At 66.3% G+C, this 179,732-nt stretch carries 145 protein-coding genes, 3 tRNA genes and 10 pseudogenes; 79 read left to right on the forward strand and 79 right to left on the reverse strand.

Features of this window, described 5'->3' with window-relative positions; genetic code table 11:
* Nucleotides 1-61: 61 nt before the first annotated feature.
* Entirely contained in the window at nt 62-1,279 is a 1,218-nt protein-coding gene (locus tag MBENS4_RS24825; RefSeq protein ID WP_084592157.1) for a ParA family protein, read from the reverse strand.
* A gap of 1,014 nt (nt 1,280-2,293) precedes the next feature.
* Here MBENS4_RS24825 and MBENS4_RS14080 point away from each other — a divergent pair.
* Entirely contained in the window at nt 2,294-2,656 is a 363-nt protein-coding gene (locus tag MBENS4_RS14080; protein ID WP_039392542.1) for a hypothetical protein, read from the forward strand.
* A gap of 368 nt (nt 2,657-3,024) precedes the next feature.
* Here the strand turns inward: MBENS4_RS14080 and MBENS4_RS14085 are convergent, their stop codons facing one another.
* The 10 genes from MBENS4_RS14085 to MBENS4_RS14130 all read right to left on the reverse strand — a co-directional run bounded on the left by MBENS4_RS14085 (nt 3,025) and on the right by MBENS4_RS14130 (nt 13,022).
* On the reverse strand, nt 3,025-3,531 hold the full coding sequence (locus tag MBENS4_RS14085) for a septal ring lytic transglycosylase RlpA family protein (RefSeq protein WP_052322394.1): 507 nt from the start codon (nt 3,529-3,531) through the stop codon (nt 3,025-3,027).
* 134 nt (nt 3,532-3,665) lie between these two features.
* Nucleotides 3,666-4,880, reverse strand: a complete 1,215-nt coding sequence (locus tag MBENS4_RS14090; protein ID WP_039392546.1) for an argininosuccinate synthase — start codon at nt 4,878-4,880, stop codon at nt 3,666-3,668.
* 127 nt (nt 4,881-5,007) lie between these two features.
* Nucleotides 5,008-6,249 (reverse strand): SAM-dependent methyltransferase, encoded by a 1,242-nt coding sequence (locus MBENS4_RS14095; RefSeq protein WP_039392548.1) that lies wholly within the window; start codon nt 6,247-6,249, stop codon nt 5,008-5,010.
* Nucleotides 6,250-6,334: 85 nt separating this feature from the next.
* Nucleotides 6,335-7,093 (reverse strand): SDR family oxidoreductase, encoded by a 759-nt coding sequence (locus MBENS4_RS14100; protein ID WP_242404946.1) that lies wholly within the window; start codon nt 7,091-7,093, stop codon nt 6,335-6,337.
* A 309-nt stretch (nt 7,094-7,402) separates the two neighbouring features.
* The gene (locus MBENS4_RS14105; protein WP_039392550.1) at nt 7,403-7,810 is read right to left on the reverse strand and encodes a glycine zipper 2TM domain-containing protein; all 408 of its coding nucleotides are present in this window, start codon (nt 7,808-7,810) and stop codon (nt 7,403-7,405) included.
* Nucleotides 7,811-7,943: 133 nt separating this feature from the next.
* The gene (locus MBENS4_RS14110; protein WP_242404947.1) at nt 7,944-9,758 is read right to left on the reverse strand and encodes a putative bifunctional diguanylate cyclase/phosphodiesterase; all 1,815 of its coding nucleotides are present in this window, start codon (nt 9,756-9,758) and stop codon (nt 7,944-7,946) included.
* A complete protein-coding gene (locus MBENS4_RS14115; protein WP_052322395.1) occupies nt 9,755-10,225 on the reverse strand; it encodes a response regulator in 471 nt (156 codons plus the stop codon). Before MBENS4_RS14115 ends, MBENS4_RS14110 begins: the two co-directional genes overlap by 4 nt.
* Nucleotides 10,218-11,675, reverse strand: coding sequence for a sensor histidine kinase (locus MBENS4_RS14120; RefSeq protein ID WP_242404948.1), 1,458 nt, complete (start codon nt 11,673-11,675; stop codon nt 10,218-10,220). The genes MBENS4_RS14115 and MBENS4_RS14120 overlap by 8 nt, the downstream gene beginning before the upstream one ends.
* A gap of 170 nt (nt 11,676-11,845) precedes the next feature.
* Complete coding sequence (locus MBENS4_RS14125) at nt 11,846-12,337, reverse strand: asparaginase domain-containing protein (protein ID WP_039392551.1); 492 nt, start codon at nt 12,335-12,337, stop codon at nt 11,846-11,848.
* 64 nt (nt 12,338-12,401) lie between these two features.
* Nucleotides 12,402-13,022, reverse strand: coding sequence for a TetR/AcrR family transcriptional regulator (locus MBENS4_RS14130; RefSeq protein ID WP_039392552.1), 621 nt, complete (start codon nt 13,020-13,022; stop codon nt 12,402-12,404).
* 108 nt (nt 13,023-13,130) lie between these two features.
* Here MBENS4_RS14130 and MBENS4_RS14135 point away from each other — a divergent pair, with 108 nt between their 5' ends.
* Genes MBENS4_RS14135 through MBENS4_RS14145 form a run of 3 tightly spaced genes read left to right on the forward strand, consistent with a single transcriptional unit; the run spans nt 13,131 to nt 17,267 of the window.
* Nucleotides 13,131-14,546, forward strand: a complete 1,416-nt coding sequence (locus tag MBENS4_RS14135) for an efflux transporter outer membrane subunit (RefSeq protein ID WP_242404950.1) — start codon at nt 13,131-13,133, stop codon at nt 14,544-14,546.
* Nucleotides 14,539-15,711, forward strand: a complete 1,173-nt coding sequence (locus tag MBENS4_RS14140) for an HlyD family efflux transporter periplasmic adaptor subunit (RefSeq protein ID WP_039392555.1) — start codon at nt 14,539-14,541, stop codon at nt 15,709-15,711. The genes MBENS4_RS14135 and MBENS4_RS14140 overlap by 8 nt, the downstream gene beginning before the upstream one ends.
* Nucleotides 15,711-17,267: a DHA2 family efflux MFS transporter permease subunit gene (locus tag MBENS4_RS14145; protein WP_039392556.1), complete on the forward strand. Its 1,557-nt coding sequence runs from the start codon at nt 15,711-15,713 to the stop codon at nt 17,265-17,267. The genes MBENS4_RS14140 and MBENS4_RS14145 overlap by 1 nt, the downstream gene beginning before the upstream one ends.
* A 45-nt stretch (nt 17,268-17,312) precedes the next feature.
* Here MBENS4_RS14145 and MBENS4_RS14150 read toward each other — a convergent pair whose 3' ends face one another.
* On the reverse strand, nt 17,313-18,362 hold the full coding sequence (locus tag MBENS4_RS14150; RefSeq protein ID WP_039392557.1) for a chemotaxis protein CheB: 1,050 nt from the start codon (nt 18,360-18,362) through the stop codon (nt 17,313-17,315).
* A 294-nt stretch (nt 18,363-18,656) separates the two neighbouring features.
* Here MBENS4_RS14150 and MBENS4_RS14155 point away from each other — a divergent pair, with 294 nt between their 5' ends.
* From MBENS4_RS14155 to MBENS4_RS14195, 9 genes are read left to right on the forward strand one after another with little or no spacing between them, the layout of a single operon-like run.
* Nucleotides 18,657-18,917, forward strand: coding sequence for an STAS domain-containing protein (locus tag MBENS4_RS14155; protein ID WP_039394860.1), 261 nt, complete (start codon nt 18,657-18,659; stop codon nt 18,915-18,917).
* Nucleotides 18,914-21,157, forward strand: a complete 2,244-nt coding sequence (locus MBENS4_RS14160) for a chemotaxis protein CheA (protein WP_039392558.1) — start codon at nt 18,914-18,916, stop codon at nt 21,155-21,157. Before MBENS4_RS14155 ends, MBENS4_RS14160 begins: the two co-directional genes overlap by 4 nt.
* The gene (locus MBENS4_RS14165; protein WP_039392559.1) at nt 21,154-22,023 is read left to right on the forward strand and encodes a CheR family methyltransferase; all 870 of its coding nucleotides are present in this window, start codon (nt 21,154-21,156) and stop codon (nt 22,021-22,023) included. The genes MBENS4_RS14160 and MBENS4_RS14165 overlap by 4 nt, the downstream gene beginning before the upstream one ends.
* Entirely contained in the window at nt 22,020-23,045 is a 1,026-nt protein-coding gene (locus MBENS4_RS14170) for a protein-glutamate methylesterase/protein-glutamine glutaminase (RefSeq protein WP_039392560.1), read from the forward strand. Before MBENS4_RS14165 ends, MBENS4_RS14170 begins: the two co-directional genes overlap by 4 nt.
* Nucleotides 23,045-23,602, forward strand: coding sequence for a chemotaxis protein CheD (locus MBENS4_RS14175; protein WP_039392561.1), 558 nt, complete (start codon nt 23,045-23,047; stop codon nt 23,600-23,602). Before MBENS4_RS14170 ends, MBENS4_RS14175 begins: the two co-directional genes overlap by 1 nt.
* 16 nt (nt 23,603-23,618) lie before the next feature.
* A complete protein-coding gene (locus MBENS4_RS14180) occupies nt 23,619-23,990 on the forward strand; it encodes a response regulator (RefSeq protein WP_084592158.1) in 372 nt (123 codons plus the stop codon).
* 28 nt (nt 23,991-24,018) lie between these two features.
* The gene (locus tag MBENS4_RS14185) at nt 24,019-24,459 is read left to right on the forward strand and encodes a chemotaxis protein CheW (RefSeq protein WP_039392562.1); all 441 of its coding nucleotides are present in this window, start codon (nt 24,019-24,021) and stop codon (nt 24,457-24,459) included.
* 14 nt (nt 24,460-24,473) lie between these two features.
* Complete coding sequence (locus tag MBENS4_RS14190) at nt 24,474-24,797, forward strand: hypothetical protein (protein ID WP_039392563.1); 324 nt, start codon at nt 24,474-24,476, stop codon at nt 24,795-24,797.
* Nucleotides 24,798-24,820: 23 nt separating this feature from the next.
* The gene (locus tag MBENS4_RS14195) at nt 24,821-25,465 is read left to right on the forward strand and encodes a DUF938 domain-containing protein (protein ID WP_039392565.1); all 645 of its coding nucleotides are present in this window, start codon (nt 24,821-24,823) and stop codon (nt 25,463-25,465) included.
* Here the strand turns inward: MBENS4_RS14195 and MBENS4_RS14200 are convergent.
* From MBENS4_RS14200 to MBENS4_RS14220, 5 genes and pseudogenes are all read right to left on the reverse strand, one after another.
* Nucleotides 25,462-26,796, reverse strand: coding sequence for an MATE family efflux transporter (locus tag MBENS4_RS14200; protein ID WP_039392566.1), 1,335 nt, complete (start codon nt 26,794-26,796; stop codon nt 25,462-25,464). The two genes, MBENS4_RS14195 and MBENS4_RS14200, sit on opposite strands and share 4 nt — an antisense overlap.
* Before the next feature lie 446 nt (nt 26,797-27,242).
* Nucleotides 27,243-28,181 (reverse strand): 1-phosphofructokinase family hexose kinase, encoded by a 939-nt coding sequence (locus MBENS4_RS14205; protein WP_039392567.1) that lies wholly within the window; start codon nt 28,179-28,181, stop codon nt 27,243-27,245.
* Between the two features lie 125 nt (nt 28,182-28,306).
* Nucleotides 28,307-31,123, reverse strand: a complete 2,817-nt coding sequence (locus MBENS4_RS14210; RefSeq protein ID WP_242404951.1) for a bifunctional diguanylate cyclase/phosphodiesterase — start codon at nt 31,121-31,123, stop codon at nt 28,307-28,309.
* Between the two features lie 216 nt (nt 31,124-31,339).
* Nucleotides 31,340-31,642: a hypothetical protein gene (locus MBENS4_RS14215; RefSeq protein WP_039392569.1), complete on the reverse strand. Its 303-nt coding sequence runs from the start codon at nt 31,640-31,642 to the stop codon at nt 31,340-31,342.
* A gap of 28 nt (nt 31,643-31,670) precedes the next feature.
* Nucleotides 31,671-33,262, reverse strand: a pseudogene (locus MBENS4_RS14220) (isocitrate lyase).
* 184 nt (nt 33,263-33,446) lie between these two features.
* Here MBENS4_RS14220 and MBENS4_RS14225 point away from each other — a divergent pair.
* The 4 genes from MBENS4_RS14225 (at nt 33,447) to MBENS4_RS14240 (ending at nt 37,272) form a co-directional block, all read left to right on the forward strand.
* Nucleotides 33,447-34,844: a helix-turn-helix domain-containing protein gene (locus MBENS4_RS14225; RefSeq protein WP_039392570.1), complete on the forward strand. Its 1,398-nt coding sequence runs from the start codon at nt 33,447-33,449 to the stop codon at nt 34,842-34,844.
* A gap of 139 nt (nt 34,845-34,983) precedes the next feature.
* Entirely contained in the window at nt 34,984-35,928 is a 945-nt protein-coding gene (locus tag MBENS4_RS14230; protein WP_052322396.1) for a GAF domain-containing protein, read from the forward strand.
* A 57-nt stretch (nt 35,929-35,985) separates the two neighbouring features.
* Nucleotides 35,986-36,762, forward strand: a complete 777-nt coding sequence (locus MBENS4_RS27295) for a TonB family protein (protein WP_084592159.1) — start codon at nt 35,986-35,988, stop codon at nt 36,760-36,762.
* A gap of 69 nt (nt 36,763-36,831) precedes the next feature.
* A complete protein-coding gene (locus tag MBENS4_RS14240; RefSeq protein ID WP_039392571.1) occupies nt 36,832-37,272 on the forward strand; it encodes a DUF2721 domain-containing protein in 441 nt (146 codons plus the stop codon).
* Nucleotides 37,273-37,368: 96 nt separating this feature from the next.
* Here MBENS4_RS14240 and MBENS4_RS14245 read toward each other — a convergent pair whose 3' ends face one another.
* Nucleotides 37,369-39,129 carry a fatty acyl-AMP ligase gene (locus MBENS4_RS14245; RefSeq protein ID WP_039392572.1) on the reverse strand — a complete coding sequence of 587 codons (1,761 nt, stop codon included), beginning with the start codon at nt 39,127-39,129 and terminating at the stop codon, nt 37,369-37,371.
* Nucleotides 39,130-39,282: 153 nt separating this feature from the next.
* Here MBENS4_RS14245 and MBENS4_RS14250 point away from each other — a divergent pair, with 153 nt between their 5' ends.
* Complete coding sequence (locus MBENS4_RS14250) at nt 39,283-39,828, forward strand: regulatory protein RecX (RefSeq protein WP_039392573.1); 546 nt, start codon at nt 39,283-39,285, stop codon at nt 39,826-39,828.
* A gap of 115 nt (nt 39,829-39,943) precedes the next feature.
* Here MBENS4_RS14250 and MBENS4_RS14255 read toward each other — a convergent pair whose 3' ends face one another.
* A complete protein-coding gene (locus tag MBENS4_RS14255; RefSeq protein ID WP_039392574.1) occupies nt 39,944-40,276 on the reverse strand; it encodes a glycine zipper 2TM domain-containing protein in 333 nt (110 codons plus the stop codon).
* A 247-nt stretch (nt 40,277-40,523) separates the two neighbouring features.
* Here MBENS4_RS14255 and MBENS4_RS14260 point away from each other — a divergent pair, with 247 nt between their 5' ends.
* Nucleotides 40,524-40,925, forward strand: a complete 402-nt coding sequence (locus MBENS4_RS14260) for an NADH:ubiquinone oxidoreductase subunit NDUFA12 (protein WP_039392575.1) — start codon at nt 40,524-40,526, stop codon at nt 40,923-40,925.
* 260 nt (nt 40,926-41,185) lie between these two features.
* Nucleotides 41,186-41,368, forward strand: a pseudogene (locus tag MBENS4_RS26720) (DUF2155 domain-containing protein); the annotation flags it as partial.
* A gap of 35 nt (nt 41,369-41,403) precedes the next feature.
* Here MBENS4_RS26720 and aat read toward each other — a convergent pair.
* Nucleotides 41,404-42,183 carry a leucyl/phenylalanyl-tRNA--protein transferase gene (gene aat, locus MBENS4_RS14270; RefSeq protein WP_445321516.1) on the reverse strand — a complete coding sequence of 260 codons (780 nt, stop codon included), beginning with the start codon at nt 42,181-42,183 and terminating at the stop codon, nt 41,404-41,406.
* 141 nt (nt 42,184-42,324) lie between these two features.
* Here aat and MBENS4_RS14275 point away from each other — a divergent pair.
* The 6 genes and pseudogenes from MBENS4_RS14275 to rplA all read left to right on the forward strand — a co-directional run bounded on the left by MBENS4_RS14275 (nt 42,325) and on the right by rplA (nt 46,434).
* Nucleotides 42,325-42,400 (forward strand) — tRNA-Trp (locus MBENS4_RS14275).
* A gap of 173 nt (nt 42,401-42,573) precedes the next feature.
* Nucleotides 42,574-44,145: a hypothetical protein gene (locus MBENS4_RS14280; RefSeq protein WP_242404953.1), complete on the forward strand. Its 1,572-nt coding sequence runs from the start codon at nt 42,574-42,576 to the stop codon at nt 44,143-44,145.
* A 144-nt stretch (nt 44,146-44,289) separates the two neighbouring features.
* Nucleotides 44,290-44,484, forward strand: a complete 195-nt coding sequence (secE, locus tag MBENS4_RS14285; protein WP_039392576.1) for a preprotein translocase subunit SecE — start codon at nt 44,290-44,292, stop codon at nt 44,482-44,484.
* Nucleotides 44,485-44,518: 34 nt separating this feature from the next.
* Nucleotides 44,519-45,055: a transcription termination/antitermination protein NusG gene (gene nusG, locus MBENS4_RS14290; protein WP_039392578.1), complete on the forward strand. Its 537-nt coding sequence runs from the start codon at nt 44,519-44,521 to the stop codon at nt 45,053-45,055.
* Nucleotides 45,056-45,297: 242 nt separating this feature from the next.
* On the forward strand, nt 45,298-45,729 hold the full coding sequence (rplK, locus tag MBENS4_RS14295; protein WP_039392579.1) for a 50S ribosomal protein L11: 432 nt from the start codon (nt 45,298-45,300) through the stop codon (nt 45,727-45,729).
* Nucleotides 45,730-45,733: 4 nt separating this feature from the next.
* Nucleotides 45,734-46,434: pseudogene (gene rplA / locus MBENS4_RS14300) on the forward strand (50S ribosomal protein L1).
* A gap of 110 nt (nt 46,435-46,544) precedes the next feature.
* Here the strand turns inward: rplA and MBENS4_RS14305 are convergent.
* Complete coding sequence (locus tag MBENS4_RS14305) at nt 46,545-47,927, reverse strand: TolC family protein (RefSeq protein ID WP_052322397.1); 1,383 nt, start codon at nt 47,925-47,927, stop codon at nt 46,545-46,547.
* A 358-nt stretch (nt 47,928-48,285) separates the two neighbouring features.
* Here MBENS4_RS14305 and MBENS4_RS14310 point away from each other — a divergent pair, with 358 nt between their 5' ends.
* From MBENS4_RS14310 to MBENS4_RS26730, 8 genes are all read left to right on the forward strand, one after another.
* A complete protein-coding gene (locus MBENS4_RS14310) occupies nt 48,286-50,088 on the forward strand; it encodes a type I secretion system permease/ATPase (RefSeq protein ID WP_084592161.1) in 1,803 nt (600 codons plus the stop codon).
* Entirely contained in the window at nt 50,085-51,446 is a 1,362-nt protein-coding gene (locus tag MBENS4_RS14315; RefSeq protein WP_242404954.1) for an HlyD family type I secretion periplasmic adaptor subunit, read from the forward strand. The genes MBENS4_RS14310 and MBENS4_RS14315 overlap by 4 nt, the downstream gene beginning before the upstream one ends.
* A 47-nt stretch (nt 51,447-51,493) precedes the next feature.
* The gene (locus MBENS4_RS14320; RefSeq protein ID WP_084592162.1) at nt 51,494-52,870 is read left to right on the forward strand and encodes an outer membrane beta-barrel protein; all 1,377 of its coding nucleotides are present in this window, start codon (nt 51,494-51,496) and stop codon (nt 52,868-52,870) included.
* 34 nt (nt 52,871-52,904) lie between these two features.
* Nucleotides 52,905-55,142: a GumC family protein gene (locus MBENS4_RS14325; protein ID WP_084592163.1), complete on the forward strand. Its 2,238-nt coding sequence runs from the start codon at nt 52,905-52,907 to the stop codon at nt 55,140-55,142.
* A gap of 59 nt (nt 55,143-55,201) precedes the next feature.
* Entirely contained in the window at nt 55,202-56,281 is a 1,080-nt protein-coding gene (locus MBENS4_RS14330; protein WP_052322622.1) for a glycosyltransferase, read from the forward strand.
* A 17-nt stretch (nt 56,282-56,298) separates the two neighbouring features.
* The gene (locus MBENS4_RS14335; protein WP_039392584.1) at nt 56,299-56,847 is read left to right on the forward strand and encodes a polysaccharide biosynthesis/export family protein; all 549 of its coding nucleotides are present in this window, start codon (nt 56,299-56,301) and stop codon (nt 56,845-56,847) included.
* Nucleotides 56,848-56,932: 85 nt separating this feature from the next.
* The gene (locus tag MBENS4_RS26725) at nt 56,933-57,580 is read left to right on the forward strand and encodes a hypothetical protein (protein WP_242404955.1); all 648 of its coding nucleotides are present in this window, start codon (nt 56,933-56,935) and stop codon (nt 57,578-57,580) included.
* A gap of 20 nt (nt 57,581-57,600) precedes the next feature.
* Nucleotides 57,601-58,284, forward strand: a complete 684-nt coding sequence (locus tag MBENS4_RS26730) for a glycosyltransferase (protein WP_052322400.1) — start codon at nt 57,601-57,603, stop codon at nt 58,282-58,284.
* Nucleotides 58,285-58,336: 52 nt separating this feature from the next.
* Here MBENS4_RS26730 and MBENS4_RS14345 read toward each other — a convergent pair whose 3' ends face one another.
* The 3 genes and pseudogenes from MBENS4_RS14345 to typA all read right to left on the reverse strand — a co-directional run bounded on the left by MBENS4_RS14345 (nt 58,337) and on the right by typA (nt 63,745).
* The gene (locus tag MBENS4_RS14345; RefSeq protein ID WP_242404956.1) at nt 58,337-60,325 is read right to left on the reverse strand and encodes a TonB-dependent receptor domain-containing protein; all 1,989 of its coding nucleotides are present in this window, start codon (nt 60,323-60,325) and stop codon (nt 58,337-58,339) included.
* Nucleotides 60,326-60,692: 367 nt separating this feature from the next.
* Nucleotides 60,693-61,637 carry a LysR family transcriptional regulator gene (locus MBENS4_RS14350; protein ID WP_052322402.1) on the reverse strand — a complete coding sequence of 315 codons (945 nt, stop codon included), beginning with the start codon at nt 61,635-61,637 and terminating at the stop codon, nt 60,693-60,695.
* A 276-nt stretch (nt 61,638-61,913) separates the two neighbouring features.
* Nucleotides 61,914-63,745: pseudogene (gene typA, locus MBENS4_RS14355) on the reverse strand (translational GTPase TypA).
* A gap of 263 nt (nt 63,746-64,008) precedes the next feature.
* Between typA and MBENS4_RS14360 the strand changes: the two are divergent.
* Nucleotides 64,009-64,491: an RDD family protein gene (locus MBENS4_RS14360; protein ID WP_052322403.1), complete on the forward strand. Its 483-nt coding sequence runs from the start codon at nt 64,009-64,011 to the stop codon at nt 64,489-64,491.
* A 64-nt stretch (nt 64,492-64,555) separates the two neighbouring features.
* On the opposite strand, the gene MBENS4_RS14365 is transcribed toward MBENS4_RS14360, so the two are convergent.
* Together MBENS4_RS14365 and MBENS4_RS14370 are read right to left on the reverse strand one after the other, a co-directional pair.
* Nucleotides 64,556-67,084, reverse strand: coding sequence for an ABC transporter permease (locus tag MBENS4_RS14365; RefSeq protein WP_039392585.1), 2,529 nt, complete (start codon nt 67,082-67,084; stop codon nt 64,556-64,558).
* Nucleotides 67,077-67,826, reverse strand: coding sequence for an ABC transporter ATP-binding protein (locus MBENS4_RS14370; protein ID WP_039392586.1), 750 nt, complete (start codon nt 67,824-67,826; stop codon nt 67,077-67,079). The genes MBENS4_RS14365 and MBENS4_RS14370 overlap by 8 nt, the downstream gene beginning before the upstream one ends.
* Before the next feature lie 50 nt (nt 67,827-67,876).
* Between MBENS4_RS14370 and MBENS4_RS14375 the strand changes: the two genes are divergently transcribed.
* Together MBENS4_RS14375 and MBENS4_RS14380 are read left to right on the forward strand one after the other, a co-directional pair.
* Nucleotides 67,877-68,611 (forward strand): arylesterase, encoded by a 735-nt coding sequence (locus MBENS4_RS14375; RefSeq protein ID WP_445321517.1) that lies wholly within the window; start codon nt 67,877-67,879, stop codon nt 68,609-68,611.
* Nucleotides 68,612-68,822: 211 nt separating this feature from the next.
* Nucleotides 68,823-69,260 (forward strand): FKBP-type peptidyl-prolyl cis-trans isomerase, encoded by a 438-nt coding sequence (locus MBENS4_RS14380; RefSeq protein WP_039392589.1) that lies wholly within the window; start codon nt 68,823-68,825, stop codon nt 69,258-69,260.
* 88 nt (nt 69,261-69,348) lie between these two features.
* On the opposite strand, the gene recF is transcribed toward MBENS4_RS14380, so the two are convergent.
* Together recF and MBENS4_RS14390 are read right to left on the reverse strand one after the other, a co-directional pair.
* Nucleotides 69,349-70,437 (reverse strand): DNA replication/repair protein RecF, encoded by a 1,089-nt coding sequence (recF, locus tag MBENS4_RS14385; RefSeq protein WP_039392590.1) that lies wholly within the window; start codon nt 70,435-70,437, stop codon nt 69,349-69,351.
* Nucleotides 70,438-70,499: 62 nt separating this feature from the next.
* Nucleotides 70,500-71,321, reverse strand: a complete 822-nt coding sequence (locus MBENS4_RS14390) for a queuosine precursor transporter (protein ID WP_039392591.1) — start codon at nt 71,319-71,321, stop codon at nt 70,500-70,502.
* Between the two features lie 100 nt (nt 71,322-71,421).
* Here MBENS4_RS14390 and MBENS4_RS14395 point away from each other — a divergent pair.
* A tRNA-Arg gene (locus MBENS4_RS14395) sits at nt 71,422-71,498 on the forward strand.
* 60 nt (nt 71,499-71,558) lie between these two features.
* Here MBENS4_RS14395 and aqpZ read toward each other — a convergent pair.
* Complete coding sequence (gene aqpZ, locus MBENS4_RS14400; protein ID WP_039392592.1) at nt 71,559-72,275, reverse strand: aquaporin Z; 717 nt, start codon at nt 72,273-72,275, stop codon at nt 71,559-71,561.
* Nucleotides 72,276-72,589: 314 nt separating this feature from the next.
* Between aqpZ and katG the strand changes: the two are divergent.
* Nucleotides 72,590-74,772 (forward strand): annotated as a pseudogene (gene katG, locus MBENS4_RS27215) (catalase/peroxidase HPI).
* Nucleotides 74,773-74,849: 77 nt separating this feature from the next.
* On the opposite strand, the gene MBENS4_RS14410 reads toward katG, so the two are convergent.
* The 5 genes from MBENS4_RS14410 to MBENS4_RS14430 form a co-directional block, all read right to left on the reverse strand.
* The gene (locus tag MBENS4_RS14410; RefSeq protein WP_039394904.1) at nt 74,850-75,668 is read right to left on the reverse strand and encodes a ferredoxin--NADP reductase; all 819 of its coding nucleotides are present in this window, start codon (nt 75,666-75,668) and stop codon (nt 74,850-74,852) included.
* Between the two features lie 404 nt (nt 75,669-76,072).
* Nucleotides 76,073-76,978 (reverse strand): alpha/beta fold hydrolase, encoded by a 906-nt coding sequence (locus MBENS4_RS24215; protein ID WP_052322404.1) that lies wholly within the window; start codon nt 76,976-76,978, stop codon nt 76,073-76,075.
* A gap of 29 nt (nt 76,979-77,007) precedes the next feature.
* Nucleotides 77,008-77,760, reverse strand: a complete 753-nt coding sequence (locus MBENS4_RS14420) for a GntR family transcriptional regulator (RefSeq protein ID WP_052322405.1) — start codon at nt 77,758-77,760, stop codon at nt 77,008-77,010.
* Between the two features lie 79 nt (nt 77,761-77,839).
* Nucleotides 77,840-79,204 carry an alpha/beta hydrolase gene (locus tag MBENS4_RS14425; RefSeq protein WP_039392593.1) on the reverse strand — a complete coding sequence of 455 codons (1,365 nt, stop codon included), beginning with the start codon at nt 79,202-79,204 and terminating at the stop codon, nt 77,840-77,842.
* A 47-nt stretch (nt 79,205-79,251) separates the two neighbouring features.
* A complete protein-coding gene (locus MBENS4_RS14430) occupies nt 79,252-80,016 on the reverse strand; it encodes a hypothetical protein (protein ID WP_039392594.1) in 765 nt (254 codons plus the stop codon).
* Nucleotides 80,017-80,487: 471 nt separating this feature from the next.
* Between MBENS4_RS14430 and MBENS4_RS14435 the strand changes: the two genes are divergently transcribed.
* The 3 genes from MBENS4_RS14435 to MBENS4_RS14445 all read left to right on the forward strand — a co-directional run bounded on the left by MBENS4_RS14435 (nt 80,488) and on the right by MBENS4_RS14445 (nt 84,770).
* A complete protein-coding gene (locus MBENS4_RS14435) occupies nt 80,488-82,908 on the forward strand; it encodes a TonB-dependent receptor (RefSeq protein WP_039392595.1) in 2,421 nt (806 codons plus the stop codon).
* Nucleotides 82,909-82,946: 38 nt separating this feature from the next.
* Nucleotides 82,947-84,182 carry an MFS transporter gene (locus MBENS4_RS14440; RefSeq protein WP_199904420.1) on the forward strand — a complete coding sequence of 412 codons (1,236 nt, stop codon included), beginning with the start codon at nt 82,947-82,949 and terminating at the stop codon, nt 84,180-84,182.
* Nucleotides 84,183-84,245: 63 nt separating this feature from the next.
* A complete protein-coding gene (locus MBENS4_RS14445; protein ID WP_039392596.1) occupies nt 84,246-84,770 on the forward strand; it encodes a VOC family protein in 525 nt (174 codons plus the stop codon).
* Nucleotides 84,771-84,772: 2 nt separating this feature from the next.
* On the opposite strand, the gene MBENS4_RS14450 is transcribed toward MBENS4_RS14445, so the two are convergent.
* The 6 genes from MBENS4_RS14450 to MBENS4_RS14475 all read right to left on the reverse strand — a co-directional run bounded on the left by MBENS4_RS14450 (nt 84,773) and on the right by MBENS4_RS14475 (nt 91,216).
* Nucleotides 84,773-86,260 (reverse strand): PepSY-associated TM helix domain-containing protein, encoded by a 1,488-nt coding sequence (locus MBENS4_RS14450; protein ID WP_039392597.1) that lies wholly within the window; start codon nt 86,258-86,260, stop codon nt 84,773-84,775.
* Entirely contained in the window at nt 86,245-86,808 is a 564-nt protein-coding gene (locus tag MBENS4_RS14455; protein ID WP_039392598.1) for a hypothetical protein, read from the reverse strand. The genes MBENS4_RS14450 and MBENS4_RS14455 overlap by 16 nt, the downstream gene beginning before the upstream one ends.
* Complete coding sequence (locus tag MBENS4_RS14460; RefSeq protein WP_052322406.1) at nt 86,808-88,952, reverse strand: TonB-dependent siderophore receptor; 2,145 nt, start codon at nt 88,950-88,952, stop codon at nt 86,808-86,810. Before MBENS4_RS14460 ends, MBENS4_RS14455 begins: the two co-directional genes overlap by 1 nt.
* Nucleotides 88,953-89,168: 216 nt before the next feature.
* Nucleotides 89,169-90,386, reverse strand: a complete 1,218-nt coding sequence (locus MBENS4_RS14465) for a TetR family transcriptional regulator (RefSeq protein ID WP_052322407.1) — start codon at nt 90,384-90,386, stop codon at nt 89,169-89,171.
* Between the two features lie 90 nt (nt 90,387-90,476).
* On the reverse strand, nt 90,477-90,890 hold the full coding sequence (locus MBENS4_RS14470; protein WP_084592167.1) for a group II truncated hemoglobin: 414 nt from the start codon (nt 90,888-90,890) through the stop codon (nt 90,477-90,479).
* Nucleotides 90,887-91,216: an antibiotic biosynthesis monooxygenase family protein gene (locus tag MBENS4_RS14475; protein WP_039392599.1), complete on the reverse strand. Its 330-nt coding sequence runs from the start codon at nt 91,214-91,216 to the stop codon at nt 90,887-90,889. The genes MBENS4_RS14470 and MBENS4_RS14475 overlap by 4 nt, the downstream gene beginning before the upstream one ends.
* Before the next feature lie 164 nt (nt 91,217-91,380).
* On the opposite strand from MBENS4_RS14475, the gene MBENS4_RS14480 reads away from it, so the two are divergent.
* Together MBENS4_RS14480 and MBENS4_RS14485 are read left to right on the forward strand one after the other, a co-directional pair.
* Complete coding sequence (locus MBENS4_RS14480; protein ID WP_039394923.1) at nt 91,381-93,021, forward strand: NAD(P)/FAD-dependent oxidoreductase; 1,641 nt, start codon at nt 91,381-91,383, stop codon at nt 93,019-93,021.
* A complete protein-coding gene (locus MBENS4_RS14485) occupies nt 93,018-94,193 on the forward strand; it encodes a BaiN/RdsA family NAD(P)/FAD-dependent oxidoreductase (RefSeq protein WP_039392600.1) in 1,176 nt (391 codons plus the stop codon). Before MBENS4_RS14480 ends, MBENS4_RS14485 begins: the two co-directional genes overlap by 4 nt.
* A 6-nt stretch (nt 94,194-94,199) precedes the next feature.
* Here the strand turns inward: MBENS4_RS14485 and msrA are convergent, their stop codons facing one another.
* The 5 genes from msrA to MBENS4_RS14510 all read right to left on the reverse strand — a co-directional run bounded on the left by msrA (nt 94,200) and on the right by MBENS4_RS14510 (nt 101,246).
* On the reverse strand, nt 94,200-94,847 hold the full coding sequence (gene msrA / locus MBENS4_RS26745; RefSeq protein WP_039394926.1) for a peptide-methionine (S)-S-oxide reductase MsrA: 648 nt from the start codon (nt 94,845-94,847) through the stop codon (nt 94,200-94,202).
* A gap of 203 nt (nt 94,848-95,050) precedes the next feature.
* Nucleotides 95,051-96,835 carry a hypothetical protein gene (locus MBENS4_RS14495; protein WP_039392602.1) on the reverse strand — a complete coding sequence of 595 codons (1,785 nt, stop codon included), beginning with the start codon at nt 96,833-96,835 and terminating at the stop codon, nt 95,051-95,053.
* Nucleotides 96,832-98,544, reverse strand: coding sequence for an Hsp70 family protein (locus MBENS4_RS14500; protein ID WP_039392603.1), 1,713 nt, complete (start codon nt 98,542-98,544; stop codon nt 96,832-96,834). Before MBENS4_RS14500 ends, MBENS4_RS14495 begins: the two co-directional genes overlap by 4 nt.
* Before the next feature lie 221 nt (nt 98,545-98,765).
* The gene (locus tag MBENS4_RS14505; protein WP_084592292.1) at nt 98,766-99,833 is read right to left on the reverse strand and encodes a LacI family DNA-binding transcriptional regulator; all 1,068 of its coding nucleotides are present in this window, start codon (nt 99,831-99,833) and stop codon (nt 98,766-98,768) included.
* A 48-nt stretch (nt 99,834-99,881) separates the two neighbouring features.
* Complete coding sequence (locus MBENS4_RS14510) at nt 99,882-101,246, reverse strand: MFS transporter (protein WP_242404957.1); 1,365 nt, start codon at nt 101,244-101,246, stop codon at nt 99,882-99,884.
* A 197-nt stretch (nt 101,247-101,443) separates the two neighbouring features.
* On the opposite strand from MBENS4_RS14510, the gene MBENS4_RS14515 reads away from it, so the two are divergent.
* Nucleotides 101,444-102,349, forward strand: a complete 906-nt coding sequence (locus tag MBENS4_RS14515) for an ROK family protein (protein ID WP_039392604.1) — start codon at nt 101,444-101,446, stop codon at nt 102,347-102,349.
* Nucleotides 102,350-102,362: 13 nt separating this feature from the next.
* Here MBENS4_RS14515 and MBENS4_RS14520 read toward each other — a convergent pair whose 3' ends face one another.
* The 4 genes and pseudogenes from MBENS4_RS14520 to accD form a co-directional block, all read right to left on the reverse strand.
* On the reverse strand, nt 102,363-103,313 hold the full coding sequence (locus MBENS4_RS14520; protein WP_039392605.1) for an acetyl-CoA carboxylase carboxyltransferase subunit alpha: 951 nt from the start codon (nt 103,311-103,313) through the stop codon (nt 102,363-102,365).
* Nucleotides 103,314-103,333: 20 nt separating this feature from the next.
* Nucleotides 103,334-104,682, reverse strand: a pseudogene (accC, locus tag MBENS4_RS14525) (acetyl-CoA carboxylase biotin carboxylase subunit).
* A gap of 14 nt (nt 104,683-104,696) precedes the next feature.
* A pseudogene (accB, locus tag MBENS4_RS14530) lies at nt 104,697-105,154 on the reverse strand (acetyl-CoA carboxylase biotin carboxyl carrier protein).
* A complete protein-coding gene (gene accD, locus MBENS4_RS14535; protein WP_039392607.1) occupies nt 105,151-105,999 on the reverse strand; it encodes an acetyl-CoA carboxylase, carboxyltransferase subunit beta in 849 nt (282 codons plus the stop codon). The pseudogene accB and the gene accD overlap by 4 nt, the downstream one beginning before the upstream one ends.
* Nucleotides 106,000-106,275: 276 nt before the next feature.
* On the opposite strand from accD, the gene fdhD reads away from it, so the two are divergent.
* From fdhD to MBENS4_RS14585, 11 genes and pseudogenes are all read left to right on the forward strand, one after another.
* Nucleotides 106,276-107,115 (forward strand): formate dehydrogenase accessory sulfurtransferase FdhD, encoded by an 840-nt coding sequence (fdhD, locus tag MBENS4_RS14540; RefSeq protein WP_039392608.1) that lies wholly within the window; start codon nt 106,276-106,278, stop codon nt 107,113-107,115.
* Between the two features lie 95 nt (nt 107,116-107,210).
* Nucleotides 107,211-108,431: a toxic anion resistance protein gene (locus MBENS4_RS14545; protein ID WP_039392609.1), complete on the forward strand. Its 1,221-nt coding sequence runs from the start codon at nt 107,211-107,213 to the stop codon at nt 108,429-108,431.
* Between the two features lie 57 nt (nt 108,432-108,488).
* Nucleotides 108,489-109,199: a hypothetical protein gene (locus MBENS4_RS14550; RefSeq protein WP_039392610.1), complete on the forward strand. Its 711-nt coding sequence runs from the start codon at nt 108,489-108,491 to the stop codon at nt 109,197-109,199.
* Nucleotides 109,199-109,459 (forward strand): annotated as a pseudogene (locus MBENS4_RS27415) (hypothetical protein); the annotation flags it as partial. The gene MBENS4_RS14550 and the pseudogene MBENS4_RS27415, both read left to right, overlap by 1 nt.
* A 227-nt stretch (nt 109,460-109,686) precedes the next feature.
* Nucleotides 109,687-109,812, forward strand: a complete 126-nt coding sequence (locus MBENS4_RS27420) for an OB-fold-containig protein (protein ID WP_340140858.1) — start codon at nt 109,687-109,689, stop codon at nt 109,810-109,812.
* A 437-nt stretch (nt 109,813-110,249) separates the two neighbouring features.
* Nucleotides 110,250-111,920: a flotillin family protein gene (locus MBENS4_RS14560; protein WP_445321527.1), complete on the forward strand. Its 1,671-nt coding sequence runs from the start codon at nt 110,250-110,252 to the stop codon at nt 111,918-111,920.
* A gap of 228 nt (nt 111,921-112,148) precedes the next feature.
* Complete coding sequence (locus tag MBENS4_RS14565) at nt 112,149-113,408, forward strand: TadE/TadG family type IV pilus assembly protein (protein ID WP_039392612.1); 1,260 nt, start codon at nt 112,149-112,151, stop codon at nt 113,406-113,408.
* A 2-nt stretch (nt 113,409-113,410) separates the two neighbouring features.
* Complete coding sequence (locus MBENS4_RS14570; protein WP_039392613.1) at nt 113,411-113,893, forward strand: TadE/TadG family type IV pilus assembly protein; 483 nt, start codon at nt 113,411-113,413, stop codon at nt 113,891-113,893.
* Complete coding sequence (locus MBENS4_RS14575) at nt 113,890-114,297, forward strand: TadE/TadG family type IV pilus assembly protein (RefSeq protein WP_039392614.1); 408 nt, start codon at nt 113,890-113,892, stop codon at nt 114,295-114,297. The genes MBENS4_RS14570 and MBENS4_RS14575 overlap by 4 nt, the downstream gene beginning before the upstream one ends.
* Before the next feature lie 128 nt (nt 114,298-114,425).
* Complete coding sequence (locus tag MBENS4_RS14580; protein ID WP_039392615.1) at nt 114,426-115,709, forward strand: Zn-dependent hydrolase; 1,284 nt, start codon at nt 114,426-114,428, stop codon at nt 115,707-115,709.
* A gap of 103 nt (nt 115,710-115,812) precedes the next feature.
* The gene (locus tag MBENS4_RS14585) at nt 115,813-117,036 is read left to right on the forward strand and encodes an MFS transporter (protein ID WP_039392616.1); all 1,224 of its coding nucleotides are present in this window, start codon (nt 115,813-115,815) and stop codon (nt 117,034-117,036) included.
* A gap of 6 nt (nt 117,037-117,042) precedes the next feature.
* Here MBENS4_RS14585 and asnB read toward each other — a convergent pair whose 3' ends face one another.
* The 5 genes from asnB to MBENS4_RS14615 form a co-directional block, all read right to left on the reverse strand.
* On the reverse strand, nt 117,043-118,986 hold the full coding sequence (gene asnB / locus MBENS4_RS14590) for an asparagine synthase (glutamine-hydrolyzing) (RefSeq protein WP_039392617.1): 1,944 nt from the start codon (nt 118,984-118,986) through the stop codon (nt 117,043-117,045).
* A 65-nt stretch (nt 118,987-119,051) separates the two neighbouring features.
* A complete protein-coding gene (locus MBENS4_RS14595; protein ID WP_242404958.1) occupies nt 119,052-120,167 on the reverse strand; it encodes an aspartate/ornithine carbamoyltransferase family protein in 1,116 nt (371 codons plus the stop codon).
* A 117-nt stretch (nt 120,168-120,284) separates the two neighbouring features.
* A complete protein-coding gene (locus tag MBENS4_RS14600) occupies nt 120,285-121,709 on the reverse strand; it encodes a sodium:solute symporter family protein (protein WP_039392618.1) in 1,425 nt (474 codons plus the stop codon).
* On the reverse strand, nt 121,699-121,941 hold the full coding sequence (locus MBENS4_RS26750) for a hypothetical protein (RefSeq protein ID WP_242404959.1): 243 nt from the start codon (nt 121,939-121,941) through the stop codon (nt 121,699-121,701). Before MBENS4_RS26750 ends, MBENS4_RS14600 begins: the two co-directional genes overlap by 11 nt.
* A 749-nt stretch (nt 121,942-122,690) precedes the next feature.
* Nucleotides 122,691-123,161, reverse strand: a complete 471-nt coding sequence (locus tag MBENS4_RS14615; protein WP_039392622.1) for an Lrp/AsnC family transcriptional regulator — start codon at nt 123,159-123,161, stop codon at nt 122,691-122,693.
* A gap of 98 nt (nt 123,162-123,259) precedes the next feature.
* On the opposite strand from MBENS4_RS14615, the gene putA reads away from it, so the two are divergent.
* On the forward strand, nt 123,260-126,898 hold the full coding sequence (putA, locus tag MBENS4_RS14620; RefSeq protein ID WP_039392623.1) for a bifunctional proline dehydrogenase/L-glutamate gamma-semialdehyde dehydrogenase PutA: 3,639 nt from the start codon (nt 123,260-123,262) through the stop codon (nt 126,896-126,898).
* 86 nt (nt 126,899-126,984) lie between these two features.
* Here putA and MBENS4_RS14625 read toward each other — a convergent pair whose 3' ends face one another.
* Nucleotides 126,985-128,193, reverse strand: a complete 1,209-nt coding sequence (locus MBENS4_RS14625; RefSeq protein WP_039392624.1) for an MFS transporter — start codon at nt 128,191-128,193, stop codon at nt 126,985-126,987.
* A 343-nt stretch (nt 128,194-128,536) separates the two neighbouring features.
* Here MBENS4_RS14625 and MBENS4_RS14630 point away from each other — a divergent pair, with 343 nt between their 5' ends.
* The gene (locus tag MBENS4_RS14630; RefSeq protein ID WP_039392625.1) at nt 128,537-128,830 is read left to right on the forward strand and encodes a hypothetical protein; all 294 of its coding nucleotides are present in this window, start codon (nt 128,537-128,539) and stop codon (nt 128,828-128,830) included.
* A 77-nt stretch (nt 128,831-128,907) separates the two neighbouring features.
* Here MBENS4_RS14630 and MBENS4_RS14635 read toward each other — a convergent pair whose 3' ends face one another.
* From MBENS4_RS14635 to MBENS4_RS14660, 6 genes are all read right to left on the reverse strand, one after another.
* On the reverse strand, nt 128,908-129,720 hold the full coding sequence (locus MBENS4_RS14635) for a phosphoadenylyl-sulfate reductase (protein ID WP_039392626.1): 813 nt from the start codon (nt 129,718-129,720) through the stop codon (nt 128,908-128,910).
* A gap of 28 nt (nt 129,721-129,748) precedes the next feature.
* Complete coding sequence (locus MBENS4_RS14640) at nt 129,749-130,183, reverse strand: DUF934 domain-containing protein (RefSeq protein WP_039392627.1); 435 nt, start codon at nt 130,181-130,183, stop codon at nt 129,749-129,751.
* The gene (locus tag MBENS4_RS14645) at nt 130,176-131,810 is read right to left on the reverse strand and encodes a nitrite/sulfite reductase (protein WP_039392628.1); all 1,635 of its coding nucleotides are present in this window, start codon (nt 131,808-131,810) and stop codon (nt 130,176-130,178) included. Before MBENS4_RS14645 ends, MBENS4_RS14640 begins: the two co-directional genes overlap by 8 nt.
* Nucleotides 131,810-132,106, reverse strand: a complete 297-nt coding sequence (locus tag MBENS4_RS14650; protein ID WP_039392630.1) for a DUF2849 domain-containing protein — start codon at nt 132,104-132,106, stop codon at nt 131,810-131,812. Before MBENS4_RS14650 ends, MBENS4_RS14645 begins: the two co-directional genes overlap by 1 nt.
* A complete protein-coding gene (gene cobA / locus MBENS4_RS14655) occupies nt 132,103-132,903 on the reverse strand; it encodes a uroporphyrinogen-III C-methyltransferase (protein WP_039394937.1) in 801 nt (266 codons plus the stop codon). The genes MBENS4_RS14650 and cobA overlap by 4 nt, the downstream gene beginning before the upstream one ends.
* Before the next feature lie 159 nt (nt 132,904-133,062).
* On the reverse strand, nt 133,063-135,906 hold the full coding sequence (locus tag MBENS4_RS14660) for a bifunctional diguanylate cyclase/phosphodiesterase (protein WP_052322409.1): 2,844 nt from the start codon (nt 135,904-135,906) through the stop codon (nt 133,063-133,065).
* 226 nt (nt 135,907-136,132) lie between these two features.
* Here MBENS4_RS14660 and MBENS4_RS14665 point away from each other — a divergent pair, with 226 nt between their 5' ends.
* Together MBENS4_RS14665 and MBENS4_RS14670 are read left to right on the forward strand one after the other, a co-directional pair.
* A complete protein-coding gene (locus MBENS4_RS14665; RefSeq protein ID WP_242404960.1) occupies nt 136,133-136,816 on the forward strand; it encodes a helix-turn-helix domain-containing protein in 684 nt (227 codons plus the stop codon).
* 17 nt (nt 136,817-136,833) lie between these two features.
* The gene (locus tag MBENS4_RS14670; RefSeq protein WP_052322410.1) at nt 136,834-137,787 is read left to right on the forward strand and encodes a GGDEF domain-containing protein; all 954 of its coding nucleotides are present in this window, start codon (nt 136,834-136,836) and stop codon (nt 137,785-137,787) included.
* Nucleotides 137,788-137,836: 49 nt separating this feature from the next.
* On the opposite strand, the gene MBENS4_RS14675 is transcribed toward MBENS4_RS14670, so the two are convergent.
* Genes MBENS4_RS14675 through MBENS4_RS24220 form a run of 3 tightly spaced genes read right to left on the reverse strand, consistent with a single transcriptional unit; the run spans nt 137,837 to nt 141,413 of the window.
* Nucleotides 137,837-138,883, reverse strand: coding sequence for a mechanosensitive ion channel family protein (locus MBENS4_RS14675; RefSeq protein WP_052322625.1), 1,047 nt, complete (start codon nt 138,881-138,883; stop codon nt 137,837-137,839).
* Between the two features lie 44 nt (nt 138,884-138,927).
* Complete coding sequence (metC, locus tag MBENS4_RS14680; protein ID WP_039392632.1) at nt 138,928-140,154, reverse strand: cystathionine beta-lyase; 1,227 nt, start codon at nt 140,152-140,154, stop codon at nt 138,928-138,930.
* A 50-nt stretch (nt 140,155-140,204) separates the two neighbouring features.
* Entirely contained in the window at nt 140,205-141,413 is a 1,209-nt protein-coding gene (locus MBENS4_RS24220) for a hypothetical protein (protein WP_144400953.1), read from the reverse strand.
* A 264-nt stretch (nt 141,414-141,677) separates the two neighbouring features.
* On the opposite strand from MBENS4_RS24220, the gene queF reads away from it, so the two are divergent.
* Nucleotides 141,678-142,151 carry a preQ(1) synthase gene (gene queF / locus MBENS4_RS14690; RefSeq protein ID WP_039392634.1) on the forward strand — a complete coding sequence of 158 codons (474 nt, stop codon included), beginning with the start codon at nt 141,678-141,680 and terminating at the stop codon, nt 142,149-142,151.
* Nucleotides 142,152-142,629: 478 nt separating this feature from the next.
* Here the strand turns inward: queF and MBENS4_RS14695 are convergent, their stop codons facing one another.
* Entirely contained in the window at nt 142,630-142,902 is a 273-nt protein-coding gene (locus tag MBENS4_RS14695) for a hypothetical protein (RefSeq protein ID WP_039392635.1), read from the reverse strand.
* A gap of 267 nt (nt 142,903-143,169) precedes the next feature.
* Between MBENS4_RS14695 and MBENS4_RS14700 the strand changes: the two genes are divergently transcribed.
* Nucleotides 143,170-144,735 carry a carbon-nitrogen hydrolase family protein gene (locus MBENS4_RS14700; protein WP_039392636.1) on the forward strand — a complete coding sequence of 522 codons (1,566 nt, stop codon included), beginning with the start codon at nt 143,170-143,172 and terminating at the stop codon, nt 144,733-144,735.
* Between the two features lie 15 nt (nt 144,736-144,750).
* Nucleotides 144,751-146,532 (forward strand): SLC13 family permease, encoded by a 1,782-nt coding sequence (locus tag MBENS4_RS14705; RefSeq protein ID WP_039392637.1) that lies wholly within the window; start codon nt 144,751-144,753, stop codon nt 146,530-146,532.
* On the opposite strand, the gene MBENS4_RS14710 is transcribed toward MBENS4_RS14705, so the two are convergent.
* Nucleotides 146,451-147,845 (reverse strand): HD-GYP domain-containing protein, encoded by a 1,395-nt coding sequence (locus MBENS4_RS14710; RefSeq protein ID WP_084592172.1) that lies wholly within the window; start codon nt 147,843-147,845, stop codon nt 146,451-146,453. The genes MBENS4_RS14705 and MBENS4_RS14710 overlap by 82 nt on opposite strands.
* Before the next feature lie 199 nt (nt 147,846-148,044).
* Here MBENS4_RS14710 and MBENS4_RS14715 point away from each other — a divergent pair, with 199 nt between their 5' ends.
* Together MBENS4_RS14715 and MBENS4_RS14720 are read left to right on the forward strand one after the other, a co-directional pair.
* Entirely contained in the window at nt 148,045-149,400 is a 1,356-nt protein-coding gene (locus MBENS4_RS14715) for a GntP family permease (RefSeq protein ID WP_039394954.1), read from the forward strand.
* A gap of 94 nt (nt 149,401-149,494) precedes the next feature.
* Nucleotides 149,495-150,181: a GntR family transcriptional regulator gene (locus MBENS4_RS14720; RefSeq protein WP_052322412.1), complete on the forward strand. Its 687-nt coding sequence runs from the start codon at nt 149,495-149,497 to the stop codon at nt 150,179-150,181.
* A gap of 18 nt (nt 150,182-150,199) precedes the next feature.
* Here MBENS4_RS14720 and MBENS4_RS26755 read toward each other — a convergent pair whose 3' ends face one another.
* The 3 genes from MBENS4_RS26755 to MBENS4_RS14735 all read right to left on the reverse strand — a co-directional run bounded on the left by MBENS4_RS26755 (nt 150,200) and on the right by MBENS4_RS14735 (nt 153,303).
* A complete protein-coding gene (locus MBENS4_RS26755; RefSeq protein ID WP_052322413.1) occupies nt 150,200-150,712 on the reverse strand; it encodes a hypothetical protein in 513 nt (170 codons plus the stop codon).
* A 396-nt stretch (nt 150,713-151,108) separates the two neighbouring features.
* Nucleotides 151,109-151,963, reverse strand: a complete 855-nt coding sequence (locus MBENS4_RS26760; RefSeq protein ID WP_052322414.1) for a TIGR00341 family protein — start codon at nt 151,961-151,963, stop codon at nt 151,109-151,111.
* A 65-nt stretch (nt 151,964-152,028) separates the two neighbouring features.
* Entirely contained in the window at nt 152,029-153,303 is a 1,275-nt protein-coding gene (locus MBENS4_RS14735; protein ID WP_039392639.1) for a cation:proton antiporter, read from the reverse strand.
* Between the two features lie 283 nt (nt 153,304-153,586).
* On the opposite strand from MBENS4_RS14735, the gene MBENS4_RS14740 reads away from it, so the two are divergent.
* The 5 genes and pseudogenes from MBENS4_RS14740 (at nt 153,587) to glgX (ending at nt 162,738) form a co-directional block, all read left to right on the forward strand.
* Nucleotides 153,587-155,989 (forward strand): glycogen/starch/alpha-glucan phosphorylase, encoded by a 2,403-nt coding sequence (locus MBENS4_RS14740; RefSeq protein ID WP_242404961.1) that lies wholly within the window; start codon nt 153,587-153,589, stop codon nt 155,987-155,989.
* Nucleotides 155,986-158,160 (forward strand): 1,4-alpha-glucan branching protein GlgB, encoded by a 2,175-nt coding sequence (glgB, locus tag MBENS4_RS14745; RefSeq protein WP_039392641.1) that lies wholly within the window; start codon nt 155,986-155,988, stop codon nt 158,158-158,160. Before MBENS4_RS14740 ends, glgB begins: the two co-directional genes overlap by 4 nt.
* Nucleotides 158,161-158,196: 36 nt before the next feature.
* A complete protein-coding gene (gene glgC / locus MBENS4_RS14750; RefSeq protein WP_084592173.1) occupies nt 158,197-159,459 on the forward strand; it encodes a glucose-1-phosphate adenylyltransferase in 1,263 nt (420 codons plus the stop codon).
* Between the two features lie 3 nt (nt 159,460-159,462).
* On the forward strand, nt 159,463-160,923 hold the full coding sequence (gene glgA / locus MBENS4_RS14755) for a glycogen synthase GlgA (protein WP_052322415.1): 1,461 nt from the start codon (nt 159,463-159,465) through the stop codon (nt 160,921-160,923).
* Nucleotides 160,920-162,738: pseudogene (glgX, locus tag MBENS4_RS14760) on the forward strand (glycogen debranching protein GlgX). The gene glgA and the pseudogene glgX overlap by 4 nt, the downstream one beginning before the upstream one ends.
* A 9-nt stretch (nt 162,739-162,747) precedes the next feature.
* On the opposite strand, the gene MBENS4_RS14765 reads toward glgX, so the two are convergent.
* From MBENS4_RS14765 to MBENS4_RS14775, 3 genes are all read right to left on the reverse strand, one after another.
* Complete coding sequence (locus MBENS4_RS14765; RefSeq protein WP_084592174.1) at nt 162,748-164,475, reverse strand: hypothetical protein; 1,728 nt, start codon at nt 164,473-164,475, stop codon at nt 162,748-162,750.
* 9 nt (nt 164,476-164,484) lie between these two features.
* Nucleotides 164,485-165,765: a polysaccharide pyruvyl transferase family protein gene (locus MBENS4_RS14770; protein ID WP_144400954.1), complete on the reverse strand. Its 1,281-nt coding sequence runs from the start codon at nt 165,763-165,765 to the stop codon at nt 164,485-164,487.
* Between the two features lie 75 nt (nt 165,766-165,840).
* The gene (locus MBENS4_RS14775) at nt 165,841-167,277 is read right to left on the reverse strand and encodes a protoporphyrinogen/coproporphyrinogen oxidase (RefSeq protein WP_084592175.1); all 1,437 of its coding nucleotides are present in this window, start codon (nt 167,275-167,277) and stop codon (nt 165,841-165,843) included.
* 321 nt (nt 167,278-167,598) lie between these two features.
* Between MBENS4_RS14775 and MBENS4_RS24230 the strand changes: the two genes are divergently transcribed.
* The gene (locus MBENS4_RS24230) at nt 167,599-167,946 is read left to right on the forward strand and encodes a hypothetical protein (RefSeq protein WP_052322416.1); all 348 of its coding nucleotides are present in this window, start codon (nt 167,599-167,601) and stop codon (nt 167,944-167,946) included.
* Nucleotides 167,947-168,021: 75 nt separating this feature from the next.
* Here the strand turns inward: MBENS4_RS24230 and MBENS4_RS14785 are convergent.
* Nucleotides 168,022-168,112: transfer RNA gene (locus MBENS4_RS14785), tRNA-Ser, on the reverse strand.
* A 213-nt stretch (nt 168,113-168,325) separates the two neighbouring features.
* Here MBENS4_RS14785 and MBENS4_RS14790 point away from each other — a divergent pair.
* From MBENS4_RS14790 to MBENS4_RS14800, 3 genes are all read left to right on the forward strand, one after another.
* Nucleotides 168,326-169,303, forward strand: coding sequence for an EipA family protein (locus tag MBENS4_RS14790; RefSeq protein WP_052322417.1), 978 nt, complete (start codon nt 168,326-168,328; stop codon nt 169,301-169,303).
* A 150-nt stretch (nt 169,304-169,453) separates the two neighbouring features.
* On the forward strand, nt 169,454-170,632 hold the full coding sequence (locus MBENS4_RS14795) for an amino acid aminotransferase (protein WP_039392644.1): 1,179 nt from the start codon (nt 169,454-169,456) through the stop codon (nt 170,630-170,632).
* 192 nt (nt 170,633-170,824) lie between these two features.
* A complete protein-coding gene (locus MBENS4_RS14800) occupies nt 170,825-171,424 on the forward strand; it encodes a DJ-1/PfpI family protein (protein ID WP_039392645.1) in 600 nt (199 codons plus the stop codon).
* 22 nt (nt 171,425-171,446) lie between these two features.
* Here the strand turns inward: MBENS4_RS14800 and MBENS4_RS14805 are convergent.
* From MBENS4_RS14805 to MBENS4_RS14830, 6 genes and pseudogenes are all read right to left on the reverse strand, one after another.
* Nucleotides 171,447-172,062: pseudogene (locus tag MBENS4_RS14805) on the reverse strand (riboflavin synthase).
* Nucleotides 172,063-172,090: 28 nt separating this feature from the next.
* Nucleotides 172,091-173,050, reverse strand: coding sequence for a bifunctional diaminohydroxyphosphoribosylaminopyrimidine deaminase/5-amino-6-(5-phosphoribosylamino)uracil reductase RibD (gene ribD / locus MBENS4_RS14810; RefSeq protein ID WP_039392647.1), 960 nt, complete (start codon nt 173,048-173,050; stop codon nt 172,091-172,093).
* Nucleotides 173,047-173,574, reverse strand: coding sequence for a hypothetical protein (locus MBENS4_RS14815; protein ID WP_199904422.1), 528 nt, complete (start codon nt 173,572-173,574; stop codon nt 173,047-173,049). Before MBENS4_RS14815 ends, ribD begins: the two co-directional genes overlap by 4 nt.
* Nucleotides 173,575-173,606: 32 nt before the next feature.
* Entirely contained in the window at nt 173,607-174,332 is a 726-nt protein-coding gene (locus MBENS4_RS14820) for a M48 family metallopeptidase (RefSeq protein WP_039392648.1), read from the reverse strand.
* 6 nt (nt 174,333-174,338) lie between these two features.
* Nucleotides 174,339-174,875 carry a YcgN family cysteine cluster protein gene (locus tag MBENS4_RS14825; RefSeq protein WP_052322418.1) on the reverse strand — a complete coding sequence of 179 codons (537 nt, stop codon included), beginning with the start codon at nt 174,873-174,875 and terminating at the stop codon, nt 174,339-174,341.
* Nucleotides 174,872-175,501: an SCO family protein gene (locus tag MBENS4_RS14830; protein WP_199904423.1), complete on the reverse strand. Its 630-nt coding sequence runs from the start codon at nt 175,499-175,501 to the stop codon at nt 174,872-174,874. The genes MBENS4_RS14825 and MBENS4_RS14830 overlap by 4 nt, the downstream gene beginning before the upstream one ends.
* 96 nt (nt 175,502-175,597) lie before the next feature.
* Between MBENS4_RS14830 and MBENS4_RS14835 the strand changes: the two genes are divergently transcribed.
* The 5 genes from MBENS4_RS14835 to ssb form a co-directional block, all read left to right on the forward strand.
* Complete coding sequence (locus MBENS4_RS14835) at nt 175,598-176,257, forward strand: ankyrin repeat domain-containing protein (RefSeq protein WP_242404962.1); 660 nt, start codon at nt 175,598-175,600, stop codon at nt 176,255-176,257.
* Between the two features lie 11 nt (nt 176,258-176,268).
* Nucleotides 176,269-176,922 (forward strand): COQ9 family protein, encoded by a 654-nt coding sequence (locus MBENS4_RS14840; protein ID WP_039392651.1) that lies wholly within the window; start codon nt 176,269-176,271, stop codon nt 176,920-176,922.
* Nucleotides 176,923-177,047: 125 nt separating this feature from the next.
* The gene (locus MBENS4_RS14845) at nt 177,048-177,302 is read left to right on the forward strand and encodes a FeoA family protein (RefSeq protein ID WP_039392652.1); all 255 of its coding nucleotides are present in this window, start codon (nt 177,048-177,050) and stop codon (nt 177,300-177,302) included.
* Complete coding sequence (gene feoB, locus MBENS4_RS14850; RefSeq protein ID WP_039392653.1) at nt 177,299-179,140, forward strand: ferrous iron transporter B; 1,842 nt, start codon at nt 177,299-177,301, stop codon at nt 179,138-179,140. The genes MBENS4_RS14845 and feoB overlap by 4 nt, the downstream gene beginning before the upstream one ends.
* A gap of 106 nt (nt 179,141-179,246) precedes the next feature.
* The coding region (ssb, locus tag MBENS4_RS14855; RefSeq protein ID WP_039392654.1) for a single-stranded DNA-binding protein at nt 179,247-179,732 on the forward strand (486 nt) is incomplete at its 3' end.

Genomic DNA, 179,732 nt, shown 5'->3' on the forward strand with positions numbered 1-179,732 from the left:
TTTTGCGGCGAACATCAATGTTCGCCGCAAAATGACTATTAAGATGCTGGCAAAATACCTCTCACACGAAATATTTAATTATGTAGTCAGCCAACTTATCGTACTCTTCATCAATTTTCTTCATAAGCTCTATTTGATTGGGCGCCCATCGACCCTTTGCGTAGTTCTCACGGGTTGGATTGACAGTTGATAGGAATTTTATAGGCACATTTTGCTGGAGACTGTAAGGAGCCATAACATTCATGTCTTCAATTTCGGCGCATGGCTCCTCTGATATAAAATCCGGTATCGGGGAATATATTTCTACTTCACTCAAAGGTGCTATTAAATTATTCTTTACGGATGCTTTTACTTGCTCAAATTGAGCATTGTCGGCGCCGAGCTTTTTGCCTTTCCTTGTATCAAACCCATTGAATATCCATCCGCCAAACTTTGGCTTTCCTTTGCATGATACATAAGTATCTCCAGGGTTAGTCCTAGAATACCTTTTGACGCCCTGCTCCCAATCGTCGGCAAAGATAGGAAGAACTTCACCGATGAGGCCCACGCAATATGCGGAAAAGCGGTCGGCGGTGCATGGGACAAGAAAATAATCTGACGAATAAAGAGCAGATCGAACGATAGAGCCAAATGATGGTGGGAGATCGATCAGGACGAAATCATACGGTGTTTCACCGTCACGAACCCCCGCGTCAGCAATCAGACTGGGGGTAAGGAAGCGATAAAGGCCGGAGCCGCCGATCACGTCAGTGCCGACATTCAAAATGTCGGAAAATGCGTTCAGCCAAAAATCACCAGGAATTAGGTCAAACTGGTGGCCATCGACGAATTTTGGCTGCGCCAAATGGGGGATTCCCCGACGACTCTGCTGAATAAATGGAAGCACGAATGACCGAATAGTGGAGCCAAATTCCCTTTCCTCGGTTGGCTTTAGTAGCTGTTCGAATTCTTCACTTCCTAAAGCTGCGATGGACAAATTGCATTGCGGATCGAAGTCAATAAGTAAGACCTTCTTTCCCTTGCTGGCTAAACTTGTAGCCAAATTCCATACAGTTGTCGTCTTTCCGACGCCGCCCTTATTGTTAAAAAGAGATATCGTGATCGTCACTTTGCCACTCCTTGCCTTCAGCCACATCGCAACCGAATCAGAATGAAAAACGGGCCCTGCAGACAATTCTTGCGCTGCTTGCGGAAAGTCAGCATGCCTTCGGCGCCAATTCCCTACTGCCGATGTCGAAACGCCAGCCATGCGGGCAATTTCAGCTATGCCGATTAACATGAGAAATTCTCCCTTGCCCAAGTCTGTGCGTGATGCGCACACTGTTGTCAAGGCGGCTGTGCGTAACCGGCACAAGGGCTTCATGGAGTCGTAATCACACTGATGACAAACAAATGCGTACGGCACTTGTGACGCTAGGCTGCAATCGCCCTCTCGAAGCCTAGAGCCTGCGGGTCCGTTTATCACTCGCATCCTCTGGCGGATCTGGTCGAATGAAAACGGTCTGTCGGCATCCCGGACCGTTGCCACGAGCGTGGAAGGTCGTGGATGGGCGCACTGTGGGTTGTGTACTTTAGGAGATCGGGCAGTAGCGGGAGAGGACTGCCATTGAACCAAGACACCCCTCTCCAATTCCGGGAGCGCGAGGGCGATGGCCCTCGCATGGGCTTTCCGTTCTTCTTTCCGATGCAGGCTTTGGCTCTGTTTCGCGTCCAAGCAACTTTCCTACATCCCTGAACATGGGATACATGATCTGGTTCACCCCGGTGCGTTGAGGGTTTCTCCGTGCCGGATTGGCTTTTCGAGAGCATCGGAAGGGTGGACCATGACCGACAGTGTGCAGGCTTTTTCGGGATCGTCGTCGTGTGCGGGGCAGGCGGCGTCGTCGTCCACGCGGTTTGGGCGGGGGTGGATACCGTGTGACCGGGATATCGGCTTGCCGGGGGAGGGTGCTCGGCCTGCGTCCTTCGCTGCGCGGATGGTTGGGGAGCGCGAGGGCGATGGCCCTCGCATTTCCTCTTCCTCTTCTTCTTCTTCTTCTTCTTCACTCCCGAAACTCCACCGAACGGACGCTGGGACGCGGGCCGCAAGGTCCGGTTCCTGCACGCGCTTGCCGAGCGGGGGGGATGTGCGCGGGGCTTGTGCACTGGTGGGGATGAGTCGCCAGTCGGCCTATGTGCTGCGGCGGCGGGACCGGGTGTTTGCGGCGGGGTGGGCCGGGGCTCTGGTGCTGGCGCGCCAGCATGCCGAGGAGGTGCTGGCCTCGCGCGCGCTGGAGGGCGTGGAGGAGAGCGTGTGGTTCCGGGGCGAGCTGGTGGGGGTGCGGCGTCGGTTCGACTCGCGGCTGTTGCTGGCGCACCTGGGGCGCTCGACCGGCAGGCGGGGGAGGTCCTGGGGGCGGACTCTGTCTCCGATCTGGCGGAGCGGTTCGACGAGGTGCTGGCGCTGGTCTCGGGGCTCATGCCCGAGGCGGACATGGTGGAGGACCGGGCGAACTATGACGCGGTCTCGCCGGTGCTGCCGCGGGGGCGCGAGGATTTCGTGGCGCAGGGCTCGGAAGCGATGTGCCGGGTGGTCGAGGACGAATGGTACGCGGCGCGCGCCGAGGATCCGGGGGATACCGGGGATGCGCCGGGGGGAGGACGCCTGCGGCTTTGACTGGCCCGGGGCTCAGGCGCTGTGCGGGGCGCAGTGGGACGGCTGGCTCGCGGCCTCGTGCGGGCGGGTGGATGCGCTGGTCGGCGCGCCTCCGGGCGGCGCCGGGGAGGCGGGTGACAGTGCCCTCTGGAGGGTGTCAACCGTGTCACCTTCGGACCCCTCGCAATGGGCGGAATCGGGCTTGCGAAAATTTTTTGAAAAAAGTGGCGCGGGCCGGGAACGCAATTCGGGGAGTGCGGTTATCGCTAGTGAAGGCCGGCGCAGTCAGTCCCCCCCCACCCCCTCCAGACTGCGCCGGTCCGACCCTTTTTCAGGGTTTCAGGGCAGGCCTCGGGTCGCAGCGAGGTGATGTCGGAGGGGAGAGTGGCTCAGCTTTCCTGAGCGAGGACGGCGAGTTCGACCGTTCCCGAGCCACGACGCATGATGCCGATTTCGCGTGCGGCAGCTTTCGACAGATCGATGATGCGGTTGCCGTGGTAGGGCCCGCGATCCGTGATGGTGACGACGACGCTTTCGCCGTTGCTCGGATTGGTGACCTGGACCTGCGTGCCGAAGGGCAGGCTGGGGTGCGCGGCGGTCAGTTCCTCGGGATCGAAGATGGCGCCGCTGGCGGTGCGGCGACCGGCGAACTTCACGCCGTAGTAGCTGGCAACGCCCGAGCCGATCGTTTCGAAGGCGTCTTCCATGACTTCCGGCGCGGCCGGGAGCGCCTGCACGACAGGCTGCGCGATCATGGCGGGTGCGGGCTCAACTGCGGCGACGGCCGCAACAGCTTCGATGGGGGCAGCCCCGGCATCGGCGTGGACGGGCCCGGCGAGCGGGAGCGTGACCGAGGCGGCAATACCTGCCAGCAATCCGAAGCGTGAAACTTGCAAAACCTACCCCGCTGGGCCGTTGACGATGGAAGGGCTTCTACCCGCGAAGCGTCAAGGATGGGACTCCATAAAAAGCGGCCCGTCGCGCGATGGCAACGGGCCGCCCTGAATCTTGGCTGGATTGCGACGAACGATTACCGGTCGCGCTGGGCCAGGAGTCGCAGACGGAGCGCGTTGAGCTTGATGAAGCCGGCGGCGTCCTTCTGGTCGTAAGCGCCCGCATCGTCCTCGAAGGTGACGTGGCGTTCGGAGTAGAGCGAGTTCGCCGACTTGCGCCCGACGACCGAAACCGAGCCCTTGTAGAGCTTGAGGCGGACGGTGCCGTCGACCTTTTCCTGGCTGTGGTCGATGGCGGCCTGGAGCATCTCGCGCTCGGGGCAGAACCAGAAGCCGTTGTAGATGAGCTCGGCGTACTTGGGCATGAGCTCGTCCTTGAGGTGGGCGGCGCCGCGGTCGAGCGTGATCTGCTCGATGCCGCGATGGGCCGCGGCGTAGATCGTGCCACCCGGGGTCTCGTACATGCCGCGCGACTTCATGCCGACAAAGCGGTTCTCGACGAGGTCGAGGCGGCCGATGCCGTGCTTGCGGCCAAGCTCGTTGAGCGCGGTCAGCAGCGTGGCGGGCGACATGGCGTCGCCGTTGAGCGCGACGCCGTCACCCTTGGCGAAGTCGATGGTGATGTATTCCGGCGCGTCGGGCGCGTCCTCGGGGTTCACCGTGCGCGAGTAGACGTAATCCGGGGTCTCTTCCCAGGGATCCTCGAGGACCTTGCCTTCCGAAGAGGTGTGCAGGAGGTTCGCGTCGGTCGAGAACGGGCTCTCGCCGCGCTTGTCCTTGGGAACGGGGATCTGGTGCTGCTCGGCCCAGGCGATGAGCGCGGTGCGGCTGTTGAGGTCCCACTCGCGCCAGGGGGCGATGACCTTGATCGCGGGATCGAGCGCGTAGGCCGACAGCTCGAAGCGGACCTGGTCGTTGCCCTTGCCGGTCGCGCCGTGGGCGATGGCGTCGGCGCCGGTTTCCTTGGCGATCTCGATGAGGCGCTTGGAAATCAGCGGGCGGGCGATCGAGGTGCCCAGCAGGTAGTCACCCTCGTAGCGGGCGTTGGCGCGGAACATCGGGAAGACGAAGTCGCGCACGAATTCCTCGCGCAGGTCGTCGATGTAGATGTTCTCGTCGGGCAGGCCCATCAGCTTGGCCTTGGCGCGTGCGGGCTCGAGCTCCTCGCCCTGGCCAAGGTCGGCCGTGAAGGTCACGACTTCGCAGTTGTAGGTGACCTGAAGCCACTTCAGGATGACGCTGGTGTCGAGACCGCCCGAATAGGCGAGAACGACCTTCTTGATGTCGGACATGGGTGCCGTGTTCTCCGCGAGAAAATGCGCTTCTTCGGGACGCGCGCCTAACAGCACCCGCCGAAGTGTGCAACGGTGAGCTGCGCAATGGTGTTGCGCAGCTCACCGCAGGGACGGCTTTGCCCGCTCAGCGGCGACGCAGCGCGCTTTCGGCGGCGCTCATGTAGTCGCGGGTCAGCGGCAGCGTGCGGCGAAGGCGGGTGTACTGGATCTGGTAGTTGCACATCGATCCGCTCTCGAACGCGGCGGTGGCCCCGGCCAGGTAGAAGATCCACATGCGGTAGAAGCGCTCATCCATCAGGGCGATGATGGCCTCCTTGTTCGCAACGCAGCGCTTGTACCACTCGCGCAGGGTGAAGGCGTAGTGCAGGCGCAGGTTCTCGACGTCGGAGGCGATGAGGCGGAACTTCTCGCTGGCGGCGACCGTCTCGCTCAGCGCCGGGATGTAGCCGCCGGGGAAGATGTACTTGCGGGTGAAGGCATCGGTGGTGCCGGGCCCGCCCATACGGCCGATGGTGTGGAGCAGCATCACGCCCTCGTCGGTGAGGAGTTCGGCGGTGGACTTGAAGAACTGCTTGAACTGGGCCTGGCCGACGTGCTCGAACATCCCGACCGAAACGATGCGATCGAACTTGTCGCCGCGCTTGGGCATGGCGCGGTAGTCGACGAGCTCGAAGGTGACCTTGTCGCTGACGCCGGCTTCTTCGGCGCGGACCTTGGCGAGTTCGATCTGCTCTTCGCTGAGCGTGATGCCGTGGACCTTCACGTCGTAGTGCTTGGCAAGATAGATCGCCATGCCGCCCCAGCCGCAGCCGATGTCGAGCACGCGCTGGCCCGGCTCGATCGCCAGCTTGGCCGCGATGTGGGCCAGCTTGGCCGTCTGCGCCTGTTCCAGCGTCATGCCGTCCTCGGGCCAGTAGGCGCACGAATACTGCATGTGCTCGAGATCGAGGAAGAGTTTGTAGAGTTCATTGCCGATGTCGTAGTGATGGGCAATGTTCTTCTTGGCGCTGGTGGCCCGGTTGATGCCGTCGATGAGGGTGACGGCCTTGTCCGTGGCAAGCTTGAGCGCGGTCTTCTCCTTGACCTCGCCGCCGCGATCCCACGGTGCGTTCTGGCGCAGCAGCTGGACGAGCTCCATGATGTCGCCCTCTTCAAGAACGAGCTGCCCATCCATGTAGGCCTCGGCCGCGCCGATGCGCGGGTCGGTCAGGATGCGGCGTTCGCCGGCCTTGTCGGTAAAGCGCACACGGACGTTGGGATAGCCTTCGGTCGGCGTACCGAAACGGGTCTTCGAGCCATCGGGACGCGAGACTTCGAGGGTGCCGTGGCGCACGCCACTTTCGAGGAACTTGTCTAGAATGGCCATCGTATCCAGTCGTCACTAGTTTGAAAAAGAAGAATTGTGGGGGGGCAAAGCAACAGGCGCGTAGCGCGCCTACTCCGGGATTGTTTCAGGTTCGTGCCAGAAAGAGGACATCTCGGGGCTGGGGGACAAGATGTTGCCCGGAATCGACATAGACGGTCTCGCCACTGGCAAGCGGGCCTTCTGCCAGGAAGAGTGCGGTACGCACGATGTCGTCGGGCGAGGTCTTTCGGCGCAGCAGGTTCATGCGGTGCGAGATCTCGGTCTCGTCCTCGGTCTGGTCGTGACTTGCAAGGATGGCCCCGGGGGCCAGGCCATAGACCCGGTCCTGTGGCCGCGACCGCGCCATGGAAAGCATAGGGATCGTCGCCGCAAGCGCGTGCTTGCTCATCGTGTAGGAGAAGAAATCGGGATTGGGATTGCGCAGCTTCTGATCCGTGACCTGGATCAGGCGACGGCCAGACGGTGTGCGGGCATGGGCAAAAAAGGCTTGCGCCATGCGGGCAGGCGTCCCGGCATTGACCTGCATCGCGGCCTCGAACGTGTCGGGCTGGAGGCCCGTTGCATCGTCGTACTCGAAAACGGCCGCGCAGTTCACGAGCAGGCGCCAATCTGCGCGACGTTCGGCGAGTTCGCGGACCATGGCGGGGCCCGCCTCCCAGTCATCGAGGTCGCAGGAGACGGTTTCTGCAGACGGCAACTCGTCGGCGAGCGCTTCGGCTTCCTTACGTGAATTTCCGAAGTGGATGGCGACATGCCACCCTTCCGAACCGAAGGCGCGGGCGAGATGGGCTCCGATACGCCTGGCGCCTCCTGTAATCAGGACAGTCCGGGTGTTGCCGCTCACGCGCCGTGGTCCGCGCAAGGAAGCACCCGAGAGGGCGCGTTGTCGGGGCTGGCAGGGACGCTAACCGAGGAAGTCCAATAGGGTATGTGGCACAAGGAGAGACGCATCGTGCTCTATAGGAGCATAACATGTCGGACGAGGGAAGGGGGCTGGCGTGTGGAAAGCGGCAAGGCCGGTGCAGGAAAAGGTTGCGGGCGATCCGGCCCCGGGGTGCCCGAGGCCCGGAAAAGCCAACCCTATGCGCGCCGCGGCGGAACTCTTGCAGCTCCGTCGCGGCGCGGTAAAAATCTCAGCGGAAAATCAACGCCATCAGCGGCAGCGGATATCGCCCTTGTCGATTTCGCGGCCGAGCGCGCCGCCAAGGACGCCGCCCAGAATGGTGCCCAGCGTGCGGTCGCCGCGACCGGCCAACTCGTGTCCGGCCAGGGCGCCGACACCCGCACCGATGATGAGCCCGGTCGTCCCGTTGTCGCGGCGGCAGTAGTAGCGTCCATCGCGACCGCGCCAGACATGGGAATTGCGGCTGATACGTCGAGGCGAACGGTAGCGTCCGCGCGCATCGTAAAGGCCGCGCCGGTCATCGTGACGGTAGTCGCGGTGGTGCTTGTTGCGGTAGCCATGGGCCGGTGCATGGCGCGGGGGATCGGCGAAAGCGGCCGTTGGGAGCAGGCTTGCTCCGGCAAGCGCGAGGACGAGGCCCATAAGCGGATGTTTCATCTCGAGTATCCTTGATTCGATATGCTTGGCCATGCCTTGCCTGAAGCGGGGCGAACCTCACATGAACCGGATCGGGGATGAACGCTGGAACACCTGCCGCAGGGACACTGTTCAAGATGTCGGTCGGCGGTTGCTATTGCAGACGAGCTTCCGGCCCATAAGTGGGAAGGGCATGGGGGCTGGAGTTCCATTTGGCCACCCAGCTTTGCAGGTGGTCGAAGGGGAGCGGACGGCTGATGCCGTAGCCCTGGCCGAAGGGGCACCCCAGCGTAACCAGAAGTGCGCGCACGGATTCGTCTTCGATCCCTTCGGCAACAAGACTGATGCCCAGGCTGTTGCACAGGACCACGAGGGACGTGATCAGCGATTGGTCAAAGGAGCTTTGGGTGCAGCGCGATATGAAGGAGCGATCGATCTTGATCTCATCGATCGTGAAGTCCCGGAGATAACCGAACGATGTAAACCCGGCGCCGAAGTCGTCGATGGAAAGGCGCACGCCTTCGTGGTGGAGTTTCTCGACGACACGCCGGGCTTGCGCGGGGTGGGCGATGAGCGCGGTTTCCGTCAATTCCAGGATCACGCGCTCCGGATTGATCTGATGCATGGAAATGCTTCTCAGCACATTCTCGACGAAACTGGGGCGCTCCAGCATGCGCGCGGAGACGTTGATGGAGATACTGGTGTCCGGCCAGGCTTCGTGGACCGTCGCAAACTGGCCAAGCACCGTGTCCAGACACAGGATCGTGAAAGGTTCGATCAGGGGGGATTGTTCAACGACCCGGATAAGCTGTTCGGGAGAGACATCGCCACTGTCGTGCGGAACCCAGCGGACCAAGGCCTCGAAGCCGATGACCCGGGCGTGGAGCAGGTCGATCTTGGGCTGCCAGTGCCACTGGATTTCGCGCGCCGCGATGGCTTCGGCCAACTCGTCAAGGAGCCCCTTGTGATCGAGTTCGTCGGGGTCCTGAAGCTCCTGGCTGCGCGCCACGCATGTTTTCTCGACGCCAGCCTTGGCCTTGTACATGGCGCTGTCCGCGGCCGAGAGAAGGGCCGTGGGCGAGAAACTGAGCTGTGGGCACAGGGCCATGCCCAGAGAGGCTCCGACGTAGAGGACACGGTTGTCGTGAAGAACGGGTTGTTCGATCAACTGATTGATCTTCTCGCCCATTGCCGTGGCCGCATCCACCGTGGCGATGGACTCCAGGATGATGGCGAATTCGTCACCGCCAAGGCGGGCGACGGTGTCAACTTCGCGCAAATGGGCGCGCAGCCGGCGCGCGACCGTCTGCAGCACCACGTCTCCCGCGGCATGGCCGAGACTGTCGTTGATTTCCTTGAACCGGTCGAGATCCACCATCACGACCGCGAAACTGTCGCCGCTGCGGCGGGCCCGTGCGCAGGCCTGGGTCAGGCGGTCGAAGAAAAGCGTGCGGTTGGGCAGGTCGGTGAGAGGGTCGTGCAGGCTCTTGTGGGTCAGTTCCGCCTCGGCCTGGCGCACGGCCTTGCGATCCTGCCGCCAGGCGATACCCTCCTTGATCGAGGCGGCGACATTCTCGGCCGAGAGCATGCGCTTGGTGAGAAATTCGGTCATGCCCTGCTTGATCGAATCCGCAGCGATCTCGGCGCTGCCGTGGCCGGTGACGGCGATGATGGGGCAGTCCGGATCCAGTTCTTCGCGAATGGCCGGGAGCAGCTCGCGGCCGTCTCCGTCGGAAAGGCCGAAATCCAGGAACACGATGTCGAAACGGCTATCCGGGTTGCGGATCAGTTCCAGCGCCTCGCAGCGCGAAGCGGCCTCTTCGACGTGCACGTTCCAGGCTGTGCGATGCAGCATGCGGGAGAGCTTTTCGCGATCGACATCGTCGTCATCGACGATGAGAACCTCCAGAAGGTCCTCGTCACCGGAGCCGGGGTGATCGTGCGGGGAGCGGTGCATGTCCTTGGTCATAAGGCGTCTCGCGGGAGATTCTGGGTGCCGGTGTACTTGCGAATGAAATCGGCCAGTCGGGCGAACTGGGGGCCCACGGCAGACTTTACCATGTAGCCAGCCACATGTTCGTCGTAGGCTCGGCGCATGTCCTGATCGCGGGCCGACGTGCTCAGGACGAACACGACGCTACGTTGCAAGGCTGGATCGTTACGCAAGGCCTGAAGGAACTGGAAGCCGTCCATGTCCGGCATGTTGAGGTCGAGAAGGATGATGTAGGGAGGTGATATGTGTTTGGTGGGATGGTCCCCGCGCAAGATAGCGAGGGCCTCGCGGCCGTCGCCGGCCGTCAGGGTCGGGCAGGTCACGTCGTGCCGCCGGAAGGAGCGGAGCACACCCTCGATGGCCACATCGTCGTCATCGACGATAAGGACGGTGCATTCGACGAGGTCCGATGGTGTCTGAATGTCCGGTGGCGTTTCAACCATCCTTGAATTCCCGAAGCAGAATGCGTGGCCAGTAGATATCGAAGCGGGCGCCTCCCATCTCACCGTGCGGTGTGACGCTGATCATGCCGCCGTTCGCGTTGATCATGCGTCGGGTGAAGGCAAGGCCGACGCCGTCGCCTTCCACCCGGGTCGATCCTCGGTGGAAGAGTTTGAAAATGCGTTCTTCGTTCCCAGAGGGGATTCCCTGTCCGTCATCCTCGACGGTGAAGACGGTGAAGCGTCCATCCTCGGTGACTTGAACGCGGATGCGTCCGACTGGCGAGCCGTGGTGCTTGACCGCATTGCTGAGCAGGTTGCGCAGCGAGGCGGACAGGGGCGCGCGGGCGGCCTTCAGCGGGCCCGCTTCCACGTCGATGTCCAGTGAGAAGCTTGCCGGAATGTTGCTTGTCGCAAGGACTTCGTCGATCAGGTCACGGGGCTGGAGAGTTTCAAGCTGCGGGTCGCGTACCCCGATACGGGCGTAGTTCAAGAGGTCGTCGATCATCTGTTCGGCACGTTCGATCCGGATTGCGACGCGTTCGAAATTGCGCGTCACGTCGGGGGGAAGTTCCTGGCCCTCGAGGTCTTCGCGAATCCAGCTGACGAGGTCGGCGATACCCCGCAAGGGGGAGCGCAAGTCGTGGCTGGCGACATACGTGAATTCTTCCAGCTGGGCGTTGGTCTGCTGCATGGCGACTTCAGAGCGCTTGCGATGCGTGATGTCGGTGACGATGGCCATGTACAGCGGCTGGCTGGCGTTCTCGTGGCGGGTCAGAGCGATCTCGATCGGGAACTCCTGCCCTGAGCGATGCAGCCCGGTGAGGTCTCGTCCCACACCCATCATCCGCGAACTGGGGCTCTGTACATAGCCTTGGAGATGGTCGCGATGTGCCGCGCGATAGCGTTCGGGGATCAGCATGGCCAGCGACTGGCCGATCAACTCTTCCCGGGAATAGCCGAAATCGGCACCGAGCGTCCGGTTCGCCTTGACGATACGTTGACGGCTGTCGACGACGAGAAGGCCCACAGGAAGGTTCTCGAATATCTGGGCGAAGCGCCGTTCGGCGGTCATGATGCGTTCGAGACTGCGCACGAACACAATGGCATTGGCCTCTGGATACTCGGGGAAGGGGGACAGCGTCAGTTCCACCGGACGTTCGGAGCCGTCGCCGCTGGGAATCGTCATGCGTCGGGTCCAGCCCGCACGTGTTTCGACCGGGGCCTGAAAGTGGACGTCGACCATGTGCCGCAGGGTTTCCGCGTCGCTTTCCTTGAGCCAGGTATAGATCAGCGAATGGCGCAGCGGCTCGGGATCGGACTCGCCCAGAAGATTCGCGGCGCTGACGTTGGCTCCGGAAATCAGGCCCGTGCGCTCAATGATCAGGGCGCCAATGGGGGCATAGAGCAGGGCGCCCGGAAGTTCATGCCCGCAGGAAATCGTCGTTGTCACGCCTGCCCCCTTGCGAAAGCTCTCTCGTCTCCCCGCGCGGGTCAGGCACGAGGCCAGGTACCTGCAGGTGTCGGGAGAGCGCTCAGGCTAAGGGGCAACTGGTTGGGAAGTCACGAAGCCGGAACCTGTGGAACCTGCCTAGGCGGATTGCCTCAAATCCGGGAAGGGGCTCAGATGTCGACGAACTTGCCCGCCTCGCGGTCCTTGCGCACTTGCAGGCCGTTGAAGACAGTGCCGCTCATGGTGATCCAGACGCCGGGCGCGGCGGTCTGCGCCGTGGCGAAGGCCATGCCGAGATTGAACGCGGCATCGCTCTCAGCGAACCTGGCCGGGGTGAGGGCACCGCACAGGACAATCGTCTTGTCCTTAATACCGGCGAGCGCCTGCGCGGTCTCGGTCATGGTGTCGGTGCCATGGGTAAGCACGATCCGCGTCTCGGGAGCTGCACCGATCGTCTGGGCGATCAGGTCGCGGTCTTCCTCGGTGAGTTCCAGGCTGTCCTTGCGCAGCAGCTCCACGACACGGAACGGATGCGCGACCCGCGCTGTTTCGAGCAGCTTTCCCATCACGCTTTCGGTGATCTGGTATTCGCTGAGGGCGTCGAAATAGTGTTTGTCGATCGTACCGCCGGTCGTGACGACGAGAATGGGGGAGTGGTTCATGCCTGTAGCTCTAGCAGCCTTGCTGCTGTCAAAAAAGCACCCGGCCCCAGTTGTCCCGCGAGCTTCAGGTGTTGGACTGGCGGGGGCTCAGCCGGTCCCAGTCGATCGAGGCGATGAGATCGTCGACGAAGGCTTCGCATTCCGCGCCATCGGGCTTTACCGGGCGCAGCAGAATGTCGGTGCGAAATCCTGTCATAGCCCAGGTGACCACGGTGGTGAGGCGCTGGGCATCGTCTTCGCAAAACGCAGTGGCGAAGAAGCGATGGACCTCGCGCCTAACCTTTGCGGGGCCCCGGGTGTAGAACATCTCGTTGATTTCGGGGAAGCGTTCGCCCTCGCTCAGCACAAGCCGGAAGAGGCGGATCGAATGCTCCGTGAGAAGACAGTCGAGAAACCGCAGGCACGCCCGGCGCAGCGCCGGGCACGAGAAGATCTGGCGAGTGAGAACTTCATCGATTTCCTGGGAAAATTGTCCTACCAGGTCGTCGATGACGGCGGCGAACAGCTCCTCCTTCGAGGCGAAATGCGACCACATGGTCGCTTTCGAGCAACTCAGGGCATCGGCAACGGCGCTCATGCTTGTCGCGGCGTATCCCTGCTCGAGGAAGGATTCGCGGGCCGCCTCCACGATCTCAGCCCGCTTGCGCGCCTTGTTGCGCTCCCGTTTCCCAATGTTCTGATCCATAACTAAACTTGGCAGTACACTTTTCCGTTGACTCTTGCAAGCGATGCAACGATAAAAAGTGTACTGATGAGTACGATATTTCCCTCACGAGTCGCAGCAAGTACCCTCTTGGCTGCCACGATTTCGCTTGCCGGATGTGCCCCGGACCTGGGGCCCAAGCCCGAGATTCGGGCGCTATCCTCGTTCGAGATGGAGCGGTCGATCGCGGCTGCCGGACAGGGCGAGGAATGGCCGCCGTCCCAGTGGTGGCGGGGCTATAATGACCCGCAACTGGATGCGCTGATCGAGGCAGCCCTTACGGATTCGCCGGATCTGGCTTCCGCGATTGCACGCGTGCGCCAGGCGCGCGGTGCGCTCCAGGCATCACGTTCGAGCGTGTTGCCCTCGCTCGGTGCGCAAGGCTCGGGCGAATTCGCCAAGCAGAGCTACAACAATGGGACCCCGGCATCCGCCCTTCCGCAGGGCTGGGAAGACTATGGGACCCTGGCCCTGTCCGCGAACTGGAATCTGGATATCTGGGGCAAGAACCGCGCGCTCCTTGCGGCCGCCACCTCGGCCACGGAGGCGGCCCTTGCCGAAGTGCGGCAGGCGGAACTCGTCCTGACCAGCGAAATCGCCTCGTCCTATTTCGACCTTGCACGCCTGCTGGAGCGCGAGAAAGTCCTCGAGGAAGCGCTGAAGGTGCGCGAAAGCTCCGAGGAGCTGACGGCCAAGCGGTTTGAACAAGGACTGGAGAACGAGGTCCCACTGCGCCAGGCGCGGGCCGAGGTGGCCCGCGCGCGAGGGCTGATCGTCGCCAACCGTGAGCAGATCGCCAGGCGGCGCCACGCGCTCGCGGCCCTTCTGGGGGCGGGACCGGATCGGACGCACGATCTTGTCCCGGCCCCCCTCGAGCGTATCGCGATGACGCGCGTGCCGGCAGATGCGGGTATCGCTCTTGCCGGCCGCAGACCGGACATCGTCGCGGCGCGCCGTATTGTCGAGGCTTCGCAGAGCGGCACGGAATATGCCCGCAAGTCGTTCCTGCCCGACGTATCCCTTGGAGGCCTGATCGGTCTGACCTCGCTCGGGATCTCCAATCTGTTCAACGACGGTTCGGATTACGGCAGCGCGGGGGCGGCGGTCAGCCTGCCAATCTTCCAGGGGGGCGCCCTGTCTGGTCGCTACCGCGTGGCGCGGGCCGGGTACGATTCGATGGTCGCAAGCTACAACAAGACCGTGATCGAGGCTCTGCAGGAAGTCGCAGACGCGATTGCGAGCCGGGATTCCGCATCCCGTCAGCGTGAGCACGCCCTGGACGTCGAGACAGAGGCTGAGGCCGCGTTCGGTCTCGCCTCGCAGCGCTACGGGGCGGGGCTCACCACCTACATCGAGGTCCTGACCAGCCAGACTTCCGAACTCGATGCGCGCCTCTCCGCGCTTGATGCCCAATTTGCAACGCTGGCCAGCGATGTCGCGCTCAAGCGCGCGCTTGGCGGCGGCTATGCCGAAGAAAACGACGAGAAAGCCAATAGCGATGACTGACACGAATACGGGCGGCGGGGCCGGGAGCGGGGCCGGAGCCGAGGGCGCACCGGAAAAGGGCAGCGTCATCCACAAGAGCAAGCGCAAGACGCTTCTCATGGGGCTGGGCGGGGTCGTGGCCGTCGCGGCGGTGCTGTGGGGCGGCTATGAATTCTTTATCGGCAGCCGCTCGGTCTCCACCGACAACGCCTATGTGGCTGGCGAAAACGCCGATGTCACGCCGCTGACGTCGGGCCGCGTGACCGAGGTCCTGGTCACGGATACGCAGCCTGTCCGCAAGGGGCAACTCCTGTTCCGCATCGAGGACAAGGACCAGAAGATCGCGCTTGCCGAGGCGGAAGCAAACCTGGAACGCGCCAAGCGCATGTACGGGCAATCTCTTGCCAACAACGAAGCCCTGGCCGCGGCGGCAGATGCCAACCAGGCGCAGATTGATACGGCGCGGGCCAATCTCCAGGCGGCACGCGCCGATCTGACCAAGGCCACTTCGGACTTTACCCGGCGCAATGCCCTGGCGGGCTCGGGGGCTGTGTCGACCGAGGAGCTGACCTCGGCGAAGCAGGCGCTGGATTCGGCGCAGGCGGCCTTCGAGCAGGCGCGGGCGGCCCTGAAACAGGCCCAGGCCAGCGCTGTCAGCGCGCGCCAGCAGGAGCAGGCCGCGGTTGCCCTTACAAAGGGAACGGACGTGGAGACTGCGCCCGAGATCAAGCTTGCCCAAGCCCGTTATGACGCGGCCAAGCTGGACCTTGAACGCACCGTCGTGCGCGCGCCGATTGCGGGCGTCGTGGCGCAGCGTTCGATCCAGGTCGGCCAGAAGATCCAGAACGGATCGCCCGCGATGGTCATCGTCCCGGTCGACAAGCTCTATGTCGATGCCAACTTCAAGGAAGATAAACTGGGGCAGGTGCGGGCTGGCCAGAGCGCCACGCTGACCTCCGACTTCTATGGCGGCGATGTCGAGTATCACGGCAAGGTCGTCGGTTTCTCGGGCGGGACGGGCGCAGCCTTCTCGTTGATCCCGGCCCAGAACGCGACCGGCAACTGGATCAAGGTCGTGCAGCGTCTTCCTGTGCGCATCGAGCTCGACCAGGACGAATTGAAGGCCCACCCCTTGCGCGTGGGACTTTCGATGGAAGCCGAGATCGACCTGACGAGCGAGCGGTAATGGCACAGGACGCTGCCGCCGCGCCGGCTTTACCGCCCGGGCAGGACGGGACCTTCTCCGGCGCCAAGCTGGCGATCACCGCCTTCGTTCTGGCGATGGCGAACTTCGTGGTCGTGCTGGACATGACGATCGCGAATGTCTCGGTTCCGCATATCGCAGGCGGGCTTGCGGTCTCTACCGAAAGCGGGACTTGGGTGATCACCACCTACGCGGTCGCCGAGGCGATCTGTGTCCCCTTGACGGGCTGGCTGGCCGGGCGCTTCGGCGTGGTCCGGATGTTCCTGATGTCGATCCTTGGCTTTGGTCTGTTCTCGGCCCTTTGCGGTGTCTCGGGCAACCTGACGGTTCTCCTGATCTTCCGCTTGGGGCAGGGGCTGTGCGGGGGGCCGTTGATGCCGCTCTCGCAGACGCTGCTGCTCAAGATCTTCCCGCGCGAATCACATCCCAAGGCAATGGCCATGTGGGCGATGACCGTCGTTGTCGCGCCGATCGCGGGGCCTATCCTGGGCGGCTATATCTCGGACAACTGGGACTGGCGCTGGATCTTCCTGATCAACGTGCCGATTGTGGTCGCGGTCTTCCTCTCGCTTGCCTATCTGCTGCGCGATGTAGCTTCGCCCAAGCGCTACCTGCCGATCGACAAGGTCGGGCTTGCCCTTCTCGTGATCTGGGTCGGGGCATTCCAGATGATGCTCGATCTCGGGCATGATCGGGACTGGTTCCACAACACCACGATCTGCATCCTCGCGGTCGTTGCAGTCATCTTCTTCGCGATCTTTGTGATCTGGGAACTGACCGAAGAGCATCCCATCGTCGATCTTGCGGTGTTCCGGCACCGCGGGTTCAGCGCTTCGACGTTTGCCCTGGCGCTGGCTTTCGCCACCTACTTCTCGGCCGTGGTGATCGTGCCGCAGTGGCTGCAGGGTGGGATGGGATACACCGCGACCTGGGCGGGTATCGCGATGGCGCCCGCGGGCGTTCTGGCGGTCTTCGCATCGCCTATCGTGCCCAAGCTCATGCAGCGCGCGGATCCCCGCCTTCTGGTGTTTCTGGGCGTGTCATGGCTGGCGTTCTGCGCGTACCTGCGCACGTACTGGTCAACCGATTCCACGCTCTGGCAGGTGGCTTTCCCGCAGTTGATCCAGGGCGTAGGCGTCGCCTTCATGATCGTGCCGCTGACAACCATTGGCCTGGCTTCCGTGGATCCGGACGAGACCGCTTCGGCTGCGGGTATCTCCAACTTCGGGCGTACCCTGGCAGGGGCCATCGGGACCTCGGTCGTGACGACCCTATGGGCGAATCTGGAGCGCAGCGATGGTGCCGATCTGGTGGCCAGCATGAACCACACGGACCGTACGATGTCGGCGCTGCAGGCGCAGGGAATGCCGCTTGAAATGGCGCGTTCCGCAGTCGAGCGGGTCGTGGCCCTGCAGGCCCAGGCGCAGGCAACGGTGCACGTGGCCATGTATTCGGCCATCGCGCTTCTGATCGCTGCCTTTGCTATCTGGTTCGCCCCCAGGCCCAAGCGCGGAATGAAGCCAGCGTCGGGGCACTAGGCGCAAGGTAGCAGGCTGTCTGCCGTCTCTTGCCGCATGGCTACTTTAGGTGGCGGCTGCGCAGTTCGTGAGAATGTCCGCGGCCAGTTCGGCAAGGCCCAGTTCCGCGCTTGCCGCCCCGGCCTCGACGGCGGCGGCGGGAGCCTGCGGGACGGTGGCTGTGTTGCGGTCCTGTGCCAGCGTGCGGCAGCCGGCCGCCTGGAGCAGTTTGAGTCCCTTGGCGCCGTCCTCGCCCATGCCGGTGAGCACGGCGCCGATAGCGGGCATGTTGCCGCGCGACAGGGAGCCGAAAAGTAGCGTCGCGGAGGGCCGGAAGCCTCCTACCGGATCGCGCTCCACCATGCGTACCTTCGCTGGCGTGCCCGGTTCGACAATCACGTGTCGGGCGGGATCGTAGGCGATGTGCACCGTGCCGGGCTTGAGTTCGGCACCATCTGTGGCGGCCACGACGGTGCACCGGCAGTCCTTGTCGGCCTTGGCAATGAACATTTCGGCCAGCATCGGTTCGGTCTGCAGGATGATGACGGTGGGGGGGCAGGCCTTGGGATACTGCCCGAGCACTTCGGTGAGGGCATCGACGCCGCCCATGGAGGTGCTAAAGGCCGCGATCATGCCGTTGGACTGGTAGCCGCCGTCGTCGCCCGCCTCGCCCTCGCCGCGCGCGGCCTTGGGGCGGGGTTTGTCGCGTACGTTGGAATTGGCCGCGGCGAGGACGATCTTGCCCAGTTTGCCGACCGTCTTGGCGAACTGTTCCGGGGTGGCCTTGAGGGGCTTGGGAAAGCATTCCACCGCGCCGAGTTCGAAGGCCTTGAGCGAGGTCTCGGTCCCGCTCTGGGTCAGGCTGGAGAGCATGACCACGGGCAAGGGGTTGCCCCCGTTCATGATCTCCTCGAGGAATTCGATACCGCTCATGCCGGGCATTTCGACATCGAGCGTGACGACGTTCGGCTGGAGCTCGGCGATCTGTTCGCGTGCTTCGGCGGCATTGGCGGCGGTGCCGATGACGCGGATGTTCTTGGATTGCTCCAGGACATCGCAGAACAGGGCGCGCATCGCCGCGGAATCGTCGACTACCAGGACGCGGGCGTCATGCATGGAGTGAAACCTCTCTTGTGCTTCCGGATTGCCGGATCGGCACGGAGGTAAGTCAATGGCTGCGACGATTTCCCTTAAGCGCCTTACGCAAAATGCCGGGGATTGAGGCAAACCCGCTGTTGGCAGCCGCGCGGCTAACTCCCCGTTCGACGCCCCGGCCACCTCGGCCCTGACAGTTCGGCGATCGCATCCGCGAGGGTTTTATGTCGCAGCTTTCGAACCGTATGCCGTTCCGCCACGGGACCTGCCTGAACCACTCCAGTCTGCGCTGCGGGGCGTGAGGGGGACGTTTTGATGGGGACCATCTCTCTGCCGGTGCGGTGTGACCGCGCCGCCGCCGAAGCCCTCTGGCCCGAACTTGTCGGCGCAGTCGGCAATGCGCCCATCGAGATCGATGGCAGCAGCGTCGAGCATGTCGGACAGGCGGTTCTCCAGCTTCTGGTGTCGGCCCGCCGCAGTGGAGGTGGGGCGCGTATCGATGCCTCGCCAGCCCTGCTCCAGGCGGCTGTCCTGACCGGCCTTCAATCGGAACTCTTCGAAGAGGGGGATGCATGAGTCCGGAAGAAATCCAGCAGATCTTCTTCGTCGAGTGCGAGGAATCCCTGGCCGCGGCCGAAGCAGGCCTGGCCGCATGCCGTGCAGGTACGCAGGATGCCGATACCGTCAACGGCGTGTTCCGCGCAGTGCATTCCATCAAGGGGGGCGCAGGTGCGTTCGGGTATGGCGCACTCCAGGCCTATACGCACACGTTCGAAACGTTGCTTTCGGATGTGCGCGAGGGCCTGGTGGAGATCGCCCCGCCGCTGATCGACCTTCTGCTGCGCGCGCTCGACACGCTTGCGGATCATGTCGAGTCTGCGCGCGAGGGCGGGGATGCGCCCGATGACGCCGGACTGATCGTGGAGATGGAAGGTGCCATGGCCGCCAACGCAGGGAGCGCGCCACAGAGCGTGGCTCCGGCACCTTCGCCGGTTGAGGAACCGGTGCAGGTCGACGCGCAAACGGCGGCGGAAAGCGACGACGAGGAAGATCTGGAAATTGACCTCGATGCCCTCCTTGATGATCTGACTGCGGATTTTGATGCGCCCGGCTCCGTCGCAGAGGCACAGCAAGGCGCATCCTGGCAACTGCACTTGCGGCCCCGGGCGGGGGCCATGCGCAACGGCAACGAGCCGCTCCTGATGCTGCGCGACGTTGCTGAGCTTGGCGGAACGTGCCTCCACTGTGATGTCGGTCAGGTTCCGCAGCTGGACAGCTTCGACGTCGCGCAGGGCTATCTGGGCTGGACCTTCGCCATTCCCGATACGGTCAGCGAGGACCGGGTCCGCGACATCTTCGATTTCATCGGTGACGACTGCGCGATCGCGGTCGGCGCGGACGAGCGTATCCCCGATGTCGAACTGGACGAAGCCGCCACGTCTACAGTGGCACCTTCCCCGGCCGTGGCAGCCCCGAATGGCCCGGCTCAGCCGCAGGATCTAGGGACACCGGCACCAGAGGAGGCGCGGCCTCTCCAGAGTGTCGAGGCTGCCGCACCGGCCGCTGCGGACGCGAATACGCCGCCAGCCGGGGGCAAACCCGCGGCCGCTGCTGGCGCACAGCCGGCGTCTCAGGGGGCCGGGCAATCCATCCGCATCGATTTGTACAAGCTCGACCGCTTGATTGATCTGGTGGGAGAACTGGTCATTGCCCAGGCCATGCTCGTGCAACGTCTGGACGGCGTTCATGTCAATGCCGGCGAGGAACTCTCGCTGCTCGAGAGCCTGACGCGCGATATTCAGGAATCGGCGATGTCGATCCGTGCCCAGCCCATTGCTTCGGTCTTCAGCCGCGTGCCGCGCATCCTGCGCGATCTTGCCACATCTACCGGCAAGCATGTCCGCCTCGAGGTTCATGGCGAAACGACGGAACTCGACAAGACGGTCATCGAGCGTCTCGGCGAGCCTCTTACCCACCTGATCCGCAACGCGGTCGACCACGGCATCGAGAAGGCGGAAGATCGCATCGCCGCAGGCAAGTCCCCCGAAGGTACGCTGACCCTTTCGGCGGAGCATCGGTCGGGCCGGATTGTCATCTCGATTGCCGATGATGGCGCGGGTATCAATCGCAAGGTCGTTCTGGCCAAGGCGATCGAGAAGGGCATCGTCGGACCCGATGCGCAGCTTTCCGCTGAAGAGATCGACAACCTGATCTTCGCCCCGGGCTTTTCGACGGCGGCGCAGATCTCGAACATTTCCGGGCGAGGGGTCGGCATGGATGTCGTGCGCCAGAACGTGAAGGATCTGGGCGGCCGCATCACCATCGAGAGCACGCCCGGCAAGGGTACGGCCTTCATCCTGACCATGCCGCTCACGCTGGCGATTTCGGACGGCATGATCGTCAATGTCGGAGACCAGACGATGGTCGTGCCGCTGGCGCATGTCGTGGAAAGCCTGCGTCCCGGCGAGGGCGATGTGAAGGGGCTGGGCTCGCAACGGCAGATGCTCAACGTGCGCGGCCAGTTCATCCCGGTCATCACGCTGGGCAGCGAACTGGGCGCGGCCTGCAACGCGACGACCCCCGAGGAAGGTGTGCTCATCGTCGTCGATACCGAGAGTGCGGGCCAGGCGGCCTTGCTGGTCGATGATATTCAGGACCAGAGGCAATTCGTCATCAAGAGCCTGGCAACCAACTTCCGTCCGGTCGAAGGCGTTGCCGGGGCCACGATCCTGGGGGATGGCCGGGTCGCACTCATCGTCGATGTCGATGGTCTGGTGGCCTGCGCGCTGCCCTCGCACGAGAGGCAGGCTGCGTGAACGCGACGCTGGAAATGTCCGATGCGATACCGGGGATCAGCCCCGATATCTATGGTCCGGCCGACTTCGCGGAAGTCGCGAAGATCGTGCACGAGGCGGCGGGTATCGTCCTGCCCTCGGGCAAGTCGATGCTGGTCTATTCGCGGCTGGCACCACTGGTCCGGGCAAGCGGTCTCGTCACGTTCGGGAAGTATATTCAGCGCCTGCGCTCGGATCGGAGCGAACTGAACCGGGCCGTGGCCGCTCTGACCACCAACCACACCTTCTTCTACCGCGAGGCGCACCATTTCGAGCACCTGCAAGCCCAACTGCGTCCACACCTCGTGCGCACACTCAAGGACGGAGGGAAGGTTCGGGTCTGGTCTGCTGGCTGTTCGAGCGGCGAGGAAACCTGGTCGATCACCATGTCGCTCCTGGGGCGCGACCGCCACGAAGGGCAGAAATTGGCGCGGGCCGATCTGCGCGTTCTTGCCACCGATCTGGCTCCCCATGCGGTGGAAGCTGGCAAGGCCGCGACGTATGCTGCCAAGGACCTGAAGCCCGTGCCCGAGGCGCTGCGCAGTGCCTGGGTGGTGGAACGCGGAGACGAGGCGGTCATTCACGATACCGCGCGATCCATCGTGCGCTTCCGGTTGCTCAATCTCCTGGGGGACTGGCCGATCCGAGGGCGGTTCGATTGCATCTTCTGTCGCAATGTCATGATCTATTTCGACAACCCGACCAAGGAGCGACTGGTCCAGCGGTTCTGTGAAGCGCTGCACCCGGGAGGCTACCTCTACATCGGACATTCCGAGCGAGTCACCGGCCCTGCCATGAACATGCTGAACCTTGTCGGTCCCACGATCTACCAGAGGAGCGTCGCATGACGGTGCGTGTGCTCATTGTCGATGACTCGGCCACCATGCGCGCGATCCTCCTGTCGCGCCTCAGCGAGCAGCCGGACATTACCGTGGTCGACACCGCGTCCAACGCGGCCGAAGCGCGTGAACTGATCAAGAAACACGATCCCGACGTCGTGACGCTGGATATCGAGATGCCGGGCATGAACGGTCTTGCCTTCCTCGAGAAGATCATGACGCTGCGCCCGACGCCGGTCATTATAGTTTCCGGGGCGACGCAGGAAGGCAATGACGTAACCGCGCGTGCGCTCGCGCTGGGGGCGGTCAATTGCTATTCGAAGTACGATCCCTCGGGAAAGCTCGCGCTCAACGACAGCGGAGAACTGGGGCGACTCATTCACGACGCGGCTCAGGTGCGCTTCCCCAAGCCCGCCCGGGTCTCGCCCGTGGTTGCCGAAGAAAGCCGCCGCGTGATCCGGCGCGATGCGAAGCTGATCGCGATCGGCTCCTCGACCGGCGGCGTGGAGGCCTTGCAGGTCCTCCTTCGCGAGTTTCCGGTCGACTGTCCGCCAACGGTGATCGTCCAGCACGTCAACCCGCGCTTTGCACCTGCGATCGCGCGCACACTGGACAAGATCTGCCCGGCGCCGGTGCAGGTGGCGGTCAACGACATGCCGCTGGTCGCAGGCAATGTCTATCTCGCGGCGGAGCCGGATCATCACCTGCTGGTGCGGGGGAACGGCACCTTTCATGCCAAGCTGCGCCGGGGGGAGCCTGTCTCCGGCCATTGCCCCAGCGTTGACGTGCTGTTCGGTTCGGTCGCGCAGACCGTTGGCGCCGAGGCCGTGGGCATTCTGCTCACCGGCATGGGGCGGGACGGCGCGCAGGGCCTCCTGGCGATGGCGGAAACCGGGGCGCATACGATCGCACAGGATGAAAGCACCTGCACGGTCTTTGGAATGCCGCGCGCGGCCATCGCCCTCGGGGGCGCGCGCGTGGTCGCCCCTATCAACCGGATCGCGCGCCATGCGCTGAATAGGGCAGCCTGATGTCGGGTCTTGATTTCATGAACAACGGGAATGTGAAGCTGACCGTGCTTCAAGGGCAGTTCAAGGTGAGCTCGGGCGCGCGGGTGGAACTGAGCACCGTGCTCGGCTCGTGCGTCGCGACGTGCCTCTACGATCCGGCGGTGGAGCTTGGCGGCATGAATCACTTTCTCCTGCCCGAGCCGCCTGCAAGCCACGACCGGGGCCAGGTCGACGTCCACTACGGGGTCTACCTCATGGAGATGCTCATCAACGAGATGCTCAACTACGGCGCGCGCAAGGACCGGCTGCGGGCGCACCTCTATGGCGGCGCGAACATCCGCTCGGGGATGCAGCAGATCGGGACCGCCAACGCCGAGTTCGCCCGGGGCTTCCTGCTGCGCGAGCGCATCGAGCTCGTCCGCGAGGACCTGGGAGGCAGCAATGCGCGTAGGGTGGATTTCCGGCCGCAGTCCGGGATGGTCCGTTGCCGGTCGGTTTCCAGCTCCGATGCTCCCGTGGAAGTTCGTACCCAACCCATCGCGCGCCCGGCTCCGCGGGGCGATGTCGAACTGTTTTGACCAAGCGAGGCACGCAATGTCCAAGAATACCCGTATCCTGACTGTCGATGACAGTGCCTCCATGCGGGCGCTGCTCAACCATGCGCTTTCCACCAACGGCTTCGAGGTGTCGCAGGCGGACGATGGCGTCTCGGCGCTCGAGTGGTTGGCGGTGAATGAGGTGGATGTCGTGATCACCGACATCAACATGCCGCGTCTCGATGGCTTTGGACTCATCGAGCAGGTGCGTGGCGGCACGCGCCATCGCGACCGTCCGATCCTGGTTCTGACCACCGAGAGCTCCGACGAGAAGAAGGCGCGGGCCCGCGCGGCGGGGGCAACCGGGTGGATCGTGAAGCCCTTCGACACCGAAAAGCTGGTCGCGGCCGTGCGCCGGGTGGCTCACTAACCCAAAGCAACACCAAGGAGGTGCTCCCATGTACCGCGAACTGATCACATTCGAAGTTGCAGGGCAGATTTTCGCCCTCGATATCATGGCTATACGGGAAATCCGCGCGTGGACACCGGTGACCCCGATGCCCCGTGTGCCGCACTATGTCTCCGGCGTGGTCAACTTGCGCGGGACGGTGTTACCCGTTGTGGACCTTGCGGCCCGGCTGGGCTGGCCGGCGACCGAGGCCACGCCGCGTCACGCGATCATCGTGTGTCAGGTCAAGGGCCAGTCGCAAGGTCTGATCGTGGATTCGGTGAGCGATATCGTCGGCCTCAACACCGAAGACCTGCAACCCGCACCCACGGCGGGCTATGACGAAGTGCTGCCCTTCCTCGAAGGCCTTGTCGCGATCGAGGAGCAGATGGTCATGGTGCTGGACCTCAACGCGCTGAGCGCTTCCGGAGAGGTCGCCTTCGCGGCGTGAGCGGAGCGTATGCAATGGATGAACCCAAGTTCAACGCGATGGCCGATGTCCTGCTCGAACTGGGCACCGAGGTCGAAGCCCTGGGCGAAGTCCTGTGCCGCGACGAAAACTTCGCTGCGCGTCACTTGCGTGAGCTCCAGGCGATCGACCTGATCGCCCAGAAACAGCGTGCGCTGGCAGCCATACTCGCGGCTGGTTTCAGTGAGAGTGAGATGCGTCGTATCAGCCTTGAGGCTCTGCGTTCGCGCTTCTGTGGCTTCATGGATGACAGCGTGACATGCTGCGAAGTGCCGATCGAAGGCGGGCCTTCGCAGGATGCGCTGGGATTGTGGGACTGATGAGCAACGGGTAAGTCCGGAGCATGAGTTACACAACGCCGCTCGATCCCGGTTCGCCCGATCCGCGCCGCCACGCCCCTGCCACGCTGCGCAACCGCAGCCCGATCCTGGAGCTCCTGCGCGAGGAATTGCCCGGGAATGGGCTCGTGCTGGAAGTGGCGAGCGGGAGTGGTGAGCATGCCGTGCATTTCGCGGCAGGGCTCCCGGGGCTCGTGTGGCAGCCTTCCGACCCCGATCCCGAGGCCTGCGCGTCCATCGCGGGCTGGAGTGCGCAGGAAGGCCTCTCGAACCTACGTGCACCCGTGAGGCTGGATGCGTCGCAGCCTGCGGACTGGCCGGTGGACCGTGCCGACGCCATGGTCTGCATCAACATGGTGCACATCAGTCCCTGGAGTGCGACGCAAGGGCTCTTTACCGGCGCGGCCGAGAGGCTGAATGCAGGCGCGCCATTGGTCCTCTATGGTCCCTACCGGGAGGCCGATGTCGCAACCGCACCGTCCAACCTCGAGTTCGATCAATCGCTCAAGGCGCGCAATCCGGCCTGGGGGCTGCGGCAGCTCTCCGATGTGGACGCGTTGGCCACGCACTGCGGGTTTTCGCGCACTCGGCGTGTCGAGATGCCCGCCAACAATCTGCTTCTCGTTTATCGGCGGGGCGAGGTGAGCTAGCTTTCGGCAAACGCCCTTTTCGTAAGCCGCGGCAGGACGGCGAACTGGCCGGCCGCGCGTGCGATGAACAGCACCGTGAAGGCGAGCCACAGGCCGTGATTGCCCAAGGGGGACAGCAGCCATAGCAGCGCGACATAGAGGGCCAGGGCCAGGGCCATCGTTCCCATCATCGCGCGCGTCCAGCCTGCCCCGACGAATACCCCGTCGAGCACGAAAGAGGCCATGCCTACGGCGGGGAGCACCATGATCCAGACAATGTACTCCTGGCTGGCGGCGCGGACCTGCGGCGATGCGGTGAACGCGTCGGCGAGGCTGGGCGCGGCGGCCAGGTCGATGAGCGAGAGGGCGCACCCCATGACCGCGCCCCAGCCCAGAGCGAGGCGCACGGTGTGCCGAAAGCGCTGGGCTTCGCACGCGCCGTAGGCCTCGCCGCACAACACCTGCGCCGCGTTCTCGAAGCCGTCGAGCAGAAGGGTGGCCAGCATGAAAAGCTGGAACAGGATACCGTTCGCCGCGAGAGTGACGGGGCCAGCCTGCGCGCCTGTGCGCGCAAAGAGCATCATGGCGCCGGTCAGAAGCAGCGTGCGGAGGAACAGATCGCGGTTGAGCGCGAAGAGGCGGCCCAGTGCGCTGCGCTGCCAGGTCTCCGCGCGAAACACTTGGCGCGCCGCGATACGCGATGCGGGACGATAGAGGGCTATCCCGATCAGGAGGACAAGGCGAAGACCCTCGGACAGCAGACTTGCCAGCGCCACGCCTTCGACGCCCCAGCCTGCTCCCAGGACGAGCACCAGATCGAGGGCGACATGCACGATGTTGGTCGTGATCTCGACGGCAAGGACATGGCGGACCATTCGCTGGCCGACAAGCCAGCCGATAAGGACGCAATTGAGAAGCCACAGCGGCGCGGCCCAATAGCGCAGGGCTACGTAGGCGTGGGCTTCCTCGCGCAAGGTGCCATGGGCTCCGAGGAAATCGAGACCTGCAGGGATCGCCAGCGGCATCGCGCCGATCAGCAGCACTCCGATGCCCAGTGCCACGGCGAGGGCGCGCACGAGAGTGGTCGCCTGCGCGTCGAAATCGCTGCGGCCCGACCCTTGAGCCGTCAGGGCAATCGTGCCGGTGCGCAGGAAGTTGAAGACGTTGAGCAGGCCCATCGTGAACTTCGCGCCGAGTTCGACAGCCCCTTGCGCTGCAGGATCTCCAAGCCGTCCAATCGCCCACATGTCGGCCAGTCCGAACAGGGCCGTCGCCACATTGGTGAGCATCGCGGGAAACGCGATCGACCAGAGCTGGGCAGACAGCGAGGGCGGGGTAGCAGAGTGGCGCACGGGGAGTAGGGCATTCCAGACGTGTGGGTTGCAGCGCGCTCCGCGCTACCCGAACGCGCCTTGCGGAGCAATCCTGGCTTCGGAATGACAGACAAGGGGGCGATGGGGGAGGGGGAGGCGGTGCCTCAACCCCAGGATGGTCCCCTTAAAAATCGGCGCGCCGGAGGTGTCCCCCGGCGCGCTCTCTCCCAACCTCTTCAAAACTCGTATCGGTCTAAAAGACTGTTCGAGAGGAATGTGCAACAGAAATGTCCGCCTGAAAAGCAATAATTGCAAATATGCTTGCGTCAGGCGCCCAAAATGCCCCGTATTGGACCTAAGGGATTGTGCCGAGGCGAAGTGAGTGGGCGGTTTATCGCAAAATCATGCTGCACTTGCGAAAGTGCCGGCTAATTGCTGCACCTGCGTCAAGCGGAAGAACCTCCAAAAAAGCGAATCAGTATAGATCATAGTGGTTCGGGATCAGGCACTTGTCTAAGTAGACGGGCGATGTCGGGGGCCTGTGCAAGCCCGGTACCTGCGCGCAGCACGGCGGCGGTTCCCGCGGCAAGCCCCATGCGGAATGCGGCGAGATCATCATCGCCCCGCGCGAGAGCATAGACCATTGCCGCGACAAAGCTGTCGCCTGCCCCCACCGCGCTTGCCGCTTCGATCGGCAATGCCGGGAGGAACCAGGCACCGTCGGCCCGCGCCAGAATTGCCCCCTCATGCCCCAGAGTTACGGCAACCAGCCTGGCCTTGCCTTCTGCGACAATGCGACGGGCGGCGTCGGCTATGGCGGAATGCCCGCTGAGGGAAGTCCCTAGGTAACTTTCCAGTTCGCCCGAACTGGGTTTGACCAGCAGCAGGTCGCCCTCGGCAATGCCATGGGAGAGGGCAGGGCCAGAGCTGTCGAGTACCACCTCGATCCCTTTGCGACGCAGGCGTCTCGTGGCCTGCGCGTAGAAGTCATCGGGGACGCCGGGAGGCAGCGAGCCGCTGAGGACCACGATGTCGGCATCCGTTTCGTCCAGTTGGTCGAGGCATTCATTCCATTCGCCGGGCGCGATGCGCGGCCCTTGCGGGGTGAAGCGGTATTCCTTGCCGCTCTGGCGTTCCAGCACGGCCGAAGCGACCCGGGTGGGGCCGGTAATGGCTATGCGCGTACGGACCAGTTGATGAAGATCGACCAGGCCATCGAGCGCAGGGCCGGTGGCTCCGCCCGATAGGTAGAACGAGCGCGCGTTTCCGCCGAGCCGCACGAACACGCGGGCGACGTTGAGACCCCCGCCGCCAGGGGCGTACCACTCGTTGTCGGTGCGCATCTTGTGGGTGTGGCGCATTTCAGCGACGTCGTAGGAAACATCGATGGTCGGGTTCATCGTCAAGGTGGCGATCGACTTCATCGGCAAAGGTCTCCTCACAAGGCCGCGGGCAGATCTGCACCGTGCGCGAGGTTGGGATGCCTGTCCATGTTCTCGATCAAGCGCGCCAGCAGGCTGGCAGGCGCGTCACCCTGAGACATCGTGTGTCAGGTGTTGACGGCGGTCTTTTGCGTGAGATCGGAGTGGGGGTGGCTTGGTGGCCCGCCAGGACGGCCGAAATAGTACCCCTGTGCCTCGTCGCAGCCCTCGTTCTCCAGAATTCGCAGCTGCGCCTCGGTCTCCACGCCTTCGGCCAGAACCGGAATGGCGAGGCTCTTGCCCAACGCAAGAACGGCGCGGATGATCGCGCGGGCCTGTGCGCTCGTGTCCGAGAGCAGGAGAAAGGACTTGTCGATCTTGATCTTGTCGAAGGGAAAGGAGTGGAGCGTGTCGAGTGAGGAATAGCCCGTGCCGAAGTCGTCGATGGCCACCCCGATCCCCATCGCCTTCATCTGGCGCAGGCAGTGGAGTGCGCGCAGCTTGTCCTCGATGATCGCGGTTTCGGTGATCTCGAGTTCGAGGCGGCGCGGCGAAAGACCGGTTTGGGCGAGGATGCCATGGATCGTGGCGACAAGATCGGGCTTGGAGAACTGCACGGCGGACAGATTGACTGCAACTTTCTCTCCGCCCGGCCAGCGCTGGGCCTCGCGGCAGGCTTCCTCGAGCACCCATTCGCCGATGGCGAATATCGATCCGCTTTCTTCGGCGATCGGGATAAACTCGTCGGGTGGAATGAAGCCGAGGCGGGGATGTTGCCAGCGCAGCAGGGCTTCGTAACCGCTGAGCTTGCCACTGCGTAGCGAGCGCTGTGGTTGGTAAAGCAAATGCAGTTCACCGCGTGCGATGGCCTGGCGCAGGTCTCCCGCCAGAAGGCGACGTCGCCGGGCGGCGGCGTCCATGCCTTCCTCGTAGTAGCAGCAGCTTTCCCCGCGCTGGCCCTTCGCGCGGTACATCGCAAGGTCCGCGTTGTTGAGGAGTGTTTCCCGGTCGGAGCCGTCGTCGGGAAAGATCGCGATGCCCAGACTTGCACCGACCTCGATGTCCCTGCAGTCATTGGCGCCCGCGATGCAGGCGTGCAGTCGGCTGACGAATTCGCTGAGGTCCTGGGTGTCGGTGAAAATCTTGGCCGCGGCAAACTCGTCCCCGCCGAGCCGGGCGACGACTTCGCTCTCGAGTGTCCCCTCCGTCACCGCGCGGCCGATGGACTGGAGCAGTGCATCGCCGGCGGCATGGCCGTGCGTGTCGTTGACGTCCTTGAAGCGGTCGAGGTCCATCGCGATCACGGCCACCTTGCCCTGGGTGCGCTTGGCCAAAGCCAGCTTGTCGTCGAGACGCTGGTTGAAGCGGGTGCGGTTGGGCAGTCCGGTAAGGCTGTCGTGCAGTGCCATGTGCGCGATGCGCGCTTCGGAGCGGCGCTGTTCGGTGATATCATCGCACGTGGTGACCCAGCCACCGTCGGGCAGCGCGCGGTTGGCAATCGAGACCGCAAGGGCCCCGTCGAAATCGATCGTGATCGGGGGCAGGGACGGGTTGGCGAAAGTCTCCTTCAGGAGCTGACGGTACTGGTCAAGAGCGGGGGTGGCGTGCTCTGCTCCATCGGGGTTCATGAAACCGGCGCGGACCATCTCAGCAAGCGGTGTTCCCGCTTCGCAGACGGCGTCATCGAGGCCCCATAGCTCGCGGAAGCGGGCGTTGCACAGCACCAGGTGGCCGTCGGCATCGAACAGGCCGAGGCCCTCGTGCATGTTGGTCAGCGCGGTGTCGAGGCGCATCGAGGTCTGGGCAATCAGGTCCTTGTCTGCCTTGAACCCGCTCACGTCACGCATGACGAACGAGTAGCCGACCAATCCCCCTTCGGGACCGCGCGTGGCCTGAAAGGTGCCGTGCCCCCAGAACGTGGACCCGTCCCGCCGCATGTAGAGACATTCGCCTGAGGCACTGCCCGTTTCGCGCGCATGTTCGAGTGTGCGCGCGGGCAGGTCGTCGCCGCGGTCGCCATAGCTGAACAGCCGCGCGACGGGCATGCCGAGCATGTCCTGTGCGCTGTAGCCGGTCAGGTTGCGCGCGCCTTCGTTCCACTGCGTGACGGTGCCGTCCGTGCCGAGCAGGACTATGGCATAGTCCGAGATCGAGCGGACGAGGTCGGAGAATTGCCGTTCGCTCCGCAGCAGTGACGCCTGGGCCTGGCTGCGTACGAGTTGGGTCGCCATGCCCGCCGCGAGCACGGCCAGCGCGACGGCGGCCACCCAGCCGGCAAGGGAACTTGCCGGGATGGCTGGAGCACTTAGTGCGCCATGTTCGGGGCCCGGTGTCAGTGCGGCCGATCCCAGAAGATGTAGGAGCGCCGTGCCCAGCGCCAGCAGGAGGGCGGCGAGCCACGGCGTGCCTGCACCGCGCCGCGCCAGCGTGTGGGTGAGCGCGGGATAGAAGAACAGTGCGGGCAGAAGGAGGGAGGCGGCGACAAGGCCGTGGTGCCATCGGAACGTCGTGTCGACCTGGAGTGAGAGGCCTCCCAGATAGTGCATGGCGCCGAAGCCGATGGCGAGCAGGGTCGCCGCCAAGGCCTTTGCTCGGACCGTTTGCCCGGGCACGGCCAGATGCAGGGCGAGGAGCCCGGCGGCCAGTCCGGAGGCCTGGCTGGCCAGCGTCAGGACCGCCGAATGGGCGTGATCGTGGCGTGAATCGTCTCCCAGAAGCGCAATGAAGTGGCTGGCCCAGGCGCCGAAACCAAAGGCGCCGCCAGCCGCCAGTGTCCAGAGGCGTCGTTCGCGATGTCGGCTGCTGCGCGCCTGGCGCAGCAGCAGGACGGTCGTCCCCGAAGCCATCAGGCATACGATGCCCGCCAGCAATACCAGGTCCATCCGGGACTGCTGGAGCGCGCTCGTCGCGATCAGGTCGAGGGTATCCGTGCCGCTGGTGCCCATGCGTAAGCTGTAGTGGGATCGGGCTTGAGACCGCTCTAATCGAGCCTTGCGTAACTATCCGGGAGTACCGCTCCACCATCTCAACAGGGCGCTCCGGCATGCAAATGGGCCCGCCCCGCAGTGACTGCGGAACGGGCCACGCTTTCCTCCCCAGGAAAACTCGAAGAATTCGGCTTCCCGACCCGGCGTTCTGGAGCGCCGGTGCCGGGGGCTCCATCAGCGGCGGATTGCCGAGCCGAGGCGGTGATAGAGCGCGGAGTACTTGGACGAGATGGGATCGTCCTCATGGGCCTTCAGGTAGAACAGGCAGGCGTCCTGCAGCAGCTTGAAGTCCTGGTTGGACAGCACCGCGCGGGCGCGGGCCGGTTCGGTCGTGGTCGTTGCAGTCATCATGTCACGTCTCCTTCCATTGCGCGCGCCGGGATTGGCGTCGGTCGTTGTCAGTTCTTCGGTATCGGCGAGCGGGGCGAGTTTGAGAGTTACCCCGCTCGGCAATTTCAGGTGTTCGCGGATATCCATGCGCTCGCTCCTCTCCCAGGCGAGGCGGTCAGGCCGCGAACTGGTTCATCGTATTGTGTTCGCCGCCAGCCTTGAGAGCCGCTTCGCCGGCGAAGTATTCCTTGTGGTCATCGCCGATGTCCGAACCGGCCATGTTCTGGTGCTTCACGCAGGCGATGCCCTGGCGGATCTCCTGACGCTGGACACCCTTGACGTAGCCGAGCATGCCCTGTTCGCCGAAGTACTCCTTGGCGAGGTTGTCGGTCGACAGCGCCGCAGTGTGGTAGGTCGGCAGGGTGATGAGGTGGTGGAAGATGCCCGCCTCGCGCGCCGCGTCCCTCTGGAAGGTGCGGATGCGCTCGTCGGCCTCGGCCGCCAGCTCGGTGCCATCGTAGTCCACGCTCATCAGCTTTGCGCGGTCATAGCCCGAAAGATCACGTCCCGCCGCTTCCCAGGGTCGTAGACCTGCTGGCGGAAATTGAGCGTCCAGTTGAAGCTGGGCGAATTGTTGTAGACCAGCTTGGCATTGGGCATCTCCTCGCGAATGCGGCTGACCATCCCGCCGATCTGGCCGATATGCGGCTTCTCGGTTTCGATCCACAGCAGGTCGGCACCGTTGCGAAGCGCGTTGATACAGTCGAGCACGCAGCGGTCCTCGCCCGTTCCCTTGCGGAACTGGTAGAGATTGCTGGGCAGGCGCTTGGGGCGCATGAGCTTGCCGTCACGGCTGATCAGGACTTCGCCGTGGCCGACCTCTCCAGTGCCCACTTCCTCGCAGTCGAGGTAGCTGTTGTACTGGTCGCCGATGTCGCCCGCCGTGCGGGTATAGGCGATCTGCTTGGTGAGCCCGGCGCCCAGCGAGTCGGTGCGCGCCACGATCAGACCGTCCTCGACCCCCAGTTCCATGAAGGCATAGCGGATTGCCCGGATCTTCGCGATGAAGTCCTCGTGCGGGACCGTGACCTTGCCGTCCTGGTGGCCGCACTGCTTCTCGTCCGAGACCTGGTTCTCGATCTGGAGGCAGCAGGCGCCCGCCTCGATGAACTTCTTGGCGAGGAGGTAGGTCGCCTCGGCATTGCCGAAGCCGGCATCGATGTCGGCGATGATCGGAACCACATGGGTCTCGTAGTTGTCGATCGCGGTCTCGATACGCTTGGCCTCCATCTCGTCACCGCCCTTGCGGGCCTTGTCGAGATCGCGGAACATGCCGCCAAGCTCGCGGGCGTCGGCCTGTTTGAGGAAGGTGTAGAGTTCTTCCACCAGGGCCGGGACGCTGGTCTTCTCGTGCATCGACTGGTCGGGCAGGGGGCCGAAATCCGAGCGCAGCGCGGCGACCATCCAGCCTGAGAGATAGAGGTAGCGCCCCTTGGTCGAGCCGAAATGCTTCTTGATGGAGATCATCTTCTGCTGCCCGATGAAGCCGTGCCAGCAGCCCAGCGACTGGGTGTAGTTGGCCGGATCGGCATCGTAGGCCGCCATGTCCTGGCGCATGATCTTCGCCGTGTAGCGGGCGATGTCGAGCCCGGTGTTGAAGCGGTTCTGCAGGCGCATGCGCGCCACCGACTCGGCCTCGATGCCGTTCCAGTTGGGTTCGTTGCCGATGGTCTGTCCGGCGGCGCTGATCGTGCTCTGGTAGGTCACTGGTCTCATCCCGTTCATGGTGCCGTTGGCCTGCATTGCGAAGGGCCTTGGAAGCGGCGGTTGTTTCCGATGACCACCAGATACGGGCAAACTTTCTTGCGCGAAATGGCTTGCGCAGTGCCGTTGTCAAACTTTACAAGATTTGGATGTAAAGTTGTACAGGCCTCACAGGAGCCGCCCCCGCATGGCTGAAACCCGCCCCTTGTACCTTGGTCCGCGCCTGCGCCGCTTGCGCCGGGAGCTCGGCCTCACCCAGCAGGCCATGGCCGACGATCTGGAGATCTCGCCCAGCTATGTCGCGCTGCTCGAGCGCAACCAGCGTCCGGTCACGGCCGAGATGCTGGTGCGGCTTGCGCGCACCTACCGTCTGGAAATCGGTGACCTCGCGAGCGAGGACGGCGAGGACTATGCGCGGCGACTGTCCGACGTGCTGCATGATCCGATCTTCGCTGATATCGACCTGCCCGCGCTGGAGATCTCGGACATCGCGATGAGCTTTCCGGGGGTGAGTGAAGCGCTGCTGCGCCTTCACGGCGCCTATACGCGCGAGCAGCAGGCACTGGCGGAACAGCGCGCGGCCGGCCCCGGCGCCGAGGAAAACGAGCCCGTGCGCGAGGCGCAGCGATTCCTGGCGGCGCGGCGGAACTATTTCCATCCACTCGACACCCGCGCCGAGGATCTTGCGGCCGAGATCGAGCAGGCAGGCGGGGCCGAGGCATGGCTCAAGGAGAAGGGTGTGCGCGTGCGCGCGCTGCCGCCCGAGGTCATGATGGGCGCGCTGCGCCGCTTTGATCGGCACAACCAGCAACTCCTGCTTGATGACACGCTCGATGGTCCCAGCCGCGCCTTCCAGACGGCCACCCATATCGCGCACACCGCGATGCGCAGCGACATCAAGGCGATCCTGCGGGTGGAAACCTTCGCCAGCGAGACCACGCGGGTGCTCCTCCAGCGTGCGCTGGCGGCTTACGGCGCGGCGGCGATGCTCATGCCCTATGGCAAGTTCGCGCGCGCCGCCGAGCAACGTGGCTACGACATCGAGGCGCTGGGCGGCCTGTTCGGTGCGAGCTTCGAGCAGGTCGCACATCGCCTCACCACGCTCCAGCGGCCCGGCGAGGAGCGAGTGCCGTTCTTCTTCCTGCGTCTGGACGAGGCGGGCAATGTCTCCAAGCGCCTGGATGGAGCGGGCTTCCCCTTTGCCGCGCATGGGGGCGGATGCCCCTTGTGGAGCGTGCACCAGGTCTTTCGTGCGCCTCGGGTGATCCACACCCAGTGGCTCGAACTGCCTGGGGGAGAGCGCTTCTTCTCGGTTGCGCGTACGGTGGCAAGCGGGGGCAATGGGTACGGGCGAGGGCAGGTCACCCGCGCCGTGGCGCTGGGCTGCGCGGCAAGCGAGGCGCCCCGCCTCGTCTATGCCCGGGGAATGGAGCCGGATATCGCGGAGGCCACGCCGATCGGCGTGACGTGCCGGTTATGCCACCGATCGGAATGCGCCGCACGTTCGGTGCCGCCGATTGGACGCGATGTCATGGTCGATGACACGCGGCGCGGGGCGCAGCCCTATACCTTCACGGATGGCTGAAGGGCCGTAGCGCTAAGGATTTCGCCGGTGCCGGCGCTTGAAACACCGTTACCCTTGTTCGCGTATCGCTCGCCTTGGGCGTCATGCCTGTTGAGGGCCATCGCTCGGGCGGTGGGAGGAAGGAGGGCGGCACAAGAGGATGGAGCGCGAGCCGTTCATACGCGCGATCGAGGTGTGGGTGCCGTCTGCCGATGGGACAACGATCGATCTGCAGTCGGGGATCTATGGCGAGATGGATTATTTCGCCTCAGCGAGCCGGGGCATGCAATTCCGCCTTGGAGAGGGACTTCCGGGACGCAGTTGGAAGGAGGGGAGGCCGATCCTTATCAAGGATCTCGCCAACTCGTTCTTCGTGCGCAAGGAGGCTGCTCTCAGCGAGGGGCTCAGTTGCGCCGTTGCAGTGCCGGGCTTCGATGGCGCGCGATGTGTATCAGTGACCCTGTTCTTCTGTGGGGACGATCGCTTTCGCCTCGGTGCACTCGAACTGTGGTGCGCCCGTCAGGGGGAGGAGGAGTTGTGCCTCGTAGATGGCTATTTTGGTCATGCGCGACGCTTTGAGGCCGACGCGCATACCTTTCGCTTCCATCGCGGCTACGGAGTTCCGGGGAAGGCCTGGGACCAGGGGCAGCCGGTCATCCTGCCCAAGCTGTCGCCCGAAGGGCGGTTCCAGTGCAACGAAGCGCAGGAGCCGACCGGCTTTGACCGGGCGATGGCGGTGCCCTGTCCTTCACGCGATGGCGCAACCTGGGTGCTCACGCTCGTCTCTTCGCGGATTTCTCCGGTTGCGGGACGGGTTGAACACTGGCGTCTCGATGAGAGCGGGGCCGCATTTCACTTTGCCGCGGGGTATTGCGAGACCGAGTGCGATCTTACCCTGATCCACGCGCAGGCACATGTATCGACAGAGGAGGGGCCATTTGCGCGCGCGTGCCGCAAGGGCATTCCCCTCGTCGACGAAGATCTCGCGACCGATGTGACCGACCCGATCGCTCAGGGCGCCGTCGCGGCAGGGCTCAAGTCGATGATGGTGTTTCCTCTTCGCGGCGGCGAACACTGCGACGGAGTGCTGGTCTGGTATTTCTGAGCCGCGAGGTGCGCGGGCAAATGGCATTCGGGCCAAGCGCTTCCTATCTGGGAGGGCATGGGCGCAGGCCGTACATCTTCCGAGACATCCGCGCAGGCTCGCGGTTATCGGGCCTCTGTCGGGGCAAGGCTGCCGGTCATTCTGGTCGTGGCGGGCCTGCACGTTCTGCTCGCCTTCGTGGTTGTGCACATGTTCGCGCCCGGGCTGGCCGAGAACATTGTTGCGGCGGGCGAGCGGCTGGCCGTGACGTTCACGCAGGAGCCACCCGAACCGCCCGAAGATCCGGTGGAAGAGCCTGCACCTGCGCCAGACCCTGCTCCCGAGCCGGAAGGGGCCTCGGCCGAGGCGGGAGAGCGCGCGCACGCCAAGCCGGTTGCCGCGCCCGAGGCTTCCGTGGTCCTGCGTCCCCGCCCCGCACCACCGGTTTCGGGCGATGGCAACGAAGATGATGCGGGCGCGGCGGACGCAGGTGAGGGCACCGGGGCTTCGGGCGAAGGGCTGGGGCCCGGCTCCGGGCGCCGCGGCCTCGGGCAGGGCGGAGGTGGTGGTGGCACGCCCACCGTGAAAATCGCCGGAGACATCAGTTCGGCGCGCGACTATCCCCGAAAGAGCCGCAAGCTGCGCCTTGGCCACTCGGTCGTCATCGATTTGCGCGTCGGGACCGAGGGGCGCGTGACAGGCTGCCGCGTCGTGCGTCCCAGCCCCGATCCGGCGGCGGACCGTATTACCTGCGAACTGGCGCAGGCCCGCTTCCGCTTTCGCCCGGCAACCAATGGTGCAGGCGAGCCGATCCCGGCGGTCTACCGCTGGCAGCAGCGCTGGTTCGTGCCCTGATGTCCTTGCCGGATGGTATTTCGCAGCCCGCTTGCAGGGCACAGGCGATAGCGGCAGGATAGGGCGCAGATGATCACGCAAACCATCCAACTCGCCCTGACCCCTGTGTTCGTGCTGGTGGCTATCGGCAACATTCTCAACATCCTGTCCACCCGGCTGGGACGGGTCGTCGACCGGGCGCGGCTGCTGCAGAAGCTCTATGCCGAGACCGAGGGCGGAGAACATGATGGCATCGTGCGCGAAATTCGCCTGGTCGACCGCCGCATCAAGATCATCACGCGCGCGATTCGCCTGATGGTGCTTTCGGCGCTCGCGATCGGTTCGACGGTCGCGGTGCTTTTCCTGCAAGGGCTCGCCCGGCTTGACCTGCATGTCCTTGCCGCTGGGATCTTCCTTGTTTCCATCGTCCTGCTGCTGATTGCGCTCGTCCTGTTCCTCCAAGAAACCCAGGTGGCGGCAGACGCCTTGCAGGTTCCGGCCGATCTCCTCGAGCTGCATCGCAATATCTGACGGGCTCCTCCGGATAGGACGGGTCTTGCCTCGGGCAACAAAAAAGGCCGGTCGCGAGGACCGGCCTTTTCGTGTCAGCTATCCGGAAGGCTGCGATCAGGCGGCCAGCTGGAAGGGGGCGATCTCGCCCGAAAGGTAGAGCTTCTTGGCCTTGGCGCGGCTGAGCTTGCCCGAACTGGTGCGCGGCAGGCTCTTGGGCGGAACCAGTTCGACGACGCAGTTCATGCCGGTGATCGAACGGACCTTGTCGCGGATCAGTTCGCGCAGTTCGAGGCGCTTGTCCGGGTCCGAGACGCGGCAATGGACGAGCACGGCAGGGGCTTCTTCACCGGCGTCGGTCTCGACCGAGAAGGCCGCGATGTCACCGTGGTTGAAGCCGGGCAGCTGCTCCACGGCCCACTCGATATCCTGGGGCCAGTGGTTCTTGCCGTTGATGATGATCATGTCCTTCGCGCGGCCGACGATGAACAGGTACCCCTGCGCCATGTAGCCCATGTCGCCGGTATCGAGCCAGCCATCGACGAGGCATTCCGCCGTCGATTCGGGGTCGCGGAAGTACGAATGCATGACGCTGTCACCGCGGCACCAGACCTTGCCGATCTGGTGGTCGGCGAGTTCCTGACCGTTCTCGCCGCGGATCACCACTTCCATGTCGCGCACGGGCTTGCCACAGTTGACGATGGCGCGGTAGCGGGCCGGACGGCTGAGGTCGCGGGGCGTGCCCGAGAGGCGCTCTTCCTCGACCAGTTCGACGCGGATGCCTTCGCCCGGCGGCATGATCGTGACTGCCAGGGTTGCCTCGGCAAGGCCGTAGCTGGGCAGGAACGCGCTGGCCTTGAAGCCGGCCGGGGCAAAGGCGTTGACGAAGCTCTGCATGACATCGGGGCGGATCATGTCCGCGCCGTTGCCGGCAAGGCGCCAGCGCGCGAGGTCGAAACGCTCATCCACGCTGGTCTGGCTGGAAATGCGGCGTGCGCAGATATCGTAGCCGAAGGTCGGCGAGTACGAGATCGAGGTGCCCTCGTTGCGCGTGATCATGTCGAGCCAGGCGAGCGGACGGCGCGCGAAGTCCTCGGTCTTGAGGTAGTCGCCCGAGACCTGGTTCGCGATCAGCGAGAGGAAGCAGCCGACAAGGCCCATGTCGTGGTACCAGGGCAGCCAGGAGATGCAGCGGTCGCTCTCGATCAGCTGCATGCCGTGGCTGTGCGCGGCCAGGTTCGACATGAGCGAGCGGTGGGTGACCGCCACGCCATGCGGGAAGCGGGTCGAGCCGCTCGAGTACTGCAGGTAGCAGATGTCGTCGGGGCTGGCCTTGGGCAGTTCGGTCGCCGGCGCGTCCTTGGCGGCAAAATCGGCCCAGGTCGCGTGACCACAGCCCTGGCGCTCAGCCGCGGCCGAGGTGAGGTGGGCGATCTCGTCCGGGCCAATGAGCAGCAGCGGGTCCGCGCTCGAAAGCTGGACCGAAAGCTGCTCGATGTAGTTGTCCTTGCCGCCAAAGCTGGTGGGCAGCGGCAGCGGCACCGGCCAGGCGCCCGCGTAGACGGTCGCGCAGAACAGCGCCGCGAAGTCCGCACCGGTCTCGGCGATCAGCGCGATACGGTCACCCGGCCTCACGCCGCGTGCGATCAGCGCATAGGCGACCTTGTGCGCGTCGGCGCGCAGTTCGCGGAAGGGATAGACCTGTTTGAGTTTTCCACGTGGATCGTGGAAATTGAAGCCGCGCTGGCCCTGGGCCGCATAATCAAGGGCGTCGCAGAAGGTGTCGAAGTCCGCGAACCGGCGCGCAAGCGCGTCCTCGTTCGGGGTGGCGACCAGCGCCGGATCGGTCTTCGTCACCATGCTGATGGTGTCGCTCATTATATCGTAACCCGTTGTCTGTTCTAACTATCCTGAAGCAGTCCGTCCCGGCTTAGTGGTTCGTTCGTGAACCGGATATTGCCAGGGTTTTCTCCTTGCAGGGGTCCATAAGCACTCCCCATTCTGCGCCGAGTGTGGCACGAATAGGGCAAGATGTCTGCCAAGCGTCGCAATCCCCGTCCGCTCGACCTGCCTCGACTCGAGGAAATGGCGCTCGCCTATGTCGCGCGATTCGCCACAACGCAAGCCAAACTGCGTGCCTATCTGGTGCGCAAGGTGCGTGAACGCGGCTGGGAAGGTGAGGACGCGCCGCCGCTCGACGCGCTCGTGGAGCGGTATGCGCAAGCGGGTTACGTCGATGACGAGACCTGGGCCCGCATGAAGGCGGGCAGTCTGCTGCGGCGCGGTTACGGGGCACGCCGGGTGCGCGAAGCGCTCAACCAGGCTGGTGTGGACGAGGATGTGCGCGAGGACATGGCGCCGGGCGAGGCGCAGCAGCGCGAGGCGGCGCTGGCCCTTGCGCGTAGACGCCGCCTGGGGCCGTTCTCGCGTCAGGACGAAATCGACCGCCCCACGCGCGAAAAGCACATTGCCGCGCTGCTGCGGGCCGGGCACGGGCTCGAGGTGGCGCGCCGCATCATCGAAGCGCGCGATGAGCGTGCGGCAGAGGAATGGGTCGCCGAAGCGTTCGACGAGTGAAGAGAGCTCATCGCCTTCCGCGCCGAGCATAAGAAAAGCCGGCGCGTGCAAGGGACAACACGGCGCCGGCTTCTTCAGGCCCTTGCGGGCTTGCCGATTATCTCATCGTAAAGGGTCAGCGGCACTTGGGCTTGCTGGTGCTGCGGTCGACTTCGCGGCCAAGCAGTGCGCCCGCGGCCGCGCCGACCACGGTGCCCATGGTGCGGTCGCCCCTTGTATCAACGGCACGGCCTGCAAGGGCACCTGCGACGCCACCGATCAGCAGGCCGGTCGTGCCGTTGGACTTCTTGCAGCGGTAGCGGCCGCGGTCATCCTTCCAGTAGCGGATGCCATTGTCGGTGCGGTGGTAGCGGTGGTGGTCGCGCGCGGCCACTTCGGTCGTGGTGGCGACGAGCGTTGCGGGGGCGGCGACAGCCGTCATGGCGGCGGCGAGAATGAGGTTACGCATCAGCGTTCTCCTGTGAAAATTTGCGATCCGTTCGGGAAAGAAACTCGCTGATAAGCCAAGTGATCCCCAACCTCAGATGAACGAAACGCCGCGCCCGCGAAGGCGCGCCGGGATGTGCCCTTCATGCGGTGAAGTGTGCATATGTGCGCTTTGTGCACGGGCACTTTCGCGATTGGGGGCGTCAAAGCCGGGGCAAATGCACGCTAGGCGCTTGGCATCCACGCAAAAGAGGTCTAACGCGCGGCTCATGGGAATCCTGTCCAAGATCTTCACCTGGTGGGACGGCGCCACCATCGGCACCTCGCTCTGGTCCTCGCGTAATGGCGAGCACGTGGGCACTGACGCGCAAGGTAACAAGTATTACCGTGCGAAGAAGGCCAAGACCACCGAGGGATACGAGCGGCGCTGGGTGATCTACGCCGGTGCGAACGACGCAAGCCGCGTGCCCTCGGAATGGCATGGCTGGCTGCACCACTCCTACGACGACGTGCCGGAAAGCCATCTGCCGCCCGCGCGCATCTGGGAAGCGGACTACACCCCCAACGCAACCGGCACCGTGGCCGCCTACCGTCCGCAGGGCGCGCTTGAGCGTGGTGGCCGCCGCGCCGCTGCGACCGGCGACTACGAGGCATGGTCCCCGGACGCCTGAGCGTTTCAGGCCTTATGGTTTCGCTCTATCGCCGCGTCTGCGGCTTCCTGCCCCCGGTATTGCTGAGCGGCGCACTGGCCGCCTGCGGCGGTGCGCCCGAACCGGCGCCCGCCGAAACCGAAGTGCCCGAGGCTATCGCGGGCATGCAGGCCGGCCCTGCGCAGGCCGCGCAAGGGCAGGAACTGGGCACGCCCAACAAGGACAGGGTGGCCACGCTCGGCATCCTCAACAAGCGTAACAACCTTACCCAGGACATCACGATGAAGCCGGGCGAATCCAAGCGCCTGGGCAATCTCGTGGTGAAGCTGTCGACCTGTGAGAAGTCGCTCCCCTGGGAGCGACCGCAGGAAGAGGGCGCCTTCGTCCAGGTTTTCGTCGAAGAGCGGGCCAGCGTCGAGGAAAAGCCGGCCTGGCACAAGGTCTTCTCGGGATGGCTCTTCAAGAACTCGCCGGCGCTCAACGTTGTCGAGCACCCGGTCTATGACGTCTGGGTCAAGAACTGCGCGATGAATTTCCCGGGTGAAGAGGGCGGTTCCGCTTCGCCTGCATCGTCCAGCAGCGCGGCAAACGCATCCGGAAGCGATAACGCTGCGGACTGATCCGGCGTTTCCGGCTCGTCCTGAGCGTCATTCAACAAGGTCAGGTACCGCGCTTGCGGGATCTCCTCCGCGCCGAGCGAGGCGAGGTGCGAGGTGATGAACTGGCAGTCGAGCAACTGTGCCCCGCCCCGGCGCAGTGCCGCGACGAGCCAGCACAGGGCGACCTTGGATGAATCGCGCGTGCGCGAGAACATGCTCTCCCCGCAGAAGACCCGATCGAAGCCGACCCCGTAGAGCCCGCCGACAAGTGCGCGTTCGCCCGTTTGCGCGTCGTGCTGCCAGCACTCGACCGAATGGGCGAGGCCCAGAGTATGCAGCATCTCGTAACTGCGCTGGATGCGGTGGCTGATCCAGCTTTCGCCGGTCTCGTCGCCGTCCTCCTCAAACTCGGATGGGCGGACGGCACGCGGCGCAGCGCAGGCGTCCATGACCTGCGAGAAGGCGGCATTGCAGGTCACCTCGAAGCGGCCGCGCTTCAACGTGCGGGCGAGCGAGTGCGAGACGTGGAGGCGTTCGAGCGGCAGAATCGCGCGCATGCGTGGCTCGATCCAGAAGACCTCGGGGTCCTCGCGGCTGTCGGCCATCGGAAAGATCCCGCTGCGATAGGCCAGCATCAGGATATCGGGCTCGATGATGTCATCTGACTTGGGTGCGTGCACGCCACCCAGACTAGCAAATCGGCGCTGGGGGCAAATACCTTTTTCAGCCCTCTACGGGTACTTTCGGAGGAAGAATTTGCGGCAAGGCCAATTAGGTCCTTGTCATCTGTCTCTGCACGCTCTAGAGGGCCTGTCACCCGCAGGAGTGTAGCTCAGTTGGTAGAGCATCGGTCTCCAAAACCGAGGGCCGCGGGTTCGAATCCTGCCACTCCTGCCATTTTCCTCACATCGTCGAAAACGTCACCCCGCCCGGGGGCAGTACGGGGCTGCGCCGCGTGCGCGCCCTTGCCAATCGCGCGCGCTGAATTATGGGAACCCGACCGCAAAATTCGGGGCGAGGGTGGGACAGTGTCCTGCCAACGCAGCGTGGAGTGAGGCCAGCATTCGCATATGACGGACAAGTCGCAGATGGACGTTTCGCCCGAGCCGGAGCCGGTGATGCTCGCGTCCGACGCGGGGGATGCACCTGTATCCGTGCAGGAAGGCGCGCCCCGCGCCCGCTATGACCTCGTCTTCTGGATCGGGATCGCGCTGGCTCTCTTTGCCGCGATGCCCGCTCTCGTCGCCTGGGCACCGCAGATGACCGACTACCCCTCGCACCTGGCGGGGTACAAGATCATGCTCGAGCACGGGAGCAATCCCTTCCTGACCTGGTATTTCCTGTTCCACTGGGAGTGGACCGGCAACCTGGGTGTCGAATTGCTGATGGTGCCGCTGGCGCCGCTCTTCGGGGTGGAACTGGCCGGGCGCATCCTTGTCGCGGCCATCCCTGCGCTGACGGGGCTGGGCATTGTCGCGGTGTCCTGGGTGCTGCGGCGCCGAGTCGGCATCGGTCCGATCCTGGCCATGGTGACGATCTGGTCGCCCTCGCTGCTGATGGGCTTTCTCAACTATTCGCTTTCGCTGGCCCTGGCGCTGTTCACCTTCGCCCTCTGGGTGAAGATGGAAGGCTCGGCGTGGCGACGGGTCGTGATGATCCCGCTGGGCTTCGTGGTCTGGCTCAGCCACGTGTCGGGTTGGGGGATCCTGGGCGTGCTGGTCTTCGGCTACGAGTGGACCCGGCGCGAGAGCTGGCGGGACTGGCGCCCGTTCCTCGCGCCCTGGCCGCTGATCTTTCCGCTCCTGCCGATGCTGGCGGGGATGGGGGCCAACTCCAAGGTGTCCTATGGGCGCTGGGGCGTGCTCGAATACAAGTGGGGCATCCTCTACAAGGCGCTGCGCAGCTACGATTATGTCTTCGACATAGCGACCCTCGTCGCGGTCCTGCTGGTGGCCTTGGCGGCCCTGGTGGTGAAGCGGATCGACGGACGCCTGGGGTGGGCGGCGCTTATCATGTTCGGCCTCACCATGGCCGTGCCGCGCCAGATCTTCGGCGGCGATTATGCCGATTATCGCCTGAGCACCGCGGCGCTCATGATCCTCCTGATGGCGGTCGACTTCCGCGCGAAGGCGCCGGTCTGGTTCCTGGCGGCCTGCTCGCTGCTCTTCGTCGCGCGCACCGGGCTGACGTCGGTGGTCTGGTACCGCGATGCGCAGACCGCGCGCAGCCTGATCAAGGCGCTCGACTACGTGCCCGAGGGCGCGAGAGTTGCTACAGCCGTGGCTATCCCGCGCAGCCAGTGGTTCTTCGGTCCCTTCGAGCATTTCGGCAGCTATGCCGTCGTGCGGCGCAGCGCGATGGAGAATTCGAACTTCGCGCTGCCCGACGTGCACATGCTCTCCATGCGCGAGGAGGGCTACAACTTCGCCGATCCTTCGCACCGCATTCTCTACTCGTCCTACCAGCGCATCGACCTGAGGAAGTTCCGTCCGGCCAACCATGCCGACTACCTGTGGTATATCGGAAATTCGCAGCCCGTCGCGCTGCCCGATGGCGCGCATATCGTCTACGAGACCGAGAATTCGTTCCTGGCGCGCCTGCCCGATGCCGTGGACCTTGCAAATCCGGCGAACGGAAGCTAAGTCAACATCTCTTCCGACATGAGGATCCTTTACCGCCCCTCCCGGCCTTGGCCGGGACGGCGATGAGCCCTAGCCGGAAGACACGGAACCTATCTTCATTTGCGTTCGCGCAAACCAGGCAAGAGACACGAGAGCGTTACGGACATGGCCAAGATCAATCCCGGCGAATTCATGCGCCAGGTTCAGGCAGAAACGCGCAAGATCCACTGGCCTTCGCGCCAGGAAACGGTGACGACCGCGATTTTCGTTGGCATCATGACGGTGCTGCTTGCGACGTTCTTCCTGGGCGTGGACGCGCTTTTCGGCTGGGTCGTCAGCTCGCTGCTGTCGCTCCTGTGATCGCTTAGAACCTGTAGACCCAAAAGAGAGAATCATGGCCCGCTGGTACATCATCCACGCCTATTCCGGCTTCGAGAACAAGGTGAAGGAAGCCATCATCGCCGAGGCCGAACGCATGGGCCTCTCGCAGCTTGTCGAGGACATCCAGGTCCCGTCCGAGACGGTGACCGAGGTCAAGCGCGGCAAGAAGGTCCAGGTCGAGCGCAAGACCATGCCGGGCTACGTGCTCGCCAAGCTGGGCCTGAACGACGATGTCTACCACCTCGTCAAGAACACGCCCAAGGTTTCGGGCTTCCTGGGCGTCAACGGCAAGCCGCAGGCGATCAGTGAAACCGAGGCCTCGCGCTACTTCGGCGCCGCCGAAGCCGCCGCTGCCGAGCCGCGCAAGCAGGTCAGCGTCGATTACGAGATCGGCGATTCGGTCAAGGTGCTGGAAGGCCCCTTCGCGAGCTTCAACGGCATCGTCGAGGAACTCGATTTCGACAAGAGCCGCGTCAAGGTCTCGGTCTCGATCTTTGGCCGCGCGACGCCGGTCGAACTCGACTTCGAGCACGTCGAGCTCAGCAAGTAACTTGCGCATTTCCCATGCCGCACCGCGCGGCGGGGAAAGCAAGGAGAGGGGCGCTGCACGGCGCCCCTTTTCATTTGGTGCGTTGTGGTGTAACGGCGCGCCCTTCGGACCGGCTTTTTGCCGGTGCGATTCCCGGCGGGAGAGGGCGAAGGTCCCTGCAGGCGCAGATGCCTCCTCCCTCGTCACACCGCTAAACATGAGGGCTCCCGGTGTGGGGCCCGACAGTGTGAAAGGAGGCCATCGTGGCCAAGAAAATTGAAGGTTACATCAAGCTGCAGGTGCCCGCGGGCGCAGCAAACCCCTCGCCGCCGATCGGTCCGGCGCTGGGTCAGCGCGGCGTGAACATCATGGAATTCTGCAAGGCGTTCAATGCCGCCACGCAGGAGATGGAAAAGGGCATGCCGATCCCGACCATCATCACCGTGTACGCCGACCGCAGCTTCACGTTCGTCACCAAGACGCCGCCCGCCACCTTCCTCATCAAGAAGGCTGCCAACCTCAAGTCCGGCTCGAAGGAGCCCGGCAAGGTTTCGGCCGGAAAGATCGCGCGTTCGAAGCTGACCGAGATCGCCGAAGTCAAGATGAAGGATCTCAACGCCAACGATCTCGACGCGGCAACCCGCATCATCGAAGGCTCGGCCCGCGCGATGGGTCTCGAAGTGACGGAGGGCTGATCTGATGGCCAAGATTACCAAGAAGCAGAAGTCGCTGACCGAAAAGCTGGGCGACAACATGAAGCTCTACGCCGTTGGCGAAGCGCTCCAGACCCTGCGTGACCTCAAGACCACCAAGTTCGACGAGACCATCGAAGTCGCGATGAATCTGGGCGTCGATCCGCGTCACGCCGACCAGATGGTTCGTGGCATGGTTTCGCTCCCGGCCGGCACCGGCAAGACCGTCAAGGTCGCCGTGTTCGCCAAGGGCGACAAGGCGGACGAAGCTCTCGCCGCTGGCGCCGACAAGGTTGGTGCGGAAGACCTCATGGAAGACATGCAGGCCGGCAACCTCGACTACGACCGCGTCATTGCCACCCCGGACATGATGGGCGTCGTCGGCCGTCTCGGTAAGCTGCTGGGTCCCAAGGGCCTCATGCCGAACCCGAAGCTGGGCACCGTCACCCCGAACGTGACGCAGGCCGTGAAGGACGCCAAGGGCGGCCAGATCGAGTTCCGCGTCGAGAAGCAGGGCATCATCCACGCCGGCATCGGCAAGATGTCGTTCTCGGATGAAGACATCCAGAAGAACTTCACCGCGTTCGTCGATGCGATCGTCAAGGCGAAGCCTCGGGCGCCAAGGGCAAGTACGTCCAGAAGATCGCGCTGTCCTCGTCGATGGGCCCCGGCCTCAAGATCGACACCGCGCAGGTCCAGGGCGCCTGAGCGCACCACTTGCACAAGATCGTGTGAGCCTTTTGATTGAGGCTCCCGCGATCTGAACATGAAAACGGCCGGCAAGGATTGTCCTTGTCGGCCGTTTTCGCATGTGCGGTTCAGGGGATGGCCTCGTCATCGTGCAGCACAGGCGGTGAGAGCGGGTCGGGCAAGGTCTCGCTCCACTCGAAGTGGGAGGCGTTCTCGCGTTCGATGGGCGCTTCGCGTCCGGCCCGGGGCTGGAGGAGGCGGTCAATCGGCTCCATCACGATGCGCACCGGATGGCCCGCGTAACGCGCGATGCCGGGGACGCGTGTGTCCGGATCGTAAGGCGCGTGGTCGGTCAGTGTGGTGATCGAGAGGATCCCGGTGTCGCGCAAGAGCGCGGCCTGGCGCAGGTAGATTTCCGCTTCGGTCTGGGCAGCGGCCGTGCGCGCGTTGAGCAGATCGTTGGTGACCTGAAGCACATCGCGCAAGGTGCGGATGCCCGCGGTCTCCTGGCGCGAGACGCCGTCCACGGCGCGTTCGCCCGCCTGCACGGCCGCGCGGTAGCGTGGAAGTGAAGCCTCGGCGGCCTGAAGGCGGCTCCAGTTGGCGGCGAGTGTCTCGCGCATGGTTCGGCGGGCTTCCTCCACGAATTGCTGGTCGGCCAGGTTCGCCGTGATCGCCTGGCGTAGGGCAGAGGATTGTAGTCCGCCGGAATAGAGCTGGAGCGTCAGTCGTACGCCCGCGCTCACCGCCTCTTCCCGCACGGTGTTCTGGTAGGGGGAGAGGGGGGAGCGCGAGAGGGCGGAGAAGGCGCTGACCTGGGGGCGCATCTGGGCCCGGGCGGCGCGCACCTGCGCCCGCGAGGCTTCGGCTGTCAGCGTGGCGGCGGCCAGGTTCGGGTTGTACCTTTCTGCGGTCACGTAAAGCGTTTCCAGCGTAGAGAGGGCGGGCAGCGGCGGAGGGGGCGCCAGGTCCTGCGGATAGTGTCCGACAAGATGGCGGTAACGCGCCGCACTTGCATCCACCGTTGCGCGCGCTTCGATGACGCGCCCGGCAGCAAGTTCGAGTCGGTTGGCGGTCTGCTCCAGATCGGGCCGGGTGGAGTCGCGCAGGGCGTAGCGCGCGGCGATGACATCGTTCTGGCCACGCAGCAGTTCGTAGTTTTCGACCGCAATGGCATAGAGTTGGGTGTCACGGCGCACGCCGACATAGGCGGATACGACGTCGAGCAGGAGTTGCTGGGTCTGCCCGCGCAACGCCTCACGTGCGGACAGGCGGGTCGCTTCGGCCGCGTCTATTCCTGCGGCCAGGCGCCCGGATGTGAAGAGCGGTTGGTTCAGCGATAGCTCCACACTGGATGCAAATCCCTGGTCCTCGGCGGGCAGTGCGGTGCCACGGGTGCGCGCTGCCGTGAAGGTGTGCTGCGCGGAGAGGCTGAGGTTGGGGCCATAGGCCGCGCGTGCCTGCACCACGAGTTCATCGCTGGCCGCGACAAGATCGCGGTTCCCCTGCAATTGCGGATTCCTACGTAGGCCGAGGCAAGCGCTTCGGCGAGCGTTTCGGCACGGCTCTGGGGCGCGGTCAGCGGGAGCCAGACGGCCAGCAGGCATGGCAGCGAAAGGGCGGGTACGCGGCGCAAGGGCAAGCGAAGGAGCAAGGCAGATCCCCTTTGTCGGACGGCTGGGAATTCGAGCGGGCCCCTATTCAATCCGGAACAGAGGTGTTCGCGGTGTCGGTGTACGTTGCGGGCTGTTCTAATGCAGCGCGAGATAGTTCCAGACAGGACGCAACTATGAATCGACTGGATTGGGGCAGCCCTGTTGGGGGCGGAAAACGCCACGTGCGTGCGGAATACTTGGGCGGAGGTCGGCCATGCTGAATCCGTTCGGACGCCTTTCGCAGGACCTGCGTGACGCTCTCAGGGGACTTGGCCGCGTGGCTCCGGTCGTGCTGGTCATCAGCAGTGTCTACAATGTCCTGCTGCTTTCGGGCTCGTTCTTCATGCTGCTGGTCTACGACGATGTCCTGCCCAGTCGCTCGCTTCCCTCGCTGTTCAGCCTGCTGGCGCTCGTGCTCCTCGCCTACGTATTCCAGGCCGTGCTCGATGTCGTGCGCGGGCGGATCATGGTTCATGTCGGATCGCGCTTCCTGGAGGAGACCAGCGGGCGCGTGCTCGACATTCTCGCCCGCTTCGAGCTTTCCCGTGGCAGCCTGCCCAACGGGACCCAGGTGGTTCGCGATGCCGATACCGTGCGCGGGTTCCTGTCGGGGCCGGGCCCCCTCGCGCTTGTCGATCTGCCCTGGATCCTCGTCTACCTGGGGGTCCTCAGCGTATTCCACTGGAGCCTGGGTCTGCTTGCGCTGGTGGGGGTGGGCGTGCTGGTCGCGCTGATGGTGGCCAACAACCGCTCCACCGGCCCGCTTGCGCTCGAGACGATGAAGGCTGGCGCGCGGCGCGCGTCGCTGGCCGAGGCCACCTTGCGCAACGCCGAGACGCTGAAGGCTCTGGGAATGGCGCCATCTCGCCGGGACGAGTGGACCGAGACCGAGGCGGCGTACCTGCGCGCGAACGAAGCCTTCTCCGCGCGCGCCAGCACGCTCTCGGGGGCGACCAAGGCGTTCCGCATGTTCCTCCAGTCCGCCACCCTGGCACTCGGCGCCTATCTGGTGATCGAGGGGCAGGCGACGGGGGGGATCATCATCGCCAGCTCGATCTTGTCCTCGCGGGCACTGGCTCCGGTGGAGCAGGTGATTGCCCATTGGAAATCGATGGTGGCCTGTGGCCAGGCGCTGGGGCGCATGCGCGAGCTGATGGAAGCTGTCCCCGCGCACGCCGAACCGCTGGGGCTTGAGCCCCCGCGCGAGGCTTTGCGCGTACAGGGGCTGACCGCGGGACCTCCGGGGCTCAAGCGGGTTACCCTTGCCGAGGTGCGCTTCTCTCTCAAGGCCGGGGATGCGCTGGCCGTGGTCGGGCGCAGCGGCTCGGGAAAGACCACGCTGGCGCGTGTGCTGTGCGGGGGCTGGAGCCCGCTGCGCGGTGCGGTGCGGCTCGACGGGGCGACGCTGGATCAATGGTCGGCACCGCAGATCGCACAGTTCATGGGCTACGTGCCCCAGAAGATCGAGCTGTTCGAGGGCACGATTGCCCAGAATATCGCGCGTTTTCGTCCCGATGCGGACCGGGACAAGATTCTGGCGGCGGCCCGCGCGGCGGACTGCCACGAACTGATCGTGCGCCTCGAAGGGGGCTATGACGGACGAATCGGCCCGGGCGGAGGAGGTCTCTCGGCCGGGCAGCAGCAGCGCATCGCGCTGGCCCGCGCGCTCTACGGCGATCCGTTCCTCGTGGTCATGGACGAGCCCAACAGCAATCTCGACCACGAAGGTGAGGCCGCGCTGGCCCATGCCATCGCGGCGCTGCGCGCGCGCGGCGGCATTGCGATCGTCATCGCGCACCGTCCCGCCATCGTTTCGCAGGTGAGCCACATCATGGTGATGAACGGCGGACGTGTCGAACGCTTTGAAACGCGGGCGGAGTTCGAGGCACGCATGCGCCCGGGCAAAGAGGCTCCGAGAGGGGCGACGACCAGCAGGACCGCAGGAGCCAATGCCCCGGACGGCGAGGCCGCGCAGGCGCTGCGCACGGTGCGCATGGAAGAGGAGCTCGACCAGTGAACGTCCATTCTTCCATGCTTGATCCGGTTCCGCTGCACGGCAACGAACCTCTCGCGCGTGCGCCCGAGGCAAGAGGGGAGCGCCGCCTGGCGCGCCTCTCCCGCCTCGGATTGGGGACGGTCGGCGCGCTGGTGGTGGGCGGACTTGGGCTCGTGGCCTTGCTCCCCATGGCGGGCGCGGTCATCGCGCCGGGCACGGTGACCGTGGAAACCCACGTGAAAGAGATTTCGCACCCCTATGGGGGCGTGGCCGCCGCAATCCTGGTCGAGGATGGCGATGCGGTGCGCAAGGGGCAGCCTCTGGTTCGGCTGGATGACAGTGTGACGGGGGCTTTCGCCACGTACGCGGGATTGGAGCTCGATCAGTTGGTCGCGCGTGCGGCTCGTTTGCGGGCGATCCAGGTGGGCGCACGGAGCATCGATTTTCCCGAGGAACTGCGGGCACGTGCAAGCGAACCGGGGGTGGCGCGGGCGATGGAGGATGAACGGCTCAGCTTCGAGCTGGAGCGACGTGCCCGCGCGGACCAGTTGGGGCAGTTGCGCGCGCGGGTGGTCCAGACCCGCGCGGATGCCGACGGCTATCGCAGCCAGTTGGGCGCGCTGGGGGAGCAGGAGCAATTGATCCGGCAGGAACTGGACCAGATGCGCGCGCTCTACGCGGATCGGCTGACCACGCTCGACCGCCTCAACGCGCTGGAGCGCTCGGCGGTCGGCGTGCGTTCCGAGCGTGAAGGAGCAGGCGCTGGTCTGGTGCAGGCCCGCGCGCGGGTCGGCGAACTGCGGGTGCAGATGGCGGGCCTCTCCAGTCGTGCGCGCAGCGAGGCGGCGCTGGAGTTAGCCCAAGTCGAGGCGGCTATCGCGCAGCGCCGACGTGAAACGGCCGAGGCCCGCGACCGCGCCGAGCGAACGGTGATCCGCGCCCCGCAGGATGGGCTTGTCGACAAGCTCGCCGTACGAACCCTGGGAAGTGTGGTCCCGGCGGGCGAACCCCTGATGGAGATCGTCCCCGAGGCCGATCGTCTGGTTGTGCGCGCGCAGGTGCGGCCCATGGATATCGATCAGGTCGTGTCGGGCGGTGTGGCCCATGTTCGCTTCTCGGCGCTCAATATGCGCACGACACCCGAACTTGAGGGCAAGGTGACGCATATCGCCGCCGACAGTTCCCTGGATCGAGTGACCGGGGCCATGTACTATCCGGTCACTATCACCATTTCGGATGCAGAGTTCGATAAGCTCGATAAGGCCCGTATTTCGGTGGGTATGCCCGTCGAAGTCTTCGTGCAGACCGAAGAGCGCACGATCCTGCACTACATTATTAGGCCGCTTTCGGATCAACTCCGGCGGGCGCTGCGCGAGTAGGTGCGATACCTCAAGGACATTCTTCTTAGGTTGAAACCGAAAGGTCGATGGCCATGACGGCATGTCCCGCCAGCAGCGAACGGATCGAGGGAACACGACGCCCCGGTGCATCGGCAGTGGTTGGCGCCGCCGTCTCGGGGCGCTGGAGCTGGTGGATTGGAGGCGCGAGCCTTGCGATGGGGGGCGTCGCGATGCCTGCCGGCTTGCAAGCGCAGAGCCTGGGGGCGGGATGGGCGCTTGATGGCACGCCGTCGCTGGACCGGCCCGGGGTTGCTGGCAACCGTATCGAGCCCGGGTTCGAGGCGACGCCCCTGCATGTGGGCTCGTTCCAGCTTGAGCCCAGGATCTCGGCCATTGGGGGATACGATGGCAATGTCTTCAATGAACCCGACGCGCGCCGTGACGCGGCATTGGTCGTGGCTCCTCGCCTCGATGTCGCGCTCGACGATCCCCGGCATCGCGTGAATGTGGTGCTGTCCGGCCGCTTGCGCCGCTTTGCTCGGACCGGGACGGAAAACAGCGACGCGTACGGCGCACGTGGCAACGCCCAGTTTGCGCTGGGCCCCGATATGCAGTTCACCGTGACACTCGAAGCTGCCCGGCAGATCGAACCGCGCAGTTCTTCCGGGGCCGCGATCAGTGCGCGGGAGCCGGTGAGCTACCAGCGCCTTGGCGGGGAAGCGGCCCTGCAGTTCGACCTTGGCCGCTTGCGGGTGTCCGGTGGGGCGGGGGTTCGCCGTGTGTCTTACAACGATCTGGATCTGCGGGATGGGAATACCCGCGACCAGTCCTTCCGCGATACGCGGGCATTGTCGGCCGATCTGCGCATTGCGTACGACCTTTCGGGATTTCTCTCCGCGTTTGTCGAGGCGCGGGGGGATACGCGCCATTCGTTCCGCGCTGCGCCCGACCAGGCCCGCGATTCGCGTGGCGGGGCCATCACCGCAGGAATCAAGGGAGAAATCGCGCCGCTGGTTTCGGTGGAGGCCTCCGCAGGCTACCAGGTGCGCGACTACGACAACCCCGATTTTCGCGATTTCCAGGGAGTTGGCTTCGCGCTCGAGGGGGAGTGGTACGCGACCCCCTTGCTGACCTTGCAAGTGCGCGGGGAGCGTCGGTTTCGGAACAGCGGCAACCGGGATGTGGCCGGCATCCTGGCGGATACGTTCACCGCAACCGTGTTCTACGATCCAACGCGGCGCCTTCGCTTGTCGCTCGCAGGGGAAGTCGCTCGGGACAACTACCGCGACGTCTCCACGCGGGCGTGGCGTGTGCGCACCGATGTCCAGATTCAGTATCGCCTCAACCGGCACGTCGCGCTCGCCGGGCAGGTCTACTGGCGCAACCAGCATGTGTCTGGTGCGCCGCTCGTCAACGCTTTCACCGCATTCGGGGCGGGCTTGGGCCTGACCATCACCCCATGACCGCACGGAACACACCAGCCAGGGAGCCTGTCGCTTGAACCTGCCCGCCCTTTACGAGCCGCAAGGCCGACCGCCGCAGCTTCTCGCCCGGGATACCGGGACCTACCGTGAGGAGGATGGCGAGGACGCCATCTCGGTACGCTTTCTTTTCGCTATGCTCATGCGGCGCCGGGAAGTCGTGGTCCTCACCCTGGCCCTGTGCGTCTTGCTGGCTCTTGTCTTTACCTCGGCCCAGTCCCGCATCTACTCGGCGAGCGCGGACGTCGTGATGATTACCGGCGATACCCAGATTGCACCCGAAGACGAAGGGGAGGCTCGGGAAGGGCCGACCCGAGCCGAGGACGTGGAAACACAAATTCAGCTGATCCGCTCGCGCGATATGGCCGGCCAGGTCCTCGAGACGACGGGATTGGAGGAGGACCCGACCTTCCGAGCCGATGTGCTCGAACCGCGCTCGATGCTGGACAATCTTCTTGGCTCCGTAGGGCTGTCGGACAGGCAAGGCGGGAGCCAGGAGATCGACGCGGGGACCCTACGGGAGCGGGCGGTTACCTATCTGATCAAGCGCATCCATGTCGTCCGGGTGGGCAATTCCTTCAACTTGCGCATTGAATTTTCCGACGTCGACGCGGCGCGCACGGCACAGGTCGTCAATACTTATGCGCGGCTCTACACGCTCGATGACCTGCAGGAACGGGCACGCGGTAGTGCAGAAGCGGCGAAAACCCTGCGCGAGAAGGTCGCGGAACTGAGCGAAACGGCGAATGCCGCCTTTGCCAAGGTTCAGGCCTATCGCGTGGCCAATGGCCTGATCTCGTCTTCGGCAACCGGGCTGACGGAGCAGGAAATTTCCACCTACAACCAGCAGGTGGCCAGCGCGCGGGCCGAGGCCGCGCGCGATGCAGCCGCCCTGCAGAGCGCGCGTTCGCAGATGGCCGCCGGCGGAGCGGGCAATGTCGGCTCTGCCGCGTCCTCCCCGGTGGTCGCGTCGCTGCGCGCCCAGCGTGCGCAGCTGGTGACGCGTGAACGCGACCTTTCGCAGCGCTACTTCGATGAAAACCCCGAACTGGTCACGGTGCGTCGCCAGATCTCGGATCTCGACACGCAGATTGCAGCCGAAGTCAATCGCTCGCTGCAGGCCCTGTCCACGCAGGCTCGCGCTTCCGCGCAGCGCCTTTCGTCGCTGCTCGCCAGCCGCAATGGCACGCGTGCGCAGCTTGGGGCGGACAACACCGCGCTGGTGGCTCTGGCTGGTCTCGAGAAGGAGGCCGATGCGGCCCAGTCGCTCTATCGCAGCTATCTGGAACAGCTCAACAAGGTGGTTGCGGGCAGTGGTACCGAACGCCCGGCCGCGCGCCTCATCTCGGCGGCCAACGTGCCTGGACTGCCCGTGTCGCCCAACCTTGCGCTCAATCTGGCGCTGGGCGCTGTGGTGGGCATCTTCGCGGGTGCACTGCTGGCGATCGTCTCGGAGATTTCCTACCGCGGTTTCACCACCATGGAGGATGTCGAGAAGCGCCTGGGCGTGCCAGGCCTTGGCGCGATCCCGGCCTTTGCAACCGTCCAGCCGCACAGCGCCTCGCCGCTGGAGACCGTGCGCGACTTCCCGGACGGCGCCTTCTCCGAGGCCTTGCGCAACGTGATCGTCTCGGTGCGCTATCTGACCGGGGGATCGGGCCGTGTCATTGCTCTTGCATCATCCGTGCCGGGCGAAGGCAAGTCCACGCTTTCGGCGTGCCTGGGGCGCTCGTTGGCGACGGCGGGAGAGAAGGTGGTCGTGGTCGATTGTGACGTGATCCGCATGCAGCTGAGCCGCATGTTCGCTTTCGATAATGGACAGCCTGGTCTGATGGAGGCGCTGGCCGCAGAAGACAGTCCGATCCCGTGCTACGAAGAACCGGAATCGGAAATGCGGATCGTTCCGATCACCCGTGCCTTCGCAAAGGGGGAGCGACTGACCGAACGGGGGCGCTTTGCCCGGATGGTCGCGCGGCTGCGCGAGGACTATGACGTGGTCCTGCTCGACTGCCCACCGGTTCTGCCGATCGCCGAGACGCGGGATATCATCGCCTGTGCCGATGCGACCTTGCTGGTGGTGGGGTGGCGCAAGACCACCGACCGGGTTGTCAGAGCCGCAATGCGGCTGCTGCCCGCGCGGGCGCGCAAGAATCTGGGCGTTGTTCTCAACAAGGTCGATATGGAAAAGCAGGTGCGCTTCGGAGGGGACGATGCGGCCAGCTTTTATACGCAGTATGCGGGGTATTACCGGTGAGCGGCGCGCAGCCCGCTTTTTCGGGGCGCGTGGCCCTCGTCCATTACTGGCTGGTGGGCATGCGGGGCGGCGAACGAGTGCTGGAGCGGCTCCTGCGTCTCTTTCCGCAGGCCGATATCTTCACCCACGTCTACGATCCGGCGCGCATGTCCGGGGCCTTGCGTGGCGCGCGCGTGCAGGAAAGCTTCGTCGGGCGGCTGCCGGGCGCGCGCAAGCACTACCAGAAGTACCTGCCGCTCATGCCGATGGCGCTCGAGGAACTGGATCTGCGTGCCTACGATCTTGTCATCAGTAGCGAATCTGGCCCGGCCAAGGGCGTCATCACGCGCAATGACGCGCTGCATCTTTGCTACTGCCACTCGCCTATGCGGTACCTTTGGGATCACTACCAGGACTACAAGTCGGCTGCGGGGCGGCTCAGTCGGGCGCTCATGCCCGCGATGTTCCACCGCCTGCGCCAATGGGATGTCAGTTCCGCGCAGCGCGTCGACACGATCCTCGCCAACAGCCGCTTCATCGCCCGCCGCGTGGGCAAGGTCTGGGGGCGCGAGGCCGAGGTCGTGCATCCCCCGGTCAGCGTATCGGAATTCGCGCCATCCTCGCAGGTCGGCAACCGCTACCTCTGGGTCAGCCAGATGACCCCCTACAAGCGCGCCGATGTCGCTCTGGAGGCCTTCAACCGCATGGGCGTGCCCGCGCTCATGGTGGGTGATGGGGAAATGGTGCGCGAGATCGAGCGGCGCGCCGGTCCCAATGTGGAGGTGCGCAGGCGCCTCAGCTTTTCGGAACTGAAAGAAGCCTACGCGACCTGCCGCGCGCTGGTCTTTACGCCGGAAGAGGACTTCGGGATCGTTCCGGTGGAAGCCAATGCCAGCGGCAGGCCGGTGATCGCCTTTGGGCAAGGCGGGGTCACGGATTCGATCGTGAACGGAAAGACCGGGCTGTTCTTCCCCGAGCAGAGCGTCGAGGCGCTGTGCGAGGCCATCAGCCGGTTCGAGCGGTGGGAGGGGGAGTTCGATCCGGCCGCAGCCGTTGCGAACGCACAGCGCTTCGCACCCGAGGTGTTCGATGCGGGCATCCTGTCCGCGCTGGAAAAGCTACGCGCGCGCGGGCCGATGTCTGCGCCGGCGATGACATGAGAGGAAGGGGACGGATCATGCAGTTTCGTTTGGGGATGGCGCTGGGCCTTCTGGCGCTTTCAGGATGTGGTGCGCAGGTCAGCCGGGAACTTCCGAGCGTGGGTGTGGTGGAATACCGCCTGTCCCCGGGCGATCAGCTGCACCTTGAAGTCTTCCGCGAGGAAACCCTCAGCGGGGACTACATGGTGAACGATGCGGGCGCGATCACGCTGCCCATGGCAGGGGACTTTCCGGTTACGGGCAAGACCGTGGCACAGGCGCGCGCCGAACTGGAGGCCCTGCTCGCAGGGGGATACGTCCGCGATGCCAGGGTCAATCTCACGATGGCCGAATACCGCCCGGTCTTCATCCTGGGCGAGGTGGCCCGGCCCGGTGAATATGGCTACGCGCAGCGCATGTCCGTTCATGCCCTGGTCGCGAAGGCGGGCGGCTTTACCTACCGTGCCAACGAAAAGGTGGTCTACATCCGGCACGCGCTGGAAGGGGAGGAAACGGCCTACGCGCTGACCAGCGCGGCGGCGGTCATGCCGGGAGACACGGTGCGCATCGGTGCGCGCTACTTCTGAGATGCACAGGCTGGACACCTGCCTGAAGTCGGCGCAGGATTTCTTTCCGGGAGGAGGACGCGGCGTGGGAGTGAGGCCCGAGCGAGTGGTCGTTCTGCACGATTTCAGCGAAGTGCTGGGTGGGGCATCCCACCTGGTCCAGGTGCTGATTGGGCAATTGCGGGCGCGGGGCATTCCGGTCACCTTCATCGCCGGGGATACGGGCACCCACTTCACGCGTGAGGATGTCGCCTTCGTGCCGTTGGGCGGAAAGGATTTGCTGGCGCGTTCCCGGCCCGGTGCGTTGGCGCTGGGGCTTCACAATCCGGTTACGCTGCGCAGCGTGCGGGAATGGATCGCGATGTACGACACGCCCGGCACGATCTACCATCTGCACGGCTGGTCCAAGGTCCTCTCGCCCTCCGTTTTTGCAGCCCTGAAGCCGGTCGCGCGGCGTCTTGTCCTGCACGCGCACGACTATTTCAATGCGTGCCCCAACGGAGGCTTCTTCGATTACCGGGAGGAGAGAGACTGCGAGTTGAAGCCCCTGTCGCGGGTGTGTCTCGTGCGTCGCTGCGACAAGAATTCTCAGGCGCAGAAGCTCTGGCGTGTCGGGCGTGAGGCGCTGCGCAGACACTGGCTGGATGGCGTATCGAACGCAGCCCGTATGCTGCTGATCCATCCCGGCCAAGCGCGGCTGTTCCAACAGGGGGATGGCCCGAAGACAGGCTTCATGCCGTTCGCAATCCGGTGACCCCGCCCTGCCAGGCGCGCGTGCGCGCCGAGGCCAACCGCGGAGTTCTCTTCCTCGGACGGATTTCGCGTGAGAAGGGCGCGGATCTTGCGGCTCTGGCTGCGAAGGAGGCGGGCGTGCCGATCACGTTCGTGGGCGAAGGGGCCGAAGAGGGCGCATTGCGGGCGCTTCATCCAGGCGCCCGCTTCCTCGGGCGGCTCGACCGCGACGGCGTAGCACAGGCCATGGCCGAGGCGCGCGTGGCGGTCATGCCCAGCCGGTGGTCCGAGCCGTTCGGTCTCGTCGCGCTGGAGGCGATCGGCTCGGGCCTGCCCGTCATCGCCAGTGCGCGGGCGCTGGTGGGACCGGAGATCGCGGAGGCCGGGTTCGGGCTCGCGCTCGATACGGCGGATATCACCAGTTCGCTGCAGGCATCGCGAAACTGCATGCGGACGATGCGCTTGTACGGCAGTTCTCCGAAGCCGGCCGAGCCCACTACCGCGACCTGTGCCACGGCCCGGAAAGCTGGGCGGAGGCTGTATTGGACCATTACGGACAGGTCTTGCGCCAATCGTGGGACCTGGGAGCCGCCACACCAGGTTGAGCCTGGGCGAAGGCAGGCGCGTGCAGAGCCAGACGGAGGATCCCAGGGCCATCGCCCTCGGGCTCCCCGAATTGTCGAGCTTACCTCAGGCAAGCCGACTTGGTGGAAAGAGGTGAGGTAGCCGAGGTGGGGCGAGGCTTTGTCGGGCTTTGCCCTTTCCCGGCTCTCCTCGCTCAGAACCGCGCGGTTACGCCCAGCCACAGGCGGGCCGGATCGATGACGTAACCCGAGGTGTCATAGTCGAGGCGTTTGTCAAAGAGGTTCTGGATACCGCCGTGCAGGCTGAACTCGGGCGAAATGCGGTAGGTGCCGCCGATATCGACCGTGGTGTAGGAGGCCGCAAAGACGTTCGTGCCGCTGATCTGCGCTTCGGTGACCGCTTCCTTGCCGCGGTAGATGGCGCGGGCGTAGGCGCTCAGGCGCTCGTCCGGGCGCCAGTTGAGCGAGGCGGAGGCCTGCTGTTTGGGCGTGTCGTTGAGCGCGCGGCCCGCGTTGTCGCCGGTGAGTTGCTCGGAATCGGTGAGGGTGCCGCTGGTGGTCAGGCGCAGTGTCGGCGTCAGGCGCAGGTTAAGCGTGACCTCGATGCCGCGCACACGGGCCTCGTCGATGTTGACGTAAGTCGTCGGAGGACGGCCGATCGAGCTCAGCGGCTCATCGATACACCAGGCGGAGGCCTGCGAGCAGGTGATGCGCGTGATGCGGTCGTGGAATTTCGTGTCGTAGGCCGTGACACTGGCTTCGAGCGGGCCGCTGTCGAACATGGCGACGGCCTCGAAGGTGCGCGAGGTCTCGGCTTGCAGGTCGGGGTTGCCGTAGATTGTTCCGCCGCGGCTGTTCTGGCCCCAGTCGACGAGGGTCTGGCGCAGGTTCGGCGCACGGAAGCCCTGCGAGTAGCCCCCCTTGAAGGTGATCTCGGGCGTGGCGTTCCACACCGCGTAGAGGCGCGGGGTCCAGTGGGTGCCGTACTGCTGGTCATCGTCGAGGCGCAGGCCGCCGGTGAGGTGGAGGCTGCCCGAGATTTCCAGCTCATTCTCGGCAAAAAGCGCCCAGTTGGTGCGCGAGGCGCCGGTGCGGCTGGAACCGGAGAGGCCATTGCTGGTGAGGTCGGTCATGTCCTCGTTGCGGTAGAACCCGCCCAGCGTCAGGTTGTTGGACGGCAGCGGGATCGCCCAGATCGACTGCGCGACGGTGTTGCGGATGCGCTTCTGGCCCTCGACGTGCTTGGCGTCCTCGTACTGGACGTAGGTGTCGTCGCTCGCAAAGCCCCAGTCGCCGTGATGGCTGACCGAACCGACGTAGCGGCGCTGGGTCATGGCGTAGATCGTGCCATCCGGGTCCTCGGTGCCGCGGTTGGCCTCGACCGACTTGCCCACCGTGGACAGGGTCTGCTGGCTGTAATAGCCTCCCTCGACAAGGAAGCGGTGGTCGGGGCCGGCCTCGAAGCCGATCTTGCCGGCAAGACTCTCGTCGCGGCGCTCCGGGGTGCCGCCGATCACGCTGTCTTCGGAGCGGCGGTTGAGCGAACCCTGGACCTGGAGCCCGACGCCCTTGGTGAGAGGGCCCGAGAGGTAGAAGTTGGCGTCGCCGAAGTTGCCGAACGTGTCGGAGAGCTGCATCGTGCCGTTGGCGCGCAGGCTGCCCGACCAGGTGTCCGCAATGGCGCGGGTAATGACGTTGACGACGCCGCCCATCGCGTCCGAGCCATAAAGCGAGGACATGGGCCCGCGCACGACTTCGATGCGCTCGATCGATTCCAGCGGGGGCAGGAGGCCACCTTCGGAGATCGAGCCGCCGTTGGTGCGCGATTCGCGCGCGCTCAGGCGCTTCCCGTCGACGAGGATCAGCGTGTACTGCGGCGACATGCCCCGGATCGAGATGTCGCGGCTATTGCCTTCGCCCGTGGTTACCGTGACGCCGGGCACTTCGAGCAGCGCGTCGGTGACTTCGCGGTAGGGAAGGCGGTCGATGTCGTCGCGCGTGATGACACTGATCGAGGCCGGGGCGTCCTTCACCTCCTGCGCGCGTGTCGAGGCGGTGACGACGATCTGGCCCGGATCGCTGATGTCGGCCGCATCCTCGGCCAGTGCCGGACTTGCGACAAGGCTCGTTGCAATCCCACACATCGCAGCGCTGAGGCGCAGGGCACTGATCGGCTTCTTCACGTTCGGTATCACCATATCTGATATTGCGAATTGTTCGCGTGTTGCGCACTTGCACTACTGCGACGCACTCGCAACGATCAAATGCGAATAGGTTCTATTCAGGTGTGGATAGCGCAAGGGGGCTGAGGGCGACGGTGGTGCGGGGCGATGAGGTGATCCTCAAGGCATCTAGGTTCAGGGTGGGGGAATGGTTTCCCGCCGTGCCGAAGACGCTGACAATCAAAAGTGGTGGTCCGAGGGCCATCGCCCTCGGGCTGCCCATACCGAGGTCCTCACCTCTCGTGCGCCACCTTGGTTCAAAGGAGTGAGTTGGCCCAGTGCGGGGTCAAGGGGTGATGCCCCCTTGAATTGTAATTTCTTCTTCCGCTTATTTCTCTGTTCGTACCCGCTGCTCAATCGTTGGGGGCGGCTCCGCGTTGGCGGTGAGCAGCTGTTCGCGTAGCCAGATCGAGCCCGGATCGTTGCGGCTGCGCTCATGCCACAAGAGCCAGTAGGGGAAGGGGCCAAGGCCCTCCGGGGCGCCGAGAATGGCGAGTTCGTCGCGGCGGGGGCAGGCATGCACAAGGCGTGAAGGGACGACCGTCACGAGGTCTCCGGCGAGCAGAAGGTCGGGGGCGAGAGCGAAATAGGGCACGCTCAGCATGACCTTGCGGTGGCGCACTGCTTCGCCCAGCGCGGTCGAGACACGGTCGAGTTCCGCATCGCTGACAGTGAGGCCAAGGTGCGGATGGGCGAGGAAGTCACTCAGCGGCATCGGCCCCTCACCATGGCGCGCGAGCGGGTGGTCCTTGCGGGTCACGCAGACGAAGTGGTCGGTGAACAGGAGCTCGCGGTGGACCTGTTCGGGATCGTGATCGAGTCCTGAAACGGCAAGGTCGATCTCGCCATGCGCGAGCTGGCGGTGGGAGGCATGGCCGAGCGGCTGCAGGTCAAGCGCGAGCGAGGGCGCCGAGGCACGCAGGTGCGCCATGGCGGGCAGGCAGGCCGATTGCACCCCGAAGTCGGTGGTCGCGATGCGGAAGCGCCGTTCGAGCCGGGCCGGATCGAAGTCGGCCTCGTCGAGAAGGCTGGTCGTGGCGGCGACCCAGTCGGTCAGGCGGTCGACAAGTTCCTCGCCGCGCCAGGTTCGGGCCATCTGGTTGCCCGAGCGCACCAGCAGCGGGTCCTTGAGCACCTCGCGCAGGCGGGCGAGGGCCCGGCTGACACTGGGCTGGCTCATCCCCAGCATGAGCGCGGTCGTGCTGACGCTGCGGGTCTTGAGCAGGTAGGCCAGCACCAGGAGCTGGTTCGGCGGAAGGTGGGGTGAGAGCATGATCCTGCTAATGCAAGTCATTCCCATAGCAGTGCAAGGGCACTCTGCCGGAATTTACAGGCTGGAAATGGTTGGGAAATGGCTGCGCCATGCGGGCGGGGCGGCTCGCCGGAATCCAGAGCGTGCGTGTGCTCCTTCACCGCGTGGCAGGGGAGAGGGGCGGGAGTGGCGAATCAGGGCACCTCAACGAAAAGCCCCCGCCGCGCAGCAGGTGCGGGCGGGGGCTTTCAAAGCTGTCCGGCGCCAGAAGCGCCGGTAGGCTCGCAAGGGCTGGCTTTACGCGTCGGCCTTCTTGCGGCTCATGCGCTTGCGCTCGTTGGGGTCGAGGTAGACCTTGCGCAGACGGATCGACTGCGGGGTCACTTCGACCATTTCATCGTCGTCGATGTAGGCAATGGCCTGCTCGAGCGTCATGACCTTGGGCGGGGTGAGGCGGATGGCGTCGTCCTTGCCCGACGAACGCACGTTGCTCAGCTGCTTGGCCTTCATCGGGTTCACTTCGAGGTCGTCCGGCTTGGCGTTCTCGCCGATCACCATGCCCTCGTAGAGCTTTTCCTGCGGAGCCACGAACAGGATGCCGCGGTCTTCCAGGTTGTTGAGCGCGTAGCGTTGGCTTCGCCGCTGCCGTTCGAGATCAGAACGCCGTTGAGGCGGCCTTCGATCTGGCCCTTGTAGGGACCGTACTTCTCGAAAAGGCGGTTCATGATGCCGGTACCGCGCGTGTCCGAGAGGAATTCGCCGTGGTAGCCGATGAGGCCGCGCGAGGGGGCCGAGAAGGTGATGCGGGTCTTGCCCATGCCCGAGGGACGCATGTCGGTCAGCTCGGCCTTGCGGCGCTGCATCTTCTCGACGACCGTGCCCGAGTGCTCGTCGTCCACGTCGATCACGACGGTTTCGTACGGCTCGGTGCGCGCGCCGTTCTCGTCTTCCTTGAAGAGCACGCGCGGACGCGAGATGCCCAACTCGAAGCCTTCGCGGCGCATGGTTTCGATGACGACGCCCAGCTGCAGTTCGCCGCGACCGGCAACCTCGAAGCTGTCCTTGTCCTCGCTCTCGGTGACGCGGATGGCGACGTTGGTTTCCGCTTCGCGCATCAGGCGGTCACGGATCAGGCGGCTGGTGACCTTGTCACCTTCGCGGCCCGCGAGCGGGCTGTCGTTGACCGCAAAGCGCATGGCGAGCGTCGGCGGGTCGATCGGCTGCGACTGGATCGGTTCGCTCACCGAGGGATCGGCGATGGTGTGCGCGACGGTCGCCTTTTCAAGGCCGGCGAGCGCGATGATGTCGCCCGCGCGGGCTTCCTCGACGGGAACGCGCTCAAGGCCGCGGAAAGTCATCAGCTTGGACGCACGGCCCGTTTCGATGACGTTGCCCTGGCGGTCCATGGCGCGGATCGGGTCGTTCATCTTGACCACGCCCGACTGGACGCGGCCGGTGAGGACACGGCCCATGAAGTTGTCGCGGTCGAGCAGCGTTGCGAGGAACGAGAAGGGCGCGTCGACGTCGAGGTTCGGTGCGGGAACGTGGTCGCGGATCAGCTTGAACAGCGGCTCCAGCGTGCCTTCGCGCGCTTCGATGTCTTCGCTTGCGTAGCCGTTGCGGCCCGAGGCGTAGAGCACGGGGAAGTCGAGCTGCTCGTCGTTGGCATCAAGGCTGACGAAGAGATCGAAGACTTCGTCGAGGACTTCCTCGGCGCGGCCGTCGGGACGGTCGATCTTGTTGACGACGACGATGGGCTTGAGGCCCAGGCCCAGCGCTTTGCCGGTCACGAACTTGGTCTGCGGCATCGCGCCTTCCGAGCTGTCGACGAGCAGGACAACGCCGTCGACCATCGAGAGGATGCGCTCCACCTCGGCGCCGAAGTCGGCGTGGCCCGGGGTGTCGACGATGTTGATGCGCAGGCCTTCCCACTCGATCGAGGTCGGCTTGGCGAGAATCGTGATCCCGCGTTCCTTTTCGAGGTCGTTCGAGTCCATGGCGCGCTCCTCGACGCGCTGGTTGTCACGGAACGTACCGGACTGGCGGAAGAGCTGGTCGACGAGGGTGGTCTTGCCGTGGTCGACGTGCGCAATGATTGCAATATTGCGCAAGGGAAGCGGGGCGGACATGCGGAGGCCTTCAAAATAAGAGGGGCGCATTGCGGGGCACGATTGCCTGCAAAATCCGCGCGCCCTTAACGGAAATGTTGCATGGCGGCAAGCTATCTTGGGTCCGGCCCTTGCACAGTGAACTGGGTCAGCCCGATGCCTTGGGGGCATCGAATTGGTGGAAAGTTACTCGAAAATCTTTGAAAATTTGCGCCGTACGTGGGACGAATTGGTCATCTGGCCGATGTTTGAAATCGGTCATCCGAGAAAAGAGAGGGGCTCTTATGGTGCCGTACGGCGGTTTTTGGTGGCGGGTTCTCGCCTATTTCATCGATGCGATCCTGTTGCAGATCGCCCTGTCCATCGTGACCGGCTTCCTGGGGCTGGGCGTGGGCTTCAACGCTGCGCTCATGGGCGGCAACGAGGACCTGATCATGGGCCCGATGGTGGCCGCGTCATTCCTGATCAGCTTCGTGGCGCAGTGGCTCTACTTCGCGCTGCTGGAAAGCTCCAAGATGCAGGCGACGGTGGGCAAGCTCGCGATCGGTCTGATCGTGACCGATCTCAATGGTCAGCGCATCAGCTTTGGCCGGGCGACCGGGCGCTACTTCGCCAAGATCCTGTCGGGCCTGATCCTGCTCATCGGCTACATCATGGTGGCCTCCACCCAGCGCAAGCAGGGTCTGCACGACATGATCGCGAGCACGCTGGTCTACAAGACCCGCGACCCGCGTGAGGTTGCCGAAGGCGCCGACGTCTTCGCCTGAGGCGAAAGACCGCGCACCTGAAAAGGGGGGCAGGGGCATGGCGCCCTTGCCCCCCTTTTCGTATCTAGAGCTCGCGCAGGGCGCGGGCAGGCCGGGCGCGCAGCTGTGGCAGCGAGCCGCCCAGCGCAAAGACGAGGACAAGGACCAGCCCGGCGGCGAGGACGGCGAGGATACGCGGCCAGTCGGGCAGCCATTCGAACTCGAAGAGCTGGGTGATGACCGCCCAGGCCATCGCGCTCCCCAGGGCCAGCGCAACGAGGCCCAGCACCAGCGCGAGCGCGCCGTACTCCACGATCTGGAGGACAAGCAACTGGCGGCGGCTGGCGCCCAGCACGCGCAGGATCACGTTGTCGTAGGTCCGGCTGGCGCGCGCGGCGGCAATCGCGCCCAGCAGCACGGCAAGACCCGCCAGCACCGCGACCGAGGCGGCGGCCAGGATTGCCAGCGTCATCTGGTCGAGGATGCCGCGCGCCTGGGTCAGCAGCGACCCGGTCTCGATCACCGAACTCGAAGGAAATTCACGGGCCAGGACCGGGAGGAAATCGCGCGGCCTACCCTTGCCCCCGGTCTCGATGGTGGCGGCGAGGTTATGGGGGGCATCGGCAAGGGTGTTGGGCGAAAAGACCATCACGAAGTTGAAGCCCATCGTGTCCCAGTCGATCCGGCGAAGCGCGGCGATGCGCGCGGTGCGCTCGACACCGAGCAGGCTGACGGTGAGGTAATCGCCCACCTTCAGACCCACGGCCTCTGCAAATTCCTCGTCGATCGAGACGAGCGGCTCGCCCGAGTAATCGGGTGCCCACCATTGCCCCGAGGTCACGGTGCTCCCCTCGGGGACCGTTTCGGCATAGGTGAGGCCGCGTTCGCCGCGCAGTGCCCAGGCGCCCTCGGGGCGCTCGTCGAGATCGGCGACGCGGGTCATCGCGTCCCTGGGGCCATAGGCGATCACCCGGCCGCGCAGGTTGGGCACGATGCGGACGCTGGAGCCGGGCAGCGTGCGTTCGACGGTGGCGCGAAAATCCTCGGCTTCGGCCTTGGGGATGTCGAGCACGAAGTAGTCGGGGGCGCGGTCGGGGAGAGCGGTGCGCATGTTGCCATCAAGGCTGGTCTGGATCGCGGCGATGAGGACGAAGGCGGAAAGCCCGAAGCCGAGCGCGGTGACAAGGGCGCCGGTCTGCGCGCCGGGGCGCGAGAGGTTGGCGAGCCCCGCGCGCAGGATCGGATCGCCGGGACGCGGCAGGCGGGCGGCCAGCGTGCGGATGCCAAGGCCCAGCGCGGCGAGGAGGCCAAGGAGCAGCGCCGATCCTGCGAGGAAGCCGAGCGTCACCATCGGCTGCGCGGCGTTGACAAGCGCGAGCGCAACGATGGCGGCAAGACCAAGGCCCACGGGAAGCGCGAACGTGCGCAGGTTCGCGTGCAAGGGGGAGACGCCCGCGCGCATCAGCGCCATGGCCGGGAAACTGCGCGCACGGGCCAGAGGTGGCGCGGCGAAGATCAGCGCGACAAGAAGGCCGTACGCGGCCGCTGTTGCAAGTGCCGCGGGAGCTATCGTGGTGCCCGTGTCGACCGGGAGGAGTTCGCCCAGCGCGCGGGCCAGAAGCGGGGTGACCGCGACGCCCGCTACGAGGCCTGCAAGGCTGCCGGCCAGCGCGGCGCTGCCCACCTGCAGCAGGTAGATGCGCGCGATATCGCGGCTGGTGGCACCCAGGACCTTCAAGGTGGCGATCGAGGAACGCCGGGCCTCGAGGTAGGAGGAGACGCCGCCGCCGATGCCGATCCCGGCAATGACCAGCGCGGCAAGGCCGACAAGGATCAGAAACTGGCCCATGCGCTCGACGAAGCGCGCGGTGGAGGGGGAGGCGGCTTCGTGGGTGCGAACCTCGAAGGCGTCCTCCCCGAAGGTGTCGGTGAGCGCCTCGGCCGTCGTTTCGGCGTTGCGCGAGGGCGCATCGAAGCGCACGCGCACGGCGCTGCGGTACATGGCACCGGGCGCGGTGAGATTGGCCCTGGCTGGCAGGTCGGCGGCCGAAATGGCCAGATCGCCCAGCGCGAAGCCTTCGGAAAGCTGTTCGGGGTCGCTGGCAATGATCCCGCCGACCCGGACCGTCTCGCCGCCAAGCGAAAAGCTGTCGCCGACATCAAGGCTGAGGCGTGCGGCGGTGCCGCGCGCGATCCAGGCCGAGCCTCTGGGAGGCGCGCCCACGTCGCGGCCATCGGCAAGGGCCAGCGTTCCGTAAAGGGGCCAGTTCGCGTCCACGGCCTTGAGGGCCACGGGCGCGGTGAGATCGCCCTTGCGGGCAATCGCCTGCATGCGGGTGCCTTCCGACACGGTGCCGAGTTCGTGCAGGGCTGTGCGTTCTGCCTCGGTCAAGCCGCGCTGCCACATGCGCAGTTCGATGTCCCCGCCCAGCACCTCGCGGCCCCGGCTGGTCAGCTCGCGCTCGATCGAGCCGGTCAGCGTGCCGATGGCGGCGAGCGCCCCGACACCCAGGAACAGGCAGACGAGAAGCAGGCGCAGGCCCTTGAAGCGGGCGTGAAGGTCGCGCCGGGCGATTTTCCAGGCGGTGGCCCAGGGCAGCGTTTGCTCAGACATCGGGTGCGGACGTGGGCAAGCTGTCGTGGGCGATCACGCCATCGCCGATGGTGACGATGCGCTCGCAGCGCTGCGCGAGGCTGGCGTCGTGGGTGATGATGACGAGTGTCGCCCCGGCTTCCGCTCGGCGCGCGAAGAGCAGTTCGACGATGCTCTCGCCCGTCGCCTGGTCAAGGTTGCCGGTGGGCTCGTCGGCGAAGACGAGCGTGGGGCGCGGCGCCAGCGCGCGGGCAATCGCCACGCGCTGCTGCTCGCCGCCCGAAAGCTGGGCCGGGTAGTGGTCGAGGCGATGGCCAAGGCCGACCGCCGCCAGTTCGGCTTCGGCCCGTTCGTGGGCGCCGGTGATCCCGGCGAGTTCGAGCGGGGTTGCGACGTTTTCGAGCGCGGTCATCGTGGGCAGCAGGTGAAAGGCCTGAAGGACGATGCCGATGCGCCCGCGACGGGCCCGGGCGAGCTGGTCCTCCTCCATCCCGGCGAAGTCCGCGCCCGCGACCTGCAGCGCCCCGGAACTGGCGCGCTCAAGGCCCGAGAGGACCGACATCAGCGAGGACTTGCCCGAGCCCGAGGGGCCGAGCAGCGCCAGCGTCTGGCCCACAGGAACGGTGAGGTCGATGCCCTTGAGGATCTCGACCGCGCTTGCACTCTGGCCGAGCGTCAGGCGCAGGTCCCGCGCGTGGATCGCGGGCGAGGAGGCGGGGGAATTGTCGGACGGGGAGTGGGAAGATCGGGTCACGGCTCCCATATGGGGGGAGATCTGAGCATTTCACAAGCCCGCCGAATATGGAGAAGTCCTTGCGCCGTCTGAATTTCGTGGTTCCGCTGCTGCCCCTCGTCCTTCTGTCGGCCTGCGGCGATCCCGCGCCCAGCTCGGCTCCGGCCAGCGAAGGGGTGGGCGCAGAAGTGGGCGATGTCGGCGCGGCCATGCCGGTGATGGGGCCCGAACGGCGCATTCTTGCCTTCGGGGACTCGCTGCTGGCGGGCTATGGGCTGGACGATGGCGAGAGCTACCCGGAGCGTCTGGAACAGGCCCTGCGTGCGCATGGCGTGAACGCGCGCATCACCAACGCGGGCGTTTCGGGCGATACGACAGCGGCGGGCCTCGCGCGGCTCGACTTCACGCTGGAGAGCCAGCCGCAAAAGCCCGAGCTCGTGATCATCAGCCTCGGCGGTAACGACATGTTGCGCTCGCTTCCCCCCGAGGAGACCCGCAGGAACCTCGAAGAGATCGTCGCGCGCCTGAAAGCCGACAACATTAAGGTTGTGCTCCTGGGCATGCTGGCCGCACCCAACCTGGGCATGGATTATGCCGAGCAGTTCAATCCGATCTACCCGCAGATCGCGCAGGAGGAGGGCGTGACGCTGGTGCCTTTCTTCCTCCAGTCGGTGATCGACAAGCCTGACCTCATGCAGGACGATCACGTGCACCCCACGGCACTTGGCGTCGATGCCATCGTCAGCGCCACGCTCGACGACGTGACCCGGGCGCTGCCTCCGGTCGAGGAAGAGGACACGGCGGAAGGCGGCTGAAAAAGATCGCTTGAAGATCGGGAGGTAGGCCCCAGATAGCCTGTCCCAAGAGGCGCCCCGGGGCGCCGTCCGGCCACTTCGGTTGACGCGCAGGCACAGGTCTGCGACTCTTGGGGCCAAGCTGGCGCGTGTTTGACGCCGCCGAACGAGCGATGCGCGGGGGGCCTGGAGGGCACGGCGCGTCGGAACGAATTATCCCGAAGGAATATCTATGCAGAGCGCAAAGAGCGGCGATACCGTGCTCATCAACTTTGAAGTTCGCACCGATGCCGGTCAGGTTGTCGGCAGCACCCAGCAGGAAGGCCCGCAGACGGTCACCATCGGCGGTTCGGAAATCTTCCCGCAGGTGGAAGCTGCGCTGATCGGCATGGAAGTGGGCTCCGAGCAGTCGGTGACCATCGCTGCCGCCGACGCGTTCGGCCCGCGCCGCGAGGAAATGATCGTCGAGATCCCGCGCAGCAACCTGCCCGCCGAGCCCGAGCCGCAGATCGGCATGGAGCTCGCCGCACGCCAGCAGGACGGCTCGACCGTCAACCTCGTCATCACCGAGATCGGTGAAGAGGCGGTCAAGGTCGACGGCAACCACCCGCTCGCGGGCGAGGACCTGCACTTCGGCCTGACCCTGGTCGAGATCAAGGCCGCCGCCTGATCCGATCCGGCTTGGCCGATTGAAAAGGCCCGCTCCGGCCTCCCTGCACGGGGAGCGCCGGGCGGGCCTTTTTCGTGTCCGTGCAGGGTTACATCCGTGTCGCGGTGCCTTCGCGCACGTGCCAGACGGCGGCTTCCTCCAGGATCGGTCCGAACGGCGCGGTTTCGGTGCCGGTCAGCCAGACCTGGGCGGAGCCCGTGCGAAGCCGGTCGAACAGCGCCTCGCGCCGCACCGGATCGAGATGCGCTGCAACCTCGTCCAGCAGCAATAGGCGCGGGCGCGTCTCGCCGCCGCTTTCGAGCAGGTGCGAGTGGGCCAGGACAAGAGCGATCAGCATGGCCTTCTGCTCTCCGGTCGAGCAGTCCGCGGCGGGCTGGTTCTTGGCGGCCATGATGACCTCCAGCTCGTCGCGGTGGGGGCCGGTCAGCGTGCGCTGGGCGGCGCGTTCGCGCGGGCGGCTTTCGCGCAGGGCTTCGGCCAGCGCTTCGGCGGCGGTCGGGCCGCCGGGGCGGTAGGTGAGGGCGGGCCTTGCAAAGGGCGCGTCGGGTAGCGCGGCGAGGACCGCGTCCAGCTGGGCAATGAGGTCCGCGCGGGCCTGCGCAACGGCGCTTCCCGCCTCCGCGATCTGGAGCTCGATCGCGTCGAGCCACCAGGGATCGGGCGTGCGCGGATCGGCGAGCATGCGGTTGCGTTCGCGCACGGCGTTCTCCAGCCTGGCCGCGTGCCCGGCATGGGCCGGGCGAAGGGCCAGCACCAGCCGGTCGAGAAAGCGCCGCCGTCCGCCTGCGCTTTCGGTGAAGAGGCGGTCCATCGCCGGGGTCAGCCAGCCGATGGAGAGCCACTCGGCAAGGCTCGTGGCCGTCGCGTTGGCGCCGTTGACCTGAACCAGCCGCCGGGTCGGCTTTTCCGGCGCGGTGCCTGTACCGAGGCGCACCGGCGCGGCGCCCGGCACGCACAGGTCCGCGCTGACGGCAAAGCCGCCGCCCCCGTCCTGGCCTGCTATTTCGGGGAGGCCTGCCCGGCGCAGGCCCCGGCCCGGTGCGATCAGGCTGATGGCTTCGAGCACGTTGGTCTTGCCCGCACCATTCTCGCCGACCAGCAGGTTGAACTGCGCCGTGCCCGAAAGGACGGTTTCGCTGTGGTTGCGAAATCGGGAGAGGAACAGGCGGTCGAGCATGGGCCGCGCGGGCCTAGCCGGTTCGGACCCGGCTTGCCAAGAGGCGCCCTGCGATGGCGCACTCAGACCGCGTCGGTCTTGGCAAACGGCGAGAAGTCGAGGTTGTCGTCGAAGACGTCCACGCCCTCGCGCGCTTTCAGCCAGCCTACGACGAGGTAGGTGAGCGGGGTGAGGACGGCCTCCCACAGCACCTTGAGCGCCCAGTTGGTGAGCATGACGACAAGGATCGACTGGCCCGTCCACACGCCCAGGAACGCGACCGGGTAGAAGATCGCGCTGTCCATCGCTTGTCCGAAGACGGTCGAGCCAATCGTGCGCATCCACATGTGGCGCCCCTTCGTCCACACCTTCATCTTGGCCATGACGTAGGAATTGACGAACTCGCCCGCCCAGAACGCGACGACCGAGGCGGCAACGATGCGCCAGGTGCTGCCAAAGACCGAGACGTAGGTGGACTGGCACACGGTGCCGGGGTTGGAGGCGGACACGACGTCGGCCAGCAGCGGGTCGGCGCTCGCCGCGCAGCCCCAGTCGGCCGACGGGGGCATGGCAACGACGACGAAGCTCATGAAGGCCATGAAGATCAGCGCGAAGAAGCCGACCCACACGCAGCGCCGCGCGTTGGCATAGCCGTAGACTTCGGTCAGCACGTCGCCCAGCACGTAGCTGACGGGGAAGAACAGGATGCCCGCGCCGAAGGTCCAGCCCTCGACCGTGGTCAGCTTGGCCGCACCAATGAGATTGGAGAGCAGCAGGATCGCCACGAAGGCGGCCATCGCGTAGTCGAAATAGCGAAAGTGGCGCCGCCCACCGCTCTTCCCGTCGATGCGGGTGAGGTGCGAGGTGGTGGAAGAGGGGGATGCTTGCGGATGCGCCTGTGCCATGGCGCTTTGCCTAACCTGCCTTTCCCCCCAAACAAAGCGTTGATTGCATGCCTCAGGCGGTTTGCGCAAAGCCCGAAGCGCGCTATGAGCCCTGATGTGCGCGCCCGTAGCTCAGCTGGATAGAGCACGAGCCTTCTAAGCTTGGGGTCGCAGGTTCGAACCCTGCCGGGCGCGCCATTTCCCTTTCATCGCTCCTATGCGGGGCAGGGCTCTTGCCGCTTCGCGCAGGGAAGCGGCTCAGGTCTCGCCGCCGAGGTTGGCCAGTGCATCGCCCGGGGTGAGGATGAAGCGCCAGATGAGCGCGCCCAGCGCAGCCCCGATCATGGGGGCGCTCCAGAACAGCCAGAGCTGGGCGAGCGCGTCGGTTTCGGCGAAGAGGGCAACGCCGGTCGAGCGGGCCGGGTTCACCGAGGTGTTGGTGACGGGAATCGAGACAAGGTGGATGAGCGTGAGCGCAAGGCCAATGGCAATCGGCGCGAAGCCGCCTGGCACGTAGGCCGAAGTGGCGCCCAGAATCACGATAAGGAAACCGGCGGTCAGCACGATCTCGGCAAGCAGCGCGGCGCTCAGCGAATAGCCCCCGGGCGAAAGATCGCCAAAACCGTTCGAGGCAAAGGCCCCCGCGGTGAAACCCGGCTGGCCCGAGGCGATGGCGTAGAGGACGGCGCCCGCGACAATTGCGCCCAGCACCTGGGCGATCCAGTAGGGCACAAGGTCCCTCCAGGCAAAGCGCCCCGCAATGGCAAGGCCGAGCGAGACCGCCGGGTTGAAATGCCCGCCCGAGATACCGCCCACGGCGTAGGCCATGGTCAGTACGGTCAGCCCGAAGGCGAGGGCGACCCCGGCAAAGCCGATACCCAGGTCGGGGAAGCCCGCCGCAAGGACGGCCGCGCCGCACCCTCCGAAGACGAGCCAGAATGTTCCGAACAATTCGGCACCCAGTGTGCGCAGCATGGCAGTCCCTTCCCTGTCGTGAAGGGGCTTATCCTAAGGGGGTGTTCGCTAGGCGCTCTCGTGGATAGGCCTGAGGTCTCGGGGATATTTCTACGCATCAGGCGCGTGGACCTGTCCGCGTGCGGGGAGGCGCGTCGCTGTACTTGGGGTTTTCCGCAATGGCCGGCGAGGGGTGTGCCGGTCCAAAGTGCGCGCGTGCGTGCGCCCTTGAGCCGGGAGGCGGACGGGCATAGGCTGCCCGCTGTCCTGCAAGAGGGCGCACCGGGCCAGACGGCCTTCGAGATGTGCCGGGACCACGAGAGGAGCACGAAGCGATGAACGCGAGCACGCCCACCGACACCGCCAAGGGGGGCATGTGCCCCGTCGTCCACGGAGGCATGACCTCGGCGGGGACCTCGAGCACGGGCTGGTGGCCCCAGGCCCTCAAGCTTGAGATCCTGGCCCAGCACGACACCAAGACCAACCCGATGGGCGCGGGCTTCGATTACCGCGAGGCGCTCAAGTCGCTCGATATCGAGGGGCTGAAGGCGGATATGCGCGCGCTGATGACCGACAGCCAGGATTGGTGGCCCGCCGACTGGGGGCACTATGGCGGGCTCATGATCCGCATGGCCTGGCACTCGGCCGGGTCCTACCGCATCGCCGACGGGCGCGGCGGTGGGGGGACGGGCAACCAGCGCTTTGCCCCGCTCAATTCCTGGCCCGACAACGTCAGTCTCGACAAGGCGCGGCGTCTGCTCTGGCCGCTCAAGAAGAAGTACGGCAACGCGGTCAGCTGGGCCGATCTGATGATCCTGGCGGGCACGATCGCCTACGAGACGATGGGGCTGGAGCCGTTCGGCTTCGGTTTCGGGCGCGAAGACATCTGGGCGCCCGAAATCGACACCTACTGGGGGAGCGAGACGGACTGGCTGGCGCCGAGCGGCAGCGAGGGCACCCGCTATTCGGGCGAGCGGGACCTGGAGAACCCGCTGGCGGCGGTCATGATGGGGCTCATCTACGTCAATCCCGAAGGGTGGACGGCAATCCCGACCCGATGAAGACCGCGCACGACATGCGCGTCACCTTCGCGCGCATGGCCATGGACGATGAGGAGACCGCCGCGCTCACCGCAGGCGGGCACACCGTGGGCAAGTGCCACGGCAATGGCGATGCCAGCGCGCTTGGTCCCGAGCCCGAGGCGGCGGGCGTCGAGGCGCAGGGGTTCGGCTGGGTCAATCCGGGCGGCACCGGGGTCGGCCCCGACGCGATCACCAGCGGCATCGAAGGTGCCTGGACGAGCAACCCCACGGTCTTTGATATGGGCTATTTCGACATGCTCTTCGACCACGAGTGGGAACTGGCCAAGAGCCCGGCGGGGGCCTGGCAGTGGGAGCCTGTTTCCATCGCCGAGGAGGATCGTCCGCTCGACGTTGCCGATCCCACCCGGCGCCACAATCCGATCATGACCGACGCGGACATGGCGCTCAAGGTCGACCCCGACTATCGGCGCATCATGGAAGGTTTTCGGGCCGATCCGGCACGCTTCAAGGACGCCTTCGCGCGGGCCTGGTTCAAGCTGACCCACCGCGACATGGGGCCACGAGCGCGCTATTTCGGCCCGGACGTGCCGGCCGAGGAGCTGCTCTGGCAGGACCCGGTGCCGCAGGGCCCCACCGACTATGACGTCGCCGCGCTCAAGGAATGGATCGCGGGCAGTGGCCTCACCACGCGCGCGCTGGTGTCGACGGCCTGGGACAGCGCGCGCACGTTTCGGGCCTCGGACATGCGCGGGGGCGCGAATGGCTCGCGCATTCGCCTGGCGCCGATGAAGGACTGGGAGGGCAACGAGCCCGAGCGGCTGGGGCGCGTCATCGGGGTGCTCGCCTCGCTGGCGGATTCGGTCGGGGCAAGCCTTGCCGATACCATCGTGCTGGCGGGCAACGTCGCCATCGAGCAGGCCGCTGCGGCGGCGGGCTTCCCGATCGAGGTGCCGTTCACGCCCGGACGGGGCGACGCGAGCGCGCAGCAGACCGACGCGGAGAGCTTCGAGCCGCTCGAGCCGCTGCACGATGGCTACCGCAACTGGCTCAAGGCCGACTTTGCGGTAAGCCCGGCGGAACTGATGCTCGACCGGACCCAGCTGATGGGGCTGACCGCGCCGGAAATGACCGTACTCGTGGGCGGCATGCGGGTACTCGGCACCAACCATGGCAACAGCGAACTGGGCATGTTCACCGAGCGCGAAGGCGTGCTCAGCACCGATTTCTTCGTGAACCTCGTGGACATGGGCAATCGCTGGGAAAAGATGGAGGACGGCCATTACGCCGTGATCGACCGGGCTTCGGGGGAGACCCGATGGACGGCGAGCGAACTCGACCTCACCTTCGGTGCGAACTCGATCCTGCGGGCCTATGCCGAAGTCTACGCGCAGGACGACAACCAGCAGAAGTTCGTGGAGGACTTCGTGGCGGCCTGGACCAAGGTGATGAACGCGGACCGCTTCGACCTCGCCTGATCGCCCCGTCCCGGATACAAGAAAAAAGGGCCGCATCGCTGCGGCCCTTTTCCTGTCTCGGGTACATGGAGACGAAATCAGTCGACGAAGGCGCGCTCGATCACGAAGTCGCCGGGCTTGGAGTTGGAGCCCTCGGTGAAGCCGATGCTTTCGAGGTACTCGGCCTGGCCCTTGATCATGTCCATCGAGCCGCACAGCATGATGCGGTCGGTCTCCGGGTTGAGCTTGGCATCGCCGTCCAGGCCCTGGAACAGGCGGCCGTTCTCGATGAGGTCGCCGATGCGGCCGGTGGTGTGGAATTCCTCACGCGTCACCGAAGGGACGTAGTGGAACTTCTCCACCGCCTCTTCGCCCACCAGCGGGTCTTCGGCGAGACGGGCTTCGAGCATCTCGCGATAGGCAAGGTCGCTCACTTGGCGCACGCCGTGGACGCAGACGACCTGGTCGAACATCTCGTAGACGTCGGGATCGCGCGCGAGCGACATGAAGGGAGCAAGACCGGTGCCGGTCGAGAAGAAGAACAGGCGCTTGCCCGGAAGCAGCGCGTCGGTGACGAGCGTGCCGACCGGCTTGCGGCCGAGGAAGATCTGGTCGCCGGGCTGAATCTTCTGCAGGCGCGAGGTCAGCGGGCCGTCCTGGACCTTGATCGAGAGGAACTCGAGTTCCTCGTCCCAGGCGGGGCTGGCGACCGAGTAGGCGCGCAGCAGCGGGCGGCCGTTGTCGTCCATCAGGCCGATCATGATGAATTCGCCCGAGCGGAAACGGAAGGTCGAGGGGCGCGTGATCTTGAAGCTGAAGAGGCGGTCGTTCCAGTGATGGACCGAGTTCACCGTCTCGACGCTCAGCGCCTTGGTGGGTTCGAGAGTTACCGGGGCTTCGGCAGTGGGTTCGCTCATCGTGTCAAATTCCTCGGTATGCGCAAAATTCGTTAGTTCGCTCGGCGCGCCGGGAGCGGGAAGATCCCGCCTGGCGGCGCCTGCGGCGTGGTCGGGCCACACCGCCGCAGCCTCCGGGGCAAAGCGGGACATGACCCATCTCGTGTGGCGTGCGTCAAGCGTAACTTGGCCCCTTGGTCAAGATATGGCCAGACGTGGCGGGGTCGAAATTTGCTTGGCGCGGGCCAAAGTTTTCTAACACGTAGGGCGCAACGTGCCGGAAATGCGCATTTTTGGGCCGTAAGCCGGGGTTCTGCAGGTGCGAAAAATGGTGCGCGGGCCGGGCTGTCCGGGAGGCCGCCAGTGGGTGTGGGGCGTCAGGATGAGGTGGCTTTTGCGAATCGGTCGCAAGTTTCAGCTCAGGGTCATTCCGGCGCGAAGCTTCCCGCCTCGGGTGGGGGCCATATCGGACCAAGGGCGGAGGCCGGGGCCGGGGCACCCATCACGGCGGTCCGCGCCTCCCGGCTCCCGGCATCGAGCCAGGCGCGCAGCACGGCGGCAAGGTCCCGGGCGTGGGTGGTGGCAAAGCCATGGCCCCAGCCGGGCGCGTCGAACATGTCGATGTGCGGCGAAAGGTGCCGCGCTGGCTCGGTCTGGAGGGCAAGGTCATCGCCGGTCTTGAGGATGAGCGTGGGATGGGCGAGGGCCTTGAGGGCCGCTTCCAGCTCGTAATCGAAGGCCGCGGCATGGCCCCACCAGGCGTTGGCGCCGCCGGTCATGGCCTCCTCGAAGTGCTCGGCGACCTCCTCCAGGCTCATGCCGGGGCGCTGGTAGTGGTGGACAAAGCCGCGCCACCGTTTGGCCAGGTGCTCGCCGTCCGCGCAGGGGCTCGTCGGGCCGTAGTAGCTCCTGAAGGTGGCACGCTCGTCAGGGCTGAAGAGCGGCGCGCCGATGAGGACGAGACGGCCCACCCGCCCAGGGCTGAGCGCGGCAAGCGCGGTCGCGGTCAGCGAACCTGTATGATAGCCTAGGATGTCAAAGGGGCCATCGGGAGCAAGCGCCTCCATCGCCTCGCCCAGCGCGGCGGCGTACGTCTCGATGGAGGGCTGCGTGTCCGGGGCATCGGACTGGCCATAGCCCGGCGTGTCGAAGGCAACGCTCAGCCGGTCCTCGCCCATTTCGCCCGCCAGCGCCTCGAAGATGCGGCCTGTCATCGGGCTCATGTGGATGAGCAGGAGCGGGCGTTTGCCGCAGTCCCTGTCGGGCTGCGCGATCCGGGCGTGAACCTGGCCGAAATGGCCCTCGACGTAGCGGCGGCGAACGGCCGTCATGGATGTCTCCTTGCAGGGGCGGACAGGGCTCAGGTCTGTTCGGGCTCGATCACCATGGAATAGGAGAAGGCCTCGCCCGGGTGGTGGGTATTGGTGATCTCGAAAGGCACGCCGTCGCTGTCGTGGTAGACGCGCACGATTCGCAGGCACGGTGTACGGCGCGGGATCCCGAGCGCCTTGGCCATGGCGATACTGGCCGGGACCGAGGCAATCTGCTGGATCACGCGCCCGATGGTGAAGTCCCCGTGGCTTTCGAGCTGGCGAAAGAGCGCGCGCGAATCGAGATCGACGCGTTCCAATAGATGCGCCAGGTCCGGGCGGACGTAGGCCTCGATCGCGGCGACAGGGTGGTCATCGCCGCCGCCCTGGGTGAGAAGGCCCCGCAGGCGCGCCCACTTGCCCTTGTGAAGGGCCGTGTGCTGGGCTTCGACAAAGGCGGCCAGGCTGCGGGGCAGGGCGGCCTCGCCGTCGCGTGCCAGCGTCATGCGCGCATCGGCCGCGTACTGGCGGCTGGCATCGAGGCTGGAAAAGGCCTGGAAACGCGCGCTCTCGCGCACGCTGCGTGGCTCCACCACGGTGCCCGAGCCGCGTCGGCGCGAGATCAGCCGGTCGTTCTGGAGGCAGCGCAGAGCCTCGCGCACGGTGAAGCGGCTGACGCCATAGTGCTCGCACAGCGCATTCTCGGTGGGAAAGGTCGCATCCGTGTCGAACTGGCCGGAGCGGATCGCGCGGCGCAGTTCGTCGGCGAGCTGTTCGTAACGTGGCGCCTGCCTCTTGCTCACGGTCTCTCCCTGGTCAGATCGGATATCGGGCGCCGGGGGCGCCTTTCGACGCGCCCCCTTACCTTCATGCGCTGTATCTTTACACGTTCTGGCAGGCACTTGCCCACGCCTTCGCGGCGCGGCTGCGCAGAAGGGCGCGGTGCTCGATGCGCAAGGTCTGGGGATCGAGCGCCTCGGGGGCAAAGTCGATCGCGTTTGCCGCGCTGGCCTCGTACCACGGCGCGAACATCTTGCCCGCGCGCACGATCGACCAGGCGCGGGTGAGGTAGGCGCCGAAACGGTCGGGGGTGAGATCGGGGAACAGCGTCTCGGGATCGCCGAGCGGCGCGGGCGGCAGGACGATCTCGCTGCAGCCCAGGGCCTGCTGAGCCGCCTCGATAACCGCCATCCAGCTGGCGAGGTCGGTCGGCGCAGGGCCGCTCCAGTCATCCGAGAGGCCGTGGCCGGGCAGATCGATGGCGCAGGCCGAGGTCGTGTCGAGGAGTTCGAGCGAACTGCCCGGGGCATGGATCGCCAGTGGCTGGCCCGTATCCCTGGGGCCGCGCCAGTGTAGGCGTCCCGAAAAGCCCTCGCAGGTGAGGGTCAGGAAACCTTCGTCCGCGCATTCACCCAGCTGCGCCGGGGGCGGGCAGGCGTGGGCGCCCAGGTGCGCGATATGCTGGTCCTGCTGCTCGGCGGGCGTGGCGACCTTGCGCGCCTCCCACTGGGCGGGAAGGGCGGGCAGGCGGTCGATGTGCTCGTAAAGAACGTCGGCGGCGTAGGCGAGGATGAGGACGGGGCGGGTCTCGTCGCTGGGGCCGGGTACTTCGCGCGGGGCGCGCAGCACCGCGCCATAGCCCACGCGGTAGGCATCGCCCGAATCGAGCATCTCGCGGATCACGGCGTCCACGCGCACCGGATCGGCATGGGCGACGCCAATGCGCGCCTCCTTGCGGGTGTCGAACCAGGGGAAGAACCAAGTCTGCTCCAGAATGCGGTTCCACAGCCAGGTCAGGTGCTCGCCGTAGCCACTGGGCCGGAAGGGCGGGAGATAGCTCTCCGAGAAGGCCTTGCTCTCTTCCTCGGTCCAGATCGCGTAGCCGCCGATGGCGAGCGCGGTGAAACGCTGGGGCGCGCGCTTGAGCGTGTTGACCAGGATCGTGCCGCCCGAATGGAAGCCATAGGCCGCGACCTTCTCCAGCCCCAGTGCATCGAGCAGGTCGACCAGCGCGTCGGAGAAATCATCGATGGTGGCGTCTGCCTCGGGCAGGGGATCGGACTGGCCGAAACCCGGCGTATCGGGCGCAATGCAGGTGAAGTTCGCGCCCCAGGTGCGCATCAGCGCCTCGTACTCGGTCGAGGAGCGCGGGCTCTGGTGGACCATGAGCACGACGGGGCCTGCACCGCAGCGGCGGTAGTGGACGCGCCGGGAGCCGACATCGACGAAGTGGCGGGTGATTTCCATGGAGGCGGGGTCTTTCGGTTGGTTCAGGCGAGAGGGCAGGGTGGGGCTCAGGCGTCGCCGAGCGGCGCGCCGTCCAGTTCGACGAGTTCGAAGACCGAGGCGAGGTACCCTTGCGCCTCACCCTTGATGTAGAGGCGGTCGGCGTCGCGGCTCAGCCACATGTCGTAGGGCGGGTGGTCGTTGACGATGCCGCGCAGGCGCACCCGGTTGCAGGTGAAGGTGCCGGCCGGGACCGTGACCTCCTCCACGCCCAGGAATTCGAAGCCCGAGGTGGTCGTGGCCAGGCTCGGGCCGGTGGCGCCCAGGTGATGCAGGCTGTGCATCAGGTTGCGGCCCTTGAACTCGACATGGCCCACGCCTTTCTCGAAGGGGAAGGTGGCGGCCAGCCAGCCGTCGGACTGCACCGCATGAAGGCCAAAGCCGCGCATCGGGCGCTGGATCTCGATGGTCTGGCTGACCCGGCCCAGATCCTGCGAATAGCTCTCGCAGTGGGCCTCGGTGTCGGTGAAGCGGAACCAGCCGCTGCCGGTCAGGAGCCCCTTGTTCATGATCCGCACGTAGGCCTCGCAAGGGTGGAAGTCGGCGTGGACCGAAATCACGCTGTCGCGCACGACAACGTCGCCCGCGATGGCGAGCTCGCAGTGCGAGGTGAGCGTACGCATGCCATCGGCGCCGAGCGTGATGTCCCAGTCCTCGAAGCCCCAGGGCGCGGTCTCGTCGACCTTGCGATAGTGGATCCGGCCGCGGCGGCGCGGGAGCGGGGCAAAGGCCGCGCTGGCGGAACTGGCGGGGGTGGAGGCGGGGCTGTTCATCGGTCGACGGTCTCCCTTTTTTCAGACGTCAGGCCATGGGTGAGCCGGACTCTCAGGCGTGAACAAGACGACCTGATGTCCGCCTGTCGGATAGCGACTGGACCCTGCGCTTTGCGCTGTCCTGCCTTGGATATGTCTGGACAAATTACGGCCTGTCAAGCGCTGAGGAGCGCTCTTCGGGCTTCGCTGTACTGTCTCGCGGCGTCAGCAATAATGCCTGTAAATCAGCACTTTAATGTGATTCTTTGTGTGATTCGTGTGGCCTGTGACAATTTTGTAATGTAGTTATACCAAAAAAGTCAAGTGTCGCCATTTCTGGCTTGACAGAAGGCCTCTCGGGACGAACCTTCGTAGGGGAAATCCGGAGCAGTTCGACGCAGATCGAGCGGTCCGGAGCGATGGGCTCCTTCGAGGGTGTGGAGCCAGCCCGAACGGCCACTTCGGTAGCCGCGCAACACAAAGGGATGGAACATGAGGAAAGCAGTACTGACGGCCAGCACCGCGCTATGCGGTCTCTTCGCGATCGCGACCCCGGCTCGTGCCCAGGACGCGGAGGGTGAGAGCGCCCGCCGCCCCGCGGCCCAGGTCGCGGAAATCGTCGTCACCGCACAGCGCCGCGAGGAAACCGCGCAGAGCGTGCCGATTGCGATCTCGGCCATTTCGGGCGCGGAACTCGATGCGCGCGGCGTCACCAGCACGCTCCAGGTCGTGCAGTACATCCCCAACATGATCGGCATGAACAACACCGGTCTGGGGTCCTCGAACACGTATTACATCCGCGGTATCGGCAGCACCGAATCCATCGCGACCTTCGATCCTCCGGTCGGCACCTATGTCGATGACGTCTATATTTCGCGCCAAGGCGCCAACAACTTCTCGACCTTCGACATCGACCGCATCGAGGTCCTGCGCGGGCCCCAGGGCACGCTGTTCGGCCGCAACACCACGGGCGGCGCGGTCTCGGTCCACATGGCCCAGCCCGAGTTCGATTCGATCGGCGGCTTCCTCGAGGGCGGCTACGGCACGTATGAGGCCAAGACCCTGCGCGGCTCGATCAACGTGCCGCTCAGCCCGACGTTCGCGGCCAAGGTCTCGGCCTACTGGCAGGACAGCGACGGCTATGTGAAGAACACGACGACGGGTGACCGTCTCAACGACATCGATGGCTGGGGCGCGCGCCTCGCGCTGCGCGGTGAGCTCAGCGATTCGGTGCGCTGGTCGGCCGGCTACACCCACATCGTCGATGAATCCGAGAACATCCTGAACTTCGACTGCGATCCCGCCGATCCGAGCGAATGCAGCGGGCGCTACGCCTCGAGCGGCTACACCGAGGCCTCCTCGGACGTCTTCCGTGATCTGGGCGTGACCGGCGACAAGGCCGATTACGGCCAGCACAGCAAGTCGGTGACCGACCTCATTACCTCCAAGTTCTCGGTCGACGTGGCCGACGAGGCGACGGTCGAGTTCATCACCGGCTACCTGCGCCAGAACATGGAATACGGCCTCGACTTCTACGATGGCCGCTCGGCGCCCTCGATTGCCAACCCCTATCCGGCGGTGGGCGGATATCCCTTCGGCGGCTTCACCATCCTGGGCGACATCTGGACCGACCAGATCAGCCAGGAAGTGAAGGTCAACGGTTCGCTCTTCGACGGCTTCCTCGACTACGTCGTGGGCGGCTTCTACATGAAGGAGAAGAACAACACGAACACGGCCGACATCTTCGGCCTGTCGTCCTCCTTCGCGCTGCTGCTCGACGACAAGGTCATCAAGAACTCGACAGAATCGCTGGCGGGCTATGCGCAGTTCGACGCCAACGTCACCGACCGCCTCAAGCTGACCGCAGGCATCCGCTACACCGACGAGACCAAGAAGGTGGGCGTGAACGACCTTCGCGAGGTCTGTTTCACGGGCGGTCCGGCCTGCCTCAACAACGGCAACCTCCAGGCCGCGGGCATTCCGCTCGAGCAGAAGACCAAGATCTGGACCCCGCGCTTTGCGATCAACTACCAGATCAACCCGGACGTGCTGCTCTACGCCAGCGCGACCAAGGGCTTCAAGTCGGGCGGCTGGGCCTCGCGCGCGACGCGCCCGGGTGAGTTCCTGCCCTTCGGTCCCGAACGCGTGTGGAGCTACGAGGCGGGCATCAAGTCGGAATGGTTCAACCGCATGCTGCGCGCCAACCTCACCGTCTACTGGATGGACATCTCGGACCTGCAGACCCCGGCAGGCTTCGTGCGTGACGATGGCTCGATCGCCTTCCTCACCCGCAACTTCGCGGACTACCGCAACAAGGGCGTGGAGGCCGAATTCGTCTTCGTGCCGACGCCTGGCCTCAACCTGCACCTCACCGCAGGCTACCAGGATGACAAGTACATCATCGACCGCAACGCGCCCGAAAGCGACGAATACGGTGTGCTTTCGGTCGCGGCGCAGCAGGCTGAGTGCCTCTCGGGCGTGACCTCGCGCTGCGGCGTGGGCATCGTGACCGATGCGGGCGGCATTTCGACGCCGGTGCGTACCCCGGACTGGACGCTGGCGATGGGCGGCAGCTACGAGATCCCGATGGGCGATCTCTCGCTGGTCCCCTCGGTCGATGCGACCTGGCGTTCGGCCATGGAAGTCCAGTCGGCCAACCGCACCATCTACTACGATGCCGACACCGGCACGGGCACTTACGAGGCTTCGGGCAACCGCTACGTCGTGGGTTCGCACTCGGCCGCGCAGTGGACGCTCAACGCAGGCATCGCGCTCAACGGCCCGGACAACCAGTGGCAGCTTTCGGTCAACTGCCAAAACTGCACCAACGAGGTCTTCACCGAGACCTATCTGGGCTATTCGTACATCAATCCGCCGCGCACCATCATGGGCAAGCTGCGGTACAATTTCTGATACTTTGAAACCGCAACAGGATCGTCGAGGCAAAACAATTGGCTAGTGAATTCAAGAAGGGGTGGAAGGTCGTCTTCGCCGCCCTGCTCGCAACCGCGTGTGGCGCCTCGCCGATCCCGTTCAACGTCCTGCCGCTCGTCATGGGTCCGATCCATGACGAGTTCGGCTGGGACTATACCCAGATCAGCGCCGCTACGCTGATGTGGGGTGTGCTGGGCGCCATGCTCGCGCCCGTCTATGGCGGCTTCTGCGACCGCTTCGGCGTGCGCCGGGTCGGCATCCTCTCGATGCTGGCCTTCATTCTCGTCTTCGCCTCGTTCTACTTCGTGCCCGACTGGCTGCCTGGTTGGTACATGTGGTGGGCTGCGCTGGGCCTTGTCGCCATCGGCTCGACGCCGGTGACCTGGAGCCGCGCGGTCGCGATGTGGTTCGACCGGCACCGGGGACTGGCCCTTGGCATCATGCTCCTGGGCACCAGCGCGACCGCCATGTTCGTGCCCCACTTCGTCAACTTCGCGATCAACCTGGGCGGATGGCGCGCGGCCTTTCCGGCGGCGACGGTCTTCGCGCTGTTCCTGGCGATGCCCTTCATCGTCGCCTGGTTCCGCGAGCCACGCCCGGAAGAACGTCCCGCTACGCTGGAGCAGGCGGCCGATGGCGATGTCGTGGGTCTCTCGCTGCGCCAGGCCATGCACGGCCGCCAGTTCTGGATCCTGCTGATCAGCACGCTGCTGATCTCGTTCTCCTATGGCGGCGCGCACATCCACATGGCCCAGATGGTCGAGTTGCATGGCTTTACCGCGGGCGATGCGGCGACCGTGATGAGCTGCGTGGCGCTGGGCATCCTGATCGGGCGCCTGGGCATCGGCTTCCTCTTCGACCGCTTCTGGGCGCCGGGCGTCGCGTTCCCCGCGATGCTGCTGCCCGCGATCGCCTGCTACCTGCTCATGGGCACCAGCACGAGCTTTTCGCTCATTCTCTTCGGCGGCTTCCTGATCGGTGTCGCGGCCGGGACCGAGACCGACATCGTGGCCTTCATGACCGCGCGCTATTTCGGCCTGCGCCACTACGGGCGGATCTATGGCTTCCTCTATGCCCCCTTCGGCATCGGTTCGGCCATCTCGCCCATGCTCTATGGCTATGTGCGCGACACCACCGGCAGCTACGATCTCATGCTGACCGTGGCGATCGTGCTCTTTGCCATCGGCGGCGCGGCGCTGCTGGCGCTCGGACGCTATCCGGACCGTGAACAGCTCGCCCGTTTGGATGTCTGAATTCACGTGCCTGCGCCTAGCCTCGTGACTTCATCCGAAGTTATCGAGGCGAGGCCCACGCGCATGACGACACCGACCCAGCCATCCCTGCCCAGTTCCGCGCTGATCCGGTCCACGATCTTCGTGCGCGATGTTGCGCGCTCGGCGGCCTTCTACCGGGCCATCGGCCTGTCGGAGACCTATATCGAGGCGCGCCTTGCGCACCCTTCGGCGACCGCGATCCTGGGGTTCGACGATCCGCGCCCGTTCGACATCTGCATTTTGAAGCGGCCGGGGCCGAACTACGGCATGGTCGGCCTGTTCCAGCTGGCCGATGGCACGACGCAGGAGGAACTCCCCACGCCCACCGGCCCTGCGCGCATCGGCGAGGTGGCGCTGGTCTTCTACGTCACCGATATCCTCGCCACGATGGCGCGGCTGCGCGCGCTGGGCGCGACCTGGGCGCCCGAGCCGCAGACTTTCGCGATGGAGCACCGCGCCCAGCTAGAGGTGTGCCTGCGCGATCCCGACGGGGTCTTGATCAACCTCGTCGAGACCGACCCGGCCGAGCAGGAGCGCACGCGGCCGGAACTTGATTACGCAGGCTGATCTCAGCTCTGCGGCGCGAGGTGCGCTTTGCCCGCGCGCTCGCGGCGCAGCAGGTGCAGGGCCTCGGGGCCAATGAGCGCCAGCGCGCCCAGGCACAGCGCGGCATCGATCAGCAGCGAGCCCACGGGCAGCGGCCCTGCAAAGATCACGTGGCCGATCCCGGTCAGCACCAGCATGGCGGCCAGGACCCGCCGCAAGGTCGGAGAGGGGGCCAGCGCCGGACGTAGAGCGGCAAGGATCGTGGCCAGGACCAGAGCCGACCAGAACAGCGCGGCGAAGGGCAGCTGCGGCCCGGCCAGGACGCGCAGCCAGTAGGCTCCTGTCATCAGGATCGGGCTGCCCCAGATCGTCGCCGCCCAGACCGCCTCGAGGCGGGGCGAGGGCAGACCTTTGGCGCGCCGCTTCATCAGCCACAGCGTGGTGCCGGTCGAGATGATCGCGCACAGCGCAAGGCCGAAAACAAGGTAGGCCAGTTCCACGGGAATGCCGCCATAGGTGCCAAAGTGCAGCTTGTAGACCGAGGCGGCGGCCTGCTGGCCCAGCGCGCCGTCGGCAAGGCCAAGCGCCTTCTTGAAGTTGCCCTGGCCATCGAAGAGGTAGTTCTCCCCATAGATCAGGCGGCGCGGATGCTCGGCAAGGACCGAGATCTGCTGGCCCGCCGTGGCGGTTTCCTCGATGGTGACATAACTGACGAAAAGGTCTGGGTGGTTCTGCGCCATCCACTCCAGCGCGCGGTCGGCGCGCGCGACGGGCGCAGGTGCGGGATCGTGCGCCGGGTGTTCGCCGAAGATCGGGGCAAAGGCCTCTTCCAGATTGCCGCCGTGGCGCTCTTGCGCGGCGGTGTAGAAGACAAGCTGGCCCAGACCGATGACGGCGCCGGTAAAGCCGAGCGCGGCAATGAAGGGGAGGAGCCAGACCCCGAAGCGGTTGTGCAGGTCCGCACGGGCCAACTGCGGCTGGGCGCGCAGGCGCATGCGGAAGGCATCGCGAAAGATGCGCGGGTGGGCGAGGACGCCGGTCACGACGGCCGCCACCAGCATCGCGCCGAGCGCGCCCGTCACCATGATCCCCCAGAACGCGGGCAGGTTCAGGTAGTAGTGCAAGTAGAGCACGAACTGAGTCCAGGCGTGCGCCTCGGGCCGGTCGTAGGCGCCTTGCGCATCGACATAGTTCGCGCCGTTGTCGGTGGTGACGATGGTGCGGGGCAAGCCGCGCGTGGGCATGTGGACAAAGGCATGGTCGGTGGCCTTGCCCTGGCGTTCGAGCGTGCCCTCGATCGCGCGCTGCACGGCGGCGGGCGATATCGAGGTCATTTCGGCCGCGCTGGGTTCTTCCCAGCGCTGGAGGTCCTGCTGGAACACCGCGAGCGCGCCCGAGAGGCACACCAGATAGAGCAGGGCGCCCGTGAGCAGGCCGAGCGCGGCGTGGCCCTTGAGCGCGCGGGCGACGAAGCCCTCATTCGGAGCGGCGGGATTTACAGCGTCAGCCATGGAAGTCCTCCGGCGATGGCCACGGCAAGTGCAGCCAGCAGCATGTCGGTGATGCGAATGCGGGTCAATTGCCAGCTCGCCAGAAGCGCCCAGCACAGCGGCAGGGCGAAAAGCCCGACAAGAAGTGCGTCGGCCTCGGCCATGCCCGAGAGCCAGGCCAGACGCTGCGCCCCCCAGCCCAGCGCCAGCGAGGCGACAAGATCGGCAAGGGCGATGATGAGGAAGATGCCGGTGCGCCGGGCGATGTCGGGCAGGCTTGGGCGCACCGCGCGCCGGGGCGCGGGTTCACGCGGCGCGCGGGTGCGCGCCGGCGCGGGGCTGCGCAGGGCCGCCACGGCCAGAAGACCCAGCGCGACCAGCGACGCCAGGGTGGCGCCCACCGCAAGGCCCCAGGCACCGCCGGCGGTCAGGGTCAGGACAAGCGCAAAGCCCAGCGCCGCCCAGCCCAGGGCGACCGCCGGGCGGGGGCCGTTCCAGCCCATCCGCAGGAGGACAGGGCCTCCCGCAGCGAGTACGAAGCCGGTCGACAGGAGAAACGCCGAGGCCATCAGAAGCTGACGCCGAGCGTGCCGCGCCAGGTGCGGGGCGCGTCGTAGAGCCCCTGCGCGAACTGGATGCTCTGCCAGTACTTGGCGTTGGTGAGGTTATCGAGGTTGAACCCGAGCGAGATGTTGCGGGTCAGCTGGTAGCGCGCCATCAGGTCGACCACGGCGTATTCGTCCTGGACCGCGCCATCGTTGGTGATGCGGCTCTGGTAGCGGACCGAACCGCCCAGGCGCAGCGCTTCAAGCACGGGGGGAGTGTAGACCGTGCTCAGGCGTACGGTGTGGCGCGGGATGAAGGTGCGGGCATTGATCCCGTCGTTGTCCTCGATATCGACATAGGCATAGCCGCCGGTCAGCTGGAGGCCCGGCAGGAGTTCGCCCGAGACATCGAACTCGACCCCGCGCGAGGAATTGTCGACCTGGATATAGGCGTTCTGGACGGAGTTCTCGACGAGTTCGCCGGTCGCCTCGGCCACGTTCTGCTGGTCGGTCTTGAAGACGGCGATGGCCGCGTTGAGGCGCCCGTCGAGCCATTCGCCCTTGATCCCCGCCTCGTAGGTCTTGCCCTCGAGGGGATCGAGCACCGAGCCATCGCGGCGCATGTTGATCTGCGGGTTGAAGATCGTCGCGTAGCTCGCATAGGCGCTGAGCGAGCCGGTGAGATCGACGGTCAGGCCGGCGAAGGGCAGGAAGCGCGTCTTGGCGAAATAGTTGGGGGTTCCGTAGGAATGGCCCTCGCGCTCGGTGCGCGTGACATTGCCGCCCAGGAGCAGGTGGACCGGATCGGCGAGCGAGAGGCGCAGCGTGCCGTACCCGCCGTACGTCTTGGTCGTGTAGGCGGCCTGCAGGCTGTAGGCGCCAAAGTCAGGGCGCGCGAAGGCGCCGCCGAAGGCCTCTTCGGGGGTGAGCGGAAGGTTCGTCTGCGCGGGCGCCTCGGCCTCATCCTCGCGCAGATGTGCCTCGCCGTAGTTCGCGCCCAGGACCAGATCGTGGCTGCGCCCGAACAGGGTGAAGTTGCCCGTCAGGTGCGCATCGAAGGTGGTCTCGCTGTGACGGTCGATGTAGGCGCCCGGCCAGGAGTAAAGGCCGTTGCCGTCCGCGTCCTGCGCGCCGTAGAGGTAGAAGAGTTCCGCCTCCATCGTGCGCACGCGGCGCAAGACCGAGACCTTGCCCTCCCAGCCATTGCCGAAGTCGTGGGTGATGTCACCGAACAGGTCACGGCTGATCGAATGCCAGCTGGACCAGGGCTGGGCCGTGGTGATCGAGCGGTCGTATTCGAGCATGTCGCCGTTCGCATCGAGGAAGGGAACGCCGCCCCAGGTCACGCCGGTCGGGTCGTTCTCCTGCCAGCCGTAGCCGACGGTGGCGACCGTGCTGTCCCCCAGATCGGCCGAGAGCGTGCCGTAGAGCGTCAGGCGCGAATCGTGGTAGAAATCGAGATGGCTCTCGCCGTCCTCGTAGGCACCCACGAAGCGCGCGCGTACGCCGCCGTCCTCGGTCAGGGCCATGTTCACGTCGACATCGCCGCGAACGCGGTCGAAGCGGGCGTAGGCAAGGCTGGCATGGCCGCCGGTTTCGCGGCGCGCACGCTTGCGCACATAGTTGACCGCGGCCGACGGGTTGCCGGTCAGCGAGGTCAGGCCGCTCGAGCCGCGCACGACCTCGACGCGCTCGAAGGTGGCGGTGTCGATCGCGCCGATCTGGAGGCCGGAGGGCAGCGGCTGGCCCACGCCGTCGTACTGGAAGTTGATGATGTCGAAGCCGCGCGCGTTGTAATAGGTGCGCGTCGTCTCGGCACGTTCGACATTCACGCCCGGGGTCATCAGCAGGACATCGTTGATCGTGTCGAGGTTGAAGTCCTCGATCTGCGCGCGCGAGATGACCGTGGTCGCCTGCGGCGTCTCGCGCAGCGAAAGGTCGAGGCGGGTCGAGGTCGACTGGTCGTCCACTGTGTAGTCGTCGGGGACGGCGCCGGTCACGATGATCCTGTCGGCAGGGGCGTCCTCGGCCCGGGCGCTCGTCGCGCTGAGGGCTGTAAAGGCGGCGAGCGCGCCGAAGGCACTGCTGCGCAGAAGCGTTGACCGGCCGGAGCGACGCACCTCCTTCCCGGAATGCTTCACCAGATGTGCCCCACGCATCGCGGCCATTGCTCGTATCCTTATAATGAGAATGAGTTGCATTAACGTTCTGGCCGCGAAGTAGCACGCACGGGCTCCCTGTCAAGCCATGCGGGACATTGTGGTTCGGGATGGGGAGCGCGCGCTCAGCCCCGGATGCACCCGAGCCGAAGGCGGAGGGCAGGCCGCTGTTCGGAGCTGGCGCATGCCGGCGAAGGGCGCTCGCTCAGGGGCGCAGGAATGCCGTCAGGCGTCGGGGGAGGGGCGCTCGAAAAGGGCGAGGAGTTCGACGAACTCGGCGCGGATCTGGCCGCAGATGTCGTAGGATGGGAACAGGGCGTGACGGCGGATCTGGCCCAGGCTGAAGTCCGAGAACAGCGCGCCTTCGGTCGCGGTGATGGTGCGCTGCGAGCCCACCAGCGATTGCAGCAGGCCGCGGCCGGTGCGGCCACGCAGGTAACGCAATTGGCGGCCGAAATGGGACAGGGCCGGGTCGCGGGCAACCGCAAGGAACAGTTCGTTGCGCGCTCTTTCGCGCGTGGCGCTGGAGATGCTGTCGGCGATCGCGTGGATCACGGCGTCGAGATCGGCAGAGGAGAAGCTTCGCGGGTCGAGCTTGTCGACCATCACGCTGTAGGCACCTTCAAAGGCGGCTCCGAGCAGTTCCGACTTGGTCGGGAACTTGTGGGATACCGTGCCCAGCGTCAGTTCGGCCCGGCGGGCCACCCGGCGGTGGGTGAGGTGCGGGCTCCCGCCCTCGGCCAGGACCTGCTGCGCGGCCACGACGATGCGCCGGGCCGTCTCGTCACGCTCGGGAAGAGCGGGCATCGTCTTCAGGGCGAGCGCACGGGTATGGTCACGCCATGGGGTCGGCGGTGGCGGGGTTCCCGCGAGCCAGCTGCCCAGCGTACGCGCCAGTTCGCCCAGCGCGGCCTGGTCAATGGCGCGGTGCCAGCGCATCAGGTGAAACATGCTCTCGGTATCGAAGATGCGCTTGGTGATCACGTGGCCGTGGGCCACCTGGAAGTGGGCGCAGGCCTCGCGCCAGAACTCGTACCAGAGCCGCTGCCAGGCCTGGGCCTCGCCGTGAATGAGGTGTTCGGTATCGGGGACGGAATCGCATTCGCGCCAGGCAAAGGCGAGATGGCGCTGCGCTTCGCACCACGCGTCGATCACATGCGCGAAGAAGCCGCCGAATGCTTCGGGGCAGGCGGGAAAATCGCCGATAGCCTCGAGTAGCGCGGCGCACCAGTTCTCGGCCTCATGGCGCGCGCGCTGCTGCGCGCAGACCTGTAGTTCTTCAAGCGAATCAAAATGATGGTAGATCGAGGAGACCGGCACATCGGCCCGCGCGGCGAGGCGGCGGGCCGAGATGCCCGAAGAGCCTTCAATCTGCCATTGGTTCAGGACAGCCGTGATCAGGCGGTCCTGCGTAGGGTGGGGGGAGAGTGCCAGGGTTGCCATTGCAGATCATTTTCTGCCGAATTTGTACGGCAATTGGCAAGCGTAATTTGCAGATAGCCCTAACTGTTAAGAAAGCCTTGCTTGATGCCCTCAAGCCGGGGTGTCTTCGGTGTTGCGCATCCAGTCGGCAAGCTTGGCCATGGCGTTGCGGATGGCCTCGCGCGCGGGCGCGTCGGCGATGCATTCGTCGAGCGCGCCGTTCATGCACAGCATCCACTGGTCGCGCGCGGAATTGCCGATCGGCACCTTCATGTGCCGCATGCGCATGCGGGGATGGCCCTTTTCGCTTGAATAGAGGGGCGGTCCCCCCAGCCATTCGGTGAGGTAGTTCTGGAGCATGAGGGTCGTATGGGCAAGATCGTCAGGGTGCAGCGCGCGCAAGGGCCGCGCCTCCTCCAGCGTGTCCATGCGTTCGTAGAAGCGCACGACCAGCCGGTCGATGACATCCTTGCCGCCGACGCGTTCGATGATCGGCTGGTCCTCGCCTGCGGTTTCCTCGCTCATGCGCCTTCGTCCCCGGCGGGCACGGACAGGAAGGACTCGAAGCCTTCGAAGCGGGGCGGTCCGAGGTACTTGGGCTTGCTCTCGGAGGCCTGCGAATGCGCCTTGCGGAAGGCTTCGCTCTTCGTCCACGCCTCGAAATCGGCGCGGCTGCGCCACAGCGTGTGCGAGGCATAGAGCGTGTGATCGTCCGCCGCGGCGCCGCGCAACATGTGAAAGCCCTCAAATCCGGGCACTTCGTCGAGATAGGTCGTGCGGTTTGTCCAGAGCGCTTCGAAGGCGTCTTCCTCGCCCCGCAGCACCTGGAAACGGTTCATCGCGATGAACATGAGCGTACCTCCTTGGCTGGGATCGGGCCTTACCTCATGGTGGCGGCTCCTGAAAGGGGACGCAATGTCCTCCCGCCCGCACGAGGCGCCTGCCTGCCTTCCCGGGCCGATACATAGGCAATCTTGCGATGGCACCGGCGGGCAAAGGCGTCTATGGCGCGGCCATGATCCGACTTTCCGACCTTGCCCTGCCGCTCGACCATGCGAGCGAGGACCTTGAGGCAGCCGTCATCGCGCGCCTTGGCCTGGCTGCGGGCGAACTCCAGCGCCTCGCCATCGCGCGGCGGGGCAATGACGCGCGCCGCAAGAACGCCATCAAGCTCATCTACACGCTGGACCTGCAACTGGCCGACGAGGCGGCCGTGCTCGAACGCTTCGCCGACGACCCACATGTGCGCAGGACGCCCGATACCAGCTACAAGTTCGTGACGCGGGCTCCGGCGGACTATGCAGGCCCCCGCCCGGTGGTGATCGGGGCGGGCCCGTGCGGCCTGCTTGCCGGGCTGATCCTCGCGCAGATGGGCTTCAAGCCGATCATCGTAGAGCGCGGCAAGGCCGTGCGCGAGCGCACCAAGGACACCTGGGGGCTGTGGCGCAAGTCCGTCCTCGATCCCGAAAGCAACGTCCAGTACGGCGAGGGCGGCGCAGGCACCTTCTCGGATGGCAAGCTCTATTCGCGCATCAAGGATTCGCGCCACCTGGGCCGCAAGGTCCTGACCGAGTTCGTCAAGGCCGGCGCGCCCGAGGACATCCTCACCGAGGCGCACCCCCATATCGGCACCTTCCGCCTCGTCACCATGGTGATGTCGATGCGCGAGACGATCGAGAAGCTGGGCGGGGAATACCGCTTCAGCACGCGGGTCGACGATTTCGAACTGGAGACGGGAGAGGACGGCGTCCAGAAGATCTGTGGCCTGCATCTCTCCACGGGTGAGTTCCTGCCCGCGAGCCACGTGATCCTGGCGGTTGGCCACTCCGCGCGCGACACCTTCGAGGTGCTCTACAAGGCGGGCGTTCACGTCGAGGCCAAGCCCTTTGCGATCGGTGTGCGCATCGAGCATCCGCAAGGCTGGATCGACACCGCGCGCTATGGGCCCAACGCGGGCAACAAGATCCTGGGCGCGGCGGCCTATGCGCTTTCGCACAAGTGCTCGAACGGGCGCACGGTCTACTCGTTCTGCATGTGCCCGGGCGGGCGCGTGGTGGCCGCGACCTCGGAAGAGGGGCGCGTGGTGACCAACGGCATGAGCCAGTACTCGCGCGCGGAATTCAACGCCAATTCGGGTCTCGTCGTCGACATCAGCCCCGAGCGGGACTTTCCCGGCGATGTGCTGGCAGGCGTGGCGCTGCAGCGGCGTCTGGAAGAACTGGCGTTCAAGGCGGGGGGCTCGAACTACAAGGCGCCGGGGCAGAAGCTGGGCGACTTCCTCGAAGGCAAACCCTCGAGCGAGTTCGGCGTCGTGACCCCGAGCTATCAGCCCGGTGTCCACCTGACCGACCTGGCCGAGTGCCTTCCCGATTTCGTGATCGAGGCGATCCGCGAGGCACTGCCGGTCTTCGGGCGCCAGGTGCCGGGCTATGACCACCCCGATGTCGTCCTGACCGGGGTCGAGACGCGCACCTCCTCGCCCGTGCGCATCACGCGCGGGCGCGACTTCAACAGCCTCAACACGCGCGGGCTTTACCCGGCAGGTGAGGGCGCGGGCTATGCAGGGGGCATCCTCTCGGCCGCGGTCGATGGTATCCGCGTCGCCGAGGCGCTCGCGCTCGACCTTGTCGGGGCGGCGGAGACGGCCACCTCGTGAGCGATACCTACGATGCGATAATCCTGGGCGCAGGCGCGGCAGGTCTGTTCTGCGCGCGCGTTGCCGCCTTGCGCGGGCGCCGCGTGCTCGTGCTCGACCATGCCGAGAAGCCGGGCAAGAAGATCCTGATCTCGGGCGGCGGGCGCTGCAACTTCACCAATATCGACACGCTTCCAGAGCGTTACCTCTCGAACAACGCGCACTTTGCGAAGTCGGCGCTGAGCCGCTTCACCCCGCGCGATTTCCTTGACCTAGTCGAGGCGCACGGGATTGGCTGGCATGAGAAGACGCTGGGCCAGCTGTTCTGCGATGGCAGCGCGAAGCAGATCGTCGAGATGCTGCTGGAGGAATGCGCCAAGGGCGATGTCACGGTCCACTGCGGCGATGCCGTGGCCAGCGTCGAACGCGGCGAAGAGGGCTACACGGTACGATACGGCGCGGCGCAGGCGCATGCCCCGTCGCTGGTGATTGCGACGGGCGGCCCCTCGATCCCCAAGATGGGGGCGACAGGCTTTGCCTATGATCTGGCGCGCCAGTTCGGCCTCAAGGTCGTCCAGCCGCGCCCCGCGCTGGTGCCGCTGACGCTTCCAGCCGACGAGGCGCTGTTCCGCGAGCTTTCGGGCGTTGCGACCGAGGTCGTCGTGACCTGCGGCAAGACCGCCTTTCGCGAGGCGGCCCTGTTCACGCACCGGGGGCTGTCAGGTCCCGCCATTCTCCAGATTTCCAGTTACTGGCAGCGCGGGGATACGGTCCATATCGACTTCCTGCCCGGGCAGGAGCGCGGCTGGCTCAAGGCCGCCAAGCGCGCGCGGCCCAAAGTTGCCTTGCGCAAGGTGCTGGGCGAGGCGCTGCCCGACCGCCTGGCGCAGGCGCTGGCCGAGCGGTTGGCGCTGACCAACGAGCTTGGCAACTTGTCCGACAAGGCCCTGGACACGGCCGAAGCGCAGCTTGCGCGCTGGCCTTTTGTTCCCGACGGATCGGAAGGCTTTGCCAAGGCGGAAGTGACCGCGGGCGGGATCGACACCGCGGGACTTTCGTCCAAGACGATGGAGGCGCGCAAGGTCCCCGGGCTCTACGCCATCGGCGAGGCGGTCGATGTTACCGGGTGGCTGGGCGGCTACAATTTCCAGTGGGCCTGGGCGAGCGGGTTTGCGGCCGGTGAGGCGATCTGAGCGGCTTCAGCGCGTGTAGAGTGCGGGAAATTCGCGCTTGAGCCTGGCCACCTTGGGCTTGTCCCAGCGCACGATATACGCGTTGCGCGGGTTCTTGCGGGCAAAGTCCTGGTGGACGTCCTCGGCCTTGTAGAAGGCTCCCTGTTCCAGCTTCGTGGCGATCTTGCGCCCGAACGTGCCCGCGCTGTCGAGCTGGGCGATATAGCTGCGTGCCATCTGGCGCTGGAGCGGGGTCTGGGGAAAGATCGCCGAGCGATAGCTGCGCCCGACATCGGGTGTCTGGCGGTTGAGCTGCGTGGGGTCGTGGGCGACGGCAAAGAAGACGTGGAGGAGCTGGCCATAGCGCACCTCCTCGGGGTCGTAGACGATGCGCACGGCTTCGGCGTGCCCGGTCTTCTCGCTGGCGACGCGGCGGTAGTTGGCGTCCGCGCGGGTTCCTCCGGCATAGCCCGAGGTGACCGTGCGCACGCCTTTCACATGTTCGAATACGGCTTCCACGCCCCAGAAGCAGCCGCCCGCGAAGACCGCGGTCTGGAGGCCGCTGGGGACCGGGCCAGCCTCACGCGGTGGGGGCGGCAGGTCCTGCGCGGTGGCGCTGGAGCGGAAGGTGAAGACGGCCGCTCCGGCAAGGGCGAGCAGGCAGGTCGCGGGCAGCGCGAGCGAGAGCGCATAGGGGCGTGCCTCGCGGGGGGCTCCCCTTCCGGCGGTCTCGGCGATGGTGTCACGTCCACTCTCCCGCTTGCGGCCGCGTGCCGCGGCTGTGGAGAGGGAACGTGGAAACGGCTCGCTGCGTTCCCGACAGGTGTTCCGGCGGCTAGGGGTGGCCCCGGATCCTCGCCCCGGATCCTTGGGCCAGATCAGAGCGCGCGCAGGATCGCCTCGCGGGTGGCGGGGTCGCCCTCCCAGTCGAGTGCCGCCGCCAGCAGCGCTATCGCGACATCGCATCGGGGCGCATCCTCGCCCTCGTTCTGAAGGGCCTCGCGCACGGCCGCGTCGGGCAGGCCCGTGCGCGCAATGATCGCGTCGATAAGAGTGCCTGGAATGGGAACCGAGGTATCTTCCTCGCCCGGGTCCTCGACCGGGAGCGGGGTCTCGGCAAGGCGCGCGGCAGCGGCCCGTTCGCGCGCCCGCAGCGGCTCGGGAAACGCCGACGCCTGTTCGGGCAACTGCCCGTCGTGGAGCAGCGCGAGGCAGGTGGCAGGGGCCATTTCGCGGGCGGCGCGCAACTGGTCGAGGCGCAGGCGCATGGCCGCCTCGCGGGCTTCTGCGCGAAGGGTGTGGCCCTTGGCGTGTGTTGCCGCGCGCACGAGGTTGACGGCCGCGCGGGTGGCCCCCTCGGCACCGTCCCCGCTGTCCAGGCTGGCGCGCACTTGCGCGACAATGCGCCGGGCCAGTTCCGCGTCGCGGTCCCAGAGCCAGGCCAGGTCATGCCCCCGCCCCAGGCTCTCGGCCACCGCGTTCTCGATGTATTCGCCAAAGAGCGTGGGCCCCGGACCGTCCTCGGCAAGTTCGATCCGGCTGCCATCGGGCAGCTCGTAGCCCGGGGTGCCGAAGGGCCAGGACAGGCCCAGGAGATTGGCCAGAAGCGCGAGCCAGCACAGGCCCAGGACCACGCGCGGCCAGATCACCGGACGGTTCCACGAGGCGACCCGGCGTGGGTCCAGTTCGTCTTCCAGATGCGCGAAATTCGCGCGCAGGCCCGAAAGCACGAACTGCACGTCATCGCGCGAGGCACGCAGCCAGCGGAAAGGGCCGGCGGGCCCCTTGCGGTTCAGCTCACGCCAGGCGGCGTGGTAGCGGTGTCCGGGGTCTTCCACGCGCGCCCGGAATCGCGCTCCGCGAAGGCGCGCGCCGATGAAGCGCACGGCGGGGCGGGCATCGAAGCGGTGCCACTCCTCGTGCCAGCCGAACGCCTGGGTTGCCGTTTCGAGCAGCGGAGCCGAGCGTGGCCAGTGGGTGGCAAGAAGGTCCGCCAGCCAGTCTTCCACCTGCTCCTGCCGGTCGATCCCTTCCGAACGGGCTTCGCCGATCGCGGCCTGCAGCGCGCGCACCGCGACGATGCGTTCGGCCTCGGCCAGTTCGGGATCCTCGCTTTCGGTCAGCACAGCCTCGAGCCGTTCGCAGGCCGTCTGTCCCGGGATCAGACCCAGCGCGGCCTCGATCTCGCCGTATCCGGACAGGGTGGGCGCGGCGAGGCTCTGGTGGGGGCCAAGCTCCAGCGTGGCGGCAATCGGCGTGTCGGCGGGGGCATCGGGAAAGATCGTCTCGAAGCAGGGACGCCCGGGGGCAGGCTCGGGGACCTGCGGCGCGGTGCGGACAGAGCCCTCGCCGAGCGGGCGCAGCAGGCGCGGGGCGGCCAGCGGCCAGAACCCGGAGCTGGACGTGGAGGCGGCCTCGTCCTCGGGCACTGCATCCTCATCGTCTTCGGGCAGGTCGCGCAAGACCGGCGGGGAAACGGCGTTTGACGGAGCCTCCCTGGCCAGGGCCAGCGCCTGGTCACGCGCGCTGCGAAGGCGGGCGTAGCCCTCGACCTCGGCGTCGATGTCCATGGCCTTGACGGCGGCGGCATAGGCCTTGCGGATCGCCGCGCGGTCGCTGGTCGGGGCGATGCCCAGCGCCGACCAGGGGAAGGTCTCGCTCATAGTGGGGCGCTGCCTTCGATGGCGTCGAGCTGCGCGCTGAGGCGCTCCCTGGCCTCGGCGATGAGGCGAGGCTCCTGGGTGTCGAGGATCCCGGTGAACCGGGTGATCGCGCGGCCCAGGTTCTGGCGGACAGGCCCGATATGGTCTTCGTAGCAGCGCTCGGCGCGCGCGAGGAGCGCCATGTTGGCCGCATCCTCGCGGGGATGGAACTTCAGCGCGGCCAGCGCCTCGCGCCGGGCGGCCAGGCTCTCGGGACCCTCGCGGTCTTCCTCATCCAGCAGGACGAGGTTGTGGCGGCTGTCGTCGAGCGGGATGTGCAGGTCGACTTCGAGAAGTCCCGAACTGTCGTAGGAAAAGCGCACGTCGACATCGACTTCGCCCGCCGGGCGCGCGGGCACGGGAATGCGGATTTCGCCCAGGCGAATGTTGCGCGCGACCTCGCGCGCTTCGCCCTGGTAGATGCCGAACTCGATCTGCTTCTGCCCGTCCGACAAGGTGGAGTAGGACTGCACGCGGCTGACGGGTACGGGCGTATTTCGCTCGATGATGGGGGAGAACAGGCCCTTCTGGAGCCCACCATGGGGGCTGGGCTCGGCGACTTCGACACCCAGCGTGTAGGGACAGACGTCGGTGATGCGCACTTCGTCGAGCGCGGCATCGCGTGCGGCCAGGCCCGCCTGGATCGCCGCGCCGAGTGCTACCGCGTGGTCGGGGTGGACGGCGGCGTTGGGGAAACGGCCAAAGAGGCGGGTGATTGCCTTGCGCACGGCGGGCATGCGGGTGGCCCCGCCCACGAGCACGATCTCGGAGAGGTCGTGGGCGGCGATGTCGCTGTCGCGGAGCGCACGCACGATGGGATCGCGCAGCCGATCGAGGAGCGGCGCGCAGGCCGCTTCGAATTCGTCCTGTCCGACCGTGACGGAGAGCTGCGTCTCGCCATCGAGCGTGACGGTGAAATCGGCCTCGACGGCGCTGGAAAGGGCCTTGCGGCAGCGCTCGGCGGCGCGGGCAAGGAGCGCCTCGCGCCGTGTTTCGGGAAGCGCGGCAAGGCGGCCTTCGGGATCGAGGCGCTGGGCGGTGAGCGCGATCAGCGCGCGGTCGAAGTCATCGCCGCCCAGGCGGTTGTCGCCCGCCGAGGCGCGGACCTCGACGATGCCCTCGAACATCTCGACAATGGAGACATCGAAGGTGCTGCCCCCCAGGTCGAAGACCAGGAACGGCTCGCGGTCGCCCTTGGCCTGAAGGCCGAAGGCGAGCGCGGCGGCGGTCGGTTCATTGATCAGGCGGCGCACGGTGAGCCCGGCCAGCTCGCCCGCCTGGCGCGTGGCCTTGCGCTGGCGATCGTTGAAGTAGGCGGGCACGGTGATGACCGCCTCGGTGGGGCGGGTGCCGGTCTCGGCAGCGATATTCTCAACAAGCGCGCGCAGGACCAGCGCGGAGAGGTCTTCGGCCCGGAATTCGCGGCCGGCAAGGTGGAACAGGGTGTTCGTGCCCATGGCGCGCTTGAAGCTGGTGGCGGTGTCGGCGGGGTGGGCCGCGCGGCGGTCGCGCGCGGGCGTCCCGACCCAGGTCGTGCCCGAGGCGTCACAGCTTACCGCGGACGGGGTCAGGAGCGCGCCATCGGCGCTCGCCGGGATCAGCCGGGCGGCTCCCTCCTGCCAGATCGCCGCCGCGCTGTTGGTCGTCCCAAGGTCAATCCCGATCAGCATGCGACGTCGAACATGGGTCTTGGCAATTCCTGCTCATGGGGTCCGTGCGCCGTTGGTCCTGACCGGGAGCGGCGCCTACTCGGCGCTGTCTAGCGTGGGGCGCCCGGCACCGGAAGGCATGGTCTGCGCTTGTGGGCGAGATTACCGCGAAGCGATGCCGGGAAGACACGCCGCCATCGCAGCGCGGCCGGAAAATGGCACTTTGGGACTTGCCTACCAAACTAACGCGTAGAATCCCGGAGGATGAGCGTCGGGGCCATGACCTCGCTTGGCGCCGCTTGGCCCGCGATCCGTGCCTTGAGCTTTTCGACCATGAGGTGCGCGCCGGTCTGGATTTCCTGGCGCAGGGTGGAAAGCGGCGGGAAGGTCTGCGCGGCGAGCGGGAGGTCGTCGAAGCCGATCACCTGCACCTCGGCGGGAACCTGGTGCCCGTTCTCGAACAGGACGCGCAGGGCCGACATCGCGATGAGATCCGAAGCGGCGACGATGCCGTCGAATTCGATACCGCTACCATAACCGAGCGCGGAAGAGACTTCCTCAAAGACCTGTTCGTGGGCCATGTGGACCGGGAGGTGGGTAACGGTGAGGCCGGCTGCGCGCGCAGCGGCCAGCGTGCCTTCGAAGCGCTTTGCGATCTCGATGCCGACCGTGCTGCCCAGGTACGCAAGGCGACGCGCGCCGCTCTTGATCAGGTGCTCGGCGGCGAGGCGCCCCCCCTCGAAGTTGTCGCTGCCCACCGAGCAGTGGATCTGCCCTTCGCGGTGATGGCCCCAGACGACCATCGCCGGGTAGTGGCGGGCCACCCGCTCGATCGTCTCGAACTGGTTGGACTGGCCGATCACGATGACCCCATCGACCATGCCCGAACCGGTCATGCGCTCCAGCCAGTCGCTTGTCTGGTCGGGGATCGCGCGGCTGAGCATGAGATCGTAGCCGCTCTCGGTCAGTTCGTCGGCAAGGGCGCCCAGCAGAGTCAGGAAGAAGGGGTCCGAAATATGCTGGCGCTTGTCGTGCCCCAGGGGAATGACCACCCCGATGACGCCGGTGCGGCGCGAGCGCAGCTTGCTGGCCATCTGGTTGGGCCGGAACCCGTGCTTGCGGGCCAGCGCCTGGATCCGCTCGCGGGTCTCGGCATTGACCAGCGCCTTGCCGGCAAGGGCCCGCGACACCGTGCCCGCCGAAACGCCCGCCAGGCGAGCGAGGTCGGCAAGAGTGCGCACCTCGATCTCTTCTGTGAGGGCGAGTTCGGAAGAATCCGCCTCGGCCTCGTTCCTCAATTTTTCCACCATCGTGGGCATTTGTAGCACCCTATTGGTCAGTCGGATAGATACGCGAGGCTATTTCTTGCGATTCTGTCGCAAAAAGGCGGAAACGCTGGGGTTCCCTGACAGAAAAATGGTCAAGCCCCCGGTCATCATGATGAATCCTGCCATTACAATCGCTTGCGATGGGTCACTGCCCAGCAGGTGACGGTAGAGCAGGGGCATGGTCACGGTTTCGGCGAGCATGGGCACCACGATGAAGAGGTTGAACAGGCCCATGTAGATGCCGATCCGGTGCGCTGGCAGGCAACGCGCGAGCAGGGCATGGTTGTTGCCCATGAGGGCGGCCCAGCCGATCCCGATGCCGACCATGGCCAGCGCCAGCGAGGTCACCGATCCCGCCCGGGCCAGAAGGAGCATGGAAAGGCCGCTCAGGGCAAGGCAGGTCGCATGGACCGTGCGGATCGGCCAGCGCCGCAGGAGGGGGATCAGGGCGAGCGCGGCGACAAAGGCGATGGCATTGTAAAGCGTGCCCAGCTGCTGGGTCAGCAGGATCGCCTCGCGGTAGGCATCCGAAGCCGGGTCGTGGGTGCCCAGGAGGCGGCGCGCGATGGTATCGAGCCAGAACTGCCAGAACACGAACATCGCGTACCACTGGCACAGCATGGGGAGCGCCAGGCGGCGCATGGGCGCGGGCATGGTGCGCAGCGCCGTCCAGATTTCGGCAAGGAGCGGACGGCGGGGCAGGCGGACCAGCGCCTCACGTTCGCTGGGGGAGAGGCTGGGTTCGGGCACGCGCAGCAGCGAGTAGAGGATCGTGGAGAGCGTGATCACCGCGCCGGCACCAAAGGCGATGCGCACGGTCAGCGGCACGCCGTTGGCATCGACAAGCCGGTGGTCGATGAGCGTGGCGAGCGCCCAGGGCAGGAGGTAGGCTAGCGTCTGCGCGGCACCGGTGAAGGCGCTCTGGACGAGAAAGCCGCGCGGCAGCTGGTCGGGTGGCAGACGGTCCGCCACGGTCGCGCGGTAGGGTTCGAGCACCAGATTGTTGGCCGTGTCGAGCACCCAGAGCAGGGCGACTGCGACCCACAGCGCAGGGGCCAGCGGCATGGCAACCAGGCTGGCCGCGGCGAGCACGCTGCCCGCCGCAAGGAAGGGCGTGCGCCGCCCGAAGCGTGAGGTGGTCCGGTCGCTGAGCGCGCCGACGAGCGGCTGGACGAGCATTCCGGTCATGGGGCCCGCGATCCACAGAAGCGGGAGTTCGCTTTCCTCGGCGCCGAGGCTGCGGAAGATGGGTGAGGTGTTGGCGACCAGCAGGCCGAAACTCAGTTGCAGGCCGAAGAAGCCCAGGTTCAGTTCGACAATCCGCGCCAGCGACAGGCGGCGCTTTCCTTCCAGCGCCGTCACCGCTTCGGCAACCGCGCTGCCGTGCGATCTCACGGGCCTTTGAAACTGTTTGACCGGCCCGTGTGGTGGCCCTGCCCGCATTTTGCTTCCCCTCGCGGCCTGTGCGATGGATACAATCGTTATTGCCTACCAAGGTCTGGTGCGGGCGAGGCTCCGTACACCTACGTGTTTGGCTCCGATTACGAGCCAACTTGGGGGAGCGGCGGAGCGGTTCGGGAAGGAAGAGGCGCGTGCACAGGTTGGCGGGAATCGAGTTGGGCGGGACCAAGACGGTCGTGGTGCTCGGGCAGGCGGGACGGATCGACGAGCGTGTCGAATTCGCGACCCGCGATCCTGAAACCACTCTGGAAGAGGCGCTTGAGGTTCTGTCCGGCTGGCAAGGCACGCGGGCGCTCGATGCGCTCGGGATCGCGAGTTTCGGCCCGATCCGTCTCGATGCGCGCGCCACCGATTTCGGATGCATGCTGGCAACCCCCAAGCCGGGGTGGAGCGGGGCGGAGGTGCGCGCGCCCTTTGCGAAGGAGCTGGGCTGCCCGGTCGGGCTTGATACCGATGTGAACGGCGCGGCGCTGGGCGAATACCGGCATGGGGCGGGCAAGGGCTGTACCAGCCTTGTCTATGTGACCATCGGCACCGGCATCGGGGGCGGCGTGCTGGTCGAAGGTCACCCGGTCCACGGCAGCCTGCATCCCGAATTGGGGCATTTGCGCCTGCGTCGGGCGCGTGGGGACGGTTTTGCGGGCGCCTGCCGTTTTCACGGGGACTGCGTGGAGGGGCTGCTGAGCGGGCCTGCGCTCGCTGCGCGCCTGGGCTGCCATCCGGGGGAAGTGCCCGCGCACGATCCGCGCTGGGAGGTGATCGCGCAGGATCTTGCCGAACTGCTCGTCCACCTGCTGCTGACACTGGCGCCGCAGCGGATCATCGTGGGGGGAGGCGTCTCCCATCGCCAGCGGCATCTGTTGGCGCGCGCGATCGACCACGTGCCGCATCTGCTGGGCGGCTATCTGGAGGATGCCACGCCCGCCGTTCTGGCACAGCGGATCGTGCTGCCGACGCTGGGGGACGATGCGGGGCCGACAGGGGCCTTGGAAATCGCGGCCCGGGCGCTTGCGCAGCGGCCCGGGCACGCGGTTTAGGTCACGTTCGTTCTCAGAGTGAGCCGATGGCGAGGAAGCGTTCCTCGCGCTGGCGCACGAGCGCCTCGGTGCCGAGCTTGGACAGCTTGGCGAGTTCCTTCTCGATCGCGGTGGCCAGAGCCTTGGCGGTCTTGGCCGGATCGCGGTGGGCGCCGCCCAGCGGTTCCTCGACGATGCCGTCGATGACCTTGAGTTCGAGGAGGTCCTGCGCCGTCACCTTCATTGCGGTGGCGGCGTCGGCGGCCTTTTCGGGCGTGCGCCACAGGATCGAGGAGGCGCCCTCGGGCGAAATCACCGAGTAGACCGAATGCTCGAGCATGAGCACCTTGTTGGCCGCGGCAATCGCGACCGCGCCGCCCGAGCCACCTTCGCCGACGATGGCCGCGACCATCGGCACGCCGAGCGCGAGGCAGGCTTCGGTCGAGCGGGCGATGGCTTCGGCCTGGCCGCGTTCCTCGGCCTCGATGCCGGGGAAGGCGCCTGCGGTGTCGACAAGCGTGACGACCGGCAGGCCGAACTTGGAGGCCATCTCCATCAGGCGGATCGCCTTGCGGTAGCCTTCGGGCTTGGCCATGCCGAAGTTGTGCTTGACGCGGCTCGCCGTGTCGTTGCCCTTTTCGTGGCCGATGAGCATGACGCGCTGCCCGTTGAGGCGAGCAAAGCCGCCCAGGATCGCGCAATCCTCGCCATAGAGGCGGTCCCCGCCCAGCGGCACGAAGTCGGTGAAGGCCATCTCCACGTAGTCGACGAAGTGCGGGCGCAGCGGGTGGCGGGCGACCTGGGTCTTCTGCCAGGGCGTCAGCTTGCCGTAGGTGGAGGCGAGCATGGCCTCGCTCTTGGCCGCGAGCTTGGCGATCTCGGCCTCGATGTCGATGTCGCTGCTGCCGTCCTGGGTCGCGCGCAGCTCGGCCACGCGGGTGTCCAGTTCGGCAATCGGCTTCTCGAAGTCCAGGTAGGATTTCATCGGTTTGGTCATGCTTTCGCTTAGCCGGCGCGCTTGGCCAGCCACTCCTCGAGCCACTTGATGGTGTATTCGCCCTCGTTGAACTCGGGGTCCTCCACCAGGGCCTGGTGCAGCGGGATCGAGGTCTTGGGGCCTTCGATCACCATTTCGCCCAGCGCGCGCTTGAGGCGCATGATCGCGCCCGCGCGGCTGCGACCCGACACGATAAGCTTGCCGATCATCGAATCGTAGTAGGGCGGGATCGAATAGCCGGCGTAGAGCCCGCTATCGACGCGTACGTTCATGCCGCCTGCGGCGTGGTAGTTCGAGACCTTGCCGGGCGAAGGCGTGAAGTTCCAGGGATCTTCCGCGTTGATGCGGCACTCGATGGCGTGGCCCTTGAACTCGATCGCGTCCTGCGTGAACGAGAGCGCCTGGCCATCGGCGATGCGGATCTGCTCGCGCACCAGGTCGACGCCGGTGATCGCCTCGGTCACGGGGTGTTCCACCTGGAGACGGGTGTTCATCTCGATGAAGTAGAACTCGCCCTTTTCCCACAGGAACTCGATCGTGCCCGCGCCGCGGTAGCCCATGTCGGCCATCGCCTTGGAGACGATACCGCCCATGCGGTCGCGCTCTTCGGGGGTGATGACGGGCGAGGGAGCTTCCTCGAGCACCTTCTGGTGGCGGCGCTGGAGCGAGCAGTCGCGCTCGCCCAGATGGACCGCATTGCCCTCGCCGTCGCCGAACACCTGGAACTCGATATGGCGCGGATTGCCGAGGTACTTTTCCATGTACACGGTCGCATCGCCGAAGGCGGCGGCCGCTTCCGAGCGGGCCTGGCCCATCTGGCTCTGCAGTTCCTCGGCCGAATTCACGACCTTCATGCCGCGGCCACCGCCGCCCGAGGCAGCCTTGATGATGACCGGGTAGCCGATTTCCGCGGCCAGCTTGCGCGCCTCGTCGAAGTCCTCGATCGCGCCGTCCGAGCCGGGCACCAGCGGCAGGCCCAGGGCCCCTGCGGTGCGCTTGGCCTCGACCTTGTCGCCCATCGTGCGGATGTGCTCGGGCTTGGGGCCGACCCACTTGATGCCGTGGCTTTCCACGATTTCGGCGAAACGGGCGTCTCCGAAAGGAAGCCGTAGCCGGGGTGGATCGCGTCGGCATCGGTGATCTCGGCGGCCGAGATGATCGCGGCGACGTTCAGGTAGCTGTCCTTGGCGGCGGGCGGACCGATGCACACGGCATGGTCGGCAAGGCGGACATGCATGGCATCGGCGTCGGCGGTGGAGTGCACCGCGACGGTCTCGATGCCCATTTCCTGGGCGGCGCGGTGGATGCGAAGCGCAATCTCGCCGCGGTTGGCAATCAGGAGGCGTTTAATGGCCATGGAAACGCTCTACCTCAGCCGATCACCACGAGCGGCTGGTCGAATTCGACCGGCTGCTGGTTGTCGACGAGGATCGCCTTGATCGTGCCCGACTTGGGCGCGGTGATCTGGTTCATGACCTTCATCGCCTCGACGATGAGGAGGACGTCGCCTTCCTTGACCGACTGACGACCGAGATGAAGGGCGCAGCGCCCGGCTCGGCCGACATGTAGGCGGTGCCAACCATCGGCGACTTGACCGCATCGACGGGGGCTTCGGGTGCCGGTGCGGGCGCGGCGGCTGCGGCCGGTGCGGCAGGAGCTGCGGGTGCCTCGGCGGGATAGCCCACCGGGGGGAGCGTCGCGCTCATCTGCTGGATCATCTGGCGGCTGACGCGGATCTTGCGTTCACCGTCCTCCACCTCGATTTCCGAGAGGCCGGTTTCCGCAAGGAGCTCTGCAAGCTCGCGGACAAGGGCGCTGTCGATATTCACTGGGCTTCCTTTCGTTCAAGGTATCCGAGGAGCTGTGCCAGCGTGCCTTTGAGGTCCTTGCGGTGCACCACCATGTCGACCATGCCGTGGTCGTGGAGGTATTCCGCGCGCTGGAAGCCGTCGGGAAGTTTTTCGCGGATCGTGTCCTGGATGACGCGCTGGCCGGCAAAGCCGATGAGGGCGCCGGGCTCGGCGATCTGGACGTCGCCGAGCATCGCGTAGCTCGCGGTCACGCCGCCGGTGGTGGGGTCGGTCAGGATGACGATGTAGGGGAGGCCCGCAGCCGCAAGACGGCGCGTGGCGACCGTGGTCTTGGGCATCTGCATGAGCGAGAGGATACCCTCCTGCATGCGCGCGCCGCCGGCCGCGGTGCAGATGATGTAACCGCACTTCTGGGCAATCGCCTTCTCGACGCCCGCGACAAAAGCCTCGCCCACGGCCATGCCCATCGAGCCGCCCATGAACTTGAAGTCCTGGACGCCGAGCACGGCCTTGTGGCCTTCGATCGTGCCGAAGGCGTTGGTCAGCGCGTCGGGATAGGGATTGGCCGCACGGGCGGCCTTGAGGCGGTCCGAGTACTTCTTGGTGTCGCGGAAGTTCAGCGGGTTCTCTTCCACCTCGGGCGTGGGCAGGACCGAGAAGCCGGCGTCGAGGATCTGCTCGAAGCGGGCCTTGGCGGTGATGCGCCCGTGGTGCTCGCAGCGCGGGCACACCGAGAGGTTGGCCTCGAACTCCTGGGTGAAGAGCATCTCGCCGCAGCTCGGGCACTTGATCCAGAGGTTGTCGGGGGTGTCACGCTTGTTCAGGCTCGAAAGCGAATTGCGGACCTTGCTCAGCCAACTCATGTAGGGTTCAACCAATCTCTTGCGAAAAATCTTTGTCCGGTCGGGTGGGAAACGCCGCCGCGAATGCGGGTAATGCCATATCTTAATCCGCGGGGCATGCCCATCGACCCTTTATCTGGCGCGCCCGTTTAGGGTAAGTCCACAGCGCCAAGCAAGCCAAATTGGCACGTTGGGCCTCGCGGGGCGGGATTCGCCCGTGGAAAACGCGTATGCAGATTGCGATGAAACCATGCATTTCGGCCATTTTTTGACCGCTGCGGCAGGGAGCCTGTGGCCATGAGCGGCGGTGTCCCCGGAGCGCTTGAGGCGCTTTTTGTGCGTGCGGATTACACACAAGGGCCGATTTCGGAAGGCGCAAGAGAGCATCTTCTGGCCATCGAATGCCCCGTTGCCATCGAGATCAACGGCATCGCCTTTGCCGTCATGATGGCCTCGCCCCTGGACCTGGAGGACTTCGTGACCGGGTTCCTCCTGGCCGAGGGGCTGGCGCGGGCCGAACAGGTGGGCGAGATTGTGCTGTCGCGTGTCGACAAGGGCGCATGGGGGCAGGGCATGGTGGCGCGGGTCAGCCTTCCGTCCGAGTGTCTCGGCCCGGTCCTGGAGCGCGCGCGTCGCCGGATCGGGGACAGCTCCTGCGGTATCTGCGGAATGGACGGGATCGAGACCGCGCTGCGCCCGCTGCCCGTGCTGGAGCCCACCTTGCGCTTGTCGCGCGCCGCGGTGGGCACGGCGCTGGAGGCAATGCGCGTCCGGCAGGTGCTGGGCCAGGCCACCCGCGCGACCCACGCGGCGGCCTTCTGCACGCCCGATGGCGAGGTGCTCCTCCTGCGCGAGGACGTCGGGCGCCACAACGCGCTCGACAAGCTGGTGGGAGCGCTGGCGCGGCAGGGGCGCGACGCAGGCGCAGGCTTCATCGTCATGACCTCGCGCTGTTCCTACGAACTGGTCGAGAAGACGGTGCGCGCGGGCTGCGCGCTCCTCGTCACCATCTCGGCGCCGACCGATCTGGCCGTGCGCCGGGCCGAGGCGGCGGGGCTGACCTTGTGCGTCGTGGCGCGCGGCGATTCCATGTTGATGACGCAGGTCGACGGTCATGGCCCCTTCATCGACGACTAGGGCGCTCAGCTTCCGGTTTTTCTTGTAGAGACGGGCGCCCAAACCTACCTTGTCTGTCCAATACCGGGTAAGATGCAGGACAAGGACTTTCACGAATGGCGAGCACGACCGACACGGCTGTGGCTGACGAACTCAAGCTGACGCCGCCCGATCCCGTGCCCACCGTGCAGGCTGAAAAGGCCGCCGGGCTCGTGCCGGTGAACGAGGAGCAGAAGTCCAAGCTGCAGGTGCGCGTGGACGAATTCGTCTCCGATCTTGTCTCGCAGGACGCCAGTTCGCCCGATTTCGGCCGCCGCGTCGACCAGATCACCAACATGGGCCGCAAGGAAATCTCCGAGGCGGCCGGGCATTCCAACCGCTTCCTCGACCGCCCGATCCGCGCGATGGACCGCGACAGCGGCGTGGGCGCGGACCTCGCCGAGCTGAGGAAGACGGTCGAGGACCTCGATCCCTCGACCAAGGGTGACCTGCTCTCCAAGCGCAAGATCTTCGGGATCATTCCCTTCGGATCGAAGCTGCGCGACTATTTCGACGGCTACCAGAGCGCGCAGGGCCACATTTCGGCAATCCTCACCCGTTTGCAGAACGGCAAGGACGAGCTTTTGATGGACAACGCGGCCATCGATGTTGAGCGTCAGAACCTGTGGGCCTCGCTCGGCAAGCTGGAACAGATGATCTGGATGTCGAAGGCGCTCGATACCGCGCTCGAGGAAAAGGCCGCCGATCTCGACCACAGCGATCCCGCCAAGGCCAAGGCCGTGCGCGAGAGCGCGCTGTTCTACGTGCGCCAGCGCACGCAGGACCTGCTCACGCAGATGGCGGTCTCGGTGCAGGGCTACCTTGCGCTCGACCTTGTGAAGAAGAACAACGTCGAGCTTATCAAGGGCGTCGATCGCGCCTCGACCACGACGGTGGGGGCGCTGCGCACCGCGGTCACCGTGGCGCAGGCGATGGCGAACCAGAAGCTCGTGCTCGACCAGATCACCGCGCTCAACACCACGACCGCCAACATCATCGAGGGCACCGGCCAGATGATGAAGGACAACACCGCGCGCATCCACGAGCAGGCCGCGAGCGCGACCATTCCGCTCGAGACGCTGAGCCGCGCCTTCCAGAACATCTACGACACGATGGACTCGATCGACACCTTCAAGGTCAAGGCGCTCGATTCCATGAAGCAGACGGTGACCTCGCTCGAAGGCGAGATCGACCGGTCCAAGGCCTATATCGCCCGCGCGCAGGGGCAGAGCGAGGGGCTGGCCGAAGGCGATACCAAGGCCGCGCAGAACCTTCTGGAAGCGCTCGACGAGAAGTAAGGCCGGGCGGCCCTGCAAGGGGCCCTCATGTAACGACAGCAGGAGAGAACGAGAGACATGGCACAGGTGCCCGCGCGCCGGGTTTCAAAGGAGATCGTCCGGGCCGCGCGCCGCCAGCGCGCCGCGCGTCTCTACACCGCGAAGAAGGAACGCTGGGCCTTTCGCTTGCGCCGCCTGCGCCGCGCGGTGCTGGCCGTGGGCGCGATCTTCGTGGCCGCACTGACGACCGCGCTGATCCTGGGCGGCCTGACCTTTGCGACCACGGTGCTGGTGACGCTGCTCGCTTTCGTCGTCTTCTGCCTGCTCGCGATCTACCCTTCCGCGCCGCGCACGCGCGCGGGCGATCTGCACGGGACCGAGCTGGCCGAACTGGCGGGCTCGACTGAGATCTGGCTGGAGGGCAAGCGCCGCGCGCTCCCCAACGCGGCGGTCGATGCCATCGACATGATCGGCGTGCACCTGGAACAGCTCGCGCCCCAGCTCGCCACCATGGAGGAGACAGGGCCCGCCGCGCGCGAGGTGCGCAAGCTTCTCTCCGAGCACCTGCCCAGCCTGGTCGACAGCTATACCCGCATTCCGCCCTCGCTGCGCGCCAGGCCCGGCACCTCGGGGCTGTCGCCCAACGAGCAGCTGGTCGATGGCCTCTGCGTCATCTCCGATGAGATCGAGGCGATGAGCGAGGACCTCTCGCGCAACGACGTCGACGCGTTGGCCACGCGCAACCGGTTCCTCGAAACCAAGTACATCGACGCAAGGGATCCCGGCTGATGCTGGACTTCCTGACGGCGGGCGAGAACCTGCCGTTCTCGGCCGCGCTGGGTGTCGTCCTTGTCCTCGCGCTCGTGCAGGTCTTCGGCCTTGCCGATGCGCTGGAGGGCGACGCGGACGCGGACATCGATCTTGATTCCGGCCTCCTCTCGCTGGTGGGTTTCGGGCGCGTGCCCTTCATGGTCTGGCTGACCGTGCTGCTCAGTGTCTTCGGGATCCTCGGCCTGTGCGCGCAGGAACTGCTGGCGGGGCTGACCGGAACGGCCTGGACGCCCTGGCTGGTCGGCCCTGCAACGGGCCTCGCCGCACTGCCGCTGACGGGCGGGCTCTCGCGCCCGCTGGCGCGCCTGCTGCCCCGCGACGAGACTTCGGCCATCGACCGATCCGCGCTGGTCGGGCGCGAAGGCGAGATCGTGGTCGGCACGGCAAGGCCCGGCTCGCCGCGCGGGCGAAGGTCCTCGACCATTTCGGGCAGGTCCACCACGTCATGCTCGAACCCGACAACGCCGGGCAGACGTTCGTCACCGGCGAGCGCGTCCTCATCGTGCGGCGCGAGGGCGACCTGTTCAAGGCCATTGCCCGCGGCGACCACTACTTGCCCAGGCTGGGGTGAACGCCGCGTAGGGTGCTACCTGCAATCGACTCGCAACAATCCGGTTTTCCTAGGCAGCATATCGCGATTTCGCTATGTAAGTCGCAACGGAAACAATGAATTGTCAGAGCGGGGCGAAGGGCTGTCCGCAGCGTTGTTTCCAGGAGTTTGGACTATGTGCATCGCCTTTGAAGGGGCTTGATGCCGACGCCACTTGAAGAACCGGACCTGGCGCTCCTTGCGTAACTTTCCAAGGTCTGCGTTTTATCCACATAGCCTTGGCAGGCATGCGAAATTGAAGTCATTTGAGCTCAGCCGCGTCTTCGCGTGCGCGGTTGAGTTGGGATGAGTTCAAGAGCGGGGCATTGGGCCATCCGCTGCATCCCGCTCAAGGAGAGAGTGAAATGACGGGGCTTTACAGCATCGCCGTGTTGGTCGGTGCGGTTGTCGTGGCGCTTATGGCGATCGGCATCGTGATGGCGCGCCTGTACAAGCGGGCGAGCAAGGAAATTGCGTTCGTGCGTACGGGCGTGGGGGGCGAGCGTGTCGTGATGAACGGTGGCGCCTTGGTGCTGCCGGTCTTCCACGAGACCATGCCGGTCAACATGAACACCGTGCGCCTGGCCGTGGAGCGCAAGAACGGGGATGCGCTCATCACGCTCGACCGCCTGCGCATCGACGTGAAGGCCGAGTTCTACGTGCGTGTCCGCCCGGATGCCGGCGCCATTGCGATGGCCGCCCAGACGCTGGGCGCGCGCACCATGCACCCCGAAGCCTTGAAGGACCTGGTCGAGGGCAAGTTCGTCGACGCGCTGCGCTCGGTCGCGGCGGGGATGTCGATGAACCAGCTGCACGAGCAGCGCGCCGACTTCGTGCAGAAGGTGCAGCAGGTGTCGTCCTCGGACCTTGCGATGAACGGCCTGGAGCTGGAATCGGTTTCGCTGACCGGGCTCGACCAGACCTCCATCGAGCACTTCAACGCCAACAACGCGTTCGACGCCGAAGGTCTCACCAAGCTGACCGAGCAGATCGAGCTGCGCAAGAAGACGCGCAACGACATCGAGCAGGACACGCGCGTGCAGATGGAAACCAAGAACCTGGAGGCGGATCGCCAGTCGATGACGATCCAGCGCGACAATGAGTTCGCACGCCTTGAGCAGGAGCGCGAGGTGGAAATGCGCCGCGCCGAACAGACCGCGGAAATCGCCCGCGAGCAGGCCAAGCGGACCCGGGAATCGGATGAAGCCCGGATCGAGGCCAAGCAGCAGGTCGATGCCCGCCAGATCGAGGCCGACCGCTCCATCGAGGAGGCGCGGATCGCGCAGGCCCAGGCGGTCGAACTCGCCCGCCAGGAGCAGCAGATCGCGATCCAGAACAAGAGTCGCGAGGAGAGCCAGGCCAAGAGCCAGGCCGACGAGGCCCGCGCCAAGGCGGTTGCCGCCGAGGAACAGGTCACGACCAGCCGCGAAACCGAAGTGGCCGAGCGTCTCAAGAGGATCGAGCTGATCGAGGCGGCCAAGGAAGCCGAACGCCAGGCCATCGCCATCAAAGTGGAGGCCGAGGCCGAGAAGGAAGCCGCGTTCAACCGGGCCGAAGCGGTGCGCCGCGAAGCCGAGGGTGAGGCGGAAGCCGAGAAGCTCAAGGCCGAAGCTGCGCGCGTGCGCATGGAGGTCGAAGCGGCGGGTCAGCGCGCAATCAACGAGGCGGCGAACATCCTCTCCTCGGAGCAGATTTCGCTCCAGATGAAGATGGCGCTGCTGAAGGTCCTGCCCGAGGTCGTGCGCGAGAGCGCCAAGCCGCTCGAAGCGATCGATTCGATCAAGATCGTCCAGGTCGATGGCCTTACCCCGAAGGGGGGCGCGGGCGCCGTCGGCGGAGCCGGGGCTCCGGTGGGCGGCTCGGGCAACCTCGCCAGCGACGCGGTCAGCGCCGCGCTTGCCTACCGCGCGCAGGCGCCGATGATCGACGGCTTGATGAAGGAACTGGGCCTTGATGGCTCGACGCTGTCGAACATGGTTCAGGGCGCAGGCGTGATGCCGGTCCCGGCCGCTCCGCAGGCGGCCGACAACGACGGCGCAGAGCCGACGGGATCGTCCGAGGGACCCTATCGTCCCACGACGATCGGCTGATCTCTGGCGGGGCGAATCGTTTGCCCTTGTTCAAAAAGGTCCGGCCGGGTGGGAACCCGGTCGGACTTTGCCGCGTTAGGGCGGGTCCGGGTTAAAACATGGAAATCCGCAAGCTGCACCGGCGCAATGGGATGGTTTCTGCAAAATTAACCAAGTAAGTTTTGAAGATCTTATCTTTGCAGGCGCTTGGGTGATTTCGATTGCAACAGTCGAAAGCCGCGAACCGCCATGCCTTACCCGGCATTCCTGACCCGCCTGCGCTCCGATCGCTCGGGAAGTATTCTTACTTTCACCGGCATCGGCTTCGTGACCCTGATCGGCGCGGCAGGTCTCGCGGTCGATACCGCGCAGTGGTACCTGTGGAAGCGTCAGCTGCAGCAGGCCGTCGATGCCGGTGCGCGTGCTGGCGCGCTCAGCATGCTGCAGGCCGAAGGCGCAGAGCCGGGTGCCCGCAAGGAAATCGGGCGTAACACGGACAACACGCTCAACGTCCTCATCGAGCGGGTCAGCAGTCCGCCGTACTCGGGTGCCTATACCGGCGATACGGGCGCGGTGGAGGTCATTGCGACGACCAGCCAGCGGCTGCCGTTCTCCAGCGTATTCCTCGACGTGGCGCCGACGATCCGTGCGCGCGCGGTCGCCACGCGCACCGATGAGGGCGAATATTGCGTGATTGCGCTGGCCCCGACCGGCATGGGCGTGCGCGCGGTGGGTACCGCCGACGTCAACCTGGGCTGCGGTGTCGGCGCGAACTCGGGCATCCAGGCCGCGATCGACCTGACCGGGACCAGCTGGATCAACGCGCCGACCTTCCACGCGGTGGGCGGCATCGATGCCAGCTCGCGCAACATTCCCGAAGATGCGGTACTCCAGCCCTATGGCCTGCCGATCCAGGACCCGCTGGCGGGCCGTGACCTTCAGGTTCCCAGTGAACCGGAAGGCTGCACCAGCACCAAGTATTCCAACAATCCGCATGACGTTGTGACCCTTTCGCCGGGGCGCTACTGCAACGGCATGACGCTGAAGGGCAACACGACCCTTTCGCCCGGCACCTACATCATTGATGGCGGCAGTCTCGATGTCGCGAGCTCGGCAACGGTCAGAGGCGACGGCGTGACCTTCGTGCTGACCGGGGGCGGCCCGGGCAACGCGGCCTTCGTCAAGATCACGGGCGGCGCGACGATGGAACTGACCGCGCCCAGCGCCGCGCAGAGCCCGACCTGGAAGAACGTCCTCTTCTTCCAGGACCCGCTCGGGTCCAGCAGCGAGAGCAACTTTGCTGGCGGCAGCGAGCTGGACCTCACCGGTGTCATCTACATGCCGAACGGCGATGTGCGCTTCACCGGCAATTCGGGCCAGTCGGCCGAGTGTCTGCTCCTGATCGCGAACCACGTGACCTTTGCGGGCACCTCCTCGCTCAACAACAACTGCACGGTCGACTACGCCAACCTCGATCTGTCGGCCCCGGTCGTGAAGGTGGTCGAATGAGGATGGTCCGCCTGCGTCAGGCTCTGGCCGCGCTGCGCCATGACCGGCGCCGGGCGAGCGTGATCGAGCTGGCGCTGGTCCTGCCGCTGCTGCTCCTGGTCCTGGCGGGCATGGTCGAGGTCTCGCGCTTCGTCGTCGCGCGCATCGATGTCGAACTGGCCGCGCAGCGCACCACCGACTTCGTGCTCGCCAAGCGTCCGCAGAGTGCGGACACAAGCTATATCGTCGCCGAGGCGATGGCCGCGGCCGATGTCGAGGCCGGGCAGGTGACCGCCGACCTCTTTCTGGAATGCGACGGAGTTCGCAAGGACCAGTTCGATTCCTACTGCGCGGCGGGCGAGGAATCGGCGCGCTATGTCGAGGTCTCGATCAGGAAGACGATCGAGATGCAGTTCGACTGGTCCAAGCTTGCAAGCCTGTTCGGTTCGCAGGTCCTGGGCTCGACGATTACCCTTGAAGGCACCAGTCTGGAGCGCATTCAGTGAAGATCCTGCACCGCTTGAAGCGCCTTGCCGCGAACCGTGAAGGCGCCTCGGTGATCGAGTTTGCCCTCGCCATGCCGGTGGCGGCCGCGCTCATGATCGGGATCCTGCAGTTTGCGCTCGTGCTTCAGGCCACGGGCGCGATCCGTCATGCGGCGGGCGAGGGCGTGCGCTACGCCAACGTCCATCCCGACGCGACCGAGCGCCAGGTCTCCGACAAGGTGCGCAAGGAAATGGCGGGCCTCAACGAGGATGGCATCGTGCGCATTGCTCTGGAGCGGGGCATCAGCGACGGCGCGCAGTTCGACAAGATCGCCATCGAGTACCAGCTCGAACCCGTCGTGCCGTTCATGCAGCTCGAACCCATCTCGCTGAACGAGACCGCACTCTCCTACGTCCAGAGCTGAGGCACCCGCAGGCCGGGTGCCTGCGCTGCAGTTTCCCCGGCTTGCCCCGTCCCCGTGGTGGCGTCTAGTCTCCCCGCCAACAGAGCGTGGGGAATCCGCGCCGCACATACCGGACAAGGGAGACGCACGTGCCCAGCGTCAGCATCGAGAGGATCGAGCGGGACATCACCGCCATTTCGCGTTTCGGCTTCAATGAAGCGGACGGGGGCGTCTACCGACAGGGCTTCAGCCCCGAGGACATGGCCGTGCGCGAATGGCTGCGGGCGCGCTTTGCGGAACTGGGCATGAGCCACCGCATGGACGGCGCGGGCAATGTCATCGGCCGCTTCGATCCGGCCGGACGGGGCGAGGACGTACCCGCCGTCATCATCGCCTCGCACACCGATTCCGTGCCCGCGAGCGGCATGTTCGACGGGGTGCTGGGCGTCGTTGCCGGGCTCGAGGTGGTGCGCACGATGAAGGCGAACGGGATCGAGCCGCTCTATCCGGTCGAGGTCATCGCGACCGCCGAGGAGGAGGGGCGCTTCGGGGGCATGCTCGGCGCGCAGGCCATGACCGGGCACCTGACCCGCGAATGGCTCGATGCCGCGGCGGACGAGCGCGGCGTCAAACTGGTCGATGCCATGCGCGAGGCCGGGCTCGATCCTTCCCGCGCAATGCACGCCTACCGCCCGCCCGAGACGATCCGGGCCTATCTTGAACTTCATGTCGAGCAGGGGCCCGTCCTTGATACCGAGAAGACCACCATCGGCATTGTCGAGGGAATTTCCGGCGTCTTCAAATGGATGGTGCGCCTCATCGGCAAGGCCGACCACGCCGGGACCGCGCCGATGAACATGCGCGCCGATGCGCTCATGGGCATGGCCGATTTCGCCCATGAGATCCCGCGCATCATCGAGGAGGAGGGCACCGGCAAGAGCCGCATCACCATCGGCCATGTCAACTGCAAGCCCGGCTTCCCGCACACGGTGCCGGGCGAAGTCGATTTCACCATCGTCGGGCGCGACCTCGACCACGAGAAGATGAAGGCCCTGGCCAGCGCGTGCGAGCGGGTGCTCGCCGCCATCGCGCGGCGCAACAAGCTCCACTTCGAATACGAACAGATGTCCTGGCTGGCCCCGGCCTATTGCGACACGGGGCTCATCTCGCTGATCGAGGGCAAGACGAAGGAGCTGGGCTACAGCTACAAGATCATGCCCTCGGGCGCAGGCCACGACGTGCAGTTCTTCTGCGAGCATTCGCGCGCGGGGCTGTTCTTCGTGCCGTCTGTAAAGGGCGTGAGCCACGCGCCCGATGAATGGACGCACTGGGTCGATTGCGAGCGCGGAACGCGGCTTCTCTATGAATGCGTGTGCGAGCTTGCCTGCAACGAGGGCGCGCTGGAAGAGGCCGGACAGGCCGAGCGGGTCTGAGGAGGGGGCGCCCGTCTCCCGACCAACCGGCCCCTGACCGCCCAGCGAGCAGCGCGGGCAGGGAGCGCTTGCCCTTGATGCTGCGCTGCGACAAGGTGCCGGGATGAGTGGTTCCCTTTCCGGCGCCGTGCGGCGCGAATTTGCAGAAAACTGGCTGACCGTGGTGGCCGCAGGGCTGGCCATTGGCGTGGGCATGATGGGCATCGGCTTCTATGCTCTGGGCCTCTTTGTCACGCCGGTGCAGGAGGAGTTCGGTTGGAGCCGCGCGGCGGCTTCGGGCGCGGCGACCTTCGAGCAATTGGGCATTTTCCTCTCCGCGCCGATCGTCGGGCGCCTCGCGGACCGCTATGGCGTGCGCATGATCGCGATCGCCAGCTACATCGCGGCGCCCATCGGCTTCGTGCTCCTCTCGCGCGCCGGGGATTCGGTGGCGATGTGGTGGGGGCTGTGGCTCCTCGTCAGCCTTGCCGGTTGCGGCACGACGCCCGCGATCTGGGCGCGGGCGGTCTCGGCGAAGTTCGATGCCGGGCGCGGACTGGCGCTTGGGCTCATGCTGATGGGCTCGGGGCTCGCTGCCTTCCTGGCGCCTGCGCTGCTGGGTCCGATCTTTGCCTCGAGCGGCTGGCGCAGCGCCGCGCTCGCCATGGCCGCCACGATCCTTGTCGTCGGCCTTCCGGTGAGCCTGCTCATGCCGCGCGAGAAAAAGGCTCCGGCTCCGGCAGCCAGCGCCGAGCCCAAGGTGCGCGGCCGCTTCGAGGTCAACCGCCAGACGCTGACCATCGTGGGCATCGCCGTCCTTCTGGGCTTCTTCGTCGCCGGGCTCATTGTCCATCTGGTGCCCATGGTGGTCGACCGGGGCATGCCGGCCGCCGAAGCCGCGCAGGTCGCCGCCAAGATCGGCATTGCCGTGATCTTTGCCCGCGTGATCGTGGGCTACCTCTTCGACCGTTTCCACGCGCCGTTCGTGGCCGCGCTGTTCCTGCTCTCGCCGGTGGTGGCCGCCTTGCTGCTCGCCTTTGGCGGGCCGGTGACGGCCGCCGCGCTCATGCTGGGCCTGGCTGCGGGCGCCGAGGTCGACATGCTCGCCTACTTCACCGGGCGCTATGCGCACCTGCGCAATTACGGCGCGACTTATGGCGTGGTGCTGGGCATGTTCAGCTTTGGCGCCGCATTCGGCCCGGCCGCGTTCGGCTGGTCGGTCGACGTGACCGGCAGCTACCACTTCGCGCTGCTGGCCTCGGCCATCGCCCTTGTCGTCGTCGTCGCGCTCATCGCAACGCTCGGCGCCTACCGTGATCCGGTCGGCGCCGAGGCGCTGGAGGGCTGAGGGCACTCAGGCCAGCAGTTCCTCCACCGCGTGCAGGCCGATGGCGTGGTTGAGGATGATGTCCATGCGCGTGTTCTGCGCGTGGTCGTCCGAGGCGCGGTAGTCCGCGATGGCCGCGCCCAGCTTTGCCGGATCGAACAGGCCCTTGGCGCCCAGGCGCTCGGGCGATAGCCAGCGCGCGATCAGCTTGTCGATCTCGGCGGTCTTCTTCGCATCGGTGTGCGCGGGCGGCGCCATGAAGGCGAACTTCTCGCGTTCGTAAAGGACGCGCGGGAGCACGTGCTTCATGGCTTCACGCACCACCCACTTCTCGACGCCGCCGCGCACGCGCACCTGCGGGGGGATGCGCATGGCAAGTTCGGCGACGTGGTGGTCGAGGAAGGCCGGGCGGCTTTCGAGGCTGTTGGCCATGTCCACGCGGTCCCCGCCCCAGTTGAGGATCTGCCCCTCCAGCATCGTCTTGATCCACGAGTACTGCACCTTGTCGAGGACATGGCGGCCTTCCAGCATGGCCGGATCGAGGCTGTGGGCGATGGCGGCGATGGGGTCATAGTCCCCCAGCTCCGCCTTGAACTCTTCGGACAGCAGCGGCTTTACGCGTTCGAGGGTGAGCATCCAGGGCTGGATCCAGCTGGGGGTGAAGCCCATGACCTCCTCGAAGGCGGGGTGGCTGATCGCCTCCTCGGCGAGCACCGAGCCCGAGAACAGCGCGTTCCTCTCGCGCATTTCCTGCGCCGCCGGAGTGGCCGCGTATTCGGGATCGTGCAGGAACAGGTCGGCCTTGAACTGGGCATAGCCGCCGAACAGCTCGTCCGATCCCTCGCCGGTGATGACGACCTTGTAGCCGACCTCGCGCACGTGCTTGCTCATCAGCATCTTGGCGACGCCCAGCGTGTTGTAGAAGGTCCGCTCGGAATAGCGGATCGCGTCCTCGAAGTTGGAGCCGTAGAGGTCTTCGGCCTTGAGCTTCAGGATGTCCTGGTCGGCGCCGGCCATCTGCGCCATCTCGGTCGCGATATGGGCCTCGTCGTAGCGGGCATCGTCGAAGGAGATGGTGAAGGCCTTGACCGGCGACTGCTGGATCGCGGCGGCCATACCCAGGATCGAGCAGCTGTCGATCCCCCCTGACAGGTAGCAGGCGACCGGAACGTCGGCCTCGAGCCGGAAGGTGATCGATTCGACCAGGGCTGCGCGCACCGCCTCGATGTGGTCGTCATCGCTCTTGATGTCGTGCTCGCCCTCGCGCGGGAAATTGGCGTCCCAGTAGCGCTCCTCGCGCACCGACACGCCATCGCCTGCCTTCTCGATGATGAGCATCGTGCCCGGCTTTACTGCCTTGATGCCCTGATAGAGCGTCATGCCCGGTACCATGACCTGCATCATCTGGTGCAGCTGGGCCCGGGGGCAGACATCGCGGGGCACGTCCGGGTGGGCAAGCAGGGCCTTGATCTCGCTGCCCCAGACGACCCCGCGCGGCCCGTGGTGAACGAAGAGGGGGCGGATGCCGAAGCGGTCGCGCACCAGGATCAGGCGCTGCCTCTCCTCGTCGAACAGGGCAAAGGCGAATTCGCCGCGCAGATGCTCGACGAAATCGAGGCCATGCTTGGCGTAGAGTTTCAGCGCGATCTCGCTGTCGGACCTGGTCGAGAACTGGAAGCCGTCGGTGCGAAGGAGGCCGCGCAGGCGCTTGTAATCGTAGAACTCGCCGTTGACCGAGGCTACGAGCCCGCCCGTGCCATCGTCGCTGCGACCATGGAGCGGCTGGTCCCCGGCGTTGAGGCCGATGATCGAGAGCCGCGTGTGCGCCATGGCAAGGCCGTTTGCCGGATCGAAATGGAAGCCGCGCCCGTCGGGCCCGCGATGTTCCAGCTGGTCGGCCATCGCCTCGGCGTGGCGGGGCGTGTCTTGGTCATGGCCCGCTGGGGTCCAGAGACCGGCAATGCCGCACATATCGGGTGTTTCCTTGGCTTGGGTGTTGGCTGGGGCGGGGCGCTCAGGCGCTGGGCATTCAGGCGCTAGGGAGGGGCTCGTTGTCGAGCATGTCGGGGGGGCACCACGTCGGTCACCCGCCCGAAGATCGCGAGGAGCAGCGCCTGGCGGATCCACACCGCCCCATCGGCCTGGTTGAAGTAGAGGTTGTGGGGGCTGTCATCGAGGCTGACGTCGAGCTCGAGCCCGCGCGCCAGCGGGTGAAGGATCACCGTGTCGGGCTTGATCCGGCTTTCGGACGAGAGCGAGAAGGCGTCGGCGAAGAAGCGGTAGCCATCGCCGATATAGGCGATCGCGTTCATGTAGATGACGTCGAGGTATTCGAGATTTTGCGTCAGGCTTTGCGAGAAGCCGATGGTGATCGGGCTGTTCTTGGTCAGCTCGCGCAGTTCCTCGCCCAGCGGGTCGGCCATCTCGGAGAAGATGGTGATGCGGTTGATGTTCTCGTGGAAGAGCAGGGCGAGCATCAGGAAGCTCTTGACCGTGCGCATGTTGCCCGGCGTGCCGATGATGCCGATGTTGAGGCGGAATTCCTCGGGCAGGCGGCCGAAGGTGATCTCGGGGCGCCATTTGAGGAGCGCGTACCAGTCGGCCAGCGCTTGCGTGGGGTGCTCGTCCGAACCGTTGCCCCCGTTGATGAGCGGCACGCGCAGGTACTCGCACATGTCGGAGAGGGCGGCCTGCTCGGTGTGGCGCACCACCACGACATCGGCGTAGGAATTGAACATCTGCCCGATGTCACGCATGGATTCGCCTTTGGCGACGCCGGTCGTCTTGCCATCGGCCACGCTGATCGTCTTGCCACCCAGATGCAGCATCGCGCTCTCGAACGAGAGCCGCGTGCGGGTGGAGGGCTCGAAGAAGGCGGCGGCCATGATCTTGTCGCTCATCGCCGTTTCCACCTCGAAGCGCTTGAGCTGGAGGTAGGCGGCGAACTTCGCCAGTTCGGTCAGGAGGTCCTTGTCGAACAGCGCGGCGGAAAGGACCGACTGCCCGCGCAGCCGGTCGAGCACGGCGCGGCGGATCTGCGGGGCGTTGGCGATGTAGTCGGCCGGGTTGGGGCAATTGCCGATCTTGCCCGGGCGCTTGACGATGACCGGCGCGTGGCAGACGTGCGCGGCGGGAGAAACGCCGCGGCTCACCAGATCTCTCCGCGCCGGATGTCGCGGATGAGCAGGGCGGCGAGGCCGAGCGCGGTGAACATGCACCAGCCAGCGATCCGTAGACCAGCAGGGCAAGGAAGGAACTTGAGAAGGTCATCAGGAGGCCTCTCGCAGTTGGCTCCAGTCGAAGCGGGAGCGGGACAGAAGCGCGCAGGCGAGCACCCAGACCATCGAGACGGCCGTGGCGACGAGCGAGGCGACGTAGAAACCGATGGCGAAGTAGCTGATGAGGCCGACACCGGCGCCCAGCAGCATGCCGCCCACCGCGCCAGTTGTGCTGGCGCGGCGCCAGTAGAGGCCGGTGACGATGGGCCAGATCATCGCGCCCACCAGCGGTCCTGCGAAGAACAGCACCGAGGCGAGCGTGCCGATGCGCGGCAGGCAGACCAGCCAGGTGAAGAGGCCAAGGCCCAGCGTGATCCACTGCGCGGTGGCCTTGAGCGTCTCCGGGCTGGCCGAGGGGCGCAGCAGGCGGCGGTAGACGTCTTCGGTCAGCAGGTCCGAGGTGGCCGCCAGCAGGCTGTCGATCGAGGAGGCGAGCGAGCAGAAGACGATGACGAAGATGCCTACCGCGCCGCCGATGCCCAGCACCTTGGCCACCACCAGCGGACCGACCATGTCCGCGCTGGGGACAGGCACGTCGAGCGCGCCCGAGGCCAGCGCGATGAAGCCCGCGGCAAAAGGAATGGGGAACCAGATCAGGCCGCCCAGCGCGAAGGCCTTGCCCGCGACGCCCTCGCGGAAGGCGAAGGCGCGGCTCCACCACACGTTGTTGTGGAACACCTCGCCAAGGCCGAAGAGCAGGTTGTTGAAGATCGCCATGAGGGCGGCGGGAAACAGAACGTCGAGAAGCTCGGGCCGCTCGCGCGCGAGGTTGGCGTGGATCTCGTCCACCCCGACATGGGCGAGGACCGCGATGCCGACCACGACGATGCCGATGATGATGATGAGGCTCTGGATGAAGTCTGTGCCGATGACCGCGCCCAGACCTCCGCGCATCGTGTAGGCCACGCACACGGCTAGGATCACGCTCATCCCCCAGCCATAGGGAATGCCCGAAAGCGTGTTGAGGAGGATGCCGCCCGCCATCGCCATCGAGACCAGCCAGGTGAGCGAATAGAACAGCGTGAAGGCGAGGAAGATGCCCCAGGCTACGCGGCCATAGCGCAGGCGGAAGAAGTCGCCGCTGGTGTAGCCTGTGGGCATGAGTTGGCGGATGCGTGTCGCCATCGGTGCGAAGAGGAACAGGCCAAGCGAGGCGGTCGAATAGGCGAGCATCCCCCATACGCCCAGCTGCAGCGCCATCTGCGGGGCGAGCATGGTCGTGTTCGAGGTGATCCAGGTCGCCGCCGCCGTCGCCGAACCGAGCGCAAGGCCGATGTTGCGCCCGGCCAGGGCATGGTCCTCGAAGCTCGTGTTGCGCCGTCCCCAGTAGACGCCAAGCCCGATCCACAGCACCGAGAAGCCCAGTAGCAGCGTCCAGCCAAGCCAGGGCGGAAGAAGGGCCTGTTCAACGCTCACGGCGGGCCCCGCGGAGAATGACGAAGACGGTGGCGGCGAAGACCAGCGCGCCCAGAGCCGTCAGCCAGAGCGCGCGGGAGAGCGACTGGTGCATGACCGCAAGGTGCAGCGGCGGCGAGGGCGCGGCCCCCGCTGCGGCATCGGCGATCGTGAAATAGTAGTCGCCATCCGTCAGTCCGCTGACGAAGAGGCGCGTGCCCGTTCCTTCGAAGATGGTGCGGGCTGCGCTCATGGCCGGGGTGGAGCCTTGCCGCACCACCACCGGGCGCACGGCGTCCCATTCCAGCGTGGTATAGCCGTTGTCGCTGGTCAGTGCCTCTTCGTGCGTGAAGGCGGGCGTCTCGTCTTGCGCGTCGGCCGAGATCGCCGACGTGGCGGAGAGGGCGAGCGCGAGCGTGCCGATCCGCGTCAGAAGCGCGCGGGCTGCGCGTGCAAGGATGCGCCGGTGCGGGCGCGGGTGGGGACCACCTGGGTGGCCCGGCGGTCTGGTCCTGCCTGCAAGGATAATTCTCTTCCCGTCCGCCGACCGTGGTGTCGGTTCTCTGGCTGGTTCCCCCTAATGCGGACCGCGCCCCTAGCAGATACGGTCTTTTAAAAGAACCCCAAGCTGTCCGAAATGGTCCCATTGCATTTAGGTTGCGCGCGCGGATCGGGTGAATTTGTATGATTTATAGTGTGTTCAATAGTATTCGCTGCGATGCGGGTGTTCGATGAAGGTGATGCCTGTTTATTCATTGCTCTGTGGCAGGTTGCAGCGCGTTTCATCCATGCCGGGCTGCAGCATTGGTTCGGGGCAGGGCGTGATGGGAAGGGGTTTCCCCGCGCTTTCCCGCATGGGCGCGCGGCAGGGGGTATGATCGCCGCCGAGACACGCGCGCGCGCTCTCGGGCAGGCGTTTGGCGCTGCCGGGACCTGGGGTGGCGCGTGTCTGGCCGCGGGAGACGTGCGCAGGCGGACCCGATTCGCGCACAGGGGGCTGGGCTACCCGTGCACTTCCTTCACGGCTTCCATGACCACGAAGGTCGAGGTCGTCGCCACGTGGGGGAGATTGGTGATCTTCTCGCCCATAACCTTGCGATAGCGGCGCATGTCGAGCGTGCGCACCTTGAGCAGGTAGTCGAAGCTGCCCGCGATCATGTGGCACTCCTCCACCTCAGGGATACGCCGCACCGCCTCGTTGAAGTCCGTGAGCGCCTTTTCGTGCGTGCTGGCAAGGCCGATCTCGACAAAGGCGATGTGATCGAGGCCCAGGGTCGCGGGATCGACGACGGCCTGGAAGCCGCGAATCACACCGCTGTCGATCAGGCGTCGCATGCGGATCTGGCAGGGCGTTTTCGAGATGCCGACCTCGCGCGCCAGATCGGTGACGGTTTTGCGCCCATCTGCACGCAATACCGAGATAATCCGGCGATCCACCTCATCCAAATCGCCTGCAAACGTTTTTCTGACCATCCAAATCGCCCAAGATGAAACTAAACTTTAGCCCAGACGCTTTGGAAATAGACGCCGAAAAGGCAGACTGCCAACTGCAAAAAAGATAATCTGGGATCATGACCGCGACACAAGCCAAGCACACGCCCTTCGCCTCCTTCGCCCCACCCGTGCGCGAGCCCAGCGCCTTGCGACGTGCGGTCACCGGAGCCTGCCGACGCGAGGAGGGCGAAGCGATGGCCCCCTTGATCGAGGCGGCGAGCTTCCCCGGTGAAATGCGCGATTCCATCCGCAAGACCGCGGCCGACCTGGTCGAGATGCTGCGCGCCAAGCAGAAGCAGCAGGCCAAGCTGGGCGGCGTCGACGCGCTGATGTACGAGTACTCGCTCTCCAGCCTGGAGGGCGTGGCGCTGATGTGTCTGGCTGAAGCGCTGCTGCGCATTCCCGACGACGACACGCGCGACGCTCTGATCCGCGACAAGATCGGCAAGGGCCAGTGGCACGAGCATATGGGCGGGGATCGTTCGCTCTTCGTCAACGCGGCAACCTGGGGCCTGGTCGTGGCGGGCAAGCTCTATGGCGGGATCGACGGCAGCGTTGATGACCAGGGCCTTGGCCGTGCGCTCAACCGCCTGATCGGCCGCGCCGGTGAGCCGGTCGTGCGCCGCGGTGTCGACATCGCCATGCGCATGATGGGGGAGCAGTTCGTCACCGGGCAGACCATCGCCAAGGCGATCAAGCGCGCCAGGGAACTCGAAGCCAAGGGCTTCCGCTACAGCTACGACATGCTGGGCGAGGCCGCGGTCACGGCCAAGGCGGCCGAGGACTACTACGCGGATTACGAGAACGCGATCCACGCCATTGGTGCTGCGGGCAAGGGGAAGGGCGTCTACAAGGGCCCCGGTATCTCGATCAAGCTCTCCGCGCTCCACCCGCGCTACATGCGCATGAAGGCGGGCCGTGCGGTCGACGAACTCCTCCCGCGCGTCAAGGAACTGGCACTTCTCGCCAAGGGCTATGACATCGGCTTCAACATCGATGCCGAAGAAGCGGACCGTCTTGAGCTTTCGATGGACCTTCTGGAATCGCTGGCGCTCGACAAGGACCTGGCCGGCTGGAACGGCCTTGGCTTCGTGGTCCAGGCCTATGGCAAGCGCTGCCCGCAGGTAATCGACTGGCTGATCGACCTGGGCAAGCGCGCGGACCGTCGCATCATGGTGCGCCTGGTCAAGGGCGCCTACTGGGACGCCGAGATCAAGCGCGCACAGGTCGACGGGCAGTCCGACTTCCCGGTCTTCACCCGCAAGCGCCATACCGACGTCGCCTACATCGCCTCGGCCCGCAAGCTGCTGGGCGCACCGAACGAGATCTACCCGCAGTTCGCGACCCACAACGCGCAGACGCTCTCGACCATCTACCACATGGCCAAGCCGGAGACCTTCACGGTCGAGCAGTACGAGTTCCAGTGCCTCCACGGCATGGGCGAGGCGCTCTATTCGCACGTCGTTTCCAAGGACAACCTGGCGCGTCCCTGCCGCATCTATGCGCCGGTCGGCACGCATGAGACGCTGCTGGCATACCTCGTGCGGCGCCTGCTGGAGAACGGGGCGAACTCCTCGTTCGTCAACCGCATCGCCGATCCCAAGGTGGATGTCGCGACGCTGGTCGAGGACCCGGTGGAATCGCTTCTCGAACTCGACGATCCGGCGGGCAAGCACGACAAGATCGACCTCCCGGGCGAGATCTATCCCGACCGCGCGAACTCGGCCGGGCTCGACCTTGCCGACGATGCGGTGCTGGCCGATCTCACCATCAAGCTTGCCGGAACGGTCTCCCACCCCTGGCAGGCCGCGGCCGATGGCGCCGAGGGTGAGGGCAAGGACGTCATCAACCCGGCCGACCACGACGATGTCGTGGGCACGGTGATCGAGACCCCGGCCGAAATGGCCGAGGCCGCGATGAAGCGCGCGGCGGCGAGTGAATGGGCCAACACCCCCGTTGCCGAGCGCGCGGCCATCCTCGAGCGCGCCGCGAAGGTCATGCAGGACGAGATGCCCGTGCTCATGGGCCTTGCCATGCGCGAGGCGGGCAAGTCGGCGGCCAACGCCATTGCCGAAGTGCGCGAGGCGATCGACTTCCTCCACTACTACGCGCTGCAGTCGCGCCAGACGTTCGGGGCGGCGCAGGTGCCGCTGGGACCGGTGGTCTGCATCAGCCCCTGGAACTTCCCGATGGCGATCTTCACAGGGCAGGTCGCGGCCGCGCTGGTTGCGGGCAACACCGTGCTGGCCAAGCCCGCCGAGGAAACCCCGCTGATCGCGGCCGAAGCCGTGCGTATCCTGCACCAGGCGGGCATTCCGGGCGACGCACTTCAGCTCCTGCCCGGCGATGGCTCCATCGGTGCCGCGCTGATCGAGCAGCCGGAAGTGGCCGGCGTCATGTTCACCGGCTCCACCGAAGTGGCGCGCCTGATCCAGAAGCAGCTTTCGAGCCGTCTTTCGGATGACGGCCACCCGATCCCGCTGATCGCGGAGACCGGCGGCCAGAACGCGATGATCGTGGATTCCACCTCGCTTGCCGAGCAGGTGGTGGGCGATGTCATCATCTCGGCCTTCGACAGTGCGGGCCAGCGCTGTTCGGCGCTGCGCATCCTGTGCCTGCAGGACGAGATCGCCAGCAACACGCTGAATATGCTGAAGGGCGCGCTGGCCGAACTGGAAGTCGGCAACCCGGATCGTCTTTCGGTCGATGTGGGCCCTGTCATCACGCAGGAAGCGCGCGACAAGATCAACGAGCACATCGAGAGGATGCGCTCGCGCGGTCACACGATCCACCAGGTCGATCTGGGCGAGGACTGCGCCAAGGGTACCTACGTTGCGCCCACGATCATCGAGATCGACAGCGTCGAGGACGTGGAGCAGGAGGTCTTCGGGCCGGTCCTTCATGTCCTGCGCTTCAAGCGCCGGAACCTCGACGCGCTGATCGATTCGATCAACGCGACCGGCTATGGCCTGACCTTTGGCCTCCACACCCGCATGGACGGGACCGTGGCGCACGTCCTCTCGCGCATCCGCACGGGCAACCGCTACGTCAACCGCAACCAGGTCGGCGCCATCGTCGGCGTCCAGCCCTTCGGCGGGCGGGGCATGTCGGGCACCGGCCCCAAGGCGGGCGGCCCCTTGTACCTCGGGCGCCTCGTGCGCCAGGCACCGCTGGTTCTGCCGCCCTCGGGCGTGCGCATGCCGCTTGTCGACGAGTTCGTCGGCTGGCTCGCCAAGAAGGAGTGGTTCGAAGGCGCCGCACAGGCCCGCGCGATCCATACCGCAAGCCGCCTTGGTGTGCAGATGGAACTGCCCGGCCCTGTGGGTGAGCGCAACGAATACGCACTCCATCCGCGCGGGCGCATCCTGCTGCGGCCCAAGACCCGCTCGGGGCTCGTGCGCATGATGGCGCTGGTGCTGGCCACCGGAAACACCGCGAGCGTCGAGGGCATGGACCTTCCCGAAGGTCTGCCCGACAGCATCGCGGCCGCCTTCAAGCCCGAACCCGATGAGCCGCTGGCCGCCTGCCTTGTCGAAGGCGGCAAGGACGCGCTCCTCAAGGCCTGCGCCGACATGGCCGAGCGTCCCGGGCCGATCGTGCCCGTCCATGCGGCGGGCCGTCCGGGACCGGGGCTTGCCTGGCTGCTTGAGGAAGTCTCGGTCTCGATCAACACCACAGCGGCAGGCGGCAACGCCAGCCTGATGATGATCGACTGATCGTCTTTGCCACGATGAATGAAAAAGGGGCCGGGAAGCGTTGCTTTCCGGTCCCTTTTGCGTGGTGTCCGATGGGCGCGCGGGCCTCAGGCCATGGCGAGCGCGGCCTGGCGCTGGTCGCGGCGGTAGAGCGCGAGCGTGACGAGGTAGACGGCCAGGCCGCCGAGCGAGAGCACGGCACCGATCCAGCCCGTGGAGGGAAGGCCGAGACCCGCCGTGATGGCGAGGCCGCCCAGCCAGGGGCCGAGTGCGTTGGCGGTGTTGAAGGCGCTGTGGTGCGCGGCCGCGGCCAGAGCCTGCGCGTCGCCCGCCACGTCCATCAGGCGCGTCTGTAGGATCGTGCCAAGGCCGCCGCCAAAGCCGATGAGCAGGACGTCGATGGCGAGCAGCCAGACGTTCTCGACCACGAGCGGGAACAGGGCGAGGGCAATCGCGACCCACACGAAGGCGATGATCGCGGCGCGGTCCTGGTCGCGGTCGGCGAGCCAGGCCCAGAACAGGTTGCCCGCCGTCATGCCGACGCCATAGACGGCAAGGACCACGGGGACGAGCGTTTCGGGCGTCTTCGTCACCTCGATCATGGTCGAGGCGAGGTAGGTGTAGACGCAGAACATGCCGCCAAAGCCGATCACGCCGGTCAGCAGCGTGAGCAGCACCTGCGGGCGCTTGAAGGCGCCCAGTTCGCGTAAAGGACTGGCGTCGGGATCGGCACCGTGGCGCGGCGCGTAGAGCGCGACGAGCGCCATCGTGGCCATCGCGAGGAACGCGACGATGCCAAAGCCATAGCGCCAGCCCACGATCTGGCCGAGCAGGTTGGCCGCGGGCACGCCGATGATGGTGGCGATGGTCAGGCCCAGGAACACCTTGGCGACGGCCTGTGCGCGCTTCTTGGCGGGCACGAGCGAGGCCGCGACGAGGGCGGCAACGCCGAAGAAGGCGCCGTGGGGAAGCCCGGCGAGGAAGCGGAAAAGGAGCAGCGTCGAATAGCTCGAGGCCATGGCGCTCAGCGCGTTGCCGACCGCGAAGATCGCCATGAGGCCGATCAGCATGGTGCGGCGCGACAGGCGCGCGCCCAGCACCGAGAAGATCGGCGCACCGACCACGACGCCCAGCGCATACATGCTGATCGCGTGGCCCGCCTGCGGGTCGGTCAGGCCAAGGTCGCGCGCAAAATAGGGGAGGAGGCTCATCGCGGCGAACTCGGTGGTGCCGATGGCAAAGGCACCCACGGCAAGCGCGAGAATGACGAGAGCCGGGTGAACCGGCTGGGAGGGGGGCAGGGTCTGTACGGTCATGTTGCGTCGCAATATAGGGCAAAGCGGGCGTTGGCTGCAGGGGGAAACCTTGCGGTTTGCGGGGGTGAATGGTGCAAATGGCGCAAGTTTCCGCGTGGTCCTTGCAAGTGTGGACGGTTCGTGCGGGTGTGGAGGTGGCGTCAGTCCGTCTCGGATTCTCATTTGTGCGGCACGAAAGCGGGGCGCGGCGCAATCGCGAGCTTCCTCATCGAGTAGATGTGAAATTTTCCGTTAGATTGGCGCAGGCGCAGTGCAGTGCTTCTGGCCGGGGTGAAAAGCGCTCGCTAAGGAAGGCGTCCCGCCGGGCAAGTTGCTCCGGCGCGCGGTACTAGGGGAAATTTCAATGGGTGACGTGCGTATCAGTGTGCGGCCGGCACGTTCGGCAAACGCACAGAATCTGCTCTTGATGGTCGATGGTCAGATCCTCGATCTGGGCGAGGAGGAAGCGGCTGCCAACCTCACGCCGGGCGAGCATACGGTCTCGGCGATCCTGACCCGCAAGGACGGGGAGAGCGGCCCGGTCAGCGGCGAGGTCACGCTCCAGTCCGAAAACGGGGACGTGATCGACACATTGCAGGTCGAAGTCGCCGACTGGGGCGAGATCAACCAGGTCAAGAAGACCATCCGCATCGGCTGACACGGCCCGCACGGACAAAAAAAAGGGGCGAGCCCAGGCCGGGCTCGCCCCTTTTTCATATTCTGCGCGGCTGTACTTCAGAACACCGGGTCGAAGCCGGGCGGCAGATCGCTGGCGGGGCCATTGCCCTCCTCGCCGGGCTTGTGGATGCCGCACTCGGTCTTGTCCCAGCCCCTCCAGCGGCCCGAGCGCGGGTCTTCCCCCGGCGCGACCTTGCTGGTGCAGGGCATGCAGCCGATCGAGGGATAGCCCTGCGCCACCAGCGGGTGGGGCGGCAGGTCGAATTCCTGGATGTAGGCCTCGAGCCGTTCGGGGCTCCAGTCGATCAGCGGGTTGATCTTCAGGCGGCCCTGCTCGTCGGTCGTGTCGATCTCGAAGCGGGGCAGGGTCTTGCGGGTGGACGACTGGAAGGCCTTGCGGCCCGTGATCGTCGCATCGAAGCCTGCGAGGGCCTTGGCCAGCGGCTTGACCTTGCGGATCTCGCAGCAGCCATCGGGATCGTAGGACCAGCGAAGGCCGCTCTCGTCCTTCTTGGCCAGTTCCTCTTCGTCGGGCGTCAGGTTGACGAGGTTCTTGAGGCCGAGGCGCTCCACGAGGTCGTCGCGGTAGGCGAGCGTCTCGGGGAAGTGCTTGCCCGTTTCCAGGAAAAGCACCGGCAGGTTCGGATCGATCCGGCTGACGAGGTGGAGGAGCACCGCGCTTTCCGCGCCGAAGCTCGACACCTGCGCCACGTCGCCCGCCATGCCTTCCTTGAGCAGCGTCTCGAGCATCTCGCTCGTGTCGGTGCCGCGAAAGAGGCGGTTGAGGCGCACCGCGTCGGCCTCGACGAAGCGAGGGCCGGTCTCGATGCGGTCGCGGATGCGGCCTTGGGTGTCGTTCTGTTCGGTCATCGGGTGCTCCCTCCTGACAGCGGGGGTCTTACGCCGGGTGGCGCTTGGCCCAGATCGGCGCACGGCCATCGACGACCGTTGCCTGGTACACATTCTCCCAGCGCGCGAAGGCGGCTTCGGCATCGCGGGTGTTGAGCGGCTTTTCGGGTGCAAAGGCATCGAATCCGCAGCGGCGCATGTGGTGCAGCATGTCGATCACCAGATCGCCGGTGGCGCGCAGTTCGCCGGTATAGCCCGCCTCGCGCAGGATGCGCGCGGAGGAGTAGCCGCGCCCGTCGGTCCAGGCCGGGAAGGCAACCTCGACCAGCGCCAGCCGGTCAAGCGCGGGCAGGAGGTCGCGGGCATCGTCGCTGGGCTCGATGCGCACGGCGGTGGCGTTGGACTGCTCGGTGAAGGCGCTGACCGTCACGGCGGGGTCATTGACCGCTTCGTCGTCGCGGAAGCGGAACTGTACATCAACCATAGATTGCCTCCTTGAACGGGGCCATGCCGATACGGCGGTAGGTGTCGAGGAAGCGCTCATCGCCCTGCTTGTTGGCAAGGTAGACGTCGATGGCCTTTTCGGTGGCGTCGACCACTCCGTCCTCGTCGAAGCCGGGGCCGGTGATCTTGGCGAGCGAGGTGTCCGCCCCTTCCGATCCGCCGAGCAGGAGCTGGTAGTTTTCCTTGCCCTTCTTGTCGACGCCGAGGATGCCGATGTGGCCCGCGTGGTGGTGGCCGCAGGCGTTGATGCAGCCCGAGATCTTGAGCTTGAGTTCGCCGATCTCGGCCTGACGCTCGGCGCTGCCGAAGCGCTCGGAGATCTTCTGCGCGACGGGAATCGAGCGTGCGTTGGCAAGGCTGCAGTAGTCGAGGCCCGGGCAGGCGATGATGTCGCCCACGGTGTCGAGGTTGGGCGTCGAGAGGTCGGCCTTCTCCAGCTTCTGCCACAGCGCGTAGAGATCGCTCTTCTTCACGTGCGGGAAGACGATGTTCTGGGCGTGGGTGACGCGCAGTTCATCGAAGCTGTAGTCCTTCGCCAGGTCGGCCATCAGGCGGATCTGGTCGCTCGTCGCGTCGCCGGGAATGCCGCCGATGGGCTTGAGCGAGACATTCGCGATGACATAGCCGGGCGCCTTGTGGGCGTAGGTGTTGCGCTCCACCCAGAGGCGGAAGTCGGGATCGGAAAGGTCCAGATCGTCCGACAGGCCGGTCTCGAAGGCGGGGTCGACGAACATCGCCTGGATGCGCTCCAGCTCGGCGAGCGGCGGCTCGATCGGCTGGGTGAGCAGGTGCGCGAATTCGGCGTCCACTTCCTTCGAGTAGGCCTCAAGCCCCAGTTCGTGGACGAGGATCTTGATGCGCGCCTTGTACTTGTTGTCGCGGCGGCCGTAGCGGTTGTAGACGCGCACGCAGGCCTCGGCGTAGGTGACCATCTGGTCGATGGGCACGAAGTCCTTGATCTTCTTGGCCACGAACGGCGTGCGGCCCATGCCGCCACCCACGTAGAACTCGGCGCCGACCTCGCCCGCCTCGTTCCTGACGAGGTTGATGCCGATGTCGTGCAGGCGCATCGCGGCGCGGTCGATCTCGCTGGCGATGACCGCGATCTTGAACTTGCGCGGCAGGACCAGGAATTCGGGGTGGAAGCTCGACCACTGGCGCAGCAGCTCGGCGTAGGGACGCGGGTCGACGACTTCGTCGGCCGACGCGCCCGCGTACTGGTCCGAGGAGATGTTGCGGATGCAGTTGCCGCTGGTCTGGATGGCGTGCATCTCGACCTTGGCAAGATCCGCCAGCGCGTCGGGCGTGTCTTCCAGCTTGATCCAGTTGTACTGGATGTTGGTGCGCGTGGTGAAGTGGCCATAGCCGCGGTCGTACTTGTCCGCGATGTCGCCCAGCACCTTCATCTGCGCCGAGTTCATCGTGCCATAGGGCACGGCGACGCGCAGCATGTAGGCGTGGAGCTGGAGGTACAGGCCGTTCTGCAGGCGCAGCGGCTTGAACTGGTCCTCGGTCAGCTCACCGGCAAGGCGGCGGCGCACCTGGTCGCGGAATTCCGCGACGCGCGTGTCGACCATCTGCTGGTCGTATTCGTCGTACTTGTACATCAGATCACCCAGTTCACGGCGTTGGCGTCGGCGGGCTTCACCGTCAGGTCCAGGCGGACCGTCGGGCCAAAGGCGCGGATGCGCTCCTTGATGTGCGCAGGGCGCACGCCCTGTTCGTCCTTCTCGGCGTCGATCACGTAGGCCGAGACGGCGTTCTGCGCGCCTTCCTCGCGCGCGATGACCTTGGCGCCATCATCCCCCACATCGGCGGCCTCATTGACATCGAGCGACCAGCCCACGCCGGTCCACCAGATGACGGCCCCGCTCTTGAGGTCATTTGCGGTCACGATCTTCACTGCTCTGCCTCCAGCGCCATGGCGCGAATGGTATGGTCGGCAAGGCCGCCCTCGATGCGGGCAACCTCGCCGATAACGATGAGAGCCGGGCTCTTGACGGCGTGGTCGGCGACCAGTTCGGCAAGTCCGGCAAGAGGGGCGCGCAGGACGCGCATGTCGGAACGGGTCGCCTTCTCGATGACGGCGACGGGAACATCGGGCGCAAGGCCATCGCCCATCAGCTTCTCGCTGATCTGCGCGGCGGTGGCGAGGCCCATGAAGATCACCAGCGTGCGGCCCTTGCCGGCAAGACCCGACCAGTCCTGTTCGGAGAGGCCCTTGCACTGGCCCGCGACGAAGCTGACGATCGAGGCGTGGTCGCGGTGGGTGAGCGGGATCTGGCTGGCCGCCGAGGCGCCGAGCGCGGAGGAGATGCCCGGCACGACCTGCACCGGGACACCGGCCGCGCGGCAGGCTTCGGCTTCCTCGCCGCCCCGGCCGAACACGAAGGGGTCGCCGCCCTTGAGGCGCACCACGTCCTGACCGCCAAGGGCTTCGGCGACGAGCAGGGCGTTGATGTCCTCCTGCTTCATGGTGTGGCGCGAACGGCTCTTGGCGACCGAGACGAGGCGGGCGCTCGGGCGCGCCATCTCAAGAATGCGCGGATCGACGAGGCCATCGTGGACGATGAGCGCGGCACCCATCACCAGCCGCGCGGCGCGCAGCGTGAGCAGGTCGGGATCGCCGGGACCGGCGCCGACCAGGTGGACGGTGCCGACAGGCCCCGCGTGGCCAGGAAGAGCGGAATGAACGGTCATGTTCCCCGACATGGCCAGCTTGCGAAGGCGATGCCAGCCAGAATGCCTTGGGCGTGCCCAAAGGCATCTTTAGTGCCCCTCGAAAAGGGCCGTTTCCGGGGCCTTGCAGCCTGGGCGCCGCCTGGGTGCAGCCTCGGCGCCGGGCGCGGTGTCCTGTCCTCAGGCGGCGCCCAGAGGTGTCGCCGTGATGAGCGGGCCGTGCGGGCTCTCGCCGGAGGAAAGGCTGCCTTGGGCCACAAGCCGGCTTGGCGCATGGCCGGGCCGGCCCAGGAAATAGCCCTGGGCTTCGTGGCAGCCCTCGTTGACGAGAAGGTCGAGATGGCCTGCGGTCTCCACCCCTTCGGCCAGGACCGGGATCTGCAGCGACTGGCCGAGCCCGAGCACCGCGCGGATGATGGCCTGGGCCTGCTCGTTGCTGTCGGACTGGAGCAGGAACGACTTGTCGATCTTGATCTTGTCGAACGGGAAGGACTGCAGGGTGTCGAGCGAGGAATAGCCGGTGCCGAAGTCGTCCATGGCAATGGCGACGCCCAGGGCCTTGATCTGGCGCAGGTTGTGCAGGGCCCGGGCCTTGTCCGAGATGATCGAGGTTTCGGTGATCTCGAGTTCGAGGCGCCGTGGCGGCAGGCCGGTTTCGAGCAGGATGCGGGTGACCGTCTGGGCGATGTCGGGCTGGACCAGCTGGATCCCTGAGAGGTTGACCGCGATGCGCAGGTCGTTGTCCCAGAGGGTGGCCTCCAGGCAGGCCTGGCGCAGCACCCATTCGCCGATGGGCAGGATGATGCCGGCTTCCTCGGCGATGGGGATGAATTCGACCGGCGAGACCAGGCCGCGGGTCGGGTGATGCCAGCGCAGGAGGGCCTCGTAGCCCGAGAGCTTTCCGCCCTGGAGGTAGCACTGCGGCTGGTAGAGCAGCTCCAGCTCGTCCCGCTCGACGGCCTGGCGCAGGTCACTGGCAAGCTTGCGCCGCGCCCGCGCGCTCTCGTCCATGCTCGGCTCGTAGAAGCACACGTTCTCGCCGATCTGGCCCTTGGCGCGGTACATCGCGAGGTCCGCGTTGTTGAGCAGTGTCTCGCGGTCGATGCCGTCATCCGGGAACGTCGAAACGCCGATGCTCGCCCCGAAATGAAGGGTCTGGCCTTCGTGCTCGATCGGCTCGGCAAAGCAGCGTTCGAGGCGGCGCAGGAACTCGGTGAGCTGGGTGTTCGTGGTGTAGATCTTGCCAGCGCCGAATTCGTCGCCGCCCAGCCGCGCGGCAAACTCGCCGTCGGCGAGGGTCTCGCTGAGCCTGCGGGCGATTTCGGCAAGGACGATATCGCCCCAGGCGTGGCCGAAGCTGTCGTTGATGTCCTTGAACCGGTTGAGGTCGAACACCGCGATGGCTAGCTTGCGCCCATGGTGGCGGGCGGTCGCGATCGATTCCTCCAGCCAGAGGTTGAGGCGGGTCCGGTTGGGCAGCCCGGTGAGCCCGTCGTGCAGCGCCATGTGCTCGATGCGCGCCTCGGACTTGCGCTGGTTGGTGATGTCATCGAAGGTCGAGACCCAGCCCCCGTCGGGCAAGAGGCGGCTGGCGATCGAGACGATGAAGTTGTCCGAATATTCGGCCATGACCGGGGACAGGCTGGGGTCGCGCAGGCTCATCTGGACGAGGTTACGGGTCGTTTCCAGGTGATCGGGGGCCAGCGACTGGCCAAGGCCGGAGGCGCGCGCGGCCTGGATCACCTCGTCCTGTGTCATGCCGATCCGAAGGTCCTCCGGACCAAGGTCGTACATTTCCAGGAAGCGGGTGTTGAAGAGCGCCAGGCGTTCCTCGGCATCGAACAGGCACAGGCCCTGGTGCATGTGGTCGAGTGCGGCGTCGCGCTGCATGCCGATCGCGTTGATGCGGTCCTGCGCTTCCTTGTGCTGGGTGACGTCGCGGGTGATCTTGGCAAAGCCGATCGCCCGGCCTTTCTCGTCCTTGAGCAATTCGATCGTGACCTGCGCCCAGAAGCGCGTGCCGTCGCGGCGCATGCGCCAGCCTTCACCCGTGAACTTGCCAGTGCTCGCGGCAATCCCCAGGGCGCGTTCGGGAAGGCCGGCTTCGCGGTCTTCGGGGGTGTAGAAGCTGCCCAGTTGGCGGCCCAGGGCCTCTTCGCGGGTGTAGCCCTTGAGACGCTCTGCGCCTGCGTTCCAGCTGGCGACCCGGCCCTTGAGATCGAGAATGTAGAGCGCGTAGTCCGAGATGCCCTTGACCAGCAGGGTGAACTGGCGCTCGCTGGCGCGGATCACGGCCTCGGTCTTGCGCACGAGGATGACCACGGTGATGGCCAGTCCGACCAGGCCCATCGAGATCACGCTGACCGCGAAGGCCATGGCGCGCGGGGAGATGAAGTTGGTGTGGACGGGCAGGTTGGCGGGGATCACCGCAAGGCCGGTCATGCCGATGAAGTGCAGGGCCACGACGGACAGCGCGAGAAGCGCCGCAGCGCCCGCGAAGCTGACGTTGCCGTGGCGCTTGAGGCCGAGGTGAAAGGCGGGGAAGAGGGGGAGCACCGAGGCCAGGATCGAGGCGACGATATAGGTCCCGTCCCAGGTGATGCGGGCCGGCAGTTCGAGGCCCAGCATGCCGCAGTAGTGCATCGCGCTGACGCCGCTCCCGCACAGGATGGCGCCCAGCGTGATCGATGCCGTGTTGGGACGTCCCGTGTGCATCACGGTGGCGTAGGCCAGCGTGGACGTGACCACGACCAGGACAAGCGAAAGCAGCGTCAGGAAGGTGTCGTAGCCCATGATCACCCCCGGCGCGTAGCCGAGCATGGCGATGAAGTGCGTGGCCCAGATCCCGAAGCCCGACGAGACCCCGGCAAGGGCAATCCAGTTGAGGCGTTCGCGCCGCGTCGCCTCGCGGGCGTGACGCAGCAGCAGGACCGTGGTCGCGGCGGAGAGAATACAGATCAATCCGGCCACGATCACGAAGCGCACTTCATGCTGGTCCTGGATGCAGGAAAGAATCGCTAACACGAAAGACGCGCCCCAATTGTTTGCAGCGTACCTAGGGGCGTGCTGGTTACAGGATTGTAAACGTTGAATGCGCATGTAACGCTTCGGTTCCGCGTAGGCCGCAAGGGTGCAGGGCTTTGGGTGCTTTGCGGGTTCACCGGGTTAGCTGCCCTGCATGCAATTTCAGGGCCTCGCTAACGGAATCTTTACCCCGATGCGCCAGTGCTTCACCCCTTAGTGGAGTACCGTGACCTTGGCCATTGCCGCTCATTTCGATACCGTCGAGGACCCATCGGGGTTGGCGCGCGCGCAGCGTCGGCGCCTGTTCCTGGAAACCCGTGGTAAGCTGCCGTCCGGAAGCGAGGCGCAGGTCGCCATCCACAATTTCAGCGAGACCGGCGCGCTGCTGGAGACCGAGGAGAACCTCGAGATCGGCGAGACGCTCGAGATTGCCCTGCCCGAAGTGGGCGCGCTGCCCGCGCGCGTGATCTGGTCGAGCGGCCGGCTCTACGGCTGCGCCTTTCTCGGCCCGGTCCCCGAAAGCGCGCTGAGCGCGGTCGAACTGCGCAGCGCTATCCAGCTCCAGACCGGCGTTCTGCCGGCCCATCCCGCGCCCGAGACCACGGTCGGCGGGGAAAGCCTGGGCGAGCGGATCCACCGCCTGCGCAAGCTGCGCGGATTGACCCAGGGCGAACTTGCCAATCAGCTGGGCGTCAGCAAGCCCACCGTGTGGGCCTGGGAGCAGGGCCGGGCGCGCCCCATCGAGGAGCGCATGAGCGGGATTGCCGATGCCCTGGGCGTCCCCGTCGATGATCTGCGCCCCGACCGTTTCACACCGGGGCTTGCCGAACTCATCGCGCGCTGCCGCGAACAGATCGCGAGCGCTGTCGAGACCGCACCGGAAAAGGTGCGGATCATGATCGAACTCTAGGTAGCCGGGCGCAGGCGGTGATCGAGAAGCTCAATCTCCAGGAAGGTGTCGCGCTCTATCGGCTCTTGGCCGATGGCAGCGGGGACATCGTCGTCAAGACCGATCTCAAGGGGTACATCGTCGATGCTTCCCCCGCGATTGCGCAGCTCGGCTTCGATGTCGGCACCAATGCGCATGTCGGCGTGCACCTGCTCGATCTCGTCGGCGAGGAGGGCAAGTCGCAGGTCGCCCACGCCCATGGGAGTGCGGTTGCAGGCGGCGAGGACGGGGCCTGGATCGAGGTTGCCGCGCACACCCCCGACCAGCGCGAAAGCTGGTACCGCTTCCGGGCGCGGGCCCTGCGCGACGAAAGCGGCGAGGTCTACGGCGCGATCAGCCTGATGCGCAGCATCGACGAGCAGCGCGAGCTGCGCGACCAGCTCTTCGCGGCGACCTACACCGATACGTTGACGCGCCTGACCAACCGCTCCGCGTTCGTCTCGATGCTCGAGCACATGCTGGGCAGCGAGATGAAGGGGTGCCTTGGCCTTTTCAGCCTCGATTTCTTCCGCTCGATCAACATGAAGTACGGCCAGCATACCGGTGATGCGGTGCTGCGCGTCTTCGCCGACCTCCTGCGCGAGATGCTGCGCGGCGATGACATCATCTCGCGGATCGGCTCGGAGCGCTTTGCCGTGCTCCTCCCGCGCACCACCGCCGAACAGGCCGAAGCGATCTGCTCGCGCGTGGTGACGACGCTGGCCGAGCGCCGTCAGAAGGTGGGCGAATGTGAATTCGCGATCACCGCCAGCGCGGGCGTCGCGCAGATCTCGGACGACCTCGATTCGACGATGGAGCGTGCCGAGATGGCGCTCTTCACCGCCAAGGCCAAGGGGCGTAACCGCCTTGAGATGGAGCGCCGCGACCTGCCGCGCTTCGTCGCCGCCCCGTCCGCCACCGGGCAGATGCACAACCGCCGCCACGACGACTGAACCCGCGCCGCGCGCGAAGCGCAATGGCCCGAGGGCGTCAGCTTGAGGCTCAGCGCCCCTCGCGGCCGCGCAGGGCCTCGACCAGATCGCGCAGCGCCTCGTTGGTGCGCAGGTTGATGTCGCGCTGGGGGAAGGGGATCTCGATGCCTTCTTCCTGGAACTTGTGCCACAGGGTCTTGAGGACCTCCGAGCGCACGTTGCCGATACCTTCCTCGGGGTCGGTGATCCAGCAGTGGATGATGAAGTTCACCGAGCTGTCGCCGTAGGATTCCAGCCACGCGGTCGGCGGCGGGGCATCGAGGACGCGCTTCACCGAGCGGGCCGCTTCCAGCATCAGCTTCTCCGCACGGTCGATGTCGGAATTGTAGGAAATCCCCACCGGCACCTGGATGCGCACGTTGCGGCTGGAATAGGACCAGTTCTCGACCTGATTGATCATCAGGTTCTCGTTCGGGATCAGGTATTCCTTCTGGTCGCGCGTGGTCAGCGAGACCGCCCGGATGCCGATCCGGCGGATCTGCCCGAACGTGGAATTGCCCGCCTGGTCGGTGATTGCGATGACGTCCCCGGGCTTGATCGACTTGTCCATGAGCAGGATGATGCCTGCGATCAAGTTGCCGAAGGTCTTTTGCAGGCCAAAGCCGATGGCCAGGCCGAACGCGCCCGAGAAGACGGTGAGCGCGGTGAGGTCGATCCCCAGCACGTCGATCCCGACAAGGATGGCAATGCCCCAGATGAGCAGGCTCAGCCCCTTCTCGATGAGGAGGCGCTGGGTCATGTCGAGCCGTGTCGCGCTGCTCAGCACCCGGTGCGAGAGCTTGCTTGTCATCCAGGCAATCGAGATGACGAGCGCCATGACGATGGCCACCACGGCCAGGTCCCAGAGCGAGAGGCGTGTGGAGCCGACCTCGATCGCGATGGCATCGAGCGTGTTGATGAAGCCGCCGATCGTGTTCGAATGCGAGGCGACCGCATCGCGCAGGCCGTCCGCGCCCGCCAGTGGCTGTTCGACGTATTGGGTGACCGTGGGCGTCGGGGAGGGCGCGGCGAGGGCTTCGCCCGTTGCCTCTGGGTCGGGGCTCTCGCCCGCGGCCATCTCGTTCGCCATCATCGCGGCGGCCGCCAGCGCGGCAGTTACGTTCATGCGCCCTTCCAGGCGGCAAGCGCCTGTTCGATGTCGGCGATGAGATCGTCGGGATCTTCGAGGCCGATGGCGAGGCGCACGCCGTGCCGGTCGGCCGCCGCGTCGTTGGCGCTGACCGGGGGCCAGGGCATGACCGAGCGCGCGCTCTTGGGCTGGATCGGGAGCGCCAGGCTTTCATAGCCGCCCCACGAGAAGCCGATGCCGAACAGCTGGAGCGCGTCGACGAAGCGGTTGCGGTCCTCCATCGTGCCGCCCCGGAAGACGAAGCTGAAGAGGCCGCAGCCGCCGGTGAAATCGCGGGCCCAGACATCGTGGCCGGGCGCACCGGGCAGCATCGGGCACAGGACCTGCGCCACTTCCGCGCGCTCTTGCAGGAACTGCGCGATCTTGAGGGCGCTGGCCGCTTCCTGGCGCAGGCGCAGGCTCAGCGTGCGAAGACCCCGCAGGGCCAGCGCCGCGTCGTCGGGAGAGACGACATTGCCCAGCTGCTGCGCGCGCTTGCGCAGCGCTTCGTAGAGTTCGGGGCCCGCGCTTGCAGAGCCCATCATCAGGTCCGAGTGCCCACCCACGTGCTTGGTGAGCGCCATCAGCGAGATGTCGATGCCCTTTTCCAGCGCCGCAAAGCCGAGCGGGCTCGCCCAGGTGTTGTCGAGCACCGAGATCGCTCCTTTTTCGCGCGCGATGCGGGCCAGTTGCGGCAAGTCGCACATCTCCATGGAGAGGCTGCCCGGCGCTTCCAGCAGGACGGCGCGGGTCTTTTCGCAGAAGGCCGCGGTGTAGGCCGCGATGTCGAGCGGGTCGAAGAAGCGCGTCTCCACCCCGAAATCGGCGAGGAGCCCGGTGCCCATCGAACGCGAGGGGTCGTAGGCGTTGTCGCTGATGAGCAGCACGTCGCCGGGTTTGAGCAGTGTGAGCAGCACGCCCGAGATCGCCGCGACGCCCGAGGGGTAGATGACCGTTCCGGCCGCCCCCGGTTCAAGCTGGGTCAGCGCCTCGCACAAGGCCCACTGCGTCGGGCTGCCGCGACGGCCGTAGAAGAAGTGTCCGTCCTCATTGTACTGGCTGCCCCGTGCGAGCGCGGCGGTGTCCTCGTAAAGATGGGTCGAGGCGCGCCAGACTGGCGGGTTGACGACGGCGCCTGTCCATTCCTTGCGCCGTCCCGCACCCACGACCCGGGTGGCCGTGCGCGTGGTCTTCAGATCCGTGCTGTCGCTCAAGTTCAACTCCGCGCCTCGCTTGGGGAGGCTTCGTGTGAGGGGGATGAGCGCGCAGCCTAACCGGGCGCGCCCGCGAAATCGAGAGGCAAGAGATGCTTGCGCCGCCCGGCCGCGATTTCGCGCACGTCGAGCACGGCCATGTCGCGCGGGCCGGTGTCGATGCGGATGGGCGCGAGGGCGGAGGTTGGGGCATCGGCGCCCGCGCGGCCCGGCTGGCCGACCGTGAAGACGAGCCCTAACCCGAGTTCGGGCTGGTCCGTGCGGGCCTCGGGGTGGCCCATGTCGGCGACGAGCGCGAGGCGTACGAGCGGCACGAAGAAGCGCGCATTGCCTTCATTGACCGCGCGGATCGCGCTCAGCGGAAGCTGCAGTTCTCCTTCGCGTACGATGTCCTCACCCTCCTTGAGGCGCGGGATCGCGGCGATCACGGGCAGGCTTTCCAGCGCGGGCGCGAGCTGCTCCTCGCGGCTGGCCGATCCGTGCGCGGAGGTGAGGTCGGCGTGGAGGTTGGCGGGCGGGATCTCGGTCAGCGCGCGCAGCGAGAAGCGGAAGCGCAGCGAGGCGTAGACCAGCGAGAGGCGCAGCGAGACGGCCTCGAAGGCGATCTCGCCGTGCGCCTGGGCGCGGCTGGAAGCCGGAGCCGGGGCGGGCACCGGAGCCGGATTCGCAGCAGGCGGGGCCATGTCCGGGGATGGTGTCGGAGCGGCTGCGGGGCGCGGTGTCGGCCGGGGCGCAGGACGCGGTGCGGGCCGGGGCGCCACCTTGCGGCCCTCGTCCTTGCGCCGCGCGCGTGCGAAGCCGCCGAGAAGAAGCAGCGCCAGCAGGCCGGCGGGAAGGGCCCACCACCACAAGGGCCATGCCTCGGACGTGGCGTCGGCCTGCGCGGGCGCGGGAGATACAGGATCGGGCGCAGCGGGCGGAGCGGGGCTGCTGGTGGTCTCGGTGGCCTCGGCTTCGTCCGGTGTCGGTGTGGCGCGGGGCGCGGCGGGTGGCGGCGCAGTCTCCTGCGCCGGGCGGGCGTGTTCAGGGCCGCCGGGCTCGGGACGGGGCTGCGCGGACGGGGTGGGGGAAGGGACTTGCCGGGCTGTCGGACGTGCGTCGGTCGGGAGCGCGGGCGAAGGCTTTGCCGCAGGCGTGGGCGCAGCAGATGGCGATGGGGTGGGCGCAGCTGGCGCGCGGGTCTGTGTCGGGATGGGAAGGGGCGGCAAGGGCTGCACGCCGCCCGGCAGCGTGGTCGGGTCCTCCGGATCGACCGGCCCGGCCACATCGGGCGCGCTCGGACTGGCCGGGCCAGCGGGCAGGCTCCAGGCGCGCGCTCCTGTGCGGATGCGGCCTGTGCCAGGGACAGCGTAAGCAGCGCAAAGGCGCTGGCGGTGGTGACCTGATCGATTCCCCTCATGCCTTCCTCCCAAACGCGCGCGCGGTGAACCGTGTCTTAATGCCTGCGCCGTAGTCGGGGGCGGCGCGACGGACGGTTGCGGTTGCGAGACCTCTTGCCTCGCACGGCCTCCCGGTCCATGCGGACAAGCATGAGCGATACACCCTCTTCCCCGTCGCTGGCGCCCGTGCATCTGGGCCAGCAGAGCGCGCTTCCCGCATCTCCTGAGGAGGCGGTTCTCGACTATGTGCCCAATCCGCGGGCCAAGTCCCTCTATCTTGTCCGTTTTGCCGCGCCCGAGTTCACCTCGCTGTGCCCGGTGACCGGCCAGCCCGACTTCGCGCACCTCGTCATCGACTACGCGCCGGGTGAGACCATCGTCGAATCGAAGAGCCTCAAGCTCTTCCTTGGCTCGTTCCGCAACCACAACGGCTTCCACGAGGACGTGACGGTGGGGATCGGCCAGCGCCTATTCGACGAGATGAAGCCCCACTGGCTGCGCATCGGCGGCTACTGGTACCCGCGCGGCGGCATCCCCATCGACGTGTTCTGGCAGTCCGGCGCAGCGCCCGAGGGCCTGTGGGTGCCCGACCAGGGCGTGCAAGGCTATCGCGGCCGGGGGTGATGCGGCCTTCGGGTGCCAGATTCGTGTAAAGTAGAAGATGAAGTTCGAGGGCCATCGCCCTCGGGCTCCCCAAACCTTTGAAAGATTGCGCTTGTACGCGCTTACTCTCTAGAAGCGATACGCTCGCAGCGGCCGAAGGCGGTTCGTGCGGCGTGAGAAATGATCTTTGATGTCCTGTTCCGCCCCGTTGCGGTCATCGGATTGGTTAGGCATTTAGACGTCGATGCGCAGACGACAGCCCGACCGCTATGATTACCTTTTTCAAATTGTCAGCGTCTTCCTGACATTTGCAGCCATAGCTTTTTCAAGGGGTCAAGGCTGGTCTTGGCCACTTTCGATCACGTTCTTAATCGTCATCTCAATACCCGTTGGCCTTGGTCTCGCTTGGTTAAAGCACCAACTACAAAAGCGGAGGCGCTAAGGCAGCTTGCCACCCATTCGAGATGCCGCATTTGACGACCAATTCACGCACGCATGGTCAGTTCTGCGCAAACTGAACCTTGCCGACACGGGTGAGATCCACTTCTCCGGTGCCCAGCGCGGCAAGCTGGGCGGAGGGGAGGCACTGGGCGTAGACGGTGGGGGCATCGGCACGCATGGCTGCGTCGGTCTCCAGCGCGTCATCGAGTTGGCGGTCGCATTCGGCCCGCGTCTGGAAGGTCGCGACCGGGGCCTGCGCCTCGAGGCGGCGGCACGCGGTGCCATCGTCGCTGCATCCAAACAGGGCAAGGGCGATCAGGGTGGCGCTCATCGGTGTGTCTCCTTCCTTCCCCAAGACAACGGGGCTGCCGGCCAAAAGTATCCCGGAATTCTGCGGAAAATTCGGGAACTTTTGCCAAGGGAATGAATTCACGCTGCTTTTTGTCGGTCGGTGAGCCGACTCGTGTGCGCGACGAGCCGTTTTGTCGAGGCCGCATGTCGTGGTCACCAGAGAGCTACTCCCAAGTGCGTGCAATCTCTCGGGAATGGTGAACTCTACACTGGAACCGCGAGGGCGTTGGCGCGTATTAAGGCCCGCATGGACCATACCAAAGCCAAACTCATCATCCGCGAGGCCACGGTCGGGGACGCCCCCGCGATCGCGGCTCTGTCCGTCAAGGTCTACGGAAAGGCCGACGCCTTCACCCGCGCCGAATTGCGCGGGCAGATCATCAATTTCCCCGAGGGTCAGTTCGTGGCCGAATACGAGGGCGTGATCGTGGGCCACTGCGCCACGATGATCATCACCACCGCGCTCGCCTTCAAGCCGCACACCTGGGAAGAGATCACCAACGGCGGCTACGGCCGCATTCCGGACCCCGACGGTGACGTGCTCTACGGCTTCGAGGTCTGCGTCGACCCGGATTACCGCCGCCTGCGCATTGGCCAGCGCCTTTACCGCAAGCGCAAGGAACTGTGCCAGCACTTCGAACTGAAGGGCATCGCCTTTGCCGGCCGCATGCCTGGCTATTACCGCCGCAAGCGCACCTTCCCCAACCCGTCCGACTATCTCCAGGCCGTCATCGACAAGAAGGCCAAGGACCAGGTCATCAATTTCCAGATGAACGGCGGGTACGAGCCGCGCGGGATCCTGCGCGACTACCTGCCCAAGGACAAGGAAAGCGGCGGCAACGCGGTCCTGATGTACTGGACCAACCCGCTCGCCCCGCGCGACACCGGCAAGGCCGTGCCCGGCCTCAAGGAGCGCGTGCCCTCGCAGGTGCGCGTCGCCACCGTCCAGTTCATGATGCGCAAGATCTCCTCGCGCGACGATTTCGAGGAGCAGGTGGAATACTGGGTCGATGTGGCGGCGGACTACGAGAGCGACTTCGTGGTCTTCCCCGAGCTCTTCACCCTCGCGCTGCTCTCGGTTGAGGAGAAGAAGCTCCAGCCGGTCGAGGCGATCGAGAAGATCTCCACTTACACCAAGCGCTTCGTCTCGTTCATGCAGAACATGGCGGTGAGCTACAACATCAACATCATCGGCGGTTCGCACCCCACCCGCGTCGAGACCGAGGACGGCAAGAGCGAGATCCGCAACATTGCCTACACCTTCCTGCGCGATGGTTCGGTGCACGAATCGCAGAAGCTCCACCCCACCCCGTCCGAGGCCAAGTGGTGGAACATCAAGGGCGGCTACGGCGCCAACGTGATCCCCACCGACTGCGGCCCGATCGGGGTCATGGTCTGCTACGACAGCGAGTTCCCCGAACTGGCCCGTCACCTCGTCAACCAGGGCGCGCTCATGCTCTTCGTGCCCTTCTGCACCGACGAGCGGCGCGGGTACCTGCGCGTGCGCTACTGCTGCCAGGCGCGCGCGGTGGAGAACCAGTGCTACGTCGTCACCTCGGGCGTCGTGGGCAACCTCCCCAACGTCGAGAACATGGACGTTCACTACGCCGAAAGCGCGATCCTGACGCCCTCGGACTTCCCGTTCTCGCGCGATGGCGTGGCGGCCGACACCGCGCCCAACACCGAGACCATCGCGATTGCCGACCTTTCGCTCGATTCGCTGCTGACCGCGCGCCAGTCGGGCGCGGTGCGCAACCTGCGCGACCGTCGCTTTGACCTCTACCGTGTGGAGTGGACACAGGCGCAAGGGTAAGGCAAGGCCAAGTCCATGATCCTTCCCGGCTTTCACGCAGCGAGTGCGATGCTCATCGCGCTCGCCATGTTCTATGGCTTCTTCAATGGAAAGCTGCGGGTCGAGATCGTCTCGCTGCTGACCATCGCGGCCATTGCCCTCCTGCTCTACGTCATGCCGATGCCCGGCGAGACCAAGTACGCCGGGCTTGAACTGGCGTTCCAGGGCTTCGGGCACTACGCGCTGGTCACCATCTGCGCGCTGATGATCATGGGCCGGGGGCTGGTTGTAACCGGCGCGCTCGACCCGGCGGCGCGCGCGCTGGCGCGGGTCTGGCAATTCAACAAGAGCCTGGGCCTGCTCTTCACGCTTGTCGTGTGCCTGTTCATGTCGATGCTCATCAACGACACGCCCGTGCTCGTGCTGATGATCCCGATCCTCGCGCAGATGGCGACGCGCGGCGGCATGCCCGCTTCCAAGACACTGATGCCGGTCAACGCGGCGATCCTCATCGGCGGCATGTCGACCACCATCGGCACCTCGACCAACCTGCTCGTCGTCTCGATCGCGCAGGACCTGGGAATGCGCACGCTCTCGGTCTTCCATTTCACGCCCATCGTGCTGATCTCGGTGCTGGTGGCGCTGCCCTACCTGTGGCTGGTCATGCCGCGCCTGCTGCCCGACAACACCAAGCAGGTCTCGGTCGAGAGCCGCCGCTTTCTTGCCAAGCTGCGCCTCTCCGACGATGCGCCGATGCGAGGCAAGACCATCGAGGAAGCGCGCGGGAACCTGCCCGAGGACGTGCGTGCCTGGCTGCCGCCGGGCAACCGCAGCCACGTCGGGCGCCGCCTTCTGGCCGAGGGCACCTACAAGGGCCTCCAGGAGGCCGCGCGCACACTCTCGGCCACGCTGGCGCCGCGCTGGCTGACCGAGCGGATCAAGGCCGATTCCACGCGCTCGCGCGAGGACCTGATGGTGGCCGAGATGATCCTCGCGCCCGATTGCCGCCTGATCGGCCTCACGCCCAGTACCGCGGGGTTCGAGGGCGTGGCGATGCTGGGCATCCACCACGTCCACCAGCCCTTGCGCGACACCCGCGCGCACACGCCCGACACCGCCATGGCCGAAGGCGACGTGCTCCTGATGATGGGCATGCCCGAGGACCTGCGCGCCTTTGCGCAGGCCGAGGGTCTTCTCCAGATCGAGGGCGGCGAGGAGATCACCCGTTCGGGCAAGGCACTGCTCGCGGTCGCGATCATGCTGGGCTCGGTCGGTCTGGCCAGCTTCGGCCTCGTGCCCATCGCGATCTCGGCGCTGGCGGGCGCGATCCTCATGTTCGTGACGGGCTGCGTGCGCTTCGAGCGCGTGGGCCGGGCGCTTTCGGCCAAGATCATCGTCCTGGTCGCCAGTTCCATCGCGCTCGGGCGTTTCATCCTGGTTTCGGGCGCGGCGGAATGGCTCGGCCAGATCCTCTCGAGCGGCCTGCAGTACCTGCCGCCCGCCGGCGTGCTCGCCGCGATCATGGTCTTCGTGACCCTGATGACCAATTTCGCCTCGAACACCGCGGCCGCCGCCGTCGGCACGCCGATTGCCTTCAATATCGCCAAGCAACTGGGCATGCCCGAAGAGCCGCTGGTGCTCGCCGTCCTGTTTGGCTGCAATCTGTGCTACGCAACCCCGGTCGCCTACCAGACCAACATGATGATCCTCACCGAAGGTGACTACACCTTCAAGGATTACCTGCGTTCGGGCGTTCCGCTCGTGCTCATCATGGTGGCCGCGCTCTCGACCACGCTGGTCTTCTGGTACGGGATCTGATCGGTCCGGCTGCGGCCCGAGAGGAGCGCTTCACGCAGGTCCTCCGGGCTCGGCAGGTCGAGCGCGTCGAGGTCCGCCACGCCCACGATGGCATCCTCGCCATAGCACTCGGCCAGCGCGATGGTTTTGGCCCGGACGTGCTTGTTCGTCTCCAGTGAGTAGAACGCGGTGACCGTGGGGAGTTCGGGGTCGCCGGGGCACTGGTCGACGACGAGCGCGATGCGCGCGGAACGCAGCTGCACGAACGAGCCCACCGGATAGACCCCGAGCGCTTCCTTGAAGCGGGCGAGGATCTCGGTGTCGAGCGAGCCCGACAGGCCCATGAGGGTTTCCATGGCCTCGGACGGGTCGAGCGCGCGTCCGGTGACAGCGCCCGAGACGATCAGGTCATAGCTGTCGCAGATCGCGGCCATGCGCGAGAAGACGTCGAGGTCGCGGGTGTCGAGCGCCTGGGGATAGCCCTCACCATCGAGCCGTTCGTGGTGGCGCATGACCGCCTGCAGCACTTCCTCGGGCACGTCGCCCGCCGAGGCGAGCATCTCGCGTCCGATCAGGCAATGACGGCCCAGCAGTTCGCGCTCCTCGCCGCGCGCAGGGGAAAGGACGGCCTGGGCAACCTCGGGCAGATCCGCCTCGACCCGCGCGAGGCCGACGTCGAGGAGAAGCCCGGCAAGTCCCGCGAGGCGCATTTCGCCCGGTGGCAGGCGCATCTGCCGGGCGAGCGAGACCATCAGCGCGCTTACCGCCAGCATGTGGTGATAGGTCGCCTCGCTCTCGGCTTTGCAGCGCATGAGGCCCGAGAAGGCGTAGGGGTTGCGCTGGATCGAGGCGAAGATGTCCTCCACCACCGGCGCGACATCGGCCACGCGCGGCACCTTGCCCAGGCGCGCCTCCAGGAAGACCCTGGAGATGATCTTGTTGGCCTTGCCCGCAAGCCGCCGGGCCGAGCCGAATTCGCGGGTGAGGGGGACAGGCCCCGAGGCCGTGCGCGGGGAAGGCCGGGCGGGCGGTGCCGGGGAGACGGCGGCGGGTGGCGATGCGGGGCCCGGCGCGGGCGTGGCCACCAGCGGACGGCGCAAGGGGCGAACCGGCGCGGGCGAGGACGCGGCGGTTTCATCGCCGGGCAGGTCGCGGCCCTTGTCGGTGTCGATGACGATGGCGTCGAGCCCGCTGGCGCGCAGTTCGCTGCACCGCGCAGCGTCCTCGACCACGAAATGCGCGCGCCAGAAGGGGTGGGCGAACCAGTTGCCCTGGAAGGCGTGAATGTACATGCCCTGCTCGACCTGCGAGGGCGCGATGCGCTTGAGAACCATGGATGAACTGTCCCTGTGCCGGGGGGCGATGGTGTCAGGACATCGTCTCTTTCCCGTGATCGCGCGGCCTGGGGGATCTACGTGGTCGAGGCGCCGGACGAGGCCATGGACAAGTGGCTGGCAAGGCGGCACCATCGCGCGTGGCAAGGCTCCGCAAAGAGGGCCGTGGTCGCTATCCTGCCTCTGGGAGATGGTCTTCGTGTTCAGCGCTGTCGGCCTTGTTGCCGCTCTTGCTCTCCTCATTCTCCTGACCGTGCGCGGGGTGCATATCCTGCTTGCCGCGCCCGCCTGCGCGGCGGTGGTGGCCGCGACCAGCGGTCTGGCCTTCCTGCCGCCGCTGGCGGATACGGGAGAAGGGGACTTCGCGACAAGCTACATGGCCGGGTTCACCGGCTTCTTCGCCGACTGGTTCTGGATGTTCCTGCTCGGCGCGATCTTCGGCGAGGTCATGGCCGCGAGCGGGGCCGCGGCGAGCGTGGCGCGCGGCGTGGTCGCGCGCATTGGCCTTCGCCACGCGGTTCTGGCCGTGGTCGCGGCGGCGGCACTTCTCACGTATGGCGGGGTCTCGGTCTTCATCGTGGGGTTTGCGGTCTATCCCCTCGCGGTCCATCTCTTCCGCGAGGCGGACCTGCCGCGCCGGTTCATCCCGGCCGCGCTCGCCTTCGGGTCGGTCACCTTCACGATGACCAGCGCGGGCTCGCCCGAGATCCAGAACCTGATCCCGATGCAGTACCTGGGCACCGATGCCTATGCGGCCTGGCCGGTCAGCCTGCTGGTCGCGGGCCTGATGGCGGGGCTGGGCTATCTGCTTCTCGACCGGATGGTGCACCGCGCGAAGGCGCGCGGCGAGCGCTTCGAGGCGCGCAAGGGGGACAGCGCGCACGATGACCATACGCACCTTCCCCCGCCGCTGCTGTGCCTGGTACCGCTCCTTGCCGTGCTGGGCGTTTTCCTGCTGCTCCAGTACCCGCAGGGCGTGCCGGGGCTGGCCTGGGCGCTGCCGCAGCAATCGCTGGGCAAGTGGGCGCTGGTGGTGGCCCTGGGCGCAGGATGCCTGCTGGCGCTGGGCGTGGGCTACCGGGCCCGCGCGGCCATGCCCGGCGCGTTCACGCGCGGGGCGGGCGGGGCCGTGGTCGCGATCACCAACACCTGTGCGGTCGTCGGCTTCGGGTCGGTTGCCGCGCTTTCGCCCGCCTTCCAGATGGCGCTCGCGGCGCTGCAGGGACTGCCGGGCGATCCCCTCATCGGTGCGGCCGTGGCGGTGACCGTGATCGCCGCGCTGACCGGCTCGGCCTCGGGCGGGCAGACCATCGCCCTGCCGCTGCTCGCGCCCGGCTATCTGGAAGCCGGAGCCGACCCTGCGCAGCTCCACCGCACCGTCGCGATCGCCAGCGGCGCGCTCGATAGCCTGCCGCACAACGGCTATGTCGTGACCACCATTCGGGCGATCTGCGGGGAGACCCACAAGGCGGCCTATCCGGCTCTCGGCGTGCTGACGGTGCTTGTGCCGCTGCTCGGTCTAGCCCTTGCCATCGGCCTGTTTGTCCTGATCTGAGGCGCTGAGTTAACGCTAAAAAAAGGATATTGCGTCGGATTATACTCGCGTCCAATAGTTAGACGTTCGAGATTATGGAAAAAATGAACTCGCAATGACAAAGATACCAAGCGAAGCGGTGAGCGAGCGCGTGGCCGCAATTCTGGCCCGGCGCATCCTGTCGGGCGAACTGGCGCCGGGCCTGCGGATCAAGCAGGACGAACTGGCCGCCGAACTGAACACGAGCCGCATCCCCGTGCGCGATGCGCTGCGTATCCTGGAATCGCGGGGACTGGTGACGATGCGGGCCAACACTGGCGCGCGGGTCGTCGCGCCCGCGCGCTCGGACATTGCCGCCGCGTTCGACATTCGCGAGCGTCTGGAGCCGCTGCTGCTGGCCGACAGCATGGCGAACTTCGGCGCGGAGGACGTCGAGGCCCTACGCGCGGTCGTGCGCGCAGGCGAGACCGCGACAACGCCCGAGGACATGATCGAGCACGGGCGCGAATTTCACTGGATGACCTACAGCCGTCACACCTCGACCCTGCTGGCGACCATGGTCGAGCGCGTCTGGGACGTGGGCCAGGCGTTCGTCCTGGGGACATGGAAGGCAATGGATGCCGCGGCCGCCGAGCATGCCCGCCAGGACCACCTGCGCGAACACCATGTGCTGTGCGAAGCCATCGCCCGCCGCGAGCTGGAAACCGCCCAGGCCGCACTCGTGCTGCATTTACGGCGCGTCCGCGCGGTCGTGCTCGGGCAGGTGGAGGCCATGCACCCGGCGCAGGCCGCCCGGGTCTGAAATCCGCCTCCGGCGCCGTCAGGGCGCCGAGAAGCTTTCCTCCAGAGCCGCCGCGCGCGCCGCGGCCTCGCGCTCGGCGCGCTGCGCTTCGAGGCGCGAGGGGCTGGTCGCGTAGACCGCAATCGTCGCGGTGATGGCGCGGGGGCTGGCTGGGGGGCTGGTACGGGCCCCATCCTTGGCAGGCGCCTGCGAAGTCTCGGGCAGGGGGGCGACCGCGCCATCGATCTGCGCGGCAATCCCGGCATCGGCGAGCAGGCGCGCAAGCGCCGTCAGCCGGGCAGGATCGGCCCCCGAAATCGTCACTTCACCAAGTCCCCAGCGTTGGAGCGCCCAGATGCCGAGGTCGGTCGCAATGGCGTCCTCGGGAACCTGCGCGTCCTCGCTCGCCTCCAGCAGGACGGTGAGCCGCGGCTGGGGCGGGGGCATCAGGCGCACCGTCCAGCCGTTGACGCCCTGGCTCGCCGCCTTCTCGGTCGCGCGGTAGTCGGCCAGGGTCCAGTCGGGCGCGGGGACGGGCTCGAGATAGACCATGCGCTGCGCGCGGTCGGTCCAGATCGAGCGGGTCGCAGGCCAACCTTCTGGCGGATCGCCTTGTAGGGCGGAACGTCGGCGGCAATGCCTGCGGTCGTGCGCTCCATCGCGGCATCGACCATGGCCTGCGTCTGCGAGCGCACGTCGGCGGCGAGCACCTGCTGCAAGGAGACATCGACGTCTTCGCCCAGGGTTTCCTTGAGCGCGTTCTCGGCGGCGATCTCGCGTTGCCGGTGTAGCTGGTGGCAATGACCAGCGCCTTGACCTTGGGCGAGCCCAGCAGGCTGGAGCTGACGTCGAGCTGGGCGATGGTCACGCCCCTCTCGCCGCAGGCCGCGATGATCGCTTCCTGCGCGGCCGAGCGGATGCGCGCCTCGTTGGTGAGCTTCATCAGCGTCATCGTGAGTGGTGTCGCCAGCGCAAGGAAGGCCCGACGAGGATCGTCGCATAGCGGGGCGTCCACTCGACCTTGCCGAAGGGCCGCGCCGCGCCCGAAAGCCGCGCGATGAGGGCAAAGGCGAAGGTGATCGCGGCAAGGTTGGTCAGGAACAGCAGCAGCGCGCCCAGCGCGAACATGGGCTGGAGCACGCCGATGCCATAGCCGATGACGGTCAGCGGGGGCATCAGCGCGGTCGCGATGGCAACCCCGATGGCGGTCCCGCCCTTGCCGATCACGGTCGAATAGCCGCCCGCGATGCCCGAGAACAGCGCGACCGCGAGGTCGAGCAGGTTGGGCTCGGTCCGCGCGAGGATCTCGGGCGTGGCGTTGCGGATGGGCGAGAGCCAGGTGAGGACGATGCCGGTGGCAATGCCGATGCCTGCACCAATGGCGACGACGCGGATCGAATCGCGGATGCGGTGCCCGTCGAGCGAGGCAAAGCCGAAGCCCATGGCCGCAATCGGGCTCATCAGCGGGGAGACGAGCATCGCGCCGATAACGACCGCGGTCGAGGACTGGAGCAGGCCCAGGATCGCGATGCCAGCCGCGAGCGCGCACATCAGGACGTAGCCGTGGGTGAGCTGGCCTTCCTGGCGCACCGTCTGGCGCAGGTCATAGGCCTGGTCGGGGCTGAGTTCGGGCAGGAGCACCGCGTGCGCGAACTTGACGCGCAGGACATGGAAGAACGCCTCGCCCCGGCGCACCCAGTGCGGGCGGGCCGCCCACATCTCGTTGATCGGGCCCTTGGGCGTGAACGGAGCCTCGGTGTCGGGGCCGCTTGTGCCATCGCCGGGAAGCTGGGTCTCGGGCATGGCCGGATCAGGACCTTGGGCGGTATCAGGACCTTGGGGGGGGATTGGTCGATGTCACTGGGAGGTTACCCGACTTGGGCCGTGCGCGCATGGCGCGACTGGATGGTGGAAATGAGGCGGGCGATGGTGCCGCCCTGGATGACGACCGCGAAGACCACGACGATGTAAGTCACCGCGAGCAGCTCGGAGCGGATCTCGGCGAGCGGGAGCGAGAGGGCCAGCGCAATCGAGATACCGCCGCGCAGACCTCCCCAGACCAGCGTCGGGAAGGCGAGGGGGCCCATGTCGATGGCCCGCTTCATCGCCAGCAGCGGCGCGCCGACCGCCAGCGCGCGGGCCAGAAGGACGATGCCCACGGTGGCGAGGCCCACCAGCATGTAGCCGGGCTCCAGGTCGAGCGCGATGACCTCGAGGCCGATCAGCAGGAACAGCACCGCGTTCAGGATCTCGTCGATGAGCGCCCAGAACTTGATGACGTGGTCGCGCGTGGTGTCGCTCATGGCATGGGCGATCCCGGCGTTGCCGATGATGAGCCCGGCAATCGCCATCGCCACAGGGCCGCTGACGTGGGTCGCCATGGCCAGGCTGTAGCCGCCCATGACAACGGCGAGCGAGATCATCACCTCGATGTTGTATTCATCGATCGACTTCATCGCGGCATAGCCGATGCCGCCTACCGCAAGGCCCAGGACCGCGCCGCCCAGCGCCTCGCGCGCGAAGTGGCCGAGCGCGAAGGACCAGGTGAATTCCTCCGTGCCGGTTGCGAGCGCGATGAGGATGGTGAAGACGACAACGCCGATGCCGTCGTTGAACAGGCTTTCACCCGCGACGGTCGCCTGGAGCGTCTCGGGCATGGCCGCACGCTTCATCACCGCCATGACCGAGACCGGATCGGTCGGGCTGATGAGTGCGCCGAAGACGAGGCACCAGGTGAGCGGGACCGGGATGCCCACGGCCAGCGAGAGCGCGTAGAACCCCGCGCCGACAAGCCCGGTCGAAAGGAGCACGCCCACGGTGCTGAAGACCAGGATCGGCAGCGCACCTTTTCGCATGTGCGCCCAGCTGACATGCATCGCGCCTGCAAAGAGCAGGAACGAGAGCATCCCGTCCATCAGTGTCTTCGAGAAGTCCAGGTCGGCCAGGAACCGGCCGAAGGTCGCCGAAAGGGTGCTGGTGGGCACGAGATGGTCGTAGGCGACCAGCAGTAGCGAGGCGAGTGTCCCCATGATGGTGAGCCCCACGGTCGAGGGCAGACGCAGCGTGCGGTAGTTGAGATAGCCCAGCGCCGCGGCCATCACGATCAGGAACGCGGCGGCATCGAAGGGGGAGAGTTCGTGCATCGCCCATCCTTAGCCCGCGCTCCCGGGCTTGCCTAGCGGTCTCGGCGGCGGCGGACGTGGCGGGAATGCGGGCAAGTGCATTGGAAAGCGGGGTTCTTTTGTTCGGCGCTGCACAATTTGGCTTGCTGCATTGCAACCTTGTGGTAGCCATGGTGCCTCGTAGTTTCGGATTCCCGGGCGCGGTTGCGCTCCGTTCAGGCTTTTGGCCGTGCATGGGCCAGTTCTTGGGGTTCTCCTGCGGGCGGCTTCGGAGCCGGGTCCTTGCCGTTTGAGGAGAATCTCCGTGGCAGGCAGTCCTTCCGAGTTCGACGATCACATCGTTCGCGTATTGCGCCACCGCGTCGGCAAGGACGAGCGGGCGGCCAAGCACCACGACTGGTACAACGCGGCGATCTACGCGCTTCGCGACCACATCATCGACGACTGGATCGATTCCACGCGCCGCACGTATGAGACGGGCGGCAAGCGGGTCTACTACCTCTCGATGGAGTTCCTGATCGGGCGCCTGCTGCGCGATGCGCTCTCGAACATGGGCATGACCCGCGAGATGGAAAAGGCGCTCGCCGCGCACGGGCTCGACCTCGCCGAGATCGAGGAATTCGAACCCGATGCCGCGCTTGGCAACGGCGGGCTCGGGCGCCTCGCGGCCTGCTTCATGGAGAGCCTCGCCACCCTCGACATCCCGGCCTATGGCTATGGCATCCGCTACGTGAACGGCATGTTCCGCCAGCGCATCGACGATGGCTGGCAGGTGGAACTGCCCGAGACCTGGCTTGAACACGGCAACCCCTGGGAGTTCGAGCGGCTGGAGAGCAGCTACCGCATCGGCTTTGGCGGCGAGGTGACGGTGGACGGCGACATCGCCTCCTGGCACCCGGCCGAGCAGGTCGAGGCGACCGCGGTCGATACGCCTGTGGTGGGCTACAAGGCGAAGCGGGTGAACACGCTTCGGCTGTGGAGCGCGACCGCGCTCGACCCGATCAAGCTCGACGCCTTCAACGCGGGCGACCACTTCGGCGCACTTTCGGAGCAGGTGCGCGCCGACAGTCTGGTGCGCGTGCTCTACCCGGCCGATTCCAGCCCGGCGGGCCAGGAACTGCGCCTGCGCCAGGAGTACTTCTTCACCGCCGCCTCGGTGCAGGACATCGTGCGCCGCCACATGCAGTACGAAGGCGATATCCGCACGCTGCCCGAGAAGGCCTCGATCCAGCTCAACGACACCCATCCCTCCGTCGCCGTGGCCGAGCTGATGCGGCTCATGGTCGATGTCCACCAGCTTGAATTCAACGAAGCCTGGGAGGTCTGCCGCAAGACCATCTCCTACACCAATCACACCCTTCTGCCCGAAGCGCTGGAGACCTGGCCGCTCCCGCTGTTCGAGCGGCTCCTGCCGCGCCACATGCAGATCATCTACGCGATCAACAGCCGTATCCTGCGCGAGGCGCGCAAGGCGGGCTGCGACGATGGCCAGATTGCCGCGATCTCGCTCATCGACGAATCGGGGGAGCGGCGCGTGCGCATGGCGAACCTCGCCTTCGTCGGGGCGCATTCGGTGAACGGGGTGGCCGCGCTCCATACCGAGCTGATGAAGGAGACGGTCTTTGCCGACCTCCACACGCTCTACCCCACGCGGATCAACAACAAGACCAACGGGGTGACCCCGCGCCGCTGGCTCCAGCAGTGCAACCCGGGCCTCACCAGGGTCATCCGCGAGGCCATCGGCGATGGCTTCATCCAGGACGCGGAGAAGCTCTCGGCGCTCAACGAACTGGCCACCGACACGCAGCTGGGCGAGCGCGTTGCCGAGGTCAAGCGCGCCAACAAGGTCGCGCTGGCCGAGCACCTCAAGGCCACGATGGGCATCCGCCTCAATCCCGACGCGCTCTTCGATGTCCAGATCAAGCGCATCCACGAGTACAAGCGCCAGCTTCTCAACCTGATCGAGACGGTCGCGCTCTACGACCAGATCCGCAGCCATCCCGAGCGCGACTGGGTGCCGCGCGTCAAGATCTTCGGCGGCAAGGCCGCGTCGAGCTACCACAACGCCAAGCTCGTCATCAAACTGGCCAACGACATTGCCCGGCGCGTCAATTCCGACCCCTCGGTGGGCGGCCTGCTCAAGGTCGTCTTCGTGCCCAACTACAATGTCAGCCTGGCTGAGAAGATCATTCCCGCCGCCGACCTCTCCGAGCAGATCTCGACCGCCGGGATGGAGGCTTCGGGCACGGGCAACATGAAGTTCGCGCTCAACGGCGCGCTCACCATCGGCACGCTCGACGGCGCCAATGTCGAGATCAAGGACAAGGTCGGGGACGAGAACATCGTGATCTTCGGCCTGACGGCCGAGGAAGTCGCCGAGCGGCGCGCCAACGGGTACGATCCGCGCGCGATCATCGAAGGCTCGCGCGAGCTGGGCCAGGCGCTTTCGATGATCGCCTCGGGCGTCTTCTCGCCCGACGACCGGGACCGCTACGCCGGGCTGATCGGCGGCCTCTACGAGCACGACTGGTTCATGTGCGCGGCCGATTTCGAAAGCTACGCCGAAGCGCAGCGCGCCGTCGATGCGCGCTGGCGCGATCCCGCCGCGTGGCGCACCTGCGCCATCCGCAATATCGCCAATGTGGGCTGGTTCTCCTCGGACCGCACGATTGGCGAATACGCCAAGGATATCTGGAAAGTTACGTGAATCCTCCTGAAAGTTCTCTCGATGCCCTGCTGGACGGTACGCACGGCGATCCCTTCTCGCTTCTTGGCGTCCACTCCGGTCCTGGCGGCACCTTCGCGCGCGTGATCCTGCCGGGTGCAGAGACCGCGGAGGCTTTCTCGATCGACGGGCAGTGCCTGGGCGAAGTCGCGCGGATCGATCCGCGCGGCATGTTCGAGGGCTACCTCCTGGGCGCGCCGCAACCCGTGCGCTACCGCTGCTCGACCGCGACGCGCGACTGGATCCAGACCGACGCCTACAGCTTCGCGCCCGTGCTTGGCCCTGTCGACGACCTCTTGATCGCGCAAGGCACCCACATGCGCCTGTTCGACAAGCTGGGCGCACACCTGATCGAGCACCAGGGCGCCAAGGGCGTCCATTTTGCGGTCTGGGCGCCCAACGCGCAGCGCGTCAGCGTCGTCGGCGATTTCAATGACTGGGACGCAGGCCGCCATGTGATGCGCCACCGCCGCGACATCGGCGTGTGGGAAATCTTCATCCCCGACATCCGCGACTACCGCGCCTACAAGTTCCACGTCGTCGGGCCCGATGGCATCGCCCGCCCGCTCAAGGCCGATCCCTTCGCCTTCATGACCGAAGTGCGTCCGCGCACGGCCTCGATCACCGCGAAGGTGGAAAAGCCCGACTGGAACGATGCGGCCCACCGCACCCACTGGGCCGGCGTCGATGCGCGCCGCGTGCCCGTCTCGATCTACGAGGTCCACGCCGGGTCCTGGCAGCGCGACCGCTGGAACTGGTTCCTCAACTGGGACGAGATGGCCGAGCAGCTCATCCCCTACGTCGTCGACATGGGCTTCACCCATATCGAGTTCCTGCCCATTGCCGAGCACCCCTACGACCCCTCCTGGGGCTACCAGACCACGGGTCTCTATGCGCCCTCTGCGCGCTTTGGCGAACCGGCCGGGTTCGCCCGCTTCGTGGAAGGGGCGCACAAGGCCGGGATCGGTGTGATCCTCGACTGGGTGCCCGCCCATTTCCCGACCGATGAACACGGCCTAGTCCGCTTCGATGGCACCGCGCTCTACGAGCACGAGGACTGGCGGCAGGGCTTCCACCCGGACTGGAACACCCTCATCTACAACTTCGGCCGCAAGGAAGTGGCGAGCTTCCTCGTCAACAACGCGCTGTTCTGGGCCGAGCGCTACCATGTCGATGGCCTGCGCGTGGATGCGGTCGCCTCGATGCTCTACCGCGACTACTCGCGCAAGGAGGGCGAGTGGACGCGCAACGAAGAGGGTGGACGCGAGAACTGGGAGGCGGTGGAGTTCCTGCGCGCGGTCAACCGCACGCTTTACGCCGAGCATCCCGGGATCATGACCTTTGCCGAGGAATCGACCGCCTGGCCCGGCGTGAGCGCTCCGGCCGACATTCCCGAGGACGGCACGCGCGCCACGGCGCTGGGCTTCGGGTTCAAGTGGAACATGGGCTTCATGCACGACACGCTGCGCTACATGGGCCGCGATCCGGTGCACCGCCAGTTCCACCACGAGGACATCACCTTTGGCCTGATGTACGCCTTCTCGGAGAACTTCGTGCTGCCCCTCAGCCACGACGAGGTCGTCCATGGCAAGGGCTCGCTGCTCTCCAAGATGAGCGGGGATGACTGGCAGCAGTTCGCGAACCTTCGCGCCTACTATGGCCTCATGTGGGGCTATCCGGGCAAGAAGCTGCTGTTCATGGGGCAGGAGTTCGCGCAGCGCCGCGAGTGGAGCGAGGAACGCGCGCTCGACTGGCACTTGCGCGAGGCCCCCGCGCACGAAGGCGTGCGCAACCTGGTGCGCGACCTCAACCGGCTCTACCGCGACAAGCCCGCGCTCCACGGGCGCGACTGCGAGGGTGAGGGCTTCGAGTGGCTGGTCGTCGACGATGCGACGAACTCGGTCTTCGCCTGGATGCGCAAGGCGCCGGATGCGAGGCCCGTGGTGGTCATCAGCAACATGACGCCCAACCTTCTGAAGGACTATGCGCTTGCCTTGCCGGGCGAGGGCAACTGGCGCGAGATCCTGAACACGGATTCGGTCTATTATGGCGGGTCGGGCAAGGGCAACCTGGGGCAGATCAGGGCGGCTGGCGGGCTCGCCCATGTCACCTTGCCGCCACTTGCCACGATCATGCTGGAATACGCGGGATAGAAGCAGGCCGTGGGCCATGAGAGGATAAAAAGGACGATGAAGACCCCCAGTCCACAACCCCTTGCGCGCGACGCCATGGCCTACGTCCTGGCCGGTGGGCGCGGCAGCCGGCTCAAGGAGCTGACCGACAACCGGGCCAAGCCTGCGGTCTACTTCGGGGGCATGAGCCGGATCATCGACTTTGCGCTGTCCAACGCGATCAATTCGGGCATCCGGCGCATCGGCGTTGCCACCCAGTACAAGGCGCATAGCCTGATCCGGCACATGAACCGGGCCTGGAACTTCATGCGTCCTGAACGCAACGAGAGCTTCGACATCCTGCCGGCCTCGCAGCGCATCTCGGAGTACATGTGGTACGAGGGAACGGCCGATGCGGTGTTCCAGAACATCGACATCATCGCCGCCCACGCGCCGCGCTACATGGTGATCCTGGCGGGCGACCACATCTACAAGATGGACTACGAGGTCATGCTGCGCGAGCATGTGGAATCGGGCGCGGACGTGACCGTGGGCTGTCTCACCGTCCCGCGCGCCGATGCGACGGCGTTCGGTGTGATGCACGTCGATGACAACGACTTCATCACCTCGTTCCTGGAAAAGCCCGAGGATCCGCCGGGCATCCCCGGCGATCCGGAACACGCGCTCGCCTCCATGGGCATCTACGTGTTCGAGACCGAGTTCCTCTTCGAGCAGCTGCGGCGCGACGCCGCCGACCCTGATTCCCGGCGCGATTTTGGCGGCGACATCATCCCCTACATCGTCCGGCACGGGAAGGCGAAGGCGCACCGCTTCACCGCCTCGTGCATCCGCGCGGCCGAGGAAATCGAGGAATACTGGCGCGATGTCGGCACCGTGGATGCCTACTTCGAGGCCAACCTCGACCTTACCGACACCGTCCCCAAGCTCGACATGTACGACCGCGACTGGCCGATCTGGACCGACACCGTGGTCGCAGCACCCGCCAAGTTCGTCCACGACCAGGACGGGCGGCGCGGGCAGGCGATCTCCTCGCTCATCAGCCAGGACTGCATCGTCTCGGGCTCGCTCGCGCGCCGCTCCCTGCTCTTCACGGGCGTGAAGATGGGCAGCTGGTCGCAGGTCAACGAGGCGGTGATCCTCCCCTACTGCAACATCGGGCGCAACGCGCGGCTCAGCCGGGTGGTCATCGATTCGGGCGTGCGCATCCCCGAAGGCCTTGTCGTGGGCGAGGATCCCGAGCTTGACGCGGTGCGCTTTCGCCGTACCGAGAAGGGCGTGTGCCTCATCACCAAGGCCATGATCGACCGGCTGGAGCTTTAGACCTTGCCCGATATTCGTGTCCTGTCCGTCGCTTCGGAGGCGGTTCCGCTGGTCAAGACGGGCGGGCTCGCCGATGTCGTGGGGGCGCTTCCGGGCGCGCTGGCGGACGAGGGTGTAGCTCTCACCACGCTGCTTCCGGGCTACCCTTCGGTGCTCAAGGCGCTGGGCCGCGCGCGTGCGGTCCACACCTGGCCGGACCTGTTCGGCGGCCCGGCGCGCCTCCTTGCCGGCAAGCTGGGCGCGCATCTGCTCTATGTCCTCGACGCGCCCGATCTCTTCACGCGTGAAGGGCTCCCCTACGCCGACGCGGCGGGGAGGGACTGGCCCGACAACTGGCGGCGTTTCTGCGCGCTGGGCCGCGCGGCAGCCGATGTCGCGGGCGGGGCGGTCGTGGTGCGCGGCAAGGCGCAGCGCTTCGATCTGCTCCACGCCCATGACTGGCAGGGCGCGATGGCCGCAGCCTACACCCGCTACGCGCCCTTTGGCGGCGCGGCTGTGCCCAGCGTGGTCACGGTGCACAACATTGCCTTCCAGGGCCGCTTCGAGGCCGCGATCTTTGCCGAGACGGGCCTGCCGAGCCGGGCCTGGCACATGCAGGGCGTGGAATATTACGGCGGCTTCGGGATGCTCAAGGCGGGGCTTTTCTGCGCCGATGCGATCACCACGGTCAGCCCGACCTACGCGCGGGAAATCCGCAGTGCGCGCTTTGGCATGGGGCTGGAAGGCCTGATCGCGGAGCGCGGCAGCGCGGTGCACGGCATTCTCAACGGCATCGATGGGGAGTTGTGGAACCCGGCCCACGACGCCAGCCTTGCCGCGACCTACACCGCGCGCACGTTGGGCCGAAAGGCGCTCAACACGCGTGCGCTCGAGGCCGAGTTCGGTCTGGTCGAGGAGGACGGCCCGCTCTTCGTCGCGATTACGCGCCTCACCTGGCAGAAGGGCATGGACCTCCTGCCCGAGATGGCCGACCACCTTGTGGCCCTGGGCGCGCGGCTGGCGGTGCTGGGATCGGGCGATGCCGACCTCGAAGCGCAGCTGCGCGCGGTGGCCGCGCGCCATCCGGGCCGCGTTGCGGTGCGCATCGGCTATGATGAGGGGCTGTCCCACCGCATGCAGGCGGGCGGCGATGCCATCCTCATCCCCTCGCGGTTTGAGCCTTGCGGCCTCACCCAGCTTTACGGCCTCGCCTATGGCTGTGTTCCCGTGGTCGCCCGCACCGGAGGGCTGGCCGACACCGTGATCGACGCCAATCCGGCGGCGCTCGCCGCAGGTGTGGCGACAGGCATCCAGTTCGACGGTGTGGATGCCCAGAACGTGGCCGCGGCCATCGAACGCACGGTCGCGCTCTACGGCCAGAAGGACGACTGGCAGCGCCTCCAGAAGAACGGGATGAAGGCCGATTTCTCGTGGGGGGCGAGCGGACGGGCCTACGCGCGGCTCTACCGGGACCTGATCGGATGACCCGGCTGGGCGCGCAGGTGCAAGGCGGGGCCACCCGTTTTGCGGTGCGCGCGCCCCGGGCCGAGCAGGTCTGGCTCTGCCTGTTCGACGATGCGGGCACAGAAACGCGCCGGGAAATGCACCGCGAGGGTGAGGTGTGGACGCTGGAGTGTCCCGGGGACCTCTCCGGCGCGCTCTACGGCTACCGTGCGCAGGGAACCTGGGCGCCGAGGACGGGCTCTGGTTCGATCCAGCCAAACTCCTGGTAGACCCTTACGCCGTAGAGCTGGACCGGCGCTTCGTGCAGGACCCGGCGCTCGCCCGCTTCGGCGAGGACACGGCCCACCTCGTACCGCGCGCGCGGGTCCCGGCACCGTACGATCACGTGGTAGTCGAGCCTGCGCTCCTGCGCCCCGGTGGGCTGGTCTACGAGATCAACGTGCGCGGCTTCACGATGTGCCATCCTAAGGTGCCCGAGGCCATGCGCGGGACCGTGGCCGCGCTCGCGCATCCTTCCGTCCTTGCCCACTTGCGCAAGCTGGGTGTCGGCGCGGTGGAACTGATGCCGATCGTCGCCTGGATCGACGAGCGCCACTTGCCCCCGCTCGGGCTGGTCAACGCCTGGGGGTACAATCCGGTCGCGATGATGGCGCTTGATCCGGGCCTGTGTCCCGGCGGCGTGACCGAATTGCGCGCAACTGTCGCCACTTTGCGCGAACACGGCATCGGGGTGGTGCTCGATCTGGTCTTCAACCATTCGGGCGAAAGTGACCGCGAGGGCGGCGTGCTTTCGCTGCGCGGGCTCGACAACGCGGCCTATGCCCACGCGGGCGATGGTTCGCTCATCAACGATACCGGCTGCGGCAATACGCTCGACTTTGCGAACCCGGCGGTGCGCGCGCTGACCTGCGCGGCCTTGCGCCACTTCGTCGAACAGGCCGGTGTCGACGGCTTCCGCTTCGATCTCGCGCCCGTCCTCGCGCGCGGTCCCGGCTTCGCAGCCGATGCCCCCATCTTCGCCGAGATCGCCGCCGACCCGGTGCTGGCGGACCGCATCCTTATCGCCGAGCCCTGGGACATCGGCCCAGGGGGCTACCAGCTGGGCCAGTTTCCCGAAAACTGGCTGGAGTGGAACGACCGCTTCCGCGACGATGTGCGCCGCTTCTGGAAGGGCGAGGCAGGCGTGGGCGAACTGGCGACGCGGCTGGCGGGATCGAGCGACGTGTTCGGGGAAAGTTCGCCGCAGCGCCCCTGCCGCTCGGTCAATTTCCTCGCCGCGCACGACGGCTTCACGTTGGCGGACACGGTCTCCTATGCCCAGCGCCACAACGCGGCGAATGGCGAGAATAACCGCGATGGCCACGGCGAGAACCACAGCTGGAACCACGGCGCCGAAGGGCCAAGCGCAGACCCGGCGATCCAGGCGGCGCGGCGGCGCGACCTGAAGGCCATGCTCGCCACGTTGTTCGCCTCGACGGGGACGATCATCTGACCGCGGGCGACGAGTTCGGCCGCAGCCAGCGGGGCAACAACAACGCCTACTGCCAGGACAATCCGATCGGCTGGGTGGACTGGTCGACGCGCGATCTGGACCTGGAAGACCATGTCGCCCGCCTTTCCGCGCTGCGTCGTGAGGCACAGGCCCTTCTGGCCGCGCTCCCGCAGGAAACGCGCTGGCTGGCCGGATCGGACCAGCCGATGACCGTGGCCGATTGGGAGGACCCGGCCCGCGCCGCGCTGCACCTCGTGCGGGCGCAAGCGCCCGGCGGCAGGGCCTTGCATCTGAGCCTCGACAGGGATGCGCGCGAGGTATCCCTCGCGTGGAAGGACGCCTGAGAGGGCGCCTCAGGCCGGGCACCGTCCCGGCTGGGACAGGCGAATGCGATAGTCGGCACTGGCGGGCGTTGAGCCCGAAGCGCTGGCCACGATCACCTCGAGCCGGGCTCCTGTCTCGCTATGCAGGCGGCGCGTCAGGTGAACGGGCGCGGTAAGCGTGAAAGCATCCAGTTCCTGCGCGCCCAGCCGTAGCTGCACATCGAGCGCGCCCGAAGTTGGGGTGAGTTCCAGGTCCAGTTCGACCCCGGTGTTAGGGGCGATGGCGATGCTCTGGACGAGGGCGCCGTCCGGGCGTCCGAAGGCGGGGCGCAGGCTTGTCCCGTCGAGCCGCACCCCGCGATGCGCCGCGAGGCTGAGGTACGGGGTCCAGGGCACACCGCGCCGCTCTTGCCCGGGCATGGCCGTGAGCGGTCTGTCGACGCCATCGATCCGCGCCAGACGCGCAAATGGGTCCCCGGACGGCGCGTTTCCATGCCGGGGCGCATAGGCAAACTGCAGGCGGCTGTCCGCAATCTGCGTCTGGCAGCCCAGCGTGAAAGGCGGGCGCGTCTGGGGCTGGTCGGCTAGGAGGACCAGGGCGCGGGTCTCCGCCAGGTTCAGCTCGTCGCCCGGAAGGGCGCGCCCTTGCGCGTCGTAGGCCCGAACTCCCGGTGCGGTGATGCGCAGTGTGCGCGGTGCGCCCCAGAGAACCCAGGCGTGCGTCCCGAAGGCGGCGGCAAAGGTGAAGTCATCGGCTGGAATGCGGCCCACGGGGTGTCCGGCAAGATGCTCTCCCACGAACCGGAAGGCTTCGCCGACAGGGGTGATCCGGCCGGCCTGATCGATGAGGGGCGCCTGCCGGTCGCCGCGCGGATTGAGCGGATACCAGTCGACCTCGGTGGCGCCGAGGCTGGCGAGAACCGCGAAGGTGCGCACGAGGTCGTCCGGTGCCTGCCGGGGGCGGGCGCTGGAAAATTCGGTGACATGGAGGCTGCGGGTCCCCACGGCCGGGCTCTGGCACAGCAGGGCGAACTGCGCGGGCAACTGGTCGATCGGGGTGGTGTAGGGATGGAGGGCCAGGCCCTCTATCATGCCGGTCCTGTCCTTTTCGAGCAGGGGCCAGAGGAAGCCTGCGGGAAGCGAATGGGTGGCCCCGCCCAGCACCGTGATGTCGGGCCGCTCGGCCTTCACCGCCATGGCGGCCGCGCGGACCATGGCCAGGTGGTAGTCCGCGCGCCGGGGCAGGCCGTCGGCCTTGACCTGGCCCTTCACGAAGTTCGCGCCGTTGACTTCGTTGCCGATTTCGAGGGTGTCGATGGCCGGAAAGCGCTGAACCGCCGCGCGTGCGAAGCGGCCGAACGCGGCCAGAGCCTCCGTGCTATGGGGTGTTTCCCCGCCGTCGTAGAGCGGGTTCCCCCAATTGAGCGTGAGGGTCAGTTGCGCGCCCTGCCGGGCGAGTTCATCGGGATAGAGGTCCCGCGCGCCCTCGAACCGGTAGCTGCCCTTGATGCGCTCGATATCCTTCCAGCGCAGGCTGTCGCGAAACCGCCTGACGCCCAGCCGGGAGGCGGCTTTCAGGGTGGCAGGGCTCCAGCCCTGGGCGAAATTGGACGCAGCGCCCAGCCGTGTGCCTTGAGTGCCGCGCATCTGCGGATTGCAAAAGCCGGAGAGAGGCGCGGCAAAGGTATTCACGGGCAGGGCTGGCCAAAGGCCGGTGACGAGTGCCAGGGCCCAGATCGGTAGGTGCCTGCGCAACATCTGTGCGCCTCAACGCGGCGCGGGGGCGAGGGCTTCCCGAATGGCGGCGGCAAGGGTGGCAATTCCGGCCTCGGCCTCCTCGAGCGTGGCCCGGCGGGTGGCAGGCGCGATGCCCTGTGCCAGATGGTGTGCGACGCGCTCTGCCGCGGTGCCCGGAGAGGTATGGGCGATATCGACGAGGTGATCGCTGCACTCGACCGAGGCGAGGAACGCGTCAAGCTTCGCGTCCCAGGCCAGCGCGAGGAAGGGGACCGCGCAGGAATAGGCCGCGATGATCGCGTGCATGCGGAAGGCGACCAATCCATCGAGATCGCAGATGCAGGCGACCAGATCGCCTGGGTTGCGTATTTCGGGGAAGGCGACCTGCCGAGGGCCTTCGGCCAGCTCGAAGCGCAGGCGCAGGCGCTCCACGGCGGCGCGGTCTTCCGGGCTGCCGTTGGAGAAGACGCTGAGGTGATAGCCGCGCGCCAGCAGATCACGCCCCAGCGCGAGGTACCAGGCGTCGAGCGCCTCTTCGGTGAGCGCCTGGCCACCATGGTAGGCCACCGCCAGTGCGCTCATCACGTTGAGGCCAATCCGGGCAGGTGCGGAGGGGCGCATGTCCCGCACTGCCCGCTCCGGAACGCCGTACTGGCGCGCGGCGAGCAGCCCCGGATCGCGCACGACGCCGGCAGCAAGGCCGAAGGCATCGCCGGCGAGGTCCTGCCAGAGTTCGCGTGAGCGGGCATCGCGCACCCACACCCGGCGCACCTGCCCGCAGCGCAGGGCCCGGTGGAGGCGGGCCCGGCCTTCCTTGCTCCAGCCGGGCGAGACGCCGAGGCCATAGAGGAAGATCGGCAGGTCGCGCCTGGCCGCGCTTTCGATGGCGAGGGCCAGTTTGGTGGGGAAGTTGAGGTCCATGTCGGCCAGAAGGTTGCCGCCGCCGATTACCACCGCGTCGGCCTCTTCCAGCTGCGCGGCGTAGTGGGGGGCCCAGGTCCGCCGGGAGGCGAGGGCCAGCGGCAGGCGGACCGCTTCGCGCCGCAGCGGGGAGGGCAGAGCGTGAAGAAGCTGCAAGGCATGCTTGCGTGCAGCGGTGCCGTTGGAATACGCGGTGCGGCCGGCAAGGTCGATGGAGCGCGCCTGGGCGGCGCCGTGCCGGGCCAGGCCGCCCTCAAGGCACTCACTGAGAAGTCCGTCGCCCAGGTTCGGGCTGTACTTCACGTTGAAGATGCGCACGTTCGGGCCGTCCTGAAGAGAGGAGACCGAAGGCGGCGCCACGTCCATCGTGCAGGTCTGTGCAGTGCTCATATCCCAAGTGGTGCGGGAAACAGCGAAGGGCTACCAGTAGAACTACCGCCCTTTTGGACCCAATTTCGCAAGGGCTCAGGAGTGGCTTGGCACCCTGGGCAATTCGCCAGCCGCGGATCGCGCATATCCGGGAGGCACCGACGGGACGGGGCAGAGGGCCTGTTCGCCCGAGGGTACGGGATCGACCTGGAGCGCGGCGCGGGCGAGCTCCTCGCCCACGCGGCGGATCACGCCGGACGAGGTGGGCAGATACTCGAAGCGGCCCTGGCGTCCGGCAAGTACGATCCCCTGTCCCTCGATCCGGGCCAGCGTATCGCGCAGAACACCTTCGGTTTCCGGGCGATAGAGCGGGTAGCAATCGGGGACATGTTCGTGCCCTTCCAGGCGCAGGTCGCGGGCGAGGCCAATGGCGGACAGGTGGTCGCGAAAATCGGCGAAGACATCCTTGGGTGCGTGTTCGCCTCCCCGGGGCAGGGTGCACTCGACGGCGAAGAATTCGCGGGACATCTGCGGTTCGGGGTAGATGCGCGAATAGATCGTCGCGCGCTTCCAGCGCCCGCGCGTGTCGAAGTTGAACAGCACGTTGCCCGTCTCGGAAGAGAGCTGGGCCGCCGAGACAAAGAGCGTGGTCATGCCGAGCGAGGTCAGCCCGCTGGGCGCGCCGAACAGGGCGCGGTGCAGGGTGTCGAGCGGGAGCGCGGAGACGACGGCGGTGGCGTCCAGAGAGCCGTGATCGGTTTCGATCCGGTAGCTGCCGTTGCCCCCGGAAAGGGTCCGCAGCGCGGTTGCGGTCCGGATGTCCACGCCCCGTTCGACGAGGCGGTCGGTGATGGCCGCGAAGAGCGGGGCGTATCCCTCACGCGGGCGCACGTGCAGGGCGGGGCGGGGGCGGCCGGCCACCGAGCCCCGGCTGAGCAGCGCACGCACGGCAAGACGCGCCATTTCCCGTGGACGCGTGGCCTTCTCGATGAAGGCCATGCGGTGAAAGAAGAAGGATTCGCTCACCTCTTCGGGCGGGACGTGGTGAAAGCGGGTGATGTAGCTGCGCAGGCCGGTCTGCGCGAAGAAGCGCTTTCCGAGGCGCTGGGTCGATATCGCGGCGAGGCTGCCATCGCGCCGCACCGCAAGGCGCGAGACGGCAAGGTCGATCAGGGCTGCGGCCAGTTCGCGCGGAGGGCGGCGCAGGAACTCGCGCGGTTCGAGGGGGTAGTGCGCGAGCCCGCCGCCCGGCGCGATCCGGCGCTGGCGGCGGATGACCTGCGGGCACATCTCGCGAAGTCCGGGGGCCAGATGGAAAAGGCGCGCGCTGTTCTCGTAGAAGATCGAGCCCACGTCGAAGGTGTAGGGGCCGATGGTGCGGGAACGGTGGGTGCCGCCGCACGCATCGCGCTCCTCGATCAGGGTGACGCGCATGCCCGCCGTGCTGAGAATATCCGCTGCGCTCAGGCCAGCGATCCCGCCGCCCAGCACCACGACATGCTCCTGCGCAGGCGCGCCATGAGCCTTATCCATCGGCGCGACGGGAACGGGCGCTCAGGCGAATGGACGAGGTGGTACGCAGCGAAATCCAGATCTCAGGCACCGGCATCGCCCCTATTCTCCTGTTCGGGCCCGCAGGCGCCTCTCTCCGGCCGTGGCTGCGGTGTGCAGCGCGCGATCCGGCCGAAGGGTGGTTGCGGGTCCTCTCCATGATCGGGCGGGCGGGCGCGACGCTCAAGCCGCGATTGCTCCATTCCCGAGGCATAGGGCCCATGACCGCGCCGGTACCTTGCGCGCGACGGCGCCTCCTTTTTATCGCCGGACGGGCGATGCCCACCCTGCTAACCTTGGGGGATGGACGAGACGATCAAGGCCGTGCGGATCATGGCGGATTTCTGTGCGGACGGGGTCTGGTCGGCCTCCTCGTACATTCCTGGAAGCACGATGGAGGGCTTCCGGGTCAGCGAGGCGCTGTGGGGACGAGTCCAGGATTGGCAGGCCTGGCACGACAGCCAGATTCGCTGCGGGGGTGAGGATCCCGACTTCGATCTCGTGGGGTTCGTGCGCGAAGGCTATGCGCTGGCGCGCGCGGTGAAGGCCGAACTGCCCGACTGGATCGTGCTCTATTCGGACGAAATCCTGCTCAACTACGCGATCGAGAACGACATCGAGGGCACGCCATGGACGGTGGAAATCACCTAGGTCCCCCGAAGGGAGGTTTGCGCATTCATGTCGGGAGGGGCTTTGGCCCGGTTGCCGTGTGGCCCCTGAGGGCCGTGGCGGAGACGGAGGGATTCGAACCCTCGGTACCCTGATAGAGTACGGTTCCTTAGCAGGGAACTGGTTTCAGCCACTCACCCACGTCTCCGCAGCGGCTAGGGGAGCGCCTATAGCCATGGTCATCCGGGGCCGCAAGGGGCCATCGCGCGGTTTTTTCAATTCCTTGCGCAATTGGGGAAAATAGCAGGCCGGGGGATTTCGGCTGACCGCAAAAGCAGGTTGTCTGGCCGCCCGTTCATTGCGAGGTCAGGCGCACTCGATTCTTTATGGGCGTGTAACGAAGGGGCCGTGTGCAGGGGGCATGCGGCGCAAAGACATTTGGCGCAAAGGGCACCCCAGGCCCGGGAGGAACAAGCACGTGCGCAAGCAAACCACACAGCGGGCCGGTATCGGAAAGAGCCTCGTGGCTCTCGTTGCGGCAACGGCGATGGCTGTGCTGGGCCCGGCGAGCACCGCCTCGGCCCAGATCCAGACAGTCGATCCCGACACCGCCATCGACGGAGACCTGCAGGGCGGAACCACCCGCTATCCTGCGCCGCAGGGGGCGACTTCGGCCCCGACGGCCCCAGCAAGCCAGACCTATCCGCGCCCCGGCGAACTGCCTGCCACCGACGGCGACTATCCGGCAGGGACCTATTCGTCCGAACAGGACACGGACAGCGCCGGGAACGGTACGCCGCTCGGCACGCCGATGACCTCGCCGGTCCCTGCGCCCACGGCCTCTTCGCCGGGCCGCGTGTCGGACTGGAATGCACAGCAATTCGCCGGAGACGGTGCCGGCGCGGGCACGAACGGCGCGACCTACCACGAGGACGACCTGATCGGCGCGGCCGAAGGCGTCTTCGGCAAGGGCGCGCAGGGGCTTGCGGACGTCATCCGCGATCTTCTCAAGAAGCAGGGCGAACCCAACGGCTATATCGTCGGACGCGAGGGCGGTGCGGCGCTCGCGATCGGCCTGCGCTATGGCTCGGGCACCTTGTACCACAAGGTCGAAGGCCAGCGTCCGGTCTACTGGACGGGCCCCTCGATCGGTTTCGACGCGGGCGCCAACGCGGCAAGCACCTTCGTACTCGTCTACAACCTCTACGACACCGAGGACCTCTACAAGCGCTTCGGCGCGGGCGAGGGGCAGGCCTATCTCATTGGCGGCTTCAACGTCTCGTACCTGCGGCGCGGCGATGTCGTCCTGATTCCCGTCCGCGCGGGCGCGGGCCTGCGCCTGGGCGCCAACATTGGCTACATGAAGTTCTCCGAAAAGCAGCGCTGGCTGCCGTTCTGATCGCGCGTCCCTCGCGCAACGATTGAAATGCGAGCGCGCCTCCTGTCCGGGGGCGCGTTTCGTTTTTGGGCACCTTTGCGTTTCTTGGTGTCGCAATTGTTGCATTAGGCTGTTGCGCGCCAACGGCGACCGGAGTAAGTGCCGCCCGCCATGCTTAGCAACCTTCAACAACAGCCCGCCGACGCGCTCCTTGCGCTGATCAAGCTCCACAACGACGACCCGCGCGCCGACAAGATCGATCTTGGCGTGGGCGTCTACCGTACCGGTGACGGGGAAACCCCGGTCTTCGGCGCGATCAAGGCCGCCGAGAAGAAACTCGTCGAGACCCAGGACTCGAAGGCCTACCTCGGCCCTGAGGGCGACATGGGCTTCGTGGCCGCGCTGATGCCCTACGTCTTCGGCAAGGAAAACCCGGACATGGGTGGCCGCATCGAGGGCATGCAGACGCCCGGCGGCACCGGCTCGCTGCGTCTCGCGCTTGCCATGGTGCAGCGCGCGGGCGCCAAGCGCATCATCGTGGGCAAGCCCAGCTGGCCCAACCACGCGCAGATCTGCAAGGACCTTGGCCTCGAGGTCGTTGAATTCAACCACGCCGGCGAAGACGGCAAGGTGGACATGGACGCGCTGCGCGCCGCCATCGCTTCGGGCACCGAGGGTGACGCCATGCTGCTGCACGGCTGCTGCCACAACCCGACCGGCATCGACTACACCCACGCCAACTGGGACGAGATCGCGGGTCTTCTGGCGAACAGCCCGATCATGCCGATCCTCGACCTCGCCTACCAGGGTCTTGGCCTTGGCATGGAAGAGGACGCCTATGGTCTTCGCGCCGTCCTTGCCGCGGTTCCCGACGCGCTGATCTGCTACTCGTGCGACAAGAACTTCGGTCTCTACCGCGACCGCGTCGGCGCGCTCTACGCCATGGCGAAGGACCCGGCCGACCTGACCAAGATCATGTCGAACGGCCACAGCCTGGCGCGTGCCAACTGGTCGCAGCCGCCAGATCACGGCGGTGCGGCGGTGCGCCTGGTGCTCGAAGACGAAGCGCTGACCGCGCAGTGGCTCGCCGAACTCGACGAGATGCGCGAGCGCATGCGCTGGGTGCGTGACAAGCTGGCTGCGGCCGGTGTCACTGGCGGTGTCGACCTTTCGCCCATCGGTATCCAGAACGGCCTGTTCTCGATCATTCCCTTCACCCCGGAACAGGTGCAGGAAATGCGCAAGAGCCACGGCATCTACTTCGCCGGTTCGGGCCGCATCAACGTGGCCGGTCTCACCACCGGCAACATCGACAAGTTCATTGCCGCCGTGGCGGAAGTGACCGCCTGATGCCTCTTGAGCGTCAGCCGGTCCTCGATGGGGGCCGGCTGACGCTCCGGCCTCTGTGCGAGGCCGCCCCTTGCGCCTTTGGAAGGTGGCACGTGATCCCGCCATTTGGGCGGGCCACTTCTCCCCAGATCGCTGGCTCAAACCGCAGCCGCGTGCCGGTGTGCGGCAGGCGCCGGACGTCGGGGGCACCCCATGAACATCGCGATCCTGACCTTCGAGGGCTTCAACGAACTCGATTCGTTCATCGCCTCGGCCCTGCTCAACCGGATGAAGCCCAAGGGCTGGTCGGCGCAGATTACCTGTCCGAGCGCGGAAGTGACCTCGATGAACGGGGTGACCGTGCGCGCCCAGCAGCCGCTCGCCTTCGCGCGCGAGGCCGACGCGGTGCTGATCGGCAGTGGCATCTACACCCGCGAAATCGCGCAGGACCCCGTGATCCTGGAGCAATTGCAGCTCGATCCCGCGCGCCAGCTGATCGGGGCGCAGTGTTCGGGCACGTTGCTGCTCGCGCGCCTCGGCCTCATCGGCAATCTTCCCGCCTGCACCGACCTTACGACGAAGCCCTGGGTGGTGGAGGCCGGTGTCGAGGTGCTGGACGCGCCGTTCATCGCCCATGGCCCTGTCGCGACGGCGGGCGGGTGCCTGGCCTCGCAGTATCTTGCGGCCTGGATGATCGCGAAGGGAAGCGGCGAGGCGGACGCGCGCGAGGCGATCCACTACGTCGCGCCCGTGGGCGAGAAGGCGCGCACGGTGCGCCAGGCGATGGACGTGGTCGGGCCCTACCTTCGCTGAAGGCGCAAAAGCCCGCAGCCGGTCAGCTGCGCAGCGACTGCATGCGCTGGAGATAGCGCGCCAGCACGTCGATCTCGAGGTTTACCGCATCGCCCACGGAAAGCTGGCCGATGGTGGTGACCTCGGCGGTGTGCGGGATGATGTTGAGCATGAAGTGGCAGGTGCCATCCGCCTGATCGTCCACGGTGTTGACCGTGAGCGATACCCCGTCGAGCGTGATCGAGCCCTTGGGCGCGAGGTAGGGGGCCAGCTCCTTGCTCGCCGCGATCACGAACTGCTTGGAATCGCCGACAGGGGTGATGCTCACGACCGAGCCGACGCCGTCGACGTGGCCGGTGACGATGTGCCCGCCCAGCTCATCGCCCAGCTTCAGCGCCGGTTCGAGATTGAGCTGCGCGCCTTCCTCCCAGTGGCCGGGCGCGGTGCGGGCCATCGTCTCGCCCGAGATGTCGACCGCGAACCAGGCATCGCCCGGAGTGCCGCCCTTGTCGACCACGGTCAGGCACACGCCCGAGCAGGCGATCGAGGCGCCGATGGCAATCGTTGCGGGATCGAAGGGGCAGGCGATCACCGCGTGCAGGTCCATCGTGGCGCGCGTCGCGCAGGGTGCCGATGGCGGTGACGATTCCGGTGAACATGGGGGCGGGGTCCCTTGGTGATTGGTGCTCAGCGCGCGCTGTAGACTTCGAGGGTGTCGCTGCCAAGGGCGCGGCGTTCGACCAGCGACCATCGGCCATGCGCCTGGGAAAGGGCGCAGAGGCCATAGTCGCCAAGGCCGGGCCGTCCGCCGACAAGGATGGGCGCACGGTAGATGAGCAGCCGGTCGACCAGTCCCGCTTTCAGGAAGGCCGCGGCCGCGCCTGCCCCGCCTTCGACGAAGAGGTACTGGATGCCCTCCATGTCGCGGATCGCTTCGGGGGAGGGGAGCGCGTTCCACCCTTCGGGTACGGTGCCACGTGTCAGGACCCAGCGCTCGGGGCTGCGCGCCTCCAGGCCGGGCAGTCGCACGTCGAGGCGCGGGGCATCGGCGCGCAGCGTGCCGCCGCCCACGAGGATGGCGTCGCTCTTCGCGCGCTGGGCGTGGGTGTGGGCGCGCGCTTCGGCCCCGGTGATCCACTGGCTCTCGCCGCTTGCCATCGCGATGCAGCCATCGAGCGAGAGGGCGAGCTTGAGCGTAACGTGTGGGCGTCCTTGCGTGCGCTGGAGGAGATAGCCGGCAAGGCTTTCCTCGCAGGCGGGCGAGTGTAGATACTCCGCCGCGACCCCGGCAGCACGGATGCGGGCAAGCCCGGCGCCGCTGGTGCGCGGGTCAGGGTCCATGCAGCCGATGACGACGCGGGCGGGCTGCGCCGCGCAGATCAGGTCGGCGCAGGAGGGGCCGCGCGGCGACTGGTGCGCGCAGGGCTCCAGCGTGACGTAGAGGGTCGCGCCGTGGGCGGCGTTTCCGGCAAGGCCAAGCGCGACCGCTTCGGCGTGGGGGCGTCCACCCTCCTGCGTCCATCCCCGCGCGAGGACGCGCCCATCCTTGACGAGGAGGGCGCCGACACCCGGGTTTGGGCGGCTGAGCGGACGGGCCCGCGCGGCAAGCGCAGCTGCCGCGGCAAGCCAGCGCGAATCGTTGTTCACGGCCGGGTGGGGGCGTCGCCGCTTTCGGCGGAGGGCGCATCCGCCGTCTCGCCGGGCATCTTGGGCGCGACGGCTCCTTCGGGCAGGCGCGGCTTGCCGATTTCCTTGAGCTTGGCCGCCTTTTCGGCCGCCTCTTCGGCTTCGGCCTCGCGCGCGATCTTGTCGACGTCCATGCCCGACCAGCGGCCCAGCGTCTTGTAGATCTCGCGCACTTCCTTGTCGCGCTTGGCCTGCTCGAAGGCGAGTTCTTCCTTGGCCTTCTGGTTGGCGATGTTTTCCTTGAGGATTTCCTCGTCCGAGCGGCCCTCGGGCAGCGTCGAGATCCAGGTCACCTTGGGCGGGGGATGGGGCGCAGAGCCCTCCTGGCCCGCCATCATGTAGAAGATCGCAAAGGTGCAGGCCGCCGAGATCGCGGCGATGCGCCAGCGGTTGGTGCCCGCCTGCTGCCACACGAACCGGAAGTCCGCGAGCATGCCGGTGGGCTTGACGTCCTGCCAGTATCCGGAGCGTTTTGAGAAAAGCATGGGGGCTATTTAGAGCCTATTGCGCGCAAACGCTAGCCGAAGGGGACATAGAGGCTGCGCCCGTGGGCCTTGAGCCAGCGGTTCGCTTCGTGGACCGAGCCTTCGAAGATGGTCTTGAGGCAGTGGTGGAAGGCGGGCGAATGGTCGAAATGGACCAGGTGCGCGACCTCGTGCGCGACGACCGAGCGGCGCACCGCATCGGGCGCCATGACAAGCCGCCAGTTGATGCGGATCGCGCCATCGGCCGCGCAGCTCCCCCAGCGGCGCTTGGCGCTGGAGAGGGCTAGCGCAGGCGTGGGCTGGCCTGCGCGCGCGCAGTATTCGGCCAGGTCCTCTTCCAGGAGGGGCCGCGCCTCGCCCTGCATCCAGCGCGCAAGGCGCGAGGGGAGCGAGGAGGTCGGCCCTCCGACTTCCAGCGTCTCTGCCCCCAGCACCACCCGTCGCGGCGCGTCGGGATCGTGGGCGAGGACCAGCGAGGCGCCGCGAAAGAGGATCTGCGCGCCGTTGGCCAGTTCGCTCGCCTCGGGCACCGCGCGCAGTTGCGCCTCCAGCCAGGCCGTGCGCGAACGCGCGAAGGCGAGTGCCTCGCTCTCGCGCACATAGGGGGGAAGGGTGATGCGCACCGCGCTGCCATCGGGGGCCAGGCGCATGGTCATGCGCCGCGCGCGCTCCATGCGGCGCAAGGCAATGGGGACGTCGCGCCCGCACAGCGTGACGCTCGGCTCCTGACGGGGATCGCGCTTGAGCCAGTCGAGCATCGGTCTTTAGGCGTCCCGCGCCTCATCGTCGGTGCCGGTTTCGGTTTCGGCCTCGGTTTCGACGATGTCCCAGGGGTTCTGGCCCTCCTCGATCTCGAATTCCTGCTCCATGCCTTCGGGCCAGATGATGTGCTGTTCGAGGGGGCCTGCATCGATCTCGCTGACCACGCGGCCCGCCACCGAAACCCCGGCGCGGTGAACCGCCTCGCGGTCGCCGCAGACAAGGTAGTGCCATTCGGGCAGGGGCTGGTCCTCGGCGCGCAGGCGGTAGGCGCAGGTTTCGGGCAGCCAGGGGAGCGAGCCGACCGAGCGCAGGGTCAGCGTCAGGCAATCGGCCACCGCGCGCTTGCGGTGGGGGTAGTCGCTGCACAGCGCGGTCTTGGTGTCGAGCAGCTTGCAGGCGACGTTGGTGTGGTAGATCTCGCCGCTGTCGGCGTCCTCCACCTTGTGCAGGCAGCACTGGCCGCAGCCGTCGCACAGCGCTTCCCACTGGCCCTTGTCGAGGCTGGCGAGCGGGCGCTCCCAGAACGGGCGCGCGCTCACTGGACGAGCGCTGCCAGGTCGGCGGCGACGGCCTTGCGGCCCTTGTCGACGGGCAGCATGGCGACGGGTTCGCCCTGCGGGTTCATCAGGTAGACGAAGCGCGAGTGGTCCATGAGGTAGCCGCCCTGCGTTTCTGCACCCTTGCCGTAGTAGACCGCGAAGGCCTTGGCGGCGGCATCGACCTGCTCCTTCGTGCCGGTAAGGCCCTTGAGGTCCTTGCCGAAGGCGGCGGTCCATTCGCCCACGATCTCGGGCGTGTCGCGCGCCGGGTCGATGGTGATGAAGATGGGCTGGACCTTGGCGGCGGCCTCGGGATGGGCCTTGGCGAAGGCGTTGTAGCCCATCATCATTTCCTGCACGTCGATCGGGCAGGCGTCGGGGCAGAAGGTGTAGCCGAAGTAGAGCATCGCCCACTTGCCGCGAAAATCCTCCCAGGTGACGGTCTTGCCGTCTTTGTCGACGAGCGTGAAGGGGCCGCCGATCTCGGCGCCGGTGATGTCGGTGCCGACGATGGGGGGCATTTCGGGCGCGTCGCGGCCGCCCGAACAGCCCGCAAGGGCAAGGCCAAGGCCAAGCGTTGCGGCAAGGAGCGTGCGGCGGACGGTGCGGGAGGCAAGATGGGTCATGGCGAAGCGGTTCATGCTCTGCTAGACCGCGACTTGCAAGGCGCGGATGGAGGGCGCGCGCCCAGCTTGTTGAGAATTCACGGAAGGATATCAAAGGTGTCGAAACTTGCGAACCGGAACGGAACGCCGCTTGGCCGGCTGTTTCTGAAAGGTGCCCTGGCGCTGGCCGCAGCAGGCCTTGCCACGGGCTCGCTGGCGACGGGCGCTGCGGCGCAGACCGGTTTCTCCGAAGGCTACAAGTTCCTCGAATCGGTGAAGAAGAAGGAAGGCGAAGAGGTCGAGCAGGCGATCATGACCTCGCCTCTAATCGTCAATTCCAAGGACGTGACGAGCGGGGAGACCGCGCTCCACATCGTCGTCCAGCGCCGCGACATCACCTGGCTGCGCTATCTTGTTCAGAAGGGCGCCGAGCCCAATCTTGCCGATGACCATGGCCGCACGCCGCTGCAGCAGGCAGTGAACCTGGGCTGGCGCGACGGCGCGATCTACCTGATCGAGAACGGCGCGCGCACCAACGACTCGAACGATGCGGGCGAAACCCCGCTGATCTCGGCCGTCCACCGCCGCGATACCGAACTGATGAAGGCGCTGCTCAAGGCAGGCGCCGATCCCTCGCGCACCGACAATTCCGGGCGCAGCGCGCGCGACTATGCCGAACTGAATGGCAAGGACAGCTATCTGGTGAAGGTCATCGACGACAACGTGACCGCAGGCGCCAGCAAGAACTCCAAGCCCGTCTACGGCCCCACTTTCTGAAGGAACAGGGCATGGAAGAAGCCACCACCCTTGCCGACCTGCGCCGCAACCTGGCGCCCGCGATCGCCGATGCCGCCGCCTTCGATGGCTGGAGCGCGCAGGCGGTCGAGCAGGCCGCGCGCCAGCACGGCGTTGATCCCGAACTTGCCGCCTATGCCTTTGGCGGCAAGCAGATGGCGATGATCGAGGCCTGGATCGAGGCGATCGACGCGGCGATGTTCGCGGCGGTTCCCGCCGACTCGCTGGCGGGCGTGCCCGTGCGGGAGAAGATCCGCCGCCTCGTCATGGCCCGCCTCGAGGCCGCGAGCGGGCGCGAGGAAGCGCTCACCCGCGCGCTGGCAATCATGGCAATGCCGCAAAACCTCGCGCGCGCCGCGCAACTGGGATGGTACAGCGCGGACCTCATGTGGCGCGTGGCGGGCGACACCGCGACCGACTACAACCACTACACCAAGCGCACCACGCTGGGCGCGCTCTACGCTGCGACGCTGCAGGTCTTCGCGCGTGAGAAGGACCCGGAAAAGCCGGAAACCCGCGCTTTTCTGGAGCGCCGGATCGAGGGTATCCTGCGCTTTGAGAAGGTGAAGGCGCAGCTCACCCGTTCGCCCGACGAGCGCTTCAGCCTGACCCGCTTCCTGGGGCGCCTGCGCTACCCGGCGCGCTGACACCGGCTTTGTCCTGCAGGCGCGCTGTGTTGCGCGCCTGCAAGATTTGATTTCGGCCAATGACATGGCGCGCTGCTTATTGCGAAGCAGTTGCAAAGAAGCCTCTAATCTGGCAGCGCCATCTTATGACTCTCGATCAACAACCCATCGATCAGAAGGTCCGCATCGTTGCGGTCGACTGGGACCAGCTCGTCCCCGAGGAAGCGCGGCGCCTGCGCGCGCTGGGCGTCGATACCGGCGCGCAGGTTTCGGTGTCGCAGCGCGGCGTGTTCGGCGGACGTGACCCCATCGCGCTGCGCATCGGGCGCATGGTCGTCGCGGTGCGCCGCGCCCACGCCGCCGCGATCGAGGTGAGCGATCTGGAGAGCACCCCGGCATGAGCCGCCCGCGCAAGATCGCCCTCGTCGGAAATCCCAATGCCGGCAAGAGCGCGCTGTTCAACGCGCTGACCGGCGCGCGCCAGAAGATCGCCAATTATCCGGGCGTAACCGTGGAGCGCAAGTCGGGACGCCTGGTCCTGCCGACCGGCGAACCGGTCGAGCTGACCGACCTTCCCGGCGCCTATGGCCTCGATGCGACGAGCCCCGACGAGGAAGTGACCTCCAAGGTCATCCGTGGCCAGTTCCCGGGCGAGGCCGAGCCCGATGTGCTCGTGATTGTCCTCGACGCCTCGAACCTGGAACAGCACCTCGTCTTCGCGCAGGAACTGCTTGCGCTGGGCAAGCCCACCGTGATCGCGCTCAACATGGTCGATCTGGCCGAGCGCGACGGGCTCGTGCTCGATCCCTCCGTGCTGGAGGAAGAGCTGGGCGTGCGCGTGGTGCCGACCGTTGCGGTGCGCCGCCGCGGCCTCACCGAACTGGCCGAAGCCGCGGCCTCGGCAGGCCTGCGCGAGCCGGGCCCGAGCCTCACCGAGATCGGCGAGACCGAGCGGCGCGTGGCCGCGCACGCGATGGCGAATGGCGCGATCCTGTCGGAAACCCGCCAGCGCCGCCTGCACGCGCGCCTCGATTCGGTCCTGCTCAATCCCTGGGCCGGGCCGGTGGTGCTTTTTGCGCTGCTGTTCGTGATCTTCCAGGCGGTGTTCGCCTGGGCCACGCCCTTTGCCGACGCGCTGGAGGCGGGTGTGGGCGCGCTGCACGACACGGTCACGGGCCTCATGCCCGCGAGCTTCGTGCGCGATCTCCTGACCGAGGGCATCATATCGGGCGTGGGCTCGGTGGTGGTGTTCCTGCCCCAGATCGTCATCCTCTTCGCCTTCATCCTCGCCATGGAAGCCTCGGGCTACATGGCGCGCGCGGCCTTCCTGATGGACCGCATGATGGCGAGCGTGGGCCTTTCTGGGCGCAGCTTCATTCCGCTTCTCTCCAGCTTTGCCTGCGCCATTCCGGGCATCATGGCGACCCGTTCGATCACCGATCCCAAGGACCGGCTGACCACGATCCTGATCGCGCCGATGATGACCTGCTCGGCGCGCCTGCCGGTCTATGCCGTCATCATCGCCGCCTTCATCCCGAACCAGAGCGTGGGCTGGGGCGTTGGGCTGCAGGGCCTCGTGCTCTTCGCGCTCTACGTCGCAGGTGTGCTGGGCGCGATGCTGGTTGCCCTCATCCTGCGCCGCTCGGTGACCAAGGGCGCGGCCTCGGGCTTCATCATGGAGCTGCCCAAGTACCAGCTGCCCCGGCCGGGCGATCTGCTGCTGGGCCTGTGGCAGCGCGCGTGGATCTTCCTGCGCCGCGCGGGCACGATCATCTTCATGGTCACGGTGGTCCTGTGGATCATGCTCAGCTTCCCGCGCGCCGAACCCGGGCAGAGCCAGGTCGATGCCTCGTTCGCTGGCAAGATCGCCAATGGCCTGGCCGTGGTGGTCGAGCCGATCGGCTTCAACCGCGACATGGCACTCGCGCTGATCCCGGCGATGGCCGCGCGCGAAGTGGCGGTCTCCTCGCTGGCGACGACTTACGCGGTCGATGCGAGCGACGAGGACGAGGAAGCGGCCGAACTGGGCGAGCAGCTCAAGGGCCGCTGGACCCTGCCGATGGCGCTGGCCTTCCTCGCCTGGTTCGTCTTTGCGCCCCAGTGCATGTCGACCATCGCCGTCACCCGGCGCGAGACCAATGGCTGGAAGTGGCCGACCTTCATGCTCGCCTATCTCTTCGGCCTTGCCTACGTGGCGGCCGGGGCGACCTACTGGCTGGCGGTCTGGGCCGGGCTCTAGGCGGGAATACGGGCAGGGCTGTTCAAAAACCGGGACGCACGACTCGCGTCCCGGCTGGCCTTTCGCTAACCCCGGTGGCCGAAATTCAGAAGAAAGCGATTCATCCATGGCAGGCAGCGTCAACAAGGTCATCCTCGTCGGCAACCTCGGGGCCGACCCCGAAGTGAAGTCGTTCCAGAACGGCGGGCGCGTGGCGAACCTGCGCATCGCGACCTCGGAAACCTGGAAGGACCGCCAGACCGGTGAGCGCCGCGAGCGCACCGAGTGGCACCAGGTCGTGCTCCAGTCCGACGGCCTCGTTGGCGTCGCCGAGCGTTTCCTGCGCAAGGGCTCGAAGGTCTACATCGAAGGCCAGCTGCGCACCCGCAAGTGGCAGGACCGCGACGGCAATGACCGTTACACCACCGAGATCTCGGTGGCCGGCGTGGGCGGCGTGCTGACCATGCTCGACAGCGCGGGCGGTGGCGGCGGCCAGCGCGGCGGTGGCGGCATGGGCGGCAGCTCGGGCGGTGACAGCTGGGGCGGCGGTGGCGGCTCGTCTTCGGGCGGTGGCGACTGGGGCCGTTCGGGCGGTTCGGTCGGGCGGCGGCGA

This window comes from Novosphingobium sp. MBES04, assembly GCF_000813185.1.
Taxonomy (GTDB): Bacteria; Pseudomonadota; Alphaproteobacteria; order Sphingomonadales; family Sphingomonadaceae; genus Novosphingobium; species Novosphingobium decolorationis.

Bases quoted from the DNA above. Each gene is read 5' to 3' on its own strand.
- MBENS4_RS24825 (WP_084592157.1), bottom strand. From the start codon at position 1,279: ATGTTAATCGGCATAGCTGAAATTGCCCGCATGGCTGGCGTTTCGACA.
- MBENS4_RS14090 (WP_039392546.1), bottom strand. From the start codon at position 4,880: ATGTCCGACATCAAGAAGGTCGTTCTCGCCTATTCGGGCGGTCTCGAC.
- MBENS4_RS14095 (WP_039392548.1), bottom strand. From the start codon at position 6,249: ATGGCCATTCTAGACAAGTTCCTCGAAAGTGGCGTGCGCCACGGCACC.
- MBENS4_RS14105 (WP_039392550.1), bottom strand. From the start codon at position 7,810: ATGAAACATCCGCTTATGGGCCTCGTCCTCGCGCTTGCCGGAGCAAGC.
- MBENS4_RS14110 (WP_242404947.1), bottom strand. From the start codon at position 9,758: ATGACCAAGGACATGCACCGCTCCCCGCACGATCACCCCGGCTCCGGT.
- MBENS4_RS14115 (WP_052322395.1), bottom strand. From the start codon at position 10,225: ATGGTTGAAACGCCACCGGACATTCAGACACCATCGGACCTCGTCGAA.
- MBENS4_RS14125 (WP_039392551.1), bottom strand. From the start codon at position 12,337: ATGAACCACTCCCCCATTCTCGTCGTCACGACCGGCGGTACGATCGAC.
- MBENS4_RS14130 (WP_039392552.1), bottom strand. From the start codon at position 13,022: ATGGATCAGAACATTGGGAAACGGGAGCGCAACAAGGCGCGCAAGCGG.
- MBENS4_RS14140 (WP_039392555.1), top strand. From the start codon at position 14,539: ATGACTGACACGAATACGGGCGGCGGGGCCGGGAGCGGGGCCGGAGCC.
- MBENS4_RS14145 (WP_039392556.1), top strand. From the start codon at position 15,711: ATGGCACAGGACGCTGCCGCCGCGCCGGCTTTACCGCCCGGGCAGGAC.
- MBENS4_RS14150 (WP_039392557.1), bottom strand. From the start codon at position 18,362: ATGCATGACGCCCGCGTCCTGGTAGTCGACGATTCCGCGGCGATGCGC.
- MBENS4_RS14155 (WP_039394860.1), top strand. From the start codon at position 18,657: ATGGGGACCATCTCTCTGCCGGTGCGGTGTGACCGCGCCGCCGCCGAA.
- MBENS4_RS14160 (WP_039392558.1), top strand. From the start codon at position 18,914: ATGAGTCCGGAAGAAATCCAGCAGATCTTCTTCGTCGAGTGCGAGGAA.
- MBENS4_RS14170 (WP_039392560.1), top strand. From the start codon at position 22,020: ATGACGGTGCGTGTGCTCATTGTCGATGACTCGGCCACCATGCGCGCG.
- MBENS4_RS14175 (WP_039392561.1), top strand. From the start codon at position 23,045: ATGTCGGGTCTTGATTTCATGAACAACGGGAATGTGAAGCTGACCGTG.
- MBENS4_RS14180 (WP_084592158.1), top strand. From the start codon at position 23,619: ATGTCCAAGAATACCCGTATCCTGACTGTCGATGACAGTGCCTCCATG.
- MBENS4_RS14185 (WP_039392562.1), top strand. From the start codon at position 24,019: ATGTACCGCGAACTGATCACATTCGAAGTTGCAGGGCAGATTTTCGCC.
- MBENS4_RS14190 (WP_039392563.1), top strand. From the start codon at position 24,474: ATGGATGAACCCAAGTTCAACGCGATGGCCGATGTCCTGCTCGAACTG.
- MBENS4_RS14195 (WP_039392565.1), top strand. From the start codon at position 24,821: ATGAGTTACACAACGCCGCTCGATCCCGGTTCGCCCGATCCGCGCCGC.
- MBENS4_RS14205 (WP_039392567.1), bottom strand. From the start codon at position 28,181: ATGAAGTCGATCGCCACCTTGACGATGAACCCGACCATCGATGTTTCC.
- MBENS4_RS14210 (WP_242404951.1), bottom strand. From the start codon at position 31,123: ATGGGCACCAGCGGCACGGATACCCTCGACCTGATCGCGACGAGCGCG.
- MBENS4_RS14215 (WP_039392569.1), bottom strand. From the start codon at position 31,642: ATGGATATCCGCGAACACCTGAAATTGCCGAGCGGGGTAACTCTCAAA.
- MBENS4_RS14225 (WP_039392570.1), top strand. From the start codon at position 33,447: ATGGCTGAAACCCGCCCCTTGTACCTTGGTCCGCGCCTGCGCCGCTTG.
- MBENS4_RS14230 (WP_052322396.1), top strand. From the start codon at position 34,984: ATGGAGCGCGAGCCGTTCATACGCGCGATCGAGGTGTGGGTGCCGTCT.
- MBENS4_RS27295 (WP_084592159.1), top strand. From the start codon at position 35,986: ATGGGCGCAGGCCGTACATCTTCCGAGACATCCGCGCAGGCTCGCGGT.
- MBENS4_RS14240 (WP_039392571.1), top strand. From the start codon at position 36,832: ATGATCACGCAAACCATCCAACTCGCCCTGACCCCTGTGTTCGTGCTG.
- MBENS4_RS14245 (WP_039392572.1), bottom strand. From the start codon at position 39,129: ATGAGCGACACCATCAGCATGGTGACGAAGACCGATCCGGCGCTGGTC.
- MBENS4_RS14250 (WP_039392573.1), top strand. From the start codon at position 39,283: ATGTCTGCCAAGCGTCGCAATCCCCGTCCGCTCGACCTGCCTCGACTC.
- MBENS4_RS14255 (WP_039392574.1), bottom strand. From the start codon at position 40,276: ATGCGTAACCTCATTCTCGCCGCCGCCATGACGGCTGTCGCCGCCCCC.
- MBENS4_RS14260 (WP_039392575.1), top strand. From the start codon at position 40,524: ATGGGAATCCTGTCCAAGATCTTCACCTGGTGGGACGGCGCCACCATC.
- MBENS4_RS14280 (WP_242404953.1), top strand. From the start codon at position 42,574: ATGACGGACAAGTCGCAGATGGACGTTTCGCCCGAGCCGGAGCCGGTG.
- secE (WP_039392576.1), top strand. From the start codon at position 44,290: ATGGCCAAGATCAATCCCGGCGAATTCATGCGCCAGGTTCAGGCAGAA.
- nusG (WP_039392578.1), top strand. From the start codon at position 44,519: ATGGCCCGCTGGTACATCATCCACGCCTATTCCGGCTTCGAGAACAAG.
- MBENS4_RS14310 (WP_084592161.1), top strand. From the start codon at position 48,286: ATGCTGAATCCGTTCGGACGCCTTTCGCAGGACCTGCGTGACGCTCTC.
- MBENS4_RS14320 (WP_084592162.1), top strand. From the start codon at position 51,494: ATGGCCATGACGGCATGTCCCGCCAGCAGCGAACGGATCGAGGGAACA.
- MBENS4_RS14330 (WP_052322622.1), top strand. From the start codon at position 55,202: ATGCGGGGCGGCGAACGAGTGCTGGAGCGGCTCCTGCGTCTCTTTCCG.
- MBENS4_RS14335 (WP_039392584.1), top strand. From the start codon at position 56,299: ATGCAGTTTCGTTTGGGGATGGCGCTGGGCCTTCTGGCGCTTTCAGGA.
- MBENS4_RS14350 (WP_052322402.1), bottom strand. From the start codon at position 61,637: ATGCTCTCACCCCACCTTCCGCCGAACCAGCTCCTGGTGCTGGCCTAC.
- MBENS4_RS14360 (WP_052322403.1), top strand. From the start codon at position 64,009: ATGGTGCCGTACGGCGGTTTTTGGTGGCGGGTTCTCGCCTATTTCATC.
- MBENS4_RS14365 (WP_039392585.1), bottom strand. From the start codon at position 67,084: ATGTCTGAGCAAACGCTGCCCTGGGCCACCGCCTGGAAAATCGCCCGG.
- MBENS4_RS14370 (WP_039392586.1), bottom strand. From the start codon at position 67,826: ATGGGAGCCGTGACCCGATCTTCCCACTCCCCGTCCGACAATTCCCCC.
- MBENS4_RS14380 (WP_039392589.1), top strand. From the start codon at position 68,823: ATGCAGAGCGCAAAGAGCGGCGATACCGTGCTCATCAACTTTGAAGTT.
- recF (WP_039392590.1), bottom strand. From the start codon at position 70,437: ATGCTCGACCGCCTGTTCCTCTCCCGATTTCGCAACCACAGCGAAACC.
- MBENS4_RS14390 (WP_039392591.1), bottom strand. From the start codon at position 71,321: ATGGCACAGGCGCATCCGCAAGCATCCCCCTCTTCCACCACCTCGCAC.
- aqpZ (WP_039392592.1), bottom strand. From the start codon at position 72,275: ATGCTGCGCACACTGGGTGCCGAATTGTTCGGAACATTCTGGCTCGTC.
- MBENS4_RS14410 (WP_039394904.1), bottom strand. From the start codon at position 75,668: ATGAGCGAACCCACTGCCGAAGCCCCGGTAACTCTCGAACCCACCAAG.
- MBENS4_RS24215 (WP_052322404.1), bottom strand. From the start codon at position 76,978: ATGACGGCCGTTCGCCGCCGCTACGTCGAGGGCCATTTCGGCCAGGTT.
- MBENS4_RS14425 (WP_039392593.1), bottom strand. From the start codon at position 79,204: ATGGAAATCACCCGCCACTTCGTCGATGTCGGCTCCCGGCGCGTCCAC.
- MBENS4_RS14430 (WP_039392594.1), bottom strand. From the start codon at position 80,016: ATGAACAGCCCCGCCTCCACCCCCGCCAGTTCCGCCAGCGCGGCCTTT.
- MBENS4_RS14435 (WP_039392595.1), top strand. From the start codon at position 80,488: ATGAGGAAAGCAGTACTGACGGCCAGCACCGCGCTATGCGGTCTCTTC.
- MBENS4_RS14445 (WP_039392596.1), top strand. From the start codon at position 84,246: ATGACGACACCGACCCAGCCATCCCTGCCCAGTTCCGCGCTGATCCGG.
- MBENS4_RS14450 (WP_039392597.1), bottom strand. From the start codon at position 86,260: ATGGCTGACGCTGTAAATCCCGCCGCTCCGAATGAGGGCTTCGTCGCC.
- MBENS4_RS14455 (WP_039392598.1), bottom strand. From the start codon at position 86,808: ATGGCCTCGGCGTTTCTCCTGTCGACCGGCTTCGTACTCGCTGCGGGA.
- MBENS4_RS14460 (WP_052322406.1), bottom strand. From the start codon at position 88,952: ATGGCCGCGATGCGTGGGGCACATCTGGTGAAGCATTCCGGGAAGGAG.
- MBENS4_RS14465 (WP_052322407.1), bottom strand. From the start codon at position 90,386: ATGGCAACCCTGGCACTCTCCCCCCACCCTACGCAGGACCGCCTGATC.
- MBENS4_RS14470 (WP_084592167.1), bottom strand. From the start codon at position 90,890: ATGAGCGAGGAAACCGCAGGCGAGGACCAGCCGATCATCGAACGCGTC.
- MBENS4_RS14475 (WP_039392599.1), bottom strand. From the start codon at position 91,216: ATGTTCATCGCGATGAACCGTTTCCAGGTGCTGCGGGGCGAGGAAGAC.
- MBENS4_RS14480 (WP_039394923.1), top strand. From the start codon at position 91,381: ATGATCCGACTTTCCGACCTTGCCCTGCCGCTCGACCATGCGAGCGAG.
- MBENS4_RS14495 (WP_039392602.1), bottom strand. From the start codon at position 96,835: ATGAGCGAGACCTTCCCCTGGTCGGCGCTGGGCATCGCCCCGACCAGC.
- MBENS4_RS14500 (WP_039392603.1), bottom strand. From the start codon at position 98,544: ATGCTGATCGGGATTGACCTTGGGACGACCAACAGCGCGGCGGCGATC.
- MBENS4_RS14505 (WP_084592292.1), bottom strand. From the start codon at position 99,833: ATGGTGGAAAAATTGAGGAACGAGGCCGAGGCGGATTCTTCCGAACTC.
- MBENS4_RS14520 (WP_039392605.1), bottom strand. From the start codon at position 103,313: ATGAAATCCTACCTGGACTTCGAGAAGCCGATTGCCGAACTGGACACC.
- accD (WP_039392607.1), bottom strand. From the start codon at position 105,999: ATGAGTTGGCTGAGCAAGGTCCGCAATTCGCTTTCGAGCCTGAACAAG.
- fdhD (WP_039392608.1), top strand. From the start codon at position 106,276: ATGAGCGGCGGTGTCCCCGGAGCGCTTGAGGCGCTTTTTGTGCGTGCG.
- MBENS4_RS14545 (WP_039392609.1), top strand. From the start codon at position 107,211: ATGGCGAGCACGACCGACACGGCTGTGGCTGACGAACTCAAGCTGACG.
- MBENS4_RS14550 (WP_039392610.1), top strand. From the start codon at position 108,489: ATGGCACAGGTGCCCGCGCGCCGGGTTTCAAAGGAGATCGTCCGGGCC.
- MBENS4_RS27420 (WP_340140858.1), top strand. From the start codon at position 109,687: ATGCTCGAACCCGACAACGCCGGGCAGACGTTCGTCACCGGCGAGCGC.
- MBENS4_RS14560 (WP_445321527.1), top strand. From the start codon at position 110,250: ATGGCGATCGGCATCGTGATGGCGCGCCTGTACAAGCGGGCGAGCAAG.
- MBENS4_RS14565 (WP_039392612.1), top strand. From the start codon at position 112,149: ATGCCTTACCCGGCATTCCTGACCCGCCTGCGCTCCGATCGCTCGGGA.
- MBENS4_RS14570 (WP_039392613.1), top strand. From the start codon at position 113,411: ATGGTCCGCCTGCGTCAGGCTCTGGCCGCGCTGCGCCATGACCGGCGC.
- MBENS4_RS14585 (WP_039392616.1), top strand. From the start codon at position 115,813: ATGAGTGGTTCCCTTTCCGGCGCCGTGCGGCGCGAATTTGCAGAAAAC.
- asnB (WP_039392617.1), bottom strand. From the start codon at position 118,986: ATGTGCGGCATTGCCGGTCTCTGGACCCCAGCGGGCCATGACCAAGAC.
- MBENS4_RS26750 (WP_242404959.1), bottom strand. From the start codon at position 121,941: ATGAGCGCAGCCCGCACCATCTTCGAAGGAACGGGCACGCGCCTCTTC.
- MBENS4_RS14615 (WP_039392622.1), bottom strand. From the start codon at position 123,161: ATGGTCAGAAAAACGTTTGCAGGCGATTTGGATGAGGTGGATCGCCGG.
- putA (WP_039392623.1), top strand. From the start codon at position 123,260: ATGACCGCGACACAAGCCAAGCACACGCCCTTCGCCTCCTTCGCCCCA.
- MBENS4_RS14625 (WP_039392624.1), bottom strand. From the start codon at position 128,193: ATGACCGTACAGACCCTGCCCCCCTCCCAGCCGGTTCACCCGGCTCTC.
- MBENS4_RS14630 (WP_039392625.1), top strand. From the start codon at position 128,537: ATGGGTGACGTGCGTATCAGTGTGCGGCCGGCACGTTCGGCAAACGCA.
- MBENS4_RS14635 (WP_039392626.1), bottom strand. From the start codon at position 129,720: ATGACCGAACAGAACGACACCCAAGGCCGCATCCGCGACCGCATCGAG.
- MBENS4_RS14640 (WP_039392627.1), bottom strand. From the start codon at position 130,183: ATGGTTGATGTACAGTTCCGCTTCCGCGACGACGAAGCGGTCAATGAC.
- MBENS4_RS14645 (WP_039392628.1), bottom strand. From the start codon at position 131,810: ATGTACAAGTACGACGAATACGACCAGCAGATGGTCGACACGCGCGTC.
- cobA (WP_039394937.1), bottom strand. From the start codon at position 132,903: ATGACCGTTCATTCCGCTCTTCCTGGCCACGCGGGGCCTGTCGGCACC.
- MBENS4_RS14675 (WP_052322625.1), bottom strand. From the start codon at position 138,883: ATGGCCGCGGGCGAGAGCCCCGACCCAGAGGCAACGGGCGAAGCCCTC.
- queF (WP_039392634.1), top strand. From the start codon at position 141,678: ATGAGCGATACACCCTCTTCCCCGTCGCTGGCGCCCGTGCATCTGGGC.
- MBENS4_RS14695 (WP_039392635.1), bottom strand. From the start codon at position 142,902: ATGAGCGCCACCCTGATCGCCCTTGCCCTGTTTGGATGCAGCGACGAT.
- MBENS4_RS14700 (WP_039392636.1), top strand. From the start codon at position 143,170: ATGGACCATACCAAAGCCAAACTCATCATCCGCGAGGCCACGGTCGGG.
- MBENS4_RS14705 (WP_039392637.1), top strand. From the start codon at position 144,751: ATGATCCTTCCCGGCTTTCACGCAGCGAGTGCGATGCTCATCGCGCTC.
- MBENS4_RS14710 (WP_084592172.1), bottom strand. From the start codon at position 147,845: ATGGTTCTCAAGCGCATCGCGCCCTCGCAGGTCGAGCAGGGCATGTAC.
- MBENS4_RS14720 (WP_052322412.1), top strand. From the start codon at position 149,495: ATGACAAAGATACCAAGCGAAGCGGTGAGCGAGCGCGTGGCCGCAATT.
- MBENS4_RS26755 (WP_052322413.1), bottom strand. From the start codon at position 150,712: ATGGTCTATCTCGAGCCCGTCCCCGCGCCCGACTGGACCCTGGCCGAC.
- MBENS4_RS26760 (WP_052322414.1), bottom strand. From the start codon at position 151,963: ATGCCCGAGACCCAGCTTCCCGGCGATGGCACAAGCGGCCCCGACACC.
- MBENS4_RS14735 (WP_039392639.1), bottom strand. From the start codon at position 153,303: ATGCACGAACTCTCCCCCTTCGATGCCGCCGCGTTCCTGATCGTGATG.
- glgC (WP_084592173.1), top strand. From the start codon at position 158,197: ATGAAGACCCCCAGTCCACAACCCCTTGCGCGCGACGCCATGGCCTAC.
- MBENS4_RS14765 (WP_084592174.1), bottom strand. From the start codon at position 164,475: ATGTTGCGCAGGCACCTACCGATCTGGGCCCTGGCACTCGTCACCGGC.
- MBENS4_RS14770 (WP_144400954.1), bottom strand. From the start codon at position 165,765: ATGAGCACTGCACAGACCTGCACGATGGACGTGGCGCCGCCTTCGGTC.
- MBENS4_RS14775 (WP_084592175.1), bottom strand. From the start codon at position 167,277: ATGGATAAGGCTCATGGCGCGCCTGCGCAGGAGCATGTCGTGGTGCTG.
- MBENS4_RS24230 (WP_052322416.1), top strand. From the start codon at position 167,599: ATGGACGAGACGATCAAGGCCGTGCGGATCATGGCGGATTTCTGTGCG.
- MBENS4_RS14790 (WP_052322417.1), top strand. From the start codon at position 168,326: ATGCGGCGCAAAGACATTTGGCGCAAAGGGCACCCCAGGCCCGGGAGG.
- MBENS4_RS14795 (WP_039392644.1), top strand. From the start codon at position 169,454: ATGCTTAGCAACCTTCAACAACAGCCCGCCGACGCGCTCCTTGCGCTG.
- MBENS4_RS14800 (WP_039392645.1), top strand. From the start codon at position 170,825: ATGAACATCGCGATCCTGACCTTCGAGGGCTTCAACGAACTCGATTCG.
- MBENS4_RS14815 (WP_199904422.1), bottom strand. From the start codon at position 173,574: ATGCTTTTCTCAAAACGCTCCGGATACTGGCAGGACGTCAAGCCCACC.
- MBENS4_RS14820 (WP_039392648.1), bottom strand. From the start codon at position 174,332: ATGCTCGACTGGCTCAAGCGCGATCCCCGTCAGGAGCCGAGCGTCACG.
- MBENS4_RS14830 (WP_199904423.1), bottom strand. From the start codon at position 175,501: ATGACCCATCTTGCCTCCCGCACCGTCCGCCGCACGCTCCTTGCCGCA.
- MBENS4_RS14840 (WP_039392651.1), top strand. From the start codon at position 176,269: ATGGAAGAAGCCACCACCCTTGCCGACCTGCGCCGCAACCTGGCGCCC.
- MBENS4_RS14845 (WP_039392652.1), top strand. From the start codon at position 177,048: ATGACTCTCGATCAACAACCCATCGATCAGAAGGTCCGCATCGTTGCG.
- feoB (WP_039392653.1), top strand. From the start codon at position 177,299: ATGAGCCGCCCGCGCAAGATCGCCCTCGTCGGAAATCCCAATGCCGGC.